Origin of the sequence: Phenylobacterium soli, assembly GCF_003254475.1 — a bacterium.
Classification (GTDB): Bacteria; Pseudomonadota; Alphaproteobacteria; order Caulobacterales; family Caulobacteraceae; genus Phenylobacterium; species Phenylobacterium soli.
The window spans coordinates 2088295-2310264 of sequence record NZ_QFYQ01000001.1 but is presented as its reverse complement, the minus strand read 5'-3'; the positions used below and the strand labels follow the sequence as shown (position 1 = coordinate 2310264).

The 221970-nt window shown below is 69.6% G+C and carries 218 protein-coding genes, 7 tRNA genes and 1 riboswitch (2 of these 226 cut by a window edge); of the genes, 77 read left to right on the top strand and 148 right to left on the bottom strand.

Translation table 11 applies throughout. The features are described 5' to 3' along the window. Both DJ017_RS11465 and DJ017_RS11460 read left to right on the top strand, forming a co-directional pair. On the top strand, positions 1-1122 hold the 3' portion of the coding sequence (locus tag DJ017_RS11465; protein ID WP_111528842.1) for an amidohydrolase family protein. 201 nt of this gene lie to the left of the window's left edge; 1122 of the gene's 1323 nt are visible here — the last part of the coding sequence; its start codon lies beyond the left edge, outside the window; the stop codon is at positions 1120-1122. Further along, positions 1119-2135, top strand: a complete 1017-nt coding sequence (locus DJ017_RS11460) for an adenosine deaminase (RefSeq protein WP_111528841.1) — start codon at positions 1119-1121, stop codon at positions 2133-2135. The genes DJ017_RS11465 and DJ017_RS11460 overlap by 4 nt, the downstream gene beginning before the upstream one ends. A 4-nt stretch (positions 2136-2139) precedes the next feature. Here DJ017_RS11460 and DJ017_RS11455 read toward each other — a convergent pair whose 3' ends face one another. The 29 genes from DJ017_RS11455 to rpsL all read right to left on the bottom strand — a co-directional run bounded on the left by DJ017_RS11455 (position 2140) and on the right by rpsL (position 20261). Then, positions 2140-2700, bottom strand: coding sequence for an adenylate kinase (locus DJ017_RS11455; protein ID WP_111528840.1), 561 nt, complete (start codon positions 2698-2700; stop codon positions 2140-2142). A gap of 70 nt (positions 2701-2770) precedes the next feature. Continuing rightward, positions 2771-4120, bottom strand: coding sequence for a preprotein translocase subunit SecY (secY, locus tag DJ017_RS11450; RefSeq protein ID WP_111528839.1), 1350 nt, complete (start codon positions 4118-4120; stop codon positions 2771-2773). Positions 4121-4264: 144 nt separating this feature from the next. Further along, positions 4265-4750, bottom strand: coding sequence for a 50S ribosomal protein L15 (gene rplO / locus DJ017_RS11445; RefSeq protein ID WP_111528838.1), 486 nt, complete (start codon positions 4748-4750; stop codon positions 4265-4267). 79 nt (positions 4751-4829) lie between these two features. Next, complete coding sequence (gene rpmD, locus DJ017_RS11440) at positions 4830-5012, bottom strand: 50S ribosomal protein L30 (protein WP_111528837.1); 183 nt, start codon at positions 5010-5012, stop codon at positions 4830-4832. 3 nt (positions 5013-5015) lie between these two features. Next, on the bottom strand, positions 5016-5603 hold the full coding sequence (rpsE, locus tag DJ017_RS11435; RefSeq protein ID WP_111528836.1) for a 30S ribosomal protein S5: 588 nt from the start codon (positions 5601-5603) through the stop codon (positions 5016-5018). Between the two features lie 9 nt (positions 5604-5612). Next, a complete protein-coding gene (rplR, locus tag DJ017_RS11430; RefSeq protein WP_111528835.1) occupies positions 5613-5972 on the bottom strand; it encodes a 50S ribosomal protein L18 in 360 nt (119 codons plus the stop codon). A 3-nt stretch (positions 5973-5975) separates the two neighbouring features. Beyond that, the gene (gene rplF / locus DJ017_RS11425) at positions 5976-6509 is read right to left on the bottom strand and encodes a 50S ribosomal protein L6 (RefSeq protein WP_111528834.1); all 534 of its coding nucleotides are present in this window, start codon (positions 6507-6509) and stop codon (positions 5976-5978) included. A gap of 1 nt (position 6510) precedes the next feature. After that, the gene (rpsH, locus tag DJ017_RS11420) at positions 6511-6909 is read right to left on the bottom strand and encodes a 30S ribosomal protein S8 (protein WP_111528833.1); all 399 of its coding nucleotides are present in this window, start codon (positions 6907-6909) and stop codon (positions 6511-6513) included. Positions 6910-6917: 8 nt separating this feature from the next. Next, complete coding sequence (rpsN, locus tag DJ017_RS11415; RefSeq protein WP_111528832.1) at positions 6918-7223, bottom strand: 30S ribosomal protein S14; 306 nt, start codon at positions 7221-7223, stop codon at positions 6918-6920. A 21-nt stretch (positions 7224-7244) separates the two neighbouring features. Continuing rightward, a complete protein-coding gene (rplE, locus tag DJ017_RS11410) occupies positions 7245-7802 on the bottom strand; it encodes a 50S ribosomal protein L5 (protein ID WP_111528831.1) in 558 nt (185 codons plus the stop codon). Next, positions 7795-8109 carry a 50S ribosomal protein L24 gene (gene rplX, locus DJ017_RS11405; RefSeq protein ID WP_111528830.1) on the bottom strand — a complete coding sequence of 105 codons (315 nt, stop codon included), beginning with the start codon at positions 8107-8109 and terminating at the stop codon, positions 7795-7797. Before rplX ends, rplE begins: the two co-directional genes overlap by 8 nt. Further along, positions 8109-8477: a 50S ribosomal protein L14 gene (rplN, locus tag DJ017_RS11400; protein WP_111516382.1), complete on the bottom strand. Its 369-nt coding sequence runs from the start codon at positions 8475-8477 to the stop codon at positions 8109-8111. The genes rplX and rplN overlap by 1 nt, the downstream gene beginning before the upstream one ends. A 12-nt stretch (positions 8478-8489) precedes the next feature. Then, positions 8490-8738: a 30S ribosomal protein S17 gene (rpsQ, locus tag DJ017_RS11395; protein ID WP_111528829.1), complete on the bottom strand. Its 249-nt coding sequence runs from the start codon at positions 8736-8738 to the stop codon at positions 8490-8492. Positions 8739-8751: 13 nt separating this feature from the next. Continuing rightward, positions 8752-8946 (bottom strand): 50S ribosomal protein L29, encoded by a 195-nt coding sequence (gene rpmC / locus DJ017_RS11390; protein ID WP_111528828.1) that lies wholly within the window; start codon positions 8944-8946, stop codon positions 8752-8754. Beyond that, positions 8946-9377, bottom strand: a complete 432-nt coding sequence (gene rplP / locus DJ017_RS11385; RefSeq protein WP_111528827.1) for a 50S ribosomal protein L16 — start codon at positions 9375-9377, stop codon at positions 8946-8948. The genes rpmC and rplP overlap by 1 nt, the downstream gene beginning before the upstream one ends. Positions 9378-9387: 10 nt before the next feature. Then, on the bottom strand, positions 9388-10149 hold the full coding sequence (rpsC, locus tag DJ017_RS11380) for a 30S ribosomal protein S3 (RefSeq protein WP_111528826.1): 762 nt from the start codon (positions 10147-10149) through the stop codon (positions 9388-9390). Continuing rightward, positions 10149-10529 carry a 50S ribosomal protein L22 gene (rplV, locus tag DJ017_RS11375; protein WP_111528825.1) on the bottom strand — a complete coding sequence of 127 codons (381 nt, stop codon included), beginning with the start codon at positions 10527-10529 and terminating at the stop codon, positions 10149-10151. Before rplV ends, rpsC begins: the two co-directional genes overlap by 1 nt. Before the next feature lies 1 nt (position 10530). Continuing rightward, positions 10531-10809 (bottom strand): 30S ribosomal protein S19, encoded by a 279-nt coding sequence (gene rpsS, locus DJ017_RS11370; protein ID WP_111528824.1) that lies wholly within the window; start codon positions 10807-10809, stop codon positions 10531-10533. A gap of 3 nt (positions 10810-10812) precedes the next feature. Then, positions 10813-11649 carry a 50S ribosomal protein L2 gene (gene rplB, locus DJ017_RS11365; RefSeq protein WP_111528823.1) on the bottom strand — a complete coding sequence of 279 codons (837 nt, stop codon included), beginning with the start codon at positions 11647-11649 and terminating at the stop codon, positions 10813-10815. A 5-nt stretch (positions 11650-11654) separates the two neighbouring features. Continuing rightward, positions 11655-11957, bottom strand: a complete 303-nt coding sequence (locus DJ017_RS11360; RefSeq protein ID WP_111528822.1) for a 50S ribosomal protein L23 — start codon at positions 11955-11957, stop codon at positions 11655-11657. Next, the gene (rplD, locus tag DJ017_RS11355) at positions 11957-12595 is read right to left on the bottom strand and encodes a 50S ribosomal protein L4 (protein WP_111528821.1); all 639 of its coding nucleotides are present in this window, start codon (positions 12593-12595) and stop codon (positions 11957-11959) included. Before rplD ends, DJ017_RS11360 begins: the two co-directional genes overlap by 1 nt. Continuing rightward, a complete protein-coding gene (rplC, locus tag DJ017_RS11350; protein WP_111528820.1) occupies positions 12595-13407 on the bottom strand; it encodes a 50S ribosomal protein L3 in 813 nt (270 codons plus the stop codon). The genes rplD and rplC overlap by 1 nt, the downstream gene beginning before the upstream one ends. Before the next feature lie 13 nt (positions 13408-13420). Then, positions 13421-13729: a 30S ribosomal protein S10 gene (gene rpsJ / locus DJ017_RS11345; RefSeq protein ID WP_012521787.1), complete on the bottom strand. Its 309-nt coding sequence runs from the start codon at positions 13727-13729 to the stop codon at positions 13421-13423. A gap of 311 nt (positions 13730-14040) precedes the next feature. Next, positions 14041-14886 (bottom strand): GIN domain-containing protein, encoded by an 846-nt coding sequence (locus DJ017_RS11340; RefSeq protein ID WP_111528819.1) that lies wholly within the window; start codon positions 14884-14886, stop codon positions 14041-14043. 28 nt (positions 14887-14914) lie between these two features. Next, positions 14915-15760, bottom strand: coding sequence for a head GIN domain-containing protein (locus DJ017_RS11335; protein WP_111528818.1), 846 nt, complete (start codon positions 15758-15760; stop codon positions 14915-14917). A 220-nt stretch (positions 15761-15980) separates the two neighbouring features. Then, positions 15981-17171 (bottom strand): elongation factor Tu, encoded by a 1191-nt coding sequence (gene tuf, locus DJ017_RS11330; RefSeq protein ID WP_111528817.1) that lies wholly within the window; start codon positions 17169-17171, stop codon positions 15981-15983. A gap of 50 nt (positions 17172-17221) precedes the next feature. Further along, positions 17222-19300: an elongation factor G gene (fusA, locus tag DJ017_RS11325; RefSeq protein ID WP_111528816.1), complete on the bottom strand. Its 2079-nt coding sequence runs from the start codon at positions 19298-19300 to the stop codon at positions 17222-17224. Between the two features lie 103 nt (positions 19301-19403). Further along, entirely contained in the window at positions 19404-19877 is a 474-nt protein-coding gene (rpsG, locus tag DJ017_RS11320; RefSeq protein WP_111528815.1) for a 30S ribosomal protein S7, read from the bottom strand. 12 nt (positions 19878-19889) lie between these two features. Further along, positions 19890-20261: a 30S ribosomal protein S12 gene (gene rpsL, locus DJ017_RS11315; RefSeq protein ID WP_111528814.1), complete on the bottom strand. Its 372-nt coding sequence runs from the start codon at positions 20259-20261 to the stop codon at positions 19890-19892. Positions 20262-20580: 319 nt separating this feature from the next. Here rpsL and DJ017_RS11310 point away from each other — a divergent pair, with 319 nt between their 5' ends. After that, positions 20581-21249, top strand: coding sequence for a flagellar biosynthesis protein FlhF (locus DJ017_RS11310; protein ID WP_111528813.1), 669 nt, complete (start codon positions 20581-20583; stop codon positions 21247-21249). Here DJ017_RS11310 and DJ017_RS11305 read toward each other — a convergent pair whose 3' ends face one another. From DJ017_RS11305 to DJ017_RS11245, 13 genes are all read right to left on the bottom strand, one after another. Beyond that, positions 21250-22356, bottom strand: coding sequence for a ferritin-like domain-containing protein (locus DJ017_RS11305; protein ID WP_111528812.1), 1107 nt, complete (start codon positions 22354-22356; stop codon positions 21250-21252). Between the two features lie 219 nt (positions 22357-22575). Continuing rightward, on the bottom strand, positions 22576-26766 hold the full coding sequence (gene rpoC, locus DJ017_RS11300; RefSeq protein ID WP_111528811.1) for a DNA-directed RNA polymerase subunit beta': 4191 nt from the start codon (positions 26764-26766) through the stop codon (positions 22576-22578). Positions 26767-26861: 95 nt separating this feature from the next. Next, the gene (gene rpoB / locus DJ017_RS11295) at positions 26862-30950 is read right to left on the bottom strand and encodes a DNA-directed RNA polymerase subunit beta (RefSeq protein WP_111528810.1); all 4089 of its coding nucleotides are present in this window, start codon (positions 30948-30950) and stop codon (positions 26862-26864) included. Positions 30951-31522: 572 nt separating this feature from the next. After that, positions 31523-31909, bottom strand: coding sequence for a 50S ribosomal protein L7/L12 (gene rplL, locus DJ017_RS11290; RefSeq protein ID WP_111528809.1), 387 nt, complete (start codon positions 31907-31909; stop codon positions 31523-31525). Between the two features lie 45 nt (positions 31910-31954). After that, positions 31955-32470, bottom strand: coding sequence for a 50S ribosomal protein L10 (gene rplJ / locus DJ017_RS11285; RefSeq protein ID WP_111528808.1), 516 nt, complete (start codon positions 32468-32470; stop codon positions 31955-31957). Positions 32471-32839: 369 nt separating this feature from the next. Next, on the bottom strand, positions 32840-33460 hold the full coding sequence (locus tag DJ017_RS11280; RefSeq protein ID WP_111528807.1) for a DUF1700 domain-containing protein: 621 nt from the start codon (positions 33458-33460) through the stop codon (positions 32840-32842). After that, positions 33457-33834 carry a PadR family transcriptional regulator gene (locus tag DJ017_RS11275; protein ID WP_111528806.1) on the bottom strand — a complete coding sequence of 126 codons (378 nt, stop codon included), beginning with the start codon at positions 33832-33834 and terminating at the stop codon, positions 33457-33459. Before DJ017_RS11275 ends, DJ017_RS11280 begins: the two co-directional genes overlap by 4 nt. A 57-nt stretch (positions 33835-33891) precedes the next feature. Next, a complete protein-coding gene (locus DJ017_RS11270) occupies positions 33892-34395 on the bottom strand; it encodes a GNAT family N-acetyltransferase (RefSeq protein ID WP_111528805.1) in 504 nt (167 codons plus the stop codon). An 88-nt stretch (positions 34396-34483) separates the two neighbouring features. Next, positions 34484-35179: a 50S ribosomal protein L1 gene (gene rplA, locus DJ017_RS11265; protein WP_111528804.1), complete on the bottom strand. Its 696-nt coding sequence runs from the start codon at positions 35177-35179 to the stop codon at positions 34484-34486. Between the two features lie 4 nt (positions 35180-35183). Then, a complete protein-coding gene (rplK, locus tag DJ017_RS11260; protein ID WP_111528803.1) occupies positions 35184-35615 on the bottom strand; it encodes a 50S ribosomal protein L11 in 432 nt (143 codons plus the stop codon). Positions 35616-35832: 217 nt separating this feature from the next. Beyond that, the gene (gene nusG, locus DJ017_RS11255; protein WP_111528802.1) at positions 35833-36393 is read right to left on the bottom strand and encodes a transcription termination/antitermination protein NusG; all 561 of its coding nucleotides are present in this window, start codon (positions 36391-36393) and stop codon (positions 35833-35835) included. Positions 36394-36398: 5 nt separating this feature from the next. Further along, a complete protein-coding gene (gene secE / locus DJ017_RS11250; protein WP_111528801.1) occupies positions 36399-36704 on the bottom strand; it encodes a preprotein translocase subunit SecE in 306 nt (101 codons plus the stop codon). A 70-nt stretch (positions 36705-36774) separates the two neighbouring features. Then, a tRNA-Trp gene (locus tag DJ017_RS11245) sits at positions 36775-36850 on the bottom strand. A gap of 198 nt (positions 36851-37048) precedes the next feature. Between DJ017_RS11245 and DJ017_RS11240 the strand changes: the two genes are divergently transcribed. Then, positions 37049-37243, top strand: a complete 195-nt coding sequence (locus DJ017_RS11240) for a hypothetical protein (protein ID WP_111528800.1) — start codon at positions 37049-37051, stop codon at positions 37241-37243. A gap of 32 nt (positions 37244-37275) precedes the next feature. On the opposite strand, the gene DJ017_RS11235 is transcribed toward DJ017_RS11240, so the two are convergent. The 4 genes from DJ017_RS11235 to DJ017_RS11220 all read right to left on the bottom strand — a co-directional run bounded on the left by DJ017_RS11235 (position 37276) and on the right by DJ017_RS11220 (position 39246). Continuing rightward, complete coding sequence (locus tag DJ017_RS11235) at positions 37276-37602, bottom strand: hypothetical protein (RefSeq protein WP_111528799.1); 327 nt, start codon at positions 37600-37602, stop codon at positions 37276-37278. A 191-nt stretch (positions 37603-37793) separates the two neighbouring features. Beyond that, a complete protein-coding gene (tuf, locus tag DJ017_RS11230) occupies positions 37794-38984 on the bottom strand; it encodes an elongation factor Tu (protein WP_111528798.1) in 1191 nt (396 codons plus the stop codon). Positions 38985-39043: 59 nt separating this feature from the next. Next, a tRNA-Gly gene (locus DJ017_RS11225) sits at positions 39044-39117 on the bottom strand. A gap of 43 nt (positions 39118-39160) precedes the next feature. After that, a tRNA-Tyr gene (locus DJ017_RS11220) sits at positions 39161-39246 on the bottom strand. Between the two features lie 136 nt (positions 39247-39382). Between DJ017_RS11220 and rlmB the strand changes: the two genes are divergently transcribed. Both rlmB and DJ017_RS11210 read left to right on the top strand, forming a co-directional pair. Next, entirely contained in the window at positions 39383-40189 is an 807-nt protein-coding gene (gene rlmB, locus DJ017_RS11215; protein WP_111528797.1) for a 23S rRNA (guanosine(2251)-2'-O)-methyltransferase RlmB, read from the top strand. A gap of 15 nt (positions 40190-40204) precedes the next feature. Continuing rightward, entirely contained in the window at positions 40205-40957 is a 753-nt protein-coding gene (locus DJ017_RS11210) for a YjbE family putative metal transport protein (RefSeq protein ID WP_111528796.1), read from the top strand. Here DJ017_RS11210 and metG read toward each other — a convergent pair. Next, entirely contained in the window at positions 40954-42768 is a 1815-nt protein-coding gene (gene metG / locus DJ017_RS11205) for a methionine--tRNA ligase (RefSeq protein WP_111528795.1), read from the bottom strand. The two genes, DJ017_RS11210 and metG, sit on opposite strands and share 4 nt — an antisense overlap. A 149-nt stretch (positions 42769-42917) precedes the next feature. Here metG and DJ017_RS11200 point away from each other — a divergent pair, with 149 nt between their 5' ends. Then, a complete protein-coding gene (locus tag DJ017_RS11200; RefSeq protein ID WP_111528794.1) occupies positions 42918-44123 on the top strand; it encodes a glycosyltransferase family 4 protein in 1206 nt (401 codons plus the stop codon). On the opposite strand, the gene DJ017_RS11195 is transcribed toward DJ017_RS11200, so the two are convergent. Further along, entirely contained in the window at positions 44101-44760 is a 660-nt protein-coding gene (locus tag DJ017_RS11195; RefSeq protein WP_111528793.1) for a class I SAM-dependent methyltransferase, read from the bottom strand. The two genes, DJ017_RS11200 and DJ017_RS11195, sit on opposite strands and share 23 nt — an antisense overlap. Before the next feature lie 86 nt (positions 44761-44846). Between DJ017_RS11195 and DJ017_RS11190 the strand changes: the two genes are divergently transcribed. Continuing rightward, positions 44847-46037: a glycosyltransferase family 4 protein gene (locus DJ017_RS11190; RefSeq protein WP_111528792.1), complete on the top strand. Its 1191-nt coding sequence runs from the start codon at positions 44847-44849 to the stop codon at positions 46035-46037. Between the two features lie 3 nt (positions 46038-46040). Here the strand turns inward: DJ017_RS11190 and DJ017_RS11185 are convergent, their stop codons facing one another. After that, a complete protein-coding gene (locus DJ017_RS11185) occupies positions 46041-46391 on the bottom strand; it encodes a DMT family protein (RefSeq protein ID WP_111528791.1) in 351 nt (116 codons plus the stop codon). Positions 46392-46500: 109 nt separating this feature from the next. Between DJ017_RS11185 and DJ017_RS11180 the strand changes: the two genes are divergently transcribed. The 5 genes from DJ017_RS11180 to DJ017_RS11160 all read left to right on the top strand — a co-directional run bounded on the left by DJ017_RS11180 (position 46501) and on the right by DJ017_RS11160 (position 50785). Next, a complete protein-coding gene (locus DJ017_RS11180) occupies positions 46501-47616 on the top strand; it encodes a polyamine ABC transporter substrate-binding protein (protein ID WP_111530065.1) in 1116 nt (371 codons plus the stop codon). After that, positions 47613-48608 carry an ABC transporter ATP-binding protein gene (locus DJ017_RS11175; RefSeq protein WP_227000116.1) on the top strand — a complete coding sequence of 332 codons (996 nt, stop codon included), beginning with the start codon at positions 47613-47615 and terminating at the stop codon, positions 48606-48608. Before DJ017_RS11180 ends, DJ017_RS11175 begins: the two co-directional genes overlap by 4 nt. Beyond that, a complete protein-coding gene (locus DJ017_RS11170; protein ID WP_111528790.1) occupies positions 48605-49486 on the top strand; it encodes an ABC transporter permease in 882 nt (293 codons plus the stop codon). The genes DJ017_RS11175 and DJ017_RS11170 overlap by 4 nt, the downstream gene beginning before the upstream one ends. Further along, a complete protein-coding gene (locus tag DJ017_RS11165) occupies positions 49483-50280 on the top strand; it encodes an ABC transporter permease (protein WP_111528789.1) in 798 nt (265 codons plus the stop codon). The genes DJ017_RS11170 and DJ017_RS11165 overlap by 4 nt, the downstream gene beginning before the upstream one ends. Positions 50281-50362: 82 nt before the next feature. Further along, positions 50363-50785 (top strand): hypothetical protein, encoded by a 423-nt coding sequence (locus tag DJ017_RS11160; RefSeq protein WP_111528788.1) that lies wholly within the window; start codon positions 50363-50365, stop codon positions 50783-50785. A 13-nt stretch (positions 50786-50798) separates the two neighbouring features. Here the strand turns inward: DJ017_RS11160 and DJ017_RS11155 are convergent, their stop codons facing one another. Beyond that, positions 50799-52202, bottom strand: a complete 1404-nt coding sequence (locus DJ017_RS11155) for an amidase (protein WP_111528787.1) — start codon at positions 52200-52202, stop codon at positions 50799-50801. A gap of 128 nt (positions 52203-52330) precedes the next feature. Here DJ017_RS11155 and DJ017_RS11150 point away from each other — a divergent pair. The 3 genes from DJ017_RS11150 to DJ017_RS11140 all read left to right on the top strand — a co-directional run bounded on the left by DJ017_RS11150 (position 52331) and on the right by DJ017_RS11140 (position 58347). Then, positions 52331-52406: transfer RNA gene (locus tag DJ017_RS11150), tRNA-Thr, on the top strand. 185 nt (positions 52407-52591) lie between these two features. After that, positions 52592-57682, top strand: a complete 5091-nt coding sequence (locus DJ017_RS20815) for a type I secretion C-terminal target domain-containing protein (protein WP_111528786.1) — start codon at positions 52592-52594, stop codon at positions 57680-57682. Between the two features lie 140 nt (positions 57683-57822). Next, complete coding sequence (locus DJ017_RS11140; protein ID WP_111528785.1) at positions 57823-58347, top strand: c-type cytochrome; 525 nt, start codon at positions 57823-57825, stop codon at positions 58345-58347. A gap of 240 nt (positions 58348-58587) precedes the next feature. On the opposite strand, the gene DJ017_RS11135 is transcribed toward DJ017_RS11140, so the two are convergent. From DJ017_RS11135 to glpK, 4 genes are all read right to left on the bottom strand, one after another. After that, positions 58588-61827, bottom strand: a complete 3240-nt coding sequence (locus DJ017_RS11135) for an efflux RND transporter permease subunit (protein ID WP_111530063.1) — start codon at positions 61825-61827, stop codon at positions 58588-58590. After that, positions 61827-63005 (bottom strand): efflux RND transporter periplasmic adaptor subunit, encoded by a 1179-nt coding sequence (locus DJ017_RS11130; RefSeq protein WP_227000115.1) that lies wholly within the window; start codon positions 63003-63005, stop codon positions 61827-61829. Before DJ017_RS11130 ends, DJ017_RS11135 begins: the two co-directional genes overlap by 1 nt. A 253-nt stretch (positions 63006-63258) precedes the next feature. After that, positions 63259-64029, bottom strand: coding sequence for a class II aldolase/adducin family protein (locus DJ017_RS11125; protein ID WP_111528784.1), 771 nt, complete (start codon positions 64027-64029; stop codon positions 63259-63261). Positions 64030-64094: 65 nt separating this feature from the next. Further along, a complete protein-coding gene (gene glpK / locus DJ017_RS11120) occupies positions 64095-65588 on the bottom strand; it encodes a glycerol kinase GlpK (RefSeq protein WP_111528783.1) in 1494 nt (497 codons plus the stop codon). A gap of 166 nt (positions 65589-65754) precedes the next feature. On the opposite strand from glpK, the gene DJ017_RS11115 reads away from it, so the two are divergent. The 3 genes from DJ017_RS11115 to DJ017_RS11105 all read left to right on the top strand — a co-directional run bounded on the left by DJ017_RS11115 (position 65755) and on the right by DJ017_RS11105 (position 68275). Then, positions 65755-66843 carry a DUF2336 domain-containing protein gene (locus DJ017_RS11115; protein ID WP_111530061.1) on the top strand — a complete coding sequence of 363 codons (1089 nt, stop codon included), beginning with the start codon at positions 65755-65757 and terminating at the stop codon, positions 66841-66843. Between the two features lie 74 nt (positions 66844-66917). After that, positions 66918-67700: an NAD kinase gene (locus tag DJ017_RS11110; RefSeq protein ID WP_111528782.1), complete on the top strand. Its 783-nt coding sequence runs from the start codon at positions 66918-66920 to the stop codon at positions 67698-67700. A gap of 89 nt (positions 67701-67789) precedes the next feature. Further along, on the top strand, positions 67790-68275 hold the full coding sequence (locus DJ017_RS11105) for an Hpt domain-containing protein (protein WP_111528781.1): 486 nt from the start codon (positions 67790-67792) through the stop codon (positions 68273-68275). 16 nt (positions 68276-68291) lie between these two features. Here the strand turns inward: DJ017_RS11105 and DJ017_RS11100 are convergent, their stop codons facing one another. Beyond that, complete coding sequence (locus DJ017_RS11100) at positions 68292-69074, bottom strand: NUDIX hydrolase (protein WP_111530060.1); 783 nt, start codon at positions 69072-69074, stop codon at positions 68292-68294. A gap of 69 nt (positions 69075-69143) precedes the next feature. After that, positions 69144-70289, bottom strand: coding sequence for a DUF2336 domain-containing protein (locus DJ017_RS11095; RefSeq protein WP_111528780.1), 1146 nt, complete (start codon positions 70287-70289; stop codon positions 69144-69146). Positions 70290-70471: 182 nt separating this feature from the next. Here DJ017_RS11095 and DJ017_RS11090 point away from each other — a divergent pair, with 182 nt between their 5' ends. Continuing rightward, complete coding sequence (locus tag DJ017_RS11090; protein ID WP_319417946.1) at positions 70472-72295, top strand: ATP-binding response regulator; 1824 nt, start codon at positions 70472-70474, stop codon at positions 72293-72295. 60 nt (positions 72296-72355) lie between these two features. Continuing rightward, positions 72356-73552, top strand: coding sequence for a CaiB/BaiF CoA transferase family protein (locus DJ017_RS11085; protein ID WP_111530058.1), 1197 nt, complete (start codon positions 72356-72358; stop codon positions 73550-73552). 8 nt (positions 73553-73560) lie between these two features. Here the strand turns inward: DJ017_RS11085 and DJ017_RS11080 are convergent, their stop codons facing one another. Next, on the bottom strand, positions 73561-74382 hold the full coding sequence (locus DJ017_RS11080) for a transglycosylase SLT domain-containing protein (protein ID WP_111528779.1): 822 nt from the start codon (positions 74380-74382) through the stop codon (positions 73561-73563). A 131-nt stretch (positions 74383-74513) separates the two neighbouring features. On the opposite strand from DJ017_RS11080, the gene DJ017_RS11075 reads away from it, so the two are divergent. Next, positions 74514-75206 carry an energy transducer TonB gene (locus tag DJ017_RS11075; RefSeq protein ID WP_227000113.1) on the top strand — a complete coding sequence of 231 codons (693 nt, stop codon included), beginning with the start codon at positions 74514-74516 and terminating at the stop codon, positions 75204-75206. On the opposite strand, the gene DJ017_RS11070 is transcribed toward DJ017_RS11075, so the two are convergent. Further along, positions 75200-76369, bottom strand: coding sequence for an acyl-CoA dehydrogenase family protein (locus DJ017_RS11070; protein ID WP_111528777.1), 1170 nt, complete (start codon positions 76367-76369; stop codon positions 75200-75202). The two genes, DJ017_RS11075 and DJ017_RS11070, sit on opposite strands and share 7 nt — an antisense overlap. Positions 76370-76380: 11 nt before the next feature. Further along, complete coding sequence (locus tag DJ017_RS11065) at positions 76381-77412, bottom strand: NAD(P)/FAD-dependent oxidoreductase (protein ID WP_111528776.1); 1032 nt, start codon at positions 77410-77412, stop codon at positions 76381-76383. Between the two features lie 108 nt (positions 77413-77520). Here DJ017_RS11065 and DJ017_RS11060 point away from each other — a divergent pair, with 108 nt between their 5' ends. From DJ017_RS11060 to DJ017_RS11050, 3 genes are read left to right on the top strand one after another with little or no spacing between them, the layout of a single operon-like run. Then, the gene (locus DJ017_RS11060) at positions 77521-78075 is read left to right on the top strand and encodes a hemerythrin domain-containing protein (RefSeq protein WP_111528775.1); all 555 of its coding nucleotides are present in this window, start codon (positions 77521-77523) and stop codon (positions 78073-78075) included. Positions 78076-78079: 4 nt separating this feature from the next. Further along, complete coding sequence (locus DJ017_RS11055; RefSeq protein WP_111528774.1) at positions 78080-78607, top strand: CinA family protein; 528 nt, start codon at positions 78080-78082, stop codon at positions 78605-78607. A 52-nt stretch (positions 78608-78659) separates the two neighbouring features. Further along, complete coding sequence (locus DJ017_RS11050; protein ID WP_111528773.1) at positions 78660-79445, top strand: enoyl-CoA hydratase; 786 nt, start codon at positions 78660-78662, stop codon at positions 79443-79445. Here DJ017_RS11050 and DJ017_RS11045 read toward each other — a convergent pair. Together DJ017_RS11045 and DJ017_RS11040 are read right to left on the bottom strand one after the other, a co-directional pair. Next, on the bottom strand, positions 79442-80512 hold the full coding sequence (locus tag DJ017_RS11045; protein ID WP_111528772.1) for an AI-2E family transporter: 1071 nt from the start codon (positions 80510-80512) through the stop codon (positions 79442-79444). The two genes, DJ017_RS11050 and DJ017_RS11045, sit on opposite strands and share 4 nt — an antisense overlap. A 20-nt stretch (positions 80513-80532) precedes the next feature. Beyond that, positions 80533-81468, bottom strand: coding sequence for a LysR family transcriptional regulator (locus DJ017_RS11040; RefSeq protein WP_111528771.1), 936 nt, complete (start codon positions 81466-81468; stop codon positions 80533-80535). A gap of 107 nt (positions 81469-81575) precedes the next feature. Between DJ017_RS11040 and DJ017_RS11035 the strand changes: the two genes are divergently transcribed. Beyond that, positions 81576-82160 (top strand): NADPH-dependent FMN reductase, encoded by a 585-nt coding sequence (locus DJ017_RS11035; protein WP_111528770.1) that lies wholly within the window; start codon positions 81576-81578, stop codon positions 82158-82160. 10 nt (positions 82161-82170) lie between these two features. Then, complete coding sequence (locus DJ017_RS11030; RefSeq protein WP_227000112.1) at positions 82171-82995, top strand: DODA-type extradiol aromatic ring-opening family dioxygenase; 825 nt, start codon at positions 82171-82173, stop codon at positions 82993-82995. 93 nt (positions 82996-83088) lie between these two features. On the opposite strand, the gene DJ017_RS11025 is transcribed toward DJ017_RS11030, so the two are convergent. From DJ017_RS11025 to DJ017_RS11015, 3 genes are all read right to left on the bottom strand, one after another. Next, positions 83089-85515: an ATP-binding protein gene (locus DJ017_RS11025; RefSeq protein WP_111528769.1), complete on the bottom strand. Its 2427-nt coding sequence runs from the start codon at positions 85513-85515 to the stop codon at positions 83089-83091. Between the two features lie 66 nt (positions 85516-85581). Next, positions 85582-86382 carry a TrmH family RNA methyltransferase gene (locus DJ017_RS11020; RefSeq protein WP_227000215.1) on the bottom strand — a complete coding sequence of 267 codons (801 nt, stop codon included), beginning with the start codon at positions 86380-86382 and terminating at the stop codon, positions 85582-85584. After that, on the bottom strand, positions 86382-88508 hold the full coding sequence (locus tag DJ017_RS11015) for a M13 family metallopeptidase (protein WP_111528767.1): 2127 nt from the start codon (positions 88506-88508) through the stop codon (positions 86382-86384). Before DJ017_RS11015 ends, DJ017_RS11020 begins: the two co-directional genes overlap by 1 nt. A 187-nt stretch (positions 88509-88695) precedes the next feature. Between DJ017_RS11015 and DJ017_RS11010 the strand changes: the two genes are divergently transcribed. After that, a complete protein-coding gene (locus tag DJ017_RS11010) occupies positions 88696-89961 on the top strand; it encodes a cytochrome P450 (RefSeq protein WP_111528766.1) in 1266 nt (421 codons plus the stop codon). 109 nt (positions 89962-90070) lie between these two features. Here DJ017_RS11010 and DJ017_RS11005 read toward each other — a convergent pair whose 3' ends face one another. Together DJ017_RS11005 and DJ017_RS11000 are read right to left on the bottom strand one after the other, a co-directional pair. Next, positions 90071-90745 (bottom strand): hypothetical protein, encoded by a 675-nt coding sequence (locus tag DJ017_RS11005; RefSeq protein ID WP_227000111.1) that lies wholly within the window; start codon positions 90743-90745, stop codon positions 90071-90073. 119 nt (positions 90746-90864) lie between these two features. Next, complete coding sequence (locus DJ017_RS11000; RefSeq protein WP_111528765.1) at positions 90865-91686, bottom strand: acyl-CoA thioesterase; 822 nt, start codon at positions 91684-91686, stop codon at positions 90865-90867. A gap of 126 nt (positions 91687-91812) precedes the next feature. Here DJ017_RS11000 and DJ017_RS10995 point away from each other — a divergent pair, with 126 nt between their 5' ends. The 4 genes from DJ017_RS10995 (at position 91813) to DJ017_RS20640 (ending at position 95088) form a co-directional block, all read left to right on the top strand. Continuing rightward, positions 91813-92673, top strand: a complete 861-nt coding sequence (locus DJ017_RS10995) for a pirin family protein (protein ID WP_111528764.1) — start codon at positions 91813-91815, stop codon at positions 92671-92673. 73 nt (positions 92674-92746) lie between these two features. Beyond that, positions 92747-93166: a nuclear transport factor 2 family protein gene (locus DJ017_RS10990; protein WP_111528763.1), complete on the top strand. Its 420-nt coding sequence runs from the start codon at positions 92747-92749 to the stop codon at positions 93164-93166. A gap of 1 nt (position 93167) precedes the next feature. Next, positions 93168-93824, top strand: coding sequence for a TetR/AcrR family transcriptional regulator (locus DJ017_RS10985; RefSeq protein WP_111528762.1), 657 nt, complete (start codon positions 93168-93170; stop codon positions 93822-93824). 313 nt (positions 93825-94137) lie between these two features. After that, a complete protein-coding gene (locus DJ017_RS20640) occupies positions 94138-95088 on the top strand; it encodes a helix-turn-helix domain-containing protein (RefSeq protein WP_193539999.1) in 951 nt (316 codons plus the stop codon). 4 nt (positions 95089-95092) lie between these two features. Here the strand turns inward: DJ017_RS20640 and DJ017_RS10975 are convergent, their stop codons facing one another. Then, positions 95093-95677 carry a hypothetical protein gene (locus tag DJ017_RS10975; RefSeq protein WP_111528761.1) on the bottom strand — a complete coding sequence of 195 codons (585 nt, stop codon included), beginning with the start codon at positions 95675-95677 and terminating at the stop codon, positions 95093-95095. A gap of 10 nt (positions 95678-95687) precedes the next feature. Next, the gene (locus DJ017_RS10970) at positions 95688-96458 is read right to left on the bottom strand and encodes an SDR family NAD(P)-dependent oxidoreductase (RefSeq protein WP_111528760.1); all 771 of its coding nucleotides are present in this window, start codon (positions 96456-96458) and stop codon (positions 95688-95690) included. A 175-nt stretch (positions 96459-96633) separates the two neighbouring features. Here DJ017_RS10970 and DJ017_RS10965 point away from each other — a divergent pair, with 175 nt between their 5' ends. The 4 genes from DJ017_RS10965 (at position 96634) to DJ017_RS10950 (ending at position 101727) form a co-directional block, all read left to right on the top strand. Continuing rightward, positions 96634-98526: a methanol/ethanol family PQQ-dependent dehydrogenase gene (locus DJ017_RS10965; RefSeq protein WP_111528759.1), complete on the top strand. Its 1893-nt coding sequence runs from the start codon at positions 96634-96636 to the stop codon at positions 98524-98526. 5 nt (positions 98527-98531) lie between these two features. After that, on the top strand, positions 98532-99503 hold the full coding sequence (locus DJ017_RS10960; protein WP_227000110.1) for a PQQ-dependent catabolism-associated beta-propeller protein: 972 nt from the start codon (positions 98532-98534) through the stop codon (positions 99501-99503). Further along, positions 99500-100315, top strand: coding sequence for a substrate-binding domain-containing protein (locus tag DJ017_RS10955; protein ID WP_111528758.1), 816 nt, complete (start codon positions 99500-99502; stop codon positions 100313-100315). The genes DJ017_RS10960 and DJ017_RS10955 overlap by 4 nt, the downstream gene beginning before the upstream one ends. Before the next feature lie 68 nt (positions 100316-100383). After that, entirely contained in the window at positions 100384-101727 is a 1344-nt protein-coding gene (locus DJ017_RS10950) for an anthranilate synthase component I family protein (protein WP_111528757.1), read from the top strand. Here DJ017_RS10950 and DJ017_RS10945 read toward each other — a convergent pair whose 3' ends face one another. Further along, a complete protein-coding gene (locus DJ017_RS10945) occupies positions 101728-101973 on the bottom strand; it encodes a hypothetical protein (RefSeq protein WP_111528756.1) in 246 nt (81 codons plus the stop codon). 349 nt (positions 101974-102322) lie between these two features. Between DJ017_RS10945 and DJ017_RS10940 the strand changes: the two genes are divergently transcribed. Next, positions 102323-103045 (top strand): Crp/Fnr family transcriptional regulator, encoded by a 723-nt coding sequence (locus DJ017_RS10940; protein WP_111528755.1) that lies wholly within the window; start codon positions 102323-102325, stop codon positions 103043-103045. Here DJ017_RS10940 and DJ017_RS10935 read toward each other — a convergent pair. After that, on the bottom strand, positions 103003-104448 hold the full coding sequence (locus DJ017_RS10935; RefSeq protein WP_111528754.1) for a malonate--CoA ligase: 1446 nt from the start codon (positions 104446-104448) through the stop codon (positions 103003-103005). The genes DJ017_RS10940 and DJ017_RS10935 overlap by 43 nt on opposite strands. 110 nt (positions 104449-104558) lie before the next feature. Between DJ017_RS10935 and DJ017_RS10930 the strand changes: the two genes are divergently transcribed. Next, positions 104559-105140, top strand: coding sequence for a flotillin family protein (locus tag DJ017_RS10930; protein ID WP_133255448.1), 582 nt, complete (start codon positions 104559-104561; stop codon positions 105138-105140). 123 nt (positions 105141-105263) lie between these two features. Here DJ017_RS10930 and DJ017_RS10925 read toward each other — a convergent pair whose 3' ends face one another. Next, positions 105264-105785 carry a DUF1003 domain-containing protein gene (locus tag DJ017_RS10925; RefSeq protein ID WP_111528752.1) on the bottom strand — a complete coding sequence of 174 codons (522 nt, stop codon included), beginning with the start codon at positions 105783-105785 and terminating at the stop codon, positions 105264-105266. Between the two features lie 137 nt (positions 105786-105922). On the opposite strand from DJ017_RS10925, the gene DJ017_RS10920 reads away from it, so the two are divergent. Beyond that, positions 105923-107014 (top strand): CgeB family protein, encoded by a 1092-nt coding sequence (locus tag DJ017_RS10920; RefSeq protein WP_111530054.1) that lies wholly within the window; start codon positions 105923-105925, stop codon positions 107012-107014. Between the two features lie 3 nt (positions 107015-107017). Next, positions 107018-107752, top strand: a complete 735-nt coding sequence (locus DJ017_RS10915) for a nucleotidyltransferase family protein (protein ID WP_111528751.1) — start codon at positions 107018-107020, stop codon at positions 107750-107752. Here DJ017_RS10915 and DJ017_RS10910 read toward each other — a convergent pair. The 8 genes from DJ017_RS10910 to DJ017_RS10875 form a co-directional block, all read right to left on the bottom strand. Beyond that, positions 107749-109086, bottom strand: coding sequence for a phosphomannomutase/phosphoglucomutase (locus DJ017_RS10910; RefSeq protein WP_227000109.1), 1338 nt, complete (start codon positions 109084-109086; stop codon positions 107749-107751). The genes DJ017_RS10915 and DJ017_RS10910 overlap by 4 nt on opposite strands. Positions 109087-109180: 94 nt before the next feature. Next, on the bottom strand, positions 109181-110197 hold the full coding sequence (locus tag DJ017_RS10905) for a UDP-glucuronic acid decarboxylase family protein (RefSeq protein ID WP_111528749.1): 1017 nt from the start codon (positions 110195-110197) through the stop codon (positions 109181-109183). Positions 110198-110230: 33 nt separating this feature from the next. Next, positions 110231-111337, bottom strand: a complete 1107-nt coding sequence (locus DJ017_RS10900) for a CgeB family protein (RefSeq protein ID WP_111528748.1) — start codon at positions 111335-111337, stop codon at positions 110231-110233. Next, positions 111334-112428, bottom strand: a complete 1095-nt coding sequence (locus tag DJ017_RS10895) for a CgeB family protein (RefSeq protein WP_111528747.1) — start codon at positions 112426-112428, stop codon at positions 111334-111336. The genes DJ017_RS10900 and DJ017_RS10895 overlap by 4 nt, the downstream gene beginning before the upstream one ends. Then, positions 112429-113541: a CgeB family protein gene (locus DJ017_RS10890; protein ID WP_111528746.1), complete on the bottom strand. Its 1113-nt coding sequence runs from the start codon at positions 113539-113541 to the stop codon at positions 112429-112431. After that, positions 113538-114653, bottom strand: coding sequence for a glycosyltransferase family 4 protein (locus DJ017_RS10885; RefSeq protein ID WP_227000108.1), 1116 nt, complete (start codon positions 114651-114653; stop codon positions 113538-113540). The genes DJ017_RS10890 and DJ017_RS10885 overlap by 4 nt, the downstream gene beginning before the upstream one ends. Beyond that, positions 114653-115720 (bottom strand): SDR family NAD(P)-dependent oxidoreductase, encoded by a 1068-nt coding sequence (locus tag DJ017_RS10880; protein WP_111528745.1) that lies wholly within the window; start codon positions 115718-115720, stop codon positions 114653-114655. Before DJ017_RS10880 ends, DJ017_RS10885 begins: the two co-directional genes overlap by 1 nt. Further along, a complete protein-coding gene (locus DJ017_RS10875) occupies positions 115717-116829 on the bottom strand; it encodes an NAD-dependent epimerase/dehydratase family protein (RefSeq protein ID WP_111528744.1) in 1113 nt (370 codons plus the stop codon). The genes DJ017_RS10880 and DJ017_RS10875 overlap by 4 nt, the downstream gene beginning before the upstream one ends. A gap of 393 nt (positions 116830-117222) precedes the next feature. Between DJ017_RS10875 and DJ017_RS10870 the strand changes: the two genes are divergently transcribed. From DJ017_RS10870 to DJ017_RS10845, 6 genes are read left to right on the top strand one after another with little or no spacing between them, the layout of a single operon-like run. After that, positions 117223-118353 (top strand): inositol-3-phosphate synthase, encoded by a 1131-nt coding sequence (locus DJ017_RS10870; protein WP_111528743.1) that lies wholly within the window; start codon positions 117223-117225, stop codon positions 118351-118353. Then, positions 118350-118946, top strand: coding sequence for a histidine phosphatase family protein (locus DJ017_RS10865; RefSeq protein WP_111528742.1), 597 nt, complete (start codon positions 118350-118352; stop codon positions 118944-118946). The genes DJ017_RS10870 and DJ017_RS10865 overlap by 4 nt, the downstream gene beginning before the upstream one ends. Further along, positions 118943-119722 (top strand): TIGR04290 family methyltransferase, encoded by a 780-nt coding sequence (locus DJ017_RS10860; RefSeq protein WP_111528741.1) that lies wholly within the window; start codon positions 118943-118945, stop codon positions 119720-119722. Before DJ017_RS10865 ends, DJ017_RS10860 begins: the two co-directional genes overlap by 4 nt. Further along, a complete protein-coding gene (locus DJ017_RS10855; protein ID WP_111528740.1) occupies positions 119719-120639 on the top strand; it encodes a glycoside hydrolase 5 family protein in 921 nt (306 codons plus the stop codon). Before DJ017_RS10860 ends, DJ017_RS10855 begins: the two co-directional genes overlap by 4 nt. Before the next feature lie 3 nt (positions 120640-120642). Continuing rightward, on the top strand, positions 120643-121161 hold the full coding sequence (locus tag DJ017_RS10850) for a protein-tyrosine phosphatase family protein (RefSeq protein WP_111528739.1): 519 nt from the start codon (positions 120643-120645) through the stop codon (positions 121159-121161). Continuing rightward, positions 121161-122801, top strand: a complete 1641-nt coding sequence (locus tag DJ017_RS10845; RefSeq protein WP_111528738.1) for a hypothetical protein — start codon at positions 121161-121163, stop codon at positions 122799-122801. Before DJ017_RS10850 ends, DJ017_RS10845 begins: the two co-directional genes overlap by 1 nt. Here the strand turns inward: DJ017_RS10845 and DJ017_RS10840 are convergent. The 3 genes from DJ017_RS10840 to DJ017_RS10830 form a co-directional block, all read right to left on the bottom strand. Beyond that, positions 122798-124237, bottom strand: coding sequence for a glutamate synthase subunit beta (locus DJ017_RS10840; protein WP_111528737.1), 1440 nt, complete (start codon positions 124235-124237; stop codon positions 122798-122800). The two genes, DJ017_RS10845 and DJ017_RS10840, sit on opposite strands and share 4 nt — an antisense overlap. Before the next feature lie 24 nt (positions 124238-124261). Further along, entirely contained in the window at positions 124262-128914 is a 4653-nt protein-coding gene (gene gltB / locus DJ017_RS10835; protein WP_111528736.1) for a glutamate synthase large subunit, read from the bottom strand. A 189-nt stretch (positions 128915-129103) separates the two neighbouring features. Continuing rightward, on the bottom strand, positions 129104-129790 hold the full coding sequence (locus DJ017_RS10830; protein WP_227000107.1) for a hypothetical protein: 687 nt from the start codon (positions 129788-129790) through the stop codon (positions 129104-129106). A gap of 97 nt (positions 129791-129887) precedes the next feature. Here DJ017_RS10830 and DJ017_RS10825 point away from each other — a divergent pair, with 97 nt between their 5' ends. Then, positions 129888-130859, top strand: a complete 972-nt coding sequence (locus tag DJ017_RS10825) for a glycosyltransferase family 9 protein (RefSeq protein ID WP_111528735.1) — start codon at positions 129888-129890, stop codon at positions 130857-130859. Here DJ017_RS10825 and DJ017_RS21045 read toward each other — a convergent pair. The 8 genes from DJ017_RS21045 to DJ017_RS10790 all read right to left on the bottom strand — a co-directional run bounded on the left by DJ017_RS21045 (position 130856) and on the right by DJ017_RS10790 (position 143297). Beyond that, the gene (locus tag DJ017_RS21045) at positions 130856-131080 is read right to left on the bottom strand and encodes a DUF2934 domain-containing protein (protein WP_165830600.1); all 225 of its coding nucleotides are present in this window, start codon (positions 131078-131080) and stop codon (positions 130856-130858) included. The two genes, DJ017_RS10825 and DJ017_RS21045, sit on opposite strands and share 4 nt — an antisense overlap. Continuing rightward, positions 131073-131396 carry a hypothetical protein gene (locus tag DJ017_RS20365; RefSeq protein ID WP_165830599.1) on the bottom strand — a complete coding sequence of 108 codons (324 nt, stop codon included), beginning with the start codon at positions 131394-131396 and terminating at the stop codon, positions 131073-131075. The genes DJ017_RS21045 and DJ017_RS20365 overlap by 8 nt, the downstream gene beginning before the upstream one ends. 19 nt (positions 131397-131415) lie before the next feature. Next, positions 131416-135495 (bottom strand): glycogen debranching protein GlgX, encoded by a 4080-nt coding sequence (gene glgX, locus DJ017_RS10815; RefSeq protein WP_111528733.1) that lies wholly within the window; start codon positions 135493-135495, stop codon positions 131416-131418. A 4-nt stretch (positions 135496-135499) separates the two neighbouring features. Then, positions 135500-136957, bottom strand: a complete 1458-nt coding sequence (gene glgA / locus DJ017_RS10810; RefSeq protein WP_111528732.1) for a glycogen synthase GlgA — start codon at positions 136955-136957, stop codon at positions 135500-135502. Then, positions 136954-138222 carry a glucose-1-phosphate adenylyltransferase gene (gene glgC / locus DJ017_RS10805; protein ID WP_111528731.1) on the bottom strand — a complete coding sequence of 423 codons (1269 nt, stop codon included), beginning with the start codon at positions 138220-138222 and terminating at the stop codon, positions 136954-136956. Before glgC ends, glgA begins: the two co-directional genes overlap by 4 nt. A 24-nt stretch (positions 138223-138246) precedes the next feature. Continuing rightward, positions 138247-140463, bottom strand: a complete 2217-nt coding sequence (glgB, locus tag DJ017_RS10800) for a 1,4-alpha-glucan branching protein GlgB (protein ID WP_227000106.1) — start codon at positions 140461-140463, stop codon at positions 138247-138249. Next, on the bottom strand, positions 140460-142937 hold the full coding sequence (locus DJ017_RS10795) for a glycogen/starch/alpha-glucan phosphorylase (protein WP_111528730.1): 2478 nt from the start codon (positions 142935-142937) through the stop codon (positions 140460-140462). Before DJ017_RS10795 ends, glgB begins: the two co-directional genes overlap by 4 nt. Positions 142938-143036: 99 nt before the next feature. After that, on the bottom strand, positions 143037-143297 hold the full coding sequence (locus tag DJ017_RS10790) for a hypothetical protein (protein WP_111528729.1): 261 nt from the start codon (positions 143295-143297) through the stop codon (positions 143037-143039). 298 nt (positions 143298-143595) lie between these two features. On the opposite strand from DJ017_RS10790, the gene DJ017_RS10785 reads away from it, so the two are divergent. Both DJ017_RS10785 and DJ017_RS10780 read left to right on the top strand, forming a co-directional pair. Then, positions 143596-144975 (top strand): FAD-binding oxidoreductase, encoded by a 1380-nt coding sequence (locus DJ017_RS10785; RefSeq protein WP_111528728.1) that lies wholly within the window; start codon positions 143596-143598, stop codon positions 144973-144975. A 104-nt stretch (positions 144976-145079) separates the two neighbouring features. After that, positions 145080-145826 (top strand): hypothetical protein, encoded by a 747-nt coding sequence (locus tag DJ017_RS10780; protein ID WP_111528727.1) that lies wholly within the window; start codon positions 145080-145082, stop codon positions 145824-145826. 124 nt (positions 145827-145950) lie between these two features. Here DJ017_RS10780 and DJ017_RS10775 read toward each other — a convergent pair. From DJ017_RS10775 to murA, 15 genes are all read right to left on the bottom strand, one after another. Then, positions 145951-146027, bottom strand: a tRNA-His gene (locus tag DJ017_RS10775). A 129-nt stretch (positions 146028-146156) separates the two neighbouring features. Continuing rightward, the gene (locus tag DJ017_RS10770) at positions 146157-146858 is read right to left on the bottom strand and encodes an energy transducer TonB (RefSeq protein ID WP_111528726.1); all 702 of its coding nucleotides are present in this window, start codon (positions 146856-146858) and stop codon (positions 146157-146159) included. 10 nt (positions 146859-146868) lie between these two features. Then, entirely contained in the window at positions 146869-147303 is a 435-nt protein-coding gene (locus DJ017_RS10765; RefSeq protein WP_111528725.1) for a biopolymer transporter ExbD, read from the bottom strand. Positions 147304-147308: 5 nt separating this feature from the next. Then, positions 147309-148190, bottom strand: coding sequence for a MotA/TolQ/ExbB proton channel family protein (locus tag DJ017_RS10760; protein WP_111528724.1), 882 nt, complete (start codon positions 148188-148190; stop codon positions 147309-147311). A 719-nt stretch (positions 148191-148909) separates the two neighbouring features. Then, positions 148910-148985, bottom strand: a tRNA-Phe gene (locus tag DJ017_RS10755). Positions 148986-149049: 64 nt separating this feature from the next. After that, the gene (locus DJ017_RS10750) at positions 149050-149220 is read right to left on the bottom strand and encodes a DNA gyrase inhibitor YacG (protein WP_111528723.1); all 171 of its coding nucleotides are present in this window, start codon (positions 149218-149220) and stop codon (positions 149050-149052) included. Beyond that, on the bottom strand, positions 149217-150257 hold the full coding sequence (locus tag DJ017_RS10745) for a ribonuclease E/G (RefSeq protein WP_111528722.1): 1041 nt from the start codon (positions 150255-150257) through the stop codon (positions 149217-149219). The genes DJ017_RS10750 and DJ017_RS10745 overlap by 4 nt, the downstream gene beginning before the upstream one ends. Next, a complete protein-coding gene (locus DJ017_RS10740; RefSeq protein ID WP_111528721.1) occupies positions 150254-150841 on the bottom strand; it encodes a Maf family nucleotide pyrophosphatase in 588 nt (195 codons plus the stop codon). The genes DJ017_RS10745 and DJ017_RS10740 overlap by 4 nt, the downstream gene beginning before the upstream one ends. A gap of 16 nt (positions 150842-150857) precedes the next feature. Continuing rightward, positions 150858-151076, bottom strand: coding sequence for a translation initiation factor IF-1 (infA, locus tag DJ017_RS10735; RefSeq protein ID WP_111528720.1), 219 nt, complete (start codon positions 151074-151076; stop codon positions 150858-150860). A 118-nt stretch (positions 151077-151194) separates the two neighbouring features. Further along, on the bottom strand, positions 151195-151659 hold the full coding sequence (locus DJ017_RS10730) for an arsenate-mycothiol transferase ArsC (RefSeq protein ID WP_111528719.1): 465 nt from the start codon (positions 151657-151659) through the stop codon (positions 151195-151197). A 6-nt stretch (positions 151660-151665) separates the two neighbouring features. Beyond that, positions 151666-152145 carry a UPF0262 family protein gene (locus tag DJ017_RS10725; protein ID WP_111528718.1) on the bottom strand — a complete coding sequence of 160 codons (480 nt, stop codon included), beginning with the start codon at positions 152143-152145 and terminating at the stop codon, positions 151666-151668. Positions 152146-152274: 129 nt separating this feature from the next. Then, positions 152275-152844, bottom strand: a complete 570-nt coding sequence (locus tag DJ017_RS10720) for an SH3 domain-containing protein (RefSeq protein ID WP_165830598.1) — start codon at positions 152842-152844, stop codon at positions 152275-152277. A 136-nt stretch (positions 152845-152980) separates the two neighbouring features. Further along, entirely contained in the window at positions 152981-154261 is a 1281-nt protein-coding gene (hisD, locus tag DJ017_RS10715) for a histidinol dehydrogenase (RefSeq protein ID WP_111528716.1), read from the bottom strand. Positions 154262-154312: 51 nt separating this feature from the next. Continuing rightward, positions 154313-154738: a DUF2948 family protein gene (locus tag DJ017_RS10710; RefSeq protein ID WP_111528715.1), complete on the bottom strand. Its 426-nt coding sequence runs from the start codon at positions 154736-154738 to the stop codon at positions 154313-154315. Positions 154739-154744: 6 nt separating this feature from the next. Next, positions 154745-156031: a UDP-N-acetylglucosamine 1-carboxyvinyltransferase gene (murA, locus tag DJ017_RS10705; RefSeq protein WP_111528714.1), complete on the bottom strand. Its 1287-nt coding sequence runs from the start codon at positions 156029-156031 to the stop codon at positions 154745-154747. A gap of 353 nt (positions 156032-156384) precedes the next feature. On the opposite strand from murA, the gene DJ017_RS10695 reads away from it, so the two are divergent. Beyond that, positions 156385-156459 (top strand) — tRNA-Thr (locus DJ017_RS10695). A 244-nt stretch (positions 156460-156703) separates the two neighbouring features. Here DJ017_RS10695 and DJ017_RS10690 read toward each other — a convergent pair. Then, complete coding sequence (locus DJ017_RS10690; RefSeq protein ID WP_111528712.1) at positions 156704-156994, bottom strand: DUF2061 domain-containing protein; 291 nt, start codon at positions 156992-156994, stop codon at positions 156704-156706. A gap of 163 nt (positions 156995-157157) precedes the next feature. Between DJ017_RS10690 and DJ017_RS10685 the strand changes: the two genes are divergently transcribed. Beyond that, positions 157158-158708 carry a multicopper oxidase domain-containing protein gene (locus DJ017_RS10685; RefSeq protein ID WP_111528711.1) on the top strand — a complete coding sequence of 517 codons (1551 nt, stop codon included), beginning with the start codon at positions 157158-157160 and terminating at the stop codon, positions 158706-158708. A gap of 146 nt (positions 158709-158854) precedes the next feature. Continuing rightward, positions 158855-159463 (top strand): hypothetical protein, encoded by a 609-nt coding sequence (locus DJ017_RS20635; protein ID WP_193539998.1) that lies wholly within the window; start codon positions 158855-158857, stop codon positions 159461-159463. Positions 159464-160044: 581 nt separating this feature from the next. Here the strand turns inward: DJ017_RS20635 and DJ017_RS10675 are convergent. Both DJ017_RS10675 and DJ017_RS10670 read right to left on the bottom strand, forming a co-directional pair. Next, positions 160045-160299, bottom strand: a complete 255-nt coding sequence (locus DJ017_RS10675) for a conjugal transfer protein TraD (protein ID WP_133255447.1) — start codon at positions 160297-160299, stop codon at positions 160045-160047. Between the two features lie 144 nt (positions 160300-160443). Continuing rightward, entirely contained in the window at positions 160444-161211 is a 768-nt protein-coding gene (locus tag DJ017_RS10670; RefSeq protein WP_111528709.1) for a hypothetical protein, read from the bottom strand. 79 nt (positions 161212-161290) lie between these two features. On the opposite strand from DJ017_RS10670, the gene DJ017_RS10665 reads away from it, so the two are divergent. The 7 genes from DJ017_RS10665 to DJ017_RS10635 all read left to right on the top strand — a co-directional run bounded on the left by DJ017_RS10665 (position 161291) and on the right by DJ017_RS10635 (position 167291). Next, entirely contained in the window at positions 161291-161692 is a 402-nt protein-coding gene (locus DJ017_RS10665) for a cupredoxin domain-containing protein (RefSeq protein ID WP_227000105.1), read from the top strand. Between the two features lie 3 nt (positions 161693-161695). Further along, positions 161696-162535: an FTR1 family iron permease gene (locus DJ017_RS10660; RefSeq protein ID WP_111528707.1), complete on the top strand. Its 840-nt coding sequence runs from the start codon at positions 161696-161698 to the stop codon at positions 162533-162535. Between the two features lie 319 nt (positions 162536-162854). Next, positions 162855-163316 carry a hypothetical protein gene (locus DJ017_RS20630; RefSeq protein ID WP_193539997.1) on the top strand — a complete coding sequence of 154 codons (462 nt, stop codon included), beginning with the start codon at positions 162855-162857 and terminating at the stop codon, positions 163314-163316. Between the two features lie 43 nt (positions 163317-163359). Then, a complete protein-coding gene (locus DJ017_RS10650; RefSeq protein WP_227000104.1) occupies positions 163360-163584 on the top strand; it encodes an SHOCT domain-containing protein in 225 nt (74 codons plus the stop codon). After that, positions 163581-163967 (top strand): DUF302 domain-containing protein, encoded by a 387-nt coding sequence (locus DJ017_RS10645; protein ID WP_111528705.1) that lies wholly within the window; start codon positions 163581-163583, stop codon positions 163965-163967. The genes DJ017_RS10650 and DJ017_RS10645 overlap by 4 nt, the downstream gene beginning before the upstream one ends. A gap of 442 nt (positions 163968-164409) precedes the next feature. Beyond that, complete coding sequence (locus DJ017_RS10640) at positions 164410-166767, top strand: heavy metal translocating P-type ATPase (RefSeq protein ID WP_111528704.1); 2358 nt, start codon at positions 164410-164412, stop codon at positions 166765-166767. A gap of 86 nt (positions 166768-166853) precedes the next feature. Next, a complete protein-coding gene (locus DJ017_RS10635; RefSeq protein WP_111528703.1) occupies positions 166854-167291 on the top strand; it encodes a c-type cytochrome in 438 nt (145 codons plus the stop codon). Between the two features lie 382 nt (positions 167292-167673). Here DJ017_RS10635 and DJ017_RS10630 read toward each other — a convergent pair whose 3' ends face one another. The 7 genes from DJ017_RS10630 to DJ017_RS20095 all read right to left on the bottom strand — a co-directional run bounded on the left by DJ017_RS10630 (position 167674) and on the right by DJ017_RS20095 (position 178021). Continuing rightward, positions 167674-169083 (bottom strand): carbohydrate porin, encoded by a 1410-nt coding sequence (locus DJ017_RS10630; RefSeq protein ID WP_227000103.1) that lies wholly within the window; start codon positions 169081-169083, stop codon positions 167674-167676. Positions 169084-169854: 771 nt separating this feature from the next. After that, the gene (locus tag DJ017_RS10625) at positions 169855-170799 is read right to left on the bottom strand and encodes a cation diffusion facilitator family transporter (RefSeq protein WP_227000102.1); all 945 of its coding nucleotides are present in this window, start codon (positions 170797-170799) and stop codon (positions 169855-169857) included. Positions 170800-171355: 556 nt separating this feature from the next. Beyond that, a complete protein-coding gene (locus tag DJ017_RS10620) occupies positions 171356-171703 on the bottom strand; it encodes a DUF190 domain-containing protein (protein WP_111528700.1) in 348 nt (115 codons plus the stop codon). Positions 171704-171802: 99 nt separating this feature from the next. After that, positions 171803-175048, bottom strand: coding sequence for an efflux RND transporter permease subunit (locus DJ017_RS10615; protein WP_111528699.1), 3246 nt, complete (start codon positions 175046-175048; stop codon positions 171803-171805). A gap of 31 nt (positions 175049-175079) precedes the next feature. Beyond that, positions 175080-176252, bottom strand: a complete 1173-nt coding sequence (locus tag DJ017_RS10610) for an efflux RND transporter periplasmic adaptor subunit (RefSeq protein WP_111528698.1) — start codon at positions 176250-176252, stop codon at positions 175080-175082. After that, positions 176249-177511 (bottom strand): TolC family protein, encoded by a 1263-nt coding sequence (locus DJ017_RS10605; RefSeq protein ID WP_111528697.1) that lies wholly within the window; start codon positions 177509-177511, stop codon positions 176249-176251. The genes DJ017_RS10610 and DJ017_RS10605 overlap by 4 nt, the downstream gene beginning before the upstream one ends. 63 nt (positions 177512-177574) lie before the next feature. Then, positions 177575-178021, bottom strand: a complete 447-nt coding sequence (locus DJ017_RS20095; protein WP_165830597.1) for a hypothetical protein — start codon at positions 178019-178021, stop codon at positions 177575-177577. A 233-nt stretch (positions 178022-178254) separates the two neighbouring features. Between DJ017_RS20095 and DJ017_RS10600 the strand changes: the two genes are divergently transcribed. The 8 genes from DJ017_RS10600 (at position 178255) to DJ017_RS10565 (ending at position 186447) form a co-directional block, all read left to right on the top strand. After that, entirely contained in the window at positions 178255-178701 is a 447-nt protein-coding gene (locus DJ017_RS10600; protein ID WP_111528696.1) for a MerR family transcriptional regulator, read from the top strand. Beyond that, positions 178698-179177, top strand: a complete 480-nt coding sequence (locus tag DJ017_RS10595; protein WP_111528695.1) for a Fur family transcriptional regulator — start codon at positions 178698-178700, stop codon at positions 179175-179177. Before DJ017_RS10600 ends, DJ017_RS10595 begins: the two co-directional genes overlap by 4 nt. A gap of 89 nt (positions 179178-179266) precedes the next feature. Then, positions 179267-179644, top strand: a complete 378-nt coding sequence (locus tag DJ017_RS10590) for a hypothetical protein (RefSeq protein ID WP_111528694.1) — start codon at positions 179267-179269, stop codon at positions 179642-179644. A 98-nt stretch (positions 179645-179742) separates the two neighbouring features. Then, complete coding sequence (locus DJ017_RS10585) at positions 179743-180033, top strand: hypothetical protein (RefSeq protein WP_111528693.1); 291 nt, start codon at positions 179743-179745, stop codon at positions 180031-180033. 115 nt (positions 180034-180148) lie between these two features. Continuing rightward, entirely contained in the window at positions 180149-181378 is a 1230-nt protein-coding gene (locus DJ017_RS10580; RefSeq protein ID WP_111530050.1) for a TolC family protein, read from the top strand. Next, a complete protein-coding gene (locus tag DJ017_RS10575) occupies positions 181375-182862 on the top strand; it encodes an efflux RND transporter periplasmic adaptor subunit (protein WP_111528692.1) in 1488 nt (495 codons plus the stop codon). Before DJ017_RS10580 ends, DJ017_RS10575 begins: the two co-directional genes overlap by 4 nt. Then, a complete protein-coding gene (locus tag DJ017_RS10570) occupies positions 182859-186020 on the top strand; it encodes an efflux RND transporter permease subunit (RefSeq protein ID WP_111528691.1) in 3162 nt (1053 codons plus the stop codon). The genes DJ017_RS10575 and DJ017_RS10570 overlap by 4 nt, the downstream gene beginning before the upstream one ends. Next, a complete protein-coding gene (locus DJ017_RS10565) occupies positions 186007-186447 on the top strand; it encodes a copper-binding protein (RefSeq protein WP_111528690.1) in 441 nt (146 codons plus the stop codon). The genes DJ017_RS10570 and DJ017_RS10565 overlap by 14 nt, the downstream gene beginning before the upstream one ends. Positions 186448-186497: 50 nt before the next feature. Here DJ017_RS10565 and DJ017_RS10560 read toward each other — a convergent pair whose 3' ends face one another. The 23 genes from DJ017_RS10560 to DJ017_RS10460 form a co-directional block, all read right to left on the bottom strand. Next, entirely contained in the window at positions 186498-186989 is a 492-nt protein-coding gene (locus tag DJ017_RS10560; protein WP_111528689.1) for an SRPBCC family protein, read from the bottom strand. 39 nt (positions 186990-187028) lie between these two features. Then, the gene (locus DJ017_RS10555; protein ID WP_111528688.1) at positions 187029-187262 is read right to left on the bottom strand and encodes a DUF2274 domain-containing protein; all 234 of its coding nucleotides are present in this window, start codon (positions 187260-187262) and stop codon (positions 187029-187031) included. Positions 187263-187270: 8 nt separating this feature from the next. Continuing rightward, positions 187271-188383 carry a TrbI/VirB10 family protein gene (locus DJ017_RS10550; RefSeq protein ID WP_111528687.1) on the bottom strand — a complete coding sequence of 371 codons (1113 nt, stop codon included), beginning with the start codon at positions 188381-188383 and terminating at the stop codon, positions 187271-187273. A 3-nt stretch (positions 188384-188386) separates the two neighbouring features. Then, positions 188387-189310, bottom strand: a complete 924-nt coding sequence (trbG, locus tag DJ017_RS10545) for a P-type conjugative transfer protein TrbG (RefSeq protein ID WP_111528686.1) — start codon at positions 189308-189310, stop codon at positions 188387-188389. After that, on the bottom strand, positions 189310-189996 hold the full coding sequence (gene trbF, locus DJ017_RS10540; RefSeq protein WP_111528685.1) for a conjugal transfer protein TrbF: 687 nt from the start codon (positions 189994-189996) through the stop codon (positions 189310-189312). The genes trbG and trbF overlap by 1 nt, the downstream gene beginning before the upstream one ends. Then, a complete protein-coding gene (gene trbL / locus DJ017_RS10535; protein WP_227000101.1) occupies positions 189993-191144 on the bottom strand; it encodes a P-type conjugative transfer protein TrbL in 1152 nt (383 codons plus the stop codon). Before trbL ends, trbF begins: the two co-directional genes overlap by 4 nt. Next, positions 191125-191364: a hypothetical protein gene (locus tag DJ017_RS20810; protein ID WP_227000100.1), complete on the bottom strand. Its 240-nt coding sequence runs from the start codon at positions 191362-191364 to the stop codon at positions 191125-191127. Before DJ017_RS20810 ends, trbL begins: the two co-directional genes overlap by 20 nt. Then, positions 191361-192089 (bottom strand): P-type conjugative transfer protein TrbJ, encoded by a 729-nt coding sequence (trbJ, locus tag DJ017_RS10530; RefSeq protein WP_111528683.1) that lies wholly within the window; start codon positions 192087-192089, stop codon positions 191361-191363. The genes DJ017_RS20810 and trbJ overlap by 4 nt, the downstream gene beginning before the upstream one ends. Then, the gene (gene trbE, locus DJ017_RS10525; RefSeq protein WP_111528682.1) at positions 192086-194533 is read right to left on the bottom strand and encodes a conjugal transfer protein TrbE; all 2448 of its coding nucleotides are present in this window, start codon (positions 194531-194533) and stop codon (positions 192086-192088) included. The genes trbJ and trbE overlap by 4 nt, the downstream gene beginning before the upstream one ends. Before the next feature lie 5 nt (positions 194534-194538). Beyond that, positions 194539-194805: a VirB3 family type IV secretion system protein gene (locus DJ017_RS10520; protein ID WP_111528681.1), complete on the bottom strand. Its 267-nt coding sequence runs from the start codon at positions 194803-194805 to the stop codon at positions 194539-194541. Next, positions 194805-195125 (bottom strand): TrbC/VirB2 family protein, encoded by a 321-nt coding sequence (locus DJ017_RS10515; RefSeq protein WP_111528680.1) that lies wholly within the window; start codon positions 195123-195125, stop codon positions 194805-194807. The genes DJ017_RS10520 and DJ017_RS10515 overlap by 1 nt, the downstream gene beginning before the upstream one ends. Next, on the bottom strand, positions 195122-196072 hold the full coding sequence (trbB, locus tag DJ017_RS10510) for a P-type conjugative transfer ATPase TrbB (RefSeq protein ID WP_193540007.1): 951 nt from the start codon (positions 196070-196072) through the stop codon (positions 195122-195124). Before trbB ends, DJ017_RS10515 begins: the two co-directional genes overlap by 4 nt. Before the next feature lie 200 nt (positions 196073-196272). Continuing rightward, complete coding sequence (locus DJ017_RS10505; RefSeq protein ID WP_111528678.1) at positions 196273-196692, bottom strand: ribbon-helix-helix domain-containing protein; 420 nt, start codon at positions 196690-196692, stop codon at positions 196273-196275. A 4-nt stretch (positions 196693-196696) separates the two neighbouring features. Beyond that, entirely contained in the window at positions 196697-198667 is a 1971-nt protein-coding gene (locus DJ017_RS10500; RefSeq protein WP_111528677.1) for a conjugal transfer protein TraG, read from the bottom strand. An 11-nt stretch (positions 198668-198678) separates the two neighbouring features. After that, positions 198679-200394, bottom strand: a complete 1716-nt coding sequence (locus DJ017_RS10495; protein WP_111528676.1) for a DUF3363 domain-containing protein — start codon at positions 200392-200394, stop codon at positions 198679-198681. Positions 200395-200641: 247 nt separating this feature from the next. Beyond that, on the bottom strand, positions 200642-201286 hold the full coding sequence (locus DJ017_RS10490) for a lytic transglycosylase domain-containing protein (RefSeq protein ID WP_227000099.1): 645 nt from the start codon (positions 201284-201286) through the stop codon (positions 200642-200644). A 121-nt stretch (positions 201287-201407) separates the two neighbouring features. Then, entirely contained in the window at positions 201408-201929 is a 522-nt protein-coding gene (locus DJ017_RS10485; protein WP_111528674.1) for a S26 family signal peptidase, read from the bottom strand. Next, the gene (locus DJ017_RS10480; RefSeq protein WP_227000098.1) at positions 201926-202453 is read right to left on the bottom strand and encodes a DUF2840 domain-containing protein; all 528 of its coding nucleotides are present in this window, start codon (positions 202451-202453) and stop codon (positions 201926-201928) included. Before DJ017_RS10480 ends, DJ017_RS10485 begins: the two co-directional genes overlap by 4 nt. 13 nt (positions 202454-202466) lie before the next feature. Continuing rightward, the gene (locus DJ017_RS10475) at positions 202467-202739 is read right to left on the bottom strand and encodes a helix-turn-helix transcriptional regulator (protein ID WP_111528673.1); all 273 of its coding nucleotides are present in this window, start codon (positions 202737-202739) and stop codon (positions 202467-202469) included. 120 nt (positions 202740-202859) lie between these two features. Beyond that, complete coding sequence (locus DJ017_RS10470; protein WP_111528672.1) at positions 202860-203270, bottom strand: DUF2285 domain-containing protein; 411 nt, start codon at positions 203268-203270, stop codon at positions 202860-202862. A gap of 115 nt (positions 203271-203385) precedes the next feature. Next, positions 203386-203640, bottom strand: coding sequence for a transcriptional regulator domain-containing protein (locus DJ017_RS21040; RefSeq protein WP_227000097.1), 255 nt, complete (start codon positions 203638-203640; stop codon positions 203386-203388). Positions 203641-203728: 88 nt separating this feature from the next. Then, the gene (locus DJ017_RS10465; RefSeq protein WP_111528671.1) at positions 203729-203989 is read right to left on the bottom strand and encodes a DNA -binding domain-containing protein; all 261 of its coding nucleotides are present in this window, start codon (positions 203987-203989) and stop codon (positions 203729-203731) included. A gap of 57 nt (positions 203990-204046) precedes the next feature. Then, positions 204047-204253: a helix-turn-helix domain-containing protein gene (locus tag DJ017_RS10460; RefSeq protein ID WP_111528670.1), complete on the bottom strand. Its 207-nt coding sequence runs from the start codon at positions 204251-204253 to the stop codon at positions 204047-204049. 175 nt (positions 204254-204428) lie between these two features. Here DJ017_RS10460 and DJ017_RS10455 point away from each other — a divergent pair, with 175 nt between their 5' ends. After that, the gene (locus tag DJ017_RS10455; RefSeq protein WP_111528669.1) at positions 204429-204761 is read left to right on the top strand and encodes a hypothetical protein; all 333 of its coding nucleotides are present in this window, start codon (positions 204429-204431) and stop codon (positions 204759-204761) included. A 24-nt stretch (positions 204762-204785) separates the two neighbouring features. Here DJ017_RS10455 and DJ017_RS10450 read toward each other — a convergent pair whose 3' ends face one another. The 7 genes from DJ017_RS10450 to DJ017_RS10420 form a co-directional block, all read right to left on the bottom strand. Beyond that, positions 204786-205700, bottom strand: coding sequence for an ArdC family protein (locus DJ017_RS10450; RefSeq protein WP_111528668.1), 915 nt, complete (start codon positions 205698-205700; stop codon positions 204786-204788). Positions 205701-205773: 73 nt separating this feature from the next. Then, positions 205774-206085: a DUF736 domain-containing protein gene (locus tag DJ017_RS10445; protein ID WP_111528667.1), complete on the bottom strand. Its 312-nt coding sequence runs from the start codon at positions 206083-206085 to the stop codon at positions 205774-205776. A 380-nt stretch (positions 206086-206465) separates the two neighbouring features. Beyond that, positions 206466-208421 carry a ParB/RepB/Spo0J family partition protein gene (locus tag DJ017_RS10440; protein WP_111528666.1) on the bottom strand — a complete coding sequence of 652 codons (1956 nt, stop codon included), beginning with the start codon at positions 208419-208421 and terminating at the stop codon, positions 206466-206468. Between the two features lie 482 nt (positions 208422-208903). Next, complete coding sequence (locus DJ017_RS10435; protein ID WP_133255445.1) at positions 208904-209521, bottom strand: hypothetical protein; 618 nt, start codon at positions 209519-209521, stop codon at positions 208904-208906. Positions 209522-209594: 73 nt separating this feature from the next. Beyond that, positions 209595-210257 (bottom strand): SOS response-associated peptidase, encoded by a 663-nt coding sequence (locus tag DJ017_RS10430; protein ID WP_165830596.1) that lies wholly within the window; start codon positions 210255-210257, stop codon positions 209595-209597. 13 nt (positions 210258-210270) lie between these two features. Further along, complete coding sequence (locus DJ017_RS10425) at positions 210271-210633, bottom strand: hypothetical protein (RefSeq protein ID WP_111528663.1); 363 nt, start codon at positions 210631-210633, stop codon at positions 210271-210273. Between the two features lies 1 nt (position 210634). Beyond that, positions 210635-210865: a hypothetical protein gene (locus DJ017_RS10420; RefSeq protein WP_133255444.1), complete on the bottom strand. Its 231-nt coding sequence runs from the start codon at positions 210863-210865 to the stop codon at positions 210635-210637. A 187-nt stretch (positions 210866-211052) separates the two neighbouring features. On the opposite strand from DJ017_RS10420, the gene DJ017_RS10415 reads away from it, so the two are divergent. The 5 genes from DJ017_RS10415 to dmeF all read left to right on the top strand — a co-directional run bounded on the left by DJ017_RS10415 (position 211053) and on the right by dmeF (position 215759). Then, positions 211053-211784, top strand: a complete 732-nt coding sequence (locus DJ017_RS10415; RefSeq protein ID WP_111528661.1) for an XRE family transcriptional regulator — start codon at positions 211053-211055, stop codon at positions 211782-211784. Continuing rightward, positions 211785-212393 (top strand): RES family NAD+ phosphorylase, encoded by a 609-nt coding sequence (locus tag DJ017_RS10410; protein ID WP_111528660.1) that lies wholly within the window; start codon positions 211785-211787, stop codon positions 212391-212393. It begins immediately after the preceding gene. A 147-nt stretch (positions 212394-212540) separates the two neighbouring features. Beyond that, positions 212541-213155: a class I SAM-dependent methyltransferase gene (locus DJ017_RS10405; protein ID WP_111528659.1), complete on the top strand. Its 615-nt coding sequence runs from the start codon at positions 212541-212543 to the stop codon at positions 213153-213155. 178 nt (positions 213156-213333) lie between these two features. Then, positions 213334-213497, top strand: a riboswitch (yybP-ykoY riboswitch). A gap of 14 nt (positions 213498-213511) precedes the next feature. Continuing rightward, positions 213512-214522, top strand: a complete 1011-nt coding sequence (locus DJ017_RS10400; RefSeq protein ID WP_111528658.1) for a sodium:calcium antiporter — start codon at positions 213512-213514, stop codon at positions 214520-214522. A 13-nt stretch (positions 214523-214535) separates the two neighbouring features. Beyond that, a complete protein-coding gene (dmeF, locus tag DJ017_RS10395; protein ID WP_111530048.1) occupies positions 214536-215759 on the top strand; it encodes a CDF family Co(II)/Ni(II) efflux transporter DmeF in 1224 nt (407 codons plus the stop codon). Positions 215760-215937: 178 nt separating this feature from the next. Here dmeF and DJ017_RS10390 read toward each other — a convergent pair whose 3' ends face one another. Then, entirely contained in the window at positions 215938-217362 is a 1425-nt protein-coding gene (locus tag DJ017_RS10390; RefSeq protein WP_111528657.1) for a DUF2971 domain-containing protein, read from the bottom strand. A 523-nt stretch (positions 217363-217885) separates the two neighbouring features. Here DJ017_RS10390 and DJ017_RS10385 point away from each other — a divergent pair. Genes DJ017_RS10385 through DJ017_RS10370 form a run of 4 tightly spaced genes read left to right on the top strand, consistent with a single transcriptional unit; the run spans position 217886 to position 220593 of the window. Beyond that, positions 217886-218767, top strand: a complete 882-nt coding sequence (locus DJ017_RS10385; RefSeq protein ID WP_111528656.1) for an AAA family ATPase — start codon at positions 217886-217888, stop codon at positions 218765-218767. Further along, positions 218754-219209 carry a hypothetical protein gene (locus tag DJ017_RS10380; RefSeq protein WP_111528655.1) on the top strand — a complete coding sequence of 152 codons (456 nt, stop codon included), beginning with the start codon at positions 218754-218756 and terminating at the stop codon, positions 219207-219209. Before DJ017_RS10385 ends, DJ017_RS10380 begins: the two co-directional genes overlap by 14 nt. Next, positions 219209-219712 (top strand): HORMA domain containing protein, encoded by a 504-nt coding sequence (locus tag DJ017_RS10375; RefSeq protein WP_111528654.1) that lies wholly within the window; start codon positions 219209-219211, stop codon positions 219710-219712. The genes DJ017_RS10380 and DJ017_RS10375 overlap by 1 nt, the downstream gene beginning before the upstream one ends. Next, a complete protein-coding gene (locus DJ017_RS10370; protein ID WP_111528653.1) occupies positions 219709-220593 on the top strand; it encodes a CBASS oligonucleotide cyclase in 885 nt (294 codons plus the stop codon). Before DJ017_RS10375 ends, DJ017_RS10370 begins: the two co-directional genes overlap by 4 nt. Positions 220594-220595: 2 nt before the next feature. Here DJ017_RS10370 and DJ017_RS10365 read toward each other — a convergent pair whose 3' ends face one another. Beyond that, positions 220596-221531, bottom strand: a complete 936-nt coding sequence (locus DJ017_RS10365; protein WP_111528652.1) for an S-4TM family putative pore-forming effector — start codon at positions 221529-221531, stop codon at positions 220596-220598. Positions 221532-221857: 326 nt separating this feature from the next. Next, positions 221858-221970 carry the final stretch of a tyrosine-type recombinase/integrase gene (locus DJ017_RS10360; RefSeq protein WP_111528651.1) on the bottom strand. Its footprint extends 1387 nt past the window's final position, so only the last 113 of its 1500 coding nucleotides appear in the window; the start codon falls outside the window, past its right edge — the gene reads right to left on this strand; its stop codon occupies positions 221858-221860.

Genomic DNA, 221970 nt, shown 5'->3' with positions numbered 1-221970 from the left:
GGCGCCGAGGTGGTCGACCTCTCGGGGGCCACGGTGCTGCCCGGCCTGATCGACGACCACGTCCACATCACCCAGAGCTTCCACAAGGGCGATCCAATCCACACCGCCATGACGCGGACCGACGCCGACGACACCATCGACGCCGTGAGCAACGCCCGCGCCACCCTGCTGGCCGGCTTCACGACCGTGCGTGACGTGGGCGGCGACACCAAGGTGGTCGTGGCCCTGAAGCGTGCCATTGCGGCGGGCGTCACGCCCGGGCCGCGGATGTGGGTGGCGGGCACGCCGCTCGGCCCCACCGGCGGTCACGGCGACCCGGCCAACGGCCTCGATCCCGAGATCGAGCACCCGCACTGGACCGACAGCGTCATCGACAGCCCCGAAGCGGCCCGCCGCACCGTGCGCCGGCTGAAGCGCGAGGGCGTCGACCTGATCAAGATCATGCCCTCGGGCGGGGTCATGTCGATCGGCGACGATCCCAAGCTGCAGCTGATGGCCGACGACGAGATCAAGGCGGTGATCGACACCGCCCATTCGCTCGGCATGAAGGTCGCCGCCCACGCCCACGGCAAGCAGGCCATCGACCACACCATCTCGATGGGCGTCGATTCCATCGAGCACTCGACCTACGCCGACGCCGAGAGCTTCAAGCTCTACAAGCAGCACGGGACCTACCTCGTCCCGACCCTGCTGGTCGCCGACCGCGTCTACGAGCACGCCAAGAGCCATCCGGAGGACCTCAACCCCTCCACCGCCCAGAAGGCCGTCGAGACCGTGCCGCACATCAAGCAGATGCTGCACGACGCCTACCTGGCGGGCGTGAAGGTGGCCCTCGGCACCGACACCTTCGGCATGTCGAACCACGGCGAGAACGCCCAGGAGTTCGGCCTCATGGTCAAGGCGGGCATGACGCCCATGGACGCCATCAAGGCGGGGACCTGGAACGCCGCCGACCTGATCGGCGACACCAAGGACATCGGTTCGGTGCAGCCCGGCCGCTTCGCCGACCTCGTGGCGGTGAGCGGCGATCCCCTGCAGGACGTCACCGTCCTCGAGCACGTCCAGTTCGTGATGAAGGGCGGCCAGGTCTACAAGGCCAACGGCAAGCCGGTGATCCCATGAGCGGGCTTGCGCGGTTCATCCAGGGCCTTCCCAAGGCCGAGCTCCACCTGCACATCGAAGGCAGCCTGGAGCCCGAGCTGATGTTCGAGCTCGCCCGGCGCAACCGCATCGCCCTGCCCTTCGGCTCGGTGGAGGAGGTGCGGAAGGCCTACGCCTTCTCGAACCTGCAGGACTTCCTCGACATCTACTACCAGGGCGCCGACGTGCTGCGCACGGAGGAGGACTTCAAGGACCTGGCGCTCGCCTATTTCCGGCGGGTGGCGGCCGACGGCTGCCGCCACGTGGAGCTGTTCTTCGATCCCCAGACCCATACCGACCGCGGCATTCCCTTCGCGGTCGTCGCCGACGGCCTGCTGGCCGGCATGGCCGAGGCCGAACGCAGCCTCGGGATCTCTTCGAAGCTGATCCTCTGCTTCCTGCGCCACCTCGACGAGGACGCCGCCTTCGCCACCCTGAAGGCGGCCGAGCCCTACCTGGACCGCCTCGTCGGCGTCGGCCTGGATTCCTCGGAGGTCGGCCATCCGCCGAGCAAGTTCGAGCGGGTGTTCCGGGCGGCCGGCGAGCGCGGCCTCAAGCGCGTCGCCCACGCCGGCGAGGAAGGCCCGCCGGAATATGTCTGGGAAGCGCTGCAGGCGCTGAACGTCGACCGCATCGACCACGGCAACCGCGCCCTCGAGGACCCGCGCCTCGTCGAGCGCCTGGCGGCCGAGGGCATGACCCTCACGGTCTGCCCGCTGTCGAACCTCAAGCTCTGCGTGGTCGACGACCTCAAGGCCCATCCGATCAAGCGGATGCTCGACCTCGGCCTCAGCGCGACGGTGAACTCCGACGATCCCGCCTACTTCGGCGGCTACCTGGGCGACAACTGGCAGGCGGTGGCCGAGCGCGTCGGCCTGACGCGCGAGGACCTGGTGACCCTCGCCAGGAACAGCTTCTCGGGCTCGTTCCTCACCGACGCCGAAAAGGCCCGGCGGATCGCCGAAGTCGACGCCTACGCGGCTAGCGCCGGCTGAAGGCCTACTTCAGTGCGCCGTCGATGGCGCCCGCGACGGCCTCGATGGAGCCCATGCCGTCCACTTCCACTAGCTTGCCCTGGTTCTCGTAGTACGGCAGCAGCGGCGCGGTCTGCTCGTTGTAGGCGGCCAGGCGCACCTTGAAGCTCTCGGGATTGTCGTCTGGGCGGCCGCTCTCGGCGAACCGGCCGGCGACGCGCTGCAGCAGCGCCTCGTCGTCGACCTTCAGGCGCACGACCTTGTCGATCTGCGAGCCACGGCCCTTGAGCATGACGTCCAGCGCCTGGGCCTGGGCGAGCGTGCGGGGGAAGCCGTCGAAGATGGCCCCGCCGGCGGCCTCGGCCTCGGGAAGGCGGCTCTCGATCAGCTCGATGACGATCTCGTCGGAGACCAGCTCGCCGCGCTGCATGATGCCGGAGACGCGTTGCCCGAGCTCGGAGCCCGAGGCGATCGCCGCGCGCAGCATGTCGCCGGTCGAAAGCTGGACCATGCCGCGGCCGTCGACCAGGCGCTTGGCCTGGGTGCCCTTGCCCGCCGCCGGCGGTCCGAACAGGATCAGGTTCATCGAACTATGCCCCTCCGTCGCCGGCCCTCTTGCCGGGACCGGGCGTGACTCGTTTCCTACCCCAGCTGACCTAGCGGCCGCGAACCCCGCGGAGCTTGGATTTTTTGATCAGCCCTTCGTACTGGTGCGCCAGCAAGTGGGACTGGATCTGGGTCACCGTGTCCATGGTGACGCTGACCACGATCAGAATCGAGGTGCCGCCCATGTAGAAGGGCGCGTTGTAGAACCCGATCAGGGCCTCCGGCAGCAGGCAGACGATGGTGATGTAGGCCGCGCCGATCACCGTCAGGCGCGTCAGGACGAAGTCGAGATACTCCGCCGTCCGCTTGCCCGGCCGGATGCCCGGCATGAAGCCGCCGTACTTGCGCAGGTTCTCCGCCGTCTCGTCCGGATTGAACACGACCGAGGTGTAGAAGAAGCAGAAGAAGATGATCAGGGCGCCGTAGAGCACCATGAAGAGGGGCCGGCCGTGCTGCAGCTGGCCCACCGCGCCGGGCAGCCACTGGGCCCAGGAGGGCAGGTTCGCGGTCGCCGCGAAGCCCATCACCGTCGCCGGCAGCAGCAGCAGGGACGAGGCGAAGATCGGCGGGATCACGCCCGAGGTGTTGATCTTCAGCGGCAGGAACGAGGTGTCGCCGCCGAACATGCGGTTGCCCTGCTGGCGCTTCGGATACTGCACCAGGAGCCGGCGCTGCGAGCGCTCCACGAAGACGATGGCCGCCGTCACCGCCACCACCAGCACGCCGATGACGAACAGCGCCCCACCGCTCATGGCGCCCGTGCGGGCCAGCTCGAAGGCCTGCGAGACGTAGCGCGGCAGCACCGCGACGATGCCGGCGAAGATGATCAGCGAGACGCCGTTGCCGACGCCGCGGCTGGTGATCTGCTCGCCCAGCCACATCAGGAACATGGTGCCGCCGGTCAGGGTGACGACCGTCGACAGCACGAAGAACAGGCCCGGATGGTCGACGATGCCCTGCGAGTTCTGCAGGCCCATGGCGATGCCCAGGGACTGGAAGACGGCCAGGATCACGGTCAGGTAGCGGGTGTACTGGTTGAGCTGCTTGCGCCCCGCCTCGCCGCCTTCCTTCCGCAGCTTCTCCCACGGCGGATAGACCGTCCCGAGGAGCTGCACGATGATCGAGGCGGAGATGTAAGGCATCACGTTCAGGGCGAAGATGGCCATCCGCGAGACGGCGCCGCCCGAGAACATGTTGAACATGCCCAGGATGCCCTTGGCCTGGCCCTGGAAGGCCTGGGCGAAGGCGTTGATGTCGATGCCCGGGATCGGGATGTAGGCCCCCAGGCGATAGACGATCATCGCCCCGAGGGTGAACCAGATGCGCTGGTGGAGCTCCGTCGCCTTCTGGAAGGCTTCGAAGTTCATGTTGGCTGCAAGCTGTTCGGCGGCCGAAGCCATTCGAGATCCCTTCAGTCCCCTGGAGCCCAGGCCGGCCCGACTTGAGTCAGCCGGGCCGCGTGGTCATGCTCAGATAGGACGGTCCGCGCCTCAGATCGAGACCTTTAGGCGCGCGACCGGAATGGTGGTCGCGTTGGAAGCCGATCAGGCTTCCGCCGCAGCCTCTTCCGGCTTGGTCGTCGTGAGCGAACCGCCGGCCTTCTCGACCGCGGCCTTGGCCGAGGCGGTCGCCGAATAGACCGTGATGTTGAGCTTGGACTTCAGCTCGCCGTTGCCCAGCAGCTTCACGCCGTCCTTCACGCGACGGATCACGCCGGCCTTCACCAGCGCCTCGGCGTCGATGGCGGCCTTGGCGTCGAGCTTGCCGGCGGCGATCGCCTGCTCGATGCGCCACAGGTTCACCTCGGCGAAGTCCTTCCGGTTGCGCGAGTTGAAGCCGCGCTTCGGCATCCGCATGTGCAGCGGCATCTGGCCGCCTTCGAAGCCGCCGATCGACACGCCGGTGCGCGCCTTCTGGCCCTTCACGCCGCGGCCGGCGGTCTTGCCCTTGCCGGAGCCCGGGCCGCGGCCGACGCGCATGCGGCCCTTGGTGGAGCCTTCGCGGGGCGCGAGTTCGTTGAGTTTGGTCATCAGTGCCTCTCCTTAAGAGATCAATCGCCCGGGCGGGGCCCGGACTCGGCGGATGGAATGTAGGACAGGTCGGTGGAGGTTAGCCCTCCACCACCTCGACCATATGGGCGACCTTGGCGATCATCCCGCGGATCGCGGGCGTGTCTTCCAGGGTCGAGACGCGGCCCACGCGGTTCAGGCCCAGGCCCACGAGCGTGGCGCGCTGGTCCTTCTTGCGGCGGATCGGGCTGCCGGTCTGACGAACGGTGATCTTGCCAGCCATCGATTAGCCCTCCGCGTCCGCAGCCGGCTGAGCCGCCGAGGCGCCGTCGGCGCGACGGCCGATCACGTCGGAGACCTTCTTGCCGCGCTTGGAAGCGACCTGACGCGGCGAAGACTGGGCCTTCAGCGCTTCGAAGGTCGCGCGCACCATGTTGTAGGGGTTCGACGAGCCCATCGACTTGCCGACCACGTCCTGGACGCCCAGGGTTTCGAGCACCGCACGCATCGGGCCGCCGGCGATGACGCCGGTGCCGGGAGGCGCCGCACGGACGAGGACCTTGCCCGCGCCCCAACGGCCGTTGCCGTCGTGGTGCAGGGTGCGGCTCTCGCGCAGCGGCACGCGGATCATCGACTTCTTGGCTTCTTCGGTCGCCTTGCGGATGGCTTCCGGCACTTCACGCGCCTTGCCATGACCGAAGCCCACGCGGCCCTTCTGATCGCCGACCACCATGAGGGCGGCGAAGGAGAACCGGCGGCCGCCCTTCACGGTGGCCGCGACGCGGTTGATGTGGACCAGCTTCTCGACGATTTCGCTGTCGCGTTCTTCTTCGCGATTGCGACGGTCGCCGCGCTCTTCGTTCCTGCGAGCCATCGGGGTTCCTTAGAAGTTCAGGCCGGCTTCGCGCGCGGCGTCAGCCAGCGCCTTCACCCGGCCGTGATAGATGTAGCCGCCACGATCGAAGACGACGTCCTTGACGCCCTTTTCGATGGCGCGCTGCGCGACGAGCGCGCCGACGCGGGCCGCGGCCTCCTTGTCGGAGCCCTTGGCCTTCTTGTCTTCGCCTTCCAGCGAAGAGGCGGCGGCCAGGGTCACGCCGCGCTCATCGTCGATGATCTGGGCGTAGATGTTCTTCGACGAACGGAAGACCGACAGGCGCGGACGGCCGTTGGCCAGCTGGCGAAGGCGCGTGCGGTTACGCTGCGCGCGACGCTTGGTGGTATCGCGAGAGGAGAGCGCCATGGCTTACTTCTTCTTGCCTTCCTTGCGACGGACCTGCTCGCCCGCGTAGCGCACGCCCTTGCCCTTGTAGGGCTCCGGCGGCCGGATGCGGCGGATCCGGGCGGCGGTTTCGCCGACCAGCTGCTTGTCGATGCCCGAGATCTTGATCTCGGTCTGCTTCGGCACGGCGAAGCTGACGCCCGCCGGCGGCTTGATGTCCACGTCGTGCGAGAAGCCGAGCTGCATGGAGAGCGCCTGGCCCTTCATCGCGGCGCGGTAGCCGACGCCGACCAGCTCGAGGGTCTGCTCGTAGCCCTGGGTCACGCCCACGACCATGTTGTTCACCAGCGTGCGGGACAGGCCCCACATCGCCTGGGCGCGGGGGGTGTCCTCGCGCTTGGCGAGCAGGATCTCCTGGCCTTCCTGCGACGGGACGATCTCGTCCGCCAGGGTCCAGGCGAGCTGGCCCTTGGGGCCCTTCACGGTCACGGTCTGGCCCGAGATCGTCACCTGGACGCCACTCGGGATCGCGACGGGTTTCTTGCCGATACGAGACATCTTAGTAGACCCGGCAGATCACTTCGCCGCCCACGTTCGCCTCACGGGCGGCCGCGTCGGACATCACGCCCTTCGGCGTCGACAGGATCGAGATCCCGAGGCCGTTCTTCACGGGCTTCAGGTCCTTGATCGACGAATAGACGCGCCGGCCGGGCTTCGACACGCGGCTGATTTCCGCGATGACCGGCTGGCCATCGAAGTACTTCAGCTCGATCTCGAACTCCGGGAAGGCGCCGGGCTTTTCCACCAGGTGGTAGCCGCGGATGTAGCCTTCCTCGAGCAGTACATCGAGGACACGGGCGCGCATCTTCGACGCAGGCGTCATCAGCTTGGCGCGGCCGCGCATGGCGGCGTTCTTGATACGGGCGATCAGATCGCCGATGGGGTCGTTGACCATGATCCCCTCTCCTACCAGCTCGACTTGACGAGGCCGGGGATCAGGCCGTTCGACCCGAGGTCGCGCAGCGAGATACGGCTCATCTTGAGCTTGCGGTAATAGGCGCGCGGGCGGCCGGTGATCTCGCAGCGGTTGCGGATCCGGGTCGCCGACGAGTTACGCGGCATCGCGGCGAGCTTGAGGCGAGCGTCGAAACGCTCCTCCAGCGGCAGGGACTCGTCGTTGGCGATGTCCTTCAGCAGCTGACGCTTCGCAGCGCTCTGCTTCACCAGCTTCTTGACCCGCTCGTTGCGGTTGACGGCGCTTTTCTTGGCCATGTCTCTCTTCCCTCCCGTCCGTTACGCGGTGAACGGGAACTGGAAGTTCCGGAGGAGCTCGCGGGCTTCCTCGTCGGTCTTCGCAGTGGTGGTGATGATGATGTCCATGCCCCAGATCTGGTCGATCTGGTCGTAGTTGATCTCCGGGAACACGATGTGCTCCTTCAGACCCATGGCATAGTTGCCGCGGCCGTCGAACGACGTGGGCTTCAGGCCCCGGAAGTCCTTCACGCGCGGCAGCGCGATGGTGATCAGGCGGTCCAGGAACTCGTACATACGGTCCTGGCGCAGGGTCACCTTGGTGCCGACGGTCATGCCCTCACGGAGCTTGAAAGTCGCGATCGAGTTGCGCGCCTTGGTCGGCACCGGCTTTTGGCCGGCGATCTTGCCGAGGTCGGTCATCGCGGACTGGATCTTCTTCGAGTCCGCAACGGCCTCGCCAACCCCCATGTTGATCACGATCTTCTCGAGCTTGGGGATCTGCATCTCGTTGGTGTAGCCGAACTTGTCGCGCATCGCCTTGCGGATGCGCGCCTTGTATTCGGTCTTCAGCCGCGGCTCGTAAGCTTGCTCAGCCATTGATCACCTCGCCGGTCGTCTTGGCGAAACGCACCTTCTTGTCGCCGTCCATGCGGAAGCCGACGCGGGTCGCCTTGCCCTTGGAGTCGACGACGGCGACGTTCGACACGTGAAGCGGCGCTTCCTTGTTCTTGATGCCGCCCTGCGGATCGAACTGGGTCGGACGGGTGTGGCGCTGAACCATGTTCAGGCCCTCGACGACCACGCGCTCTTCCTTCGGCAGCACCTTGGTGACAGTGCCCTGACGGCCCTTGTCCTTGCCGCTGAGGACCACGACGCGGTCCCCCTTCTTGATCTTCGCCGCCATTACAGCACCTCAGGGGCGAGCGAGATGATCTTCATGTGGTTCTTGGCGCGCAGTTCGCGGGGAACCGGGCCGAAGATCCGCGTGCCGATCGGCTCGCTTTGCTTGTTGACGATCACCGCCGCGTTCTTGTCGAAGCGGATGACCGAACCGTCCTTGCGCTTGATGGCCTGGCTGGTGCGGACGACGATGGCCTGCAGCACATCGCCCTTCTTCACGCGGCCGCGCGGGATCGCCTCCTTCACGGAGACGACGATCTTGTCACCGACGCTGGCGTAACGGCGCTTCGCGCCGCCCAGCACCTTGATGCACATGACCCGGCGGGCGCCGGAATTGTCGGCGACGTCCAGGTTAGTTTGCATCTGGATCATGGATGTCGATCCTTAGGCTTGGGCCGCGCCGCCCTTAGGCAGCACTTCCCAGGTTTTCGTTTTCGACTTCGGCGCGCACTCGATGATGCGGGCGACGTCGCCGGTCTTGTAGGCGTTGGCCTCGTCGTGGGCGTGGTACTTCTTGGACCGACGGACGGTCTTCTTCAGCACCGGGTGCAGGAAGGTCCGCTCGACCTTCACCACCACCGTCTTGTCGCCCTTGTCGGAGACGACCACGCCTTCGAGAATTCGTTTCGGCATCGATCAGAGCTCCTTAGGCCTGAGCCTGCTTCGCGCGCATGACGGTCTTGATGCGCGCGATATCCTTGCGCACCTCGTCAACGCGGTGGGTCTTCTCGAGCTGGCCGGTCGCCCGTTGGAAGCGCAGGTTGAACTGCTCCTTCTTCAGGTTGACGAGCTGCTCGTTCAGCTGGTCGGGCGTCATGCCCCGGACGTCATCGATCTTCATCACGCGTGCTCCAGAGCGCCGGCGTCGATCCGCGTGACGATCTTGGTGCGCACCGGAAGCTTCGCCGCGCCGAGGCGCAGGGCTTCACGGGCGACGTCGTCCGGAACGCCGTCCACTTCGAACATGATCCGGCCCGGCTCGACGCGAGCGGCCCAGTATTCCACCGAGCCCTTGCCCGAGCCCATCCGCACTTCGGCCGGCTTGCCGGTGACCGGCACGTCCGGGAAGATGCGGATCCAGACACGGCCCTGGCGCTTCATCTGGCGGGTGATCGCACGACGCGCCGCTTCGATCTGGCGCGCGGTGATCCGCTCAGGCTGCAGCGACTTCAGCCCGTAGGAGCCGAAGTTCAGGGCAGAGCCACCCTTGGCCATGCCGCTGATGCGGCCCTTGAACTGCTTGCGGTACTTGGTCTTCTTCGGAGACAGCATCGGTCAGCCCTTAAGCGTTCGCGTCAGCGCCACGGCGCTCACGGCGCGGCCCGCGCTCGGGACGATCGCCGCGCTCGCGGCCGCCGCCCTCACCCGCCGGGCCGCTTTCGCCGGCCAGGCGCTTGTCGAGCGCCATCGGATCGTGCTCGAGGACTTCGCCCTTGAAGACCCACACCTTGACGCCGATGACGCCGTAGGTGGTGGAAGCCTCGGTCACGCCGTAGTCGATGTCGGCGCGCAGCGTGTGACGCGGAACGCGGCCTTCCTGATACGACTCCGAACGGGCGATTTCGGCGCCGCCCAGACGGCCGCCGACCTCGATGCGCATGCCCTTGGCGCCCAGGCGCATGCCGCTCTGCAGCGCGCGCTTCATGGCGCGGCGGAAGGCGACGCGGCGCTCGAGCTGCTGGGCGATGTTCTCGGCCACCAGCTGGGCGTCGGTCTCGGGCTTGCGCACCTCGACGATGTTCAGGTGGACTTCGCCCGCGGTCATGGCGGCGATGTCCTTGCGCAGCTTGTCGATGTCCGCGCCCTTCTTGCCGATGATCACGCCGGGGCGCGCGGCATAGATGGTGATGCGGCACTTCTTGTGCGGACGCTCGATGACGATCCGCGACACGCCGGCCTGATAGAGGCGCTTCTTCAGCGCGCGACGGACCTTGATGTCCTCGTGCAGCAGCTTGCCGTACTCGGCGCCGTCGGCGAACCAGCGGCTGTCCCAGGTGCGGTTGATGCCGAGGCGGAGCCCGACCGGATTGACTTTCTGACCCATCAGGCGGCCTCACCCAGCTCGCGGACCACGATGGTGATCTCGCTGAACGGCTTTTCGATGCGAGAGGCGCGGCCGCGCGCACGGGCGGCGAAGCGCTTCATCACCAGGTTCTTGCCCACGTAGGCCTCGGCGACGACCAGGGAGTCGATGTCGAGGTTGTGGTTGTTCTCGGCGTTGGAGATCGCCGAGTAGAGCGCCTTGCGAACGTCCTTCGCGATGCGCTTGTGGCTGAACTCGAGCTCGTTCAGCGCCCGCTGGACCTTCAGGCCGCGGATCGACTGGGCGACGAGGTTGAGCTTGCGCGGGCTGGTGCGGAGGGTCCGCACCTTGGCCACCGCCTCGGCGGCCGTGTACCGGCGCTCTTTGGCTTGCTTGGCCATCTTACTTCCTCTTGGCCTTCTTGTCCGCCGCGTGGCCCGGGAAGAACCGGGTCGGGGCGAACTCGCCGAGCTTCATGCCGACCATGTCCTCGGAGATGAGGACCGGCACATGCTTCTGGCCGTTGTGGACGCCGAACGTCAGACCGACGAACTGCGGCATGATGGTGGAGCGGCGCGACCAGGTCTTGATCACGTCCTTGCGGCCGGAGCCCTGGAGGGCCTCGGCCTTCTTGAGCAGGTATCCGTCGACGAACGGACCTTTCCAGACAGAGCGGGTCATGCCTTAGCGAGCCTTCCTGGCGTGACGCGAGCGGATGATGAACTTGTCCGTCGCCTTGTTGGTGCGGGTCTTGCGGCCCTTGGTCGGCTGGCCCCACGGGGTGACCGGGTGACGGCCGCCCGAGGTCTTGCCTTCACCGCCGCCGTGCGGGTGATCGACGGGGTTCATGGCGACGCCGCGGACGTGCGGGCGCTTGCCCTTGTGACGATTGCGGCCGGCCTTGCCGAGGACCTCGTTCATGTGGTCCGGGTTCGACACGGCGCCGACGGTGGCCATGCAGCTGTCCTGCACCATCCGCAGCTCGCCGGAGCCGAGACGGATCTGGGCATAGCCGGCGTCGCGGCCGACCAGCTGGGCGTAGGCGCCCGCGGCCCGAGCCATCTGGCCGCCCTTCAGCGGCTTGAGCTCGATGTTGTGGATGATGGTGCCGATCGGCATGGCGCGCAGCGGCATGGCGTTGCCGGGCTTCACGTCGGCCTTCTCGGCCGCGATCACCTCGTCGCCCACCTTCAGGCGCTGCGGCGCCAGGATGTAGGCCACCTCCCCGTCCGCGTAGCGGATCAGGGCGATGAAGGCGCTGCGGTTCGGGTCGTACTCCAGACGCTCGACCTTGCCGGCGACGTCGAACTTGCGACGCTTGAAGTCCACGATCCGGTAGAGGCGCTTGGCGCCGCCGCCACGGAAGCGCACGGCCACCCGGCCGCCGCCGCCACGGCCGCCGGACTTGGTCAGGCCCTCGACGAGGGACTTCTCCGGCTTGCCCTTGTGGAGCTCGGACTTGTCGACCAGGACCAGCTGACGCCGGCCCGGCGAAGTCGGGTTGAACTGCTTCAGAGCCATCTAGGTCAGAGCCCCGTGGTGATGTCGATCGACTGGCCTTCGGCCAGGGTCACGACAGCTTTCTTGACGTCGGAGCGACGGCCGACGATGCCGCGGAAGCGCTTGGTCTTGCCCTTCACGTTGAGGGTGTTGACCTTGGTCACATTGACCTTGAACAGCGCTTCGACCGCGGCGGCGATCTCGTCCTTCGTGGCGTCCGCGGCCACCTGGAAGACCACCTTGTTCTGCTCGGAGAGCAGGGTGGCCTTTTCGGTGATCACCGGCGCGACGATGGCGTCGTAGTGACGGGCGGTGGGCTGATCGGCCATCACGCAGCCTCCTCAGGCTGGAAGCGCGCGCGGATCGCGTCGACCGCGTCCTTGGTCAGGACGAGGGTCTGGCGGCGCAGCACGTCGTAGACGTTCAGGCCCGCGTTCGGCAGCACGTCCACGTTCGGGATGTTGCGCGCGGCGAGCTTCAGGTTGGCGTCCACCTCGACCCCGGCGATCACCAGGGCGTTGGTCACGCCGATCTTGGCAAGCGAGGCGCGCAGAGCGGCGGTCTTGGCGTCCTTCACGGTCGCCCCGTCCAGCACGATCAGCGAGCCGGCCTTGGCCTTCGACGACAGCGCGTGCTTCAGCGCCAGCGCCCGGACCTTCTTGGGAAGGTCGAAGGCGTGGCTGCGCACGACCGGGCCGTGGGCCTTGGCGCCGCCGACGAACTGGGCCGCCCGGCGCGAGCCGTGACGGGCGCCGCCGGTGCCCTTCTGCTTGTACATCTTCTTGCCGGTACGAGAGACCTCGTTGCGGACCTGGATCTTGTGGGTGCCGGCGCGGCGCTTGGCGAGTTGCCAGGTGACGCAGCGCTGCAGGATGTCGGCGCGGATCTCTTCGATGCCGAAGATATCGTCCGGCAGCTCGATCGAGCCGCCCTTGCCGCCGTCCAGCTTGATGACGTCGAGCTTCATTACGCTTGATCCCCAGCTTCGGGCGCTTCCGGAGCGGCGGCTTCCGGCGCGGCGGTCTCTTCAGCGGCCGTTTCCGGAGCGGCGGCGGCTTCCACCGGGGCTTCCTCGCCCACGGCCTCGGCCGGGGTGGGTTCGCCGCTGGAGCGGAAGGCGCCCGGCTTCGGGGCCTCGGCCGGCAGGGCCGACTTCACCGCGTCGCGGATCTTCACGAACGTGCCTTCGGTGCCGGGCACGGAGCCCTTGACCAGGATCAGGCCGCGCTCGACGTCGACGCGCCAGACGGTGATGTTCAGGGTGGTGACGGTTTCCTGGCCGAGGTGGCCGGCCATCTTCTTGCCCGGGAAGGTGCGGCCCGGATCCTGACGGTTACCCGTGGAGCCGTGCGCCCGGTGCGACACCGACACGCCGTGGGTGGCGCGCATGCCGCCGAAGTTCCAGCGCTTCATGGAGCCGGCGAAACCCTTACCGACGGTCAGGCCGGTGATGTCCACCTTCTGACCGGGGACGAAGTGGTCGGCGGTGATCTCCGCGCCCACGTCGATCAGGTTGTCTTCGGAAACCCGGAACTCCGCCACGGTCCGCTTCGGCTCGACCTGAGCCTTGGCGAAGTGGCCGCGCATGGCCTTGGAGGTGTTCTTGGCCTTCTTCGCGCCCGCGCCGAGCTGGAGGGCCACATAGCCGTCCTTGTCGGAGGTGCGCTGACCCACCACCTGGCAGCCCTCGAGGCTGAGCACGGTGACGGGAACGTGGCTGCCCGCTTCATCGAAGAAGCGCGTCATGCCCAGCTTTTTGGCGATCACGCCGGTTCGCATCGGACCGATCCCCTTAGAGCTTGATCTCGACGTCCACGCCGGCGGACAGGTCGAGCTTCATCAGCGCGTCCACGGTCTGCGGGGTGGGGTCGACGATATCGAGCACGCGCTTGTGCGTGCGGATTTCGAACTGCTCGCGCGACTTCTTGTCGATGTGCGGCGAGCGGTTGACGGTGAATTTCTCGATGCGAGTGGGCAGCGGGATCGGCCCGCGCACGGTGGCGCCCGTCCTCTTCGCCGTGTTCACGATCTCGCGGGTGGAATGGTCCAGCACGCGGTGATCGAAGGCTTTGAGCCGGATGCGGATGTTCTGACGATCCATATCGCTCTTTTCATTCCTAACAGACGGCGGCCCGCCCGCGTGATCTCGACCATTTCAAAGACCAGCCCGAACCCTCCGAAGAGAGCCCGTACGCGAAAGTCCGCACAAACGACTTAGGCCCGCGCGAAACCCGCGAGGGCCCATCCCGAAACGCTACGTAATGCACTGTCTCAGGCCGTTCTGCGGGCCGCGTCTAGCCCTTTCGAGCTACAGCCGGTCCAACAGGAGGCGCGGTAATACCTATGCGACTCGCTTCCGTCAAGGGTCCGCGGGGCCGGAAATGGCCCGACCCGCGCCCCTCGCAGCCGGGCTCACTCGCCGACCGAAACCCCGCCCGAACCCATGACGGCCTTGGAGATCGCGCCCCTCACCTCGCGGGCGTGGACGTCGCCGGAGCCGGCGATCCGGGCCTTCAGGCTGTCGGCCACGCCGCCGAAGTCGACGTCGCCCGAGCCGGCGATGGCCACGCTCATAGAGGTGGCGTGCCCGCCCGAGACCTTCACGTCCCCCGAGCCGGCCACCCGGACCTCCAGCGGGCCCGAGACCGAGGCCACGGTGACGTTGCCGGAGCCGGCGATGTCCACGTCCAGCGGCCCGTGCACCTCGGCCGTCCACACATCCCCCGAGCCGGCCACACGGATCTTGGCCTCGCCGGCCGCGCCGGTGCGGGTGTTGCCCGAGCCGGCCTGGCTGAGCTTCAGGCGCCCCTCGACGTTGGCGACGGTCCAGTCGCCGCAGCCGGCGTTGCCGAGCTCCAGCGCCGCCGAGCGCCCGACCGAGCCGAACACAGCCCCGCCCGCCTCGACGCTGGCGGCGCGCGGGGTGTGGATGACGACCTGGGGCATCTCGTTCCAGCCGACCTCGCCGACGCCGCGGACCTCGACCCGGGCGCTCTGGCCCGAACCGCGGCAGCTGCGGATCCGCCGGCCGAGGTCGCCGTCGACGATGGTGCGGCCGCCGAAGGAGCGGATCTTCATCGGCAGGCGCGGATTGGTGGCCAGGAACTCCACCTTCACGTCCGAGCGGTTCTCGGGGATCACGGTGACCCGGGCCACGGCGTCCTTGACCTCGACGCTGGCGGCGTCGGCGACGCCGGCGAAGGCCAGGGTAAGGGCCCCGGCCCCGGCGGCGGCGGTCAGCATCTGGGCAATGCGCATCTTCGAACTCCTTGCCTTGGCCGCCGCGTCAGCTGCGCGGCTGGTCGACGGTCACGTGGCCGAGGCCAGAGACCGACTTTGTCACCGATCCGGTGACCTGTTTCACACGAATGCCGCCGAGACCGGAAATGCTGGCGTGCAGGTTGTCGGCGACGCCGCCGAAATCCATGCCGCCGACCCCGGACACCGAGGCCCGAAGCTCGGTGACGTGACCGCCTGCCGCCCGGACGTGGCCGAGCCCGGAGACGTCGGCCTTCACCGGCCCGGAAAGGTCTTCGACCTTCACGTCGCCCGCCCCCGAGAGGCTGGCGGTCATCCCCTGGCGGACGCGCACGGCGTGCACGTCCGCGGCGCCCGAGAGGTGCAGTTCGAGCCGCTCGGCCGAGCCCATGCGCACGGCCCCTGCCCCGGACTCGCTGATCCGCACGTCGCCGGCGCTGTCTGCGATGGTCCAGGTGTTGCAGCCGCTGTCCTGGATCTCCAGGCTCGTGGAGCGGCCGATCGAGCCGAACACCGCCCCGTCCGAGGTCATGACCACGTCCTTCGGGGTGCGGATCACCACCTGCGGCATCTCGCCAGCGCCGATACGGCCGACGCCGCGCACGTGGGCGCTCGGATGTTCGGAGTCGCGATGACAGCCGCGAATGCGGTGATCGAGGCCGCCGTCTACGACGGTCCGTCCACCCTCGTTGCTCACGGTGATCGGCAGCTTCGGGTTGGCGGAGAGGAACTCCACCTTCACGTCGGCGCGGTCCTCCGGCACGACGGTCACCCGGGCGACCACGTCCCTGAGCTCCACGCTGCGGGTTTCCGCGGAGGCGGCGCCCGCTGCGCCGGCGCTCGCCAGAAGAACGGCCGCGCCCGTCAAGCACATCGCAAGTCTCATCAGCCCCAGTCCCAAGCCCTAAGTCCAAGTTGCTGAGCCGAAGCTAGTCCGGGCGCCCTGAAGACACAGCTTAATTCGCGGTCATGACTTTCCGGTCATGCCACCCCCTCGTCGCCGACGGATCAGGCGCAAAAGAAAGGGCCGCCGGGTTGCCCTGGCGGCCCTCGCTTTGAGGTGGGATGGCTTCCCTTGCGGGGAGCCGGTCCGACTACTCGATGATCTTCGAGACGACGCCCGCGCCGACCGTACGGCCGCCTTCGCGGATCGCGAAACGCAGGCCCTGGTCCATGGCGATCGGGGTGATCAGCTCGACGTCCAGCTCGGCGTTGTCGCCGGGCATGATCATCTCGACGCCTTCCTTCAGCTTGATCACGCCGGTCACGTCCGTCGTGCGGAAGTAGAACTGCGGACGGTAGTTGGTGAAGAACGGCGTGTGACGGCCGCCCTCTTCCTTGGTCAGGATGTAGGCCTCGGCCACGAACTTCGTGTGCGGAGTGATCGAGCCCGGCTTGCACAGCACCTGGCCACGCTCGACTTCCTCGCGCTTGGTGCCGCGCAGCAGCACGCCGACGTTGTCGCCCGCCTGGCCCTGGTCCAGCAGCTTGCGGAACATCTCGACGCCCGTGCAGGTCGTCTTCTGAACCGGACGGATGCCGACGATCTCGACTTCCTCGCCGACCTTGATGATCCCCTTCTCGATACGACCGGTCACCACCGTGCCGCGGCCCGAGATCGAGAACACGGCTTCCACCGGCATCAGGAACGGCGGCTCGATCGGACGCTCCCGCTGCGGGATGTATTCGTCCACCTCCGACATCAGCCACACGATCGCTTTCCCGCCGCTCTCCGGATCACGGCCTTCCACCCCCGCCAGCGCCGAGCCCTTCACGATCGGGATCTCGTCGCCCGGGAACTGGTAGCTCGACAGAAGCTCGCGAACTTCCATCTCCACCAGGTCCAGCAGCTCGGCGTCGTCGACCATGTCGACCTTGTTCATGAACACCACCAGCGCCGGCACGCCCACCTGGCGGGCCAGCAGGATGTGCTCGCGGGTCTGCGGCATCGGGCCGTCGGCCGCCGACACCACCAGGATCGCGCCGTCCATCTGCGCCGCGCCCGTGATCATGTTCTTCACGTAGTCGGCGTGGCCAGGGCAGTCCACGTGCGCATAGTGGCGCTTGGACGTCTCGTATTCCACGTGCGCCGTGTTGATCGTGATGCCGCGCGCCTTCTCTTCCGGCGCCGCGTCGATCTCGTCGTACTTCTTCGCCGTCGCGCCGCCCGTCTTCGCCAGCGTCATCGTGATCGCCGCCGTCAGCGTCGTCTTGCCATGGTCAACGTGACCAATCGTGCCGATGTTGCAGTGCGGCTTAGTGCGTTCGAACTTTTCCTTGGCCATTTCAAGCTCCAGCCCTGTCCGGGCCTGTCCTCTAAACTAGGGTTGGATAGTTAGGCGTACTTCTTGATCACTTCGTCGGCGACGACTTGCGGCACCGTGTCGTAGTGGCTGAACGTCATGGTGAACTGAGCCCGGCCCTGAGACATGCCGCGCAGCTGGTTCACATAGCCGAACATGTTGGCGAGCGGGACGAAGGAGTTCACCACCGTAGCGTTGCCGCGCACGTCCTGGCCCTGGATCTGGCCCCGGCGGCTGTTCAGGTCGCCGATGACCGAGCCCAGGTATTCCTCGGGCGTCACGACCTCGACGGCCATGATCGGCTCGAGCAGCTTCGGACCGCCCTTCTCGCGCAGTTCCTTGAAGGCCGCGCGGCTGGCGATTTCGAAGGCCAGGACCGAGGAGTCGACGTCGTGGAAGGCGCCGTCGATCAGGGTGGCCTTGAAGTCGATCAGCGGGAAGCCGGCCAGCAGGCCGTTTTCCTTGGCGCTCTCGAGGCCCTTCTGGACGCCCGGGATGTATTCCTTCGGCACCGCGCCGCCGACGATGGCGCTCTCGAACTGGAAGCCCGAGCCCTGCTCGCCCGGCTCGAACACCAGCTTCACGCGGGCGAACTGGCCGGTGCCACCGGTCTGCTTCTTGTGGGTGTAGTCGATCTCGGCCTTGCGCGAGATGCTCTCGCGGTAGGCCACCTGCGGCTGGCCGATGTTCGCCTCGACCTTGTAGGTCCGCTTCAGGATGTCGATCTTGATGTCGAGGTGCAGCTCGCCCATCCCCTTGAGGATGGTCTGGCCGGACTCGTGGTCGGTCGACACGGTGAAGGAGGGATCCTCCGCGGCCAGCTTGGCCAGGGCGACGCCCAGCTTCTCCTGGTCGGCCTTCGACTTCGGCTCCACGGCGATCTCGATGACGGGATCGGGGAACTCCATGCGCTCCAGGATCACCGGCGACTTGTTCGGGTCGCACAGGGTGTCGCCGGTCCGCGTGTCCTTCAGGCCCGCCAGGGCGACGATGTCGCCGGCGTGGGCTTCCTTGATGTCCTCGCGGTTGTTCGAGTGCATCAGCAGCATGCGGCCGACCCGCTCGCGCTTGTCGCGCGTCGAGTTCAGCAGGCCCATGCCGGTCTCGAGCTTGCCCGAGTAGATGCGGCAGAAGGTCAGCGAGCCCACGAAGGGGTCGTCCATGATCTTGAACGCCAGAACCGACAGCGGCTCGTCGTCGGAGGCCCTGCGCTCCACTTCCTCTTCGGTGCGGAAGTCGATGCCCTTGGTCGGCGGGATGTCCACCGGCGACGGCAGGTAGTCGACCACGGCGTCGAGCAGCGGCTGGACGCCCTTGTTCTTGAACGCCGAGCCGCAGAGGATCGGATAGAAGGCGCCTGTCAGCACGGCCTTACGGATGCACTTCTTGATCACTTCCTCGGAGGGCTCTTCGCCCGAGAGGTAGGATTCCATCGCGTCGTCGTCGAGTTCGACGGCGTTCTCGATCATGTAGTTGCGGGCTTCCTCGGCCTTCTCCTTGAGGTCGGCCGGGATCTCCTCGTCGCGGTAGTTCGCGCCGAGGCCGTCGTTGTCCCACACCACCGCCTTCATGCGGACGAGGTCGACGAGGCCCTTCAGCGAGGCCTCCGAGCCGATCGGGAACTGAATTGGCACGGCCTTCACGCCGAGCCGCTCGCGGATCGTCTTCACGCAGAAGTCGAAGTCGGCGCCGATCTTGTCCATCTTGTTGACGAACACGATCCGCGGAACGTTGTACTTGTCGGCCTGGCGCCAGACCGTCTCGGTCTGCGGCTCCACGCCCTGGTTGCCGTCGAGCACCGCCACGGCGCCGTCGAGGACGCGGAGCGAGCGCTCCACCTCGATGGTGAAGTCCACGTGCCCGGGGGTGTCGATGATGTTCAGGCGCTTGCCATTCCAGATGGCGGTCGTCGCGGCCGACGTGATCGTGATGCCGCGCTCCTGCTCCTGCTCCATCCAGTCCATGGTGGCCGCGCCATCGTGGACTTCGCCGATCTTATGGCTCTTGCCGGTGTAGTAGAGGATCCGCTCGGTCGTCGTCGTCTTGCCCGCGTCGATGTGGGCCATGATTCCGAAGTTGCGGTAGTCTTCGATCTTATGCGTGCGGGGCATAGCGGACGCTCTGCGTAAAAGGGCGGTTCGGGGGGTGCTGAAACGAACGGCGCGGGCGGTTTAGCTCAAACCGCCCGCACCGGGAAGCAGTGGATGTAGGGGCTTACCAGCGGTAGTGCGAGAAGGCCCGGTTGGCTTCGGCCATCTTGTGCGTGTCTTCACGCTTCTTGACGGCCGAACCGCGGTTCGACGCGGCGTCGAGCAGCTCGCCGGCGAGCTTCTCGGTCATGGTGTTCTCGCCGCGCGAACGGGCGGCGTTGACCAGCCAGCGGATGGCCAGCGCACGGCGGCGCTCGGGACGGACTTCCACCGGAACCTGGTAGGTCGCACCGCCGACGCGGCGGGAGCGGACCTCGATCGCCGGGGCGACGTTGTCGAGCGCGGCGTGGAAGGTTTCCAGCGGGCCCATGTCCTTGCGGCGGGTCTCGAGGATGTCGAAGGCGCCGTAGAGGATGTTCTCGGCGACGGCCTTTTTGCCTTCGTACATCACGTAGTTCATGAACTTCGTGACGGTCAGATCACCGAACTTGGGATCCGGAAGGACTTCGCGTTTATCAGCGCGGCGGCGGCGGGACATATCTGAACTTCCTTACTTCGGACGCTTGGCGCCGTAGAGCGAACGGCGCTGCTTGCGGTCCTTGACCCCTTGGGTGTCGAGCACGCCGCGCAGGATGTGGTAGCGGACGCCCGGAAGGTCCTTCACGCGGCCGCCACGGATGAGCACCACGGAGTGCTCCTGCAGGTTGTGGCCTTCGCCGGGGATGTAGCACACCGCTTCGATGCCCGTGGTCAGGCGCACCTTAGCGACCTTACGAAGCGCCGAGTTCGGCTTCTTCGGGGTCGTAGTGTAAACCCGGGTGCAGACGCCGCGGCGCTGCGGGCAGCCCTTCAGGGCGGGCACCTTGTTCCGCGACGGCTTGGGCGAACGCGGCTTGCGGATGAGCTGGTTGACTGTGGGCATCTAATCTCGCTTGCGTGGAGGCGTGTGCCGTTTGGCCGAAGCGCCTCGATTGGGGTCCTTGACTGTCTTGGTTCCGAGACCGCCCTCTGAACGCAAAAACTCGCCGGGACGCGTGACTTTGCGTTCCGGCGGGGAGACGTTCATCGGGACTGGGAAGAATCCCGGCCTCGAAAGAGCGCGCTACATAGTCGTGAAGCGCTCGCCCGTCAACGTCCCTGCTCTCGGCAGGCCGTTGTTTTCAAAGGCCCCCATTCGGTCACGAAATCGCCGTGGGGGCCGGTCTTGGTACGGCCGAGCTGGTACGGGGGATTGAACGCGGATGTCGGCGGCCAGGCGCGGCCGGAAGATCGGAGCGATCGCGGTCTCGGCCGTCATCCACGCCGTCCTCCTGACGGCGGTGGCCCTGCATGCGCCCAGCCTGTTCATCCCGCACGAGAGCCGCGGCCCGCCCGAGCCGATCATTCCCATCCTCCTGATGCCGCGCACGCCGCCCGCGCCCCGCGCGGCGGGCGTCGCCCCCGCGCCGATCCGCCTGCACCGCCGCCAACTGCGCTATGCGCCCAAGGAGCTGCCGGTGCCGCCGCTGCACGTGCCGGAGCCGAAGACCCAGCCCGCCTCGCCCGCCCCGCCCGTCTTCCGGCCCGCGCCCCTGCCCAGGGGCGGCCAGAAGGAGGAGCTGAGGCTGACGCTGCGCCGCAGCGCCATCGGCTGCGCCAATCCCGAGGCCGCCGGCCTGTCGCGCGAGGAGCGCGAGGCCTGCGCCGAACAGCTCGGCCAGGGCGCCGGCGCCGCGCCGTTCCGCGGACTCGGCCTTCCGGCCGGCAAGCAGGGCGCGCTCGAGCGCGCCGGGGCGCGCAAGGAGGCGGAGCGCAGATACAAGGAAGCCCCGCCGCCGGCGGGGCTGTCCCAGGGCGGACCTGGCGCGACGGCCGAGGACCTCGGACGCTCGCTTGGTAACGACCGCCCGAAAGCCTCCGCTCCCTTCTGATCAGGCCGCGACGCGGCCGCCCGCCTTCTGCAGCGGCGCTTCCAGCGTCGCCCAGTCGATCATGCCGTCGTCCTTGAGGTTCTCGAACTGGAGCACGCCCAGCTCCTCGAACTTCGGCCGGATCTTGTCGGTGAGCAGGCCCACGCGCTTCAGGTTCGGGATCATCCGCTCGAACAGGAAGGTGCGGAACGCCTGACCGCCCTGGCTGGCGTTGTTGACCTCCAGCGCCTCCTCCTCGGTGAAGCCGAACTCCTGGGCCACGTTGGTCGACACCAGGCGGTTGCGCATGACCACGCAGGCCTCGTAGGCGAACTGCGCCCGCTCCTCGATCTGCTCCTGCGGCAGCGAGCGGATCCAGTCCTCGAGGTAGTTGACGCCGAAGGCCACGTGGCGGCCCTCGTCGCGCATGACCAGACCGACGATGTCGCGCAGCAGCGGGTCCTTGGTGGTCGAGTGGATGGTCTGGAAGGCCGCCAGCGCGAGGCCCTCGATGAGGATCTGCATGCCGATGAACTTCAGGTCCCAGCGCTCGTCGGTCAGCACCTTGTCGAGCAGGAACTTCAGGTTCGGATTGATCGGATAGATCATGTGGCAGCGCTCCATCAGATAGCGATGGAACACCTCCACGTGCCGCGCCTCGTCGAAGGTCTGGGAGGCGGCGTAGAGCTTGGCGTCGTGGGTCGGGGCGCAGGTGACGAGCTGGGAGGCGACCATCAGGGCGCCCTGCTCGCCGTGCAGGAATTGGGAGAGGGTCTGGGCGTTGGTGCGGGCCATGAACTCGCGCTTCTGCTCAGGGCTCAGCGCCTTCCACTTCGGATGGTCGCGCCACCCTTCGGGCTCGATCTCGTCGCCGGCGTCGGCCGGCAGGGCCTGGCTCCAGTCCACGTCCAGCTCGGCGTTCCAGTTGAAGCGCTTGCCGAGCTCGTAGAGCCGCCGGATACGGGCGTTGGCCGCCTCGTAGTCCCAGTTGTAGGAGCCGGTCAGCGGGGTCTTGAAGATCTCGCGGATGACCTCGACGTCGTGGTCGGTCAGCCGGTGGGCGAGGTCGTCCTCATCGAAGTACTGAACCTCGGTGGGCGGGCCCTTCACGACAGAGACGTGCAGCATTGGCGTTTCCCTGATCCACTTTCCGTGAACCGCCCGGGCCTCTCCCGGGCGTTAGCCGCACGATAAAAATGACGCCTCCGTCATCTTTGATCTGGATCAAACTGCCGCAGAAAAGATGACGCCCCCGTCATTTTTATGCGGTCCGCCCACAAACGAAACGGCCCGGGATTGCTCCCGGGCCGCTCGGTACGCGTACTGACTGGAGTCTGTGGCCGGAGGCTACTGCTCCACGCGTTCGGCCTCGGCCGCGTCGGCGATGACCTCGGGCAGAGGCTCCATCGCCTGCTCGCGGCTCTGCGCCAGGGCCTCGTCGCGCTTGGCGGCGATGCGCTGCAGGTTGCGCAGGTACGAGCCCGTGCCCGCCGGGATGAGGCGGCCGACGATGACGTTCTCCTTGAGGCCTTCCAGGGTGTCGATCTTGCCCTGGACCGAGGCCTCGGTGAGGACCCGGGTGGTCTCCTGGAACGACGCCGCCGAGATGAAGCTGCGCGTCTGCAGCGAGGCCTTGGTGATGCCGAGCAGGACCGGCTGGGTGAGCGCCGCGCGGCCGCCGCGGGCTTCCGCCTTGGCGTTCTCCTCGTCGACCTCAACCTTGTCCAGGTGGTCGCCCTTGAGCAGGCCGGTGTCGCCCGGCTCGAGGATCTCCACCTTCTGCAGCATCTGACGCACGATCGTCTCGATGTGCTTGTCGTTGATCGGCACGCCCTGCAGTCGGTAGACCTCCTGGATCTCGTTGACCAGGAAGTCGGCCAGCGCCTCGATGCCCTGGATGCGCAGGATGTCGTGCGGATCCGGGTTGCCGTCGATGAGGTACTCGCCCTTGCGGATCACGTCGCCGTCGTGGACGGCGATGTGCTTGCCCTTCGGGATCAGGAACTCGACCGCCTCGCCGCCGTCCTCCGGCGTGATCTTGATGCGGCGCTTGTTCTTGTAGTCCCGACCGAACTCGACCCGGCCGTCCATCTCGGCGATGACCGCGCAATCCTTCGGACGCCGCGCTTCGAAGAGCTCGGCCACCCGCGGCAGACCGCCGGTGATGTCGCGCGTCTTGGCGCTTTCCGTCGGAATACGGGCCAGCACCTCGCCCGGCTTCACCTCGTCGCCGTCACCCAGCGAAAGGATGGCGCCGACCGGCAGGAGGTAACGGGCCTCGCCGCCGTTGGAGATGCGCTTGTAGGCGCCCTGCTCGTCCAGCACCGCCATGGCCGGACGCAGGTCCGAACCCTTGGTGGAGGCGCGCCAGTCGATGACCACGCGGTTCGAGATGCCGGTGGCTTCGTCGGCTTCCTCGCGGACCGAGACGTTCTCCACCAGGTCCTCGAAGCGCACCCGGCCGCCCACTTCGGTGATGATCGGCGTGGTGTAGGGGTCCCACTCGGCCAGGCGCTGGCCGCGCTTGACCTTGTCGCCGTCCTTGACCTTCAGGCGGGCCCCGTAAGGCACCTTGTAGGCCTCGCGGTCCTTGCCATCGACCTGCACGGTGAGCTGCAGGTTGCGGCTCATGCTGATCAGGGCGCCGTCCGGAGCGATGACGGTGTTGCCACCGCTGATCCGGGCCACGCCTTCGTTGCCGGACTCGTAGAACGACTGCTCGGCCACCTGGGCGGTGCCGCCGATGTGGAAAGTCCGCATCGTCAGCTGGGTGCCCGGCTCGCCGATCGACTGGGCGGCGATGACGCCCACGGCCTCGCCGATGTTCACCGGGGTGCCGCGCGCCAGGTCACGGCCGTAGCAGGCCGCGCAGACGCCGTTCTTGGCCTCGCAGGTCAGGACCGAGCGGACCTTCACCGACTGGACGCCGGCGCTTTCGATCAGCTCGATCATGTTCTCGTCGAGGTAGGTGTCGGCCGGCACGATCACTTCGTTCGTGCCCGGGTCCTTCACGTCCTCGGCCGCGAAACGGCCCAGGATGCGCAGGCCGAGCGAGACGAGCACGTCGCCGCCCTCGACCACCGCCCGCAGCGTGATGCCGCGCGTGGTGCCGCAGTCTTCCTCGTTGATGATGCAGTCCTGCGCCACGTCCACGAGGCGGCGGGTCAGGTAGCCCGAGTTCGCCGTCTTGAGCGCGGTGTCGGCCAGGCCCTTACGGGCGCCGTGGGTGGAGTTGAAGTACTCCTGGACGGTCAGGCCTTCCTTGAAGTTCGAGGTGATCGGCGTCTCGATGATCTCGCCGGACGGCTTGGCCATCAGGCCGCGCATGCCGCCGAGCTGCTTCATCTGGGCCTGCGAACCGCGGGCGCCGGAGTGGCTCATCATGTAGATCGAGTTGATCTCGCCGGTGCGGCCGTCGACCATCGGGGTCGTCGCCACCTCGGCCATCATCTCGTCGGCCACCCGGTCCGTCGCCTTGGCCCAGGCGTCGACCACCTTGTTGTACTTCTCGCCCTTGGTGATCAGGCCGTCGGCGTACTGCTGCTCGTACTCCTCGACCAGCTTGCGGGTCTCTTCGACGATCGGCTTCTTGCGGGCCGGGATGACGATGTCGTCCTTGCCGAACGAGATGCCCGCCTTGGCCGCCTCGCGGAAGCCCAGGCCCATGATCTGGTCGGCGAAGATGACCGTCGCCTTCTGACCGCAGTGCCGGTAGACGGTGTCGATCAGGTTGCCGATCTCCTTCTTGGTCAGCGCCTTGTCGAGCAGCCGGTGGCCGATCGCGGGGTGCTGAGGCAGGAGGGCGGCGATCTTCATCCGGCCCGGCGTCGTGTCGATCAGCTTGCGCACGATGTTGCCGTCGGCGTCGCTCTCGGAGAAGCGCGCCTTCACCTTCGAGTGCAGGGTGATGACCTTGGCGTCGAGCGCCAGCTCGATCTCGCCGAGATCGGCGAACACCTTGCCCTCGCCCGGCTCGCCGTCCTTGGCCAGCGACAGGTAGTAGAGACCGAGAACGATGTCCTGCGACGGCACGATGATCGGCCGGCCGTTGGCGGGCGACAGGATGTTGTTCGTCGACATCATCAGCACGCGCGCTTCCAGCTGGGCTTCCAGCGAGAGCGGCACGTGGACGGCCATCTGGTCGCCGTCGAAGTCGGCGTTGAACGCGGCGCAGACCAGCGGGTGCAGCTGGATGGCCTTGCCTTCGATCAGCTTCGGCTCGAACGCCTGGATGCCCAGACGGTGCAGGGTCGGGGCGCGGTTCAGCAGCACCGGGTGCTCGCGGATCACCTCGTCGAGGATGTCCCACACCGCCGGCTGCTCACGCTCCACCATGCGCTTGGACTGCTTGACGGTTCCGGACAGGCCCTTGGCGTCCAGCCGCGCGTAGATGAACGGCTTGAACAGCTCGAGCGCCATCTTCTTCGGCAGGCCGCACTCGTGCAGCTTCAGCTCGGGGCCGACCACGATGACCGAACGGCCCGAGTAGTCGACGCGCTTGCCGAGCAGGTTCTGGCGGAAGCGGCCCTGCTTGCCCTTCAGCATGTCGGCCAGCGACTTCAGCGGACGCTTGTTGGCGCCGGTGATCACGCGGCCGCGGCGGCCGTTGTCGAACAGGGCGTCGACGGCTTCCTGCAGCATCCGCTTTTCGTTGCGGATGATGATGTCCGGCGCGCGCAGCTCGATGAGGCGCTTGAGGCGGTTGTTCCGGTTGATGACCCGCCGGTAGAGGTCGTTCAGGTCGGAGGTCGCGAAGCGGCCACCGTCGAGCGGCACCAGCGGGCGCAGCTCCGGCGGGATCACCGGGATGACCGTCAGGATCATCCATTCCGGCTTGTTGTTGCTCTCCATGAAGCTCTCGATGAGCTTCAGGCGCTTGGACGCCTTCTTGAGCTTCATCTCGGAGGTGGTGGTCTTCAGCTCCTCGCGAAGCTGCTCGGCCACCTTCTCGAGCTCGAGGCCCTTCAGCATGCCGTGGACGGCCTCGGCGCCGATCTCGGCGGTGAAGCTGTCGTCGCCGAACTCCTCCTGGAAGCGCATGTAGTCGTCTTCCGACAGCAGCTGGTGCTGCTTCAGCGGGGTCAGGCCCGGCTCGGTGACGATGTAGTTCTCGAAGTACAGGACGCGCTCGACGTCCTTCAGCGCCATATCGAGCATCAGGGCGATGCGCGAGGGCAGCGACTTCAGGAACCAGATGTGGGCGACCGGGCTGGCCAGCTCGATGTGGCCCATCCGCTCGCGCCGGACGCGCGCCAGCGTCACCTCGACGCCGCACTTCTCGCAGATGATGCCTTTGTACTTCATCCGCTTGTACTTGCCGCACAGGCACTCGTAGTCCTTCGTCGGACCGAAGATGCGGGCGCAGAACAGGCCGTCACGCTCGGGCTTGAACGTGCGGTAGTTGATCGTTTCCGGCTTCTTGATCTCGCCGAACGACCACGACCGGATCTTTTCCGGCGACGCGAGCGCGATGCGGATCTGGTCGAACGTCGGCGCGGCTTGCACCGGATTGAAGATGTTCAGGACTTCCTGGTTCATCTTGGTTCCTTCTGCGGGACGGACCCCGCGAAAATTCATTCAGAGCTGGGCGAAGCGCCCTCCCCCGTCGCCGAGGGAGGACCGAAGGCGTCGCGTCAGCTGTTCTCCAGCTCCACGTTCAGGCCGAGGGAGCGCATCTCCTTGACCAGCACGTTGAAGCTTTCCGGAATGCCGGCCTCGAAGGTGTCGTCGCCGCGGACGATGGACTCGTAGACCTTCGTCCGGCCGGCCACGTCGTCCGACTTCACCGTCAGCATCTCCTGCAGGGTGTAGGCGGCGCCGTAGGCTTCCAGGGCCCAGACTTCCATTTCCCCGAAGCGCTGACCACCGAACTGCGCCTTGCCGCCCAGCGGCTGCTGGGTGACGAGCGAGTACGGGCCGATCGAACGGGCGTGGATCTTGTCGTCGACCAGGTGGTGCAGCTTCAGCATGTAGATGTAGCCGACCGTGACCGGACGCTTGAAGCGCTCGCCCGTCTGGCCGTCGTACAGGTACGACTGGCCGGAGCGGTCGAGGCCCGCCTTCTCGAGCAGGTTCTCGATGTCGTCGATGTGGGCCCCGTCGAACACCGGCGTGGCGAAGGGGATGCCCTTCGACAGGTTGCGGGCGAGCTCCACGAGCTCCTCCTCGGTGTCCGGCAGTTCCTCGTCCTTGCCGTAGACCTCGCGCAGGTGCTCGACGAGCGCCTGCTTCTGCCCGCCGTTCTGCCAGTCCTCGAGGACGCGCGCGACCTGCTTGCCGAGACCGGCCGCGGCCCAGCCGAGGTGGGTCTCGAAGATCTGGCCGACGTTCATCCGCGAAGGCACGCCCAGCGGGTTCAGCACGATGTCGACGCTGGTGCCGTCCTCCAGGTAGGGCATGTCCTCGATCGGCAGGATCTTGGAGATGACCCCCTTGTTGCCGTGACGGCCAGCCATCTTGTCGCCCGGCTGCAGCTTGCGCTTCACCGCCACGAACACCTTGACCATCTTCATCACGCCGGGCGGCAGCTCGTCGCCACGCTGCAGCTTGTCGACCTTGTCCTCGAAGCGGCGGTCGAGGCGCTTGCGGGCCTCGTCGAACTGCTTGCGCAGCGCTTCGAGCTCGCCCATCGCCTTCTCGTCGTCGAGGGCGATCTGCCACCACAGGCCGGGCGCGATCTCTTCCAGCTTGTCGGCGGTGATCTCGCCGCGGCCCAGGCCCTTCGGACCCGAGACGGCGTTCTTGCCGACCAGCAGCTGGCGCAGACGGCCCTGCATGTTGCGGTTCAGGATCGCGAACTCGTCGTCGCGGTCCTTGCCCAGGCGGTCGATCTCGGCGCGCTCGATGGCCAGGGCCCGCTCGTCCTTGTCGACGCCGTGGCGGTTGAAGACGCGGACTTCCACGATGGTGCCGGCGACGCCAGGGGGCAGACGCAGGGAGGTGTCGCGGACGTCGGAAGCCTTCTCGCCGAAGATGGCGCGCAGCAGCTTCTCTTCGGGGGTCATCGGGCTTTCGCCCTTCGGCGTGACCTTGCCGACGAGGATGTCGCCGGGCTGCACTTCCGCGCCGATCGCCACGATGCCCGCTTCGTCGAGGTTGCGGAGCGCTTCCTCGCCGACGTTCGGGATGTCGCGGGTGATCTCTTCCGGGCCCAGCTTGGTGTCGCGGGCCATGACCTCGAACTCCTCGATGTGGATCGAGGTGAACACGTCATCGCGCACGATCCGCTCGGAGATCAGGATCGAGTCTTCGAAGTTGTAGCCGTTCCAGGGCATGAACGCGACGAGGGCGTTGCGGCCCAGCGCCAGTTCGCCCAGCTCCGTCGACGGGCCGTCGGCGATCACGTCGCCGGCCTTCACCCGGTCGCCCACGCGCACCAGCGGACGCTGGTTGATGCAGGTCGAGGTGTTGGAGCGCTGGAACTTCTGCAGGCGGTAGATGTCGACGCCCGGCTTCGTCGGGTCGGTCTCTTCGGTGGCGCGCACGACGATACGGGTGCCGTCGATGTTCTCCACCACGCCGGGGCGGCGGGCCACCACGACGGCGCCGGAGTCCACGGCCACCACGCTCTCCATGCCGGTGCCGACCAGCGGCGCATCCGACTGGATGAGCGGCACAGCCTGCTTCTGCATGTTCGAGCCCATCAGCGCGCGGTTCGCGTCGTCGTTCTCGAGGAACGGGATCAGCGAGGCGGCGACGGAGACGACCTGCTTGGGCGACACGTCCATCAGGTCCACCTGATCCTTCACGATCAGGGTGGGTTCGCCGTTGATCCGGCCGGGGACCAGGTCTTCGACGATGACGCCGGAGTCGAGCTTGATGTTGGCCTGGGCGATGGCGTGCTTCGCCTCTTCCATGGCCGACATGTAGACCACCTCGTCCGTGATCTTGCCGTCCTTGATCCGCCGGTACGGGCTCTCGATGAAGCCGTACTTGTTGACCACCGCGTGGGTGGCCAGCGAGTTGATCAGACCGATGTTCGGACCTTCGGGCGTCTCGATCGGGCAGATCCGGCCGTAGTGGGTCGGGTGCACGTCGCGGACTTCGAAGCCCGCGCGCTCGCGGGTCAGGCCGCCCGGGCCGAGGGCCGACAGACGCCGCTTATGGGTGATTTCCGACAGCGGGTTGGTCTGGTCCATGAACTGCGACAGCTGCGAGGAGCCGAAGAACTCCCGCACCGCGGCCGCGGCCGGCTTGGCGTTGATCAGGTCGTGCGGCATGACCGTGTCGATGTCGACCGAGCTCATGCGCTCCTTGATCGCCCGCTCCATGCGCAGCAGGCCGACGCGATACTGGTTCTCCAGCAGTTCGCCGACCGAACGCACCCGGCGGTTGCCGAGGTTGTCGATGTCGTCGATCTCGCCGCGGCCGTCGCGCAGGCCCACCAGGGTCTGCAGCACCGCCAGCACGTCTTCCTTGCGCAGGATCCGCACGTCGTCGGGGCAGTCGAGTTCCAGGCGCATGTTCATCTTCACGCGGCCGACCGAGGACAGGTCGTAGCGCTCGGAATCGAAGAACAGCGACTTGAACATCGCCTCGGCGGCTTCCACCGTCGGCGGCTCGCCCGGACGCATGACGCGGTAGATGTCGAACAGCGCGTCCTCGCGGGCGGTGTTCTTGTCGACGCGCAGGGTGTTGCGGATGTAGGCGCCGAGCGTCACCTCATCGACGTCGAGGACGTCGAGGGTCGAGAAGCCCTGCTCCTCCAGCGCGGCCAGCAGGCCGGCGTCCAGCTCGTCGCCGGCTTCGGCGTAGATCTCGCCGGTCTCGAAGTTCACCAGGTCGCGCGCCAGGTACTTGCCCGCCAGGGCTTCCGGCGGCAGCAGCAGGGTCTTGAGGCCCGCGTCGGCGAACTTCTTGGCGTTGCGCGCCGAGATCTTCTGGCCGGCCGGGGCGATCTCCTCGCCGGTGTCGGCGTCCACCAGGGCGAAGTCCGGCTTGGCGCCGCGCCAGCGCTCGGCCTTGTAGGGGGTGGTCCAGCCGCCCGCCTGGCCCTTCTTGTCGGCGCGCTTCTCGTAGGAAACGGTGTCGTAGAAGGTGGAGAGGATCTCCTCGCCATCCATGCCGAGCGCCATCAGGAAGGTGGTGGCCGGCAGCTTACGGCGGCGGTCGATACGGACGTAGACGATGTCCTTGGCGTCGAACTCGAAATCGAGCCACGAGCCGCGGTAGGGGATCACGCGGGCGGCGAACAGCAGCTTGCCCGAGGCGTGGGTCTTGCCCTTGTCGTGGTCGAAGAAGACGCCCGGCGAGCGGTGCATCTGCGAGACGATGACGCGCTGGGTCCCGTTGACGATGAAGGTGCCCTTCTCCGTCATGAGCGGGATGTCGCCCATGTAGACGTCCTGCTCCTTGATGTCCTTCACGGAGCGGGCGCCGGTCTCTTCGTCGGTTTCGAAGACGATGAGGCGCAGCTTCACCTTCAGGGGCGCGGCATAGGTCATGTCGCGCTGGACGCATTCCTCGACGTCGTACTTCGGCTCCTCGAACTCGTAGGAGACGTACTCGAGCACCGCGCGCTCGTTGAAGTCCTTGATCGGGAATACGGACTTGAAGACCGCTTCCAGGCCCTCGTCGCCGCGGTCGGCGGGCCGGACTTCGCGCTGCAGGAACTGCTCGTAGGAGGAGCGCTGAACCTCGATGAGGTTCGGCATCTGCACGGCTTCGGGGATGCGGCCGAACGACTTCCGGATCCGCTTCTTACCGGTGTAGGAGTGCGCCATCTTTGTCCCTTGGACGCGGCGGGACGGAGTCCCGGCGTCGATTAGATCCCTGCGTCCACCCTCGGAACTCCGCCTAGGGCGGAGCCGGACGCTGGATGGGCCCCCTGGTGACGTCGGGGGCGCTCCCTCGCATGGTCGGAGGGCGACGGACCATGCCTCGGAGCAACACGCGCGAAAGCGGTGCGTGAATCGGAGATTTCGCGAAAGAGCGCAGATAGGCCTTTTCGCGCCTTGAGGGAAGCCCCCACACGCATTTGACGGAAAGAAATTGTCGCCGGACAAAATGAGGCGGCGTGGGGTGGAGTGCCTCACGCCGCCTCTTCGCCCGGGCAAGCCCGGGCATTCGCTAGCTTCCGATAGTCTTACGCTGGTCGCGCAGCCCCCTAACCAGGGAGCCGCACCGAAAGTTCCTGCCGTTCATTCAGGGTTCATATCGCGGCGCGCGCCGCGCCTCCCGCCCCCCCTGGAAACGGCGACGAAAAAGGGAAACGGCGACGGAAAAGGGAAACGGCCACGAAAAAGGGCCGGGATTTCTCCCGGCCCTTTCGGAAACAGCTGAGCTGTCCGCCAGACTACTTGATCTGGACGGAGGCGCCGGCTTCTTCCAGCTTCTTCTTGATCTCTTCCGCTTCCTGCTTGGAAACGTTTTCCTTCACGTTCTGCGGAGCGCCTTCGACGAGGTCCTTGGCTTCCTTCAGGCCGAGGTCCGGACGGACGCCGCGGACTTCCTTGATCACGTTGATCTTCTTGTCGCCGCCGGCGGTCAGCACGACGGTGAACTCGGTCTGCTCTTCGGCGGCTTCGGCCGGAGCGGCGCCACCGGCGCCGGGAGCGGCGGCCACGGCGACCGGAGCCGCGGCGGAGACGCCCCACTTTTCTTCGAGCATCTTGGAGAGCTCAGCGGCTTCCAGGACGGAGAGGGCCGACAGGCTGTCGACGAGTTCTTGCAGATTGGCCATTTGATTTGGTCCTTAAACGAAAGGGTTGTCGGGGAAGATGACGATCTAGGCGGCGTCTTTGGCGGCGTAAGCGCCGACGACGCGCGCGAGCTGACCCGCCGGCGCCTGCAGAACGCCCGCCACCTTGGTGGCCGGAGCTTGCAGAAGGCCGATGATCTTGCCGCGGAGCTGGTCCAGCGAGGGCAGCGTGGCGAGCGCGCTGATCCCCTTGGTGTCCAGCACCTGTTGACCCATCAGGCCGCCGATCACCGAGAATTTCTCGTTGTCCTTGGCGTACTGGGTCGCGACCTTGGCGGCGGAGACGGGGTCCGGCGCGAAGGCGATGGCGACGGGGCCCTTGAAGAGGGCGTCGCCCGCTTCGCCGACCGAGCCGTCCAGAGCCTTCTTGACCAGGGTGTTCTTCACCACCTTCAGCTGGGCGCCTTCAGCACGAAGCTTGCCCCGCAGATCGGTCATTTCCGCAACGGTCAGACCCAGGTAGTGGGTCACGACCACGGCGCCGGCGCCTTCGAACACGCCCTTGAGCGTCTCGACGGCCTCCTGCTTTTGAGCGCGGTCCATTGCGGTCTCCATACTCAGGTTCGACGCCCGCAGGAGCGCGGACGCCGCATAGCAGCGGCCTTCCCCGGCGAACCGGAGACGACCGTTCAGACCTGTCCTTGAGAAGCCGCAGTCTACGCGCCCTCGCCATGGCGAAGGGGTCGCGGAAACTTCATCTTCCCGTCTCCCAGCGGCCGGGGAAGGGCTCTTCCCCGCGTTACGGTCCCGGGCGGCCCCCGGATCCCCGCAGTTCTCGGACAGGAACAGGGGCCCCATTTCTTGGGATCGGGCCCCTGCCCGCCCCGTCTGGCGACGAGGCGAAACTCTAGAAGGCGCGGCTCATACAGGAGCCGGGGCCAAAAATCAAACCGCCCGCCGGGCCCTCGCCGCTCAGGCCGGCTGCAGGGCCAGGCGCCGCGGCCGCCGGGTGGCGGCCATCATCCGCACGGCCAGCACCCCGAACGACCACGTCAGCCAGGCGAGGATCAGCCCCGCCGCCAGGCAGATCGGGACGATCGTCCAGCCCAGCATCTCGTGCGACTGCGGCGCGCGGTCGATGGTGCCCAGCACGAAGGACCAGCCGCCCTTGGCCTCGGGGGTGCGCCACATGCCGACCCGCTCGGGGTCGAACGGCTTCCAGGCCGCCACGACGACGAAGGCCGCGGACAGCAGATAGCCGAACAGCGAGACGAAGAAGGTCACCACCCCCATGACGCTGACGCTGGCCAGCCGCACCACGGCGGCCAGAACGCCCAGCGGGCTGCGGTCCTGCTCCATCACCGCGGCCACCCGCTCGGCGACGTTCAGGCGGGCCACCTCGCGGGGCGAGCCGAGCGCGGCCAGGGCGGCCTCGATGCTCGCCGGCGTCATCCGGCCCTCGACCTTGTCCAGCACATGGGCGCGCAGCTCCAGGAGCACCTCGCGGATCTCGGCCTGCGACAGGCCCCTCAGATGGCGGCGCACCTGTTCGAGGTAGGTTTCGAGGTGGGCCATGGCGGCGTCACGGGTCATTTGCGGTCTCCTTCGAGAGGCGCGAGCAGGCGTTGCAGGCCCCGGGCGAAGCCGGTCCAGGCGCGGGCCATGTCGCGGACGCGGGCGCGGCCGCGGTCGGTGAGGCTGTAGTACTTGCGCGGGTGGCCGGCGGCGGCCTCTACCCACTCCGCCGCCACCAGGCCCTCGGCCTTCATGCGGTTCAGCAGCGGATAGATGGTGCCTTCCGGGACCGAGAGGCCCGCTTCCGCCTCCAGGCGGCGCAGCATCTCGAGGCCGTAGAGCCGGCCTTCCCAGAGGGTCGCCAGCACGGCGAGGCCCAGTCCGCCCTTGCGGAGCTGGATCTCCCACTTGCCCAGTTCGTCGTCGGGCGGCGCTGTCGGTGCGATGTCCATGCACAATACCTTGCATACCGAGGTATCGTGCACACGTGAATTCGCCGTAAGGCGCGGCTAGACCCGGAAGCGCAGGATCGCCCCGTCCCACCGCTCGTCCTGCTGGTCGCGCTCCTCCACCGGCCCGGCCGCCGCCGCCTCGGCGACCTCGCGCCAGAAGGCGAGGGCGCCGGCGTTCTTGCGGGCCACTGCGATCTCCCACTGCCCGGGGCGCGTGGAGATGGTCTCGAGGGCGGCCGCACGGCCCACCCCTTCGCGCCGGTAGTGCCGGGCGACGAAGAACTCGGCGACGCTGTGGTCCAGGGGCTCGCCCGAATGGCTGAAGTCGTTGAGCAGGACGAAGCCGGCGATCTGGCCGTCGGCGCGGATCAGCCAGGCCGAGCGCCCCGGCTCGCGCCAGAAGCTCTCCAGTGGCGGATAGGGCGGGAAGCGGCCGTCCTCGCCGATCTCCACCCGACGCTCGGTCCAGAAGTCGGTGAAGTCGTGGACGTAGAGCTGGAAGAGGTTGGCGATCGCCCTCGCCTTCTCAGGGCCGGCGCGCTGCAGCGTCACCTCGGGCATTGGCGTCTCCCCCCGTCGAACGGGCCCCAAACGAAAAAGGAGCGGCGTCGCCGCCGCTCCTTCATACGTCGTTTCGGGCGGCCTGGGATCAGGCGGCGCCGCCGAACGAGCCGGCGTCGATCTTGATGCCCGGGCCCATGGTGGACGAGAGGCTGACCTTCTTGATGTAGGTCCCCTTCGCGCCCGAGGGCTTGGCCTTGTTCAGCGCATCGATCAGGGCGCGGACGTTGGCGAGCAGCTGCTCCTCGGTGAACGAGGCCTTGCCGACGCCGGCGTGCACGATGCCCGCCTTCTCCACGCGGAACTCGATGGCGCCGCCCTTGGCGTCCTTCACCGCCTGACCCACGTTCGGGGTCACGGTGCCGACGCGCGGGTTCGGCATCAGGCCGCGCGGGCCCAGCACCTTACCGAGACGGCCGACGAGGGCCATCATGTCGGGGGTGGCGATCACCCGGTCGAAATCCATGAAGCCGCCCTGGATGCGCTCCACCAGGTCCTCGGCCCCGACGATGTCGGCGCCCGCGGCCTTGGCTTCGTCGGCCTTGGCGTCCTTGGCGATGACGGCGACGCGGACGTCGCGGCCGGTGCCGGAGGGCAGGTTGACCACGCCGCGGACCTGCTGGTCAGCGTGACGCGGGTCGACGCCCAGGTTGACGGCCATCTCGACGGTCTCGTCGAACTTGGCGTTGGCGTTGGCCTTCACCAGCTTGACGGCGGCTTCGAGCGGATGGGCGACGCTGACGTCCCCGGTCCACTTCTGCATGCGCTTCGGTTGCTTCGCCATCGTCTTAGGCCTCCACGATCTCGAGACCCATCGAACGGGCCGAGCCCTCGATGATCTTCGCAGCCGCCTCGACGTCGTTGGCGTTGAGGTCCTTCATCTTCTTCTCGGCGATCTCGCGCAGCTGGGTGCGCGTGATCTTGCCGGCCGTGTCGCGGCCGGGGGCCTTGGAGCCCGACTTCAGACCGACCGCCTGCTTGATGTAGTAGCTGGCCGGCGGGGTCTTGGTGACGAAGGTGAACGACTTGTCCTGGTAGACGGTGATCACGGTCGGAAGGGGCGTGCCCTTCTGTTCCTTCTCCGTCCGGGCGTTGAATTCCTTGCAGAAGCCCATGATGTTGACGCCGCGCTGGCCCAGCGCCGGCCCGATGGGCGGCGAAGGCGTGGCGGAGCCCGCAGGCACCTGCAGCTTGATGTAGCCCAGAATCTTCTTGGCCATCTTCTGCTCCTATGCCCCCGACGGGGGCGGTTGAGCCGTGGTGCGAGGTTACGGTGGCCGCCCTCTCCCACGGATTTGAGCGCCCCTACTCTACGCCGGGCGCGAAGCGCGGGCCTGTATCAGGTCCAGCCGCGGGAAACAACCGCGAGCGCCGACTCCAAACAGAAAGGGCGGCCCGAGGGCCGCCCGATCCGTGATCCGTGGGACCTCAGTCCGACTAGCCGAGCTTCTCGACCTGACCGTACTCCAGCTCCACCGGCGTGGCGCGGCCGAAGATCGAGACGGTGACGCGCAGGCGGGCGCGCTCCTCGTCGACCTGCTCGACCGAGCCGTTGAAGGAGGCGAACGGCCCGTCGGTGACGCGCACCTGCTCGCCGATCTCGAAGGTGATCGTGGGCTTGGGCCGCTCGACGCCTTCCTCGATGGCGCCGACGATCCGCTCGACTTCCTTGTCGGAGACCGGCATCGGCTTGGAGCCGGAGCCCAGGAAGCCGGTGACCTTCGGGGTGTTCTTGATGAGGTGGTAGGCCTCGTCCGTGAGCTCCATCTTCACCAGCACGTAGCCGGGGAAGAACTTGCGCTCGGAATTGACCTTCCGGCCGCGGCGGATCTCCACCACGTCTTCGGTCGGCACCAGGATCTCGGAGAAGTTCTCCTCGAGGCCTTGCGAGCGCGCCTGTTCACGGATGCTCTCGGCCACCTTCTTCTCGAAGTTCGAGTAGGCGTGGACGATGTACCACTTGTGGCGCGGATTGGAGGTTTGGGCGGCTTCCGACATGTTCCTTATCCACCGCTCGCGAGCTTGAGCACCTGGGTGATGGCCCAGCTGATCGACGCGTCGGTCAGGAAGAAGAAGAGCGAGGCCAGCACCACCATGATGGCGACCATCACCGAGGTGATCCAGGTCTCGCGGCGGCTGGTCCAGGTGATCCGGCGGGCCTCGACGCGCACTTCCTTGGCGAACTGCGAGATCGAGGTGCGCTTCTTGGGCGCAGCCTGAGCCACCGCGGACGGCGAGGACATGGCCGTGGCCGTCTTGGCGGCGCGGTTCCTCATCGCTTGCGGGGTCTGACCGGGTTTCCTGGCCATGGCGGCGTCTTCAAGCTCTCGTTTCTCGGGCGGCGGACGTCCGCGCCCCTCTCAGTCACTCAATATAGGATGGCAGGAGTGGAGGGACTCGAACCCCCGGCCCTCGGTTTTGGAGACCGATGCTCTACCAGCTGAGCTACACTCCTTCGCCGCAGTCCCTTGGGGGGGGCCTGCCTCCGAACAATGAACAGCGCGCCGGAAAGCGGTGAAGCCTTCCGGCGCGCTCGGCTCATCGCCGGAGCCGCGCGGTTTAGCAGGGGCGCGGGAACCGGGCAAGGCGGATCGAACCGGCCGCCCCGCCGTTTCGCTGGCGACCGACAAGCCGCATTTCGAAAGGCTTCCCGATGCCGAACCGCCAGCGAGAACAGTGGAACCGCGACGACGAGCAAAAGCCCGGCGCGCCGCCCCGCACCGCCTATGAACCCGACGGAGCCGAGGGCTCCGAGAAGACCTCGAAGACCCTCACCGACCCTGCCACGGGCGAGCCGCGCCGCGGGCCCCAGGCGCCCAACCGCTCGTCGAGCGAGGACCGCCGCTAGCGCGTGGCCGCCGGGGCCCCTCCCCGCCTAGCTCAGTGCTTGCACTGCAGGCCGGTGTAATCGACCTGAGCGTTGACCAGCGTCGGCCCGCAGGCCCCGGCCGGTCCCGCCGTGCCCGAGACGTTGACCGCGACGCCCTTGGCCAGGTCGACCCCGGCCGCGGTGACGTCCCAGGTCTTGCCGTCCGCCGTCAGGGTCACGCAGCCCGGCTTGGGCGCCTTCGGACAGCCGACCGCCGTCACCTGCTCGGCCGCCGGCGCGCTCTCCGCCGCCTGGGCCCCCGATACGCCGCTGTTGCCGCATCCCGCGCAGGCGAGACCGAGCAGGGCCACGGCCGCCGCTCCCATCAAGATCCGCATCGCATCCTCCCCGAACGCATCGCCGGACCAGCCGGCGCTGTCCGACTGTGCGCCCGGGAGTTTGAGTCCGGCAACTTGGATTTCGCGGGTATGTCAAAAGGCGGGCTGCGCGCAAAAGAAAGGGCCGCCGGGTTGCCCTGGCGGCCCTCGCTTTGAGGTGGGATGGCTTCCCTTGCGGGGAGCCGGTCCGACTACTCGATGATCTTCGAGACGACGCCCGCGCCGACCGTACGGCCGCCTTCGCGGATCGCGAAACGCAGGCCCTGGTCCATGGCGATCGGGGTGATCAGCTCGACGTCCAGCTCGGCGTTGTCGCCGGGCATGATCATCTCGACGCCTTCCTTCAGCTTGATCACGCCGGTCACGTCCGTCGTGCGGAAGTAGAACTGCGGACGGTAGTTGGTGAAGAACGGCGTGTGACGGCCGCCCTCTTCCTTGGTCAGGATGTAGGCCTCGGCCACGAACTTCGTGTGCGGAGTGATCGAGCCCGGCTTGCACAGCACCTGGCCACGCTCGACTTCCTCGCGCTTGGTGCCGCGCAGCAGCACGCCGACGTTGTCGCCCGCCTGGCCCTGGTCCAGCAGCTTGCGGAACATCTCGACGCCCGTGCAGGTCGTCTTCTGAACCGGACGGATGCCGACGATCTCGACTTCCTCGCCGACCTTGATGATCCCCTTCTCGATACGACCGGTCACCACCGTGCCGCGGCCCGAGATCGAGAACACGTCTTCCACCGGCATCAGGAACGGCAGGTCGATCGGACGCTCCGGCTGCGGGATGTAGTCGTCCACCGCCGACATCAGCGACAGGATCGCGTTCTCGCCGATCTCCGGATCACGGCGTTCCACCGCCGCCAGCGCCGAGCCCTTCACGATCGGGATCTCGTCGCCCGGGAACTGGTAGCTCGACAGAAGCTCGCGAACTTCCATCTCCACCAGGTCCAGCAGCTCGGCGTCGTCGACCATGTCGACCTTGTTCATGAACACCACCAGCGCCGGCACGCCCACCTGGCGGGCCAGCAGGATGTGCTCGCGGGTCTGCGGCATCGGGCCGTCGGCCGCCGACACCACCAGGATCGCGCCGTCCATCTGCGCCGCGCCCGTGATCATGTTCTTCACGTAGTCGGCGTGGCCAGGGCAGTCCACGTGCGCATAGTGGCGCTTGGACGTCTCGTATTCCACGTGCGCCGTGTTGATCGTGATGCCGCGCGCCTTCTCTTCCGGCGCCGCGTCGATCTCGTCGTACTTCTTCGCCGTCGCGCCGCCCGTCTTCGCCAGCGTCATCGTGATCGCCGCCGTCAGCGTCGTCTTGCCATGGTCAACGTGACCAATCGTGCCGATGTTGCAGTGCGGCTTAGTGCGTTCGAACTTTTCCTTGGCCATCAGGGTCCTGCCGGCGTTGTTTGAAGTGGACGTTGAAGAAGTGGTCGTTTGAAGAATTCTGGAGCGGGTAGCGGGAATCGAACCCGCATCCTCAGCTTGGAAGGCTGCTGCACTACCATTGTGCTATACCCGCCAGCCTAGGCGCGGTCGCCCAACTCTCCTCTATCTCCGGCGCGTGGTGGGGGAAGTAGGACTCGAACCTACGAAGGCGTACGCCAGCGGATTTACAGTCCGCCCCCTTTGCCGCTCGGGACATTCCCCCTCGCGCGCGGAGTTCGCTTCGGGACCTCGAACAAAAGACTTCCGCGAAAGGATGCGACGAGGCTTAAAGGCGCCGAACGCAGGCCCTGATCGGGGAAGACCCCCGCCCGGGGTCCCAATTTGGAGCGCGTCTTATAGTGGCCTCGAAGTACGAACGCAACGACGCCCGCAAAGGCGCAAAAGGCCCGCCCCACAAGCGCTTCCAGAGGCGGCCTGAAAGCGGCGTCCGCGAGGACTCCGCCGAGTGGATCTGGGGCTGGCACGCGGTCGAGGCCGCCCTCGCCAATCCGCGACGCGGCCCGGCCGTGCGCATCCTGGCGACCCCCGACCGGGCCCGCCAGATCGAGCAGCGATTCGGCCGGCTGAAGGTCGTCGAGCTCACCGAGGCCCAGCACATCGGCCAGGTCCTGCCCCAGGGCGCGGTGCACCAGGGCGTCGCCCTGCGCCCCGGCGCGCTCGAGGACGTGACCCTGGACGACTTCGCCGGCGGCCCCGGCGCAGTCCTCCTGATGCTCGACCAGGTGACCGACCCGCAGAACGTCGGCGCCATCCTGCGCTCGGCCGCCGCCTTCGGCGCCCAGGGCGTGATCCTCCAGGACCGCAACGCGCCGCGATTCACCGGCGCCCTGGCCAAGGCGGCCGCCGGCGCGCTCGACAAGGTGCCCGTCGCCCGGGTCGTGAACCTGTCGCGCGCCCTCGAACAGCTCGCCGACGCCGGCTGGCGGGCGGTCGGCCTCACGGGCGACGCCGAACAGCCGCTGGCCGACGCCCTCGACGGCAAGCCGACCGTGCTCGTGATGGGCTCCGAGGGCGAGGGCCTGCGCCGCCTGGTGGCCGAGCACTGCGACGACCTCGCGCGGATCCCGATGCCGGGCGGCTTCGAGAGCCTCAACGTGTCGGCCGCCGCCGCCATCGCCCTTTATGAAGCAGCCCGGCCGCGCTAGGCCGAACCCCGAGCGATGAGCCTGCCCCACCTCCTCGACGCCGGCGCCGTCACCGCCTTCTTCCAGGTGGTGCTGATCGACGTCGCCCTGGCCGGCGACAACGCCGTCGCCGTGGGCCTGGTCGCCGCCGCCCTGCCGCCGAAGGAGCGCCGCCGGGCGATCTTCCTCGGCCTCGCCGGGGCCGTGGTCATGCGCATCGGCTTCGCCCTGATCGCCGCCCAGCTGATGCAGCTCGTCGGCCTGCTGCTCACCGGCGGCCTGCTGCTGCTGTGGGTCTGCTGGAAGATGTGGCGCGAGCTGCGCGAGAGCGCCCGGGCCGAGGAAGCCGAGGGCCGCGCCGCGCTCGAGGAAGCCGCCGGGCCGGAAACGGAGACGCCGGCCGCTCTGCCCAGCCGCCGCACGGCCAAGACCATGGGCGGCGCCCTGCTGCAGATCCTGCTCGCCGACCTCACCATGTCGCTGGACAATGTGCTGGCCGTCGCCGGAGCGGCGCACAAGCACCCGGCGATCCTGGCCGCCGGCGTGCTGATCTCGATCACCCTGATGGGCGTGGCGGCGAGCTGGATCGCGCGCCTGCTGCACCGCTTCCGCTGGATCGGCTACCTGGGGCTCGTCATCGTGCTCTACGTCGCCGTCCACATGATCTGGGAAGGCTCCCGGACCGTCGCGATCGATCTGGGCCAGACGCCCCGTTACAACGCCGCCATGCCCGCGCCCCTCGACATCAAGCCCGAGGAAGCCGCCCGGCGGGCGAAGAAGGCGCCCTAGGCCGGCTCGACCTCGGCGCCGCCGAACCGCGCGATCCACTCAGCCACCTGGGCCTCCTCGATCTTGCGGAACAGCACCTCCGGCGCGGCGATCGCCCGCCCGACCGGCAGGCTGTCGAGGAGGTGACCGTCCTGGCCGCGCGGCCAGGCGCTCGGGAACGGCTCGCCGACGGCCGCGGCGATCTTCTCGGCCGCGAACGGAATGAACGGCTCCGACACCTTGGCGAACAGGGCCACAAGGTTGAGTCCCGTGCGCACCGCCACCGCGGCCCGCGCCGCGTCGGTCTTGATCGCGGTCCAGGGCGCCGCTTCGGTGAGGTACTGGTTGCCCAGCACCCACAGCTGGCGCAGCGCCGTGGTCGCCTTGCGGAACTCGCGCTCCTCCATGAAGGCCTCGAGCTCGACGAGTTTGGCGGCGATGTCGCCCTCCAGCTTCTTCTCGAGCTCGCCGAACTCGCCGCCCTCCGGGACGACGCCCCCGAAGCGGCTCTCGGTGAACTTGCAGATGCGGTTGACGAAGTTGCCCAGCACGTCGGCGAGGTCGGCGTTCACCTGGTCGCGGAACTGCTCCCAGGTGAAGGACGAGTCCGAGCTCTCCGGCGCATTGGCCGTCAGCCACCAGCGCCAGTAGTCGGCCGGCAGCAGCTCCAGCGCGTGGTCCATGAACACCCCGCGCTTCTGCGAGGTGGAGAACTTGCCGCCGTAGTAGTTGAGCCAGTTGAAGCCCTTCAGCTCGTCGACGAGCTTCCAGGGCGCGTTCTCGCGCGGGCTGAACCTGCCGTCCGCGCCGCGCGCCTCGTTGACGCCGAAGAGGGTGCAGGGGAAGCCCACGGTGTGGAAGGGCACGTTGTCCTTGCCCATGAACTCCACATAGGTGACGTCGTCCGCGCCCGGCCGGCGCCACCAGCGCTCCCACGCCGCGTCCTCGGGCGTGCGGCCGGCTTCGACGGCCTGGGCGTCGGACCACTCCCAGGTGGCGGCGATATATTCGATCGGCGCGTCGAACCAGACGTAGAACACCTTGTCGGCGAGGCCCACCGCGTCGGGCGTCTCGCCGTCCGGATTGGCGCCCCACTCGAAGGCGTTGACCGGCACGCCCCACTCGAGGTCACGGGTGATGCCGCGGTCCTGCAGCCCCTCGTCCAGCCACTTGTAGGCGATCGAGGTGACGAGGTTCGGCCACTCGCCCTTCTTGGAGTCCACCCACTCGCGCAGCTTCGGCGCGAACAGGCTCTGGCGCAGGAACAGGTGCTTGGAATCGCGGATCTCGATCTCGGTGGAGCCCGAGATCGCCGAGCGCGGCTTGATGAGGTCGGCCGGATCGAGGACCCGGGTGCAGTTCTCGCACTGGTCGCCGCGGGCCGCCTCGTAACCGCAGTGCGGGCACGTGCCGATCACGTAGCGGTCGGGCAGGAAGCGCTTGTCGGCCAGCGAATAGACCTGCTGGGTCACCCGCTCCTCGATGAAGCCGGCCTCCCACAGGGACTGGGCGAAGCGCTGGGTCAGCCGATGGTTCTGCGGCGAGGACGAACGGCCGAAATAGTCCCACGACAGGCCGAAGCGGCGGCCGATGTCGTACTGGATCCGGTGCTGCTCGTCGCAGTAGTCGCGCACGCTCTGGCCGGCGGCGGCGGCCGCGAGCTCGGCCGGCGTGCCGTGCTCGTCGGTGGCGCAGATGTAGAGCGTCTCCTTGCCCCGCGCCCGCTGGAAGCGTGCATAGACGTCGGCCGGCAGCATCGAGCCGGCCAGGTTCCCCAGGTGCTTGATCCCGTTGATGTACGGCAGGGCCGAGGTGATGAGGATGCGGGTCATGGCCTTGGGCGGAAGAACTCTGAAGTGGAGGCGCATATAGGCCGAAGCCTCGGGTAAGCCAAAGACCCGCCGCGCAAGAATCCGTCCGGCGGCTAGGCAGAGGCCGCGCGCTCGGGCATCCAGGCGCTTGAAAAGCGTGAGAGGCGCGATTGCCGCGGACCGTCGTCATCAACTGGGGCGTGGCCAGCTACTACGGCTGGGGCGTCTACGGCCTCAACCTGGCGCTCGCCTGGGCCAGCGACCCTGAGGTCCGCGCCGCCTGCGGCTACGAGATCCAGGCCAACCAGATCGCCGTCGACGCTCTGGGCCGGGTCGCCCTGCGCCCGTTCCTGCGCCGCTCGGCCGACCTGCAGGCGAGGCTGAAGCCGCTGGCCGGGACCACCGCCCACGTGCAGGGCGTGGCCCTGCAGTCGCTCAACGCGGCCTTCCAGCCCATGCGTGTCGCCCACGACGTCCTGCTGCAAGGCGAGGCCAACATCGGTGTCACCTTCTTCGAGACCGCCCACATCGCGCCCGAGGCGCTCGACCGCGCGCGCGCCTTCGATCTCGTCGTCACCGGCTCCGGCTGGAACGAGGCGGCCCTTCGCGCCCAGGGCGTGGAGAACGTCCGCACGGTCCTGCAGGGGATCGACCCGGCTCTCTTCCATCCCGCGCCGCGCCGCGGCTTCCTCTCCGAACGGTTCCTGGTGTTCAGCGGCGGCAAGCTCGAGCGCCGCAAGGGCCAGGACATCGCCCTGGCCGCCTTCAAGATTTTCGCCGAGCGCCATCCCGAGGCCCTGCTGGTCAGCGCCTGGCACAGTCCCTGGCCGCAGGTCGCCCGCACGCTCGACGCCTCCGGGCTGGCCGCCCCGGTCGTCTTCGCCGCCGACGGACGCGTCGACGTCGCCGCCTGGGCCGAGGCGAGCGGCGTTCCGCGCACCCAGGTGCTCGACGTCGGCCTGACGCCCAACGCCGCCATGCCGCAGATCCTGCGCGAGATGGATGTCGCCCTGTTCACCAACCGCTGCGAGGGCGGCACCAACCTGGTGGCCATGGAAGCCATGGCCTGCGGCGTCCCCGCCATCCTCTCGCGCAACACCGGCCATCTCGACCTGATCGAGGACGGCGCCTGCTATGTCCTGGAGCGCCAGGCCGCCCTGCCCGGCGCGGAGGCCGGCGTCGGCGGCGTTGCCGGCTGGGGCGAGAGCGACGTCGAGGAGGCCGTCGCGGCCCTCGAGGCCGCCTACCGGGACCGCGAGGACGCCCGCCGGCGCGGCGCCCGCGGCGCTCAGCTGCTCTCGCGCCTCACCTGGGCCGAGACCGCGCGCCGGATGAAGGCCGCGGCCCTGGACCTCAGCCCGGCTTCTGCTGGGTGAATGCCCAATAGACGTCCGGCCCCATGCCGGTCGTGAACTTCAGGTCGGTGAAGTTGATCTTCGGGAAGCCGACCCGCTGGATGAGCTGGACCCACATGCTCTGGCACAGCACGCTGTAGTGGTTGGGGTTGTTCTGATGGTTGCACGAGGTGTCGGGGGCCGGCACCTCCACATAGAGCACCCCGCCCGGCTTAAGCACCCGGTGCATCTCCGACAGGGTGAAGAACGGGAAGACGCTGTGCTCCAGGGCGTGGCGGCACCAGACAAGGTCGAAGGTCCCGTCCGCGAAATCCAGGAACGACAGGTCCATCTCGAGCACGTTGAAACCCTTGGCGCGGCAGACCTGCGCGTCCGGCCCGAGGGTGATTCCCACCGGATCGAGCCCCGCCGCCTTGAAGACCTCCAGCGCCACGCCCTGGCCGCAGCCGATGTCCAGCACCTTCCCCCCCGCCGGGATCGGATGCATCCGCATCAGGCGCTCGAACATCTGGCGGGTGATGGAGGTGTGCAGCGGGCTCGGCGGCTCGGGATAGATGTCGCCGTGCAGCCGCTGCAGGAAGGCGTCCAGCCGGCGATAGCGGTCGAGCGACGCGGGCGCGGACGAAATCGAGGCCGAAGAGGCTGGGGTCTGGGTCATGATCGTTCCTGGCTCCCGGTTAGCCCCGACGCGTGCTAGCCACAACCCCGCGCCGCACGCCGGCCATATTCGGGAGCCCCACGTCCTTGCGTCGCACTCTGGTCATCAACTGGAACCTCACGAGCTTTCACGGCTGGGGCATCTACGGCCTGAACCTGGCGCTCAACCTGGCCAACGACCCCGACCTCCAGGTCGTGCCCGCCCACGAGATCTCCCAGAAGATGCTGGCGCTCGATCCGCTCAGCCAGATGGCGCTGGAGCCGACGATCCGCGCCGCCTCCCAGCTCGTCCGCCAGCTCGCCGCCAACGCCGGCCAGGAGGGCCAGAGCACCGGCCCGATGCTGCACGCCCTCACCGCCGAGCTCGTCTCCTCGCCCGCCGCCCACAATGTGCGCCTGCGCGGCAAGCCGAACCTCGCGGTGCTGTTTCTGGAAACCGATCGCCTGCCAGCTGACGCCGTGGCCCGGGGTCACGATTACGACCGCATCGTCGCCGGCTCCACCTGGAACGAGGAACTGCTCCGCGCCCACGGCCTGGAGAAGATCACCACCGTGCTGCAGGGCGTCGACCCGGCCCTCTTCCACCCCGCGCCGCGCCGCGGCTTCCTCTCTGACCGCTTCCTGGTGTTCAGCGGCGGCAAGCTCGAGCGCCGCAAGGGCCAGGACATCGCCCTGGCCGCCTTCAAGATCTTCGCCGAGCGTCACCCCGACGCCCTGCTGGTCACCGCCTGGCACAGCCCCTTCCCGCACGTCGCCCGCACGGTGGACGCCTCGGGCCTCGCCGCGCCGGTGCGCTTCCGCCCCGATGGCGCTGTCGACGCCTTCGGCTGGGCCGTGGCCAACGGGGTCCGCGAAAACCAGATCCTCGACATCGGCCTCGTGCCGAACGCGGCGATGCCGCAGATCCTGCGCGAGATGGACGTCGCCCTGTTCCCCAACCGCTGCGAGGGCGGCACCAACCTGGTGGCCATGGAAGCCATGGCCTGCGGCGTCCCCGCCATCCTGTCGCGCAACACCGGCCATCTCGACCTGATCGAGGAGGGCAACTGCTACGTCCTCGAACGCCAGGGGCCGGTGAAGGGCGAAGGCGTCGAGCGGCCCGAGCTGTCCGGCTGGCGCGAGAGCGACGTCGACGAGGCGGTGGAAGCGCTGGAGGCCGCCTACCAGGATCGCGAGGAGGCCCGCCGCCGGGGTCTCGCCGGCGCCGCCACCCTCTCGCGCCTCACCTGGGCGGCCACCGCCCAGGGGGTCAAGGCCGCGGTGCAGGCTCTGATCTAGCGCCTATAGCGGGCCTTTGAAGACGAAGAAGGCGCCCGCCGCGATCAGGCCGAAGCCGATCAGGTGGTTCGGCGTCACCGGCTCCTTGAGCCAGGTGATCGAGAACACGGCGAACACCAGGAGGGTGATCACCTCCTGCATGGCCTTCAGCTCGGCCGGCGCATAGACCAGCCGGCCGATCCGGTTCGCGGGCACCGCCAGGCAATATTCGAAGAAGGCGATTCCCCAGCTGATCAGCACGATCAGCCACAGCGCGCGATGCTCGACCTTCAGTTGGCCGTACCAGGCGAAGGTCATGAACACATTCGAGGCGACGAGCATCAGGATCGGCGCGATTGCGGTCCAGGACGGCATGGAGTCTCCTATGGCGGCGGCCGGGCGCCGCGGGCTCTATGCGCGGCTGTAACGCGCCCTATAAACGGACGCCAGGAGCGGCCACACGCGCCGGGGTGGGGGAATGCGGATGCGGAGTTTGTTCAGGCTCGCCGGGCTCGCCGCGGCTCTCGGGCTGGCGGCCTGCGGCGGCCCCTCCGAGAAGCCCAGGTCCAAGGCCGCCACCGGCGTCGTCCACGTCTACAACTGGACCGACTACATCGACCCTGCCCTGCTGGAGGACTTCACCAAGCAGACCGGCGTCCAGGTCCGCTACGACACCTTCGATTCGAACGAGGTGCTGGAGACCAAGGCCCTGCAGGGCGGCACCGGCTACGACGTCGTCGTCCCCTCGAACCACAACCTGCCCCGCTACATCGCCGCCAAGGCGATCCAGCCGCTCGACAAGACCCAGCTGCCGAACCTGAAGAACCTCGACCCGGCGGTCGAGGCCCGGGTCAACGCCTTCGATCCCGGCGGCAAGTACGCGGTGCCCTACATGCAGGGCACCATCGGCATCGGCTACAACGCCGCCGCCATCGCCAAGCGGCTGGGAGGCCAGCCGGTCGACAGCTGGCGCGTGGTCTTCGATCCGGCGATCCTCGCCAAGCTCAAGGACTGCGGGGTCTATTTCCTCGACGCCTCCGAGGACATGTACGCAGTCACGCTCAACTACCTGGGCAAGGATCCCAATTCGAAGGCCCTCGCCGACTACCAGGCGGCCACCGACCTGCTGCTCAAGGTCCGGCCCTACGTGCGCAAGTTCCATTCCTCGGAATATGTCGACGCCCTGGCCAACGGCGACATCTGCCTGGCCATCGGCTATTCGGGCGACATCCTCCAGGCCGGCGCCCGCGCCACCGAGGCCAAGAACGGCGTGAAGATCGCCTACGCCATCCCCAAGGAAGGCAGCCAGGTCTGGTACGACCTCTTCACCATCCCCGTGGACGCGCCCAATCCGGCCGCCGCCCACGCCTTCCTGAACTTCATGCTCAAGCCCGAGGTGATCGCCCGGGCCTCCAACTACACGCACTACGCCAACGGCGTGGCCGCCGCGGCGCCGCTGCTGTCGGCCGATGTCCGCAACGATCCCGGCGTCTATCCCCCGCCGGACGTCGCCAAGAAGCTGTTCATCACCACCACCAAGGACCAGAGCCTGCTGCGCGAGGTGAACCGCCAGTGGACGAAGGTGCTGACCGGCAAGTGAGCCAGCCGGTGACGCCGCCGCCCCTGGTCCGCTTCGAGGGCGTCACCAAGCGCTTCGGGGCCGAGGCCGCGGTTCGCGACGTCACCCTCGACATCGGCGAGGGCGAGTTCTTCGCCCTGCTCGGCCCGTCGGGCTGCGGCAAGACCACCCTGATGCGCCTGCTCGCCGGGTTCGAGACGCCCGACGCGGGGCGCATCCTGCTGGCCGGCCAGGACATCGCCGGCCTGCCGCCGCACCGCCGGCCGGTGCACATGATGTTCCAGGCCTACGCCCTCTTCCCCCACCTCACGGTCGCCCAGAACATCGGCTTCGGACTGAAGGCCCAGGGCGCGCCCCGGGCCCGGATCGCCGCGCGCGTCGACGAGATGCTGACCCTCGTGAAGCTCGAGGGCCTGGGCGGCCGCAAGCCCGACCAGCTCTCCGGCGGCCAGAAGCAGCGGGTGGCGCTGGCCCGGGCCCTCGCGCCCGAGCCGAAGATCCTGCTCCTCGACGAGCCCATGGCCGCCCTCGACCGCAAGCTGCGCGAGGAGACCCAGTTCGAGCTCAAGAGCCTTCAGGCCCGCCTCGGCCTGACCTTCCTGATCGTCACCCACGACCAGGACGAGGCCATGCTCACCGCCGACCGCCTGGCCGTGATGCGGGCCGGCGAGATCGTCCAGGTCGGAACTCCGGCCGAGGTCTATGAGCGTCCCGCCGACCGCTTCGTCGCCGGCTTCCTCGGCCAGGTGAACCTGTTCGAGACGCCTCAGGGCTGGATCGGCGTGCGCCCGGAGCGCATCCGTCTCGCCCCCGAGCCGGCCGCCGGCGCCTTCCAGGGCACGGTCCTCGAGGTCGGCTATCTCGGCGACCGCACGGTCTATGTGGCGCAGACCGCGCCGGGCCGAACGGTGCTCGTCGCCCAATCCAATGTCGGCGGCGGACCGGCCGCCCGGGTCGGCGACACCGTCTGGCTCAGCTATCCGCCCGAAGCGGCGGCGGTCCTCGCCTCGTGAAGCGCCAGCCCCGGCTCGCCGCCCTCCTGCCCTATCTGTGGCTGGCGGTGTTCTTCGCCCTGCCCTTCGTGCTGGTGGCCAAGCTGTCGCTGTCCCACACGACCCTCTCCATGCCGCCCTACGCGCCGCAGCTGCGCCTCGACCAGGGCGTCGCCGGCCTCGCCGAGTTCGTCCGCGGTCTGCACGCCACCACCTACCGCCGGCTGGTCGAGGACCGCCTCTACATCTCCGCCTATCTCTCGAGCCTCGGCCTCGCCGGGGTTTCGACCGCCATCCTCCTGGTCATCGGCTATCCCATGGCGCTGGGCGTCGCCCGCTGCCGGCCGCGCCTTCGCCAGGCCCTCGTCATGGCGATCATCCTGCCGTTCTGGACGAGCTTCCTGATCCGCATCTACGCCTGGATCGCCATCCTCAAGCCGGCCGGCCTCTTGAACCAGGCGCTGGGCCTCGCCGGCCTGCCGCCCGTCACCCTGCTCGACACCAACGCCGGCGTCGTCCTCGGCCTCGTCTACGCCTATCTGCCGTTCATGGTCCTGCCGCTCTACGCGGTGCTCGAGCGGCACGACGCCAGCCTGATCGAGGCGGCCCAAGACCTCGGCTGCACGCCGCGCCAGGCCTTCTGGCGGGTCACCTTCCCGCTGTCCCTGCCCGGCGTCGCGGCGGGCGCCCTGCTCTGCTTCATCCCGATGGTCGGCGAGTTCGTCGTACCCGACCTGATGGGCGGCTCGGAGACCCTGACGCTCGGCCGCACGATCTGGACCGAGTTCTTCGCCAACCGCGACTGGCCGGCCGCCTCGGCCGTCGCCATAGTCATGCTGGCGACCCTGGTGATCCCGATCCTCGCCATCCAGCGCCGGCGTACGGAGCTGCTGCCGTGAGCCGCGGTCCCGGCTGGCTGACGCGCACGGCCCTCGTCGCAGGCCTCGTCTTCCTCTATGCGCCGATCGTCCTGCTGGTGCTCTATTCCTTCAACGCCAGCCGGCTGGTCACCGTCTGGGGCGGCTTCTCCACGCGCTGGTATTCGGCCCTGTTCCACGACGACCAGATGCTCGACGCCGTCTTCGTCACCTTGCGCGTCGGCCTGATCTCGGCGAGCCTCGCCACCCTCATGGGACTCCTCGCCGCCGTGGCCCTGGTGCGCGGCGGCCGCTTCCGCGGACGCACCCTGTTCTCCGGCATGGTCTATGCGCCCCTGGTCATGCCGGAGGTGATCCTCGGTCTGTCGCTGCTTCTGCTGTTCGTCGCGGCCCGCGCGCCGCGCGGCTTCTGGACCGTGACCGTCAGCCACGCGACCGTCACCCTCTGCTACGCCACCGTGGTGATCCAGGCCCGGCTGCAGGCCTTCGACCGCAGCCTCGAGGAGGCCGCCCAGGACCTGGGCCTCACGCCCCTGCGCGCTTTCCTGGGGGTGACCCTGCCCAACATCGCCCCGGCCGTGGCCGCCGCCTGGATGCTGGCCTTCACCCTCTCCCTCGACGACCTCGTGATCGCCAGCTTCACCTCCGGCCCGGGCGCCACAACCCTGCCGATGCGGCTCTACAGCCAGGTCCGGCTGGGGGTGAATCCGGAGATCAACGCCGTCTCCACCCTGCTCATCGGCCTCGTCGCTACCGGGGTCGTCGGCGCCTATCTCCTCCAGCAGCGGCGCGGCGGCGCCATGAACGCCAGCTGACAATTCCGTCCGGCCGGCCGTTCAGCCAGGATCGGCCAGTCTCCTTCCACGCCTGATGCAGGCGCCAGAAGGAGCCAACGCCATGACTTCCAAGAAGCTCGTCCTCGCCGCGGCCTCGGCCTGCGCCGCCCTCGTCGGCCTCACGGCTACCGCCGCCAGCGCCCAGCAATGGGGACCGTCCTACGGCTACCAGGGCTACGGCTATCAACGTGATTATCGGGACTACCGCGACGACCGCTTCGGTGGCGGCTCGGTCGACGCCCTCCTCCAGCGCGAGGACCGTCTTGGCGGCTGGATCCGCCGGATGAGCTACGAGGGCCGCCTCGACCGCGACGAGTCCCGCCGCGCCTGGGGCATGCTCTCCGACGCGCGCGGCCAGACCATGCACGAGGCGCGCGAGCACGGCCGCGTCCTGCCCGGCCGCGACTACCGGGAAATCTCCGAGCGCCTGAACGGTCTCGAGCGCTTCCTGCGCCACGAAGCCCGCGAGGATTGGGACGACTAGGACCCCAGGACGATCAGAGCGGCGCGGTCCTGTCGAACCAGGGCCGCGCCTGCTCGAGCTGGCCGGCGAGCGACAGCAGCAGCCCGTCCTCGCCCGTCCGCCCGACGAACTGCACCCCGATCGGCAGGCCCCCCTTGCTCCAGGCGAGCGGCACGGTCATCGCCGGCTGGCCGGTGTTGTTGAAGGGCTGGGTGTTGGGCATGTAGCTGAACACCCGCTCGGCGATCTGCTCGCGGTCCTCGAACAGCCAGCCGATCGGGATCGCCGGCCGGCCGAGCGTCGACATCACCACCACATCGTAGGTCTCGAAGAGCTGGGCCACCGCCCGTCCGTAGGCGTGGATCGTGGCGATCGCCCGGACATAGGCCGGCGCCGCCACCTTCTGGCCGCGGCGGTAGTTGGCCATGGTCAGGGCCTCGATCTCGCCCTCGCCGATGGCCCGGCCCCGACGCTCGGCTTCGGCGTCCAGGTCGGCCGCCACGCTGGCGGCGATCACCAGGCCGGCGGCCAGGCGCATGGCCTCGACGTCCCCGGGCATCGTGACCTCCTCCACCGAATGGCCGAGGCTCTCGCAGAGCGCCGCCGCGTCCTTCATCGCCGCCGCGCATTCGGGGTCCAGCGCCGGCGCCTGCATCGCCCCGGGGAAGAAGCCGATCCGCAGGCGCTGGGGCGCCCGCCTCGCCTGCTCGGCGAAGGCGACCTCCGGCGGCGGCAGGAAATAGGGATCGCCCGGCTGCGGCCGGCAGGCCACGTCCAGCAGCGCCGCGCTGTCGCGCACCGAGCGCGTCACCGCGTGGTTGATCGAGGCCCCGCCCCAGCCCTCGCCCACCGGCGCGAACGACACCCGCCCACGCGAGGGCTTCAGGCCAAAGAGGCCGCAGCAGGAGGCCGGGATGCGGATCGAGCCGCCGCCGTCGCTGGCATGGGCCGCCGGCACGATCCCGGCCGCCACCGCCGCCGCCGCCCCGCCCGAGGAGCCGCCCGAGGTCCGCCTCAGGTCCCACGGGTTGCGGCACGGGCCGTAGAGCTCCGACTCCGTCACCGGCCAGAGGCCGAATTCCGGCGTGTTGGTCTTGCCAAAGATCGCCAGCCCGGCTTCGCGGTAGAGCCGCCCCAGCGCGCTGTCCGCCGCCGCCGGCGTGCTGGCGTACACGCGCGAGCCGCGGCTCGTCGGCGTCCCGGCGAGGGCGATGCCCAGGTCCTTCAGCAGGAAGGGCACGCCGTGCAGCGGCCCCTTCGCCGGCGGCTCGGACCGCGCCCGCCCCGTCAGGTCCTGTACCACCGCGTTGATCTTCGGATTGACCTCGGCCATGCGCGCCACGGCGACGTCCAGCAGCTCGCCCGCCGAGACCTCGCCCTTGGCGACCAGCGCCGCCAGCCCCACCGCGTCCCGGCTCCGGTAATCCTCGAACTTCATCACGGCCCTCCCGCTTTCGCCCCAGGCAAGCACGCCCGGCCGCGCGGCTCAATCGCCCTCGTGCGGCGGGGCGCAGGCGCGCCGTTGCCTGCCGCCGGCGGCCGTGGCATGGCGTGCCCACACGGTCGGCCGGATTAGCTCAGCTGGTAGAGCAGCGGTTTTGTAAACCGAAGGTCGCGGGTTCGAGTCCTGCATCCGGCACCACCGCATTTCGAGCGGCTCGGGTCCGCCTCATCGTCGGCCCGCCGACGGAAAAATGGCGTGTTGCGCAGCCTTCGCTTCGCCGCGCGGATCCCGACCGAACAATAACATAGGACATCGAGTCTGGGCCTACTGACGCAGCTTGGCGATCATGCCCGGGGTAGCTGCGTCTCCAGTAGGAGTACGCCATGCCTTCCGGTCCAAGCGGCAGCCTTCTCGTCACGCCCGGCGGCCCAATCACGGACAGCACCTACACCGCGCGCTCCTTCCGGCTGACCAACACCTCCACGGACGGCCAGCAGCTCAACACCGTCACCATCGACATCTCCGGCTCGGTGCTGGGCGGCATGATCTACGATCCGACAGGCCAGGCCGGCGACAGCACCGCCCGCCCCTTCACCATCGACAGCCAGACCGGGACCTTCTCGCTGGTCAACGCGACCCTGAGCAACGGCTCGGACGCGACCGGCTACACCACCCTCACCCTGCAGCTCTCCGGCTTCGACCCGGGCGAGGAGCTCGATTTCTCGATCGACGTCGACCCGAACTCGATCCGCGGGACGACCTCGCCGGGACCGGGAGAGTCGGGCAGCGTCGCCGGCGTCGAGCTCACCGGCAGCCAGGTCACCTTCGGCTTCGCCTCGACCACCCTCAGCAACGAGATCTTCAAGCAGCCGACGAGCCCGGGCGGCGGCGTGGTAAGCGTCGAGACCGGCCTTCCCGGCGCGCCGACCGAAACGGTGACCGGCGTCTCCGGAAACACCGCCTCGGTCTCCGTCGCCCAGCAGACCGTGAACCTGACGGGGCCGGCCGGCGCGACGGTGCGCGTGATGGTCCTCGAGGGCGCCGCCTACACCCAGGGCGTCCCGTCCACCTCGCCCCAGCTCGGGCCCTACCAGGCGAACTCCGCGGTCGCCGTCGCCACCTACGACGTGACGCTGGACGGCCAGGGGCACGGCAGCACGCCGGTCACCCTCACCCACACCGTCACCGAGGGCGGCCTCAACATCATCACCTCGGCCGTGGTCGGGGCGGACGGGGTCGTCGGGCCGGCGAGCGACCCGATCACCCTCGCCTACAACGTCTCGCCGCCACCGCCCCCGCCACCCCCGCCGCCGGTGGCGGGCGTCACCATCGTGCAGTCCGGCGGCTCCACCGCCGTCACCGAGGGCGGCGCCACCGACACCGTGACCCTGGCCCTGGCCAAGCAGCCCACCGCCAACGTCACCGTCACCGTGGCCGGCGACGCCGACGTGACCGGCGCGCCGCAGAGCTTCACCTTCACCCCGACCAACTGGAGCACCCCGCAGACCCTCACGGTCACCGCGGTGGACGACACCTTCATTGAGGGGACCGAGACCGCCCACCTTGGCTTCACGACCGCCAGCCCCGACACCAGCTACAACAACCTGGCGGTCGCGCCGCTCAACGTCACGGTCACGGACAACGACCAGTCGAGCACGCCGAACTTCGTCCAGAGCCAGATCGCCGGTCTGCCGGACGCCAACTACACCTCCCTGCAGTTCGGGCCCGACGGCCGGCTCTACGTCTCCAAGGTCGACGGCACGATCTTGGCGCTGAAGCTGCAGCAGACCACGACCGGCTATCAGGTCGCCGCCGGCGGGATCGAGACGATCAACGCCATCAAGTCGATCACCAACTACAACGACGACGGGACCCTGGCCTCGGCGGGCTACCAGACAAGCCGGCAGGTCACCGGCATCTTCGTCACCTCCGGCGCGGCGCCGGCCGGCGGTGGCGCGGCGCCGGTGGTCATGTACGTCAGCTCCAGCGATCCGCGCATCGGAGCCGGCGTGAACGGCGGCGACGTCAATCTCGACACCAACTCGGGCGTGATCTCGCGCCTCACCCAGCAGACGGACGGCAGCTGGCAGCGGGTGGACCTCGTCCGCGGCCTGCCCCGCTCCGAGGAGAACCACTCGGTCAACGGCCTGCAAGTCACGCCGGACGGCACGACCATGTACCTGGCGATCGGCGGCAACACCAACATGGGCGCGCCGTCGAACAACTTCGCCTACACCCCGGAGTACGCCTATTCGGCGGCCATCCTGAAGATCGACCTCGTGGCGATCGACGCCATGGCCTCGAAGACCGACCAGTTCGGCAACACCTACAAGTACAACCTGCCGACTCTCCCCGCTTCGGCGGGCGATCCCTATCCCTCAGATCCGTTCGGCGGCTCCGACGGCTTCAGCCAGGCCAAGATCGTCGCCGGCAGTCCGGTGCAGATCTTCTCGCCCGGCTACCGCAACCCCTACGACCTCGTCCTCACCCAGAGCGGCCAGATCTACACCGTGGACAACGGCGCCAACGCGGGCTGGGGCGGCGTGCCGGTCAACGAGGGCACGCCGAACGTCACCAATGCGCCGGTCGAGGGCGGCGTGGACGTTCCCGACCAGCTGTTCCTCGTCACCCAGGGCTTCTACGGCGGCCACCCCAACCCGATCCGCGCCAATCCGACCGGCGCGGGCCTCTATCCGAACGGCTCGACGACGCCGACGACAACCTACCCGCAGGGCTGGCCGCCGGTATCGACCGCAGACCCGGTCGAGGGCGACTATCGCGGCCCGGGCCAGAGCGGCTCGCTCTACAGCGGCTTCCAGGCCTCCACGAACGGCATCACCGAGTACACCGCCTCGACCTTCGGCAACGCCATGAAGGGCAACCTGCTGATCGTCAGCTGGGACGACCAGCTCTATCGCGTCCAGCTCGGCGCGAACGGGACGAGCGTCACCTCCGTCACCAAGCTCACCAACGGCTCGACCGTGCTCGGCAACGGCTCGCCGCTCGACGTCACCAGCCCGGGCGACGGCCAGCCCTTCGCCGGCAACATCTTCGTCGCCAACTACGGCGGCGGCATCACCGCCTTCATCCCGACCGCGTCGCCCCCGCCCCCGCCCCCGCCGCCGAACGTCGCGGACAGCGACGGCGACGGCATCGTCGACACCCGCGATCCCTTCGCCGTCGATGCGTCGAACGGCACGGCCACCACCGTCTCGGCCGGCCAGACGCTCACCTGGGAATTCTCGCAGAACATCGCCCCGCCCAGCCCGCCGGGACTGTTCAATATGGGCTTCACCGGCCTGATGTCGAACGGGGTCGACGGCTACACCGCCCTCTACGATCCGGCCAACATCAAGCCGGGCGGCGCGGCGTCGGGGTTCCAGGTGGAGAAGACCGGCTCCGGCGACGCGCACCTGGACAACCACCAGGAGAACGGCTTCCAGTTCGGCGTCCACCTGCAGCCGGGCGTCACGGGCGTGGTCTTCCAGACCACCATCGACAACCCGTTCGCCGGGACGCCCTCCACCTCCGCCTCGGCGTCGAAGAGCCAGGGCTTTTTCATCGGCACGGGCGACCAGGACAACTACCTGAAGGTCGTGGCCACCGGCGCCCAGGGCTCCGGGAACATCGAGGTGGACACCGAGAACGCCGGGGTGTGGGCCTCGACCGCCTACAAGGTGAACATCATCTCGAACTCGGTCGGGGCGCTGGACACCATCACCCTGCGGCTGAACGTCGACGTCACGACGGGCCTGGCGACGCCGAGCTGGAGCTACACCGTCAATGGGGTCGCCTCCACCGGCTCGGGCGCGGCCGTCCAGCTCTCCGGCGCGACCTTGAGCGCGCTGAACGGCGCCTACACGGTCGACGGTCACGCCAGTGCGCTGGCCGTCGGGATCATCTCCACCTCGGACGGCACCAACGACCCGTTCACCGCCCTGTGGCAGAACATGAGCATCACGGCGAGCGGCTCCGGCGGCTCGCCGCCACCTCCTCCTCCTCCTCCTCCGCCACCGCCACCTCCACCACCTCCACCACCTCCCCCGCCTTCCGGCGCGGGCGTGGTCCTGACGGCGACCGCGGGGGGATCGAACCTCGTCGGCGGGTCGGGCGACGACACCCTGGTCGGCGGCTCGGGCGCGGACACCATGACCGGCGCGGGCGGGGCGGACCACTTCGTCTTCCCGCACCTCGCCTGGACGTCCGACCAGGTCACCGACTTCACCGACGGGACCGACCTCATCGACGTCACCGGCCTGCTGAGCGACGCCGGCTACACCGGCTCGAACCCGATCGCCGACGGCTATGTGAAGCTGATCGCCAACGGCTCCGGCGGGACCTGGCTCTACTTCGATCGCGACGGGACCGGCACGGCCGACCAGTGGGGCACCTACGTCGCCAACATCTCCGGCGTCACCCCGAGCCAGCTGACCAGCGCCGACTTCGTGGCGAGCGGCTCGCCACCCCCGCCGCCCTCACCGCCACCACCGCCGCCACCACCTCCGCCTCCGCCTCCGCCTCCGCCTCCGCCGCCTCCGCCGCCGCCTCCGCCACCTCCACCGCCTTCAGGCGGCGGCGTGGTCCTGACGGCGAGCGCGGGGGGATCGAACCTCGTCGGCGGGTCGGGCGACGACACCCTGGTCGGCGGCTCGGGCGCGGACACCATGACCGGCGCCGGCGGGGCGGATCACTTCGTCTTCCCGCACCTCGCCTGGACGTCCGACCAGGTCACCGACTTCACGGACGGGACCGACCTCATCGACGTCACCGGCCTGCTGAGCGACGCCGGCTACACCGGCTCGAACCCGATCGCCGACGGCTATGTGAAGCTGATCGCCAACGGCTCCGGCGGGACCTGGCTCTACTTCGATCGCGACGGGACCGGCACGGCCGACCAGTGGGGCACCTATGTCGCCAACATCTCCGGCGTCACCCCGACCCAGCTGACCAGCGCCGACTTCGTGGCGAGCGGCTCGCCACCCCCGCCACCCTCACCGCCACCACCTCCACCTCCGCCACCACCTCCACCTCCGCCTCCGCCTCCGCCTCCGCCGCCACCTCCACCGCCTTCCGGCGGCGTGGTCCTGACGGCCACCGCGGGGGGATCGAACCTCGTGGGCGGGGCCGGCGACGACACCCTCAATGCCGGCAGCGGGCCGGACACCCTGACCGGCGGCGGCGGCGCGGACCATATGGTCTGGGGCGACGTCCCCTGGACGGCCGGGCACGTGACGGACTTCACGCTCGGCGCGGACAAGCTCGACGCCAAGGCCTGGCTCGCCAAGGTGGGCTACGCCGGGACCAATCCGATCGCCGACCAGTACATCAAGCTGATCAGCGACGGCGCGGGGAACACCTGGGTCTACTTCGACCGCGACGGGACCGGCACGGCCGACAAGTGGGGGACCTTCGTGACCACCCTCGATCACGTGGCCCCGGGATCGATCACGCTCGGCGACTGGATCATCAAATAGGCGGGCCGGCGGCCAGGCGGCAGCCAGGGCCGGCGGCCAAGGTCGCCGGCCGCACGCCCCTGCCGCCAGGGCCTCTTGCATCGGGGAACCTCTGCGCTAGCTTGCCCCACCTTTTTCGGGCCCTGACGGAGAGACTTCGAATGCGGAATGTGGCTTTGACGATCGCGGCGGCGGCGGTGGCCGTCGGCCTCTCCGGCTGCGGCAAGTCGCCGGGCGCCAACCAGGCCGACCAGTCGCAGGCGAACGCATCCGCCCAGTCGACGACCGCCGGCGCGACCACCGGCGCCGAGCCCGACGAGCACGAGAAGAAGGAAGTCGTCGAGCACCTGCCGCCGCCCTACAACACCGGCGACATCGCCAACGGCGAGACCAAGTTCCTGGTCTGCAAGTCGTGCCACACCACCACCGCGGGCGGCCCGGACATGACCGGCCCGAACCTCTCCGGCATCATCGGCCGCAAGGTCGCCTCGAAGGCGGGCTACACCTACTCCGACGCCCTCAAGGCCCAGACCTTCACCTGGGACACCGCCCAGCTCGACAAGTGGCTGACCGATCCGAAGGCCATGGTTCCCGGCACCAAGATGACCTTCCCGGGCATGAAGGATCCGAAGGACCGGATCGACCTCATCGCCTACCTGGCCGCCGAAACCACGACCCACAAATAGACCGTCGAGAAGCGCGCGCACGGCCACGCCTGACGCGCGCATTCCAGCCTCAAACAACCTTGACGCGCATGCGGGTCGGGCGCATCTTCCGCGACGTCGACCTGAGCGTCTGACGTCGACACCCCTCCGCGCGGGCCTCCCCGGCCCGGCGCGGCGCGCCGCCCTCGCAGTCCCCCCCTCCTGGGAGGCGCGCCCCATAAGTGCTTGGCCCTCCCCTCGCGGGAGGGCTTTTTTATGGGCCTATTCCGCGGCGTTGGCGACGCGGGCGGCCTCGGCCTCCTCGAAGGCTTCGATGCGTCGGGCGGTGTGCTGCGGCGACTTCGTGTAGCGGGCCAGCAGGTTGTAGAACACCGGCACCACGAACAACGTCACCAGGGTCGCGAAGATCGCCCCGAAGAAGATGGTCACCCCGATGGTCTTGCGGCTCTCGCCGCCGGCCCCGCCCCAGACGATCAGCGGGATCGCCCCCGCCGCCGCCGAGATCGAGGTCATGATGATCGGCCGCAGGCGCAGCGAGGCGCTCTCGATCACCGCCTCGCGGATCGACAGCCCCTGGTCGCGCAACTGGTTGGCGAACTCGACGATCAGGATGCCGTTCTTGGCCGCGATGCCCACCAGGATGATGAGGCCGATCTGGCTGTAGGTGTTCATGGTCGAGCCGGCGATCAGCAGGCCGAACAGCCCGCCCAGCGCCGCGATCGGCACGGTCAGCATGATCACCGCCGGGTGGATCCAGCTCTCGAACTGCGCCGCCAGCACCAGGAAGACGAGCAGCAGCGCCATGCCGAACGCCAGGCCAACCGAGCTGCCGGCCTCGAGGTAGTCGCGCGCCCCGCCGCCCCACTTGTAGTTCACCCCGCCGCCCATCGCCTTGATCTGGTCGTCGAAGAACTTCACCGCCTGGCCCATGGAGTAGCCGGGGTTGAGCTGCACGGAGAGGGTGATCGCCCGCTCGCGGTCCACCCGGTTGCGGCTCGGCGTGTCGCCGCTGACCTTGGTCTTGGTCAGGGAGGTGAGCGGGACCAGCAGGCCCGAATTGGTGCGCACCTGCACGCGGGCCAGGTCGGCCTCGTCCATGCGCATCGGCCGGTCGGTCTGCAGGATGACGTCGTACTCCTGGCCGGACTTCACATAGGTCGTCACCTTTTCCGAGCCGAACAGCGCCTGCAGGGCGCTGCCGACGGCCTGGGGCGAGACGCCCATGGCGGCCGCCTTCTCGCGGTCGATGTCGACCAGCAGGCGCGGGCTCGTCGGCTCGTAGTCGAGCCTCGGCCGGGCCATGCCGGGGTTGGTCTGGGCCGCCGCCAGCAGCGGCTGCACCTTGCCGTTGATCTCGGAATATTCGTTGCCGGTGATGATCAGGTCGACATTGGAGCCGCCGGCCCCCCCGCCCGGCCCGCCGCGCTGCAGGCTCGGCCGCACCGAGGCGATCACCCGCGCCCCCGTGATCGAGGAGAATTCGCGGTTGAGCTGGGCCGCCAGCTGCTGGCTGTCGATCCGCCGGTTCTTGTCCGGAAGCACGGCGTTGGCCGTGCCGTTGTTGAATGACACCCCGCCGAAGCCCGGCACCGAGGCGGTGTAGCGCTCGATCACCCCGTCGTGCTGCAACTGCAGGAGCCGCGCCTCGACCTTCTTGGTGATGGCGAGCGTGTAGTCGTAGCCCGAGCCTTCCGGCGCCAGGATCGCCACGTCCACCCGGCCGCGGTCCTCATTCGGCACCAGCTCGCGCGGCAGCACCTTGAAGAGGCCGAAGGCGGCCAGGCCCAGCACCACCACCAGCGCGCCGGCGGCGATCGTCGCCGAGCGCTTGCCGAGTAGGGCGTCCAGCGAGGCGTGGTAGGAGTTGCGCAGCCTGTGCATCCCCTTGTCGACGTTGCGCGCCAGCCAGCCTTCGCCGGCCGCCGGCCGCAGCAGGCGCGAGGACAGCATCGGCGACAGGCTGAGCGCCAGGACGGCGGAGAAGAACACCGCCGCGGCCACCGCCACCGCCAGCTCGCGGAACAGCCGGCCGATGTAGCCCGGCATGAACATCAGCGGCGCGAACACCGAGATCAGCACGATGGTCGTCGCCAGCACCGCGAAGAACACCTGCCGGGCGCCGCGCTGGGCGGCGACGATCGGCGGCTCGCCCTCGTCGATGCGCCGCTGGATGTTCTCCACCACGACGATGGCGTCGTCGACCACGAGGCCGATGGCCAGCACCAGGGCGAGCAGGGTCAGGAGGTTGATCGAGAAGCCCAGCGGGGCCAGCACGATGAAGGTCGACAGGATGCAGATCGGGGCCACGATCGTCGGGATCAGGGCCGCCCTGGCCGTGCCGAGGAAGACGAAGTTCACCAGCGCCACGATCGCCAGCGACAGGGCCATGGTGATCCAGACCTCCTGGATCGCCTGGCGGGTGAACTGCGAGAAGTCGATGGCGACCAGCAGCTTGGTGCCCTTGGGCAGCGCCTTGTTGATCTCCTCGACCGCCTTGTAGGTGCCCTTGGCGATCTCGAGGTCGTTGGCCTGCGACTGGCGGGTCACGGCGATGCCGACCTGGTCGACGCCGTTGGAGCGGAACAGGCGGCGGCGCTCGTCCGGCGCCTCCTCGACGCGGGCGATGTCGCCCAGCCGCGTCACGTACTCGTTGGCGTTGGAGGTGGTCGCCACCGCCGTCCGCGCGCCCTGGGCCGCGCCGGGGCCCGACGCCACCCCGCCCACCGCCGCCGAGGCGCTCTGGGTCTGGGTGCGGGCGCCCGCCGGGGTGATCGGCATGCGCGCGAAGTCCGCGGGGGTCGAATAGGACCGCGCGACGCGGATGGTGAAGTCCTTGGTCGGCGCCTCCAGGGCGCCGGCCGGCAGCTCCAGGTTCTGGCTGTTGAGGGCCGCTTCCACGTCGCCGACGGTCAGGCCGCGGGCGGCCATGGCGTCCGGGTCTAGCCAGATGCGCATGGCGTAGAGCTGCTGTCCGCCCAGGCGCACCTGGCCCACGCCCGGCACCGTCGACAGCCGCTCGACGATGTAGCGGTTGGCGTAATCCGACAGCTGCATCCGGTTCATCGTGGTCGACACGAAGTTCAGGAACAGGATCGGCGAGGCGTCGGCGTTGGCCTTGGCGATCTGCGGCGGGTCGGCCTGCAGCGGCAGCTGGTTGGTCACCCGGCTGACCGCGTCACGCACGTCGTTGGCGGCCTGGTCGAGGTTGCGGTCCAGGGTGAAGGAGATGTTGATCCGCGAGTTGCCGTCGCGCGAGGCCGACTGCACCCGGTCGACGCCCTGGATGCCCGCCACCTGGCGCTCGATCACCTGGGTGATGCGCTCCTCCACCACCTCGGCCGAGGCGCCGCGGTAGTTGGTCTCGATCGAGACGACGGGCGGATCGACGCTCGGCAGCTCGCGCACCGGCAGCGCCATGAACGAGGCGAAGCCCACCACGCACAGGATGATGGCCGCGACGGCCGCGAAGACCGGCCGCCGGACCGAAAGGTCGGAGAGCATCATGCCGCGGGCTGCGCCGCCGCCGGGCGCCCCTTCCAGGAGGTCTTGGCCGCGCCGGCCGGGGCCATCGGCCCGGCCATGCCGGCCGGCCGCGGACCGGCCACGCGCACCGCCTGGCCCGGCTGCACCTTGTTGAGGCCGTCTCCGACGATCTTCTCGCCGGCCTGCACGCCGTCGCGGATCTCGACGAAGTCGTCCTGGCGCAGGCCCGTCACCACCGGCCGCTGCTCGGCCACCGTGCGCTGGCCCATCTGGCGGATGACATAGACGAAGGAGGCGTCACCCTGCACCGACACCGCCGACTCCGGCGCCGCCAGCGCCTGGCGCGCCCCGCGCGAGATCGACACGCGGATCAGCATGCCGGGCTTCAGCCGGTGGTCGGGATTGGGGAACTCGGCCCGGGCGGTGATCGAGCGCGTGCGCTCGTCGACGCGGGTGTCGATGCGCTGGATGCGGCCGTGGATCTTCTCGCCCGGATAGGCGTCGACGCCCGCCTCGATGGCCTGGCCCTCGTGGATCTGGGTCAGGTACTGCTCGGGCACCTGGAAGTCGACGCGCACGGCGCTGAGGTCGTCGAGGGTCACGATCGGCGCGCCGGGGTTCACCAGGGCCCCCGGGGCGATGTCCGAAAGACCGACGACGCCGGCGAACGGCGCGCGGATCATGCGGTCGGCCTGGCGGGCGCGGGCGGCGTCGACGTCGGCCTTCGCCGACAGGTAGGCCGCCTGGTACTGGTCCACCGCCGCCTTGGAGGCGAAGCCCTTCTGCGCCAGGGTCGTCCAGCGGTCGTATTCGCGCTTGGCCTGGACCAGCTTGGCCTGGCTCTGGGCGAGGCCGGCGTCCTGCTCGGTGGTCTTCAGCTCCACCAGCACCGCCCCCTGGCGCACCTGCTGGCCGTCGGCGAAGCGCACCGACTGGACGAGCTGGGTGGTGGCCGCCGTCAGGGTCACCGAGCGCCGGCCCTTGGCCACGCCGAGCACCTCGAGCGCGTCGCTGAAGGTCCGCGGCTGGACCGTCGCCGCCGAGACCATGGTCGGGCCGCCGAACTGGCCGCCCCGACCGCCGGCCCGGCCCGCGCCGGATCCGCCCGGCCCGCCGCCGGCCGACGCCTGCTGCGCCCCCTGGCCCGCGCCGCCGCTCTTCGAGGTCATGAGCTTCAGGCCGCCCGCGACGGCCATCACGACCAGCAGGACGAGGGCTGAGACCAGGAAAAAGTGGCGTCTAAACAAACCAGTATGCTCCGCGGTCCGCAATGGTCCGGACCCTAGGTGAACCTAATTCAGGGGCGCTCTTATGGGGTCGCATATACCCAGTCCAGTGACAGCGGGATGACTCTAGGTTTCACGCCTGAAATAGCGCCCGAAAAACACGGCGGGCGCCCCTGAAGGAGGCGCCCGCCCAAAAACTCAGCCGGTGAATCGGAGACTGACGTTACGCGTCATAGCCCGGCAGTTCGCGGTCGAGTCGCCTCAGGCAGCCCGGCCAGGCGAGCCCGCCGCCGATGCCGCGCGAGGTCTGGCCCTTCACCTCGGCGACCGAGGCCTCCGGCGCCATCAGCACGTTCTCGCGGCCCGCCGACAGGGCCATGACCTGCTGCTTGCAGGCCCGCTCGAGGAAGAACATCCCGACCCAACAGTCGCCCGCCGTCTCGCCGACCGACAGGGTGCCGTGGTTGCGCAGCAGCATCAGCGACTTGTCGCCGATGTCGTTCACCAGCCGCTCGCGCTCGTCGAGGTTCAGGGCGATGCCCTCGTAATCGTGGTAGGCCAGCCGCGGCAGGACGATCAGCGCGTGCTGCGAGATCGGCAGCAGGCCTTCCTTCTGCGCGGCCACCGCGACGCCCTGGTCCGAGTGCAGGTGCATCACGAACTTGGCGTCCTCGCGCGCGGCGTGGATGGCCGAGTGGATCGTGAAGCCCGCCGGATTGATGAAATAGGGCGTGTCCTGGAGAATCTTGCCGTCGAGGTCGATCTTCACCAGCGACGAGGCGGTGATCTCGTCGAACAGCATGCCGTACGGGTTGATCAGGAAGTGGTGCTCGGGTCCCGGGATCCGGGCCGAGATGTGGGTGTAGATCAGGTCGTCCCAGCCGTTCAGCGCCACCAGGCGGTACAGCGCCGCCAGGTCCACGCGCGCCTGCCACTCCTCGGCGCTCACCTTCCCCTTCAGCGAGACCACGCCCGCCATCGATCCGTCCGCCATGGGCCGTCTCCCTCGTTTCTGGTTATCGGCGTTCAGACTCCTCCCCGAGGCGGGCGGCGTCAAGCTCACGTGCGGACGCGGGCCACCGCATCGAGCCAGCGGGCGTAGGCCGCCTCCCGCCGCCCGGCGCCGATCTCCGGCGCATAGCCCTCCGTGGTCGGCCGCGCCGCGGCGGCCTCCTCCAGGGTGGAATAGACGCCGGCGCCGAGTCCGGCGAACAGCGCCGCGCCCAGGGCCGTGGTCTCCTGGTAGGTCGCCCGGCAGACGCCAATGCCCGTCAGGTCCGCCAGGCGCTGCGAGAACCAGGCCGAGCGGCTCATGCCGCCGTCGATGCGCAGCTCGACCGCGCCGTGGAACGCCTCCGGCGCGTCGGCCCGCATGGCCTCGATCAGGTCCCGGGTCTGCAGGGCGCAGGCGTCGAACGCCGCCTGGCTGATCTCCGCCAGGCCCGCATCGCGCGTCAGGCCAAAGATCGCGCCGCGCGCGCCGGCGTCCCACCAGGGCGCGCCGAGGCCGGTGAACGCCGGGACCAGCACCACACCGTGGTCGGGCCTGGCCGAGGCCGCCAGCCGCTCGGCCGCCTGCGGCCCGCCGCCGACGCCGAGCCCCTCGCCCAGCCACTGGATCGCCGCCCCGGCGATGAAGATCGCCCCTTCGAGGGCGTAGGTCGTCCGGCCCGCCACCCGCGCCGCCACCGTCGTCAAGAGCCGGGAGCGCGACGGCGCGGCGGTCTCGCCGGTGTTGATCAGCATGAAGCAGCCGGTGCCGTAGGTGGCCTTCATCTCGCCCGGCCGGATGCAGCCCTGGCCCATCAGCGCCGCCTGCTGGTCGCCGGCCACGCCGCGGATCGGCACGGCCCGTCCGAGGATCGCCGGCTCGGTCTCGCCGAAGTCCGCGGCGCAGTCGCGCACCTGCGGCAGCACGCCGGCCGGAACCTCGAACAGCTCCAGCATCTCCTCCGACCAGGCCTGCTTGCGGATGTCGAACAGCAGGGTGCGCGAGGCGTTGGTGGCGTCGGTGGCGTGCACCCGCCCGCCGGTCAGCTTCCAGATCACCCAGGCGTCGATGGTGCCGGCCAGGAGCTCGCCGGCCTTCGCGCGCTCGCGGGCGCCGGGCACGTTGTCCATCAGCCAGGCCAGCTTGGTGCCCGAGAAGTAGGGATCGAGCAGCAGGCCCGTGACCTCCGTCACCCGCCCTTCCATGCCCCGCGCGCGGAGCCGGTCGCAGACGCCCGCGGTCCGCCGGTCCTGCCAGACGATCGCCTTGTGGACCGGCTCTCCCGTCGCCCTGTCCCACAGCACCACCGTCTCGCGCTGGTTGGTGACGCCGATGGCGGCCACCTCCTCCATGCGCCGCGCCGCCTTCTGCACCGCCTCGCGCAGCACCGCGACGGAGGCCTCGTAGATCTCGTTGGCGTCGTGCTCGACCCAGCCGTCCTGCGGATAGAACTGCTGCAGCGGCCGGCCGGCCTCGGCCAGCGCACGTCCCTTGGCGTCGAACAAGATCGCCCGGGTGCTCGTCGTGCCCTGGTCGAGCGCGAGCAGCAGCGGTTCGGCCATACGGTCCCTCCCCCTCTTCAGGATCGTCGTTTCAACGCCTGTCGCGCCGCTCCGGCGCACGGCCCAGCCTGTTTAAGCATGTTTTCATAGCCGCTGAGCAGAGTCGCGAGCGCGTGTTGCGTTTGTGAGGGATGGCGTGGGGCTGGCCACCAACAGCGATGCTCTACTGGACCTGGCCAAGAGCCGGGCGCCGGCCGATCGTGAGCGCCTGCTGCTCGGCATCGTCGACCTGTGCGAGGCCGGCGGCTCGGGCGAGGCCATGGCGCAGCCCGAGATCCAGGCCCTCCTGAACTCCATCTTCCTGTCCCTCGTCGTCGAGGCCGAGCGCGAGATCCGCAAGCGCCTCGCCGCCAAGCTCGCCCACGCCGACTGGGCGCCGCCGGCCCTCATCAACGTCCTGGCCCTCGACGAGATCGAGATCGCCCGCCCGATCATCGCCGGCAGCCCGCTGCTCAAGGACCACGACCTCATCCGGCTGCTGGCCGAGGCCACCATCGAACACCAGATCGAGGTCGCCCGCCGGCCGCAGCTCGCCGCCCCGGTGGTCGCCGCCATCCTCAAGCAGGCCGAGCCGGCGGTGCTGGCCGCCCTCGCCGGCAACCCGACCGCAGAGCTTTCCGAATCCGACTTGAAGCGCCTGGTGGACAAGGCCCGTCAGGTGGCCGCCCTGCGCGCGCCGCTCTCGCGCCATCCCAAGCTGACCAGCGAACTGGCCCTCCAGCTCTACGTCTGGGTCGGCCAGGCGCTGCGCGACGCCCTCGCCGACCGCTTCCGCCTCGCCCCGGAGGTGATCAGGGAAGCCCTCGCCGCCGCCGTCGCCGAGGCCCATGCCGCCGGTCCGGACGGCAAGGGCCTGGTGGTCGTCGCTCGCGAGGACGAGCGCGAGGCCATGGAGCGGCGGCTGATCGACAAGCTGCATTCCGCCGGCCAGCTTCGCCCCGGCTATCTGATCCGCGCCCTGCGCGAGGGCCGGCTGTCGCTGTTCTGCACCACCCTCGCCATGCTCGGCCGCTTCGAGGCGGACCACATCAAGCGGGCCATCGATTCCGACCGGCCGGAGCTGCTGGCCCTGGCCTGCGCCGCGGTCGGCATCGACCGCAGCGTCTTCCCGACCATCCTCAACATGGTTCGCGAGCTGAACGGCGGCCGCCCGGCCGGCGGCGCCGAGAGCGCCCGCCGCGCGGTCGGCGCCTTCGGACCCGTCACCCCGCAGGTGGCGGGCGCGGCCTTCCGCCAGGCCGCCCTCTCGATCTGACGCGGATCGATCGCCCCTCGCCGCCGTTCCTGGCGGTTTGACAAGCCCGCCGCGGCGCCTGCTTTTCGGAACCGATGTTCAAGGCCGAGCCCGTCATGACCCGCCTCGCCTTTGTCGCCAGCGACCGGCCCGAGGCGCAGGAGGCGTGCGATCGTCTGTCCCGCCGCTACGGCGCCGTCGCCGAGGAGAAGGCCCAGGTGATCGTCGCCCTCGGCGGCGACGGCTTCATGCTGGAGAGCCTGCACAAGCGCATCCCCGACGGCCCGCCGATCTACGGCATGAACCGCGGCTCGGTCGGCTTCCTGATGAACGAATACTCCGAGGACGACCTGCTGGAGCGCATCAACGCCGCCGAGCGCGCCGTCATCCACCCCCTGCGCATGAAGGCTGAGGGGCTCTCGGGCGAGGCCCACGAGGCGCTGGCCATCAACGAGGTCTCGCTGCTGCGCCAGACCCGCCAGACCGCCAAGCTGCGCATCTCCATCGACGGCAAGGTCCGGCTGGCCGAGCTCGTCTGTGACGGCGCCCTGGTGGCCACGCCGGCTGGCTCGACGGCCTACAACCTCTCGGCCCACGGCCCGATCATCCCGCTCGACGCGCGGGTCCTGGCGCTCACCCCGATCAGCGCCTTCCGGCCCCGCCGCTGGCGCGGCGCCCTCCTGCCGCACACTGCCAAGGTGCGCTTCGAGATCCTCGAGGCCGACAAGCGTCCGGTCAGCGCCGTGGCCGACAACTTCGAGGTCCGCGACGTGCTGAAGGTCGACATCGCCGAGGACCGCGCGATCGCCCTCACCATGCTCTTCGACGCCGGCCGCAGCCTCGAGGAGCGGGTGCTCGCCGAGCAGTTCTCGGCCTGACGGCCGGCCCCGATCGGGGCCAACCGCTTATTAACGGGTTGGATTTACCACTGCGCCCCTGATCAGAACGATCACCAAAGGGGCTTCTAATGAGCCAACAAAATCCAAGTCAGGTGATTCCGGCGCCGACCAACCTGCGCCTGAAAGTGGGCGCCAGCCGGCTCGGCGCCATCGACGCCGCCGCCATCGCCAAGGCGGAAGCCGCGCTCAAGAGCCTCTCGGGCAACTTCGACCAGTGGCTGCAGGACGAGATCAGCAAGCTCGACGCCGCGCGCCAGGCGGTGAAGTCCAATGGCCAGACGGCGGAGAGCATGGAGAACCTCTATCTCCGCGCCCACGACCTCAAGGGCCTCGGCACCACGTACGGCTACCAGCTCATCACCCGCATCGCCGGCTCGCTCTGCCGCCTGATCGACGAGAAGGACAAGCGCCCGACCGCGCCAATGGCCCTGGTCGACGCCCACATCGACGCCATCAAGGCCGCCGTGCGCGAAGGCATGAAGACCGACGAGCATCCGGTCGGCAGCGCCCTCGTGACCGCCCTCGAGCGCAGCGTGAAGGACATGGGCTGCTGATCGCAGCCCATGTCCGCTACATCGCCGATTCCAGCCGCTCCTCGACCGCGCCGTAGCCGGCGTCGGGCGGCAGCACGAGCACCGGCCCCTCGGGCCGGCGCTGCACCTGCGGCTCCACCGTGACCAGGGTGCGCGCCTCGGCGCGCGCCACCGCATCGCCCGCGTGGGACGCCTCGGCCAGCAGTTGCAGGTTCATCCGCGTCGGGAAGATCACCTTGCGCTCGCCGGCCGCCGCCAGCCGCAGCGCCTCGCCCGGCGCGATCCACTCCGCGTCCACCGTCTCGCGACCGTCGCAGGCGGCGAGCTGGTCGTCCGGCGCCCGCACCACATAGAACCAGGTGTCGAACCGCTTCGGCACCACCACCGGCGTGATCCACCGCGCGAACACCGTCAGGGCCGAGAGGTCGAGCTGGGCGTCGAGGTCGCGCACCACCTCCAGGAACGAGGTCGTGCCGGCGTCCACCGCCTGGCGCACGTCCATCGGACAGGCCTCGCCGCCGATCGCCTCGCCCGAGCGGCGCTTGGCGAGCAGGATTCCGGCCTCCTCGAACACCTCGCGGATCGCCGCGATGCGCAGGCCGCGCTGTTCGGCGTCGAACGCCTCCCAGCCGAGCACGTGCTCGGCCCAGCTCGGGTCGTGGTCGCCGGCGTGGCTCTTGCCGCCCGGGAACACCAGCGCCCCGGAGGCGAAGTCGATCTGGTGGTGGCGCTTGACCATCAGCACCTCGAAGCTGGGCGCATCGCGCAGCAGGAGGATGGTCGCGGCGGGCTTGATCTCGGCGGGCGGCTTTTCACTCATGACCGCGAGCTTGGGACTCATCGCCCCGCCTAAGCAAGGCGCCCGCAGCGTAAACCTCGCCTGCGACGCTTAGGCGCTCTCGGCCAGGGTGTCCTCGCGCAGCGAACGGGTCACCTCGTCCATCCGCTCCAAGAGGTAGTCCACGTCGTCCCGCGCCGCCGGCTGGGCGGAGGTCAGGAACCGCTGCAGCATCTTCTGCTGGAAGCGCTCGCGGTCGCGCGCGCCGCCGTCGAACTCCATCGAATGGTAGGTGTCGACGCCCGCCCGGAACGCCTGGAACAGCCGCGCCGGCAGCCCCGCCCGCTCATAGATCGCCTTCAGGCCCAGCGGCCCGGCGTCGTGGATCATCAGCCAGGTGCGATGGTGCGGCACCCCGGCCAGCTCCGCCACGCCCCACTCGAAGAAGGTCATGTGGCCGTGCGCCAGCGCCCGCAGGAGCAGGGAGGCGGTGAGCTTGCGGCTGGTGTTCAGGTGGGCCACGAAGCCCTTCACGTCGGCCGTGCGCCCGGCCTGCTCCACGAGGTCCACCGTGGCCCGCTCGGCCGCGCCGAAGGCCAGCGCCATGGCCGCCTCGGGCGAGATCTGGTGGCGCGCGATCAGCAGTTCGCGCACCTCTTCGCTGACCAGCGACACCAGCCGCTCGGTCACCGCAATCGGCAGCACCTGGCGATAGGCCATGGCCTGCAGCACCCGCTCGGACTCCTCGAAGCGTTCGATGATCCGCTGCAGGGCCGCCTCGCTGAAGTCGGCCTTGTCGTTGGCGCAGGCCGCGGCCACCGGCTTCTCGGTCCCGTGCCGCGCCAGGGCGTCGGTGACGGTGCGCGACAGCAGCGGCCGGCGGGCGATCGCCAGCTGCCGGACCGGCCCGCCCAGCCGCACGATGTCGGCGAGGTCCTCGTCCGTGAAGGCCGGCGAATGGGCCAGCACCGGCAGGCAGACGCTCTCCACGTCCCTGGCCAGCTTCAGCGCCACGTCGCGTGGCAGCAGGGGCGAGGCGCGCAGGGTCTGGGCCAGCGCCCGGCGCACCAGCTCGGCGGCGTCGGCGGCCATGATCCGCACGATCTCGGCGGCCAGCGCCTGCTCCTCGTCGGTGAGCGGCGTGCGTTCGATCGTCAGGCAGAGTTTCTGGGCGGCGGCGGCGCGCTCGTCGGCGGTCGCGCCCTTGAGCAGCTGGCGAATGTCGCCTTCCGTCAAGGCCGAACGCGTCGTGGCCATAACCTTGGAACGCCCCTGTCCCCAGCTCCGAATCCCCACCGATTCAGAGTCCCACGAGTCTGACTTTCCATGGCTATGCTTAACGAGAGGTTGCCGGCGAAGCTGTGGATTAACGCTTTCGCGTAACCCTGCGCCAACCCGCCGACCCCTAGGCTTCGCACGAACAGTCGCGAGGCCTGCCCGTGTCCCCGATCTCCGCCCGGATCTTCTCCCCGATGGCGCGCCAGGCCGAGATCCGGCGGGCTCCTCACGCCCAGATGACGGCCCAGGCCCTGGAGACCCAGGCCGGGCTCCTGCCCTACGCCCTGATGGCCTTCGCCGTCTCCCTGCCGATCTTCGTCTGGGCCGGCGGCCACGCGCCCAACGCCGCCTGGATGAGCGCCGCCTTCGTCACCTTCGCCGTCGCCTGGGGCATGTTCTACGCGGTGGTGAACTGGCTGAAGGAGCCCGCCGCCCAGGACCTCGCCCGCCGCGCCCGCGTCCAGCTCATGGGCGGGCTGCTCTGGGCCACGGCCACCGCCCAGCTCGCCGGCTTCGCCGACGGCGCCGGCCCGGTGCGCGAGACCCTGCTGATGATCTCCCTGGCCGCGGGGATCATGTGCCTGGTCTTCACCGCGCCCTGGCTGCCGGCCCTGCTGATCGTCGGCCCCGCCGCCGTGGCCGGCCCCCTCGCCTTCCTGACCCTTCGCCAGGACAATCCCGACGCCACGCACCTGGCCTGGGGCGGCACGGCCCTGGCCTTCGCCCTCGGCTTCCTCGTGAACCGCATGCTGCGCCGCCAGTACGAACTCGCCGCCGAGCGCGAGGGCCTGGCCGCCGAACGCGCCGAGCAGGCCGAGGCCGCCCGCCGGCTCGCCCGCTCCAAGTCCGACCTCGTGGCCACCCTCTCCGACGAGATCCGCAACGGCCTCACCGGCGTCGCGCACGTGCTGGCCGCCGCCGCCGGCCGCGGCGGCCGGGCCGCGCCCTCGCGCGAACAGCTCGCCGCCGGCCTCGACGCGGTCAACGAGCTGCTCTCCGTGCTCAATACCACCCTCGACGCCGAGACCGCCGAGGCCGGTCGCCTGACCGTCGAGCCCCAGCCCACCGACGTCCTCGCCATCGCCCGCGACCTCGTGCTCGCCCATCGCCCCCAGGCCTCGGCCAAGGGGCTGGAGATCGCCCTGCACATGGACGCCGACCTGGCGTCCGGCCCCGCCGGCGCGGCCATCGCCGACCCGGCCCGCGTGCGCCAGGTGCTCGGCGCGCTGATCGGCAACGCCGTGAAGTTCACCCTGCGCGGCCGCGTCGAGGTCCGCGTCACCCTGCCCGCCGCCGGCCGGCTCGCGGTCGAGGTCGCCGACACCGGCCCCGGCCTCAGCGAGGACGAGCTGGCGCTCGCCTTCCAGCCGTTCCAGCGCATCCGCCGCACCAGCGCGGGCTCTCCCGGCGCGGGCCTAGGCCTCACCCTGGCCCGCCAGCTCGCCACGCTGATGGGCGGCGAGCTGCGCGCCCATTCCGCCGCCGGCGTCGGCTCCTGCTTCACCCTCGAGCTGCCCTGGCAGGCCGACGCCGTCGCGCCGCGCCCGGCCGCGGCCGACCAGGGCCAGATCGGCGATCCCGCCGAGCGCCCGCGCCTGCGCGTCCTCATCGCCGAGGATGACAGCCTGGCCGCCGCCTCGCTGCGCAACGGCCTCGAGCAGCTCGGCCACAAGGTCGCCCAGGCCGCCGACGGCCACCGCGCCGTCGAGCTCACCCGGGTCTGCGACTTCGATGTCCTGATGATCGCCGCCTCGGCCGCCTCCGACGGCCCGGCCGTGATGAGCCGCATCCGCGGACTCGAGGGCGCCGCCGGCCGCACCCCGATGATCGCCCTGATCGGCGGCGATCCCGACGAGGCGGAGGTCGGCCTGGCGGCCGGGGCCAGCGCGATCCTGCGCAAGCCGTTCTCCATGCCGGCCCTCGCCCGCGCCCTGGCCGACGCCCTCGCCGTCCGGGCCTGCGCCAACGATCGAGAAGTGGCTTAGACGCCCTGACGTCACCTGCTCTAGAGTGCCGCGCAAAATCACCAGAGGGAGATGCGCGCCGTGCTGCTCAGGGGCGTCAAAGTCGTCGAATTCGCGTCCTACATCGCCGCCCCCGCCGCGGCCTGCATGCTGGGCGACTGGGGCGCCGACGTCATCAAGGTGGAGCGCCCGGGCGGCGATTCCATGCGCGCCGTCTTCGCCGACGTGAAGTCGGAGCTGAAGGGCAACCCGACCTTCGACCTCGATAACCGCGGCAAGCGCGGCATCGTCCTCGACACCTCAAAGCCCGAGGGCCGCGAGGCCCTGGCCAAGCTCGCGGCCGACGCCGACGTCTTCATCACCAACGTGCGCCCCGCCGCCCTCAAGCGCGCCGGCCTCGACGATGCGACCCTGCGCGCCGCCAACCCGCGCCTCGTCTATGCCGTGGTCACCGGCTACGGCCTCTCCGGCCCCGACGCGCACAAGCCGGGCTTCGACGTCACCGCCTTCTGGGCGAGGGCCGGAGTCGCCAACATGACCGCCCCGAAGGGCGCCGACCCGTTCATGCTGCGCACCGGGTTCGGCGACCACATCACCGCCCTCGCCACCGTCGGCGCGATCATGGCCGGCCTCTTCGACCGCGAGCGCACCGGCAAGGGCCGCCTGGTCCAGACCTCGCTGCTCGGCACGGGCGTCTACACCGTGGGCTCCGACCTCGCCGTCCAGCTCAAGTTCGGGCGCCTGGCCTCCAACCGGCCGCGCAACCAGCCGATGAATCCCATCGCCACCTTCTTCAAGAGCGCCGACGACCGCTGGTTCGTGCACAACCCGCGCGGCGGCTCGGTGGACTGGCCGAAGTTCTGCGAGGTGGCCGGCCGCCCCGATCTCGTCGAGGACGAGCGCTTCGCCACCGGCAAGGCCCGGCGCGAGAACAGCCCGCTGCTCGTGGCCGAGTTCGACAAGGCCTTCTCCGCCCTGCCCTTCGAGGAGATCGCCCGCCGTCTCGACGCCGCCGACATGGTCTGGTCGCCGGTCCAGACCCCCGCCGACGTGGTCGCCGACCCGCAGGTCGCCGCCGCCGGGGCCCTGCTCCAGGTCGAGGACGGCGAAGGCGGCACCTATCCCTCGCCGGCCGCGCCCATGCGCTTCCCGGGCGACGACATGGCCGTGCGCCCCGGCGCGCCGGGCCTTGGCCAGCACACCCGCGAGGTGCTCGCCGAGCTTGGCTACACGGCCGATCAGATCGAGGCGATGATGGCTGGCGGCGCCGCCGCCTAGCTCTCGCCCTAGCTGTCGCTTCTGGCGTCGGAGAGCAGCTTCAGCATCTCCGAGGTGAACAGCGAGCCGGTCAGCCGCGTGCCGACGCCCAGTTCGTCGGCCGGCTGGCTGCCGCGCAGGATCATGGCCACGACCGCGTCCTGCGCCCGCAGCCGGTCTTCCCGCCGCGCCGAGGCGTACTGCAGGAAGCCGGTGTCGTCCGGGGCCGGGACGCGCGGGTCGATCGCCGCCCCGCCCGCCGCCTGGGTCAGGTTCTCGTAGACCTCGGCCACGGACTTCGCCCGTCCGCCGGTGAAGAAGATCGCCTTGTTGGCCCGCGCCGCGTCGGGGAAGAGGTGCGCCGCGCTCGCGCCCGGCGTCGTCTCCCGCGCCTCGATCAGCCGGGCCGAGCCCTGCGGCCCCAGGAAGTGGGCGGCGTAGAGCTCGCCCGCGGTCGGCGCGCGTCCGACCCGGCCCTTCAGATAGGCCGCGTGGTCCGACGCCAGCTCGCCGGCCATCAGCGAGGCGGCGTGCGGGTCGAGCCGCAGGTCCATCACCGCCTTCTTCGCCTCCTCGCCGGAGACGTGGTAGCGGCCATCGGAGCCCTTGTTGATCAGCTCGGCGTAGCGGGCGTAGCCGTACTTCGCCCCGTGCTGCTTCAGCGTCGACAGCCAGGTCTGTTCGACGAACTGGAAGAGGCCCGCCGCCGACGAAGTGCCGGCCCTGGCGCCCGGGTTCATGCCGCTCTCGCGGCCGGCCGTCTTCATCAGGAAGGAGAAGTCGACGCCAGTCGCCTTCGAGGCCCGCTCGATGGCGGCCTCCACGACGGAACGAATCCCCTGGATCGACATGCCCCAGGAGTCCGGCCGCCATGGTTAACGCGCCGCTAACCATAACCGCAGGGACCGGCGGCGCGCCCACTTGACGCAGTCGATCACGCGCGTAATATCTTACGCATGTAACCTTGCTTATGGAGGTCGCCGTGGTCTCGCGTCAGGCTGTCATTCCAGGCTTCCCGGCCGCCCCGCGGCCCAAGGCTCCCTCCCACCTCCGCCTCGCGGTCGGCGCCTCCCTCGCCGTCCACGTCGCGGCAGGCGCCTACCTGGCCTACATGAGGTTCGCGCCGCCCCCGCCCGCTCCGCCCCCGGCGGAGCGGGCCATGGACGTGCCGATCATCGACTGGCCGGCCTCTCCGCCCAAGGTCGAGATCCCGCCCAGGTCGACGCCTCCGCTCCACCCGCCGGTCCAGCTGGACATCCCGACGCCGGAGCCGCTCCCCCTCCGGCCGATCCCGGAGCCGCCGCAGGATGCGCATCCGGCCCAGACGCTCACGCCCCAGCCGCCCGCGGAGACCGCCCCGCCCAAGCCCGCGGTCGCCATCAGCCCCACCTGGCTGCGCCGGCCGACGGGCGAGGAGCTCGCCCGCGCCTATCCCGACCGGGCGCTGCGCCGGAACATGGAAGGCCAGGCCGTCCTCGACTGCCGGGTGACCGCCCAGGGCTCCGTGGCCGACTGCCGGGTCCGCTCCGAGACCCCGGACGCCTACGGCTTCGGCGAGGCGGCGCTCAAGCTCACCCGCTACTTCCGCATGAGCCCCCAGACCCTCGACGGCCGCCCCGTCGACGGCGCCCAGGTCCAGATCCCGATCCGCTTCGCCCTGGCGAAGGGTCAGTAGCTCTTCGGCAGGCCCAGCACCTTCTCGGCCAGGAAGTTGAAGATCATCTCGCGGCTCACCGGCGCCAGGCGCGGGATCATCGCCTCGCGGAAGTAGCGTTCGACGTCGAACTCCTTGGCGTAGCCCATGCCGCCGTGGGCCATCACCGCCGCCTCGCAGGCGCGGAAGCCCGCCTCCCCGGCCAGGTACTTCGCCGCATTGGCCTCGGCCCCGCACTCGCAGCCGGCGTCGTAGAGGGCCGCGGCCTTAAAAGCCATGAGGTTGGCCGCCTCCAGCTCCGCCCAGCTCCGCGCCAGGGGATGGGCGACGCCCTGGTTCTGGCCGATCGGCCGGCCGAACACCACGCGCTCCTTGGCGTAGCCGGCGGCCTTCTTCAGGGCCGCGCGGCCGAGCCCCACGGCCTCGGCGGCGATCAGCACCCGCTCGGGGTTCAACCCCTCCAGCAGGTAGTAGAAGCCCTTGCCCTCCTCGCCCACCAGGGCGTCGGCGGGCACGTGCAGGTCGTCGATGAAGACCGCATTCGATTCAACGGCTTTTCGGCCCATCTTCGGGATCGGCCGGGCCTGGATCCGCTCCCGGTCGAAGTCGACGTAGAAGAGGCTGATGCCGTCGGTCGCCTTCTTCACCTCGGCCTTTGGCGTGGTCCGCGCGACGATCAGCATCTTGGTCGCGCGCTGGGCCATGGTCGTCCACATCTTGCGGCCGCGCAGGACATAGCCGTCGTTCGTCCGCTCCGCCCGGGTGGAGAGGCTGGTGGTGTCGAGGCCGGCGTCCGGCTCGGTCACCCCGAAGCACATCTTGTCCTCGCCCGAGATCAGCCGCGGGATCAGCCGCTGCTTCTGCTCGTCGGTGCCGAAGCGGGCGAGCGGCATCGGCCCGAAGATGTTCAGGTGCACCGCGCTGGCGCCGGAAAAGCCCGCGCCGCTCTCGGCCACCGCCTGCATGGCGATCGCCGCCTCGGTCAGCCCCAGGCCCGCGCCGCCCAGCTCCGGCGGCATGGCCGCGCCCAGCCAGCCCGCCTCGCCCATGGCCGCGACGAAGGCCTCCGGGAATTCGCCGGTCTCGTCGGCGCGCCGCCAGTAGTCGGCGTCGAAGCGGGCGCAGAGCCGCAGCACGCCCTCGCGGATCGCCTCCTGCTCCTCTGTGAACCAGAAGCCGTTCATCCCGCCCCTCCTCAGAATCGCTGCGGGTCGAAGCGGCCCGCATAGGCGCCGGTCTCCGCCCCCGTCACGCAGGCCGCCACGAGCTTGGCGGCCAGCGGCGCCAGCAGCCAGCCGTTGCGCCGCGCGCCCGTGGCCAGCACCACGCCCTTCGCCTTCGAGAACCCGACCAGCGGCAGGCCGTCCGGCGTCGCCGCCCGCACGCCGGTGAACACCTGCGGCCGCGCCTCCGCCAGAGCCGGGAACAGCCGCGCGCCGGCCGCCTGCAGCAGTTCGGCCTGCGAGGGGTCGGGCGTCGGATCGGCCACCCCCACCTCCATGGTCGCGCCAATCGAGAGCCCGCCGTCCGCCGGGGCGGCGTAGACGCCCTGGCCGCGCACGCTGACCCGCCCGGCGGGCGCGCCGGCCATGCGCAGGATGTGGCCCTTGATCGGCGTCAGCTGCGCCAGCTCCGGCGCCACCTCGACCAGCCCCGCATCGGCGCCGGTGGCGACCACCAGCCAGTCGGCCTCGCCGGCGTCGAGCGCCCGCTTGTTCCGGAAGCTGACGCCCGCCGCCTCGGCCGCCGCCCTGAGGGCGGCCAGGGCCGCGCCGGGTTCCAGCCGCCAGTCCTCGCGCACCAGCACCCCGCCCGCGAACACCTCGGAGAGGCCGGGCGCCAGCTCCTCGGCCGTGCGCCGCGGCAGGTCGATGCCGTGCACGCCCAGCCGGATCAGCGCCGCCTCGACGCCCTCCAGCCACGGCTCGGCCCCCACCGCCATGGCCCCCGAGCGGTCCAGCACGACGCCGCTGCGCCGCGCCAGCTCCGGCCACAGGTCCCGCGCCCGCATCAGCAGGTCGAAGTGCGGCGCAGCTTCCGGATCGAGCACGGCCTCGAACACCGGGGCGATCATCCCGGCCGCCACGGCCGAGGCGTTGGCGTGCGGCGCCGGGTCGTAGACAGTGACCTCGCAGCCGGCGTCGGCCAGGGCCAGGGCCGCGCTCAGCCCCAGCGCGCCCGCGCCAGCCACCGTCACCTTCGCCCGCCCGTCGGCCCTCTGGGTCATGGGCCTAACGAGCCGCTCAGGGCGCGAAAATCAAGGCGGAACCGAGCATCGGCCGGGGGGTTCAAGGCGGACGAGAGGCCCGTCCCCCGTCTGAGAGAGAGGCTCACCATGGCGACCGCCACCCATTCCAGCACCTCGAAGAGCTCCAGCCGCAAGTCGGCGTCCGGCAAGTCCACGGCCCGGAAAACCGCGTCCGCGCGCCAGAAGGACGCCATCCAGCTCCTCAAGGCCGACCACCGCGAGGTGGAGAAGCTGTTCGGCCAGTTCGAGAAGGCCTCGGGCGAGGCGCGCAAGCGCCAGCTCGCCGACAGGATCTGCATGGAGCTGACGATCCACACCCAGATCGAGGAGGAGATCTTCTATCCGGCCTCGCGCGAGTTCCTGAAGGACGACGAGATCGTCAACGAGGCGATCGTCGAGCACCAGGCCGCCAAGGACCTCATCGAGCAGATCCGGGGCATGGACGCCTCGGACGAGATGTTCGACGCCAAGGTCACGGTCCTGCAGGAGCAGATCGAGCACCATGTCGAGGAAGAGGAGAAGGAGTACTTCCCGCAGTGCCAGAAGTCCGACATGGACCTGAAGGCGCTGGGCGAGCAGCTCATGCAGCGCAAGAAGCAGCTCCAGGCCCAGATGAAGGGCGACGGCATGGAGATGCACTGACCCCATGGCCGAGGCGCTCGACCCTGCCCTGCCGCCGGAAGTGGACCGCCTCGCCCAGGCGGTCCTCGCCCGCGCCTGCGAGCTGAAGCTCAGCCTCGTCACCGCAGAGAGCTGCACCGGCGGCCTCCTGGCCTCGCTGCTCACCGACGTGCCGGGGATGAGCCATGCCTTCGAGCGAGGCTTCGTGACCTACACCCACGAGGCCAAGCACGAGATGCTCGGCGTCGCCCAGGCCATCCTCGACGGGCCGGGCGCGGTCTCCAAGGCCTGCGCCATCGCCATGGCCGAGGGCGCCCTGGCCAACTCGAAGGGCGACCTGGCGGTCTCGGTCACCGGCTTCGCCGAGGGCGGATCCGACCAGCCCGCGGGCCTCGTCCACTTCGCCTGCGCGGCCCGCGGCAAGGCGACCACCCACCGGGTCGAGCTGTTCGGCGACGTCGGCCGCGCCAAGGTCCGCATCCGCGCCCTGGAGACCGCCCTCGGCATGCTGCAGGACCAGCTCCTCCAGTCGCCGAGCTCCGCCGCCGCCTGATCGGCCCCATCGGGTTCCTTGGCGCCTGCGCCGACCGGCGGTACGGAAGGCCATGACCGCCACCGTCCAGGTCCGGATCGAGGAGCGCGCTCGCGGGCGCGTGGCCTTCGTCGCCGTCGACAACCCCGCCAAGCTGAACAGCCTCTCGTCCGAGGTGATGGACGCCTTCGTGGCCGCCTTCGCCGGGCTCGCTGAGGACCCGGAGCTGCGCTGCGCCGTGCTGACCGGCGCCGGCGACAAGGCTTTCGTCGGCGGCGCCAACATCGACGAGATGGCGGCCCTCGCTTCGCCTGCCGCCGCCCGCGCCTTCATCGAGAAGGTCCACGCCTGCTGCCAGGCCGTCCGCGACCTGCCCTGCCCGGTGGTCGCCCGGATCAACGGCTACTGCCTCGGCGCGGGGCTGGAGATCGCCGCCGCCTGCGACCTGCGCCTGGTCTCCGACCACGCCGTGCTCGGCATGCCGGAGGTCAAGCTGGGCCTGCCCTCGGTGGTCGAGGCCGCCCTGCTGCCCACCCTCGTTGGCTGGGGCCGCGCCCGCTGGATGCTGATGACCGGCGAGACCTTCACCGCCGAGGACGCCTGCCGTTGGGGCTTCGCCGAGGCGGTCTATCCGGCCGACGAACTCGACCTCGCCGTCGAGGCCCTGGTCACCGCCCTCATCGAGCCCGAGCCCCGCGCCGTGCGCCTGCAGAAGGCGCTGATGCAGCGCTGGGAAGAGCTGCCGATGAGCGGCGCCGTCCAGGCCGGCGTCGACGCCTTCGAGGAGGCCTTCCGCACCGACGAGCCGGCCCGCGCCATGGCCGACTTCCTGGCGCGCCGGAAGGCGGCGAAGCGCTAGCGCCCGACCTCGACGTCCTCGTTGAGATAGAGCCGGCGCACCAGCACCAGCAGCACCACCGCCAGCGGCGTCGCCAGGATCACCCCCAGGGGCCCGAACAGCAGGCCGAACGCCAGCACCGAGAACAGGGTCAGGGCCGGCGGCGTGGAGACCACGTGGCGCTGGATCAGCGGGATCAGCACGTGGCCCTCGAACTGGTGCGCCGCCACATAGAACACCAGGGTGTAGAGCACCACGTGCGGGCCTTCCGGCCCGGCCAGCAGCAGGCCCGGGACCGCCGAGACAATGGCGCCGACGATCGGCACGAACTCCGCCAGCCCGGCCAGCAGGCCGAGCGCCAGCGGCGCCGGCAGGCCCAGCATCGCCGTCCCCGCCGCCACGATGATCCCCATGGCCAGCATGGCGATGCCGGTGCCGGCCAGCCACTTGCGCATCGAGGCCGCCGCCTCCTCCACCGCATCGGCCACCTTGGTCCGGCCGCCTTCGGGCACGAGCCGCAGCAGGCCCTCGCGATAGAGGCTGGGCTGGGCGGCGAAATAGATGCCGGCGATGATCACCACCACGAGGTCGGCGATGACCCCGACGCTCATCCGCGTCGCACGGCCGAGACGCCCGGCCACCATGCCGAGGCTCGAGCTCACCGAATGGTCGGCGCTCGCCTCCTGCAGCTTGCCGAGCAGCCAGCGCCCGGCCGAATAGCTGGAGAGCTCCGCCTGCGCGCCCAGCCAGGCCTTGGGCAGCATCTGCTCGAGCTGGTCGAACTGGGCGGCGATCTGGGCGCCCACGAACCAGCCGACGAGGCCGATCACCGCCAGGACGATGAACACCGCCACCGCCAGCGACCAGGCCGCATCGAGCGGCGTGCGCTTGCGGATCGGATTGGCCAGGGAGCGCAGCATCACCGCGATCAGGGCCGCGCCGAAGGCCAGCAGGAACACCGGCAGCCAGCGCACGGCGATCAGCGCCGCGCCGGCCACCGCGACGGTGATCAGCAGCTTCTGCAGGAAGAGCTTCAGGTCGCCCGAGGACGTGGAAGCGGACTTCGCGGCGGGCTTGGGGCTCGGCATCGGCCGACCCTCGCCCAGCCTCAGGCCGCTGGCAACTGGTCCGGGTGGCTGCCCCAGCCGCGGCGCCAGGCGGGCTCTCCGGCGTAGCGCTGCGCCAGGAAGTCCACGAACACCCGCACCTTGGCCGCCAGGTGGCGCGCGTGCGGATAGACGGCGTGGATCGCCGACAGCTCCGGCTCATAGCTGCAGAGCAGCGGGACCAGCCGCCCCTCCCGCAGCCGCGGCGCGGCGACGAAGTCGGGCGCCCGGGCGATGCCGAACCCGCGCTCGGCCGCCTGCAGGCAGGCCTCGGCGCTGGCGAAGCGCAGGCGTCCGTGCACCCGCGTCTCCATGCACTCGCCGTTCTGCCCGAACGCCCACAGGGTCGGATCGCTGGTGTTGAGGTCGAGGATCGCCTCGTGTCCGGCGATCTCGGCCGGCGTCTGCGGAACGCCATGCTTCTGGAGGTAGGCGGGCGAGGCGCAGGCCACCGCCCGCACCGGCGCCAGCCGGCGCGCGATCAGCGAGGAGTCCGACAGCCGCCCGATCCGGACGCCGAGGTCGAAGCCCTCCTCCACGAGGTTGACCATCCGGTCGGCGTAGAACACCTCCAGCGAGATCTCCGGATAGGCCTCGGCGAAGTCCAGCAGGGCGGCGTCCAGCTCCATGGCCCCGAACGCCACCGGCGCGGAGATGCGCAGGCTGCCCTTCGGCCCGTCCTCGTCGCGGACCGAGCTCTCCAGGGCCTCGAAGTCCTCGAGTAGGACCTTGGCGCGCTCGAGGTAGGCGCGGCCGGTGTCGGTCAGGGAGACGTCGCGTGTCGTGCGGTTCAGCAGCCGTGCGCCCAGCCGGTCCTCCAGCCGCGCCACGAGCTTGGAGACCTGCGCGCCCGAGACGCCCAGCCGCCGCGCGCCCTGGGTGAAGCTGCGGGCCTCAGCCACCGCCGCGAAGGCGGCCATCTCGTCCAGACGGTCCATTCGGATTGTTTCCTGTTCGGAAGCATACTTATGCACTCAGGGGCGATTATCAACGCACGGGACCGGACCCATCTCCCACTCATCGCAATTCCGGGAGAGTTAGACCGATGTCCGAGACCCGCACCGTCGCCGTCCTGGTGGGCAGCCTCCGCAAGGACTCCGCCAGCCGCAAGATCGCCAAGGCCATCGCCGACCTGGCGCCCGCCAACCTGAAGTTCGACTTCGTCGAGATCGGCGACCTGCCGGCCTACGACCCCGACCTCGAGACTGCAGACGCCCCCGCCGCCTGGACCCGCTTCCGCGGCCAGGTCGCCAAGGCCGACGCCGTCCTCTTCGTCACGCCCGAGTACAACCGCTCCTTCCCCGGCTTCCTGAAGAACGCCATCGACGTGGGCTCGCGCCCCTGGGGTCAGGCGGTCTGGACCGAGAAGCCCGCCGCGGTGGTCTCCACCTCCATGGGCGCGCTCGGCGGCTTTGGCGCCAACCACCACCTGCGCCAGGCGCTGAGCTTCTTCGCCATGCCGATCCTCGGCCAGCCGGAAGCCTATATCGGCAACACCGGCGCCCTGTTCGACGAGAGCGGCGCCTTGACCAGCGAGGCGACGGCCGACTTCCTCAAGACCTTTGGCCAGGCCTTCGCGGGCTTCATCGCCCGCAACACCTCCGACCCGGCGGTCGCCCGCGCGGCCTGAGCCGCCAAGTGTGACCGCCACCACGAAGGACACCTTCGCCATGACGCTGCCGACCTACTTCATCCCGCACGGCGCCGGTCCCTGCTTCTTCATGGAGTGGGGCCGCGGTCCGGCCGGCCAGTGGGACCGCATGGCCGACTGGCTGAAGGGCCTCGTCGAGGGCCTGTCCGAGCGGCCGAAGGCGATCCTCGTCGTCTCTGGCCACTGGGAGGCGGACGCCTTCACCGTGGGCTCGGCGGCCCGGCCGCCGATGATCTTCGATTACTATGGCTTCCCGGCGCACACCTATGAGCTCAGCTTCCCGGCCCCCGGCGCGCCCGACCTCGCCCGCCGCATCCGCGGCCTGATCGCGGCGGCCGGCCTGCCGGCGGCGGAGGATGCGGCCCGCGGCTACGACCACGGCGTCTTCATCCCCCTGCTGCTGGCGACGCCCAAGGCCGACATCCCGGTCGTCCAGCTGTCTCTGCGCCATGACCTCGATCCCGAGGCGCACCTGGCGCTCGGCCGGGCGCTGAAGCCGCTGCGCGACGAGGGCGTGCTGATCGTCGGCTCGGGCATGAGCTGGCACAACATGCGCGGCTTCTCGCCGGCCTTCACCGACCGCTCGGCGGCGTTCGACGCCTGGCTGGAAAGCGCCATGACCGAGCCGGCCCGCCGCGACGCGGCCATCCGCGGCTGGGCCGGCGCGCCCTTCGCCCGCGAGGCCCACCCCCGCGAGGAGCACCTCGCCCCGCTGTTCGTCGCCGCCGGCGCGGCCGAGGGCGAGGCCGGCCGCCTCGCCTTCCGCGACACGGTCATGGACGTGGTGGTGTCCGGATACGAATTCGGCGGCTGATCCCCCAGGCCGCCGCGAGCCGCGGCTCCGCGGCTCAGGCTCCCGTCGCCCGCGCCCAGCACACACCCGCGGGCGGCGGGGCCGCCTCTTCTGCTAGGCCGCCGCGGCGGCTTGCGCGGCCTCGGACTGTTCGGCCGCCGCCAGCACCGCCTCGAACAGGCGGCCGGCCTCGATCGGCTTGGCGACGAAATCGTCCATGCCCGCGGCGCGGTATTCGCTGACCTGGTGGTCCATGGCGTTGGCCGTCAGGGCTACGATCGGCGTCCGCGGCCGGCCCTCCGCCGCCTCGCGGGCGCGGATCTCGGCCGTCGCCGAGGGGCCGTCGAGTTCCGGCATCTGCACGTCCATCAGGATCAGGTCCCAGGGCTCGCGCGCCCAGGCGGCCACCGCGGCGCGTCCGTCGCCGACGATCACCGGCTCCACGCCGATCTGCGCCAGCAGCGTCTTGAGGACGAGCTGGTTCATCGGATTGTCCTCGGCCGCCAGCACCCGCAGCGCCCGACCTTCGGGGGCGGCGCCTGAATCCGAGCGCGGCGCCGGCGCGGGGCGCTGGCTGTCGCTCAGCTTCTTCAGCGGCAGCTCGACGGTGAAGATCGCCCCTGCGCCGAGCTTGGATTCCGCCGTGATCGCGCCGCCCATCATGCCGGCGAGCTCGCGGCAGATGGCCAGGCCCAGCCCCGTGCCGCCGTAGCGCCGGGTGGTCGAGGCGTCGGCCTGCTCGAACTTCTGGAACAGGGTCGCGAGCTTCTCCGGCGCAATGCCGATGCCGCTGTCGCTGACCTTCAGCACCAGGGAGCCCCCACGCCGTGCGACGCCCACCTTCACCTTGCCCTTGTCGGTGAACTTCAGGGCGTTGGAGACGAGGTTGTAGAGGATCTGCCGCACCCGCACCGTGTCGCCGAGGTAGAGCCCCCGCGCCGACGGCGCGACCTTCAGCTCGAACTTGACGCCCTTGGCCTGGGCGGTGGCTGCGAAGGTCGCCTGGGCCGCGCGGGCGAGTTCGCCGATGTCGAACTCCGTCTCCTCCAGCTCCAGCTTGCCGGCCTCGATCTTGGAGAGGTCGAGCACGTCATTGAGGATCGCCAGCAGCGCCTCGCCCGACTGGCGGATCACGTCCAGGCGCTCGCGCTGCGGCCCGGCCAGTTCGTCGCGGGCCATGGCCTGGGCCATGCCGAGCACCCCGTTCAGCGGCGTGCGGATCTCGTGGCTCATCGTCGCCAGGAAGGCGCTCTTGGCCCGGGTGGCGGCCTCGGCCTCTTCCTTGGCGCGCACCAGGGCCTGCTCGGCCTGCTTGCGCTCGGTGATGTTCTGCAGCGCCCCGATCAGGCGGACCACCCGGCCGTTCTCGTCGGTGATCATCCGGGCCGAGCCCGCCGCCCAGACGACCTTTCCGTCGCTGCGGATGGTCCGGTACTCCGGATTGTAGGGCGTGCCATCGCGCAGGTGCCGTTCCCACATCGCCTGGGCGGCCGGCAGGTCGCGCGGATCCACCCCGCCCCAGATGTCGCGCAGCAGGTCGCGGTAGCTCAGCGGTTCGGTGAAGAAGGTGTCCTCCGCCCCGACCTTGGTCAGCTCGCGGCGGATGTAGTCCATCTCCCAGACGTGGATCTCGGAGATCTCCAGGGCCAGCTTCAGCCGCTCCTCGGAGCGCTCGCTGGCCTCCAGCGCCTCCACCATGTCGGTGATGTCGTGCGAGGCGACGATGATGCCGGCCACCTCGCCGTCGGCGTCCCGCCAGGGCGTCAGTTCGGTGCGCACCCACTGGGTCGACCCGTCAGGGCCTTCCACCTCGCCGCGATCCGACTGGATCGCCTCGCCCGCGAGGCAGCGGTCGAAGGTCGGTTGCCAGGCCTTCGCCTGGGGCATGATGTCGGTCAGCTTGCGCCCGATGGCCGCCCGCCGGGTCACGTCGCGCGACTCCAGCCAGCGTCGGCTCGCCCCCATGATGTGCAGTTCGGCGTCGAGCATCAGCAGCGACAGCGGCGCGGAGTCGATGATCGCCCCCAGCACCTGGCGCACCGCCCGGCTCTCCTGCTGCGAGCGCTCCTGCGCGGCCTGGCTCTGCACCCGCAGCCATTCGTCGGCGCAGAGGTCGGCGATGTCCATCAGCCGCGCCTCGAGCTCCGCGTCGCGCTTGCGCGGCTCGCGGGCCCCGACCACCAGCGCCCCCGGCACCGCGCCGTCGGGCAGGCGGATCGGCGCGGCCACGATCATCCGCAGGCCCTTCTCGCCGGTGACGTAGACGCTGTCCCGGAAGCGCGGATGCTCGCGCGCGTCGGCGATCCACACCGGCTTGCCGGCGGCGATGGCCATCTCGGTCAGGGTCGCCTTGTCGCCGAGCGTGTTCTCCGGGTCGTGGCTGCGCCACGGCTTACCGTCGATCAGGATGGTGATCTGCGCCTTGGCGGGCGCGAGCAGGGTCTCGGCCAGCCGCGTCAGGCGCCCGAAGACGCCCGAGGACCGTTCGAAGCCGGCCGGCGTAGGCGTCGCCCCGCCGCTTGCCTTTCTGGCAACCGTCATCGCTCCCCCGAGAAGACCCCGTTCTCTTTGGACAAGATCATGCTCTTCAGGGGGTTAAGTATGCCTTTAAGCAGCGCCCCTCAGCTCGGCCAGGCGGTTCAGCACGATGCCGCTGGTGGTCGCCACGTTGAGCGAGTCGAAGCCGCCGGCCATCGGGATGCGCACCGTGCGGCAGCGCGCCAGGACGGCCTCGGGCAATCCCGGGCCCTCGGCGCCGAACAGCGCCGCCTGTCGCGGCGCCGCGGTCAGCTCCGCCAGCCGTTCGGTCCCGCCCGGCGTCAGGGCCAGGACCTCGAATCCGCGCCCCGCCAGCAGCTCCACCAGGTCCGACTCCGTGCGGGCGAAGGGCGTCGTCAGGGCCGCGCCCACCGACACCCGGATCGCCTTTCGATAGAGCGGATCGCAGCAGTCCGCGCCGACCAGCACCGCGTCCGCCCCGAACGCCGCGGCGTTGCGGAACAGCCCGCCCATGTTGTCGTGGTTGGCGATGCCCTGGAGGGCGACGACCAGCGCCTTGGCCGGCAAGGCGTCCAGCAGCGCCTCGGCCGCCGGCTCCGCCCGCTCGCCGATCCCCAGCACGCCGCGATGGATGGGAAAGCCGACGATGGCGTCCATCACCCCTTGCGAGGCCGCATAGACCGGAACCTCCGCCGCCAGGCCCGCCAGCCGCTCCGCCACCGCCGCCACCCGATGCTCGGCGGCGAGCACCGAGCGCAGCGGATGGCGGCCGGCGGCGACCAGCTTCTCCAGCACCACCAGCCCCTCCGCCACGAAGCGCCCTTCGCGGCCTACCAGGTCGCGCTCGCGCACCCCGCGATAGTCGGCGATCCGCGGATCGTCGGGGTCGGCGATGGCGATCGGCGCGATCACCAGATCCGCACGCGCTTCTCGGGCGGCAGGGCCAGCTTCTGGTCGGGCTTGACGTCGAACGCGCCGTACCAGGGGTCGAGGTTGCGCACGATGTCGGCGCGGTATTCGCCCGGCGAGTGGCCGTCCGTGATGAGGGCCCGCCGCAGCGCCGCCTCGCGGTACTTGGTGGCGTAGTCCTGCGCCCAGCCGAGGAAGAACCGCTGGTCGGCGGTGTAGCCGTCGATCACCGGCGCCGGGGCGCCGTTCAGCGACAGCCGATAGGCGTCGTAGGCCGTCGCCAGCCCGGCCAGGTCGGCGATGTTCTCACTCAGCGTCTGCTGGCCGTTCACGTGCAGGTCCGGCAGCGGCTGGTAGGCGTCGTACTGGCGGGCGAGCGCCTGGCCGGCGGCCTTGAAGTGAGCCATGTCCTCGGGCGTCCACCAGTTGCGCAGGTTGCCGTGGGCGTCGAACAGGGCGCCGTTGTCGTCGAACGAGTGGCTGATCTCGTGGCCGATGACGCCGCCGATTGCGCCGTAGTTCACCGCCGGGTCGGCGTGCGGGTCGAAGAACGGCGGCTGCAGGATCGCGGCCGGGAAGATGATCGAGTTCTGCAGCGGCGCATTGAGCGCGTTCACCGTCTGCGGGGTCATGTACCACTCGCCGCGGTCCACCGGATGGCCGAGCTTGGCGAGGTTGCGGCGGTACTCGAAGAGTTCGGCCCGCTGCTGGTTGCCGTAGGCGTCGCCGGGCGTGACGGTCAGGCCCGAATAGTCGCGCCACTTGTCCGGATAGCCGACGCCCACCTGGAAGGTCGCCAGCTTGGCGTGCGCCTTGGCCTTGGTCGCCGGCGACATCCAGTCCAGCCGGTCGATGCGCTTGTCGAAGGCGGCCAGGATGTTCTTCACCATCCCCTGCACCTGCGCCTTGTCCTCCGGCGGGAAGTACTTGTCGGCGTAGAGCTTGCCGATCGCCTCGCCGAGCGCGGCGCTGGTGTAGGCGACGCCGCGCTTCCAGCGGGCCTCCTGCTCCGGTGTTCCGGAGAGCGTCTTGCCCTGGAAGTCGAAGTTCTCGTCGACGAAGGCCTTGGACAGGAACGGCGCCGCCCGCTCGGCCGCGTGATAGGTCAGGTAGTCCTTCCAGGTGGCGAGCGACGTCGTCGCCGTCAGCTTGGAGAGGCCGCTGATCGCGCTCGCCTGCCAGGCGCCGATCTCCGGCTGACCGGAGAGCCCGGCCGCCTCGAAGAAGGCCGGCCAGTCGAGCCCCGGCGCCTTCTTCGGGAAGTCCGCGAGTTTCCAGCGGGTGTTGGTCCTGGTGACGTCGCTGGTCTCGGTCGGGGTCCAGTGGACGCGGGCCATGGCGGTCTCCAGCGCCACGATCCGCTTGGCCTTGGCCGCCGCGTCCGGCTCGCCCGCCAGGGTCAGCATCCGCGCCACGTGGGCCTCGTACTTGCCGCGGATCTCGACGAATTTGGGCGAGTTCGACAGGTAGTATTCGCGGTCGGGCATGCCGAGCCCGCCCTGCAGCATGTAGGGCTCGTAGCGGCTGGTGTCGTTGAGGTCCTCCACCACCCACAGGCCGAACAGGCGCGGCGTGTAGGTCGAGGTGGCGTTCAGCACGTCGACGTCGGCCCGCAGCGTCGAGCCGAGGTAGCGCGCCAGCCCCTTGCGGTCGTGGATCCCGGCGATGGTCGCGAGCTCCGGCTTGAGGGGCGTGGCGCCCAGCGCCTCGATCGCCGCCTCGTCCATGAAGCTCGCGTAGAAGTCGCCGATCTTGCGGGCTTCCGAGCCCTCCGGCGCCCGGGCCTCGGCCTGCGCCTGGATCAGGGTCCGGGTGCGCTCGGAGGCCACCTGCCGCAGCTTGGCGAAGCTCGTGTAGACCGAGCGGTCGGCGGGGATCTCGGTGCGCTTCAGCCAGCTGCCGTTGGCGTAGCGGAAGAAGTCGTCGCCCGGCGCCACCGAGGGGTCGAGGTTCGTCAGGTCGACGCCGAAGGCGCCGAGCTCCGGCTTCGGCGCCGGCGCGGCCGCGGGGATCGGAGCGGGGGGCGGCGGGGCGGCGGCGGCGCTGGGCGGCGCAGCGTGGCCGGCGCAGGCGGACGTCAGGACGGCGGCGGCCGCGGCGGCCAGCCAGGCGTTGCGTAGGGTCATCGAAGGGCTCCCGATCGGCGCGGCTTGGACTCGCGCCGTGATTTTGGCCTGTCATATACGCCGGCCCGCCGGGGCGCAGGTTACGGCTTTGTCACATCTTTTCCGCCCACCGATGTGAGCAACGGCAAAGTTGACGCGGCCGTCATTTAAGCGTTACGCCACGGCCCAACGAAGCGGAGGAAGACCGATGGCCGATGGGAACATGACGCTGCAGCAGGCGCGCGACGAGGCCTACGGCCAGCCGCTCGATCAGCTCGATCCGGCCCAGCCCCGCCTCTTCCAGGCCGACGCCCACTGGCCGTTCTTCGAGCGGCTGCGCAAGGAAGACCCGGTCCACTTCACCGCCGACAGCGAGTTCGGCCCGTACTGGTCGGTGACCAAGTACAACGACATCATGGCGGTCGACACCAATCACGAGGTGTTCTCCTCCGACTTCATGAAGGGCGGCATCACCATCGGCGGGGGCAACGCCAACTTCGACCCGCTGCCGATGTTCATCGCCATGGACCCGCCCAAGCACGACGTGCAGCGCAAGGCGGTCTCTCCAGCCGTCGCCCCGCCGTCGCTCGCCGCCATGGCGCCGCAGATCCGCGAGCGCGCCGCCGGCATCCTCGACGCCCTGCCGATCGGCGAGGAGTTCGACTGGGTGGACAAGGTCTCCAAGGAGCTGACGGCGATGACCCTCGCCACGCTCTTCGACGCGCCCCAGGCCGACCGCCGCAAGATTACCTACTGGTCCGACGTGGTCACCGCCATCCCGACGCCGGGCGGCCTCGTCGAGACCTTCGAGCAGAAGATGGAGATCTTCGGGGAGTACCAGGCCTACTTCAACGGCCTGTGGAACCAGAAGGTCAACGCCGAGCCGCACCACGACCTGATCTCGATGCTGGCCCACCACCCGGCCACCCGGAACATGGAGCCGCGCGAATACTTCGGGAACATCGTGCTCCTGACCGTCGGCGGCAACGACACCACCCGCAACACCATCTCGGGCTCGGTCTATGCGCTGAACAAGAACCCCGACCAGTACAAGAAGCTGCGCGAGAACCCTGCCCTGATCCCCTCGATGGTCTCCGAGACCATCCGCTGGCAGACTCCGCTCGCCCACATGCGCCGCACCGCGGTGCGCGACATCGAGTTCCAGGGCAAGACCATCCGCGAGGGCGACAAGGTGGTCATGTGGTACGTCTCGGGCAACCGCGACGACGAGGTGATCGACAACCCGAACGCCTACATCATCGACCGCGAGCGGCCGCGCACCCACATCTCCTTCGGCTTCGGCATCCACCGCTGCGTCGGCAACCGCCTGGCCGAGCTGCAGCTCACCATCATCTGGGAAGAGATGCTCAAGCGCTTCCCCGAGATCGTCGTCACCGGCGAGCCCAAGCGCAGCTTCTCCACCTTCGTGAAGGGCTACGAGACCCTCCCGGTCATCATCCCGACGCGTAACTGAGACCGCGGGCCTGGCGGAGCCCCCGCATCAGGAAAACCGCAGAAGGCCGCAGAAAACGTAGAAAAAATTCTGCGCCCGCCTGCGTTTTTTGCGGTTTGATCCTTTAGTGTCAGACCCCCACCGGCCGGTCCGGGAAGGCGAGCTGATCGCGGGCCCGCCACTCCTCGGTGACGTAGTTGACGATGATCGAGCGGCGCACGCCCTCGATCGGCCGTGGCTCCACCCCGTGCCAGGTGTCCGCGGCGGGCACGAACAACAAGGCCGAGTTCCAGCCGAACGGCACGGTCTCGGCCCAGGCGCCTGGCCCGGAATAGAGGTCGGTGCCCAGCCCCTCCTGACCGCCCTGGCCGAGCTGGAAGAGCATGGTGAAGGCCTTCACCCCGAGGTCGGTGTGTGGCTCCAGCCAGAAGCCGTCGAGGTCCAGGGCGTACTCGATGCGCAGGTAGGTCCCGACCAGCAGGGCGCCGGTCAGCAGCATCAGGGCCTGCACGATGCGCGGTGACTGGAACGCCTCGGCGAGCGCCCTGGCAGGGGCGAACCGCTCCAGCACATCGCCGGCGAAATAGGCCCGCTGGTCGTTGTGCAGCTCGCGGCGTCCCGAGACACCGCCCAGGTCCACGGGGTTGAGCGGCAGCCGGGCGAGCGCCTCGGCCAGGCGGGGCGGCAGCAGCCTTGTCACCCGCCAGTTGACGAACGGGCTCGCGCGCTGCTCGGCGGCGGCGAGGCTCGCCAGCAGGGTGTCTTCGAGGGTCTCTGCCGGACCGGCGACAGCGGCGTGCGCCAAGGGGCGCCTCCTTCTCGCGATCATTGTGGCGCCGCGCCGAAGCCCGCGCCCCATCAAAAGCGATGACGCCGCCGCTCGCGCGGCCCCTCAAGCCCCCTGAAGAACCGCGGCCCTGCGCCTCAGCGGTCGGCCGAGCTTTCCCGCACCCGCACGATCACCGACTGGCTGGCCGTAGCCATCAGTTCGCCGTCCTGGGCGAACAGGTACATGGCCCCGTGGCCGAAGCCGCCGTGGACGCCATGGATGCGGATGTCGCAGAGCACCCACTCGGTGGGCACGATCCGGCGGACGCGGATGGTGTTGTCCAGGCTGTTGCCGCCGGCGTTCTTGCCCAGGGCGTTGCCGATGCCCGAGGGCACGAAGTCGGCCATCACCGCCAGCATGGAGGCGTCGATGGCGAAGCGCTCGCGCGGCCGGATCCACAGCAGCGAGCGGCCGTCCGCCTCGGGGTTGCCCACCCGGCCCATGCCGTAGTTGCCCTTGGCCACCCGCACCTCGATGCGGCTGTGCAGGCCCTCCTCGGCGCCCCGCCAGTGCTCGGAGACCTCGCAGTCCTCCGGCCGCGGCGCCTCGGGCATCTCCAGCCACTGCTGCGACAGCTCGCTCGGGCGGGAGCCGAGCGCCGCATTGACCGTGAAGATCTCCTTGTCGTCCACGTGGCCGACGACGCGCGCCTGGGTGTTGTACTTGCCCTCCGCCGGCGTCCAGACGTCCAGGTCGACCACGCTCGGCGGCCGGGCATAGGACAGGTACTGCGCCGTCGCCCAGATCACCGGCCGACCGCACGTCCGCTCCATGGCCGAGATCGCCGAGGCCAGGCCGACGCCGCCGAACATGAACATGTTGCCGGGCGGGCCGACGCACACCGCCGGGCTCAGCGGCATGTACCAGCGGTGCGGGTTATGGGTCGGGCGAAGGTCGAAGAAATGCGGCTGATCCATGGGTTGCTCTAGAGGCCCAAAGGTCCCGGTTTCGCAAGTGCGAAACGGAGCGAATGTGACCCTGGGTCACTATATGCTGGCCAGGAAATCCATCCGGTAATCCAACGGGAGCCGTCAGGAGCCGCCATGCCCGCCAAGACCGTCGTCGCCCAGCATGCCGCCTATCGCGACGACATCGGCGACCTTGTGACCACCCGCCCCGTGCCGGGACCGGACCTCGACCAGGTCGACCCCTTCCTGTTCCTCAACCACCACGGCCCGCAGACCTATCCGCCGAACAACCGCGGGCTTCCGTTCGGCCCGCATCCGCACCGCGGGTTCGAGACCGTCACCTTCATCCTCGAGGGCGAGCTCGCGCACCGCGATTCCGCCGGCCACGAGAGCGTCATCAAGGCCGGCGGGGTGCAGTGGATGACCGCCGGCTCCGGCATCGTCCATTCCGAGGTCTCGCCCGAGGCCTTCCTGCGCGACGGCGGGCCGATGGAGATCCTCCAGCTCTGGGTCAATCTGCCCGCCCGCCTGAAGATGACCCGGCCGCGCTATGTCGGCGTGCAGGCCGACCAGATCCCCGCCCTCACCGCCGACGACGGCCGCGTCACCGTGCGCCTGATCTCCGGCCGCTGGGGCGGGCGCGAGGGGCCGATCGCCTCGCTCACCGGCGTCTTCATGTCGGTGCTCGAGCTGAAGAAGGGCGGCAAGGCCGGCTTCGGCTCGCTCGGCGGCCGCAGCGTCTTCCTCTACCTGGTCCGCGGCGAGGTGAAGGTGAACGGCGTCGCCGCCAGCGCCCAGCACCTGGTCGAGCTCGACCTTTCCGGCGACACCCTGGAGATCGAGGCCTCCTCCGACGCCGTCCTGCTGTTCGGCCACGCCGATCCGATCGGCGAGCCGGTCGTCGCCCACGGTCCGTTCGTCATGAACACCCGCCAGGAGATCCTCGACGCGATCCGCGACTACCAGGCGGGCCTGTTCGAGAACATATCGGCATGAGACGATTGTATTGACATGAGACTTCCGTCTCATTAAATCCCGCCTCCAGCAACACACACGCTGGAGCGAAGACATGCGCCTCACCCCCGAACAGATGGATCACAAGATCGACGAGCACTTCGCCTTCGAGGCGGCCGACGACGTGGAGGGCGTGCTGGCCACCCTCTCGGAGGACGTCGAGCACGACGTGGTCGGCTGGCCGACCGGCCCGGTGCACGGCCGCGAGGCGACCCGCCCCTTCTACGTCAGCCTGTTCGGCGACCTCGCCGATGGGTCGGTGAAGCCCCTGCGCCGTCTCTACGGCGACAACTTCCTGGTGGACGACAGCCTCTGGACCGGCCGCGCCACCGGCAAGCCGTTCGGCCTCGACGGCCGCGGCCGGCCGCTCGAGTTCCGCCTGCTGCACGTGGTCGAGTTCAACGAGGGCGGCGACATCAAGCGCGAGAACGTCTGGCTCGACATGGCCGCCATCTTCCAGCAGCTGCAGGACTGACGTGACGCCCCCCGCCAGCGCCCTCGCCTCCGAGACCGGCCGGGTCAACCAGAAGCGCCGCACCCGCAAGACGCTGCTGGAGACCGCCGCCCGCCTCGCCCGCGAGGGCCGCACCCCGACGCTGGAGGAGGTGGCCGAGGCCGCCCTCGTCTCCCGGGCGACCGCCTACCGCTACTTCCCGAGCATCGAGGCCCTCATGGTCGAGGCCGCGCTCGACGTCGCCGTCCCCGAGCCTGACGCCCTCTTCGCCGGCGGCGGGCCGGCCGACGCCGTGGCGCGCTTCGCCCACGTCGAGGCCGCCTTGCACGAGATGATGGCTGCCAACGAGGTCCAGCTTCGGATGATGCTCGTCCACTCCCTCGAACGGCGCCTGCGCGGCGAGGCCGACGATGGCCTTCCGGCGCGCCAGAACCGCCGCGTGCCCCTGCTGGAGGCGGCGCTCGAGCCGGTGAAGGACGAGTTCGCCCCCGCCGACCGCCGCCGCCTGATCGAGGCCCTCTCCCTGATCGTCGGCATCGAGGCCATCGTCGTCCTCAAGGACGTCCTTCAGCTCGACGAGCCGCAGATCCGCGAGGTCAAGCGCTGGGCCGTGAAGGCCCTGGTCGAGGCGGCGCGCAAGCAGGCGAGTTCGCCGCTCTATCCTGAACTGGCGCCCTGACCGCCGCTCGCCCGAACGCCACGCCCCTCCGCGCAAGGCCGCTTTGCTTACCCCACGGCGGGGGCGCAAGGTGGGCTCCAGTGGTCGCGGGACGGCGTCCACGGAGGAGCGACCGATGAACGGCAAGACCGTGATCCACAGCGCCTCGGCGGCGAGCGCGCGCGCCGCCCTCACCCGGCGCCGACGCAAGGGGACGTTGATCCACAGCCCCGCGATCATATAACGTCGTTCTACCTGAGGGCGAACGATGCAACGAGCGACCCCGACTTCGCCGGTAGCCGGACCCGGTCCGCCGGCGGCTCAGATGCGGCTGATGAGCCGATTGTCGGTGGAGTGCATCCTCGACCTGGTGGCGATCCGCCGAAACGGCCGCAACGTCCTCGACATGCTGCTGACGGCTGCGATCGTCCAGGCCAACCTCGCCGAGATCAACCGCCGCGCCGACCTGCAGATGACCTATGCCGACGTCGGCGCGGTCGTGCCGGACGAACTTCGCCGTCCGATCCACCTCCTGGCCATCGCAAACTCGCTGGGCGCGCCGTTCGAGACGGTCCGCCGCCGGGTGAAGGCGATGGTCGACGACGGCCTCTGCCGCCTCGGGCCCGACGGCGTCATCATCCCGGCCGAGGTGCTCACCAGCCCGGTCAACGTGGCGACCGGCCTCAGGGCCTATGAGCGGATGCGCACCTTCTACTACCAGCTCATGGACGCCGGCCTGCTGGCCGACCTGCCGCCCCCGAGCGTCGGCCTCACCGCCGACGCGACGCCGCTGCGCGCGGTCGGACGCCTGCTGTTCGACTATGTGCTGCGCGTCGTCGACACCCTCGGGCCCATCACGCCGGACCTGCTGGACCGGCTGATCTTCCTCGAGATCTTCCGCGAGAACGTCGAAGGCTTCCCCGTCGAGGTGGTCGGCGGGGACACCCTCGAGGCGCGCGATATGGTCCCCGACGCCGATCGCCGGCCGATCGTCATCCGGACCCTCGCGGACCGGCTAGGCCTGCCGCTGGAGACCGTCCGCCGCCATGTGGCCGCGCTGGTCGCCGAAGGCGTCTGCGAGCGAAGGGAAACGGGGCTGATCGTACCCTCCACCGCGCTCGGGCGTCCGCCGGTGCGCGCCGCCATCCAGGCGAACGCGGCCAACCTGCACCGCCTGTTCGCCGGCCTGTCACAGCTTGGCGTGCTCCGGCTCTGGGACGCCATGCGCCCGGAGTCGGGGGGCCCGGTCAGCGGGCGCCAGGGCCTCGGGGACCAGACCCCCTAGCGGCTCAGACGTTCGGCGGCAGCAGCAGGCAGGCCCGGGCCAGCGACACCCGCGTCAGCTCGCGCCGGCGGGCGAAGATCTGCATCGCCTCGGTGGTCGGATCGCGGCTCTTCTGCCACTCGCCGAGGTCGGCGTAGCGGGTCATCAGGAGGAGGCGCCGCGCGCCGGCGTTCCGCTCGGCGGCCGTCGGCTCCACCGCGAACAGGCCATAGATCCGGGCGTCGAACTTGGCCTCGAAGTCCGGCCAGGCCGCGCCCGAGAGCTGCACGAACTCGTCGAACGCCGCCCCGTCGATGGTGAACCAGTTGTGGACGTAGATGCCGCCGGTCTCGGGCCGGGCGTTCTGGTGCGGCCGCAGGGTCGGCGACATCCGGCTCCACTCGGCCGAGGCCGCGCCGGTGCCGCGCAGCACCGCGTCCGAGGTCGCCCGCTCGTCGGTCAGCACCAGGGCCTCGTTGGAGGCGTAGCCCAGCAGCGGGGCGAACACCCCCAGCACGCCGGGCCCGCCGCTGGCGTAGACCTGGTCGGCCAGCGCCCGCTGGCTGTTGCGCTCGCGGCCGACCCGAAGCTCGTAGTAATTGTAAATCAAATGCTTGACCCTAGAAGTTCACACGCCGCGAGATCGCCCCGTCGACCACCATGTTGATCCCCGTGGTGAAGGCCGAGCGGGGGCTCGCCAGGAACACCGTGGCCGCCGCCACCTCCTCCGGCGTCGCCATGCGGCCGGTCGGGTTGCGCTTGATCATCTGGTCGAAGAAGCCGGGCATCCCCTGCTTGACGTTGCCCCAGACGCCGCCCTCGAAGAACACCGTGCCCGGCGAGACCACATTGCAGCGCACCTTGTTCGGCGCCGCCTCGCGGGCCACGCCCTTGGCGAAATGGATCAGCGCCGCCTTCATCGCCCCGTAGCAGCTCGGGTTGTCCGCCTCGGCCGCCGAGATCGAGGAGGTGATGACGAAGCAGGCGTCACCGTGCGCGCCGGCCGCCTTCTCGAGGTGCGGCCGCGCCGCGTCCCAGGTGCGCACCGCGCCCATCATGTCGACGTCGAACATCGCCTTCCAGGCGTCCTCGCCGTTGCCCTGCACCAGGGCCGAGGCGTTGGAGACCAGGACGTCGATGCCGCCCAGCGCCTGGGCCGCCGCCTCGATGAAGGCCTTCAGCACCGGGCCGTCGGCGATGTCCACCGCCTGGCCGAAGGCCTTGACGCCCTTGGCTTCCAGCGCCTTCACCGCCTGCGCCACCTGCTCGGCGTTGCGCGCGCAGATGGCGACGTTGGCGCCCTCCTCGGCGAACAGTTCGGCGATCGAGCGGCCGATGCCGCGCGAGGCGCCGGTGACCACCACGGTCTTGCCCTTGAGCTGAAGGTCCATGTCGTTCCCCTGTCTAGTCGGTTGTCTTTAAGGCCCGGTTGCGAGCGCCGTATTTCCGCGAGGAATTGCGTCGAGGAACCGAGCAGCCCGCTGAAAAGATGTTCTGCCGTGATCCATACGCCCCAGCTTGGCGTTACGGACGTGGATTCGACCCTGGGTGTCCGCGATGGCAGCAATGACGGAGCAGGCTTGCGACGGCAACGGAAACCGCCCAGCCCGCTGGCGAGGCCTCGCCGCCCTGCTCCTGGTCCTGGTCCTGGCCGCGCCCCTCACGCTTTCCCTGGCCGGCTGCAACCGCAAGCCGCCGCCGCCCACCGGCCCGGCCCACATCGCCCCGCTGCCGGGGTCCACCGGCGCGACGGCGCAGATCCCGGCCGAGGACGGCCAGTGGACGATGCCGGCCAAGGACTACGCCTCCACCCGCTTCTCCGGCCTCGATGAGATCAACACCGCCAACGTCGCCGGCCTGAAGGTCGCCTTCACCTTCTCCACCGGTGTCAACAAGGGCCACGAGGCCGCGCCCCTGGTGGTCGGCTCGACCATGTACGTGGTCACCCCCTACCCCAACGACCTCTACGCCCTGGACCTGACCAAGCCCGGCGCGCCGGTGAAGTGGAAGTATTCGCCCAAGCCCAAGCCCGCCTCGCAGGGCGTCGCCTGCTGCGACGTGGTGAACCGCGGCGTCGCCTACGCCAACGGCCGCATCTTCATGAACACCCTCGATGGCTTCACCATCGCCGTCGACGCCAACAGCGGCCAGGAGGTCTGGCGCACCCAGCTCGGCGACATCAACAAGGGCGAGACCATCACCATGGCCCCGCTGGTGGTGAAGGATAAGGTCCTCGTCGGCGACAGCGGCGGCGAGTTCGGCGTCCGCGGCTGGCTCGTCGCGCTCAACGCCGCCGACGGCAAGATCGCCTGGAAGGCCTACCACACCGGCCCCGACAAGGACGTCCTGATCGGGCCGGACTTCCACCCCTTCTACGACCAGGACAAGGGCAAGGACCTCGGCGTCTCCACCTGGCCGCCGGACGCCTGGAAGATCGGCGGCGGCACCATGTGGGGCTGGATCTCCTACGACCCGGCGACCAACACCATCTTCTACGGCACCGCCAACCCAGGCCCTTGGAACGCCGAGCAGCGGCCCGGCGACAACAAGTGGACCGCCGGCATCTTCGCCCGCGACGCCGACACCGGCCAGGCGAAGTGGTTCTACCAGATGAACGACCACGACGTTCACGACTACGACGGCATCAACGAGAACCTGCTGCTCACCGTCCCGGTGGGCGGCCAGCCGCGCAAGGTCGTCGCCCACCCCGACCGCAACGGCTACCTCTACCTGATCGACCAAGGCACCGGTCAGGCCCTCTCGGCCGATCCCTACGCCAACATCAATTCGAGCTTCGGCGTCGACCTGAAGACCGGCCGGCTGAAGAAGAACCCGGAGAAGGTGCCCCAGGTGGGCAAGGTGGTGCGCGATATCTGCCCCACCGCCTCCGGCTCCAAGGACTGGAACCCCTCGGCCTTCTCGCCGCGCACGGGCCTCCTCTACATCCCCCACGAGAACCTCTGCATGGACTGGGAGAACGTCCAGGCCAACTACATCGCCGGCACGCCCTACGTCGGCGCCGAGGTGCGGATGAAGGCCGGTCCCGGCGGCAACCGCGGCGCCTTCACCGCCTGGGATCCGGTCCGCCACGCCGCGGTGTGGGAGATCAAGGAGGACCTGCCGCTGTGGTCCGGCGCCCTCGCCACCGCCGGCGACCTCGTCTTCTACGGCACCATGGAAGGCTGGTTCAAAGCCGTCGACGCCCGCACCGGCAAGCTCCTCTGGCAGTTCAAGGCCGCCTCCGGGATCATCGGCCAGCCGATCGCCTACCGCGGTCCGGACGGCCACGAGTACGTCGCCGTGCTCGCCGGCGTCGGCGGCTGGGCCGGGGCCATCGTCTCCGGCGACCTCGACCCGCGCGACCCCACCGCGGCCCTCGGCTTCGTCGGCGCGGTGCCGGACCTGAAGCAGAAGACCACCGCCGGCGGCGTGCTCTACGTCTTCGCCCTGCCGGGCTGAGGCCGATGCGGGGGGCGCTCATCCCGATCCTGGCGGCGCTGGGACTGTCCGCCTGCGCCGGGCCCAGGGCCGCGCCCCACACCATCTGGGTCTCCGACGAGCAGGCCGACGTGGTGCACGTCATCGACGGCGCCACCCTGAAGGAGACCGCCGCCCTGCATCTCGGCCGCCGGCCCCGCGGCCTCGCCGTCTCGCCCGACGGCGCGACCCTCTACGTCGCGGTCTCGAAGGACGACCGCATCGCCGAGGTCGACGTGAAGACCCGCCGGCTGCGCCGCTATCTCGCCTCCGGCTCCGACCCCGAGCGCTTCGCCCTCGCCCCGGACGGCCGCACCCTCTACGTCGCCAATGAGGACGAGGGCGCCGCCTCGGCCGTCGACCTCGCCGCCGATCGCGTGGTGCGCCGGACCACCGTCGGGCCGGAGCCCGAGGGCATGGCCGTCAGCCCCGACGGGCGCCTCGTCGTCTGCACCTCGGAAGGCGCCAGCCTCGTCCACTTCATCGACGCCGCCACCGGCGCCCTCGAGGACAGCATCCTCGTCGGCGCGCGGCCGCGCGACGCCCGCTTCACCCCCGACGGCAAGCGGCTCTGGGTCACCTCGGAATCCCGCGCCAGCGTGGCGGTGTTCGACCCCGCCGCCCACAGGCTCCTCGCCACCCTCGACCTGCGCAAGGCCGACCCGCCGCCCAACGTCCAGGCCGTCGGGCTCGCCATGACCCGGGACGGCGGGCGGGTCTATGTCGCCGCCGGCCGCGGCGACCACGCCGCCGAGATCGACCCGGCCACCCTCAAGGTCACCCGCTGGTTCAAGACCGGCCAGCGCACCTGGGGCATCGCCCTCTCGCCCGACGAGAGCCGCCTCTACGCCGCCAGCGGCCTCTCCGGCGACCTCGCCGTCATCGACCTCAAGTCCGGCCGCACGATCCGGACCCTTAAGCTCGGCGGGCGCCCCTGGGGCGTGGTCACCACGCCATGACCAGCCGCCGGCCCTTTCTCCTGCCCTTCCTCGCCCTCCTGGCCCTCGCCGCCTGCGCCCCGCGCGAGCGCGTGCTGAGGGTCTGCGCCGACCCCAACAACCTGCCGTTCTCCAACCGAGCCGGGCAGGGGTTCGAGAACAAGCTCGCCGAGCTGGTCGCCGCCGACCTCCACGCCCGCATCGACTACACCTGGTGGGCCCAGCGCCGCGGCTATGTGCGCAACACCCTGAAGGACCGCCGCTGCGACCTCTGGCCGGGCGTCGCCACCCAGGTCGACATGCTCGCCACCACCCAGCCCTACTACCGCTCCACCTATGTCTTCGTGAGCCGCGCCGACCGCCGCCTGAACCTCGCCTCCTTCGACGATCCGCGGCTGAGGCGCCTGAAGATCGGCGTCCAGATGATCGGCGACGACGCCCAGAACACCCCGCCCGCCCACGCCCTCGCCCGGCGCGGCATCCTCGGCAACGTCCGCGGCTACATGCTCTACGGCGACTACAGCCGGCCCAACCCGCCGGCCGAGATCGTCCAGGCCGTCGACCGCGGCGACATCGACTTGGCGGTCGTCTGGGGTCCGCTGGCCGGCTATTTCGCCCGCTCGGCCGCCCATCCCCTGACCCTCACCCCGGTGCAGCCCTGGCTCGACGGACCCCAGTGGCCGATGGTCTTCGACATCTCCATGGGCGTGCGGCGCGACGACCCCAAGCTGAAGGACGAGCTCGACGCGGTGCTCGAGCGGCGCGCCCCGCAGATCCGCGCCCTCCTGGCGCGCTACGGCGTCCCCGTCCTGGCCGATCCCGCCGCCGGCTAGGACATCGGCCGAAGCCACGCTATGTCGCGCGCAATGATGGCATCCGTCCCCCTCAGGGTCGCCGGTCCATGAGGGCCTATGCCCAGGTCGCCCTCCCCTGGTCCGATCCCGTCGCCGCGCTCGGCCGGGTCGCCGACCAGCCGTGGGCGATCGGCTTCCTCTCCGGCGGATCGCAGCCCGGCGCGCGCTGGTCCTACGTCGCGGCCGAACCGGCGAAGACCCTCAGCCTGCGCCCGATCGACGAGGCCGAGCCCTTCGCCGCCCTCGCCGAGCTCGCCGGCCCCGTCGTCGAGCCCGATCCGAACGGCCCGCCGTTCCAGGGCGGCGTCGCCGGCCTCGCCTGCTACGAGCTCGCCGACCGGCTGGAGGCCCTGCGCCTGCCGCGCCTCGGGCGCTGGCCGGACCTCGCCGCGGCCCGTTATCCGGCCGTCCTCGCCTTCGACCACGCCGAGCGCCGGGTCCTCGCCCTTGGCCGCGGCGCCGAACCCGCGGAGGCGGAGGCCGCCGCCGCCCGCGCCGCCGCCTGGCTCGACCTGCCGGCGCCTGCGCCCAAGCGCCTCGACGCGCGGCTGGAGGCCGACGATCCGGCCGCCTACGAGGCCGCCGTCGCCGACGTCGTCCGCCGGATCGGCGAGGGCGAGATCTTCCAGGCCAATATCGCCCGGCGCTGGCGCGGGCGCCTGGCCGCCAAGGCTCGTCCCTTCGATCTCCTCGCCGCCCTCGCCGCCGACAGCCCCGCGCCCTTCGCGGCCTATCTTCGGCTGCGCGACCGCGTCGTGATCTCCAACTCGCCCGAGCGCTTCGTCCAGGCGGGCCGGGAGGGGGAAGGCCTCCTCGCCCGCACCGAGCCGATCAAGGGCACCGCGCCCCGCGGCGCCGACCCCGCCGCCGACGCGGCCCAGGCCGCCGCCCTCGCCGCCTCCGAGAAGGACCGCGCCGAGAACCTGATGATCGTCGACCTGATGCGCAACGACCTCTCGCGGGTCTGCCGGGCGGGCGGCGTCGCCGCGCCCGAGCTGTTCACGGTCGCCACCTTCGCCAACGTCCACCACCTGGTCTCGACCGTCACTGGCCGCCTCGCCGAAGGCCGCAGCGCCCTCGACCTCCTCGCCGCCTGCTTCCCGCCGGGCTCGATCACCGGCGCGCCGAAGGTCCAGGCCATGAAGGTCATCGCCGGCCACGAGGCGCCGCGCGGCCCCTTCTTCGGCTCGATGTTCCTGCTGGGCGCCGACGGAACCCTGGACTCCAACGTCCTCATCCGCACCGCCGCCTTCACCCTCGAACGCGACGGCTGGCATGTGGAGGCGCGGGCCGGCGCCGGCATCGTCGCCGACAGCATCCCCGCCCTGGAGCGCCAGGAGACCGAGGCCAAGATCTCCGCCCTCGCCGCCGCCCTCGGCGGCGCGCGCTAGCTAGGCCGCCCGCCCCTCCTGGGCGGCGGGCCGCGCCCCATCCTCGGCCGGCGCGTTGTCGGCCGACGCATTCTCGGCCAAGGCCTTCTCGGCCAACGCCCGGATCACGCAGGCCGCCGCCATGGCTCGGCTCTGGGCCCGCCCCTGCGCCGACACCCGCCCTTCGCCGTCGAAGGCCGTCCAACGCCACTCTCCCTCGCCCCTCGAAAGGCGGTAGCCGAAACAGGCCGGACCTTGCAGGCTCATGGGCAGGCGATCCTTACGCTTACAGGTCCGCGCACAACGAAGTCGTGGCGCCTGCGTTGCGAGACTTGCCAAATATCTAGGCAAGACGGCCGCTTAGCTCTCGAAGCTCATATGTCGCCTTGAGCACACAGCAGGGTCGGAGAAACGACAGAACTCTGAGGCATCGGCGCCTATGACGCTTGTGGCTGTACTTGCCGACACTGGACGCGCCCCCCGCCAATGCAAGGCGCGCGGGAACCTTCGCCGGGCTCGCGGGTTTCTGAAACCTGTGGGGCGATGGGCGTTGGGGCTCGCACCCTGCCAACGAAGTTCGGGGAACACCGGGATGACGGGCCGGTTCAGCACTCATTTGGGCGTTCGCCCCCTCGATCCAGTCCTAAGGCGCGTCCGCAGCCTCGGCGCCATTCCTGAGAACGAAATCGAGCTGATCCGCAGCCTCAGCGAACGGCGCGAGCGCCACTATCCGGGCGAGCAGCTCGCGGCCGAGGGCGACGCAGGCAGCCGCCCGCGGTTCGTGGTCTCCGGCTGGGCCTGCCGCCAGCGGCTGATGCCCGACGGCCGGCGACAGATCTTCAGCCTGCTTCTGCCCGGCGACTGCCTGGGCTTCGGCGGCCGCCCGCCGCTCGCCGGCATCGTCGCCCTCACCGCCCTCGAGACCATCGACGCCAGCGGCGTGCATGAGATCCTCCGCCGCGGCCTCGCCCCCGGGCTCGCCCGCGCGGTCGCCGCCGCCGACACGATCGAGGACGCCCTGCTCCTCGATCACGCGGTCCGCCTGGGCCGCCTCACCGCCCTGGAGCGCGTCGCCCACTTCCTGCTTGAGCTTCAACAACGCCTGGAGATCGTCGGCCTCGGCGACCACCAGCGGTTCCCGCTGCCGCTGACGCAGGAGATGCTCGCCGACACCCTGGGGCTGTCCATCGTCCACGTGAACCGCACCCTGCAGCAGCTCCGCCGCGCGGCCCTCATCGAGCTCCGCTCCGGCGTCGCCATCCTGCTGCAGCCCGAGGCCCTGGCGAAGCTCTGCGACTATCGCGGGACGGCGGCGGTCCCGGCGAACAGGGCGGCGTAGCGCTCGCGCAGCAGCTTCTTCTGCACCTTTCCCATGGTGTTGCGCGGCAGCTCGTCCACGAACACCACGCGCTTCGGCGTCTTGTAGGCCGCCAGATCGCGCCGCGCGGACGCGATCAGCGCCGCCTCGTCCAGGCGTGCGCCCGGCGCGCCGATGACCACCGCCACCACGCCTTCGCCGAAGTCCGGGTGCGGCACGCCGATCACCGCGCTCTCCACCACCCCCGGCGTCTCGTCGAGCACCAGCTCGACCTCCTTGGGATAGACGTTGTAGCCGCCCGAGATGATCAGGTCCTTGGCCCGGCCGGAGATCCACACGCGGCCGTCGGCGTCCTGCCGGCCCACGTCGCCGGTGATGAAGAATCCGTCGGCGGTGAACTCCTCCGCCGTCTTCTCCGGCATCCGCCAGTAGCCGCCGAACACGCTCGGCCCGCGGATCTGGATCACGCCGGTGTCGCCGCCGCCCTCGCCCGCATCGATGCGCAGCTCCACCCCCGGCAGCGGATAACCGACCGAGCCGGCGATGCGCTCGCCGTCCAGCGGGTTGCTGGTGATGATGACCGCCTCGCTCATGCCGTAGCGCTCGAGGATGCGCATTCCCGTCCGCTGCTCGAAGTCCTCAAAGGTCGAGGGAAGCAGGGGGGCCGAGCCGCAGATGAACAGTCGCATGTGCGCCGCCGCCTCGCGGGTGAAGCCCGGATTGGCCAGGAGCCGGGTGTAGAAGGTCGGCACCCCCATCATCACCGTCGCCCGCTTCAGCCCGGCCAGCACCTCGGCGTCGGCGAACTTCGGCAGCCAGACCATCGGCGCGCCGGACAGGAAGGCGCAGTGCATGGCCACGAACAGGCCGTGGACGTGGAAGATCGGCAGGGCGTGCAGCAGCACGTCGTCGGGCGTGAAGCCCCAGGCCCGGTGCAGCGCCAGGGCGTTGGCCGCCAGGTTGCCGTGGCTCAGCATCGCCCCCTTGGAGCGCCCCGTCGTGCCCGAGGTGTAGATGATCGAGGCGAGGTCGAAGGCCGCCCGCGCCACCGGCTCGACGAGGGGCGCCGCCGCCTCCGCCTGCGCCACGAAGGCCGACGGATCGTCGACGAACACCTTCGGCTCGGCGTCCTTGCGGAAGTATTCGACCTCGGCCGCCGTGTAGGCCGAGTTGAGCGGCAGATAGACCGCCCCCGCCTTCAGCGTGCCCAGATAGACCATCACCGCCTCGGGGCTCTTCTCCGCCTGCAGCGCGACCCGATCCCCCGGCTCCACCCCCAGCGCCTTCAGGTGGCCCGCGACCTGCGCCGCCCCGGCCTCCAGCGTCCCGTAGCTGATCTCCCGCCCGTCGCTCAGGATGAAACAGGCCTTGTCCCGCGCGGCCGCAAACCCGGCCGCCAGCAGCTCATACAGGTTCTCGCTCATCCCCTCCCTCTAGCACCACCTCTCCCGCCAGCGGGAGAGGGCTCCCCCTCGGGGGGAGCATCTGCATTTGACATTTGCCTTTCCGGGATTTTCATGTTCTACTTTTGTTCATGGTGACCGAGGTCGATCTCCAGGCCGGCCTGAGCCGTCTCTTCCATCTCGGGATGGAACTGGCCGAGCGCATCCAGCAGGACGCCATGGAGGCCGAGCAGCCGGAGACCCGCGCCAAGCTCGCCACCGCCTTCCACCGCATCTCCCGCTCCGTCCGTCAGACCGCCGCCCTCAAGCTGCGCCTGGAACGCGAGGCCAAGCGCGCTGTCCGCGAGGACCAGGCGGCGGTCCGCGCCGACCGTGAGCGCCAGGTCGACCTGCGCAAGACCCGCATCAAGGCTCGGGTCGAACAGCTCATCTGGACCGAGTACGAAGGCGAGGACGCCGACAGGCGCGAAAGCATCCTCGAGGACCTCCTCGACGCCGACGCTCTCGAAGACGACTTCCTGGACCAGGATCTCGACACCCAGGTCGCCCGCCTCTGCCTCGACCTGAACCTTCCTTCTCCCCTTGCGGGAGAAGGTGGCGGGCGAAGCCCGACGGATGAGGGGTCGATGATCCCTTCCACCGCCGCTCAAGACCGCGACGCCTTCGACGCCGCCCCCCTTCTCCCACAACGGGAGAAGGAAGACCCCGGCTGACCCCGAGCCGTCACGCGCCCCCAACACCACGAAACCCCGAACCCCGCGCAGCTCGACCGACCTGCGCCGCGCCTGCGCGCGCCCAGCGCTTCCGCGCCTTTCGTGTCTTTCGTGGTCCGGCCCCTACTCCCGCATCGCCTCCTCCTGAGCCTCGATCTCCTCGAGCACCGCCTCGGGCTCGACCTCGCGCGCGATCTCCTCGAGCTCCGGCTGCGGCAGGTCGGCCACCCCGACCTTCTCGGCCACCGCCCGCAGCAGGCGCACGAGCTGGGTGATCTCGTATTCGGCCAGCAGGTTGATCTGCAGGTCCAGGGCCGCCCGCTTCTCGGCCAGGGCGGCGGTGCGGTTCTGGCTGATCAGCACGAAGGTGGTCAGGAAGATCGCCTCCACCGAGGCCACCGTCGCCAGGATCACGAAGCTCGGGTCGAACGGGCGGACGCCGGGCGCCCAGCCGAGGTTGGTCGCCACCCAGCCGCCCACCAGCACGACGTGCACGCCGACGAACGCCAGAGACCCGGTGAAGGCCGTGATCCGATCGGCCAGCCGTTGGGCGAGGCTCGCCTCGGCCTCCTCGCGCTCCCGCTGGGCGCGCATGGCCTCGATGTTGCGGCGGAGCACCGCGGCCATGTCCCGCGCCTCGCGCATCCGGCCCGCCTCGGCCGCTCTCTCGCCCCCGCTCCTGCCGGTACCGTCCGCGCCGTCCATGCGGCCGGAACCCCCGTCGAAGCCGGCTCGTTCCGTCCCCAGGGCCAGGCGCACGCCGTGGCCGAGGGATGATGCGCATGAAGCTCGTGGTCTTCGGCCTGACGGTGTCGTCGTCCTGGGGCAATGGCCACGCGACGCTCTGGCGGGGACTGATCAAGGCGCTCGCGGCGCAACAGTGTGAGGTGACCTTCTTCGAGCGCGACGTCCCCTACTACGCCCGCCACCGCGACCTCTTAGACCTCCCCGCCGGCGAGCTCGTGCTCTACGCCGACTGGGCCGACCTCGCCGCGCGCGCCCTCTCCGAGATCCGCGCCGCCGACGCGGTGATCGTCACCTCCTACTGCCCCGACGGCCCGGCCGCCGCCGCCCTCGCCTGCGAGGCCGCCCGCCGGGCGGTGTTCTACGACATGGACACGCCGGTCACCCTCGCGCGGCTCGCCGCCGGCGAGGGGGTCGACTACCTTCCCGCCGAGGGCCTCTCGGCCTTCGACCTGGTCCTCAGCTACACCGGCGGCGAGGCCCTGGTGCGGCTGGAGCGCGAGCTCGGCGCGCGCCGCGCCCTGCCGCTTTACGGCCACGTCGATCCCGACGCCCATCGCCCCGGCCCGCCGCAGCCGCGGTTCGCGGCCGACCTCTCCTACCTCGGCACCTATGCGACCGACCGCCAGCCGACCGTCGCCGCCCTCTTCGCCGAGCCGGCGCGCCGCCGGCCCGACCTGCGCTTCCTGCTCGGCGGCTCCGGCTACGGCGAGGCCTTCCCGTGGAGCGATAACATCTTCTTCCTCGACCACGTCGCCCCGCCCGAGCACGGCGCCTTCTTCGCCTCTTCGAGCCTGACCCTGAACGCCACCCGCCGCGACATGGCCGACCTCGGCTACTGCCCCTCCGGCCGGCTGTTCGAGGCCGCCGCCTGCGGGGCGCCGATCCTGACCGACGTCTGGGAAGGCCTCGACCTGTTCTTCGAGCCGGGCCGCGAGATCCTCACCGCCCGCACCACCGACGACGCCCTGGCCGCCCTCGACCTTGCGCCCGCTGACCTCGCGGCCGTCGCCGCGGCCGCCCGCGAGCGCACCCTCGACGAGCACACCAGCGCCCGCCGCGCCGGCCAGCTCATCGGCTATCTCTCCGCCTCGTCCCCGGCCGCGGCCGGGGACCTCCAGGAGGCCTGAGCCATGTGGGGCGTCATTCCCGCCGCCGGCCAGGGCACGCGCATCCAGCCCCTCGCCTTCTCTAAGGAACTGCTGCCGGTGGGCGTGCGCCATGAAGGCGGGACCGAGCGGCCGCGGGCGGTCAGCGAGTACCTCGTCGATCGTCTGGCGCGCGGCGGCGCCAGCAAGATCTGCTTCGTCATCTCGCCCCACAAGGACGACATCCTGCGCTACTACGGCGACCGGGTGGACGGAGTGGACTTCGCCTATGTGGTCCAGCCGCGCGCCGCCGGGCTCTGCGACGCCATCTTCCGCGCCCTGCCGCTGATCGGCCCCGACGAGCCGGTGGCCGTCGGCCTGCCCGACACCATCTGGTTCCCCGAGGACGGCCTCGCCCGCCTGCCCGACGACCGCTTCTCCTTCCTGACCTTCCCCGTCGAGGCGCCACAGCACTTCGACGCCGTGGTCGCCGACGAGGCGGGCCGCATCGCCGAGATCCAGGTGAAGTCCGCCGCGCCGGCCTCGCGCTGGATCTGGGGCGCCTTCAAGGCCCCGGGCCGCGTGTTCCACGAGCTGCACGCCCTGTGGCTCGAGCGCGAGCGCGAGGACGAGTACCTCGGCACCCTGGTCAACGCCTGGATCGCCCGCGGCGGCGAGGCCTGGTCCGCGCCGCATGGCGAGGGCTACGTCGACGTCGGCACCCTGCACGGCTACCGCGAGGCGCTGGCCCTGCTCGGCGGCGTCGTGACCAAGGCCTAGACCTCGGCCTCGATCCCGCTCCTCGCCAGGTGGTCCTTCAGCTCGGCGCGCAGCCGCTCCAGGCCGTCGGGATGAACCGCCTCGCATCGGCAGGTCAGCTTCGGCTCGGTGCCCGAGGCGCGCAGCAGCCACCAGCCGTCCGGCCGCTCGACGCGAAGGCCGAGCGCCGCATCGAAGGTTCCGCCCTCGCCCGCCAGCCGCTCGGCCACCTCGGCGACGATCTGCGCCTTGCGCGCCTCGGGCGCCGCCAGCCGCAGCTCGGGCGTGGCGAAGCTCGGCGGGAGGCTGTCGCGAAATCCCGCCAGCCCGCCCGGCAGCCGCGACAGCGCCTTGAAGGTCCGCACGGCCGCATAGAGCGCGTCGTCGACGCCGCCCCAGCCCTCGGCGAAGAAGATGTGCCCCGAGAGCTCGCCGGCCAGGGCCGCCGCCTCCCGCTGCATCGTCTCGCGCACCAGCACATAGCCCGACGGCGAGATCGCCGCCCGGCCGCCGGCCTGGGTCACGCCGTCGAACAGCACCTTGGAGCACTTCACGTCGCCCACCACCGCCGCACCGGGCCGCTCGAGGAGGAGATCGCGGGCCAGCAGCAGCAGCAGCTGGTCGGCCCACAGTACGCGGCCCTCGGCGTCGACCACGCCGAGCCGGTCGCCGTCGCCATCGAACGCCACCCCGAGGTCGCAGCCCTCGGCGATGACCCGCGCCGCAAGCTGCGAGAGGTTCGCCGCCACCGCCGGATCCGGATGGTGCGCCGGGAAGCGGCCGTCGACCTCGGTGTTGATCAGGTGGTGTACGCCCGGCAGTCGCGGCGCCAGCCGCTCCACTGCCGGTCCGGTCGCCCCGTGGCCGCAGTCCCAGGCGATCTTCAGCGGCGCCATGCCGTCCGCCGACCGCGCCAGCTCGTCGACATAGGCGTCGATCACGTCGACCCGGCGGGCCGAGCCGCAGGTCTCGCGCTCGCCCTCGCTCTCCACCAGCTCGCGCAGCCGCTCGCCGTGGACCCGCTGATCGCCCATCAGGATCTTGAAGCCGTTCTCGCCCGGCGGATTGTGCGAGGCGGTGACCATCACCGCCCCGTCCAGGCCCAGCTCCCGGGCGGCGTAACCCAGCATGGGCGTAGGCCCGAGGCCGATGCGCTCGACCCGCAGCCCGCCGTCCATCAGGCCCCAGACCAGCGCCTGCTCCAGGCTCGCCGAGCTCAGCCGCCCGTCGCGCCCGACCCCGACCCGCGACAGCCCCTCCCGCCGCGCCGCGGCGGCGTAGGAAAGACCCAGCGCATAGGCGCCCGATCGGTCGATGTCGCGTCCCGCCACGCCGCGGATGTCATAGGCCCGCACGGCCTCCGGCCGGATGCGTCCTTCGGCGGGCCGCGCCGGGGACGGCGCCGCCGCGCCTGGGTGGGCCTCAGGGTGCGCCTCGGCCCGCATGGGTTCAGGCCGTCAGCCGGACGTCGTCGTCTCCGGCCTCGGCGGCGTCGGCGCTCGCCGGCGCTTCCTTCTCGAACCAGGCGATCGTCGCCTTCAGGCCCTGCTCGAGCGTCGTCTCCGGCGACCAGCCGAGCAGCTCCCGCGCCTTGCCGATGTCCGGCTTGCGGCGGCGCGGATCGTCGATCGGCAGCGGCCGGTAGACCACTTCCGAGCTGGAGCCGGTGATCGCCAGCACCCGGTCCACGAGGTCGCAGATCGTCCGCTCGACCGGATTGCCGATGTTGATCGGACCGGGCTGGGCGCCGTCGTAGGCCATCAGCTTCATCAGCCCGGCCACGGTGTCGTCGACGAAGCAGAACGAGCGCGTCTGCGAGCCGTCGCCGAAGACGGTGATGTCCTCGCCGGCCAGGGCCTGGCTCACGACGTTCGACACCACCCGACCGTCCGAGGCGGAGAGGCGCGGGCCGTAGGTGTTGAAGATGCGGGCCACCCGGACCACGCCACGTCCGAGCCTGTCGTAGTCGAAGCACAGGGTCTCGGCGGCGCGCTTGCCCTCGTCGTAGCAGGCGCGCGGGCCGGTGCAGCTGACGTTGCCCCGATAGGTCTCCACCTGCGGGTGGACGTCGGGGTCGCCATAGACCTCGCTGGTGGAGGTGAGCAGGAACCGCGCGCCGCAGGCGTGCGCCAACTTGAGGAGATGATGGGTGCCAAGGACGCTGGTGAGCAGGGTGTGCTCGGGATCGACCTGATAGAGCGGCGGAGAGGCTGCGCAGGCGAGGTTGTAGATCTCGTCGAACTTCCGGCGAGCCACCTTGGCGGGCAGCGGATCGACGATGTCGGCCTCGATCAGTTCGAATCCATCCTCCCGCTCCAGCCGGCGGAGGTTGGCCCGGTCGCCGGTCTGGAAGTTGTCCAGGCACACCACCCGCGCGCCCTGCTCGATCAGCCGCTCGCAGAGATGCGAGCCGAGGAAGCCGGCGCCGCCCGCCACCAGGATGGTCTTCTGTTTCACGCTCTTCATCTGCACGGTTCCTTGAGGCGGTCGTGGGAGGGACTAGGTTGGGAGGCTGGCGAGGCGAGGCTCTGCGGCGAGCATCCGGTCGTCCGTGGCGCCGCGCAGGTGGGCCTCGAGCTCGGCGGCGCGGTGGACGGCGGTGTGCTGGGCGAGGATCCGCCGGCGCGCCGCCTCGCCCATCGCCCGGCGGCCGGGCTCGTCGGTGGACTCCAGCGCGGCGAGCACCTCGCCGGCGCGGCTCGCCAGGACGATCTCGCGGCCCGGCTCCAGCAGGGTGGAGAGCCCGTCCCAGACATCCGAGATGATCGGTGTCGCGCAGGCGCCGGCCTCGAACAGCCGCACGCTGGGCGAATAGCCCGCCGCGATCATGTCGGCCCGGGTGACGTTCAGGGTGTAGCGGCTCGCCGCATAGAAGGCCGGGTGGTCGGCGGGGCCGACGTGCTCGATGCGCTCGACGTTCTCCGGCCAGGCGATGCCCGCCGGATACTGCGGCCCCGCCACGCAGAAGCGCAGGTGCGGCGCTCGGCGGGCCGGCTCAAGCAGCAGCGCCTCCAGCGTCGGCTGACGGTCGGCCGAATAGGTGCCGAGATAGGAGAGGTCCCACTTCTGCGGGCCGGGCATGGGCCGGTAGGCCTCGGCGTCCACCGAGCAGTAAAGCGCCCGCGCAGCGGGCGACCCATAGGTCCGCTCGATGCGGCGCAGCGTCGGTCCGCCGGTGAACGACAGGTAGAGGCGGTAGCCGGGGATCAGATCGGGCGCGAGATACTCCTCATCGCCCGCGGCGAGCCGTGCCAGGGTCACGGGCGTGTCGATGTCGTAGAAGGCGGTGACGCCGAGCGCCGTCTCCTGAACCCAGCGGCCCACCGCCACGCCATCCGGCACATAGGAGCCGACCATCACCGCATCGGCCCGCTCCACCTCGCGCGTCCAGCGGCGCTTCAGCTCGTCGAGACTGGAGTAGAGCGCGAGTTCGGCGAATTCGCAGGCCTTCAGGTCGCGGTGCGCGGCATACCAGGGCGTGTCGCGCTCGAGGAACAGGACCTCGTGTCCGCGCTCGGCGAAGGCGCGGAGCAGGGCCCGGTATGTCGTGGCGTGGCCGTTGCCCCAGGACGAGGACAGCGACAGGCCGAGGACGACGAGCTTCACGCCAGGCTCCTTTCGCGCTTTGCGGCGAGTTGGTCGCGCAGCAGCGCGTCCACCTCCGCGGCCCGGCGGGCGTAGGTGTGTTCGGAGAGGATCCTCTGGCGGGCCGCCTCGCCGATGGCGCGGGCGCGCTCCGGCGTCAGGCGCAGGAGGTGATCGGCGACATCCTGACCGTCGCGGGCGACAAGCACCTCCTCCTCGGGGGTCAGGAAGAGCTCGATGCCTTCCCAGGCGTCGGTGATCAGGCAGGCGCCCGCCCCCGCCGCCTCGAACACCCGGGTAGCCGGCGAGAAGCCGACGTCGGCCATGGAGTCGCGGGCGACGTTCAGCACCGCCAGGGCCGAGGTGTTGAAGGCGTTGTGGTCGGCAGTGCCGACATGGCCGGCCTTTCGGACGTTGGCCGGCATGGATTTGTCGCCCCAGCCTTCACCGCCGATCAGGAAGCGGCGGTCCGCCAGGGCGGCGGCGGGCTTCAGGAAGAACTCCTCGACCCGCGCCTCACGATCCGGCAGCCGGTTGGCCAGGAAGTTGAGGTCACCCGCGTAGCGCGGATCGGCTCCGACCGGGTGGTGGGTGGCCGGATCCAGCGCGTTGTAGATCGGCCGGCAGAAGCGCGCGCCGAGGGCTTCGTAGGCGGCAATCACCGGCGGTCCGCCGCCGTAGGTCAGCACCATGTCGAGCTTGGGCAGCACGCGGTGCATCACGAGGCCATCGTCAGCCCGCAGGCTGGCGATCGTGGCCGGGGCGTCGACGTCCCAGAAGATCTTGACGGCGTGCGCCGGCGCGACGGCCATGACCCCTTCGAGCAGCTCGTCGTCGAAGACCCCGACCCCGCTCGCCTTGACCACCACGTCGGCGCCCGCGGCCGCGCCGATCACCGCCTGACAGGCGGTCTCGGTCGCCGGATAGACCACGACCCTGGCCCAGTCCGGCGGATCGATGTCACGGTGCGACTGGCGGTCGAAGGCGTCCGGTTCGTAGAAGGTGATGTCATAGCCTCGCCTGGCCAGCTCGAAGAGCATGCCGCGATAGTAGGTCGCCGCCCCGTTCCAGTACGACGACAGCAGGCTCGAGCCGTAGAAGGCGATCTTCATTCAGGCGGTCTCCCCGACGAGTTCGGCGGCGCCGAGCCGCGCGGCGATGGCGAGCAGCTCCTCGGCGCGGTGGGCGCAGGTATGGCGCGCGCGGATGGTCTCGAGCCCCGAGCGGACAAGGCTGGCGCGCAGATCCGCATCGGCGGCGAGCCGGTTCAGGCAGGCGCGCATTTGTGCCCCGTCCTCGGCGACGAGGAAGTCCTCGCCCGGGCGGAACAGGCCCTCAGCGTCGGACCAGGGGGCGGAGACCAGCGGCACGCCGCAGGCCAGGGCCTCGAAGACCCGGATGGTGGGGATCCCCGGCAGCAGGTCGACATAGAACCGGCGCGGCACATGGACAGTCGCGAGGGCGCGTCCGAACACCTCCGGCGCGCGGGCATTGGGCAGCCAGCCCCGATAGCGGGCGCCGTAACGGGCCAGGAGCGCCTTCGCCTCGTCGGGATAGCGCACCCCAAAGACGTCGAGGCTAAGACCGGCGTCCTGCCCTGGAGCGAGCAGGAACTCCTCGAGTTCGGCGGTGCGCTCGCCGTCTCCCCAATTGCCGATCCAGACGAGGCCGTCGCGCTGGCGCTCCGCGGCTGGCGGATGGAAGAGGGCGATGTCGGCCGCTTCGTGCCAGACGAACACCCGGCCCTTCCAACCCCAGCGGCGATAGACCTCGGCGAGGGTTTCGCCGAACGCCAGGACCCCGTCGTAGCCCGAAAGGTCGAAGGCGCGGATCGCATCGGGGTCGCTGACCGCCCGGTGATGGGTGTCGTGGAACAGCAGGGTGAAGCGCCCGCCCCTCGCCCGCGCTTCTCCGATCCGCGCCACGAGGGCGGGCTCGTTCCATTCGTGCACGATGACGAGGTCGGCGCCGTCGAGCGCTTCGGCGAGGTCGAACCGCGGCCCGAAGGCGGTGGAGGAGAGTTCCGGATAGGCCGCCCGATAAGCGTCGAGCCCCCCCTCGCCGTGGTCGGCGAGCAGGTTTTGCAAGCTCCAGGCGCCCTGCGGCTCGTAGACTGACACCGCATGACCCCGGCGGATCAGCTCGCGCAGCACGCCCCGCAGGAAGTGCGCGTTGCCGTGATTCCAACAGGAGGCGAGGCTGTGGGTGAAGTAGACGATCTTCACGCCGCCACTCCCGCGATCACCCCGTGAAACCGCACCGGGTTGAACTGGCGGTAGATGGAGAGCACGCCCGCCGCCATGGCCTGCACGGTGTACCGCCCGGCGCGCGCGCGCGCCTGCGCAGCCAGCACCGCGGCCTCGGCCGGATCTGCCAGGAGCCGGTCCATCGCCCGGGCGAAACCCTTGGGGTCGCGCGGCGGCACGAAGACGGCAGCGCCATCCCACAGCTCGCGGAAGGTCGGGATATCCGACAGGACCAGGGCGCAGCCGGCCTGTGCCGCCTCCAGCACGCCCAGCCCGAACGGCTCGTAGAGCGCGCTCGAGGCGTAGACCGGCGCGCGGGCCAACCACTCGGCGACGATCCGCGCCGACAGGCGGCCGAGAGATTTGGCATAGCCGAGGCGCCGCCACTCGCCGTTGGGCCCGCTCAACGGACCGGCGGCATAGAGGGGAGCGGCGATCAGCGAAGCGGCCTCGTCAAGGACGGCGACGTTCTTGCCCTCGTCCCAAAGACGGCCGGAGGTGAAGACCATGGGCTCGCAGAGCGCCGGGGCCAGGCCCGCCGGCGCGCGACCGTTGTGCACCACGAAGGGAACCGGGACCTCGTAGGTGCGCGCCGTGGCTTCGGCGAAGGCGGCGGTCGGGGCGAGCAGGGCGTTGCAGGCCAGGAGCCCCTGCCAGAGAGCCTGGGTGCGCCAGCGGAAGTCCCGCGGCATGGGCCCGTCCTTCACCGCCGCCCACCAGGTGGCGAGGCAGGAATGGCAGGCGCCGATCACCGGGGCCGCGAAGCCGCCGATCGCCGCCAGGGCCGGGCTGTTGAGGTGGATCACGTCGGCCCGGTGCGCCCGGGCAAGGCCGCGCAGCACGGCGCCGGCCTCGAGAATCTCGGCCGGCTCGTTGGCCATCCAGTCGAGCGGCAGGCCGGTGTCCACCAGGGTGAGGCCGGGAACGGCGTGCGCCGCCTTCACCTGATCGGGGCTGGGCGATGGGCCGAAGCTGACCAGCGTCACCTCGACCCCGGCCCGCGAGACGCCGCGCGACAGGTCGATCGCATAGGTCCAGACCCCGCCCACCGCGTCGGTGGTCATCAGCACGCGAGGCTGCGGAGGCGTCATCAGGACACCGCCTCCGCCCGCTGGCGCGGCGGCGTCGCCGAACGTTCTGCGGCCAGCCAATCGGCGAGCTGGGCCACACCGCTGCGCCAGTCGAGCGGCTCGCCGAGCTGCAGCTCGCGCCGGGCGGCGGACGGGTCGGAGACGTAGTAGCGCTGGTCACCGGCTCGCCAGTCGGAGAACGACAGCTCGAGCCGCCGGCCGACGATCGCCTCGATGTAGTCGATCAACTGCCGCAGGCTCACCGCATTGGCCGGTCCGCCACCGAGGTTGAAGGCGCGGCCGGAAACGCGCTCGATCCGCCGCCATGCGGAGAGATAGGCGTCCACAGCGTCGGCGACGTTGAGGATGTCGCGGACCTGGCAGCCGTCGCCGTAGATGCTGATCGGCTGACCCTCCAGGGCGCGGATCAGGAAGTGGGCGACCCAGCCCTGGTCCTCGGTGCCCATCTGGCGCGGCCCGTAGATGCAGCTCATCCGCAAGACGCAGGTCGGCGTCCCGAAGCTGCGGGCGTAATCGAGGACATACTGGTCGGCGGCCCCCTTCGAGCACCCGTAGGGCGTGTGGAAATCGAGCGGCCGGCTCTCGGAGACGCCACGCACCCGCACCTCGGCGTCGCACGGCCGGTAGGCGCCGTCGGCGAGCTCCAGCGCAACATCAGCCAGGTCGCCGTAGACCTTGTTCGTGCTGGAGAAAATAACCGGCGCGCCCGAGCCGAGATTACGCACCGCCTCGAGCACGTTCATTGCCCCGCGGACGTTGATGTCGAAGTCCTCGACGGGGTCCACGAGGCTGGTGGTCACCGCCACCTGAGCCGCCAGGTGGAAGACGCAGCGCGCCTGGCTGACGGCCTCGCCGACCGCCCGATCGTCGCGGATGTCGGCGGTGATGGGCGTGATCTTGGCGCCGTGGCGGGCCTTCAGCCAGGCGAGGTTCCGCTCGACGCCGGCGCGAGCCAGGGCGTCGAACACCATCACCTCGCGGCCCTCGGACGCCAGGCGGTCGGCGAGATTGCTGCCGATGAATCCGGCGCCGCCGGTGATGAGGATCGGAGCGTCCTTGGCGGTCATGCCACCAGCCCGCGCATCTCGAGCTCCTTGCGAGCTTCGATGACGCGGTCCTCCGCTCCCTGCGCGGCGACCCACTCGGCGAGTTCGGCGAGCCCCTCGGAGAAGTCCTCCTGTGCCTCGTACCCGAGGACCGTCCGGGCCTTGGTCAGGTCAGGCACGCAGTGGCGGATATCGCCCGCGCGGGCCTTTCCGGCGATCTCCGGCTCGAGGTCCGGCCGACCCATGGCGGCCGCCTGCAGGCGCGCGACCTCCTCCACGGTCCGGTCGACGCCGGAGCCGATGTTGAACACTTGCCCGTCCGCTTCCGGCCGGTCCATCGCCAGGAGGAACGCTCGGGCCACGTCGCGGACGTGGACGAAGTCGCGGCGTTGCTGACCGTCCTCGAACACCATCGGCGACTGACCGTTGGCGATCCGCGAGGCGAAGATCGCCAGGACGCCCGTGTAGGGGTTGGAGAGCGCCTGGCCCGGGCCGTAGGCGTTCCAAAGGCGCAGGGCCGAACCGCCCATGCCGTACTGCCGGGTCAGGGTGAGCGTCAGCCGCTCCTGGACGAACTTGCCGATCGCATAGACCGACTTCAGCCCGTTTCCCTTGGACTCGGGGGTGGGGACCGGCGCCATGGGACGCCCTTGGTCGTCGAGCGGATCCCAACTGCCGTCCGGATTGCGGCCGACGCGGACCACGTCATCCATCAGCCGGCCATCGGCCGTGCGGTAGAGCCCCTCGCCGTAGACCGACATCGAGGAGGCGACCACTACCCGCTGCACCGGGTTGTCGATCAGCTGCTGAAAGAGCACGGCCGTGCCGTACTCGTTGACCGAGGTGTACCGGTCGACCGCATACATCGACTGGCCGACCCCGACCTCGGCCGCCAGATGGACGACCTTATCGACGCCCTTCAGCGCCTTGAGGACCGCCGCCTCGTCGCGCACGTCGCCGACCAGCAGCTCGACGTCCTCGGCGAGTTCGGCTGGCCGGGCGCGGGTGGGATGCACCTGCTCGATGAGACTGTCGAGGACCCGGACCTTGTCGCCGCGCTCGATCAGCGCCTGGGCCAGATGGCGCCCGATGAAGCCGGCGCCGCCGGTGATCAGAACCTGCTCCGCCATGACCCCGCCTCAGGCCCCAACGCCGTGGCGCGGACCGCGAGAGAGGCTGAAGCGTTGCAGGGGAAGAGTGAGCTTGCTCATTGGCGGTCCCTCGTTTCCGACACCGCCCAGCTAACCCTTCATCTTCATCTAAGTTCCCGCAAACTCTGCATTCGCGGTTCCTAATTGCTAAGTCTGATCTATCAACAACTTCTCGTTAACAACAACTGCAGAGCCGCAATCGTTCAACATACCTATGTTTTGAGTATTTCGGAACTTCGACATCTTTTGACGCCCGAGTTCCAATTGCACCGCCGCCGGGAACAAAGGCGCGGCCGAGGCTCTTCTGCCCTCAGGTACTTACCCTGGCTGCGGCCGCATGGCCGCCCGCCGGACAGTGGCGCAGGGGCGCGGATGAGCCGGAAGAAGTTGCGTGTCGGGATTGTTGGCGTGGGGAACTGCGCCTCGTCCTTCGTCCAGGGCCTCAGTCACTACGCCGAGGCCACGGCCAACGAGCCACCGCCGGGACTGATGCATGTTGAGCTCGGTGGCTATCACGTGAGCGACATTGAGGTCGCGGCAGCGTTCGACGTGCACGCGGGCAAGGTCGGTCGCGACCTCGGCGAGGCGATCCTGGCCGCCCCCAACAACACCATGGTGTTCGCCAAGCCGCAGAGGACCGGCGTCGTCGTGCAGCGCGGCCCCACGCTGGACGGGATCGGCCAATACCTGGCCGGCGATGTCGAGGAGGCCGAGGCGCCGCCGGTGGACGTGGCCGAAGCGCTCAAGGCGTCCGGCGCGGAGATCCTCGTCTCGTACCTGCCGGTCGGCTCCCAGCGAGCCACCGAGTACTACGCCGAGCAGGCGCTGGAGGCGGGCTGCGCCTTCGTCAACTGCATCCCCGTGTTCATCGCCTCCAATCCGGTGTGGGCGAAGCGGTTCGAGCGCCGCGGCCTGCCGATCATCGGCGACGACATCAAGAGCCAGGTGGGCGCCACGATCGTGCACCGGGTGCTGGCCAATCTCTTCCGCGAGCGCGGCGTGCGGATCGATCGCACCTACCAGCTCAACTTCGGCGGCAACACCGACTTCAAGAACATGCTCGAGCGGGAGCGGCTGGCCTCAAAGAAGATCTCCAAGACCCAGGCGGTCACCAGCCAACTCGACGTGCCCCTGCCCGCAGACGACATCCATGTGGGGCCGTCCGACTTCGTGCCCTGGCTGAGCGACCGCAAGTGGGCGCACATCCGCCTGGAAGGCACCACCTTCGGCGGCGCTCCACTGAACATCGAGCTGAAGCTCGAGGTGTGGGACAGCCCGAACTCGGCCGGCGTGGTGATCGACGCCGTGCGCTGCGCCAAGCTCGGCCTGGATCGGAAACTCGCCGGTCCGCTGCTGGCGCCCTCCAGCTATTTCATGAAGAGCCCGCCCGAGCAGTACACCGACAACGAGGCGCGCGAGCGCACCTTGCGGTTCATCGCCGGAGAGGAGCCTGCCGCCGCAGCCGGCGCCAAGTCGAGGGCGGCGGTCAAGCTGGCGTCGTGACGACGACGGTCTTCCTGGTGAGGCACGGCTCACACGACCGGCTCGGAAAGGTGCTGTGCGGACGCATGGACGGCGTGAGCCTGAGCGAACAAGGACGCAACGAGGCCGAGGCGGTGGCGCGGCGGCTGGAAGGCGAAGGCCTGAGCGCGGTCTATGCCAGCCCCCTCGCCCGCACCCTGGAGTCGGCCGAGCCGATCGCCGGAAGATGCCGCGCGCCCCTGCACGTCGACGACGACCTCCTGGAAATCGACTTCGGCGACTGGACCGGCAAGTCGTTCGAGGCGCTGCACGCCGATCCGGCATGGGCGACCTGGAACTTCGCCCGCAGCCTCGCCCGCCCGCCGGGAGGCGAGAGCGTGCCCGATGTGCAGGCGCGGCTGACGCGCTGGCTGGACCGGGTGCGCGGGCGCCACCCCGACGCACGCATCGCCGCCGTCACCCATGCCGACGTGATCAAGGCGCTCGCCGCCCACGCGCTCGGCTTCTCCATGGACCAGCACGACCGGCTGGACGTCGGCCCCGCCTCGGTGAGCGTGCTCGCCGCGGGCGACTGGGGCGTGAAGGTGCTGAGCCTCAACGAGACCCTGAGATGACCCCCCTGACCACCGAACAGATCCGCGAACGCGCCGCCGCCCTCGGCGACTGGTTCCACAACATCGACCTGAACGGCGCGCCCACGGCGCCGAACCACTTCCTCGGCGACTATCCGAACGTGAAGTGGCGGCTCTTCGAGCATGCCGTGCCGCAGGACCTCGCCGGCAAGACCGTTCTCGATATCGGGTGCAACGCCGGCTTCTACTCCATCGAGATGAAGCAGCGCGGCGCCGAGCGCGTAGTCGGGATCGATTTCGACGACCGCTACCTCGACCAGGCCCGCTTCGCCGCCGAGGTGAAGGGCCAGGAGATCGAGTTCCGCAAGCTCAGTGTCTATGACGTGGCCGAGTTGGCCGAGCGGTTCGACATCGTGCTGTTCATGGGCGTGCTCTACCACCTGCGCCATCCTCTGCTGGCGCTCGACCTGATCCATGACCACGTGGCCGGCGACCTGCTGATCTACCAGTCGATGCAGCGCGGCTCGGCCGATGAGTATCCGGTCCAGGCCGACTACGACTTCTTCCAGCAGGATCACTTCAACGATCCGGCCTATCCGAAGCTGCATTTCATCGAGCACGAGTACGCCGGCGACTGGACGAACTGGTGGGCGCCGAACGCCGCCTGCTCGGCCGCCATGCTGCGCAGCGCCGGCTTCCAGATCCTCGAACATCCCGAGGAGGAGGTGTTCATCTGCCGGGCCGGCGAGCGGCCCAAGCCCTGGGGCGCGGTCTATCCGGCGAAGCCCCTGACCAACGGCGCCGGAGGGGCCAAATGATCGAAGCCGCCAAAATCTGGAACGAGCCCAACAACAAGAGCCACTGGGACCCGAACCTCGACCCCGAATGGGACCTGTTCGCCCAGATGACGCGCCTCGCCGGCCAGGCGATCGCGGCCGAGAACAGCCACCTGCCGCGCCTGCTGGGCGGCATCTCGCCGATCGATCCGAGCTTTATCCGCAGGCTGGAAACCAAGGGCGTGCTCGACGAGATCGACGTGGTGGCGGTCCATGGCTTTCCGCTCGACTGGAACCTCTGGGCGATCGACGAGTGGCCGGCCAAGATCGAGGAGATCCGCGCCGTCACCGACAAGCCGATCTGGGTGACCGAGGTCGGCGTCTCCAGCTTCGGCTCTGAGGAGGTCCAGGCCTGGGGCGTGAAGAAGACCGCAGAGCTGCTGATCGGCCGCGCCCCGCGGATCCACTGGTACTCGCTCTACGACCTGCCGAAGACCTGGGAGGCCACGACGCGTCACAAGGAGGCGGAGGGCTCGTCCTATTACCGGCATTTCCACATGGGTCTGCTGCGCGAGGACGGGGCGCCGAAGCCGGGCCTTGAGGTGTACGCCGACTACGCCGCCCGGATGGGCCTTTGCCAGTGGTTCCACTTCGAGGACCACCGGCTCGACGATGCGGTGGCGTGGATGAAGCGGCTGGGGGTGAAGCACCTGCGCACCGGCCTCTCCTGGGCCGACAGCTTCCGGCCGGACGCCGACGCCTGGTTCGACCGCCAGATGGAGGCGCTGGCCGACTTCGAGGTGACGGTGACCTTCTGCTTCACCCCCGAGCACCGAGGGATCGAGCCGCACCACACCAGCCCGCCGCAGGTTGCCGAGGAGTTCGCGGAGTTCTGCGCGCGCATGGTCCGCCGTTACGCCCCCGCGCAGCCCACTCGCGCCGCGGTGGCGGCGGAGTAGGACGTGGCGGGGGGCTGGAACCTCAGCTGGGTGACGCCGCAGCTCGCGGTTGGAGGCGCCCTGCCCCGTGGCGGCGCCGCCGCCCTTGCGGCGGAGCACGGGGTGGGCGCTGTGATCGACGTCCGCGCGGAAACGTGCGACGACGCTCACGAGATGACCCTCGCGGGCCTGCGCTTCCTGCACCTGCCGACGGAGGACCATGCCGCCGTGGACCAGCCCATGCTCGACGACGGGGTCCGCTTCGCGCGGCTTGCGGCGGCGGAGGGACGGCGACTGCTGATCCATTGCGAGCACGGCATCGGCCGATCGGCCACGGTGGCGCTCTGCGTCATGGTCGATCGCGGCTTCCAGCCCCTGGAAGCGCTCGCCCGCGCGAAGAACGTGCGCGCACTCGTCTCCCCTTCGCCGGCCCAGTACGAGGCCTGGACGGCCTGGCTTGGCCGATGCGCGCCGCAGACGGAGGCCCCGAGCTTCGACGCGTTCAAGGCTATCGCCTACGCGCACCTGCAGCCGACCGGCTGATGTGGGTCTATGGCGACCGCACCCGACGCACCACGCCGCGCGCCGCCCTCCGCGAGCTGACGGCGAGCCTGCGCGACGTCGAGAGCGCCGGCCCGGGCGCCGCGCGGCACGACCGCCTCACCCGCGCCTTCATCCAGGCCGGCGCCCTAGCCCAGGGCGTCGCCGACGCCGAGTTCGCCGCGCGCGGGTTCGACGACGCCTCGCCGGCGCAGGACGCAGCCATGAGCCTGCTGACGGCTCTGGCCCGCAAGCTGGCCGCCTCCGCCTGGAGCGGCTTCGCCACCGCCGGACCGCCGACCTCGGCCGAACTCATGGCTCTCGCGCTCTCGCCCCTGCCGGAAGAGATCGAACTCAAGACCCCGGAGGGCTACGCCTTCTACGGCCTCTATCCGGAAGCCTACCTGAAGGCCGCGGCGGAGCGCGACTGGGACGCTCCGCCCTTCGTGATCGGCATCCGCAGCATCGGCACGGGCCTGGCGGCGCTGGTGGCGGCGGTCACCGGCGCCGTCGACGTCGCGACCCTGCGCCCGACGGGACACCCCTTTCACCGGGAGGTGCGGGTCTCGAACACGATGCGCGAGCGGCTGTCAGCCCATGCCGGCCCATTCGCCGTGGTCGACGAGGGCCCTGGTCTCTCGGGATCTTCGTTCGGCGCGGCCGCTGACCTCCTCACCTCGCTCGGAATCTCGCTGGAGCGGATCGTCTTCATGCCCAGCCATGCGGGAGGCCCAGGCCCCGAGGCGGCCGCCGCGCATCGCCAGACCTGGGATTCCGTCGGCATGCGGCCCGCCACCTTCGACGCGCTGATCGCCGAGGAGCCGCTGGCCGGCTGGTTCGCAGAGGTGGTGGAGGGCATCGAGGCGGTGGAGGACATTTCGGGCGGCGCCTGGGCCGAACGGCGATCGGACGCCGCCGTGCACCCCGCCCTGGAGCGGCGCAAATTCTGGCTGCTGGCCGAGGGCCGGACCTATCTGGCCAAGTTCGCCGGTCTCGGCGAACCCGGAGAAGCGAAGTACGCGCGAGCCCGCACGCTGGCCAGGGCCGGCGCCGGACCCGAACCGGTGGCCCTTACCCGGGGCTTCCTCGTGGAGCGTTGGATCGACGGCGTGCCGGGTCTCCACGCCGATCCGCTCACGGTCGCCGAGCATGTCGGCCGCTACCTCGGCCTTCGGGCCCTCGCCTTTCCGGCCGAAGCCGATCAGGGCGCCTCGCTGGAGGATCTCGCCGTCATGGCGCGGACGAACGCCCAGGAGCTGGGCCTGGAGCCCAGTCTTGTGCCGCCGCCGCCGGCCGACGCGGGGCGTCCCATCCATGTGGACGGGCGGCTGCATCGCTGGGAGTGGATCACCACCGCAGGCGGGCGGCTGATCAAGACCGACGCTGTGGACCACTCCTGCGGCCACGATCTCGTCGGTTGCCAGGACGTCGCCTGGGACGTGGCCGGCGCGAAGGTCGAGCTCGACCTCGACGACGGGGCCGCCGAGGCGCTCATCGCGGCGCTGGAGCGCGTCAGCGAGCGGCGCGTGGATCGCGCCCTGCTCGCCTTCTTCGATGTCGCCTACCCGGCGTTCCAGGCCGGGCTCTGGCGCCTCGCCGGCGACGAGGCCCAGGTCCAGCGCTACGCCGCGCGGCTCGCCTAGCGGGGCAGGCGCGAGGAGCCCATCAGGTACTCGTCGACCGCGCGGGCGCATTGACGGCCCTCGCGGATCGCCCAGACCACCAGGGACTGGCCGCGGCGCATGTCGCCGCAGGAGAAGATGTTCGGCGCGGTCGTCTGATAGTTCACCACGTTGGCGGCGACGTTGCCGCGCGGGTCGAGCGCGACGCCCGACTGCTCGACCAGACCCGCCTTGCGAGGCCCGACGAAGCCCATGGCAAGGAACACCAGGTCGGCCTTGAGCTCGAAGGTGGAACCCTCGACCTCGCGCATCTTGCCGTCGACCCACTCCAGGCGCGCGCACTCGATGGCCGTGACACGGCCGTTCTCGCCGACCACCCGCTTGGTCGTCACGGCGAAGTCGCGCTCGCAGCCTTCCTCGTGGCTCGAGGAAGTGCGCAGCTTGAGCGGCCAGTCCGGCCAGGTGAGCGTCTTGTTCTCGCGCTCCGGCGGCTTGGGCATGATCTCAAGCTGGACCACCGAGGCCGCGCCCTGGCGGTTCGAGGTGCCGATGCAGTCCGAGCCGGTGTCGCCGCCGCCGATGACGATGACGTGCTTGCCCTTGGCCGAAATGGTCGTGCCGCCCGGGGCCGCCACGTGTTCGGGGTCGCCGGCGTTGCGCTTGTTCTGTTGGCGCAGGAAGTCCATGGCGAAGTGGACGCCGTCGAGCTCGCGACCGGGGACCCCGAGGTCGCGCGGGTCCTCCGCGCCGCCGGCCATGACCAGCACGTCGTAGTCGTCCAGCAGGCGCTGGACCGAGACGTTGACGCCGACCTCGAAGTTGGTCCGGAAGATCACCCCTTCCGCCTCCATCTGCGCGATGCGGCGGTCGATGAGCGGCTTCTCCATCTTGAAGTCGGGGATGCCGTAGCGCAGCAGGCCGCCGATCCGGTCGCTCTTCTCGAACACCGTCGGCGCATGGCCGGCGCGCGCCAGTTGCTGGGCGCAGGCCAGGCCGGCCGGGCCAGAGCCCACCACCGCCACCCGCTTGCCCGTGCCCCGGGGCGAGGGCTCAGGCTTGATCCAGCCCTCTTCCCAGCCGCGGTCGACGATCTGGCACTCGATCGTCTTGATGGTCACCGGGGTGTCCGGGATGTTCAGGGTGCACGAGGCTTCGCAGGGCGCGGGGCAGATGCGGCCGGTGAACTCCGGAAAGTTGTTGGTCGACTGCAGGTTCTCGAGCGCGGTCTTCCACTGGTCGCGATAGACCAGGTCGTTGAAGTCCGGGATCTGGTTGTTCACCGGGCAGCCCTGGTGACAGAACGGGATGCCGCAGCTCATGCAGCGGGCCGCCTGCTGCTGCAGCTCGTTCTGCGGCAGGGGACGGACGAATTCCTTCCAGGTCTTCAGCCGCTCGGCCGGCGGGGCGTAACCGCGGTCGTGGCGCTCGATCTCGAGGAAGCCGGTGGGCTTGCCCATCGGTCAAATCTCCAAACTAAAGGGCTACTCGGCGGCGACGGCTTGCGCCGCCTCGCGCTCGGCGCCGAGCTCCAGGAGCGCGCGCCGATAATCGGTGGGCATGACTTTCACGAACGACGGCAGGGCCTGATCCCAGTTGTCCAGGATCTCGGCCGCCCGGGCGGAGCCGGTGTGCCGGTGATGGCGCTCGATGAGGATGCGCAGGCGTTCGGCGTCGAACCGCAGCATGTCGCCCATGCCGTTGTTGTCGACGGACGGCGCCTGCTCCTTCGGCCGGAACGGCTCGTCAGCGCTGGAATGCGGCGCGGGCTCGGCCGGCTCGACCTTCTCGAGGTCGACCATGGCGGTGTTGCACAGGTCCTTGAAGCGGCCGCGCGGGTCGTAGACGTAGGCCACGCCGCCGGACATGCCGGCCGCGAAGTTGCGCCCCGTGTCGCCCAGCACCACCACGACGCCCCCGGTCATGTACTCGCAGCCGTGGTCGCCCACGCCTTCGACGACGGTGACGGCGCCGGAGTTGCGCACCGCGAAACGCTCGCCGCCGACGCCTTCGAAGTAGGCCTCGCCCGCGATCGCCCCGTACAGCACCGTGTTGCCGGCGATGATGTTGCGGGTCGGATCGCGTCGGGCTTCAGCGGGCTGGCGCACGACGATGCGGCCGCCCGAAAGGCCCTTGCCGACATAGTCGTTCGCGTCGCCGACCAGCTCCAGGGAGACGCCGCGGGCCGCGAAGGCGCCGAAGCTCTGCCCCGCGGTGCCGCGGAAGGTGAACTGGATGGTGTCCTCGGGCAGGCCGGCGTGGCCGTGGGCCTTGGCCACCTCGCCCGACAGCATCGCGCCGACGGTGCGGTTGATGTTGCGGACCTCGAACTCGGCCTTCACCGGCTTGCGATCCTTGATCGCGGGCTGGGCCGCCTCGATCAGGGCGTGGTCGAGGGCGCGATCCAGGCCATGGTCCTGGCGGTCCATGTTCCAGAGGCCCTTTGCGCCTTCCGGCTGCACCGCGAAGAGGATCTTTGAGAGATCCACGCCGTGCGCCTTCCAGTGGGTCACCGCCGGACGCATGTCGATGCGGTCCACGCGCCCGATCATCTCGTTGAGCGTGCGGAAGCCCATCTCGGCCATGATCTCCCGCAGCTCTTCGGCGACGAAGAAGAAGTAGTTGATCACGTGCTCGGGCTGGCCGGTGAAGCGCGCACGCAGCACCGGGTCCTGGGTCGCCACCCCCACCGGGCAGGTGTTGAGGTGGCACTTGCGCATCATGATGCAGCCGGCCGCGATCAGCGGCGCGGTGGCGAAGCCGAACTCGTCCGCGCCGAGGAGGGCGCCGATGGCGACATCACGGCCGGTGCGAAGGCCGCCGTCCACCTGCACGGCGATGCGGGTACGCAGGCCATTGAGCAGCAGGGTCTGCTGGGTCTCGGCGAGGCCGATCTCCCAGGGCGAACCCGCGTGGGTCAGGGAAGTGAGCGGCGAGGCCCCGGTGCCCCCCTCGAAGCCCGAGATGGTGACGTGGTCGGCGCGCGCCTTGGCGACGCCCGCGGCCACGGTGCCGACGCCCACTTCCGACACCAGCTTCACGGAGATGCGGGCGCCCGGATTGACGTTCTTCAGATCGTGGATGAGCTGGGCCAGGTCCTCGATCGAATAGATGTCGTGGTGCGGCGGCGGCGAGATCAGGCCGACCCCCGGCGTCGAGTGACGCACGCGGGCGATGTTCTTGTCGACCTTGTGGCCGGGCAGCTGGCCGCCCTCGCCGGGCTTGGCGCCCTGGGCCATCTTGATCTGGATGTCGTCGGCGTTGACCAGGTACTCGGCGGTGACACCGAAGCGGCCCGACGCCACCTGCTTGATCGCCGAACGCATCGAGTCGCCGTTGGGCAGCGGCTTGAAGCGATCGCTCTCCTCGCCGCCCTCGCCCGTGTTCGAGCGCCCGCCGATGCGGTTCATGGCGATGGCGAGGGTAGTGTGCGCCTCGCGGCTGATCGAGCCGAAGGACATGGCGCCGGTGGAGAAGCGCCTGACGATCTCCGAGGCGGGCTCGACCTCGTCCAGCGGCACGGGCGAGGCGCCCGGCATCAGCCGCATCAAGCCTCGGATCGTCAGCAGGCGCTCGGACTGCTCGTTGATGCTCTTGGCGAAGGCGCGGTAGGCGTCCGGCAGGTTGCCGCGGACGGCGTGCTGCAGCTGGCCGACCGACTCCGGCGTCCAGGCGTGGGCTTCGCCGCGCGTCCGCCAGGCGTACTGGCCGCCGACGTCGAGCATCGACTTGTACACCGGGGAGTCGCCGTAGGCGTCGCGGTGACGGCGCACGCTCTCTTCGGCGATCTCCCGCAGGCCGACACCCTCGATGGAGGTCGCCGTGCCGGTGAAGTACTTCTCGATTAGCTGCGACGAAAGACCGACCGCGTCGAAGATCTGGGCCCCGCAATAGGACTGGTAGGTGGAGATGCCCATCTTGGACATCACCTTCAGCACGCCCTTGCCGATCGCCTTGATGAAGTTCTTGCGAACCTCGTAGGCCGACTGGGTCAGGCCGTTGCGGACGCGGATCTCCTCCAGGGTCTGGAAGGCGAGATAGGGGTTCACCGCCTCGGCGCCGTAGCCGGCGAGGACGCAGAAGTGGTGCACCTCGCGCGCTTCGCCGGTCTCGATGACGAGGCCGGTCTGCATGCGCAGACCCTGACGGATGAGGTGGTGGTGCACGGCCGCGGTCGCGAGCGCCGCCGGCATCGGGATGCGCTCGGCCGAGGTCGCCCGATCCGACAGGATCAGGATGTTCATGTCGGCCAGGACCGCGTCGGTCGCCTCGCGGCACAAGCGGTCGAGCGCCTTCTCGAGGCCCTCCGCGCCCTCCTCGGCCGCCCAGGTCGTGTCGAGGGTGGCGGTGCGGAAGGCGCCGTCCAGCAACTCGTTGATCGAGCGGATCTTGGCCAGGTCCTCGTCGGTGAGCACCGGCTGGGCGACTTCCAGGCGCTTGTGGCTACCGGCGTTGCGGCCGAGCAGGTTCGGGCGCGGCCCGATCATCGACACCAGGCTCATGACGAGCTCTTCGCGGATCGGGTCGATCGGCGGGTTCGTCACCTGGGCGAAATTCTGCTTGAAGTACTCGTAGAGCAGCTTCGGGCGGGCAGAGAGCACCGCGATGGGCGTATCGAAACCCATCGACCCGATGGGATCGTCGCCGTTCTTGGCCATCGGCTCGAGGAAGAAGCTGACGTCTTCCTGGGTGTAGCCGAAGGCCTGCTGGCGATCGAGCAGGGTCTGGGGATCGTTCGGCGTCGGCGCCTCGGGCGGCGCGGCGAGCGACAGCTCCTCCAGCTTGAACTGGGTTTCGGCCAGCCACTCCTCGTAGGGCTCGGCCTCGGCCAGGGAGCGCTTGATCTCCTCGTCCTCGACGATCCGGCCCTGCTCCAGGTCGATGAGCAGCATCTTGCCAGGCTGCAGGCGCCACTTGCGGACGATCCGCTCCTCCGGGATCTGCAGCACGCCGACTTCCGAGGCCATGATCACATGGTCCTGGTCGGTGATGACGAAGCGCGCGGGCCTGAGGCCGTTACGGTCGAGCGTCGCGCCGATCTGGCGACCGTCCGTGAAGGCGACCGCGGCCGGGCCGTCCCACGGCTCCATGAGGGCGGCGTGGTACTCGTAGAAGGCTTTGCGCTTGGCCTCCATCTGCGGATTGCCGGCCCAGGCCTCCGGGATGAGCATCATCATCGCGTGCGCCAGCGGATAGCCGCCGGCGACCAGCAGCTCGAGGGCGTTGTCGAGGCAGGCCGTGTCCGACTGGCCGTGCGGGATCAGCGGCCACATCTTGTTGAGGTCCGGCCCCAGGAGATCGCTTTCCAGCGAACGCCGGCGGGCGTTCATCCAGTTCACGTTACCGCGGACCGTGTTGATCTCGCCGTTGTGGGCGATGAATCGGTAGGGGTGCGCCAGCTTCCAGGACGGGAAGGTGTTGGTCGAGAACCGCTGGTGCACCAGGGCGATGGCGGACTCGGCCAGCGGGTTGCGCAGGTCCTCGTAGAACGAGCCCACCTGGTGGGCGAGCAGCAGGCCCTTGTAGACCACCGTGCGCGTCGAGAAGGACGGCAGGTAGAGCTGCGTCAGGCCCGGCAGGTTGCGCTTGGCGGCAAGCTCGGCCAGCGGGTTCTGCAGCTGCTTGCGCACGGCCAGCAGCTTGCGCTCGTGCGCGTCCTGGTCGCGGACGTTGGGCCCGCGGCCGATGAAGGCCTGCTTGATGACCGGCATCGAGGCCAACACGGCCTCGCCGAGGCCGGTGGTGTCGACCGGCACGTCGCGCCAGCCGATGAGCGGCTGCTTCTCGACGTTGAGGAAGTGTTCGAACTGGGAGACGGCGACGCGGCGCGCCTCCTCGTCCTGCGGCAGGAAGCACATGGCCACGGCGTATTCGCCGGGCGCCGGCAGGGTCACGCCAGCCTTGTCTGCCCAATCGCGATACAGCGCGTCCGGAATCTGGATCAGAATCCCGGCGCCGTCGCCGACGAGCGGGTCGGCGCCCACGGCGCCGCGGTGGTCGAGATTGACGAGAATCTGCAGCCCGGCTTCGATGGCTTCATGCGATTTGCGGCCTTTGATGTTGGCCACAAAGCCCACGCCGCACGCATCGTGCTCATTCGCCGGATCGTACAGTCCCTGCCGCTGGGGCGACCCCATCTCAGTCCTCACCTTCTAACCACGCACGCCAAAGCACAGCCTCAAACCCAGCGGAGGCCGCAGCGCGCGAAGGGCGCATTTACCCGGCAAGATCAGCCCTTGTCGATGGGCGGATTGATGCAGGTGAGGAAGATTTTTCCAATGCACGCTCAGCTTGCGCGCCGCCCATGTCCTAAACCAGGGGCATAGCTAACCTGCCAAGCTTGCCGCTGGGCGCTCCGCTGAGAGGGAGTGCGGGCGCATCCGCCCGGTCACGTCCTGCACCCGGTGGACGATGTAGGCGAGATGGCCGCCTTCATCGAAGACGGGGGTGTTGATGGGCGACCAGAATTTCTCGACGAACACCCCATCGGGACCCCGCACGTCGTAGCGCTGGACGGCCATGGCGTCGGCCTGGCCGGTTTCCGCAGCGCGCCGCAGAGAGGCGTAGAGGTTGCTCACGCCGTCGGCGGTCGGGTCGGCCGGGTTGTCCGGAAAAACGTCGAAGATCAGCTCTCCGGCGACAGCCGACCGCTCGATCAGCGTCGCCTGGGCGTAAACCTCGCTGAGGTCGACGATGTGCAGACCCGGACCTGGCTCCAGGATCAGCACGGCCTCATCGCACGTCTCCAGCGACTTCTGGAATTCGGCGCGCAGCCTGTTGGCCCGGGCCAAGCGCGACCCCGGCGGGGCGGGCCCAACCCGAACGCCCCCCACCGCGGCGTTGAGCACGGCGAGTTCACGCTGGCCGGCGGCGATCATCGCCAGGAGCCAGGCTCGCGAACTCTCCTGGTCCTCGGTCCCGAGCAGGGTGCGGTAGCGCTCGATATTGCTCTGGAGAATGAACCTCTGCATCCGCCTCCCGCCCGTGTGGCGCGTGGAGACAAGCACGACCATGGCCCAGCCCCTTTGACGTGCGTCAAGCGCTGGGACCAAGGATGGCGCCGACGAGATGAGAGGTTTCGCACGGCCTGGCCCGGACTATTGAAGGCGCATGGAATCCGTCGACCCCGCCGCCGACCTCCGCGCCGAAGGCGAGCGCCTGCTATACGCCGGCCGGTTCGCGGAGGCCGAAACGCTGATGCGCGCGTTGCTGGAGCGCGCCCCCGACGACGTCTACGCCGAGCAATATCTCTCGCAGGCCCTGCTGGGACAGGGACGCTACGCCGAAGCCTGGCCGCTGCAGGCAAGGCGGCTCGAGGCCGTCGCCCTGGGCTCTCCGCGTCCGCCGCTGGAGGAGCCGGAGTGGCAGGGAGGGCCGGTGGCCGGCAAGCGGCTGCTGGTCATCGGCGAACAGGGGCTGGGCGATCAGATCATGTACGCCCGCTTCGTGCCGGTGCTCCGGGAACTCGGAGCCGACGTCACCCTGCTGTGCCGTGCGAGCCTGACCCGTCTGTTCGAGGCCTCGCTGGACGTGCAGGTGTTCGGCATGGCGGGCAGGGTGGATGTTCCCGACCCGGATTGCTGGGTCCTGACGGCTTCCCTGCCCGCAAAGCTCGGCGTCACCTTGGAGACGCTGCCGACGGCCCCCTATCTGCGCGCCGGCCCGCGGCGCACACCGGGCGCGAGGATCGGAGTGGCGAGCCGCGGCAACCCGCAGCACCGGTTCGACGGCTTCCGCTCACTGCCCGCCGAGGAGGCGGAGCGCCTCCTTGCCCTGCCCGGCGCGATCGATCTCTCGCCCGAGGCCACCGGGGCAAGCGACATGGCCGAGACGGCCGAGATCGTGGCGGGGCTGGATCTGGTCATCGCCGTCGACACGTCCGCCGCCCACCTGGCCGGCGCCCTGGGCAAGCCGGTCTTCGTGCTGCTGCCGGCGATGGGGCTGGACTGGCGCTGGATGGCGGGGCGCAGCGACAGCCCGTGGTACCCGAGCGCCAGGCTGTTTCGGCAGGCGCGCCCTGGAGACTGGCACGCGGTCGTCGACGTGGTGATGGAAGCGGCTCGGGCGGTGATCGAGGGCTAACCCGGAACCTCGGGCGCGCGCCCCGTCCTGGAAGCGGTTTGCGTCAGGCCTTGGGCGCGCGCTTCTTTCGCACCCGCGCCGACTGCAACTCCTGTTCGGGCCTGCAGCCAGTGGTCCACGTCGTGACCGTCCGGGCGGCCCTCGTGATCCCAGATCTGGTAGGCGCGCGCCGCGACCTCGTCGGCCTGCGGGCGGGCGGAGTTCTGGCCAGGTTCAGTCATAGGCGGAGTCTCCGTTGGCGGGACGGGCGGGCCGCCGCCGATGGGCCGGATGGCGGTGCGCGTCAGCACGCGGTCCCGCCGCCTCCACCGCGCATAGGATCTGGGAGAAGCGGTCGATCCCCTCATCCACCAGCCAGTGCATCCGATCGTCGCCGGGATGTCGCGCGGCGGTCAGCCAGGCCTTGCCGTGGGGCGGCGGTGGCAAGGGATGGTCGGCGAGACGCACCTCGTAGATGCGAGCCGTCGCGTAGCAGCGCCAGGCGTAGCGCTGTCCATCGGCCTCGTAGGCGCCGCGGTAAGGAGCGAAGGCGGACATTCTTCTCCCGTGAACGAGGTTACTTGCGAGGCGGGCTGCTCGTCCTTTTCAAATGGGTGTCGGAATCGGGCGACCTGCGTTGATGCAAATCAACGGGGGGACGCAGGGACCTGATGCGCGCCAGGACGGCGCGGGCGATGGCGTGACCTCCCAGGCCCGACGGGCCCAGGCTCGTCCTATGTCGCCAGTTGGGGCGCTCGCGATCGGTGCCCGGCACGTTCTGCGAGAGATGGTCGCCCGCCAGGTCCTCGAGCTGCACGAGGACGAGCTGGCTCTCCGAGGCGGCCAGGAAGCCGTGGATCGCGGCGGCCAGCGGAGGCTCCCAGGCGCTGTCGGCTGACCAGTCGCCGGCCTCACCCGCCTCAACCAGAGCCGCCAACAGCGCCGCCTTGTCCGAGCGGCGCTCGGCGCGCGCTTCGTCCAGCCCCGCCGCCGGCAGCAGGCCCAGCGCGAGGCGCTCGGCGAGATCCTCGCCGGACCACCAGGCCGCGAGCGGCGGCAGGTCGTGGGTCGTGGCGCAGGCCAAGGCCTTCGGCCGATAGTCGACCGGGACGCGGAACGCCTGCCCTTCGCGCTCGAAGCGCATGACGCTGTAGCCGTAGACCTTCGCCGCACTCAGCGCATGCTGCAGCCCGTCCGGCACAGTCCCGAGATCCTCGCCGACCACGAGACATTCGGCGCGGGCGCTCTCCAGGGCGAGGACGCCCAGGAGGTCTTCGAAGGGATAGCTCACATAGGCCCCATCCGCCCCCTCCGCGCCCTCCGGAACCCAAAAGAGACGCCTCAGGCCGAGCACGTGGTCGATGCGGAGCGCGCCGGCGTGACGCATATTGGCCCGCAGCAGATCGGCAAAGCCTTCGTAGCCTTCCGCCGTCCACCGGTGGGGGATCGGCGGCGGCAGAGCCCAGACCTGGCCGTGGGGCGCGAACGCGTCGGGTGGCGCGCCGACCGAGGCGGCCAGGGCGAACCGCTCCTGGCCCGACCAGACCTCCGCGCCATCGGCGGCGGCGCCGACCGCGAGGTCCCGGCACAGGCCCAGGCCCGGCGCCTCTATCGCGGCGGCGGCCAGCTGGGCGTCGCAGCGCCATTGGAGCTGCTCGTGAAAGGCGATGCGGTCCGCGTGGGCGCGGGCGAAGGAGTCCACCTCCGCCCCCGAGGGAGAGCGGAGCCCCTCTGGCCACGTCGCCCAGGGTTGGCCGGGGTGCTGTTCCGCAATTGTCTGGAACAGCGCAAACTGGCGTAGCGCCGGGCCCCGCTCACCCTGAAAGGCGTCAAACGCCTGCGCCTCCGGCGGCGTGAGCGGCGGCAGCGCCTGCAGGGCCGCGGCCTTCGATGTCCACACCGCCGCGTAGTCGATCAGCGCCTCCGCCTGCGCGCCGGCCACAGGACCGACGTCGATGTAGAGCGGATCGATGAAGCGGCGATCGGACGGGTGGTAGGGGCTCACCCGGGTGCGATCGTCGGCGAAGAGCGCGTGCAGGGGATTGATGGCGAGCAGGTTCGCGCCCTCCCCCGCCGCGGCCCGCCCGAGCGCACGCAGGGTGGCGAGATCGCCGATGGACCGCCCAGGCTCCGGGACCGCATAGAGCTGCGCCGACAAGCCGAAGAGGCGCTCGCCGTAGGCGAGCGAAGCAGGTTCGAATGCGCTCGTCGGGACCACGATGAGACGGCCCGCCGCACCGCCCGATCTCAACCCATACCGCCCCGCCGCCAGCAGACCTAAATGAGCGACACCGTCGCGCGCCTGCACGTGCCAGGAGCCGCCCGCCTCGTCGGTGACGAGCAGCCAGGGATCGGCCGCGCGCACCGGCACGACAACAGGTTCATCCGCGCGGCGAACGACACAAGCCGGCAGAATGGCTCGGCGTGGCGCCTCCAGCCGCCAGAGACTGTCCCAGGCGAGGTCCGGCGTGTCCGCCGCAAAGCCCATGGCTGCGAGCAGGGCCCTCTGGCTCTGCGGCGTGACTTGTCGCGCCACGCCGTCGAGCCCCTGCCACACCGAGGCGATGCCCGCCGCCGACGCCACCTGAGCCACGACCGCGTCGTCCGCCGACGCACGCCGGCGGCGCGCGGCCGTCTCCTCGAGGAGCACGACGGAGCGCGCCGCCACCACGACCTGCCGATCGCCAATCGTCTCTGCGCGTGCCGGATCGGCGCTGTCGCTCGCGATGCGCCAGGCATGGCCGTCGCGGGCGTGTGGAACGCGAACCACGCGTTCGCCCTCGCCACGATGGATGACGACGGTGACCCGATCGGGGTCAGGCCCTGGCGCGTAGCGCGCGAGCGCCACCACCAGGGTTTCGGCTTCGGGAGCCTCCCAGCCCGCAGCGTCCAGCGGTGCGCCTTCCGCGTCGGACCACGCGACGTCCGGAAGGGGGCCGTCCCGGGCCTCTCCGTGAAGAAAGGCGTCGGCGGACAGGCTCGGGTGGCGCTGGCGCAGGTCGATGAGCCGGCCGACATAGCCGGCCAGCTCGAGATCCGCCGAGCGCCAGTCGACCCAGCTCGTCTCGTTGTCCTGGCAGTAGGCGTTGTTGTTCCCACCCTGGCTGTGGCCGAGTTCGGCCCCCATCTGCAGCATCGGCGTGCCGCGCGAGACGAGGAGCGTCGCCAGCAGCGCCCGCTGGTCGGCGAGGCGACGCGCCCTCAGATCGGGATCCCCGCTCGGTCCCTCGTGCCCCCCGTTCCACGACCCCTCGTGATCGGAGCCGTCGCGATTGTCTTCGCCGTTCGCGAGATTGTGCTTGGACGCGTAGCTGACGAGGTCGGCCAGGGTGAAGCCGTCGTGGGCGGTGACATAGTTGAGGCTGCGCGAGGGGCGGCCGCGGGCGGCGAAGACGTCTTCCGAACCGGCCAGTCGGGTGGCGAGCTCGCCGAGAGTGGCGCCGCGCCCGCGCCAGAAGCGACGGACCGTCTCCCGATAGCGATCGTTCCACTCGGCGAAGGCCGCGGGAAAGCGGCCGAGCTGATAGCCGCCGGGCCCGATATCCCAGGGCTCGGCGATCAGCTTCAGGCCCCGCAGCTCCGGATCCTGGAGGATGGCCGTGAGCAGGGGCGCTTCGGGGTCGAACCCGTCGCGGCGGCGACCGAGGACGGTGGCGAGGTCGAACCGAAAGCCCGCAAGGCCGCCCCGCCGGACCCAGGTGCGAAGCGCGTCGAGGACCAGACGCACGGTCTGAGGGGCCTCGCAGCGCAGGGTGTTGCCCGTGCCGGCGTCGTTCAGATAGGCGGCCGGGTCGGACGGATCGAGGCGGTAGTAGCCGCGGTTGTCGAGGCCGCGCAGCGAGAGCGTCGGCCCCAGCGCATCGCCCTCGCCCGTGTGATTGAACACCACATCGAGGATCACCTCGATTCCCGCTGCGGCCAGGGCCTCGGTGGCCGCGCGGACCTCGGGCCAGCCGCCGGGCGCAAGGCGCGGATCGGGAGCGCAGAAGGCCACCGGGTTGTAGCCCCAGTAGTTGGTGAGGCCGAGCGCCTGCAGGCGCGGCTCGTCTGCCCAGGCCGCGACCGGCAACAGCTCCAGGGTGGTGACGCCCAGGAGCTTCAGGTGGTCGATGACGGCCGGGTGGGAAAGCCCCGCGAAAGTTCCCCGCTGCCCGTCGGGGACCAGCGGATGAAGCCGCGTCAGCCCGCGGACGTGGGCCTCGTAGATCACGGTCCGGTCCCACGGCACGGAGATCGGCGGCGCCGCGGCCGGCGCATCCCGCATGACGATGGCCTTGGGGACGTGCGGACCGCTGTCAACGCCCTCGCCCGCCGGGGCCAGGTGCGTCCGGTGCAGGCGGATTGGACCGTCCAGGGCGACCGCGTGCGGGTCGATGAGCAGCTTGGATGGATCGAAGCGGAGGCCGTTCGCCGGATCCCAGGGACCGTGGGCCCGCAGGCCATACCGAGCCCCTTCGCCGACGCTGGACAGATGGCCGTGGAAGACCTCGCCCGTCCGCCCCGGCAAGCGGAAACGCTGTTCACCGCCCGCGCCATCGAAGAGGCAGAAGTCGATGGCCGTCGCCGTACCGGAAACGACGGCGATGTTCACGCCTTCGTCGGTCAGCGTCACCCCGAGCGGCTCCGGCGATCCCGTGCTCATCCGCCCGACGGTCATGGTGCTAGCCCCCGCGCTCGCGGACCAGATCCGCGAACAGCTCGGCGTAGAGCTTCGCGGGTCGCGCCCAGGACACGTCGGTCTGCAGTCCCTGCGCCTGGAGCCGGCTCCAGGCGGGCCGATCGCGATAGAGGGCGATCGTCCGGCGAAGGGCGATCTCCAGAGCCGCCACCTCGACGGGGGCGAACTGCACGCCCGTCGCCGCCCCCGACGCCAGCGCCATGGGGGCGGCGTCGATCACCGTATCGGCCAGTCCGCCGACGCGGGCGACCACCGGCACGGCGCCATAGCGCATGGCGCAGAGTTGGGTGAGGCCGCAGGGCTCGAACCGCGACGGCACGAGGATGGCGTCGGCCCCGGCCTGGATCTGGTGGGCGAGGGCTTCGTCGTAGCCCAGCACGCAGGCGATGCGGCCCGGATGGGTACGGGCGGCATGGAGGAGCTCGCCTTCGAGCGCTGCATCGCCGGAACCGAGCAGCGCGAGCTGCCCGCCGTGCGCGATCAGAGTCGGCAAGGCCTGGGCCAGCAGGTCGACGCCCTTCTGCCAGCTCAGCCGGCTCACCACGCCGAACAAGGGCGCGCCGGGATCGCAATCGAGGTGCAGCCGCTCCTGGAGGGCGGCCTTGTCGGCGGCGCGGCCGGCAAGATCGGTGGCGCTGAACGGGGCGGCGATCAGCGGATCTGCGGCCGGGTCCCAGACGTCGGTGTCGACGCCATTGACGATGCCACTCAGCCGGTCCGCGCGGCCGCGCAGGAGACCATCCATTCCCATGCCGCCTTGCGGGGTGCAGATCTCGGCGGCGTAGGTGGGCGAGACGGTGGTGATGCGATCGGCAAGCCGGACGCCTGCCTTGAGGAAGCCAATGTCGCCGTAGTACTCGACGCCATCGGGGGTGAAGGCCTCAGGTCCAAGGCCCAGCCGCCCCAGGAGGGCGCGGTCGAACTGGCCCTGGAAGGCCAGGTTGTGGATGGTGCAGACCACGCCGGGGCGCGGACCGCCGTCGAAGTGCAGATAGGCCGCCGTCAGGCCGGCCTGCCAGTCGTGGGTCTGGACGACCGCGGGTCGATAGCGCGGCGCACAACCCTGGGCGATGTTCGCCCCCATCCGGGCCAGGGCGGCGAAGCGGATCGCATTGTCCCCGAAGTCGCGGCCCTGCGCGTCGGCGTAGGGCCCGCCGTCGCGGTCGTAGAGGTGCGGGGCGTCGAGCACGAAGAGCGGCAGCCCATCCGCCTCGCCGGAGAGAAGCTCGGCCGGTCCGCCGAACCAGTCGTCGAAGCGCCTGATGACCTTTCGCCCTTCGAGGCCGGCAAGCACGGGGCGATAGCCAGGGACCAGGGTTCGCAGGCGAACCTCCTCGCGGGCCAGGGCCTTGGGCAGCGCCCCCACCACATCGGCCAGGCCGCCCGTCTTGACGAGCGGGAAGACCTCGGATGCGACGGCGAGAACCTCGAGCCGGCTCACGAGTTGGCGAGCCTGTCGATCATCTTCTGCGTGATCAGGCAGACGCCGCCTTCGCTGCGGCGGAAGCGGGTGGCGTCGAGTTCGAGGTCCTCGCCGACCACCAGTCCGTCGGGGATGTGCACCCCGCGGTCGACGATAACGTTGCGCAGGCGCACGTGCCGACCGATCGTCACGTCGGGCATGATGACCCCGAGCTCGACGGTGGAGTAGGAGTTGATCCGCACCCGGCTGAACAGCAGCGAACGCCAGATGGTCGAGCCGGAGATCACGCAGCCGCCCGCGACCAGCGACGAAGTGGCGCCGCCGCGGCGGCCGTCTTCGTCATGCACGAACTTCGCCGGAGCGTTCATCTCGCTATAGGTCCAGATCGGCCACGAGTGGTCGTAGAGGTCGAGGTCCGGGATCACCTCCGTCAGGTCGAGGTTGGCGGCGAAATAGCTGTCGATGGTGCCGACGTCGCGCCAATAGGGCTGGGCTTCGGGCGAGGGCCGGATGGCCGAGCGGCTGAAGGGATGCGCCACGGCCTTCGCCTCGCGCACCAGGCGCGGGATGATGTCCTTGCCGAAGTCGTGGCTGGAGTTCGGATCGTCGGCGTCGCGCGCCAGGACATCGACCAGGAACTCGGTGTTGAAGACGTAGATGCCCATGCTGGCCAGGGCCATGTCGGGCCGCCCCGGCATGGCCGGCGGATCCGCCGGCTTCTCCACGAAATCGATGATGCGGTCGTGCTCGTCGACGGCCATGACGCCGAAGCCGGTGGCATCCATGCGCGGGACCTCCAGGCAACCCACGGTCACGTCGGCGCCCTGCTCCACGTGCTGCTGGAGCATGAGCTCGTAGTCCATCTTGTAGACGTGGTCGCCGGCGAGGATGACGATGAAGCGGGTGTCGTAGTCCAGCAGGATGTCGCAGTTCTGGTGCACCGCGTCGGCCGTCCCCTGGTACCACTGATCGGTGATCCGCTGGCTGGCCGGCAGAATGTCGAAGGTCTCGTTGCGCTCGGGCCGGAAGAAGTTCCAGCCGCGCTGCATGTGCCGGATGAGACTGTGGGCCCGGTACTGCGTGGCCACCGCGATGCGGCGAATGCCGGAGTTCAGCGCGTTGGAGAGCGCGAAATCGATGATTCTGAACTTGCCGCCGAAGTAGACCGCGGGCTTGGCCCGCACCTCGGTCATCTCCATCAGCCGCGTGCCCCGGCCCCCGGCCAGCACATAGGCCATCGCCTGGCGCGACAGCGTCGAGCTCACGGTTGGGGAGCCGTTCATGCCTGTGTCCCTCGCCCTCTTGTTCTAAGTCGCCGCGCCGTCGGGCGCATACTGGAAGTAGACCGTCGCCAGCGGCGGAAGCTCGATGTCCGCGCTCGCCGGGAAACCGTGGGACGGCTCGTCGATGGCCACCACCGACCCGAGGTTGCCGTGACCGGAGCCGCCATATTCCGCGGCGTCGGAATTGAATACCTCGCGCCAAACGCCCGCATGGGGCAGGCCGATCCGGTAGCGGCCGCGGGTCACGGGCGTGAAGTTGCAGACCACCGCGACGGGGGGATCGCGGCTGTCGCCACGGCGCAGCCAGGCGGCCACGGACTGCGCCTCGTCGTCGACGACGAGCCAGCGGAAGCCCTCGGGCTCGGCGTCGCCCACGTGCAGGGCGGCCGTCTCACGATAGAGCCGGTTCAGGTCGGCCACGGCGCGCCGGACGCCCTGGTGCGGGGCGTACTGCAGGAGATTCCAGTCGAGCTCGCCGTCGAAGTTCCACTCGGCCCACTGGCCGAACTCCTGACCCATGAACAGCAGCTTCTTGCCGGGATAGCCCCACATGAAACCGTAGTAGGCGCGCAGGCCGGCGAAGCGGCGCCAGTCGTCGCCGGGCATGCGGCCGAGGATCGAGCCTTTGCCATGCACCACCTCGTCATGGGACAGCGGCAGGATGAAGGTCTCGGTGAAGGCGTAGAGCAGGCCGAAGGTCAGCTCGCGATGATGGTGCCGGCGATGCACCGGCTCGCGCGAGATGTAGCGGAGGGTGTCGTTCATCCACCCCATGTTCCACTTGAAGCCGAAACCCAGCCCGCCCTGGTGAACCGGGCGTGAGACGCCGGGCCAGGTGGTGGACTCCTCGGCGATCATCAGGACGTCGGGGTGGGCGGCGTAGACGGCGGTGTTCAGCGCCTTGAGGAAGGCTTCGGCCTCGAGATTCTCCCGCCCGCCGTGGACGTTGGGCGCCCATTCTCCCGGCTGGCGGGAATAGTCGAGGTGCAGCATGGAGGCGACCGCGTCGACGCGCAGGCCGTCCACGTGGAAGACCTCCAGCCAGTAGAGGGCGTTGGCGATCAGGACGTTGGCCACCTCACGTCGGCCGAAGTCGAAGATCGCCGTGTTCCAGTCGGGGTGAAAGCCACGGCGTTCGTCGGCGTCCTCGTAGAGCGGCGTCCCGTCGAAGCGGTAGAGACCGTGGGCGTCCACCGGGAAGTGGGCCGCGGGCCAGTCAAGGATCACGCCAAGACCCGCCGCATGGGCGGCGTCGACGAAGCGCGCAAAGCCGGCCGGATCGCCGAAGCGGCGCGTCGGCGCGAACAGGCCAACCGGCTGATACCCCCACGAGGCGTCGAGCGGATGCTCCGAGATCGGCAACAGCTCGATGTGGGTGTAGCCGAGCCCGGCGGCATAGGGGATCAGGGTGGCGGCGAGCTCGTCGTAGCTCAGGAAGCCGCCCTCCTCGTTCCGCCGCCAGGAGCCGAGGTGGGCCTCGTAGATCGAGATCGGCTTGCGATGCGCAGCGCCCTGGCTGCGGGCCGCGAGGTAGGCCGCATCGGTCCACTGAAAATCATCGACACGCGCCACTACCGAAGCGGTGGCCGGACGCAGCTCGGCGGAGAAGCCGAACGGATCGGCCTTGAGGGGCAGAAGGTCGCCGGCGGCGTCGAGGATCTCGAACTTGTAGCGCGCGCCTTCGGCGACACCGGGCAGGAAGATCTCCCAGACCCCGCTGTCGAGGCGCTTGCGCATCGGGGCGCGGCGTCCATCCCACTGGTTGAAGTCGCCGACCACCGAGACGCGCGAGGCGTTCGGCGCCCAGACGGCGAAACGGACGCCTTCGACGCCGTCGTGGCTCACGGGATGTGCGCCGAGCCTCTCCCACAGCCGGCGATGGGAGCCCTCCACGAGGAGGTGGTCGTCCGTCGGGCCGAGAAGCGGCCCGAAGCGGTAGGCATCCTCGATGGACCAGCGGTCGCTCCCGCGCTCGGCCTCGAGCACGTAGGCGCACCCGAGCATTTCGGCGGCCGCCCCCTCGAAGAGGCCGTCGGGATGCCGTTGGGCGAGCTCGACCGAACGGCCATCGGCCAGGCGTGCGGTCAGACGCTCGGCTCCCGGGACGAAGGCGCGGATCACCATCCCGCGCCCGAGGGCGTGCGGGCCGAGCACGGCGAAGGGATCAGGGTGGCGGCCCTTCACGAGCGCCTCCACCTCCGCCTCGGCCAGGCGTCCATCGGTCTTGGTCGTCTTCCTCAAGCCGGTTTGACCGGTACGCCCCAGATCTCCTCGGCGTAGTCGCGAATGGTGCGGTCGGAGGAGAAGAAGCCCATGTGCGCGGTGTTGAGGATCGCCGAACGCCACCAGGCCGCGGGGTCGCGCCACTTGGCCGCCACCTCCCGCTGCTTCTCGGCATAGGACTGGAAATCGCCGAGCACCAGGAAGTGGTCGTGGCGCACGAGGCCGTCGAGGATATGGCTATAGAGGTTCGGCTCGGCCGGCGAGAAGCCGCCTGAACCGATCTGGTCGAGCACCTGCTGGATCATCGGCGACCGGCGGATGATCTCCTCGGTGCCGAAGCCTTCGCGTCGCCGCTGCTCCACTTCGTGGGCCTCCAGCCCGAAGATGAAGATGTTGTCGTCGCCGACCCGATCCTTGATCTCGACATTGGCGCCGTCGAGCGTGCCGATGGTCAGGGCGCCGTTCAGGGCGAACTTCATGTTGCCTGTCCCCGAAGCCTCCATGCCCGCGGTGGAGATCTGCTCCGAAAGGTCCGAGGCCGGGATCACCGCCTCGGCCAGCGACACATTGTAGTTCGGCAGGAAGACCACCTTCAGAAGCCCGCGCAGGGTGGGATCGTTGTTCACCACATTGGCGACGTCGTTGATCAGCTTGATGACGAGCTTGGCGTTCTGATAGCTCGCCGCCGCCTTGCCGGCGAAGATCTTCACCCGCGGCGTCCAGTTGCGCGTCGGCTGGGCGCGCATCGCATCGTAAAGCGCCACGGTCTCGAGGATGTTGAGGAGCTGGCGCTTGTATTCGTGGATCCGCTTGATGTGGGTGTCGAACATGGCGTCCGGGTCGACCTTCACCCCGAGTCGGCGGTGGATCAGGCCCGAGAGCTGGGCCTTGTGCTCGCGGCGGATGGCCCGGAAGCGCTCCTGTACGCCGGCGTCGTCGGCATAGGCGGCGAAGTCGGCCAGCCGTTCGGTGTTGTCGAGCACCGCCGAACCGACGGTGTCCGCCAGGAGCTGGGTGAGCCCGGGATTGGCCTCCATCAGCCAGCGCCGGAAGGTGATGCCGTTGGTCTTGTTGACGATCCGGTCGGGGTAGAGCCGGTGCAGCGGGGCGAAGACCGTCTGCCGCATGAGGTCGGTGTGAAGCGCCGAGACGCCGTTGACCCGGTGCGAGCCGATGAAGCTCAGCCAGCCCATGCGGACCTGCCGCGCCCCGGACTCCTCGATCAGGGAGACTGCGCCGATCTCAGCCTCGGAGAGCGCCCCCTTGGCGCGTAGCTCGTCGAGATGGCGCGCATTGATCAGGTAGATGATCTGCATGTGCCGCGGCAACATCCGCTCCATCAGCGGCACCGGCCAGTGCTCCAGCGCCTCGGGCAGGAGGGTGTGGTTGGTGTAGTTGAAGGTGCGCCGGCAGACATCCCAGGCGTCGTCCCATTCCACGCCGTGGTTATCGATCAGCAGGCGCATCATCTCGGCGATGGAGATCGCCGGGTGGGTGTCGTTGAGCTGGATCGCCACGTGATCGGGCAGGGTCTTCAGGTCGCCATGCTGGTGCAGGTGGCGACGCACGATGTCCTGCAGGGCGGCCGACGAGAAGAAATGCTCCTGGCGCAGCCGCAGCTCCTGCCCCGCCGGACTGTCGTCGGCCGGGTAGAGCACTTGGGAGATCGCCTGGGCCCGCGATTGCGACGCCAGGGCGCCCAGATGGTCGCCGCGGTTAAAGGCGTCGAGCCGCAAGGGATCGGGGGCGCGGGCTGACCACAGCCGCAAGGTGTTCACGTGCTTGCCGCGCCAGCCGACCATGGGGGTGTCGTAGGCCACCGCCTCCACCGTCTCGGCGGGATGCCAGATGTGGCGGATCTCGCCCTCGGGCGTCTCGCGCGCCTCTACCGAGCCGCCGTAGCTGATGTGATAGACGACGTCGGGACGCTCGAACTCCCACGGATTGCCGCCGGCGAGCCAGGTTTCCGGCAGCTCGGACTGCCAGCCGTCCTTGATCTTCTGGCGGAACATGCCGTGGTCGTAGCGGATGCCGTAGCCGTAGCCGGCGATGCCGAGGCTCGCCATGCTCTCCATGAAGCAGGCGGCGAGACGCCCGAGGCCGCCGTTGCCGAGGGCGGCGTCGGGCTCCACCTCGCGCAGCACCTCGAGATCGACGCCGAGTTCGGCCAGCGCCTTGCGCATGGTCTCCGCCAGCCCGAGGGCGTTCAGGCTGTCGTAGAGCAGCCGTCCGATCAGGAACTCGACGGAGAGGTAGTAAACCCGCTTCGGCTTCTCGGTGTAGATCGTCCGCGTCGTCGGGAACCAGGCGTCGACGATCCGGTCGCGCACCGCGAGCGCCGTGGCCATGAACCAGTCGTGCTCGGTGGCGACGATCGGATCCTTGCCGACCGAATAGGCGAGCTTGGCCACGATGGCGCGCCGAAGCGCCGCCACGTCCTGGTCTTCCGTGGGCAGTGCGATCCTGACCGCCACGTCGGACGATGCGCTCATGATGCTCTCAAAACCTCTCGATACTGTGCGCAGTCTGTCCGGCGCGGGCGAGCGCGCAAGAGGCCACGATGGATCAGGGCCGAAACCGTGTGCTCGCCGTCAGGCGTCAACGACCTGGGGCTGAGGTGGCTCCATCTGCAGCAGGATGTGCGAGAAGTCTTCGATCGCCTCGTCGATCAGCCAGCTGAATTCCGGCTCGCCGCGAAAGGGGCTCTTGCGGATCCACTTCTTGCCCCGGGGCGCCGGAAGGGCCGGATCCCCCTCACGCACTTCATAGACTCGCGCGGTCGCATAGCAGCGCCAGCGGAACGAGCGCCCGTCATGCTCGTAGGCGCCACCGTAGGCCTGGAACGCGGACATCAACTGCCTCCCTAGGACAGAACGCCAATTCCCCGCCATCCCCCGTAGAGCCATACATTAGGCGGGACGGCGGCCGTTGATCGAAATCAACCATCGAGCGCAGCCTTCCGAATGCACCGCGCCTGAAAAACGATCACCGGCTGACCGGAAAAACGGCGGAGCCTGCGGAACGTTCCGCCCGCGTCGCTGGTTTGTCCTCTCCGCCGCGCGACAAGGGTGATCGCGGCCCCGTCGTGAACTCCGCAAAAGAAGGGTTTAGGCTCCCGAGGCGCCAGACGCCGCGCCAGGGAGCGAACCCATGTCCGACATCGTCGAGGCCCTGACCGCCGCCTTCGGCGCCACGGAGGTGATCACCGGCGAGGCGGCGCGGGAGCGGGCGCGCAGCGGCTGGGCCCGGCTTGGCGCGCCCTTGGCCATCGTGCGCCCGAGAACCACCGCGGAGGTCTCCACGATCCTGCGCCTGGCCCACGACCACCGCCAGCCAGTCGTTCCCTGGGGCGGCCTGACCGGCCTGGTCGAAGGCGCCTACGCCGAAGGCGCGGTCGCCCTGTCCCTGGAGCGGATGCGGGCGGTGCGTGAGGTGGATCCGGTCGAGCGCACGCTCACCGTCGAGGCGGGCTGTCCCCTCGAGAGCGCCGCGGCGGCCGCCGAGGCCGCCGGCCTCTTCCTGCCGATCGACATCGGCGCGCGCGGGTCGGCGACCGTCGGCGGCGCCATCTCCACCAACGCCGGCGGCAACCGCGTGCTTCGCTGGGGCATGATGCGCGAAAGCGTCCTGGGGCTGGAGGCCGTTCTGGCCGACGGCGAGGTGGTCACGAGCCTCAACACCCTGGTCAAGAACAACGCCGGCTATGATCTGAAGCACCTGTTCATCGGCTCGGAGGGGACGCTGGGCCTCGTCACGCGCGCGGTGCTGCGCCTGCGGCCCCGCCCCACGAGCCAGGCAACCGCCTTTGTGGCGGTCAACCGCTTCGACGCTCTGCCCGCCCTGCTCTCGGCGGCGTCCGCCGGACTCGGCGGGACCCTCTCCGCCTTCGAGGTGATGTGGGCCGACTTCTACGATCTCGTCACCACCCCGCCGGCCCAGGGGCGAGCGCCCCTCCCCCGCGGCGCGCCCTACTATGTCTTGCTGGAGACTCTCGGCTCGGACGCCGCGGCCGATGGGGAGCGCCTCGAGACCGTGCTCGGCGAGGCGCTCGCCTTCGGGACCATCACCGATGCGGCGATCGCCAAGTCCGAAGCCGAGCGCAACGCCATGTGGGCGCTGCGCGACGACGTCGGCCAGACCGCCCGCAACGGCCCGATCTACGCGTTCGACGTCAGCCTTCGGATCGGTGAGATGGAAGCCTACGTGGCGCAGGTCCGCGCGGCCCTCGGCGCACGCTGGGGTGAGGCGGCCTCGCTGACCGTCTTCGGCCACCTGGGCGACGGCAATCTGCACCTGATCGCCGGGGTGGGAGCGCGCTCGCCCGAGCTGCAGCAGGAGGTGGAGGCGGCCGTCTACGGCCCTCTCGCCAGTATCGGCGGCTCGATCTCAGCCGAACATGGCGTCGGCCTGCAGAAGCGCGCGTTCCTTCACCTGTCCCGGTCGCCCGCCGAGATCGCGCTCATGCGCAGGTTGAAGACGGCCATGGATCCGCAGGGGATCCTCAATCCCGGCAAGATCATCGCGACCTGAAGACACAGGAACTTGGCGATCGCCTCGGAGGCCGTGGCTCCAGCCTCGTCCTTTGTTGCTATACCGAAGGCCGCCCAATGCCTGTCCGACAGGAGAAGACGACCTTGCAGCTCCGAGCCTTCGCCCTGGTCACCGCGCTCGCCGCCGCCGCCTCGCCGAGCCTCGCGGAGCCGACCCGGGTCGCGGTCCGCGCCCAGGCCCTCGACGCCAAGTTCATCGGCGATCACACGGGCGGTGTGGGGGTCACGATTCGCGACGCCCGCAGCGGCAAGGTGCTGTCGCAGGGTCTCATCCGCGGCGGGACGGGCGACACGGCGCGCATCATGAAGACGCCGCCGGCACGCTATGGCCGGGTCTCCGACGACCAGACGGCCGGCTTTGTCGCCATGGTGGACATCGCCGAGCCGACCCTGGTCCGCATCGAGGCGGAGGGGCCGCTCGGCAGACCAGCGTCGGCGACGACGGTCTCGTCGACCCTTTGGCTCCTGCCCGGCCACAATATCGACGGCGATGGCATCGTGCTGATGTTCCCCGGGCTGGTCGTCGAACCCACCGTCATCCTCGACGGTCCCGACCGGTTCCGCATCACCGCAAAGGTCAGTCCCATGTGCGGCTGCCCCATCGAGGCGAACGGGATCTGGGACGCCGCCAACTACTCGGTTCGCGCGACGCTCCTGCGCCACAACCGGGCCGTGGCCGAAACGGCTCTGGCCTTCACTGGCCGGACGGGGGAATACGCGGGCGTCTTGCCGAAGGCCGACGCCGATGGCGACACCCTTCGTGTCGTGGCCTTCGACAGTCGGACGCCCAATACGGGTGTCGCGATGGCGACCATCCCAACCGGACGGTAGCGGCTTCCCTCCGACGGGTTGCAGCGCCTGGCGCCTCGCGCTGGCCACGGCGGCAACGAAGGGCGGCGAAAGCGCCAACGAAAAAGGGCCGGAGAAACTCTCCAGCCCCTACAAGCCTTTGCGATGGTACCGCCCTCCCGGATCGAACGGGAGACCTCCAGAGCCACAATCTGGCGCTCTAACCAACTGAGCTAGGGCGGCGCATCGCGAGCGCCGGTTCTAGTCGCGCATCCCAACGCGATCAAGGCCTGCGAAGCGCGCCCGCGCACAGGCAAAGAAAAAGCCCGGAGGCAGACGCCTCCGGGCTTTCGATCCAGTTGTCCCGCAAGCCTATTTCGGCAGGCGGAACGCGATCGGGATCCGGACCGTGCCGCCGGAAACCGGGGCGCCGTCCTTGGTCATGGGCCGCATCTTGAACAGCTTGCTGAGCTTGATGGCGGCGTCGCCGAAGCCGGCGCCGTCAGGGCTCTCTTCGACCACCGAGCAGCCCGTGAGGGTGCCTTGGGCGGTGACCGTGCAGCTCAAGGACGCGCGGCCCTCGATGTTCATCCGCTGAGCGCGATCCGGGTAGTAGCGGGCGAGGTCTTCGCCGCTCGGACGACGCAGCCAGTCGGGCTGGGTGATCACCGAAGGACGAGGCGGCTCAGGCGGCGGCGGGGCCGGCGGCTTGGGCTCCTCGATACGGTGCTCAACCGGCGGAACCGGCAGCGGCGGGATGGTCGGCGTGTTGGGCACGGCGACCGGCGGACGCGGCTGCAGCTTCGGCGGCGGAGGCGGCGGCGTATTCGGCGGAGGCGGAGGCGGCGGAGGCGGGGGCGGCGGCGGCACCGGCTTGATCAGCGCCACATCCGTCACGTCTTCCGAGTAGTCCTTGAAGTTCGCTTCGAACTTGCTCTTCCACAGATAGAACGCCAGCGCAGCGTGAACGGCGACGACGATGATGATCGCCACCCCCATGCCTTTGCTGCGCTTGGGCCGCGGGTCGTCAAACGGGTTGTGCGTCGGGTGGGCGACGTCGTGTGTGTCAGACATACGTCACCGCCTACTTCCGCTTGTCTTCGCCGACCAGGGCCACGCTGTAGAAACCGTTGTCCTGCAGCATGTTCATGACGCCCATGAAGTCGCCGTAGAGCACTTCCTTGTCGGCGCGGATGAAGATCCGCTCCTTGGTCGGATTCCGGCGCTCGCCAAGGTGGGCCCGAAGGTCGTCACCGAGGGTGGCCAGATCGGTCGGCTTGTCCATGAGGAACAGCCGTCCGTTGCTCTGGATGGAGATATAGACTGGCTTGGGGGGGTTGGTCCCCGGCTTGGCGACGGCGGGTGGGAGATCCACCTTCACCGTCACCGCAGCCAGAGGAGCCGCAACCATGAAGATGATCAGCAGGACCAGCATCACATCCACGAAGGGGGTGACGTTGATGTCGCTGTTCGCCTCTTCTTGGTACTTGCCCCCAGAGCCTGCGAGTTTGGCTCCCATGTGGCTTAGGCTCCTTTGTCGAGCTGCCGGGAGATCGCGTTCATCAGTTCAGCCACAAAGCCTTCCGTCCGCGCGCCGTAGGCGGAGATGCGGGTCTGGAAGTAGTTGTAGAAGATAACCGACGGGATGGCGGCGGCGAGGCCCAGACCGGTGGCGAGCAGGGCCTCGGCGATGCCGGGGGCCACGACGGCCAGGTTGGTCGTGTTCGTGTTCGCGATGCCGATGAACGAGTCCATGATGCCGTACACGGTGCCGAACAGACCGATGAACGGACCGTTGGAGCCGACGGAGGCCAGGAACTGCATGCCGCTGGAGAGGCGGCGGGTCAGCGAGGCCTGAACGGCGCCCACCGCGGCTTCAGCCCGGTGGATGGTGGTCTCGCGATGTTCGGCAGCGACCTTCAGGCCGGCCTGACGGGACAGTTCGATTTCCTGAGCGGCCGCGGCGGCCATGTCGGCCAGCGGGTTGCCCTCGAACTCTTCCGAGGTGGCGATACGGCCCATGTCGTTGATCGACTTGGCGCCGCGGAAGGCTTCCAGGAAGCCGTCCGACACGCGGTTCAGCGAGCGGAACTCGATCAGCTTGGTGATCAGCAGGGTCCACGAGAAGACCGAGGCGAGCACGAGGCCGATCATCACCACCTTCACGACGGGCTTAGCGTCGAGGAACATGGTGCCGATGTTGATCTTGCCGCCGTGTTGCATCTGCGGAGGCAGGTCCGCGGCCGGAGCGGCGGCGGCAGCGGCGGCCGGAGCCGCAGCAGGAGCGGCCGCGGCGTCAGCCGGGGCGGCGGGAGCGGCGTTCTGGGCGAACGCCGGCGCGCTCGACATCAGCGCGATCGCGCCGACGAGAGCGATGAAAGGGGTCTTCAGTTTGTTGTCGAGCATCTGTCGCCAGTTCCTGGTTGGTCTAGCACGATTGGCCGGAGGGTCGTCGCGCGAGAGCGTCTCCACCCTAGTTGAAACAAGCCCGCCGCCCTGACCCGACTGATCGAGCCCGAGCGGCAGAACCGCTGTCGCCGCGCCCGACCCGTAACGCGTACTCCCAACGAGGCGTGGAAGGGTGGCGTTTCGAAGGCGCGTGGCGACTTCGCCTTCCCCAAGGGGATCTTGAAGTCTTACCGCTTTGTTAGACGTGCGGCCTCGGTCCTTTGGCAACCCCTTATAATTGCGTCAAGGGGTCAGAATACGGATCAGAGGGTCGGGAGGACTTTGCCGCGCCGCGGTATGCTGCGATGCACAATAGAGGCGCCGAGGGGGCGCTGAGCAATTCTACCGATACGGGTATTTACGATATTGCATCGCAGCAATTTCGCGGAACCGCGATTTCAGCACGAGTTGAATTTTGGACCGCCATCTGCGGCCCCTCGCACCCGACCGCGAGCTCAAAACATCAAATGCGAGAAATACGGATGAGGGGCCGCCCCGGGGCGGCCCCTCGCGGCCCGCTCGCCGCGCTTTCGCCGCGCGACGAACCGCGCGAACCGAGCCGTCGAAGCTATGATCGTGGGGGAACGCCTTGGCCATGAGGCGAACGGGCGCAGCGCAACTGGTCGCAGGTGTCGCACCCGGCGTCGGATACGGCTGACTTTTGAAAATGGAAAGGATGGTGCCTGGGGGCGGATTCGAACCACCGACACGCGGATTTTCAATCCGCTGCTCTACCAACTGAGCTACCCAGGCGAGGGCCGCCGACGCGGGAGCCGCGTCTATAAAAGAGCCGATCCGGGAAGTCCAGTAAGCGCCTTCAGTCTTCTTCGCCCGCCTCGGAAGGCCCGTGCTCGTCCTCGGCGGCGGGGATCGCATAGCCTCCCGAGAGCCACCGCTGCAGATCCACGTCGGCGCAGCGCTTGGAGCAGAACGGCCGGTATTCAGCGACGGGCGGCTTGCCGCAGATCGGGCACCGGGGCGAGGTCATTGCGCGGCCACCTCCAGGCGTTCACGTGGCGAGGCGGGGTCGGCCTCCACATGGAATCGCGCGCCGAGCCGTTCCGTAAGCTGGACCACGAGTGGCGCGGCGGCAGCCGCCACAGGCGGGGCGCACCTGGCGATCAGCCTTGCGCCCCCTTGCGCCTCGGCCTCGGTCTCCAGGCGTCGCACCAGGCGCTGGGCGAGTGTTCGATCGGAGAGCGCGCCATCTGGCCCTGCGAGGATTTCGACCAAAGGTCGGCTGCGCCGGGGCAGCGACAGCTCCATCGTTCCGAAACGCCCCACCGGCCCAATCGCAACTCCGGGGTTGTCCGGGCCGAACGCGGCCCGAGCCGCCGCCAGCAGGGCCTGGCCATCGTGACCGCGCCCGACGAGGTCGATCACCACGATCCCGCCCAGTCCCTTGAGACGCAGCAGCCGGGCTGCTTCGTGCAGTGCCGCCAGGTTCGCTTGCCGGGTGACGCGCTTGGCGTCGGCGCCCTTGCGAACCCCAAGGTCCACATCGATCGAAACCAGGGCTCGCGTCGGCTCGACGGCGATGTCCCCGCCGCCGGGCAGCGGGTGAACCGACTCCAGGACCTCGGCCTCGGCCTCGTCGGCCACGTCCCGGGCCGTACGGCCGGTGACGATCTCGGCATCCCGGGCGTGCACGCGCAATTCCGATTCGAGATCGGCCGCCGGCGCCAGCAGGCGCGGCGCCCCCTCCGCCGGCCCGAGCCAGCGGGCGACCGCCTGCTTGCCCCGGCGCGGTTCGCTGCGAATCTCGACCTCCACCGACTGGCCGACCACCGGCCGCGCGTCCGGCTTGAAGGGCAGGATGGCCTCGGCGCCAGCGCCCAGATCGAGGAAGGCAGTGGCAAGCGCGGGCTCGACGCTGGCCACCCGGGCCACTGAACGCGCGCCGAGCAGCAGGCGCGGATCGTCGTCGTCGCGTCGAATGAGCAGCCGCTCGGGCCGGTCGTCCAAAGTGACGACTCCCCTCGCCTCGCCGGGGCAGCGATCGAGGTAGAGACGACGTCGGCTCATGGAATCGCGAAGCCGAGGCCGCGCAACAGATTGGCGGCTTCATAGAGCGGCAGTCCGACGACGCCCGAGTACGAGCCCTGCAGCCCCATCACGAACGCAGCCGCCCGTCCCTGGATGGCATAGCCGCCAGCCTTTCCGATCCCTTCCCCGCAACGGATGTAGCTCGCCACCTCGACTTCCCCGAGCCGCTTGAAGGCGACGCGCGTGTCCGACAGGCGGCTTGATCGACGGCCGTCGGGAGCGACGACGCTGACGGCTGTCAGGACATGGTGATTGCGGCCGGAGAGGAGCTCCAGGCAGACGCGCACCTCGGCGTCAGCTTCGGCCTTGGGGAGGATGCGCCGGCCAACGGCCACCACGGTGTCGGCCGCCAGCACGTAGGCGCCGGCATGCCTAGCCGCCAGGGCGTCGGCCTTGGCCGATGCGAGACGCAGGGCCAGGGCGCGCGGTGTTTCCTTGCGGAGCGGAGTTTCGTCGAGCTCAGCCGGGTCGACATGGTGAGGCTCGACGCCGATCTGGCGCAGCAAGGCGAGCCGCCTCGGGCTCTCGGAGGCCAGCACCAGTCGCTGGAGCGTCGACGACAAGGCGGCCGTCGGTCCTTTAGCGAACGCGGAAGGTGATGCGGCCCTTGGTCAGGTCGTAGGGCGTCATCTCTACGAGCACCTTGTCGCCCGCCGAAACCCGGATGCGGTTCTTGCGCATCTTGCCGGCCGTATGGGCGATGATCTCGTGTTCGTTTTCGAGCTTCACGCGGAAGGTCGCGTTCGGAAGCACTTCCGTGACCGTTCCGGGAAACTCCAGCAGTTCTTCTTTCGCCATGCAGGCTCCGAGAGGGGCATAAAAACGACGGCTCGCGCCTTTACGTCAGGCCGCGAGCCGTGAACAGCTCAGAATTATACTCCAGCCTGCCGAGTCAGGTCGACAGCCCGCCAAATCATTACCCGAAACGCGCGGCGATGCGGGCGGCGAGCGCGTCCCTCACGTCCCTGTAGGCCATGAGCCGAGCCTCCCGCGAGCCCTCCGCAAGCGTGGGATCGAAGATCGGCCAGTATTCGATTTCGGCCGCCCGGCCGCGCGCGAGTTCCACGGCCCGATGCTGCGACTCGGGCGTGAACGAGATCACCAGATCGAAGGAATCGTCCTGCAACTCATCGAACGTCTTGGCGCGATGCTCGGACAGATCGCAGCCAACTTCGCCCATCACGGCAGCCGCGAACGGATCGATGGCGAAGGCGTCCTCGCCGTCGGCCAGCGCCGGATGCCTCAGGCCACAGCTGTCGACATAGATTCTCTGCCCCGCGACGCGCTTCAACAGGGCCTCCGCCATGGGCGAACGCACGCGGTTGAAGTTGCAGGCGAACAGCACCGCCGCGGGCCTGCGCGCCCCCTCCTCACTGGGCATGGCGTTTCAACCCCGCCAGTGCAGTGCGCAGATCAGGGTGAAAAGGCGGCGCGCCGTGTCGAGGTCGGTCTCGATCTTTCCTGTGAGGCGCGTGCGCAGCAGGTCGGAGGCTTCGTTGTGCAGGCCGCGGCGCCCCATGTCCAAGGCCTCGATCTGGGCGGGGGTCGAATTGCGGATCGCCTCGTAATAGCTCTCGCAGATCATGAAGTAGTCTTTGATCAGGCTGCGGAACGGCGAGAGCGAGAGGATGTGCTGCTTCTCGTACCCCGGTCCGCGCACGTCCAGCAGCAGGCGATTCTCGACCAGGCCCATCTTCAGCTCGTAAGGGCCGCCGTCCGCGCCCTCGGGCCTGAAATAGTTCTCCTCGAGCAGATCGAAGATTGCGATCTGCCGCTCCTGCTCCTGGTCGCGCGAGACCGCCGCGAGGGAGTCCTCGTCGAGCTCGACCTTCTCGAGGCGATGTGTCTTGCGGTCGTCGTCGGCCATGGCGTCCGGACTGCGGGTCTGACCGGTGCTTTATGGCATTCTGGCCCCTCGCGTCATCACGCCGCCGCCACAGGCATAGAAAAAGCGCCCGGCGTGGGACGCCGGGCGCTGCGATTCATCGGGTTCTGATCAGTAGCCGTAGGCGTACCGGGCGTTGTCGGGCCGGATGTAGTCCTCATGGACGTAACCCATGCCCACGCCGTTACGGCCCACCAGGATCCAGTCGGTCCCACGGACGTGGGCCATGGCGTCCACCCGCTCGCCACCCTTCAGCTTGCCGACATAGCGGCTCGAGAAGTCGGGGGCGGCGCGCAGGCCGAAGTCACGGTTGATCACCGACAGCTGGCCCATCCGGCTGAACCGCGCCGGCTCGATCTGCGAGGACAGGCGATAGCCCCCGCTCACATAGGTCGCAAACCGGTCCTCGCGATCATACCTGGCGCGCTGAGCGGGATCCTGGTGCTGCATCTGGCAGCCGACGGCCGAGCCGGCCGCCGCGCCGACGGCCGCGCCGACGACGGTCCCGGTGGTGCGGTTATGACCGGAGACGCTGTTCCCCAGCAGGCCGCCCAGAGCCGCGCCGATCAAGGCGCCCGCCTCCTGCTTGCCGCCCTGGGCCGAGCAGGAGGTGACCCCCGCTTGCGCTGCGGGGGCGGTGAACGCCGCCGCGCCGGCGACGGCGACGGCGGCAGCGATCATGGATTTGGTCTTCGAAGTGCGCATCTCGGCTCTCCATCGTCTGAATTCGATGGAGGCACCTTATGTGGCCCAGCCTGAACGGGCGCCGGAACGACGCTGACAGCTATTGTTCAGCTTCGTGGACGGCTGTTCAGCTTCACTGCCCCATGCGGATCGCCGCGGACCGCGCGTGCGCGGGCAGTCCTTCCGCCTCCGCGAGGGCCACGGTGGCCGGCGCGAGGGCGGCGAACGCCGCCTCGTCGCACTTCACCAGGGAGGTGCGCTTGATGAAGTCATAGAGCGACAGGCCCGAGGAGAAGCGCGCCGCGCGGCTCGTCGGCAGGACGTGATTGGATCCAGCAACGTAGTCGCCGATGGCTTCGGGCGCGAGGCGGCCCAGGAAGATGGCGCCCGCATGCCGTACCCGATCGGCCAGCTGCTCAGGTTCGGCGACGGCGAACTCGACGTGCTCCGGCGCGATGAGGTCCACGAGGCGCGGCACTTCGTCCAGCGGCGCGATCACCACCGCCCCGTGGTCCCGCCACGATGCGGCAGCGGCCTCACCCGTCGAAAGGCTGGAGAGCTGGGCCTGCACTTCCGCCTCGACCTGCCCTGCGAAGGCCTCGTCATCGGTGATGAGAATCGATTGGGCGGCGGGATCGTGCTCGGCCTGGGAAAGAAGGTCCGCCGCGATCCACTCTGGTCGGTTGGCCCCATCGGCGACGACGACGATCTCGGAGGGGCCGGCCAGCGCGTCGATGCCCACCGCGCCATACACCCGCCGTTTGGCGGCCGTGACGAAGGCGTTGCCCGGGCCGACGATCTTGTCCACCGGACGGATCGGACCCGCGCCATAGGCGAGCGCCGCCACCGCCTGGGCGCCGCCGACGCGCCAGATCTCGCTGACTCCGGCTTCCTTCGCCGCCGCGAGCACGGCAGGCTGCAATCGTCCTGGCGGCGTGACCATGGCGATCCGCGAAACCCCGGCGACGGCGGCGGGCACGGCGTTCATCAGGACGGTGGAGGGATAGGCCGCGCGGCCGCCCGGCACGTAGATTCCGACCGCCTCCAGAGGCGTCCAGCGCCACCCGAGCTCGACGCCCGCGGCATCGGTGAAGCGTTGATCCGCGGGACGTTGGCGTTCGTGGTAGGCGCGGATGCGGGCCGCCGCGAAGGCTATCGCCTCGCGCACTTCGACGTGGCAGGCCTCCGCCCCAGCCTCGATCTCCTCGGCGGAGACACGGATCGAGTCCGCATCCAGCTCCACCTTGTCGAACTGCCGCGCTAGGCGAAGCAATGCCTCCAGCCCTTCGGCCCGGACCGAGGCGATCACCTCGCGTACGACGGCGTCGACCTCTTCAGGCGTCTCGCGACGCTCTTCGACGAACGCGGTGAAGGCGGCTTCGAAACCGGGATCTATGAACTTGAAGCGGCGCATGGCGGGCGCTCTTTACCCGCCCTTGCCCGCGAGCGCCATCGCGGCGCGCCCTCAGACCTCGTGAGCTGGCTTGCGCGGCGTCCGCCAGGGCGTCGAGACATCGGCCAGCACCGCCTCGACGCATTCTACATTGGCGCGCAGGTCGCCGCCCCCCGCGAAGCTCAGGGTGACGGCGCCGCCCGGCGCCTCGCCCGGCGTGAACGTCATCGCCAGCAGTTCAAGCACGGCGCTCTTGGCGCCCAGGCGGATCTTGCGCGTCTGAACGCCCAGCACCCCGGCAAGCTGGAGCCCGGCCCGGACCCGCTCGCCTCCGCCAGCTTCCCAGCGGTACCGGTTGAAGGCGATCGTCAGGCGTTTGGCCTTGGCCTCGTAGACGATGTCCCCAACCTTCAGGACGGCGTCCTGCATGGCCGCGGAGATGACCTCGAGATCCTCAGGATCCTGGGCGAGAAGTCGAAGCGGCTTGGGCTCGGCCATGTCCGTCTACTCTTCCTCGTCCCCGCCCTTGATGCGCCGGATCTCGGCGCCACAGGCGCCGAGCTTCTCCTCGAGCCGCTCGAACCCGCGATCCAGGTGATAGACGCGGTTCACCACCGTCTCGCCGCGCGCGGCGAGGCCCGCGATGACCAGGCTGACGGAGGCGCGCAGGTCGGTGGCCATCACCTGGGCGCCTTCCAGCGCCTCGACGCCCCTCACCCGCGCCTCTCCCCCCGAGACCGAGATATCGGCGCCCAGGCGGCCGAGCTCCGGGGCGTGCATGAAGCGGTTCTCGAAGATGGTCTCGCGGATCACGCTCTCGCCTTCGGCCAGCGTCATCAAAGCCATGAACTGGGCCTGGAGATCCGTCGCGAAGCCCGGATAGGGCGCGGTGTCGATCTCCACGGCGCGCAGACGGCGGCCGTTGCGCTTGACGGTCAGGCCATCCGCATTCGCCGTCACCTCGACACCCGCCTCCACCATCTTGTCGATGAGCGACTGGATCAGCTCGGGACGCGTACGCGTCAGGCGGACCTCTCCGCCGGCCATCGCCGCGGCGACCGCATAGGTCCCGGTCTCGATGCGGTCGGCGATCACCGCGTGGCTGGCGCCGCTCAGACGGCCGACGCCCTCGATCTGGATGGTCGAGGTCCCCGCCCCCGACACCTTCGCGCCCATCGCGTTGAGGCATTCGGCCAGGTCGATCATCTCGGGCTCCTGAGCCGCATTGACGATCTCGGTGTCACCCGCCGCGAGAACCGCAGCCAGCATGGCGTGCTCGGTCGCACCGACCGAGACGATCGGGAACTCGATGCGTCCGCCCTTCAGCCCCCGCGGCGCCTGGGCGTAGACATAGCCCTCATGCAGGTCGATGCGCGCACCCAGCGCTTCAAGGGCCTGGAGGTGCAGGTCCACGGGCCGCGCGCCGATGGTGCAGCCCCCGGGCAGGGAGACCTTCGCCTGGCCGGTCCGCGCGACCAGCGGGCCCAGGACGTTGAACGAGGCGCGCATCTGCCGGACCAGATCGTAAGGCGCGATGGCGCTGACGATCTCCTTGGTGCGCAGCAGGGTCTCCGGCCCGTCCTCGCCGACCGATTCGACGACCTCGGTCCCGAGCCTCTGCAGCAGCTTGCCGAGGAATCGGGTGTCGGCCAGCCGCGGCATGTTGGTCAGCCGCAGGGGCTCTTCCGTCAGAAGGCTCGCCGCCATCAGCTTGATGGCCGAGTTCTTGGCGCCGCTGATCGGGATTTCCCCCTTCAGCTGTGCGCCGCCGGTGATGGCGATGCGATCCAAACCTGATCCTTCGAAATGACCGCGTTCTCGTCGCAACGCGGGGGCAGCGCAGATGCCGTTTATCTAGCGTGGGCGCTCGCCCGCGCAAAGGGTGGCCTCAGTCCTCGTTGTGAGGCGATTGGCCAGCTGCAGGTCTGTCCGCGCGTGGCGAATCGACCTTCCGCCGCCGGAGATTCGCGCGGAGCGCTTGCGCGAGCCTGGCCTCGCGATCGGTCGGCGCCGGCCTCTTCTGATCGTCGCCCTTGCCCATGGCGCTGAGGTGCGGCGAGGCGTGCAGCCCGTCAAGAGCCGCGTGCAGCGATTGGGGCTTCACGCCGGCCTCTCGTTTGGCTATAGCCCCCGCCTCGCCTTTCGCCGCCGTAGCTCAGTGGTAGAGCGCATCCTTGGTAAGGCTGAGGTCGGCAGTTCAATCCTGCCCGGCGGCACCATCTTTTCAATGACTTAGGTCATTGGCTCCGAGCGCTGAAGCGCCCCAGTAAGCACATAGTAAGCGCTCGGAGCCGTAGAAAATCGCGGAATCGTGAAGGATCGGCGGCCTCCGGCAGAGTGCCGAAGAGGCGATGCCGCCCTGACCTGATCGGCGAGCCGCTGATTTTCGATGGAATCCGCTCTCCGCCTTGAGCGACACCGTGGGACGCGGCCGATAGGGAGCGAGAGCGCGCCCGGCGTCACTCAGGCCAGGCGACTTTGCGGTTGGTCTTGCGTTCCGCGCGGTTCCAGCTGACGCCCCCAGCCAATCCGCGCCCAGAGTCGCTCGTGCAGGAAGTAGAGCGCGGTCGTGTAGACGCTGCTGGCGATCATGAAGCCGGCGGCCAGACGCCACTTGCCCGTGAGCAGGTAGATCGCCGCCGCATCGGCGCACATGACGACCAGTCGATAGGTGATGGCCTTCACGAGGGAGCGGCGCCCCGACGTCACCGCCGCGGCGGCGTGCGCATCTGATCTACCGGCGAGGTCCCACATAGGTTAAAAGTTAGTCCCCATCTGCGCATTAGCCTTGCGTTGGCTCAAGCCGGGCGCTCGCGACTGTCAGCTCGGCAAGGCTGCGCCCACCAAGCTCCTGAGCTGATAGTGGGTGCGGAAATCGTTTGCTCCGATCCTTTTCCGCTGTCGGAGACGTGCTCGCATGCTCACGCGACGTAGGACGATCGTTGCAGGTGGCTCGCTGATTGCGGGGTCGACACTCTTTGGGGCGCCGAGCGGCGCCCAGCCAGGTCGGTTCACCACCCCGCTGCCCGTGCCGCCGCTGATCGATGCCCAAGCCCAAGGCAATTCGATCCGGCTTGTGGCCCAAACCGGTCGTCATGCCTTCGTGGAGGGACGGCCGGTCGCAACTTACGGCTACTCAGGCCCCGTTCTCGGGCCAACGATACGGATGCAGAGTGGCGCGCAGGTCGATGTGGCGATCGAGAACCGCATCGACACCGACACCATCGTGCATTGGCATGGGTTCCTGATCCCAAGCGAACGCGACGGCGGGCCGCACGATCACATCGCTCCCGGTGAGACGTGGCGGCGCGTGCTGCCCGTTCAGCAGCCGGAGACCACCGCCTGGTACCACCCGCACCCCCATCGAGACACGGGGCGCCAAGTCTATTTCGGAATGGCGGGCCTGGTGCTGATCGAAGACGGCTCCGGCGCGCGCCTCGACCTTCCGCGAACCTATGGCGTGGATGATCTGCCGTTGGTGCTGCAGGATCGTTTGTTCGATGGGAACGGCGACCTGATCTACCCCGCGAACCCGATGACGGTCATGCAGGGAGCGCGGGGCAATACAATCATCGTCAACGGCGCAATCGCGCCCATCGCGCGCGTCCCCGCCGGCCTGGTGCGGCTGCGGCTGCTGAACGGGTCGAACGCGCGCAACCTCGACCTGGGATTTGACGACGGGCGGCCACTTCATGTGATCGCCTCGGACGGCGGGTATCTGGGTTCGCCTGTCAGCATGACCCGCCTTCTGATCGCGCCCTCTGAACGTTTCGAGATCCTGGTCGACTTTTCCGACGGGCGTCCCGCCGTGCTGCAAACGGGTCCCGATCCCTTCCCACCGATGATGGGAATGATGATGGGGCGCGGGCAGAGCGCCGCAGGCGACATCATGAGTTTCGCACCAGATCGCGACCGCCCCGGCGCGAAGCGCAAAATTCCGTCCACGCTCGTCGATATGCCAGCCGCGGCCCCGAGCGCTCAACTTCTCCGACGGCGGTTCGCGCTCAACGACATGGGCGGGATGATGGGCGGGATGGGCGGAATGATGGGCAGGGGCATGATGGGGGGAATGATGGGCGGCGGCATGATGGGCGGCGGCATGATGGGCGGCGGCATGATGGGCATGGGGCGCGGCGGGTCTGGTCTCGGCATCAATGGCCAGTCGTTCGACATGCAGCGGATCGACGTCGCAGTGGCCCTGGACTCGCGTGAGGTGTGGGAGGTTTCCGCCCAGTCGATGGCGCACCCGTTTCACGTCCACGGCGTCCAGTTTAGGATCCTGTCACTGGACGGCGCCGCGCCGCCCCCGCATCTGCAGGGTTGGAAGGACACCGTCCTCGTCTCGCGGTCCGCCGAACTCCTGATCCATTTCACCCAACCGGCGCTGCGAGCCCATCCCTTCATGTTCCACTGCCACATCCTGGAGCACGAGGACGCGGGCATGATGGGACAGTATGTCTGCGCCTGACCGTCGCCCCGCGTTTCGCCACCCAAAGCTGTCAACAACACGCCCACGCTGACCGAGGTCAACGCGGGAGCGTTCGCACGCGAATAATTTCCTCGTAGATCTCGCGGTGTGTCCTGCGCCAGAGATCAATCGAAGGAGTGGCAACGATGCAGTTGCACATCCGCGACCTCACCGGTGGCGCGCTTGCCGCCGTTCTGGCGGCCTTCAGTCTCGTGCAGGCCTACGCCCAACCCCAGAACCCCGCCCAAGACCAGCCCCCCGCGCAGGTCCAGGCCCCTGCTCAGTCGCAACCCTACGGGAGCTACGGTTATGGCGGCTACGGCTATGGTTACCCTGGCATGATGGGCGGTCGCGGCATGATGGGCGGCTACGGCCCGGGCATGATGGGGGGCTACGGTGGCGGCATGATGGGCGGCTATGGCCCAGGCATGATGGGGGGCTACGGTGGCGGCATGATGGGCGGCTATGGCCCAGGCATGATGGGTGGTCGCGGCATGATGGGCGGCTACGGCCCGGGTGTGGGTGGTTACGGTTACGCACCGGGTAGCGGCCCCGGGCAGATCTCCGCGAGCGATGTGAAGACTTATCTCGAGCGCTGGATCGCCACCAACGGCAATCCCCATTTGCGGGTCGGCGCGATCACTCAGCGCGACGCCAACACCATCGTCGGCGACGTCGTCACATCGGACAAGGGCGTGCTCGTTCAGCGCTTCGCCTTCGACCGCAACACCGGCGCGGCTCGCAGCGTCCAGTGACGCGCAGTCCGTTTGGACCCAGCACCGCGACCGGGCGGTCGATGTGAAACCCGCTGAGCGGAACGACCTCTGCCTTGATCGGCCGCATCATGGAACGCTGGAGGCTCGCACACCCCGCCACAGATGGCGTCATTGGCGTCAGCTCAGCGAGGAGCGCCGATCACGCAAGGCCTTTGGAAGGCCCGCAAACGCTGCATCCATGTAGCCGGCGGAGCGCGTCGCGTGAAAAAGAGACGGTCCCTGGCCTCAATTGCGGCCACCGGTCCGATGGCCTATGCCGCCGAGCGACCGCGCCCCGGACCCGACTCAGCTCTGTTTAGGATGCCCGCAACGCCCTGCCCTCACCTGCACGCCGAAGTCGCTATGCGCGTTCCGTGGCCGCTGCTCTAGCCGAGGTGCAGCGTCGCGGTGAGGCGTGTGGCGACCAAGTGGACCGGAGCCGCGCCATCGGACGTTCGAGATCCGGCCGACCGGTGAAGGTATGACGTGATCTCCGGCTCCAGCCCTACGCGCGTCTCGAAATCACGGGGCGTTCGAGTCGGCGCTATGCCAGAAGGCGGAGCGCAGGCCTCCGCTCGTTTTCAACGATTTCGGGGTCTGGCTTCACGGCGCAGGGCGAAAAACGCCGCGCCGCGGCTGCGCCACCGCTCGATCGTCTCCGGTTCCGTCTCAGCCATGGCTTCCAACAGGGCGCCGGCAAGGACGTCGAGCTCCAGCGCCCCGGCGCCGATCGTCTCCACGAGTTCCCCAAGGCGCATCACCATGCGGGCCCGCACTGTGGCCGATCGGTTCTGCAGGACGCGGAGTTCAGCTTCGAGATCTCGCGGCTTGCGCACCTACTCCTCCTATCGCGGCGCCCTCCGACCCGTCCCAGTTGCCAGGTAAACGGCGCGCGATGGGCTGCTGGACGGCCGAGGCGCCAAGCCGAGCCGCCTCACATCAGGGGATCGAGACTCGGAGGCCCCTTCAATGAAGCTCGGCTAGAAGCGCCGCTCGAACTCCACAATGATTTTCGCCTGACTGTCGGCCTCTTGCCGCGCCGCGCTCACCGACTTGAGCCAGCCCGCATCGACCACGACATCCACCGGCAGGAACTGGGGCTTGCCCTCCCACTTCAGCTGAGGACCGACGTAAGCGCCTTGTGCACGCGAGAGGAACCCGTGATCGTCTCCGAAGTCGCCGATAGCCTCGGCGCCGAGGCGCAAATTGCCGATCGTGCGCCAAGTGAGCGACGTGGCGTAGCCGTATGACGCAAATCCCTCGCCATTCGGTGCTCCGAAGGGCCGCTCAACGATGAAGTTGAAGAGGCCCTGAAATCGCCCCGCGGTCTTGGCGAGCAGAAGCTTGGCCTCACCTTCGTCGTTTTCCCCGTGCAGCCCCTTCTTGTATTCGAGATAGAGCCCGGTATCGACGTCGACCTTGGGTATCTGCCCAAGATACATCACCCCCTCCAGGCCAAGTCCGACCAGCCGGTCGCCTTCGCCAGGCGCGCGCTCGATCTGGCCGAGCAGCGCGAGGCTGACCCGATCATTCAGGCCGTATTCGCCCTCGACGATGAAGGTCCTGGCGCCCTTGAGCTCACCCGGCCCTAACTCCTGGCCCCAGCGGGTCTCAAACTCGAGCGTGTGGTTTTCGATGTAGGGGTCGTAGACCTTCTCATCGAGCCGTGGGTCGGCCCAGGCCGGGGCTGACATGGCCGTCAGGCCGACCGCCCAAACCCACGCGAACCTCTTGATCAGGCCCTTCATCCGCCGCCCCTCTTGCAATTGCACATCGTTCGCATATTTCCTATTGCGAACGCGTGTCAATTGCGAAATCATGAAGGGGATGGCTAAGCTTGCCCTGTCGCGGGACCAATCAGTTGAGGCAGATCAAATGCGGTCTAGATTCGGCGCTCTAATCGCTGCGCTTGCCCTCGCGAGCGCCGCGGGCGTCTCGGCCGCTGCTCCGCCCGAGCCGGCGACCGTGACCCTGACCTTGAAGGATCATCGTTTCACGCCCTCGGACTTCAGCGTGCCGGCAGGGCAAAGGGTTCGCATCGTCCTGATCAATCAGGACCTCGCCACGGAAGAGTTCGACAGCCACGATTTGAGGACGGAGCAGTTGGTCACGCCCAAGGGGAAGGTCAGCTTCTTCATTGGCCCCCTGAAGCCTGGCGAATACAGCTTCATGGGTGAATTTCATGCCGCGACGGCTCAGGGCAAAGTGACCGTGGGCGAAGGGCGTTAGATTATGCTGGCCGCAGCGCTGATCGTATTCCGCGAAGTCCTCGAAGCCGGATTGATCGTGGGCGTCATCCTCGCCGCTACGGAAGGTGTCGCTGGCCGGAGCCGCTGGATCGCCGGCGGTGTCGGCGGAGGGGTGATCGGGGCGGCGCTCGTGGCGCTTTTCGCTCAGCAACTCTCGAATGCATTCGCGGGCTCGGGCCAAGCCCTGTTCAACGCTGCGATCCTCGTTGCGGCGGTCCTGATGCTGAGCTGGCATGTCGTGTGGATGTCACGCCACGCCCGCGAGATGGTTCGGGACATGAAGAGCTTGGGCGGCAAGCTCTCCGCCGGAGAGACCACGCTGCTGGCCATGGCGACGGTCGTAGCGGTCGCGGTGTTGCGGGAAGGCGCCGAGGTCGTGCTGTTCCTGTTTGGCGTCGCCTCGGCCGGATCCGCCGACCCGACGGCTATGGTGGGCGGCGGCCTGCTGGGGCTCGGCGGCGGCGCTGCGGTTTCCTGGCTGATCTACCGAGGCCTGCTCGCCATCCCCACGGCGAAACTGTTCTCGGTCACCAATGGCCTGGTCGCGCTCCTCGCCGCGGGCATGGCTGGGCGTGCGGCGGTGTTTCTCGTCCAGGCGAATTGGATTCCGAGCCTTGGAGATCAGCTCTGGGACACCTCATTCATCCTTCCGGACGACACCCTTCTCGGCCGCGCTTTGCAGACCCTGGTCGGGTATTCTGATCGCCCGATGGGCGCCCAGGTCGCCGCCTACCTGCTTGTTCTCGCGGTCCTGATGACGGCAGGCCGCCTGGAACGCCCGGGTCCCCACCGCGCCGAGGCTGAAAACAACAGCGCTGCCTGACCGGCCCTGCCGGCTCCAATTCGCACGCCGTCGAAAGAACTGTCACGCCCTCAGCCGGCCACAAGGCGGTCTAGGCCCTTGTGGTGTCGCCTAAGGCGTCTCCCCGCCGGATTGGCGCTTGCTCCTCCAGCGACTGGAGGCTTTAGGGTCTGCCTGTGGAGATCCGCCACGCCCGAGCCGACCTGATGAAGGCGGACGAAGACTAGCCTTCCCACACGCGCGGGTTGACCAAGGTCAAGGTACAGGCGTCCGAAGGCCAGTAGGTTTCCACTCGATCTTGCGACGCATTAGGCCCGCGAGGTGAGACGGAGCGACAGCGATGCAGTTGAAGACGCGTTTCCTCGCCGGCGGCGCCCTCGCAGTTGTTCTGGCGACGGTCAGCCTGGTTCAGGCACAAGCGCAGGCCCAAACCCAGTCCTCGCCCCCGGCGCAGCCTTCCCCGGGCTACGGATATGGCTACGGCTGCCCGGGCGGCTACGGCATGATGGGTCCCGGGATGATGGGCCCGGGCATGATGGGCTATGGAATGGGCCCGGGGATGATGGGTTACGGGTATGGCAGCCCCGGGCAGCAGGGCCGCCTGAACCTCTCCGTCAACGACGTTCGCACCTATCTGGAGCGTTGGGTGGCGATGAACGGCAATCCTCATGTGAAGGTCGGCGCCGTCGCCCAGCGCGACGCCAACACCATCGTCGGCGACATCATCACCAAGGACGGAGGATCGCTCGTTCAGCGCTTCGCCTTCGACCGCACGACCGGCGCCCTTCAGAACGTCCAGTGATCTCATGTGGTGCGGCGGTTCTCTGATCGGATGGGGAATGCCGATGTTCGGTCTCTTTCCACTCCTGCTGCTGATCGCGGTGATCGTCGGCGCGGTGATGCTCGCCCGCTCGGCGGGGCGCTCGCGGACCGGCGGTCCGAGCCGCCCCCCTTCTGCGCTCGAGCTCCTCAATGCGCGCTATGCACGCGGGGAGATCGGTCGTGACGAGTACTTGCGGACCCGGGCCGACATCGGCGCGGGCTCGCCGCAGCCAGGAGCGCCGACATGAACTACTATTTCGCCAAGACCCTGGCCGCCAACTTCGACGAGGCGATCGACAGGACGCTGGAGGCGCTGAAGGCGGAAGGCTTCGGCGTCATCTCGGACATCGACGTGAAGAACACCTTCAAGACCAAGATCGGCATCGATTTCCGCAACTACCGCATCCTTGGCGCCTGCAACCCGAAGATGGCGCACGAAGCCTTGCTGCTCGAGGACAAGGTGGGGACTATGTTGCCCTGCAACGTGGTGGTCCAAGAGCGCGGTCCCGCCGAAACGGAAGTGGCGGCGATCGACCCGGTCGCCTCGATGCAGGCGATCGACAATCCGCGTTTGAAGGAGACGGCCGAAGAGGTCCGCGCGCGGCTGCGACGCGTTATCGAGCGCCTCTGAACTCAGGCGGATCGGCGCGACGGCGCGCGTCGGTTCGTTCAACGCGCGGGGCGCACCCATCCCGAGCGTCGCTCGGCGAGGCGCGCGGCGATCCGCGTGATCGAGCGGCCAGGATCATAGGCACGAGGGCATAGCCGCGCCCCGCCTCCGCGCGCTGACATCATCGACGACGCGGAACGCAGAAAGCAGAATGCAGAACGATGAACCAGGGTACACCCGTGCTTGGCACGTTCTCTGTAAGTGCAGACGGTCTTGACCCTCTAGCGACTAGAGAAGGTATCCATACCGACCGGCATGGAGGTCCTCCCCCACCCTATTGCGGGAGGGCGGACGCAGCGAGGGCATTCGCGTGGATGTGGCTGAAGCGTCTCGATCGGCTTGTTGCCACGACTCCGGCAGCATCGCACCGTCGTCGGGCGGACGTTCCTTCAGGATCCGGGGAATGGACTGCGCCGAGGAAGTCGCCACGCTGCGCGAGGTGCTTGGACCGGTCGTCGGGGGAGAGGATCGCCTTAGCTTCGACGTCCTGAACAGTAGGATGAACATCGCTGACGCGGCGGCGCAGATTCCAGACGAGGCGATTATCCGAGCGGTCCGCGCGACCGGGATGGCGGCGACACCGTGGACCGCCACCCGCCCCGACGGCGGCGACGCCGACCGACGGCGGCAAGAGGTCTGCACGATCGGGAGCGGCGCGCTCGTCCTCTTGGGAATGGCGCTGCACGTTTGGTCTTCCGCAGACTTCGCCTCGGCGCTTCGACTCTTCATCGAACACGCCGGCGAACCCACGCCTTGGCCGGAGATCGCAGCCTATCTGACCGCGATCTTGCTCGGGGGCTGGTATGTCGCGCCCAAGGCGCTCTACGCCGCGCGGCGGCTGCGCCCCGACATGAACCTTCTCATGGTGATCGCCGTCGCGGGCGCGGCGGGCATCGGCGAGTGGTTCGAAGCCGCGACGGTGGCGTTCCTGTTCTCGCTTTCGCTGACGCTGGAGAGCTGGAGCATCAGCCGCGCCCGCCGGGCGGTCGCGACCTTGCTGGACCTCGCCCCGCCAAGCGTGCGGCTCCTGCGGCCGGATGGGTCTGAGGCCGTCACGCCGGTCGCGGAGGTGCGGCCGGGTGAGCGCTTCGTGGTCGCGGGCGGCGAACGGATCGCCCTGGACGGCGACGTCATCGCTGGCGTCAGCACGGTCAACCAGGCGCCGATCACGGGCGAGAGCGTCCCCGTCGAGAAGGGCGTAGGGGCTCAGGTCTTCGCGGGCACAATCAACGGCGACGGCGCTCTGACGGTGGAATCGACCCGGGCCGCGGGCGACACCACCCTCGCCCGCATCATCCAGCTGGTTCAGCAGGCCCACACGCGCCGGGCGCCCACGGAACAATGGGTCGAGCGGTTCGCCCGAATCTACACCCCGACGGTCATGGCCATGGCCCTGGCGGTGTTTCTGGGGCCGCCACTGGTGTTCGGCGGAGCCTGGGCCGACTGGTTCTACCGCGCGCTGGTGCTGCTGGTGATCGCCTGCCCCTGCGCGCTGGTCATCTCGACGCCCGTATCGATTGTTGCCGCGCTGGCCTCCGCCGCGCGGGCTGGCGTGCTGATCAAGGGCGGGGCGTACATCGAGCTTCCGGCGCGATTGCGGGCGGTCGCCATGGACAAAACCGGGACGATCACCCGTGGCGCTCCGCAGGTGGTCTGTGTCATCCCCCTGGCCGGTCACTCCGAGGAGGAGCTTCTCGCGCGTGCGGCCGCGCTCGAGGCGCGCTCCTCCCATCCGCTGGCGCGGGCGATCGTCGACTATGCAGGCATGCGGGAGGTTCCGCCCCAGGCTGCAGACGACGTCCAGGTCCTGAAAGGCAAGGGCCTGAGCGGTCGATTCGACGGCCGAGACTTCTGGCTGGGCTCCCACCGCTATGTAGTCGAGCGGGGCCAGGACCACGCCGAACTCGCGGAGCGCGTTCAGCGCCTGGAAGCGGACGGCAAGACCGTCATCGTCATCGGAAATGGACGCCACGTGTGCGGCCTCATCGCCGTCGCCGATACGGTTCGCCCCGAGGCACGCCAGGTCATCGCCGAGCTTCGCGCCGCCGGCGTGGCGCACGTCGTCATGCTAACGGGCGACAACCAGGCGACGGCGAACGCCATCGGCCACGAGATCGGCGTGGACGAAGTCCGGGCCGAGCTGCTGCCCGAGGACAAGGTGGCCTGCATCGAGGATCTGGTGAGCCGCTATGGCGCTGTGGCGATGGTCGGGGATGGCGTGAACGACGCGCCTGCGCTGGCGCGCGCCAGCCTCGGCGTGGCCATGGGCGCGATCGGCAGTGATGCGGCGATCGAAACCGCCGACGTCGCCTTGATGAGCGACGATTTGTCGAGGCTCCCGTGGCTGATCCGCCATTCGCGCCGGACCTTGGGGGTCATCCGGCAGAACGTCGTCTTCTCGTTGGGGGTGAAGGCCACGTTCTTCATCCTGACGCTGTTCGGCATGGCCAGTCTCTGGGGCGCGATCGCTGCCGATGTCGGCGCCTCGCTCCTGGTCGTGCTCAACGCCTTGCGCCTGCTGCGGGCGACGCCCTCCCCAAGCGCGCTCGGCGCAACCGAACGCCCGCCGCCAGCGCGCGGCGGCGAGGGGCTGCGGCCGCCCCATTCACCCCAGTTTGTGGATCAGAGTCATTCGCCCACCCCACATCCCCAAGGAGGCGTACATGAAGTTGACCATACGGCAGTTGGTCCCGGCGATCGCCCTTGCTGCTCTGATGGCCGCGACAAGCTCAGCCGTCAGCCAGCCGTCAGGCGCGTATAGTTCGCCCTGGGTGGGGTGCTGCGGCATGCGGCCGTGGCCCCAGGCCCCCGGGGGCTACGGCGGCGGAATGATGGGGGGGGTACGGCATGGGCCCCGGCATGATGGGGGGCTATGGGACAGGGTCCGGCATGATGGGCGGCAGCATGGCGCGCAACCGCGCGGCCATGATGGGCGGGGTTCCGGCCCCCTACGCTAACCTTCGCAACCCCCTGCCTCAAACGGCGGAGACCGTTCAGCATGGCGGCTCGGTCTACGCCGCCAACTGCGCCTCGTGCCACGGCGTGACGGGATACGGAGACGGCCCCGCCGCATCCAGCTTGAACCCGCGCCCGGCCAACCTGGCCTGGCTCTCGCGTATGCCGATGAGCCGGTGGGATCCGTTCATGTACTGGACGGTCGCAGAGGGCGGCGCTCCGTTCGGCAGCGCGATGCCGAGTTTCAAACAGGCGCTTTCGAAGGACGATATCTGGTCGGTGATCGCCTACGTCCAGGCGCGGCTGCCGCAGACCGCGACCTCGAAGTAGCGACCTCGCCGACGCTGATCTCGCTGCGTGATCGCGCCGCTACCGTTGGAATCGGGCGAGCCTCGCAAGGGCGCTTGCCAGCCCTGCGCCACGTGCGCCGGCTCAACATGGCAGGGGACGTCGCCACGCGCCAACTGATCCGTTGCATGGGCGATCCCGTCGCCGGAGCTCGACGATGAGGTCAGCTGTGGATCGGTTGTCGAATTGCGCAGCCATCCGCACGCGCCGGCCGACTTTGAAACCCCTTGCAGCTTCGCGGACGTGGCGCTGCTGACTTTCGAATTCTGGCTCGCCGGACGAGACCAGGCGGCGCTCTTACGCGGAGGGTCTGCCGCTTTGGCGACGGCAGTGGCCGGCTCCATGGAGCCTGCGCGGCAGTGCATCAATGCTGGATGTGGAGTCGTACTCCGATCACGTTAGCCGGCCCTCGATCTCGGTTGTAAGCCGGGCGCTCGATCAGCTGATCATCGAGGCTGAGCGTCACGTCCTTGAGCACGGAGAGGCTGTAATATGCCTCTACGATTTCCTCGGTCCCTGGGTGCGGCAGGCGGCCGTCACCGACGAGGATACCTAACCCGCCAGCGTTCAGGTAACGGTGGCCAGCCGATGAAAGCCGGTTCACCACCACAGCGACGCCGAAGGTGTCGTCCTTACGGCCCCACGCGCCGCCGACGATGGACAATCCCGCCTGCGCAGTCTGGTCAATGTCAGTGTACTCATAGGACTCGTAACGCCCATCCGCCCAGCCCAAGCGGGCAAACACGCCGATGCCGTTCGCGACCTCTTGTTCCAGATTCAAGTGCACTCCAGGGCGGCTGCGATAGCGGCGCACAAGTGAGATGTCGGGCGTTACGCCTGGGGTTTCAGCCAACCGGACCGCATCGTCATAACGTCCCATCCGGCCACGGCTGAGAAAGCCGGTTACGCGCAGCGCGCCGGGACGACCGCGAAGCGAAAACCGCCGCTCCGCCTCGGCGACAATTTGGAATTGGCTGAAATCATGCGTCAGCTCCGCGTTATTGGGCACAATCGAAAGGTCGAACACACCGACCCGCCAAGCCCAGTCACCCCGGTAAAGTTCAGTGGCCAGCCCATAGGTGTAGCCCCAGGCATCTGCGGCGTAGTCGAAACTGCCAGCGTCGATGAGCGACCAGTTTAGAAAGTCATGGCGCGCATCGTGCGCATATTTATTCGTATCGAATACGTCGGTGACGTTCAGCTTTCCCGCGGCGACGACTAACCTGTTCTTAGCCCGCGCGCCGCCGAGCTGATTGACGTCAGCGTCAACATTCTCCTGTTCACCCCCCAAATCGATGGTCTGCCGGAGGAACACACGCGCGATGCGACCATAAGCATGGGCGCGGCCGACTTTCGCCCCATCGCCATTCACGTATCCGGCCACGCCGACTGTGTTGCTCGGCGCATAACCCTGGTACATTTCAAGGTTGGCCCAGAGCTCCGCGCCCGACCACGGCCGCACACCGAGATAGAGGGTTGCATCAACCGTGTTGCCCGACCCGCCTTGTGATCGGAAACTGTTCGCCCCCTGATAGGGACTGTGGAACCGGCCGTAATGCTGCAGGATGTCGGTTCCCTGCAGATGAATCGCGAAGCGCTCGGGCGGCGATGCATCACCTTGCTCCGCCCTTTGCGTTTCGGGTGACGGGCTTTCCTGTTTCGGCTGCGGCTCGGGCTGGCTTCGCGCGTTCGTTGCCGGCGCCACGATCAAAAGGGCGGCGACGATGGCGAGGAGCTGCAGTGGGGGGCTCGGCACGGGGCGTCCTTCGGCCAAGATTGGGTGATGTTGTACGAGCGGCTCAGCTCTGCCCGATGGCGGCCATCATGCCAACCATCGTTGATCGATCTTTCGTTCAGAGCGACCCGACATATCCTCGGAGTAGCGACCGACAACCTCTGGCCGGCTGACCGGAAGCGTTCACCCCAAGCGCATCTTATGTGGGCATGCAGGACTACAGCTTTGATCTTCGAAGCCGGTCCTGCCGCCCCGTTTAGACGTCAGTGATAAGCACGCGGCTTGGGGGACGGGCATGGCTGAGAGTCGTCGGCTGCGCAGAGCCTTACCCGCTCGCCTTCGGTCAAGCTCCAGCGGGTCGCAAAGACATAGACGGTGCAGTCGGGCCGATTCGCCAAGTTCACGCCTGTACGAACTGATTCTACGACACGACCCGAAGAATCGAGGCGCTCCAGGCGCAGGGAGCGCGGCGCGGTATAGCCGGGCCAATCGCGGCAGGCCCAGCCGAGAAACCGCAGGCCCTCGGGACGCACCATCGCGGCCGGTCGTTGGATGCTGAAGCCGCCGGCCACTTCGCTCAGGATCGACTGATAAGTCGGATGTGGGAGCATCAGACAGCTGGTGAGGCCCAGGGCGCCCGCCGAGCTCCAGAGTACATTCCAGAGCTTCGTCGAAAGGCGCCGCCTCAGGTTGGGAAGGTGGCCCATGGTCCCAGCGCGCGCCCTCCGCATCGCGGATTCTGGCGGTCCGCAGGAAGACGCGGTCACGAGCAGGGTGCTGCTGTCAACCAAGGTGGCTTGCTGTCTGCGTCTAAACCACGTGCGCTGGCTCAAGATGGCAGGGAACGTCGCCTCGCTCCAACTGGACCGTGGCATGGGCGATGCCGAATCGCCGCTGGAGCTCGGCGGCGAGGTCTGCTGTGAATCGGTCGTCGATTTGCGCGTCGATGCGCACGAGGTGCGCCGTCAAGGCGGTGAGCGTCGTGCTGAGCGGCCATATGTGCAGGTCGTGCACTTCGGAGACGCCAGGAAGGCTGCGCAGGAACGCCGCCACCTCGTCGGCATCGATCCCCGCGGGCACCGAGTCGATGGCCAGGGCGATCGAGTCCTTCAACAGGCCCCAGGTGCCGATGGCCACGACGACCACGACGCCTAGGCTGACCACCGGGTCGAGCCAGAGCCAACGGGTGAACAGAATGACCAACCCTGCAACCACCACCCCGGCGGAGACCGCGGCGTCAGCCGCCATGTGGAGAAAAGCGCCCCGCACGTTGATGTCGCCTTTGCGGCCGCGCATGAAGAGGAGCGCTGTCGCCCCATTGATGCCGATGCCGATGGTCGCCACGACCATCACGGTCATCCCATGCACCGGCTGGGGGTCCTGGAAGCGGCGGATCGCTTCCCAACCAATGGCGCCGATGGCCACCAGGAGCAGCATGGCGTTGGCGAGCGCCGCCAGGACCGTGGTCTGGCCGTAGCCGTAGGTGCGCTTGGCGGTCGGGCGCCGCCGCCCCAGCCATGCTGCGCCCCAGGCCAGCAGGAGCCCGGCGACGTCGCTGAGATTGTGCCCGGCGTCCGCCAGCAGGGCCAGGGAGTTGGCGAGCACGCCGAACACAGCTTCGATCGCCACGAAGGCGATGTTCAGGCCGACACCGATGGCGAACGCGCGATCGAATTTGGCCGGCCCGTGGGCGTGGCCGGGTCCGTGCGCATGGCCCGTTGCGTCATGTCCGTGGTCGTGGTCGTGGTCGTCCATGGGCACGGGTCTCATCGGAGGCGACCCAAGTCGCCGCAGCTTCCAAAATGCAGCGCGGACGGTCCCGGTTGCGCCGGCGCGCCGGGAGCGGCGGAAGCATCGGCCGGCGCATCATCGCCGGCTTCTGCCATCCTGGCTCCGAACCGATGGACACGACCGCTCCCGGTCGGCGACGCACACACGCACGCGCTCCCCAGGGCCCAAGGTCCACGAGGTCGGGATGTTGTAGATCGAGCACTCGGGATTTCGGGAGAGAGATACGCCAGCTTTGTCATAGTCGATAACCTCCCCGGAGCCATTGATCCGCTCGACACGCAGCGCTCGCGGCGAAAACAGGCCGACGCCTGATAATTCGCGGCAGATCCAGCCGTGAAATCGAAGCCCCTCCGGATCAACGATGGCGGCCGGCCGCTGAATCGAAAATCCGGACGCAGGGATGACCTCGCTCTCGACCGTTTGGTATCGGGGTCGCGCGAAGCTGACGCAGGCGCTCAGCGCAACGGGAACGCCGAACGCCAGGAGACAGGGAAGCAGGCGCGGGGTTTTCATCGCGCCCTCACGAGCGGCGCGGCGGGTGCCCGCCGTAGCGGACCACCTCCACCTTCTCGAACGTGACCAGGCCGATGTCCGGCAGATCGTCGAGCTGATGAACAAAGGCGTGCAGCTTCGCTTCATCGTCGACCAGCTCGATCACGACCGGCAGGTTATCGCGAAGATCGAAGGGCCGGTGCGCGTGCAGGCGCGCAGATTCGCCAAAACCCATGCGTCCGCGCAACACGGTGGCGCCGGCCAGATGGGCGTCACGGGCGCGACGGACGATGATTTCGACGAGGGAGCGATCACCGACCAGGGCGTCCTGGTCGGTGTAGATCCGCATCAAGACCGCTTGGGTGGGAGTCTTCATCGAATGGCGTTCCTCGTTTCGTTAGGCGGGTCCGAGCCGCCGTGACGGGAAAGGGAGCCGCCGGAGTGCGGACCGCATGGCGCGGCGGCTCCCGAAAGATCAGGGGCGATGCGGCGCAGGTTTGAGCGGTTGTTCCTCCCTAACGGGACGAGGTCTGGCGAACCGACGGAGGATCAGCTGGGCGATGGCCGGGAGCACGATCAGCGTCACGGCGGTCGCCGTGATCAGCCCACCGATCACCACCACGGCCAACGGCTTCTGCACCTCAGCGCCGGTGCCATGCGCCAGCGCCATGGGGATGAAGCCGATCGCCGGCACGAGACCGGTCATCAGCACCGGCCGGAACCGCTCGACCGCGCCTTCGTAGATCGCCTCCGCCACGGGCCGGCCGTCGTCCAGCCGCTGGCGGATGCTCGACATGACCACCAGGCCATTGAGCACGGCGACGCCGGCAAGGACGATCAGGCCCACGGCCGCAGAGATCGAGAAGGTGATGCCGCTGAGGGCCAAGGCGAAGATGCCGCCCGAGAGCCCCAACGGAATGGCCGCAAACACCGCCGCCGCCGGCGCGAAGCCGCCGAGCGCCATGAAAAGGATCAGGAAGATCAGCACGAAGCAGATCGGCACGACGACGCCAAGCCGGGCGGTCGCGGCCTTCAGGTTCTCATACTGGCCGCCCCAGCTTAGGTACGAGCCTGACGGAAGCGGGACCGCCTCGACCTTGGCGCGCGCCTCGTTGACGAAGGAGCCGATGTCCCGCCCCCGGACGTTGACCTGGATCACCACGCGACGCTTGCCGTTTTCGCGGCTGACCTGGTTGAGGCCGTCGGTGAAGCGAAGCTCCACCAGCTGGCGAAGCGGTACGGATTGCCGGGGCTGGCCCTCGGCGCCCGGCAGCATCACCGGCATGGCGCCGATTGCGTCGATATCGTCGCGCTGGGCGGACGGCACGCGCACGACGATGTCGAACCGCCTGTCGCCCTGGAAGATGTTGCCGGCTTCGCGCCCGCCAATTGCCGCCGCCACCGTATCGGCGACCTCCTCGACGGTGAGCCCCAGGCGAGCGATGGCCGCCCGGTCGAGCTTGACGTCGAGGGTCGGTGCGCCGGCGGTCTGCTCGACGCGGACGCCCTGGGCGCCCGGGATCGACTGGAGCACCTGGCCGATTTTGGCGGCCGCCGCGCTCATCTTCTCCAGGTCGTCGCCGTAGAGGTTGATGGCCACGTCCCCGCGCACCCCGGCGATGAGCTCGTTGAAGCGCATCTGGATCGGCTGGGTGATCTCGTAGCTGTTGCCGAGCAGCGGGCTCACCTTCTCGAGGATCCGGTTGGTGACGTCCTCCTTCGTCCGCACGCCCTCGGACCAGTCGCGCTTCGGCTTGAGGATGATGAAGCCGTCCGACTGGTTTTGCGGCATCGGATCAGTCGCCACCTCGGCGGTGCCCGTCTTGGAGAACATCATCTCCACCTCCGGCACGGACGTGACCGCCCGCTCGATCTGCTCCTGCATCGCCTTCGACTGCTCGATGGACGTCGAGGGGATGCGCATCGCGCCGAGCGCCACGTTCTTCTCGTCGAGCGTGGGGATAAATTCCTGGCCCAGCGTCGTGAACACGACGGCGCTCACCAGGAAGACCGCGAGCCCGCCGCCGATCGGCAGCCACGGCCGCGCGATCGCACGCTGCAGCAGGGGCTCGTAGCGGGCTTTGAGCCTCTGGAGGAACCGGACTTCCGTTTCGGCCACCTTGCCGCGCATGAGGATCGCGACCATGGCCGGCACGAAGGTGAGCGACAGGACGAAGGCCGCCGCCAGCGCCAGCATGATGGTGATCGCCATCGGCGAGAAGGTCTTGCCTTCCGTGCCGGCGAACATCAGCAGCGGCGCGAACACTAGAAAGATGATCGCTTGGCCGTAGACGGTGGGCCTGATCATCTCCTGCGAGGCGTGAAGGACGGTCTCGAGCCGCTCCCGCAAGGCGAGGAGCCGGCCCTCGCGATGCTGCCGCCCAGCGAGCCGGAGCAGGCAGTTCTCGATGATGATCACCGTCCCGTCGACGATCAGGCCGAAGTCGAGGGCCCCGAGGCTCATCAGATTGCCTGGGACCTTCACCGCGTTCATGCCGATGGCCATCATCAGGAAAGAGAAGGGGATCACCAGCACCGCGATCAGCGCCGCCCGCACGTTCCCCAGCAGCAGGAACAAGGTCGCTGCGACGAGCAGCGCGCCTTCGGTCAGGTTGCGCTCCACCGTGGCGATGGTGGCGTTCACAAGGACCGAACGGTCGAGCGCCGTCTTCACCACCACCCCTGGGGGAAGGGTCTTCTTTACCTCCTCCAGCTTCTGACCGACCGCCTTGGCGACGGTCCGGCTGTTCTCGCCGATTAGCATCAGCGCCGTGCCGGCGACGACCTCCTGGCCATTCTTGGTGGCGGCGCCCGTACGCAGGTCGCCGCCGATGCGCACGATCGCGACATCCTTCACCGCCACCGGCACGGTCTGCCGCGTGGCGACAACGGCGTTGGCGATCTCGTCCAGCGTCCGCACACGCGCGTCGGCCCGCACCAGGTACGCCTCGCCGGCGCGCTGGATGAAGTTCGCGCCCACCGAGAGGTTCGCCGCCGCCAGAGCCTTGGCGAGGTCCGCATAGGAGACGCCATAGGCGGCCAGCTTCGCCGCATCGGGCTCGACGACGTACTGTTTCTCGTAGCCGCCGATGGAGTCGATCCCGGCGACGCCGGCCACCGTGCGCAGCTGCGGCCGGATGATCCAGTCCTGCACGGTGCGCAGATAGCCGGCCTGAGCGACCGAGTCGGAGAGCCGCTCGCCCTCCGGCGTGAGGTAGGAACCGTCGCTCTGCCAGCCCGGCGCGCCGTCCCGCGCCGTCCCGCCCTTCCCGCCCGGCCGAGCAAACTCGACCGTGTACATGAAGACTTCGCCGAGACCGGTCGTGACCGGTCCGATCTGCGGCTGAACGCCCTCGGGCAGGCTGTCGCGGGCCTGGGCCAGACGCTCGGCCACCTGTTGCCGGGCGAAATAGAGGTCGCTGCTGTCCTTGAAGACGGCGGTGACCTGGGAAAAGCCGTTGCGCGAGATCGAGCGCGTGCTCTCCAGGCCCGGAATGCCCGCGAGCGCGGTCTCCACGGGGAAGGTCACCCGCTTTTCCATCTCGATCGGCGAGAGGGCCGGATCGACCGTATTGATCTGCACCTGCTTGTTGGTGATGTCCGGCACGGCGTCGATCGGCAGCTTGCCGAGCTGCCACACGCCTACGGCGGCGACGAGGAGGGTGATGAAGAGGACGTACCAGCGCGCCTTCACCGCCAGGGAAAGAAGTTGCCCGATCATGACCTGAGGCCTCCGGCGCTACGGGTCCGGCTCATTCCTCGTCCTCCGCGCCCTTGCCGAGTTCGGCCTTGAGGAGGAAGGCGTTGCGGGTCGCGACGGCGTCCCCCGGCTTGAGACCCGCGAGCACCTGGACGCGGCCCCCGCTGCGCGCGCCCAGGGTGACCGGCTGCACCCGGAACCCCTTGGGCGTGCGGACGAAGACGGCGTCGCGCCCTTCGACAGTCTGGGCCGCCTCCTCCGGCACGATGATGCCGCCGCTCGTGGTGCGCTGCGCGGATATCCGCGCGCGGACCGTCTGCCCAGGCGTCAGCGCGCCGCCGCCGCCGCTTTTCAGGGCCAGAACGACCGTCGCCGAGCGGGTCTCCGGGCTGAGGCTGGGCGTGACGGAGCGCACGACCGCAACGCGCGTGCCGCCGGACCCCGTCTCGACCACGGCGGCGTCGCCCGGCTGCACCCGCTGGGCGTCCGCGGCGGTCACCGCGGCCTCCACCTGGATCTTGGCTGGATCGGCGACCCGGAAGAGCTCGGTCTCCGGCTGCACGAAGGCGCCGAGGCTCGCGGTCGTCGCCGTGATGCGGCCGCCGATCGGGCTCACCACCATGACGTAGCGGCCGTCCCGAGAAACGTCGGCGGCGCCCACTGCGGCGTTGGCGGCGCGGGCCTCGGCCTCGGCCGAGGCCAGCTCTGCCTGGGCGGTCTCCATGTCCTGACGGGGGCTGACCTTCTGCTCGTAGAGCCTTCGCTCTCGGGCGTAGACCTTGCGCGCGAGCTCGGCCTTCGCCGCCGCGGTGCTGCGCGCTGCGGCGATCTGCGACGCCTCCCGGCTTTCGACGAGCGCGAGAACCTCGCCGGCGCGTACCGGGTCGCCTAGGCGCTTGGTGATCCGGCTGATAGCGCCCGCCGCGCGCGCGGTCAGGACCGCCTGCCCGCCCGGCTCGGCTGCGACCGTGGCCTGAGCCATGATCTCGGACGCCAGGCCGCCCACGGAGACGGGCTCGACCTTCACGCCCGACGCGGCGATCCGGGACGTGTCCAGTTGGAGAGCTGCGGACGCCGGCTTCTCCGCCTCGGCAGATGCCTCGGGCGGCGCCGATTTGGGCGTTGTCAGCTTAGCGGCCGCGAAGCCCAGGCCGGCTGCGACGACAAGGGCCGCGCCGGCCACCAGGCCGCGGCGACTGGAAAGCGGGTAGGACTTGCGGATCATGGAGCGGCTCCGAAGGGCGCGCGGCCTTGCAGCCGGGCGAGCGCAGCTTCCGCGCGCACGCGCGCAAGTTGGGCTTCGAGGGTCTGGGTGCGGGCGTCGGCCAGGGCCCGCCGGGCGGTGTTGAGCTCGATCAAGGAGGACTTGCCGGACTCGTAGGCGATCCGCGTCAGGCGATAAGCCTCCGACGCCGTCTGCTCGCCCTCGGCCGCGGCGGCCTCGCGCGTCCGGGCCGCGTCCACATTGAAGAGCGCGGTCCGAAGGTCGGCCTCAGCGTCCAGCCGGGCCGAGGCCAGCCGGGCCTCGGCGCCGGCGAGCTCGGCCTGCGCCGCGCTGATGTTCCCGCGGTTCTGGTCGAAGATGGGAATGGGGACGGAGACGCCGGCGACCAGAGCGGTCGATCCATCGCCGTTGAACCGCCGCACGCCGAGCGACGCTGTGACGTCGGGGATCGCCTTGGTCTTTTCCACCCGGACGCGGCGGGCCACCGCCTCGCGCTCGGCCTGAGCGGCGACGACCGACGGGACCGACAGCGGATCTATGTTCGTTTGAAGCCGCTGGCGGGATGGCCGCGACAGCAGGCTCTCGCTGAGCGAGGTGAACGGCGCCGAGGAGCCGGCCAGTGCGCTGAGCCGTGCGAACGCGCCCGCGCGGTCGGCCTCCGCGGAACTGAGCTCGGCCTTGGCCTGGGTCACCGTCGCCTGCCCCTGCAGGCTGCGCAGCTCCGCCTCCTTGCCGGCCTCGACAAGGGCGCGCGCTGCGCGCAGGTCCTCCTGAGCAAGGCCCAAGGCGTCCATGGCGAGCTTCACCCGCCGATCGGCGACCTCGGCTTCCGCGTATGCGCCCGCCAGGTCATAGGCGTAATCAGCGCGGGATTGGGTGAGCTTGGCCTGGGCCGCGTCGACGGCCGCTCGGCCCGCGGCGATACGCGCGGGCCGCTTGCCGCCAAGCTCGATCGGTTGGCCCAACGACAAGGTCGTCTGGATCTGGTCAGCCCCCCGGCCTCTTGGATCGAAGTTCTCGACCTCGACTGACGCCTCCGGGTTGGGCCGCGCGCCGGCCTGGCGCGCGAGGCCTTCAGCCTGGCGGACCGACGACTCGGCCTCAGCTAGGCGCGGCGCACGGTCCCGGGCCTGGGCCAGAAGCTCTGTAAAAGGCGGCGCCGGGTCGGCGGCCGCGCTGCGCCCGGACGCCAAGGCGCCCAGGATCACAGCAGCGCTCGCGGCCGCGAGAAGCGGGCACCGGCGCGAATGGGCGATCATGATATCGTCTGTCCCCTGCAGTCAGAATCCGGGTCGCCGCACGGCGGCGGTGGAGCGGCAGGTTCAGACGCGAGGGGGGCGTTCGAGCGAGAAGGGCCGCCGCTCCGGTCGCAAGGGCGCCTGGTCCACCGGCCACGAGACAAGCACAGGCGGCTCCGAAATCTGCGCGACAACTGGCGGCAGTGTTCCTGCGAAATGCGCTGCGCAGTGGCCCGAGCACATCACGCCAGGCGGCGCCTTGGCGGGCTCGGAGGTCTTGCGGGCCACGTCATGGACGCTTTGAGCAGACGCGTCCGCGCCGCTGACCACCGCATTTGCGGTCGGCTGATCGAGAGGATCTCCGTCGATCAAATGGTGGAGCCTCGGATTGACCATCGCCGAGCTGAGGATCAGTCCCCAGACGACCAGCACGGCGACCAGGCAGCGCGCCGCACCACGGGGGAAGCGGCTCCCGGGCCGTTCGGGTTCGCAGGGGCGCACTCGCCCGCCTCTGGTCGCCAGTTCGGCCATTCGCGCCCTATACCTTCGGGGCCGCTGAGGCGGAACGCGTTACATGATAACGCGCGATCCGGCGCGAGGCGGCCCGGTGCGCCACTGGAGAGCCGACACAGGCGACCCCTTGGCGGCAGCCGCAAGCTTCCGTGGCGTCGGCTTTCAAGCTGGAGCAGGAATCCATAGCACCAGTCTCCATCCTCTAGTCACTAGAGGATCAAGCGACTATTCTCAGCGCCAAAGGAACCGCCATGCCAGCGCTCACCATCGGCCGTCTCGCCAAGGCGGCGGACGTTAAGATTCCGACGATACGCTTCTACGAGCAGATCGGGCTCCTGCCGACGCCTGAACGCACCGCTAGCGACCGTCGGCTCTACCGAGCCGAAGCGGTCCGTCAGCTCGCCTTCATCAAGCATGCGCGCCAGCTCGGCTTCCCGATCGAGGCCATCCGCACGCTGCTCGACCTGGCGGCCCATCCCGACCGGGCCTGCGATGAGGCTAACGCCCTCGCCCGCGAACAGCTCGAAGCGGTCGAGCACAAGATCAGCCAGCTGCAGGCCTTGCGAGGCGAGCTCAAGCGCATGGTCGAGGCCGGCTGCTGCGGCCCCGCCGCCGATTGCCGTGTGATCGAGGCGCTCGCCGATCATGGTCTCTGCGCGCATGATCATGACGCGATCCCGCGCGGACTTCCCGCGTGACCCCGGCAAGGTGTCCGCATCAGACCCCGGACGCGCGCCCCTGCCCCCTCGCTGAGCGCCTGGACGTCGCGCGATCGCGCTGTGAGCGCGATGGCGAGCGTTGGACCGAGCCACGCCGCCGAACCTACCAGCTGTTGGTCGAAGCCGGACGACCGGTGAAGGCCTACGACCTGATCGCCGCCTACAAGGCTCCCGGCCAGGTCGCGCCGCCCCCTACCGTCTATCGTGCGCTCGAATTCCTCCTGGCCCGCGGGCTGGTCCATCGGATCGAGAGCCGCAACGCCTTTGTCGCCTGCGAGCACCCCGAGACCGACCATGCTCCCGAGTTCCTCATCTGCGAGTGCTGCGGGCGAACCGAAGAGTTGCGGAACGATCTTAATCGCGTGGTCCGGGAGCAGGCCCGCGCGCGGGGATACGTGGTCCGCACGGCCACAGTGGAGCTCACCGGCCTCTGTCCCGCGTGCCGAGCATCCTGAGCGTGCTCGCGTCAACACGCGTCCGCCGAGCCTTCGGCAATGCCGCAAATTTAGGTGACATCCGCCGTTCGGCCAGTACCCTGAAACCGATGCGCTTCGTCCTCGCCCTCCTGGCCGTCATCGGCCTGTTGGCCAGCCCGGCCGCCGCCGCGGCGGCCCAGGGCATGTGTCACGACCACGCCATGATGAGCATGGCGATGACCGAGATGCCCGGGATGACTCAGGCCGGCGTCCAGAAGGCGGATCCCTGCTGTGACCCCGCCAAAGACGCCAGCCAGAGCAAGCACAAGAGCACCGACTGCGCCCAGGCCTGCGCGACGATGTGCGGCGTGATGGCCGCCCTTCCAAGCGCGCCTCATGCCTTCGTCCCCCAGCCTGGCCATGACGCGCCGCCGGTCGCCCGCTTGGCGTCCCTGAAGCCCCACGAGCCCGGTCGGCTCGAACGACCTCCCAGACCGATCGCCTGAGCCTGCGGGCGCTTGCCCGCAGAGGCGCGAGCCTTCGCGCACACCCCAGGGCCGGACTCCGTCCGGCATACCGATCGATCCAATTCGGGAGCCATCCCATGACCTACCGCAGGCTTCTGGCCGGCAGCGCTGTCGCGCTCGGCCTCACCTTCGCCGCTTCGGCCGCCTTCGCCGCCTCGAAGGCGGACAGCTGGTTCACCTGTCAGACCTGGACGCCCGCGAAGGCTGCCCCGCCGACGACGCATTGCGTGACCTGGACGAAGTCCGCCGCCGCGCGGCTGCGGGCCGCGGACTGCGACCCTGCGAAGATGTCCTTGCAGGCCATGCGTGAGCGCTGCGCCGAACTGTCGACCAGCGCCCAATCTGGCGCGACCTCTCCGAACAGCTGAGCGGCTCCAACCCCGCGGCTTCTAATCCCCTTGGCCGCGGGGACGAGGGGCGCCGGCGAGCGGTTAGGCTCGCCGGCGCTTCCTGGAGCCTGAGATCGTCCATCAGGAGATGCTCATGCGGCCATTCTGGCTGACTTCCGCGGCGGCGCTCATCGCCGGCGCAGCCCACGCGGCCCCCCTGACCTATGCGGCGGCGCTGGCGCTCGCCGAACTGTCCGCGCCCAGCCTCCAGGCCAAGGCGAGGGACGTCGACGCCGCGCGCGCCGCGGCGGTGGCCGCTGGGCGGCTGCCCGACCCCAAGCTTCGCCTGGGCCTCGACAACTTCCCGATCTCCGGCCCGCCGGCGGGCCGGTTCGGGCCGGATAGCATGACCATGGCCACGGTCGGCGTGGTGCAGGACGTGCCGAACGGGGCCAAGCGCAGGGCGGAGCGGGCCCGCGCGGCCGCCGAGATCGGCGCGGCGCAGTCCAGCCAGGTCGTCGAGGGACGCGACGTGCGCCTGGCCACGGCGTTGGCCTGGGTGGACCTCTATTACGCCGAGCGGCGGCTCGCGGCGCTGGACGAGGTCGAAACCGCGCTGAAGCGGATGCGCGAGACCGCACCCTCGCAGCTCTCGGCCGGCGTCGCGCGCCCCGCCCAAACGCTGGAAGCCGATCAGCTGCTGGCGACGCTCGGCGACCGGCGCGCCGACCTCACGGCCGCCGTCGCCAAGGCGCGCGCCGAGCTGGCCCGCTGGACCGGCGATCCCGCACCCGAGGCCGCCGGCGCCCCGCCCGATCTGACCGTCGATGCGGTGGCGCTACGCGCCGGCCTCGAGCGACATCCGCAGCTCCTGGCCTACGACGCCCTGGAGCGGCAGGCCGACGCCGAGGTGGCGCTGGCCAGGGCGCAGAAGCGACCGGACGTCGGCTGGGATCTCACCTACCAGCACCGCGATCCGATGTGGGGCGACATGGTCTCGCTCGGCGCGACCGTGAGCCTGCCGCTGTTCGCGCGCACCCGACAGGACCCGGTGATCGCGGCGAAGACCAACACCGCAAGCCGGGTGCGGATCGAGCGCGAGGCGACCCGGCGCGCGCTGCGGGCCCAGCTCGACGCCGCCCTGGCCGATCATGTGATGCACCACGACCGGCTGATGCGGGCGCAAGAGACGCTTGTGCCGCTCGCCCGGCGTAAGTCCGACCTGGAGCGATCGAGCTACGCCGCAGGGAGCGCGAGCCTGTCCGAGGTGCTGCAGGCCCTCACCGGGCTGGCGGAGGCCCACATCGACGCCCTCGACCGCGAGGCGGACGTGGTCCGCGACGCGGTCCGCATCAATCTCACCTACGAGGCCGCCCAGCCATGAGCCCCCTCCCCGCTTCGGCCCGCGCGCGCCTCGCGCTCGGCGCGGCCGCCATCGCGCTCATCGCAGGCGTCGCCGGCTACGGTCTTGGCCACCTCGGGAGGTCGCCGTCCCCCGCCGCGCCCGCGCCGGGGGCGGGCCGCAAGATCCTCTACTGGTACGACCCGATGGTCCCGGCCCAGCACTTCGACAAGCCGGGCAAGTCGCCGTTCATGGATATGCAGCTGGTCCCTCGCTACGCCGACGAGGGCCCGGGCGAGGCCGGCGTGCAGATCGATCCGGCGCGGCTGCAGAGCCTCGGCGTGCGCTACGCGACGGCCGCGCGGGCGACCTTCGCCGAAGATCTGACCGCGCCTGGCGTGCTCGAGTTCAATCAGCGCGACCTGGCCGTCATCCAGGCCCGCGCGGCGGGCTTCGTGCAGCGGGTCTACGCCCGCGCGCCGGGCGACGTGGTCCGCGCCGGCGCCCCGATCGCCGACCTTCTGGTTCCGAGCTGGGGCGGCGCCCAGAGCGAATACCTAGCGGTCCGCCGCACCGGCGACCCGGCGCTGGAGGCGGCCGCCCGGCAACGGCTGCGTCTGCTGGGCATGCCGCAGGCCCTGATCGAGGCCGTGGCCCGCAGCGGCCGCACGCGCACCGTCGTCACCATCACCACGCCGATCGGCGGAGCGATCCAGACCCTGGACGTCCGCCAGGGCATGACGGTGAACATGGGCCAGACCCTGGCGCAGGTGTCGGGGCTGGGGAGCGTGTGGCTCACCTCGGCCGTGCCGGAGGCGCAGGCCGGTCGGCTGCGGACGGGCGCGCCGGCGCGGGTGGAGCTCGCCGCGTTTCCCGGACAGATCTTCAAGGGCCGCGTGAGCGCCATCCTGCCGGCGGCGCAGGCCGAAAGCCGCACGCTCCAGGTCCGGATCGAGCTGCCGAACCCTGACGGGCGCCTCCGGCCCGGCATGTACGGGACCGCGCACCTGGGCGGGACGGCCCGCCCTGCGCTGGTCGTGCCGTCCGAAGCGGTGATCCGCACCGGCAAGCGGTCCCTGGTCATGCTCGCGGGTGACGGCGGACGGTTCCAGCCGACTGAGGTTCAGGTCGGCCGCGAGGACGGCGACCGCACCGAGATCCTCGCGGGCCTGAGCGAGGGCCAGAAGATCGTCGCCTCGGGCCAGTTCCTGATCGATTCCGAGGCCAGTCTCGCCGGGATCCAGGCGCGGCCGCTGGGCGCGGCAGGCGCCAGCGTATCGGCCAAGGCTCAGCCGACGCTTTACGAGACCCGCGGCCGGGTCGAGGCGCTCAAGGGCGACGAGATCACCTTCAGTCACGAGCCGGTGCCGGCGATCGGCTGGCCGGCGATGACCATGACCTTCAAGCTCGACCCGCCCGGTTTGGCCAAGGGCCTAAAAGTCGGCGACCGGGCGGCGTTCGCCTTCGAACAGCGGCCCGAGGGCCCCGTGGTGCGGCGGATCAGCCCCGCGGGAGCCGGCCAGTGATCGCCGCCCTTATCCGCGCCTCGGTCCGCCACCGCATCTTCGTGGTGCTGGGCGCGCTGGCGCTGCTCGCCGGCGGCCTCATCGCCCTGCGCACCACGCCGGTCGACGCCCTGCCGGACCTGTCGGACGTCCAGGTGATCATCCGCACGACCTATCCCGGCCAGGCGCCCCAGATCGTCGAGAACCAGGTCACCTACCCGCTCGCCACCACCATGCTCTCGGTGCCCGGCGCCAAGACGGTGCGCGGCTATTCCTTTTTCGGCGACAGCTTCGTCTATGTGCTGTTCGAGGACGGCACCGACCTCTACTGGGCCCGCTCGCGCGTGCTGGAGTACCTCAACCAGGTGCAGGGCCGGTTGCCGGAAACGGCGAAACCCGCGCTCGGTCCGGACGCCACAGGCGTCGGCTGGGTCTACGAATACGCCCTGGTCGACCGCACCGGCCGCCACGACCTCTCGCAGCTGCGCTCACTGCAGGACTGGTTCCTGCGCTACGAGCTGAAGACCCTGCCGGGGGTGGCCGAGGTCGCCTCGATCGGCGGCATGGTCAAGCAGTACCAGGTCGTGCTCGACCCGGTGAAGCTCGCCGCCTATGGCGTCACCCAGCAGCAGGCGGTCGCGGCGCTCGGCCGCGCCAACCAGGAAACCGGCGGCTCGGTGCTCGAGCTCGGCGAGGCCGAGTACATGGTCCGCGCCGGCGGCTACCTGCAGAACCTCGACGACTTCCGCGCCGTGCCCCTGAAGACCGCCGCCGGCGGCGTGCCGGTGCGCCTCGGCGATGTGGCGACCCTCCAGGTCGGGCCGGAGATGCGGCGCGGCATCGCCGAGCTGGACGGTCAGGGCGAGGTGGCTGGCGGCGTGGTCATCCTGCGTTCGGGCAAGAACGCTCGGGCCACCATCGCCGCGGTGAAGGACAAGCTGGCCGAGCTGAAGAAGAGCCTGCCGGCCGGCGTCGAGATCGTTCCGACCTATGACCGCTCGCAGCTGATCGATCGGGCGATCGGCAACCTGCGCGAAAAGCTGATCGAGGAGTTCGTTGTCGTCGCGGTCGTCTGCGCGCTCTTCCTCTGGCACGTCCGCTCCGCGCTGGTGGCGATCCTTACCCTGCCCCTTGGCGTGCTCTTTGCGCTGATCGTCATGCGCCTGCAGGGTGTGAACGCCAACATCATGTCGCTCGGCGGCATCGCCATCGCCATCGGCGCCATGGTCGACGCCGCCGTGGTGATGATCGAGAACGCCCACAAGAAGCTCGAGCGTTACGGCGTCCAGCACCACGGCGAGCACCTCAAGGGCCAGGCGCATTGGCGGGCGGTCACCGAAGCGGCGGCCGAGGTGGGCCCCGCCCTGTTCTTCAGCCTGGTGATCATCACCCTGTCCTTCGTGCCGGTGTTCAGCCTGCAGGGCCAGGAGGGTCGCCTCTTCGGCCCGTTGGCCTTCACCAAGACCTACGCCATGGCCGGCGCGGCCATCCTCTCCGTCACCCTGGTCCCCGTGCTGATGGGCTGGCTGATCCGTGGCCGCATTCCGGCCGAGGCGGATATTCCGCTGAACCGCTGGCTCGCCGCCGCCTACCGCCCGGCCCTCGACTGGGTGATGCGCCGGCCCCGGACCACCCTGCTGATCGCGCTTCTCGCCTTCGCCACGACGGCCTGGCCGCTCAGCCGCCTGGGCGGCGAGTTCATGCCGCAGCTCGATGAGGGCGACCTGCTCTATATGCCCTCGGCCCTGCCGGGGATCTCCGCCCAGAAGGCGGGCGAGCTCCTTCAGCAGACCGACCGGCTGATCAAGACCGTGCCGGAGGTGCAGAGCGTCTTCGGCAAGGCGGGACGCGCCGAGACGGCGACCGATCCCGCGCCGCTGGAGATGTTCGAGACCACCATCCAGTTCAAGCCGCGCGACCAGTGGCGGCCGGGCATGACGCCGGAGAAGCTGGTCGAGGACCTGGACCGGACGGTCAGGGTCCCCGGCTTGGCCAACGTCTGGGTGCCGCCGATCCGCAACCGGATCGACATGCTGGCCACCGGCATCAAGAGCCCGATCGGGGTAAAGGTCTCCGGCCAGGACCTGGCCGAGATCGACCGCATCGCCCACGACGTCGAGGCGGTGGCCAAGACGGTGCCGGGCGTCTCATCGGCCCTGGCCGAGCGGCTGACCGGCGGCCGCTATGTGGACGTCGACATCGATCGGGCGGCGGCCGCCCGCTACGGCCTCAACATCGCCGATGTGCAGGACATCGTCTCCGGCGCGATCGGCGGCGAGACCGTCGGCCAAACGGTCGAAGGCCTGGCGCGCTACCCGATCAGCGTCCGCTATCCGCGGGAGATCCGCGACAGCCTGGAGGGCCTCAGGCAGCTGCCGATCCTGACGCCTTCCGGCCAGCAGATCACGCTGGGGACGGTGGCGAACGTCCGGATCGCCGACGGGCCGCCGATGCTGAAGACCGAGAACGGCCGACCTTCCACCTGGGTCTATGTCGACGTGCGCGGCCGCGACCTCGCCTCGGTCGTAGGCGACCTTCAGAAGGCGGTCGCCGACAGGGTCAAGCTCGCGCCCGGGGTCTCGGTCACCTACTCCGGCCAGTTCGAGTACCTGCAGCGGGCCGTCGAGCGGCTGAAGCTGGTCGTGCCGGCGACGCTGCTAATCATCTTCGTCCTGCTCTTCATGACCTTCGACCGCCTCGACGAGGCGGCGTTGATCATGGCCACCCTGCCCTTTGCGCTCACCGGCGCGATCTGGACGCTCTACCTCCTGGGCTACCACCAGTCGGTCGCCACCGGCGTGGGTCTCATCGCGCTCGCCGGCGTCGCCGCCGAGTTCGGCGTGGTGATGCTCATCTACCTGAAGGCCGCCCTGAAGGCCCGCGGGCCGAACCCTTCGGACGAGCAGGTCGCCGAGGCCGTGCGCGAAGGCGCGCTGCTGAGGGTGCGGCCGAAAGCCATGACCGTCGCCGTGATCCTCGCCGGCCTCGCGCCCATCCTCGTCGGCCATGGGGCCGGTTCGGAGGTCATGAGCCGGATCGCCGCCCCGATGATCGGCGGCATGCTCACCGCCCCGCTGCTCTCGATGTTCGTCGTTCCCGCCGCGTACCTGCTGATGCGGCGGCGGCGCTCGCTAACACCAAACCGCTTCACTCAAGGAGAAGACCATGAAGCGCCCTAACCTGACCCTCGTCGCGCTCGGCCTTGCGGCCGCGCTCGCCGCCTGCGGCAAGAAGGAGGCCGCAGCCCCGGCCCCTGCCGAACCGACTGCGGCTGGCGGCGACGCGGCGGCCACGAACAGCATGGCCTCGAGCGCCGTGGCGACCAACAGCGCCGCGCCCGCCTCCGGGAACATGTCGACCATGCAGATGAGCGGGCCCGCGATGACCGGAACCGGCGAAGGCGAGGTGAAAGCCGTCGACAAGACTGCCGGGACCATCACGCTGAAGCACGGCCCCATCCCCGGCGTGAAATGGCCGGCGATGACGATGACATTCAAGGCCAACCCGGCCGCGCTCGTCGACCAGGTAAAAGTTGGCGACAAGGTCAGCTTCGACGTGAAGGTCCAGGGTCAGGACAACGAGGTGACGGCGATCCGCAAGCCCTGATCTCGTCCGGGTGGCCGGGGCTCACCCTCGGCCGCCCCCCAGTTCCACACTCAGGCCGAGCCGCGGGGTGAGAAGTGATCCGCTGCGTCTCTGGCCATCTGGCCCACGCACAAGCGCGCATAGATCGCCGCGAACGGCGCGGCGAACCGGCCGAATGCTCCGCCTGGCAGCGCATACTCGATCCATACCGTCAGGCGCGCACCCTCGCCGGCCAGCGCGATCGCAAAGCCCATTGCGTACGCGCCGATGACGATCAGGCGCACCGGCCCTTCAGTCCGCCAGGACTTGTGGATTGGCGGGACGCGCTCGACGACGACCTCGTCCACGAACAACGGAATGCCGAATGCCGAGCCGCCCATTTTAATGTGCGACCCGACCGCCTGCCCGCGCGCTGTGTCGAAATTGTAGGTCATGCGGCCGCCGCCCATCATCACCGACGGCCTCGCCATGTGCTCGGCAAGCCGCGTCTGGTCGTCGAGTCGCGCGAAGAGTCGTTCCGGCGAGGCGGTGACATCGACCGTGCGTTGGTGCCTGCGCGCCACGACGGCGCTCCTCGATCGAGCAGCAGCCGTTTGAGGCTATCACCGACGCGAGGACTGCGCAGGCGCCCGTTTCAGGCGGGCGAACACCCGGTCGGTGCTCATGAAGCGCGCCAGCATCGGAACCACGAGCCTGGCCGGCTCCATGCGCGGGCCGCCCTCTCCGCTGAGCGCCTCGGCGTAGGCGACCAGGTCCCGGTGCACGGGGCCGGGCAGCTCGATCGTGAGCTTCACAGGTGTGTCGTCCTGCAGTTCGGCGAGCTTGAGCTTCGACATAGGGCGCCTCATCCGCTGTAGGGTTCCAGGACAAGATCTTTCGCCACCAGCACCCGGACCGGCATTCCTGGCCGGATCGTCAGGGTCGGTGGAATGCTGAGCGCGCGGCCGACGGCCTGCTGGCCGACCTGGTTGAAGGTGTCGGACGTGCCAAGGCGCAAGGCGCGGAGGATGGCGCTGTCCCTGTACCCCGCGCCGAGTTCCGCCCCGACGCCGAGGATGGTGGACAGCGTGGCGGCCCCGAACAACGCGCCCCAATGCCGGTCGACCTGATCCTCGAGGCCGGCGTATCCCGCCGCATCCCCGGCAGGGAGCTTCTCCAGCACCAGGGACTTGCCGTTCGGCAGGATCAGCCGAGTCCAGGCGAGCAGCACCCGCCGCTGACCATTGGCGATCTGGCTGTCGTATAGGCCGATGAGCTTGGAGCCCTGCGGGATCAGCAGGAAGCGGCCGGTGACGCTGTCGAACACGTCCTGCGTGACCTGCCCCAGCACCTGGCCGGGCAGATCCGAGCGGATGCCGCTGACCAGCGCGGCGGGGATGACGGAGCCGGCCTGTAAGAGATATGGCGAGGCCGGCGCCGACAACCGATCCGGACTGACCGTTCGGCGGTCGACCGGGCCGTCCAAGACGGCCCGGGCGCCCTGTCCGACCACGGGCTCGCCGCCGACGTTGCTGGGCGAGGGATCTGCCCGCAGCTCCGCCTCGTTGGCGAACAGGCGGCTTGTCCGCGCCGCCTCGCCTTCCTGCACCAGGCGCTGCTGTTCCGGCGAAGCGCTGGGCGCGGCGCCCATCGTCGGGGCTGGCGCGCCCGCGGCCAGAATAGGCTTGCCGAGGTCCCCGGGCAGCGGCGGGCCAAGCTTGGGCGCCGCGGCGTAGTCGGCGGGCAAGGCAGCCAGGCGTTCAGGGGGCGGTCCGCCCACGGCGTAGAGCTCCGGGCGCGAGGCCGCGCCCGGCCGCGCGGCCATGGCGTAGGCGACGGCCCCGGCGATCGCGACGCAGGCTGTCGCCGTGCCGACCAGGAGCACCTTTCGGGAGAGCCGCGCGACCGGCGGCCGGGCGGCGCGCAGGCGCAGGTCTGCGGCGATCTCGCGCTCCCGAGGATGAGCGGCGGCGGACATGGCTCACGCTCCGATCCGGTCGATCCGAACCCGCGCCTGATGGCGACCCGCCCCGAGACGCAGCTCGGCGCGGGCGAACAGCCGGTCGAGCACCATGCGCCGGCCGACCACGCGGTAGTTCACAAGCTCGTCGCCGCGCCCGTCTGCGCCGGCGATGAAGAGCGGCGGCAGGTCGCTCTGGGCGACATTCGGCGGAAATTCGATGAAGGTCTGGCGACCATCGTCGAAAACGCGGAGCGGCCGCCAGGGCGTCCGGTCCCCGCTGATGCGGTAGCCGAAGTTCAGCGCCTCGACGGCGATCGATGGTGTGGCGAACCGCTCCACCGCCGCGGCTTTGACGGCCGCCTCGTCCTGCGGATAGCGCCAGGCGACGCTCGGCATGTAGGGGCCGCGCGTGGCGCGCAGCTCGATCCGGTAGGTCCGCCGGTCCGTGTTGACGATGAGATTGGTCTGCAGGCCCGGCCGTGTGGGCTTCACCAGGACATGCACCCGCGCGGTCGCGCCGGCCCCGCTCAGCGAATCGCCGATCACCCAGCGGACGGTGTCGCCGGCGGCGACCGGCCCGGTGGCGGACAGGCCCTCGCCCGGCTGCAGCATGATGTCGGTGATCCGCCCAGGGGCGGCCTCGACCTCGTAGAGCGCCCCCTCGGCGAAGGTGTAGATCTGCTCGGCGTTGGGAGGACCGGGCCGTCCCGACCGAACGCGCCGAGTCGCGGGATCGCTGGCGCCCCGCCTTGGGCGGGCCTTCGAGGCGGCGGGCTCAGGCGGATTGGGAACCGGCGTCGAGGCGAGCTTGAGGGGAACGCTGGGCGCTGGCGTCGGCCGCGCGGCGAGCGCCGACTTGGGCGGCGGCGCCGGCCGCGCCAGCGCACAGCCGCTGGCGAGCAAGGCGGCCGCCAGGCCGGTCGAGAGGCGAAGCCTACGCATCAGCCCACCTCCCGCGACCAGTTGAGCGCGTGCACGAACACGCCGAGCGGATTCTTGCGCAGCGCCTCGGCGTCGCGCGGCGGCTGCAGGACGATCGTCAGGATGGCGGACCAGTGCTCGGTCGAGGCCAGGGCGCCGTCGACATAGCGGCGCTCCACCCAGGCGATGCGGAAGCTGTCCGGCGAGGCGCGGATGACGCTGGAGACATCGATCGCCACCTGAGCCTTGCCGACCTGGCTGAAGGGGTCATTGACCCGGGCGTAGTCGTTCAGCGCGGTCGCCCCCCGGTCCGTCGTGTAGTCATAGGCGCGGAGCCAGTTCTGGCGCACCACGACCGGATCGGCGGGAATCGCGCGCACGTCTTCGATGAAGCGCGCCAGGTGCCAGGCGATCTGCGGATCGGTGGGCTTGTAGCCCGTCATCGCCGGGGCGACGGCCTGGGCCTGCCCCAGACGGTCCACCTGCACGACCCACGGCGTCACTGACCCCCGCGCCGTTTGCCAGACCAGGGCGGCCGCCAGCCCTGCCGACAAGGCGAAGCTTCCGAACGCCATCAGCCGCCAGTTGCGGGCCTGCACGCGGGCCGAGCCGATCCGCTCGTCCCAGGCTTGAGCGGCGCGCTGATAGGGCGTGTCGAGGGCGGGTGTCGCGCCATACCGGGCGCCGGGTCGGGTGAAGACGTTCATGACCGGTCCTCTGCGAGCGAAACGGAAGTCCCGGCGCCGGCATGATCGCCAGCGCGCAAGGCGTGCGTGGCGGTGCTCGCCGCGTGCGCGGCCTCCTGGCGGCGGCGATACTGCCGCGCCCAGGCCGGCGCGCCGCCGGCCGCGGGCGCGCCTCCGCCACCCGTCGGGGGAGGCCGCCAGCCGCCGTCGTCGGAGCCCGTGGGACCAGGACGCGAACCGCGGACCTTGGCGATCACCGTGCGCGCGCCGCCCACGCCCGCGCCGATCGCCGCGCGCGCGCCGAGCGCGCCTGCGCCCACGAGGCCGCCAGCCGCCAGCCCCGCGCCGACGGCGGCGCCGGCGCCGAGTTGCGGCCCGCCGGACACCAGACCATTGGCGATCGCCGGGCCGAAGATGCCGAGGCCCAGCAGGCAGAGCGCGCCGAGCGCCAGCGACAACACCTGCTCGAGGTTGGGCTGCTGGCCGCCGAAGTCCTGGATGAAGGCGCCGAAGAGGGTCGAGCCGATGCCGACGATGACGGCGAGCACCAGGACCTTCACGCCCGAGGCCATGACATTGCCCAGCACGCGCTCGGCGAGGAAGGCGGTCTTGCCGAACAGGCCGAAGGGAACGAGCACGAAGCCCGCCAGCGTCGTCAGCTTGAACTCGATCAGCGTGACGAACAGCTGCACCGCCAACACGAAGAAGGCGACGAGAACGACCAGCCACGCGAAAACAAGCACAAGAATGTACGGAAAGTTGTTGAAAAACCCCGGGAAACCGCAGAGCTGCTGCGCTTGCTCAAGGAGCGGCTTCCCCGCATCGATGCCCGCCTGAGCGAGCTTGCCCGGATGAAGAAAGTCCGACGGCGACAGGCTTCCGCCGGCAGCTTTGAGCCCAAGCCCGGAAAAGGACTCGAAGAGGATCCGGGCGAGCCCGTTGAAGTTCGACAGCAGGAAGGCGAAGAACCCGACGTAGAGGGTCTTCTTGATCAGGCGGGCGAGGATGTCGTCGCCCGCAGACCAGGTCCAGAAGAGCGCTGCGAGCGTGACGTCGATCGCGACCAGGGTGGAGGCGAGGAAGCCCACCTCGCCCCCCAGCAGCCCGAAGCCGGAGTCGATGTAGCGGCTGAAGACGTCGAGGAATTGGTCAGCGATTCCGGTGTTCACGGTCGCCCCCTCCGTCGAGGAACTCGCGGAAGCGCTGATCACTTGCGGCCTTGCAGGTCGGGTCGTTGGCCGCGGCCATTCCGCCCTTCGAACAGCGATCGACATCGCCCGCAGACGCGGCATGCGCCGGTTCGCTCTCATGGTTCGTCGCTCGCGATTGATCACAGGCGCTGAGGACGAGCGCGGCCGAGACGACAGCGGTGAAGGTCAGGCGGTTCATCGGAAGATCTCCACGGATCGGGGCTGGTAACCCTGCCCCCGATCCATGAACCTGCGAAACTGCTCTTGCGCCTGGGCCCGGCTCGCCGCGCGGTCGGCCTGCTCCAGCGCCGCGGCCCGACCTTGCGCGGCCACCACCGCCGTGAGATCGGCCAGCTGCTGGGACTGCAGGGCGAGCAGCTGGTTGCCCGCCTGTGTGGCCTGCAGGATGCCGGTCGCCCCCTGACTCGCGCCGACCAGCGAGCTCATCACCCCGCGCGAGGCGGGCAGGCCGGAGATCACGCCAGCCTGCATCTGCAGCGAGTCTTCGAACGCCGCCGAGGCGTTCGACCAGCGTGTCTGGGCGGCGGCAACGAGGCTCGCGTCCGAGCTCCCCGGCTGGACGGCGTAGTCCCGGGCGAACGCCCGGTCGATCGCCTGGACGTCGTAGGCGAGCCCGCGCGCCCGTTGCGTCAGCTGAGTGATGCGGCCCAGGTCGCCCTGCAGCGTCTGCAGCGACGAATAGGGCAGCTGGGCGAGGTTGCGCGCCTGGTTGGAGAGGCTGAGCGCCTGGTTCTGCAGGCTTCGCACCTGGTTGTTGATCTGCTCCAGCGCGCGCGCCGCCTGCAGCACGTTGGAGGCGTAGTTGCTCGGGTCGTAGACGGTGAGCTGGGCCGAGGCCGATCCAGCCTGCATCAGGAAGGCCGCCGCCATCGTGGCGACCAATTGGGCGGCGCGGGGTCTCATGGGACCAGCTCCCGACGGGCTTGCGCGTGAGGAAGCCGCAGCAGGTCCGCCGCCCAGGGCAGCCCGCGATGCTCGAGCCAGGCGGCGGCGAATCCGTCCGCGCCGTGGCGTGTCAGGATCTCGGCGATCGCCCCCTGATCCGTTCGGGAGGAGGCCGCGCAGAACGCCAAGGCCACCGGCCCCAGCCCCAGCTCGAAGAGCCGGTTGCCGCGGCGGGACTGGCAGTAATAGTCGCGCTTGGCGGTCGCCTGGCTGAGGATCTCGATCTGCCGCCCGTTAAGCCCGAAGCGGGCGTAGCTCGCGGCGATCTGCGGCTCCTGAGCGCGGTCATTGGGCAGGAAGATCCGCGTCGGGCAGCTCTCCACGATCGAGGCCGCGATCGCGCTCGACTCGATGTCGGCCAGCGACTGGGTGGCGAAGACCACCGCCGCGTTCTTCTTGCGCAGGGTCTTCAGCCATTCGCGAAGCTGCGCGCCGAAGGTGGCGTCGTCGAGCGCCAGCCAGCCCTCGTCGACGATCACCAGGGTCGGACGACCGTTGAGCCGCTGTTCGAGGCGATGGAAGAGGTAGGCCAGCACGGCCGGGGCGGCCGCCGAGCCCACCAGGCCTTCGGTCTCGAACGCCTGCACCTCGGCCGAACCGATCCGCTCGGCCTCGGCGTCGAGCAGCCGGCCCCAGGGCCCGGCGACCGTATAGGGCTGCAGCGCGAGCTTCAGCGCATTGGCCTGCAGCAGCACGGCGAGGCCTGTCAGGGTGCGCTGCGACGCGGGCGCCGAGGCGAGCGAGCCGAGCGCCGTCCAGAGATGCTGCTTCAGCTCGGGAGTCATCTCCACGCCTTCGCGCCCGAGCAGCCCGGCCAGCCACTCGGCGGCCCAGGCCCGCTCGGTGGGCGCATCGATCTTCGCCAGGGGCTGCAGGGCCACGCCCGCTTCCGCCGCCTCCCCCAGCGCCCCGCCGAGGTCATGAAAGTCGCCGCCCATGGCGAGCGCCGCCGCGCGGATCGAGCCGCCGAAGTCAAAGGCGAAGACCTGGGCGCCCGGGTAGCGCCGAAACTGCAGCGCCATCAGCGCCAGGAGCACGCTCTTCCCGGCCCCGGTCGGGCCCACCACCATGGTGTGGCCGACGTCGCCCACGTGGGTGGAGAAGCGGAACGGCGTGGAGCCCTCGGTCTTGGCGTATAACAGCGGCGGGCCGTTCAAATGCGCATTGCGCGGCTCGCCCGACCAAACCGCCGAGAGCGGGATCATGTGGGCGAGGTTCAGGGTGGAGATCGGCGGCTGGCGCACATTGGCGTAGGCGTGCCCCGGCAGCCCGCCGAGCCAGGCCTCCACGGCGTTGAGGGTCTCCACCATGCAGGTGAAGTCACGGCCCTGGATGGCCTTCTCGACCAGGCGGAGCTTAGCGTCGGCGGTGGCGGGGTTCTCGTCCCAGACGCAGACGGTGGCGGTGACGAAGGCGTGGCCCACCACGTCGGACCCGAGATCCTGCAGCGCCTCGTCGGCGTCGGCCGCCTTGTTCTGGGCGTCGGTGTCGACCAGCGCCGCGGCCTCGTTGGTCAGCACCTCCTTGAGGATCGCCGCGACTCCCTTGCGCTTGGCGAACCACTGGCGGCGGATGCGGGCGAGCAGCCTGGCGGCCTCGACCTTGTCGAGACAGATGGCCCGGGTGGTCCAGCGATAGGGAAATGCGAGCCTGTTCAGCTCGTCGAGGAGTCCCGGCCAAGTCGTTGACGGAAAACCATTTATGGTCAGGATTCTGAGGTGGGCCGCCCCCAGCCGGGGCTCGAGCCCGCCAGTCAGTGGCTGATCGGCCAGGAGCACGTCGAGATGCATCGGGGTGTCCGGCGCGCCGACCCGATGGCGGCGGGTGGAGACCGTCGAATGCAGGTAGGTCAGGGTCTCGGCGTCGGAGAGCCAGGCGGCCTCGGGCACGAACCCCTCGAGCAGGGCGAGCACCCGGTCGGTGCGGTCGACGAAGCCGGCGAGGACCTCGCGCCAGTCGACGCCGCGCCGTTCGCGGCCCTCGTAGAGCCAGGTTTCGGCCCGCGCGCTCGGCTCGCCGGGCGGAAGATAGAGGAAGGTCAGGAAGTAGGCGCTCTCGAAGTGGGCGCCCCGCGCCTCGAAGTCGGCGCGGCGCTCCTCGTCCACCAGGGCCGAAACCGGATCGGGGAAATCGCTGAGCGGATAGAGCTCGGAGGGATTGCGCTGCGCCTCCACGAAAAGCGCCCAGCCAGACCCCAGCCGGCGAAGCGCGCTGTTCAGCCGGCCGGCGGCGGCGACGAGCTCGGCCGGGGTCGCCGAATCCAGGTCCGGCCCGCGGAACCGGGCCGTGCGCTGAAAGGCGCCATCCTTGTTCAGCACCACGCCCGGCGCGACCAAGGCGGCCCACGGAAGGAAGTCGGCCAGGTGCGCCGGGCGGCGACGATATTCGCTCAGGTTCAACATGAGCTTCAGACCTCGAGATGCGGCGGGATGCGCACGTGCCGGCGCGCCACCTCAACGAAGTGCGGATCGCGCTTGGCGGCCCAGACGCCGAAGGCCTGGCCGATCAGCCAGAGCGCCAGGCCCGCAAACCAGAGGCGCAGGCCAAGCCCGATGGCGGCGGCCAGGGTGCCGTTGAGGATCGCAAAGGCGCGCGGCGCGCCGGCGAGCAGGACCGGCTCGGTGAGCGCCCGGTGCACGGGAGCCTCGAACCCCGGCGTGGCGGTCGGGTCCATCAGATCAGCGCCCCGCCGCCGAAGTTGAAGAAGGACAGGAAGAAGCTGGAGGCGGCGAAGGCGATCGACAGGCCGAAGACAATCTGGATCAGCCGCCGGAACCCGCCCGAGGTGTCGCCGAAGGCGAGCGTCAGGCCGGTCATGATGATGATGATCACCGCGATGATCTTGGAGACAGGCCCCTCGATGGAATCGAGGATCTTCTGCAGCGGCGCCTCCCAGGGCATGGAGGAGCCGGCCGCATAGGCGGGTGTCGTGACGAGCGCGACCGCAAGCGTAGCGAGGGGCGCGAGCAGCCGCCGCGGGCGGGACCGGTTCATGCGGGATCTCCGGGGGACTGGAGGAGGGCCGTCTGGGGAATGACGGGCGTGAGGCGGTAACCACCCTGGGCATCGAGGCCCTCAACGAAGACGAGTTCGGTGAGCCGCCGGGTCTCGCCGCGGCCGGCGAGGACGGCGATCAGCTCGATGGTCTCGCCGATCAGGGCGCGCGGCACGATCGGGACGGCCTCCTGGACGAGCTGTTCCAGCCGCCGAAGCGCGCCCAGGGCGGAGCCCGCGTGGAGCGTGCCGACGCCGCCCGGATGGCCGGTGCCCCAGGCCTTCAGGAGCTCCAGCGCCTCGGCCCCCCTCACCTCGCCGATCGGGATGCGGTCCGGACGCAGGCGCAGGGCGGCGCGCACGAGCTCGGCCAGCCCCGCCACCCCGTCCTTGGTCCGAAGCGCCACCAGGTTCGGGGTGGCGCACTGCAGCTCGCGGGTGTCCTCGATCAGCACGACGCGGTCCCCGGCCTTGGCGACCTCGGCGAGCAGGGCGTTGGCGAGGGTGGTCTTGCCGGTGGAGGTGCCGCCGACCACCAGGATGTTGCGCCGATCGGCGACGGCGCGCCGGAGCGCCTCGGCGTGGGCCGCGCCCATGACGCCGCGCGCGACGTAGTCCTCGAGGCTGAAGATCGCCACGGCCGGCTTGCGGATCGCGAAGGCGGGCCCGGCGACCACCGGGGGCAGCAGGCCTTCGAAGCGCTCTCCGCTCTGCGGCAGCTCGGCGGACACCCGCGGGCTTGCCGCATGCACCTCGGCGCCGACGTGATGGGCGACCAGCCGGATGATGCGCTCGCCGTCCGCGGCCGAAAGGCCGCAGCCGGTCGCCTCCAGGCCCGTGGTCAGCCGATCGAGCCAGAGCCGGCCGTCAGGGTTGAGCATCACCTCGACGACCTGCGGGTCGTCCAGCCAGCCGGCGATCTCAGGTCCCAGCGCCGTGCGCAGCATGCGAGAGCTGCGGACCAGCACCTCGTTGCGGATCGGCTCTGGGTTCACCGGATGAGCTCCCATCTGCCGCACACACCGCGGCCTCGATGGGCGCATCAATGAGCGCGCCTTTTGCGCCGGCTCAACAGACCTTTCGGCGTAGTAGGGCCGCCGCGCGCGATGACTGACGGGCGGCGGCAGGACTGACGCGGTCCCGCGGCTCACAACGGCTCGCGCCCGCCGACCTCCTCGGAGATCTCCCGGGTGAAGCTCGCGCCGCGCGCCAGCCGACGGCCCAGCGCCGCGACGAAGCCCTCGTAGCGCGCCTTGCCCTTGGCCTGGGCTCCGGCGAGCGCCTCTTCCGGCAGCGCCGGCGTCGTCGCCAGCCAATGGCGGACGAAGAGCGCCAGCATCTCGATCGATATGCCGAGGTTGCGCTCCAGCCGCTCGGCCGCGCGCAGGTGCTGGTCGAGCCGGCGCGTGATCGCCGCCTCCTGCCGCTCGGCGGCGTCGAGCGTCACGAAGGAGGCGATCGCGGCCTCGGCGACCAGGGAGCGGGACTTGCCGCGGCGCTCGGCGAACGCCTCCAGCGCCGCCAGCGTCTCCTCCTCGAGGTAGACCGTAAACTTCTGCTTGGGCACAGGCTCACAGCTCCATGCCGTCGTCGGGATCGAGCGCGGCCTGACGGGCGACCCGGCCGAAGCGCCGCTGCAGCTCCGCGGCCTGCCCCGCCTCGTCCTCGCCGCCCTCCTCCAGGTCGAAGAACGGGACCTCCTGGGACTCGCGCGGCGGCGGAGGCGGCGGCTCGAACGGAAGCTCCGGCTCGCGCCCGAGACCGCCGTCCGCGGCAGGCTCGCCTCGCCGGCGGGGTTTCCGCGCCAGATCAGCGGGTGTGATCGTCGCGCGGCCGGACCAGTCGTCGGCGGACGACGGCACGACGGCCGGGGCCTCGGCCCGCCCGATCCGCCGCCGCAGCTGCGGATCCTCGAAGTAGCGCGCCTTGCGCGCGCGGATCGGCGGCGCGCCGGAGACCAGGACCAGTTCGTCCTGCGGCGGCAGCTGCATGACCTCGCCGGGCGTCAGCAGCGGGCGGGCCGTCTCCTGGCGCGAGACCATCAGGTGGCCGAGCCAGGGCGAGAGCCGATGGCCGGCGTAGTTCTTCATGGCGCGAAGCTCGGTCGCGGTCCCCAGCGCATCCGAGACCCGCTTGGCGGTGCGCTCGTCGTTGGTCGCAAACGCCACGCGCACATGACAGTTGTCGAGGATCGCGTTGTTCGGCCCGTAGGCCTTCTCGATCTGGTTGAGGGACTGGGCGATCAGGAAGGCCTTCAGCCCGTAGCCCGCCATGAAGGCCAGCGCGCTTTCGAAGAAGTCGAGCCGGCCGAGCGCGGGGAATTCGTCCAGCATCAGGAGCAACCGGTGCCGCGCGCCGCCGGCGGCGAGGTCCTCGGTGAGCCGTCGGCCGATCTGGTTGAGGATCAGCCGGACCAGCGGCTTGGTGCGGCTGATGTCCGAGGGCGGCACCACCAGATAGAGGCTGGTCGGCCGCGCGCCGTCGACCAGGTCGGCGATCCGCCAGTCGCAGCGGCAGGTCACCTCGGCGACCACCGGGTCGCGGTAGAGGCCCAGGAAGGACATCGCCGTCGACAGCACGCCCGAGCGTTCGTTCTCGCTCTTGTTGAGCAGCTCGCGCGCGGCCTGGGCCACCACCGGATGCGGCCGCTCGCCGAGGTGCGGCGTGCGCATCATCACGCCCAGAGTCGTCTCGATCGGCCGGCGCGGGTCGGAGAGGAAGGCGGCCACCCCCGACAGCGTCTTGTCGGCTTCCGCATAGAGCACGTGCAGGATGGCCCCCACCAGCAGGCTGTGGCTGGTCTTCTCCCAGTGGGAGCGGCGCTCCAGCGCCCCTTCCGGGTCGACAAGGATGTCGGCGACGTTCTGCACGTCGCGCACCTCGGCAGCCCCGCGGCGCACCTCCAGCAGCGGGTTGTAGGCCGAGCTCTTCGGGTTGGTCGGGTCGAACAGCAGCACCCGGCCGATCCGCGCCCGGCCGGCCGAGGTGAGCTGCCAGTTCTCCCCCTTGATGTCGTGGACGATCACCGAGCCCGGCCAGGTCAGGAGCGAGGGCACCACCAGGCCCACCCCCTTGCCGCTGCGGGTGGGCGCAAAGCAGAGGACGTGCTCCGGGCCGTTGTGGCGCAGGTAGGCCCCGCCCCAGCGCCCCAGGACGACGCCGTCCTCGCCCAGCAGGCCGGCCGCCGCGATCTCGGGCCGCCGCGCCCAGCGGGCCGACCCATAGGTGGTCACCGAACGGGACTCCCGCGCCCGCCAGACGGAGAGCGCCAGCGCCCCGCTCGTCGCGGCCGCCGCGGCGCCCACGATGATCTCCGCCCCCTGCAGGAAGACCTTCGGTGCGTAAGCGTCGAAGGCGAACCACCACCAGAAGAAGGCCGGCGGCGCATAAACCGGCCAGCCGGCCAGGCGCAGCCAGGGCCGCCCGAGCTCCGGCTGGAAGGCCAGGCGCCAGGCGCACCATTCGGTGGCCGCCCAGACGCCGGCGGCGATGATCGCGAAGACCAGCGCCAGCTGCGCCCACATCACCTTGGATCCGTTCATGACGGCCTCCGTCAGCGGCCCAAGCCGCGTTTCAACGTGAAGCTCCAGACAATCCCCCCGCCGGGGTTCGCGCGCCCCTCGACCTCGCGGCCGAGATGCGGCTCGAGGTCCGGCCGCCAGGGAACGAGGGTGAAGCCGAGGCCGCTGTCGATCATGGCGAAGCGGCCGGAAGCCAGGTCGAGACGCTGGCGATAGATCCCGGCGACGCGGCCCTCGGGCTCCAGGGCCAGGCGGGCCAACCCGGTCTCGCGTTCGAGCCAACCGGCGGCGGCGTCCAGCTCGGTGCGGCGCAAGCCATCGAGGAGATCGCGGGCGAAGAGGACGCGCCCCCCGGCCCGGCGGGCCAGCCCGCGGGCGACCAGTTCGTCGGTGCGCTGCGCCAGGGCCTCGCGGACCTCCTCGGCGCAGCCGCCCTCGCCGAGGCCGGCCGGCGCGCGGCCGACCAGCTGGCGATCGAGCCAAGTCGCGCCCGGAGCCCTGACCTGGTCGGCGAGGCTGAGGTCGGAGCGAACGGCCAGCACCAGCCGGCTGCGGCCGCCGGCCCGCTCCAGGCGCCGCGTCTCGACGATGGCGCCTGGCGGGGCGTCGCTGGCGTCGGCGAGATCGGCGAGCCGCAGGTGGTGCGTCCGCCCATCCAGCCCGTCGATCACGACGTAGGCGCTGCCGCGCAGCTCGTCGTCGAGACCGCGCCCGGCCAGGCGGCCCACCAGGCCGTCGCTTTGGCTGTCGAGCACATAGGCCGAGAGGTCGCGCTCCCGGCCGTCGGTCGCGAGCGCGCGGTGGATCCGCGCAATGACGTCGCCGCGCTGGCCGAGCTCGCGCAGCGTGGGCTCGGCGTCGGCCGCCAGCCGCCAGCGACCGGGCGCCGCCTCCCCCGCCAGGCCGAGCCGCGCCAGGGTGCGCAATCGGGCGAGCCGCGCCAGGCCGCGCGGGTCGCGACTCCGCTGATCGGCGCGCACGTCCACCAGCCCTTGGCGGTCGACCCGCGCCGTAAGGTCGCGGTCGAGGCCGGTCCAACGCTCGGCGGCGACGTCGCGATCGTGCGCTCGGGCGATGTCGCGTTCGCTGCGCGGCCCGAGCTCCAAGGTGACGAGCGCGCGGGCGCGGGCCCTCAGGCCCTCGGCGATGTAATCGCGGGCGATCACCAGGTCCTCGCCGGTGTCGCGCCGGCCGCGGACCAGGATGTGCAGGTGCGGCTGGGCGGTGTTCCAGTGGTCGACGGCCACCCAGTCGAGGCTCGTCCCGAGATCCCGCTCCGCCTGGCGCATCAGGTCGCGCGCGAAGGCCCTCAGGTCGAGCATCTGCTCGGCGTCCTCCGGCGCCACGATGAAGCGGAAGTGGTGGCGGTCCTCGGCGCAGCGTGCGGCGAAGCCCGCGCCCTCGGCTGGGGTTCCGTCGGGCCCGAACAGCTCGCCCCGCTCACCCTCACGCGTGACGCCCTCGCGCTGCAGATAGCCGAGGTGGAGCCCGAGCGCGCCGCCCCGACCTGCCTGGCGCACCACCCGCGCCTTCACGACCACCCGGCGGGGACTTCCCCCGAGGCGATGCTGCGCGCTAAGCGCGGGGGCGCGGCCGGCGCCGAAGCCCCCGGCGCCCGCGCCGCTCCCCCGGCCGAGACCGCCGGCGCGCGCGGCGGCGGCCAGCGCCACGCCGACGAAGGTGCGCGGGCCGTTCACGCCGCGCGCACGGATGCGGCCGACGCGGAGACGGAACTCGTCCTCGCTCATGCCGCCCCCCGCCCCCGCACCGTGCGCTTTTTCGAGCCGCGCCAGGGACTTGGCGAAAAGCCCACCGCAGGCCGCCGCGGCGCACGGTGGACGACCCCTTTGAATTCGTTGTGCTTTCCACCCCAAACCGAGGCCCGCACCGTGCGCCTTTTATCTTGCCATCGGCCCATCCTTCGGGGGATCGCCACCGCCTTCTCCGCCAAGCGCGCGATGGGCTGCGACAGGGCGCGACGTGGGCGCATCCCGGTCATGGCCTGGTCGTCCGCGGCGTAAGGGGCGCAAAAAGACTGTCGGCTGCGGCCTCATCCGCCGTTCCGGGCGTCGCCGACGCGGGCGTGAGATCCACGAAGTTCGACGCCGCCGGCGGCCGCGTCTCGGTCGCCGCGCCGCCGATCAGCGGCGCCAGGCGGGCCACATAGGACCGCGTTTCCGCCGGCAGCGCGCGGCCGGCGAGGTGCTGGGCGTAACGGCCGGGGCCCGCATTGTAGGCGGCGAGAAAGCCCGGCGCGCCGAAGCGGTCGTACATCTCCCGCAGGTAAGCCGCGCCCGCCAGGATGTTGTCCCGCGGGAGAAAGGGATCATCCCCAAGGGCGTAGCGGCTACGCAGCTCGGCGTAGGTCTGCGGCATCAGCTGCATCAGGCCGAGCGCGCCGGCGGGGCTCACCGCACGCGGATCGAAGCCGCTCTCCCGGCGCATGACCGCGGCGATCCAACCCGCCGGAAGCCCGAACCGGTCGGCGGCTTCGCGGATGATCTGCGGCACGTCGGCGGACGTGAGGTCGCCCCCGGTCGCGCGGTCTGGGAGCAAACCCAGGCTCAGCAGCACCGCTGCGGCCCCGATCAGCCGCCAGCGTGCCGCCGGGCTCGCGTCCGTCCAGGGCAAGGCGCTCACGCGCCGGCCTGACGGCCGCCCTGGACCGCCGCTGCGCGCGGCGGCCGTGCGGAAGCTGGTCGGGACGAAGGAGCGGCCGTCTTTCTTTGTTCGGTCGAACAAAGGAGCTGGACGTCTCAGATCAGGCGTCATGACCGCCTCCCCAGACGAGCAGCAGAACGGCGCGTCCGACGATCGCGGCGCTGGGCAGCGGCCCGAAATAGCGGCTGTCGAGGGAGCCCCGGGCGCGGTTCAGAACGAAAACCTCGCCGTCCACGAGGCGCCGACAGCCGCGCCAGCTCGGCAAGGATCGGCCGTAGCGGTCGGCGGGTTCGGTGTGGGCGCGGCGGCGGCCGTCGATCGAGATCCCGGCCCCGTCATGACAGACCACGCTCGGCGGCACGGCGGCGACCTGCTTGATCAAGAGCGCGCCGGCTGGGAGATAGCCGCGCCGGTCCAGCCACGCCGCAAGCAGGGGCGGCGGCGCCGCGGCGACCCAGTCGCCGACGCCGGGACGGGCGATCGGGCGTAGCGCATAGAGACCCTCGGGCGCGCTGGCGGTGGTGTTCCAGAGGAGCGCTGGGCGCGCGTTCGGATGCGCCGCGGCGGCGATCCCGCTGCAGGCGGCGAGCGCCGTCAGCGCCAGACGCCGGCGCGCGGTCATGACAGCACCTGACGCCGCAGGAGCCAGGCGCGGTGGCGCGCCGGCGTGTAGGGCTCCGGCTCCCGTCCAGCGGCCAGACGGTTCTGCGCCTGGCGCCAGTGATCGGGGGCGACGTACTGCGGCGCGACGCCGAGGGCTTCGACGGCGTCGATCAGCTGCAGGACGCGCTGCACCCTGGGCCAGCCGGACTGCCGCAACAGGACCTCGCCACCCGGCGTGACGCCGGGGACCGTCGAGCAGCCCGCGTCCCCGCCCACGGCGCGCAGGATGTCGATCCGCGAGAGCACCGTTCCGCGCCCGCCCGCCCGCCAGCGGACGAAGGCGAACACGGCGCCGGGGGCGAAGCCGAGCAGGCGCCGGCGACGGTCGAGGATCTGCTCGAAGACCTCGGTCCCGAAGCGGATCCAGCGCTCGATGCGGCCTTCGATCCACACCAGTTCGACATAGGTCAGGCGGGGATCGAGCCCCGGCGCGGCGTTCGGCTCCGCGGGGCTGAGGCCCGGCGGCGGCATGGAGAGCGACATGGCTGGCGCCGGCTCACGGCTTGGCCCAGGAGCGCGGCTCGTCGATCCGGCGCGCGGGATGCACCGCAGCCGCGCCGGGATCGGAGGTCGAGACCGCCGCGCCGCGATTGGCCCAGGACTGCAGGTCGTCCAGCGCATAGACCACGCGTCCGCCGATCTTGCGGTAGGTCGGGCCGGTGCCGAAGGTCCGATGCTTTTCCAGCGTCCGCCCCGACAGGCCGAGGAATCGCGCAGCCTCGGGGGTGCGCAGAAAGCGGGGCGGAAAGGCGGCGGCGACGTCGTTCATCGTGCAGCTCCAGGGTCCGTCCCGGGCGCCCTGGCGACCGGCGGCGTGACCTCGGAGAGCGTGGCGAAAGATCGCACCCAGAGGGGATGGCGAACCGCGCCAGGGCGATTTCGCCTTCCGCTAGAGTTCGCTTTTGCGCCCCAGAAGCTGCAGGTGATGGCCGCGCGCCAGGCGCTCGCCGGTGCGCACCAGGCGGATGGTGCTGTCGCGCAGCGCCGAGGTCCGCCAGTCCTCGGCCGCGACGCGCGCGGCGCCGTAGAGCCGCTCGGCGATGTTGCGGTAGGTGGCGCCGGCGCGGTGCTCATCGAGCGCGACGAGGCTCATCTGCGCGCGCTGGTCGTGCGCCCGCAAGCGCGGTTCGGCGCGTTCGGTCTGTCCGCTCAGGCGCCGCAGAAACTGCAAAGCCGCCGTCGTTGCGACGCTGACCTCGCCGCCGGACGGAACCACGCAGGCGATCGGATCGCCGCAGCGGAGCGGCGTCGGCATCCACAGCCGGTGCGCCTCGGTTGGCGTGCGCAGCAGCGCATGCACCCCGTCGGCGCCTTGGCGGGCGACATAGGTTCCAGGCCAGCGGCGCGGGTCGAAGCGCAGCGCATCGGGCGCCGGGTGAGCGGCGCGCGTCAGGACGACGGTGCGCGCGTAGACCTCAGGCCGCCAGAGGACCAGTTGGGCGCACGCGGAGACTGCGGGATCGGCGGCGAAAGCTCAGGCCCCAACGAGCCCAAGGCGCAAAGTCCGCGCGCTCGGCCTCGTCGGAGCCTGCCTTTATCCAGGTGCGAAACTCGTGCTGATAGGCGGGATTCCGGCGCAGGAACTCCCAGGCCAGATCCGTCGGCGACAGCGCGCCCAACCCTGCGTAGCGCTCTTCTGAGCGCCAGTCCTCGTCACTCAAAGCGCGCACTCCTCCAAGAGCCGCGCCCCCACAGCGTAACGATTAAAGAACACAAGTGTCGGTTGTGTGAAGCCTAAAGTTGAGTCGCCTGTACAGCTCAGCTTTCGCTGAGCCGGAGCAAGTGCTGATAGCCTTCGTCGCGCAGCCATTGCGCACGCGCCAGGTGCGTGGCGTGCATGAGCCGGGCCTTCTCGACGCCACGGCCGACGTCGAGCCGCATGACGACTTGCGCCACCTCGCGCCAATCGGCGCCCGCGGCCTCGGCGTCCAGCAGGCGCAAATAGAGGGCGGCGTGCTCCCGATCATAGTCGGTGAGCTCGCCCGCGGGCGCGCGCTCCTGAAGGCCCAGGGGGTTCATGCCGTGAGCCTACGGCGCCCGCAAAAGGCCCGGTACAACCCAGGGCTTAACGGGGCGCTATTTCTGCAGCAGCTCGATTGGCTCGACCCCGAGCGCGGCGGCGAGCGCCTCGAGGACGTCGAGCGAGGCGGCGTATTCCTCGCGCTCGAGCGAGCTGACGTAGTTGGCGGTGATGTCGGCACGCGCGGCGATCTCCTCCTGGGACCAGCCCTTGGCCTGCCGAAGCTGGCGCAGATTTCGGGCGAGGATGGCGCGCAGACTCATCACCCGCAGGCGAGCGTCGGCGGCCCTCGCGCTCCACCAAGTATACTTGGAATTCGCGCGGCGGCAGCCGCAATGCGGCCGCGTGCGCGATCCGGCGAGTCCGCCCATGCTCCCCGCGCGGCGGCGATTGGCCCGTCGCCAGGCCGGGCCTGGGCCGCACGAGGATCAGCTGACGATGAGCAAAACCGCCGCGCTTCTCCTGCTGGTCCTCGCGGCGCTGCTGGAGACCGGCGGGGACGCCCTCGTGCGCAGCGGCCTGCACGCCGGCGACGGACGCTGGCGGATCGCACTGATCGTGCTCGGCGGCGTGGTGCTGACAAGCTACGGGCTCGTCGTGAACGCCCCGCCCTGGGACTTCGGCCGCCTGCTCGGCGTCTATGTCGTGCTGTTCTTCCTGGCGGCGCAGCTGATGAACCTCCTCGTCTTCCGCACGCCGCCATCCCCGCCGGTGCTGATCGGCGGGCTGCTGATCGCCGCCGGCGGGGTGGTGATGAGCGTCGCACGCTAGCCGCGTGAGCGGTCAGGGCCGCCGTCAGGCGGCCCGCTCCCGCTGCGCCGGCTGGCGGCCGTGCAGGAACTCGCAGGCGCGCTGGGCGTGCGCCGCGGCGCTGAAGATGCAGCGCTTGTCGTTCTGCAGGACCTTGAGCCAGCTCTCGATGTAGGCCGCGTGGTCCTCGCGCGGCGTCAGCGCCAGGCCGAGGTCGGCGCAGAGGAAGGCGGCCCCGAGTTCGGCGACCAGCTCCTCGCGCGCGTAGCCTTCGTCGCCCCAGGCCCTGCGCCCGAAGTCGCGGTCGAGGCGGCTCGGGTGGCGCGTCCAGTGGGTGCACTCGTGCGCGAGCGTCGCGTAATAGCTCTGCGGATCGCGGAAGCTCTCGAAGGGCGGCATCTGCACATGGTCGGGATGGAGCGCGTAGTAGGCGCTGGTCCCGCCGTGCCGGATCTCGGCGCCCAGGGCGGCGAAGAAGGCCTCGGCGTGGGCGATGCGCGCCTGCGGCTCGAGCTGCGGCCCGGCGGTCGCGTGGAAGTGCCCGGGCAGGCCGTCGATCTGCTCGACGTTGAACACCGTGTAGGCCTTGAGGAAGGGGATCTCGCGCTCGACGTCCTGGCCCTTATCGTCGGTCTCGGTGCGCGTGAAGCGGTTGGCGTAGACCACGGTCGCGCCGTGCTCGCCCTTGCGCACGTGCGCGCCGAGCGCCAGCGCCTGGCGGAACGTCATCCAGATCGGCGCGGAAAATCCGCGCGCGACAGCTTCGGCCCAGAGCAGGACGACGTTGATCCCGCTGTAGGGCTGGCCGGTCGCGCGGAGCGGCCGGGTGATGCGGCCGGCGAGATGTTCGGCCGACCAGGGCTTGGTCCAGGGCCGCACGCCGCGGCGAAGATCGGCGAGGATGGCGTCGGTGACGCGGGCGTAGAGATCGGGGCGAGTTTGGGTGGGCGCGCGCGACATGGCGGGCTCCTTGAAGATGGGATTTTGGCGGGGGGGCCGCCGCCCCGCGCCGGCGGGGCGGCGGGCGGCGCGCTCACTCGGCGGCGCGGCTGCGCGACCAGATCAGGCTGTAGCCATCCTCGGCGTCCACGAGGCTGGCGTAGATCGGGGCCGGGAAGCTGGGGTCGTCGAGCTTGACCGAGAGATAGTCGCGGTTGTCGCGGGAGGTCCGCTTCCAGGCGGCCCCGAACTCGGTCTGGCCGGCGAAGATGCGGAAGTCCGGGCCCTTGTCGTTCTCGCTCGCGTTGGGCCGGAAGGCCGCCTGCTTGACGTTGAGGCTGAGCGTCTTGATCGCGCCGGTGTAGGCGCCGTCTTCGGTCTTGTGGAAGGTGCCGATGGTCGCCATGGGGAAGTCTCCTGTCGTCCTTGGGCCGCGCCCATCGCGGCCTCGATGGCGATCGGCAGGACGAGGGCGGCCGAGGCCCCGCACGCCGCAGGCGCCGCAGCGTCAGCGAAGGACCGCCGCCGGAGACTTGTTTGTCGCGCGAGGAATACCGCCGGACGGCCGAAGGCCTAAGAGGCGGCAGGGGAAAGAAGTCGGGAGGCGGCGGTTGCGGGGACTGCCGGGGCGAAGCCCGCATCCTCGGCTGAGATCCAGCCTTCGAGAGGCCGCGTCGGCGCCGGTCTGGCGACAGCAGCCGCCCTGCCCGGCAGCCCCTCGGCCCATCCAAATAGAACGCCCGCGCCGCAAGCTTCGGCGCAGGCGCTCAGTCGTGCGATGTCAGGCTATTCCGCCGCCAGCGACGCCGCGATCTCGGCGGCCGGCAGGGCGGTTCGCAGCAGCGGCGGCAACCAGCCGGTTCCGGCCAGCGCCTGTTCGGCGGCCTGCGCCATCTCGCGCTTGGTGAGCCCGGCCAGCCGTTCGGCTGCCGCGTCGCCGGCCCCCTCCCGCACGGCCTCCAGGATGCGCGCCTTGGTGACCCGGCCGAAATAGGTCTCAGCCGTCGCCGTCCAGGTCAGCCGCATGTCGAGCCCCGCCGCCTCGGCGAGCGCGTCGGCGTGGCTCCAGGCGCCGGGCCGCCGATCCAAGGGATTGCGCACGGCGTTCACGCCCAGGCTCACGCAATGCGCCAGGAGATCGAGCAGCGCCCCGCCGTCGAGCGCGCGCACGAACGTCCAGGCCTCGCCCGCCTCGCGCGGTAGCCGCGCCGCCCAGGCCGCGTGCCGTTCGGCGATCCGCTGTCCCGCCGCGCTCTCGCCGGCGCCCGGCGCGTGCCCGTCGAGGTAGGCCGAGACCAGCTTGGCGTCGAGGCAGGTCGGCTGGTCGTAAGGCGGATAGAAGGTCCGCAGCGCCAGCGCATGGACCAAGGCCGTCAGCGCCAGGGTCGGATCAGAACCCAGGGCCTCGCGCAGGCCGAGCGTGCGATAGGCCGTCAGCTCCAGCACCAGCCGCTCGGACAGGGGGGCGGTCTCGTCCTCAGCGGAGTCTTCCGGGCGGTCCAGCGCCCCCTCCCCGGCGCCGGCTGCGCCCGCATCCTCGCCCTCGCCGGCCGCCTCGGGACCGGGCGCCGGCGGCTCGTCCTGCGGCCGGATAAAGCCGCGCTCGATGCGGGCCGCCCCGTCGTGGCCGAGCACCACGAAGACGCCGCCGCGCGCCAGCTCCTCGGGATCATAGGCGACCGGCTCGCCGAAGGCTTGTAGCGCCGCGTCGAGGTACTTGAGCCGGGCGTCCACCTCGCCGGGCAGGTCGTCGGCGCTCTCCCACTGGCTCACCAGGGCGTCGAATTCGGCCGAGAGCGCCGCGATCTGCGCCTGCTCGGCCTCGCTGCGCTCGATGGCGCGCGGGTAGACCCGCCGACAGCCGTGCCCGTGCGGATAGTCCAGCGCCGCGCTGGACCACCTCCAGCCCTCGCGCGTGCGGACCTCCACCGCCAGGGCCTCCAGCTTCTCGAGCCCCAGCCGGTCGAGCAGGGCCACGTCTTCGAACCAGCCGCCGCCGTCTTCGGTGAAGAGGTCGCGCAGGAGGGTCCCGCCGGCCTCCGCATAGGCTTCGGCCCCGACGAAGACCGCGCGACGGTCATGGGCGGGGGCCTTGGACTCGGTCATCGCCCGGCGGATCACCGGGGCCGAGCGGTTCCAGCTGAGCTGGTCATAGACCTGCTCCTGGCGCTCGTGATCCTCGCTGACGGCGAAGGCCATCAGCTGGTCGAGGGTAAGGCCGTCCTCGCGATAGATCGCCATCAGCTTCGGCGAGACGGCGGCGAGGCGCAGCCGCTGGCGAACCACGTGGGCCGAGACCCCGAAGCGGGCGGCGATCTCCTCGGGTCCAAAACCCCGCCGTTCGGCCAGCTCGCGGAAGGCCTCGAACTGATCGGCCGGGTGCATGTCGCTGCGGGTGACGTTCTCGTCCAGGCTGATCTCGTGCGGGTCGTGGGCGGTGTCGACCACGCAGCGCACCGGCTCCGTCTTGCGGATTTCCTTGCGCTGGGCGCGCAGCCGAAGCGCGCGCCGACGCCCCTCGCCGATGGTCACCAGATAGCAGCCGGTCGGCGCGCCGGCCGCGTCCAGCTCGGGCTCCACCACGGGCGCCTGCAGCAGACCCTTGGCGGCGATGGAGGCGGCCAGCGCCTCGATCGCCGCCTCGCTGTGCGGCGTCTTGCGGGCGTTGCGCGGCGACGTCTTGAGCTTGTTGAGCGGCACCTCGATCATGGCGCCGGACGGGGTCACGGTCTCAGAGGTCATGGGTCAGCTCCTTGGGTCAGGGTTGCAGGCGCCAAGCGCGCGCCTGCGGCCCTGCCCGTCGGCGAGACCGGGTGTGCAAGCGGAGGGGCGGCTTCGCGGGGAACCGGCTGCAGGGCCCCTGACGGCCCTGCAGGTCCTGGCGCCCGGCTAAGGGGACCGAAGCTGGGCGGAAGCCGCTCCGAAGCGCGCCGAGGGCGGAGCCCTAAGCCACGAGCCTAATGAGAAGGCTGCAAGGAGCCTGCGTGCGGCCCAAGGCCGGCGCTGCACGGCGGGACGCGCCGACGAGCGGCCGGCGGCGCGCAAGCGCCCGCCCCAAGGGTCGCGCCCGTAGGAGCCGCGGAACGCGGCGGGACCGAGCGCGACCGCCGGGCGCTCTCCGAATCCGCACGGGGTGTTGCGGGGGCCGGCCCCCGCTGAAGGGGTCGGGCGAGACCTTCAGGCTCGACCGCAGGGGAAGGCCTTCCCCACCGGCCTACATGGCGTCAGATCCGACGTTCAGTCTCGCGGTGCAAGCTGCGCACTGCGGCCACATAACCGATCTCGGCCAGAAGCTTTGGCCGGACCTGCGAGAGCTCGAACAGGCCGTGGCGGGCGAAGGGTTCGGCCGCGACCTTCAGGAAGCGCTCGATGCGGGCGTCGTCGCCTGGAAGGCCCAGAAACGCGGCTTCGCGATAGGCGGCGACCAGATCGTGCCGGATCACATCGCGGTTCCAGTCGTCGCTGCGGCCCCGGCTCAAGAGATAGGCCTTGAAGATCAGTTCGAGCGCATAGCAGGCGGACGAGAGCACCACCTCGCCGTCGTGGCCCGCCGCGACAGCGACTTCCGCGCCGCGCAGGAATCCGTCGGCGTTGACGAGGAAGGTGCGCGCCAGTTCCGTCTGCGCATCCGTCGGGACCAACACAGCTGCGCCTTGCGCATCGAAGCGGGCCGCAATCCATTCGGCGAGGTCGGCCACGGCCTCGGCTGGGCTGCCGAATGGCCCGCGCGCTGGCGCGCGGGACTCCTGCCAGAACCAACCCCATCGGCCACCGCAGAGGTCTTCCCGGGTCCCGTCCGAGCGCACGACGTCGATAGAGAGTTCATCGAAGGCGATATGCATCACGCACCCGGGGAAGGTGTGAGGAGGCGATCAAGCTGGCGACGGCGCCGTCTACATTCAAACTATATCGGCGCTATAGGCCGGCTGGCGCGGCGGCGCGGAGTTCGAAGCGCTCCGGGCGCACGGCCTGAAAGAGCGCCGCGGGGTCGGCGGACGCCTCCAGCCAGGCGCCCCACTCTTCGGGTTCCAGGATCACCGGCGCGCGGTCGTGATAATCGGAGAGCCAGCCGGCCGAGGGCCCGGTGAGGATCGTGAAGCTCCGGACATCGCCCGCATCCGGCGTCGTGCAGCGATCCCAGAGGCCGGCGAACCAGATCGCGCGGCCGTCGGCGCGGGCGAAGCGATGCTTCACCTTGGCGCCCTTCTCACCGGTCCATTCGTACCAGGCGCTGGCCGGCACGATGCAGCGGCGCTTGGCGAAGGCGTCGCGGAAGGTGGCGGCGCTGTGGCAGGTCTCAACCTTGCAGTTGAAGGTGGTGAGCTTGAAGCCGTCGTCGGCGCCCTTGGCGCTGTCCTTCAGCGGCTTGCCGGTGCGCCAGAACGGGACCAAGCCCCAGCGCATCTTCTCCAGCGTCCAGGCGCCCTCCTGCACGTGGGCGACGAGCTGCTCGGTGGTCGGCCGGACATCGTCGTTCGGCTGCAGGTTCAGCGGCTCGGTCCGGACCGGCAGGAAGCGCGACAGCTGCTCGTGAATGTCGCGCCAGTAGAGGTGGGAGGTGTCGAACCGGCCGCACATGCGCCCTCTCCGCTCAATCCGCCTCAGACTGGCCGGCTCCACGCCGGCCGGCAAGCCGCCGTTCCACCCAGCTCGGCCGATCGTCCCGCACCCGCGGATCGATGGTGAGCGGCTCATGGCCGGGCATGCCCGGCGCCTTGGCGTGGAAGGTCACCACCCCATGGCAGAGCAGGCGCCGGCAGCGGGCCTTGCGGTTCCACAGGCTGACGTTCGGGCCGCGGACGAAGGCGATCAGCTTCAGGTCGACCCGCATCATCAGGCCGCAGCGCTCGCAGCAGGAGATCACCTCCCAGCCCGCCCGCGCCATCTCGGCCACCGTCCGGCCCTGGCCGTAACGGGCGCGCAGGCTCACCCGGTCGGGATTGGGAGCGCCCACGTCAGTGGCGCGCGGTTGGTCCGGGGAGCTGGCGCAGGAATTTCCAGCCGCCGTGGGCCCGATCGATCTCGAACCAGGCGTACTCGCCCACAAACGCCGGGACCTCCTCGGGCGAAAAGAACTTCCAGGGCCGCCGACGGCTGCCTGGCCGGATGAACAGGCTGAGCGTACGGCGGCCGTCGTCGGCGCCGGACCGCAGCCGCTCGATCTTGAACACCATCACCCGTGACATCGCCTCGCTTCCAAGCGAACAAAAACAGAACATGCCAACTAAAGCGACTCCGCCGCGGTTGTGATCCACAGCCTTGGCGCTCACCCGGCAGGCGCTGCGGCCAGGATGATCACCGGAACTTTACGAACTTTACGGAATTGACGAAGCTACAGTTACGATCCAAATTCCCGGGGCAAGGATCCACCCCATGACCAAGGCTTCATCCTCAGGCCAGAAGGCGACGGGCCGCTATGTGACGCGGTCGAGCGTGAGCGACGCGCCGCGGACGACGGCGCGCGCGACCACGACGGGCGAGTTCACCGTCGCCCTGCCGTCGAAGTCCGTCCAGGCCCTCAACCCGCGCAAGTCCGGCGTCCGCGCGGTCATGCAGGTGCTGAGCGAACGTATCGCCGAGAGCCGGGAAAGCGGCCGCGCCACCGGGTTTTGGGTGGACGTGGATCCCAACGGCCAGCCGCGGGTGCGCGCCGAGCAAGCCGGCGCCGCCACGCCGGCCGAGCCCCCCGCCGATAACGATGACTTGGAGGCGGCGCTCGCCGCCGCGCGCGAACGCGGCCGGTTGCGGGCCGCCGAGATCCTCTCGGGCCAGGAGATGCTGAGCGCCGAGGCTTTCGCCGAGCTGCTGGGCGTCAGCCGGGTCACGATCAACGCCAAGCGCCAGAAGCACGAGGTGCTGGGGCTGGACGGGGCCAAGCGCGGCTTCCGCTTTCCGGCCTGGCAGGTCGATGAGAACGGCAAGCCGTTTGCGGCCCTGCCGCAGCTGTTCGAGCGTCTCGGCGACAGCCCCTGGACCGTCTACCGGTTCCTGATCCAGCGCCACCCCGAGCTGGAGGGGGCGAGCGGCCTGGATGCGCTGCGCCGCGGCCGAACCGAAGAGGTCCTCGACGCGGCCGAGAGCGTCGCGGCCGGGGCCTTCGGCTAGGTGGCGCGCCGCGAGCCGCCGCCGGGATTCGCGAAGGCGGCGCTGGATCTGACCCGGATCCCGACCGGCCAGCTGTTCGGGCGCATCTATCACCAGCGCTTCACCGACCCGCTGGGCTACGGCAAGACCCGCAGCCGGTTCAGCGATCCACGCCGCCGGACGTCCGAAAATCGCTTCGGCGTCCTCTATCTCGGCTCGTCGCTGAAGGTCTGCTTCCTCGAAGCGCTGCTCAGGGACGAGCGCGACGGCCTCATCGGCGACTACCTGGTGGACGAAGGCGAACTCGACACCCGCCGGTTCGCCCAGATCGAGATCCGGGAGGAGCTGACCCTGGTGGACCTGACCGGGGACGCCCCGGTCCGGATGGGCGTTCCGAGCGACGTTCCCCGGTCCTCGAAACAGGCGCTCGCGCGCCGCTGGTCGCTCGCCTTCTATGAGCACCCCGCGCGGGTGGACGGGATCTGCTACGCCTCGCGCCTCAACGGCGAGGTGAACCTCGCCATCTATGATCGCGCGGTCGCCAAGCTGGCCCCGCGCGAGACGACGGCCCTGCGCGCTGCGTCGGGGCTCGCCCGCGTCCTCAACGGCCTGAACGTCGCGCTCGTGTGACGTTCCGACGGCCGCCAGCGGACATCAGCCGGGCTGATATCGCGGCTGGGCAGCTGCGCGCCAACAGCAAACCCTGGCGCCTCCTATGGGCTCTGGCGCTCAACGGAGCCGATCCCAATCTAACGGAAAACATCGAGACGGGCGGCGATGACCACAAAGGCGCATTGGGAGAGCGTGTATCGCTCCAAGGCCATGGACGAGGTGAGCTGGTACAGGCCGCACCTCGACGTGTCGCTCCGGCTTATCGAACGCGCCGCACCTGATCTTGGCAGCGCGATCATCGATGTGGGTGGAGGGGAGTCGACCTTGGTCGATGACCTCGTCGCCCGCGGCTACCGCGATCTGACCGTGCTCGACATCTCTCCGGCGGCCCTCGACGTGGCCCAAGCCCGGCTCGGTGCGGCGGCTACCTCAGTGCATTGGATTGCGGGCGACATCACCCAGACCGAGTTGGCGGCGGCCCGGTACGACGTTTGGCACGACCGAGCCGTATTTCACTTCCTGACGGACGAAGGGCAACGCGCGGCATATGTCCGTCAGGTGGCGCGCGCGGTGAGGCCCGGCGGCCACGTCATCGTGGGCACCTTCGGCCCGCGAGGTCCCGAAAAATGCAGCGGCCTCGATGTCGTTCGCTACGATCCGGCCGGGCTTCACGGCCAGTTTGGGCCGAAATTCCGCCTGCTGGAGAGCCTTACGGAGCTACATGAAACGCCTTGGGGTACGACCCAGGAGTTCATGTATTGCTTCTGCCGGCTCGACTAACGCCGGACGCCCGGTCTTGCTGATTAGATCCGCTGCCCCCTCCCCGGCGGATCTCAAGGTGTTTCTGGCGCTGACCTTCTGACGGTCCGCTCTTCGCGGCCGATCCGACAGCTGATCGCGCCCTTGAGTCACCGGATCGGACAGTTGCCTTGTCCTTCATCTGCCGCTACTGGATCCGCTCCTTTGGGGAGTAGCCGACCGCGCGTTCAGCGGGGCTCACGTCAACAGACTTGTCGGGCGACCGGCATGGCGTGAGCGGCCGAGAGGCACGGCGAGACCGAAGGCCAGCTTCCGCTCGTGGGTCGGGCGGGGAAGCCTGGCCTTTGGTGCGCGCCGCCTGACCCCAGGGAAAATCGATGAACCCGTTGCTCGTGAACGTGGTCCTCCTGCTGGGGTCGGCCGCCGTCATCTACTTCGCCTGCGAGTTCTTCGTGAATGGGGTGGAATGGCTGGGCCGCAAGCTCTCGGTCGGCCGGACGGCCACCGGCACGATCCTCGCCGCCTTCGGCACCGCCCTGCCGGAGAGCGTGGTCACCTTCGTCGCGGTGGCGTTCGGCAAGGGCGACGCTCAGCGCGAATTGGGTGTCGGCGCCGCGCTCGGCGGGCCGCTGGTCCTGGCCACCATCGCCTACGCCACCGTGGGCGCGACCCTGATCCTGAGCGGTCGCCATCTGCGCCGCACCGGCGACGTCAGAAAGCAGTTCCAGCGCCTCAGCCGGGACCAAGGGTGGTTCCTGACGATCTTCATCGTCAAGCTTTCGGTCGGCCTGGTCGCCTTCGCCTTCAAGCCGTGGCTTGGCGTCCTCTTCCTCGCCGCCTACGCCATTTACTTCTGGCGCGAGATGAGCCGCGACGAGAGCGACGAGGCGGAAGAGCACCTGGAGCCGCTGATTATCGCCCGCAAGCGCCAAGGTGAACCGCCCCTTAGCCTGAGCGCCCTGCAGACCGCCGTGGCGCTCGTCGTGATCTTCGGGGCGTCGCGCCTGTTCGTCAGCCAGCTCGACGCGCTCGGGCCAGCGCTCGGCATGAAGCCGCAACTACTGGCGTTGCTTCTCAGTCCCATCGCGACAGAGCTTCCCGAAACGATGAACGCCATCATCTGGGTCCGTCAGGGCAAGCACCGGTTGGCGCTCGCCAACATCAGCGGCGCGATGATGATCCAGGCCACTGTCCCGACGGCGTTCGGTCTCTTCTGGACGCCGTGGCTGCTCGATCGCTCGCTGATCCTCGCCGGCGGCGTCACCGCAATCGCCGTCGCGGTGATGTTCGTCTCGTTCCGGCGCGGCGTGATCTCCCGCGGGTTCCTCGCCAGCATGGGACTGTTCTACGCCCTGTTCGCCGCCCTCCTCGTCCTGCTGCACCTCTGAGATGGCCAAGCCGATGTCCGAACTGATCGCCGAACACCCCCGGCCGGGGCATCACCACAATTTCCTGAGCGCTGTCCACGAGGCGAGCGAACGACGAACCTGGGCCGTGATCTGGCTCTGCGGCGCCATGATGGTCGGCGAGATCGTGGGCGGCTTGCTGTTCGGCTCCATCGCCCTGGTCGCCGACGGCCTGCATATGTCCACGCACGCGGGCGCGCTCGTTCTCGCGGCGCTGGCCTACACCTATGCGCGCAGGCATGCCGCAGACCCCCGCTTCAGCTTCGGGACGGGCAAGCTTGGGGACCTGGCGGGTTACACGAGCGCGATCATCCTTGCGATGATCTCACTCCTGATCGGCTACGAGGCCGTCAAGAGGCTGCTCCATCCGGTCGCGATCCATTTCCGGGAGGCGATCCCCCTCGCGGCTCTGGGCCTTGCCGTGAACGTCGCCAGCGCCTGGCTGCTGAGCGCGGGCGGCCACCACCACCATGGTCATGGGCACGAACATGATGAGCACGACACCGATGCTGAGGTGCGCGAGCTAGCCACGAGCCTGGGCCTGCTTCGGGTGGAGGTCTTCGAGGACGATGTTCCTCCCTGCTTCAGGGTGGCCGTTCAAGACGGGCGCCTGGATGCCGGCGCGGTGACCATCGAGACCGTTCGGGCGGATGGCGTGCGCCAGACGTTCGAGTTCGAGGACCACGGCGAGTTCCTGCAATCCTCGGACATCATCCCGGAACCGCACGAATTCACCGCGACGGTCCAGGTGGGTGAGGAGACGCACGTGCTGGCGTTCGCCGAGCACGACCATCATCATCACCGCGACAACAATCTGCGCGCCGCCGTCGTCCACGTGCTGGCGGACGCCGCCGTCTCGGTCCTGGTGATCGCCGGCCTCGTGCTGGCGCGCTTCTTCGGATGGACCTGGATGGACCCGCTCGCAGGGATCGTCGGGGCGTTCGTCATCGCAAGTTGGTCGTACGGGCTTATCCGCGACACGGGTTCGATTCTGCTCGACATGAACCCCGACAAGAAGCTCACACGTCAGGTGCAGGCGCTCGTGCGAGCGTCCGGGGACGAAGTGACCGACCTCCACGTCTGGCGGCTCGGGCCGGGGCACTTGGGCGCGATCCTAAGCGTCCTGACGCGCTCGGACCGCCGAGAGGATTTCTATCGGGCCAAGCTCAAGGCCTTTCCCGCGCTGTCACACATCACGGTGGAGATCGTCCGCCGGTAATTTTATCGGGGTACGCGCGGCCTCGGGGGCGCCCCACTATCACGGCGACTGCAACAGCGGCGGCGATCCAGCCCCAGCTTCGGCCTGAGCGCTTATGAACAACGGATCGAAGCTGAGTGTTCGGCCTCGACCAGCGGAATCCAAATTGCGGACCTTCCGCACGTGGAAAGCGATGCCGTCAATTGAACCTGAATTTAAGGAGCGGCAGGGGTGCGATATCCAGCCGGCGGTTGGCCGCCGACCAGTAAGCCTGGTGGAATTCGAACTCCCGCCGCCCGGCCTCGCGGCACTTCTGCTCGATCACCTGCATGATCCTCCGCTTGTCATTGTCAGGGGTCCTCAGTCCGAAGATCACGCCGGTGAGCGCGCCGAAGTCGTAGCGCGCCTTGCGCAGGGGCTTATCCAAGGCACCAGACGAGGAGAGCACGAGCCGGTGTTCCCGTTCATGGGCCCACTCCGGCGTTTTGACCGCCTGGCTGCGCTGGAAGCGGTCCCAGTAAGCCGTCCGCCACGCCGGGGTTTCGGCGTCGAGGTCGCGGATCAAGGGGCTGCGCCGGCCTTGGTCATCAGCGAGCCAGTCACCGATCACCTTGTAGCGCGGGATGTTGCCGAGGGAGCTGAAGAACTCGATCTGAGGCCGCACAGGCGAATAGCGGACCTTTTGGAATGAGAGCACGCGCTTGCCGATGTGAGGCTTGATGCCGTCGGAATTTCCTTGCCAGCCGCTGAAAGCCTCCAGTTCCAGGCCGACCCCGCTCTCGACAGGCTGAGTCGCGAACTTGAGGCAGACTCCGCGGTGATGATCGCCATAGACGCCCCACATCGCAGCATTGCGCGGATCCTCCAGAAAGCACGCCACGTGCCAGGGCGGATAGACCATCGCCTCAAGGCCCTCCACATAGCGATCCGGGAACTTGCGCGTGAAGAAGCGCCACGCCTCAGCCTGCTCAAGGGCGGGATCGCCGTAGTCGTGGATCAGGGCGAGCTGGGCAGCTGTGTTGCGGGCGACGGAGAAATAGGTGGCGGCCCTGCGTCGGGTCAGCGGCGCCAGCTTCCGCATCGCATCGATCTGCCCGGACAAGGCGGCTTCGCTGCGCGCGACCTGCTTTTCGTCGGGGGCGGCGGCCGCTGTCAGCATGCCCCGATCAATCATCAGGTTGAGGAGCGCGCCCACGGCCGATGGGTGCAGCGTCCAGAGCCAGTAGGCCAGCTCGTCGCGGCCGATCCGCCGGCGGCGATCCGCCAGATGGGCGATCAGGCGCTTGGCGGGCGACTTGGCCAGAATGGCGGAGGTGAACTCTTCGAGTATCGGCGCGATCGGCTGGTCCTTCACGTCGACGCGGGTCAGCCAGGCGAGACCCAGCTGAGTGTCGGCGTCCATGGGCTCGTCGAACCCATAGGCGGCGACGTGCACCAGGGAGACGAGGTAGTTGCGCAGCAGGTTGCGCCAGAGGATGCCATCGCCCCGCCAGACCACGTCGAGGTAGCCCTCCATGGGGTCGTTCAGCTCGCCCGTCGGGGCGAAGTAGATCTCCTGGCGCGCCAGTTCTGCGTGCTCGCCCAACAGGCCTTCGACGGAGCGGAAGCGATAGAGATGGTCCATGCGAAAGCAGCATGATCGCAGCGCCGCGCGCCTGTCGAGCCGACGGCGGAAACAGCTCAGAAACCCAAGGCCTAGATAAGTGTGACCGCGTCGCCACAAGATATAGGGAAATCCACAGCCGAATCGTGCTTAAGGTGTCGAACTGCGTTAACCGCGTCTTGAGATATCGTTGGCCGGCCCCATACTGGAGCTGAGAGCCGGCGATTCGGTTCGCGACCTGCGGGGTCGTTCCCGCCAAAAACCGTCCGATGACGACTGGATGGAGCCGTGGGCTCGCTCGTGCAGCGACGCCCCGTCCTTTAGGGACGCGCCGCTCATCAAGTTGGGTGGGGAGGCTGGCGCTTAATTCTGCGGCTTAGGCGGCCGCAAAAACCGGGGGGATGGGCCGACCTGGACCGTCATACGCCCTTCCCCCCGTCGTACCGTTCCGAATCCGGCCCGGCCGCGCGATCTTATGCATCGCGCACGGCGGCGCACAACTGCGCCGGCGCCGGGTTTTTCACCTCTTGAAGGGAAATCCCCTATGACGCCGGGCATCGCCCAACAGACCATGCTTCCCGATCCGTCCTTCAACCAGGCCTGGGACGCCATCAAGATCGCCGACCAAGTCCGCAAGCGGCTGGTCAACCAGGCCCTCCTGGGCCTCTCCATCCGCCCGAAGGTGGCGTTCGAGGTCGCGCCCCTCCACGGGCTCATCGTGCTGGCGGGCCCTCCTGGCACCGGCAAGACGACTCTGGCGCGGGGCCTGGCCAGCCAAGTCGCCGCCGCCCTACCGGGCCAGCGGGTGGTCTTCATCCAGGTCGATCCGCACGCCCTGGCCAGCGCGTCGCTGGGCAAATCGCAGCAGGCGGCCACCAAGCTGTTCGACCAAACGATCCCCGAAGCTGCGCAAGGCGGCTGCGGCGTCGTCCTGTTGGACGAGGTCGAGACCCTCGCCGCCGACCGGCAGCGCATGAGCCTGGAAGCTAACCCAGTCGACGTGCACCGCGCCACCGATGCGGTGCTGGCGGGCGTGGACTTGCTGACCCGGAAGCACCGAAACGTGCTGCTGATCGCGACGACAAACTACCCGCAGGCCGTCGACCCCGCGTTCATGTCGCGAGCCGACCTAATCGAGATGATCCCACCGCCGAACGCCGAGGCGCGCGCGGAGATCATTCGCGACACCCTTATGGGCCTGGCGAAGTCGTGGCCTGGGGTGGGTGGCCTAGTTAGCCACGTGAACGCCTTCGCGGCGGCGTCCGACGGCCTCGACGGCCGGCGGCTACGCAAGGCGGTCGTGGGTGCGGCCGCCCTCGAGCTCGAAACGGCGAAGGATCCGGGAAAGATGAACGCCCAGCAGGTGTTGGCCTCGCTGCAGCAGGCGAAGCGCAACGCCAAGGAGGCTGGCCGTGAAGCTGCGTAGGGACATCGCGGTCACCCCGCAACGCGCCGGCGCGGAAGCCTGGGCGGAGATCGTCAAGCTGATCACCGGGCCGGGCAGCCAGGCCGTCGACCAGCTGACGGCCGCCGCCAGCGTCATGGCCACCCTGCTCACCGAGGAGGACTACGCCGACCACCCGCTCACCCTGAAGGGCAAGTGCATGCGGCTGGTGATCTACGGCGTCTATGGTGCCGACGCCATCAGCCTGGAAGACCCCGATCCGCTGCAACAGAACCCGACAGAAGGGGAATGGACGCTGTTCGTCCCCTGCCCCGAGGAAGACTTGGACTGGACCAGGGACGCCCTCGCCAAGCGGGCGCCGAGGATCCAGGTGCACGGCCTCGACGAAACGCCGGCCGAGCTGGCCGAGGAGAAGGCCGACGCCACCCAGGGCTTCGCCATCGACTGGGGAGCCGTCAGCTGATGAGCGTCTCCACCTTCACCTACACCCGCACCCACACCGCGACCTACGTGGCCGACAACATGCGCAACCAGCTGAAGCGCATTATCCAGGCGGCCGGCCTGTCGCCGGAGGACCTTGCCGACAGCTGGAACGTGCTGGGCGAGGCCGTGCGCACCTGGCTGCGCAGCGGTCACCTGAGGAAGGTGATCCTGGAGTTCTACAAACCTGGCAGCGACAAGCTCGAAGGCCGCTGGGACTTCGACATCGACTACGACGGCAGCGGCGTCGACGACGACATGTGGGTCGACCGCGAACACCTGCGCCGTACCATCGAGAAAGCCGGCCAGCCGCCGCCGGGCTGCGTTTATCGGGTGGTGCTCCGCCACGACCCCGAAGCGCCGATGGTGACCGGCATGTCGAGCACCGACCTGCGCGCCACCGATGGCTTCACCAGCCGCGCCGCCGGCACCTCGATCGCCACCTCGGACATCATGGCCGGCCTGAACTACTGGAGGCGCTCGTGAGCAAGGTCAGCGACGCCTTCCAGACCTTCAAGACCCGGCTGGAGATCACCCAGACCGAACAGGACGATGCTTCTCGGCGGCAGAAGGACGTTCGGGCTACCGTCCAGGCCAACTTCGACGTCGAGCGTGATTTCCTGACCGGCAGCTATGGCCGCCGCACCAAGACCAAGCCTCTGAAAGACATCGACATCTTTGTGGTGCTGGGCAAGGACGAGAAGTGGCGGCGCGACAAACACCCGAAGGGCGTGCTGGACGATCTCGAAAAGTGCCTGGTCGACGCCTATGGCGAGGACCAGGTGGAGCGAGACCGCCGTTGCGTCACCGTCTACTTCCAGAAGAAGAACCAGACCCAGCACGAGGACGGCAAGGTCCTCAGCCTTGACGTGGTCCCCGCCTTCGGGATGAAAGACGGCTACGACATTCCGGACGACACCCTGGGGACCTGGATCAAGACCGATCCGGAGATACACGCGGAAGAGGCGACGGCGAAGAACAAGGCGCTGGCCGGCGGCTGGGTCCCGCTGGTGAAGATGCTGAAGAGCTGGAATCGGTCGAACGGCAAGTCGATCACCCCCTCCTACCTCATCGAGGTAATGGCGTTGGAGCTGGTGGACGGACCGTTCAGCAATTTTCCGGACGAGGCGCGTCGGTTCTTTGCCGCCGCCCAGGCCACGGTCGGCGACGACTGGCCCGACCCCGCCGGCCTCGGGCCGCTGGTCTCCGACGAAATGACGGCCGCACGTTGCGCCACCGCCCGACAGAAGCTGCGGGAAGCCGAGGTCGCTGCGACCCGCGCCTTCCGCGCCGAGCAACAGGGCTATGAGGGCGAGGCCGTCCGGATCTGGAAGGAGATCTTCGGCGACTTCTTTCCGGCCAGCTGACATCAGCCGGCCGGGACACCCTCCTCCGGCTTATCCTTCAGCAGGCCGGCGTCGCGCAGCATAGCCTCGGCTCCGACGTTCATCTGCGCCTCCATCCTGTTACGGAGCAGCGGATACATGAAGGGCAGGATCAGCGGGCTGGAGACTCGCCGCGCATAGATGGAGTTCTGAAACTCGCGGGAGCGTTCGGCGCAGTCGTCGTCGCTGCACCCGCCGGCCTTGGCCCGATCCCACAACGCCTCAGATTCGCCCTTCACCCGCTCCTGGGCGTCGGCGGTGTCTTTATGACGGTTGCGCTCACGGATGGCCCAGATCAGCACCGGCGAGGCCGGGACAATGGCGGTAGTGACCAGGTCCAGGAACTTCAGATCGAGGTAGATGGCCGCGCCCACCAGTCCAGCCGTCACCGCGACGGCGAAGATCACGATGACGCCGCCATAGGTCCGCCGCAGGCTCGCGTCGTACCACAGGTTGGTTCTCTGGCAGACGATCCGCGCCAGGGGCAGCGGCGCCTGGCCGACGACGACCGGATACCAGTTGCGGATCTTGGCCATCTTGGCCTCGCCCTTGTAGCGCTCGGCCGCGCCGTGGATGGTCTCAGCGTCCAGCCGCGGACCTACCACGAAGGCGTTCCAGGGCAGTTGAAGGACCTCGACGTCGAACATCTCGGCCATCTTGGCGGCGGTCGCCAGCAGCTTGCGCTGCGCCCGGTCTAACACAGCGGCGTCCAGGAGAGACGCCGCGACGGACGCCAAGGCCACGTAAGGCCTGGTCGCCGGGTTGTTGAGTCCGATCATCGCGCCGATCACCGGAGCCAGGACCGTGACCACGAGCTGCAACCACTGGTTTACGGAGGCCTGGAAATAGGTGGCCTGGCGCGCGCGCATGAACTTGAGCGCACGCTCCGAGTTCTGGGTCTGCGGGATGGTGTTGGTCACGCGACTCTGCCCTCCTGCCGAAGCTCGTCGAATAGCTCGGAGAATGTAAGGTGCAGCTGTGACTCAGGCCACCGTCGTCGCCCGCGCGAGGGCGGGCGCTCAGCCCCTAAGTCTGGTGCGGACCTTCCCAAAGTTGCCAATGAGTCAGGAGCACTCATGAAGGCGGCGAAGCTGCGATGTGCGCGGAACCGAACTTTTCGGAGATCCGGTCCAGCCCTGCACACGACATGCGGAACGGCGCCGCTTGCTGTGCGCCCGAAAGCGGACGCTCCCAAGTTCGCCTAAGAGTCAAAGTCGCTCAGAACGCGGCGGGCCAAGTTCGCCCCCTAGGCTGCGCGAGCCGACGAGCTGGCCGCCTGCTCGCTGCGCCACGCTTCAAGGTCCCCGAGGGCGTAGACGACGCGGCGGCCGATTTTCCGGAACCGCGGCCCCGTGCCCA

Coding starts and splice junctions, on each gene's coding strand:
- DJ017_RS11460 (WP_111528841.1), top strand. CDS start 1,119: ATGAGCGGGCTTGCGCGGTTCATCCAGGGCCTTCCCAAGGCCGAGCTC.
- DJ017_RS11455 (WP_111528840.1), bottom strand. CDS start 2,700: ATGAACCTGATCCTGTTCGGACCGCCGGCGGCGGGCAAGGGCACCCAG.
- secY (WP_111528839.1), bottom strand. CDS start 4,120: ATGGCTTCGGCCGCCGAACAGCTTGCAGCCAACATGAACTTCGAAGCC.
- rplO (WP_111528838.1), bottom strand. CDS start 4,750: ATGACCAAACTCAACGAACTCGCGCCCCGCGAAGGCTCCACCAAGGGC.
- rpmD (WP_111528837.1), bottom strand. CDS start 5,012: ATGGCTGGCAAGATCACCGTTCGTCAGACCGGCAGCCCGATCCGCCGC.
- rpsE (WP_111528836.1), bottom strand. CDS start 5,603: ATGGCTCGCAGGAACGAAGAGCGCGGCGACCGTCGCAATCGCGAAGAA.
- rplR (WP_111528835.1), bottom strand. CDS start 5,972: ATGGCGCTCTCCTCTCGCGATACCACCAAGCGTCGCGCGCAGCGTAAC.
- rplF (WP_111528834.1), bottom strand. CDS start 6,509: ATGTCTCGTATCGGCAAGAAACCCGTCGCGATCCCGAGTGGCGTCCAG.
- rpsN (WP_111528832.1), bottom strand. CDS start 7,223: ATGGCCAAGAAAAGCGCCGTCAACCGCAACGAGCGGGTCAAGAAGCTG.
- rplE (WP_111528831.1), bottom strand. CDS start 7,802: ATGGCTGAGCAAGCTTACGAGCCGCGGCTGAAGACCGAATACAAGGCG.
- rplX (WP_111528830.1), bottom strand. CDS start 8,109: ATGGCGGCGAAGATCAAGAAGGGGGACCGCGTCGTGGTCCTCAGCGGC.
- rplN (WP_111516382.1), bottom strand. CDS start 8,477: ATGATCCAGATGCAAACTAACCTGGACGTCGCCGACAATTCCGGCGCC.
- rpsQ (WP_111528829.1), bottom strand. CDS start 8,738: ATGCCGAAACGAATTCTCGAAGGCGTGGTCGTCTCCGACAAGGGCGAC.
- rpmC (WP_111528828.1), bottom strand. CDS start 8,946: ATGAAGATCGATGACGTCCGGGGCATGACGCCCGACCAGCTGAACGAG.
- rplP (WP_111528827.1), bottom strand. CDS start 9,377: ATGCTGTCTCCGAAGAAGACCAAGTACCGCAAGCAGTTCAAGGGCCGC.
- rpsC (WP_111528826.1), bottom strand. CDS start 10,149: ATGGGTCAGAAAGTCAATCCGGTCGGGCTCCGCCTCGGCATCAACCGC.
- rplV (WP_111528825.1), bottom strand. CDS start 10,529: ATGGCCAAGCAAGCCAAAGAGCGCCGGTACACGGCCGCCGAGGCGGTG.
- rpsS (WP_111528824.1), bottom strand. CDS start 10,809: ATGACCCGCTCTGTCTGGAAAGGTCCGTTCGTCGACGGATACCTGCTC.
- rplB (WP_111528823.1), bottom strand. CDS start 11,649: ATGGCTCTGAAGCAGTTCAACCCGACTTCGCCGGGCCGGCGTCAGCTG.
- DJ017_RS11360 (WP_111528822.1), bottom strand. CDS start 11,957: ATGGCCGATCAGCCCACCGCCCGTCACTACGACGCCATCGTCGCGCCG.
- rplD (WP_111528821.1), bottom strand. CDS start 12,595: ATGAAGCTCGACGTCATCAAGCTGGACGGCGGCAAGGGCGGCTCGATC.
- rplC (WP_111528820.1), bottom strand. CDS start 13,407: ATGCGAACCGGCGTGATCGCCAAAAAGCTGGGCATGACGCGCTTCTTC.
- rpsJ (WP_012521787.1), bottom strand. CDS start 13,729: ATGGATCGTCAGAACATCCGCATCCGGCTCAAAGCCTTCGATCACCGC.
- DJ017_RS11340 (WP_111528819.1), bottom strand. CDS start 14,886: ATGCGCATTGCCCAGATGCTGACCGCCGCCGCCGGGGCCGGGGCCCTT.
- DJ017_RS11335 (WP_111528818.1), bottom strand. CDS start 15,760: ATGTGCTTGACGGGCGCGGCCGTTCTTCTGGCGAGCGCCGGCGCAGCG.
- tuf (WP_111528817.1), bottom strand. CDS start 17,171: ATGGCCAAGGAAAAGTTCGAACGCACTAAGCCGCACTGCAACATCGGC.
- fusA (WP_111528816.1), bottom strand. CDS start 19,300: ATGCCCCGCACGCATAAGATCGAAGACTACCGCAACTTCGGAATCATG.
- rpsG (WP_111528815.1), bottom strand. CDS start 19,877: ATGTCCCGCCGCCGCCGCGCTGATAAACGCGAAGTCCTTCCGGATCCC.
- rpsL (WP_111528814.1), bottom strand. CDS start 20,261: ATGCCCACAGTCAACCAGCTCATCCGCAAGCCGCGTTCGCCCAAGCCG.
- DJ017_RS11310 (WP_111528813.1), top strand. CDS start 20,581: ATGTCGGCGGCCAGGCGCGGCCGGAAGATCGGAGCGATCGCGGTCTCG.
- DJ017_RS11305 (WP_111528812.1), bottom strand. CDS start 22,356: ATGCTGCACGTCTCTGTCGTGAAGGGCCCGCCCACCGAGGTTCAGTAC.
- rpoC (WP_111528811.1), bottom strand. CDS start 26,766: ATGAACCAGGAAGTCCTGAACATCTTCAATCCGGTGCAAGCCGCGCCG.
- rpoB (WP_111528810.1), bottom strand. CDS start 30,950: ATGGCGCACTCCTACACCGGTAAGAAGCGGATCCGGAAGTCGTTCGGC.
- rplL (WP_111528809.1), bottom strand. CDS start 31,909: ATGGCCAATCTGCAAGAACTCGTCGACAGCCTGTCGGCCCTCTCCGTC.
- rplJ (WP_111528808.1), bottom strand. CDS start 32,470: ATGGACCGCGCTCAAAAGCAGGAGGCCGTCGAGACGCTCAAGGGCGTG.
- DJ017_RS11280 (WP_111528807.1), bottom strand. CDS start 33,460: ATGACCCGTGACGCCGCCATGGCCCACCTCGAAACCTACCTCGAACAG.
- DJ017_RS11275 (WP_111528806.1), bottom strand. CDS start 33,834: ATGGACATCGCACCGACAGCGCCGCCCGACGACGAACTGGGCAAGTGG.
- DJ017_RS11270 (WP_111528805.1), bottom strand. CDS start 34,395: ATGCCCGAGGTGACGCTGCAGCGCGCCGGCCCTGAGAAGGCGAGGGCG.
- rplA (WP_111528804.1), bottom strand. CDS start 35,179: ATGGCGAAGCAACCGAAGCGCATGCAGAAGTGGACCGGGGACGTCAGC.
- rplK (WP_111528803.1), bottom strand. CDS start 35,615: ATGGCCAAGAAGATTCTGGGCTACATCAAGCTGCAGGTGCCTGCGGGC.
- nusG (WP_111528802.1), bottom strand. CDS start 36,393: ATGTCGGAAGCCGCCCAAACCTCCAATCCGCGCCACAAGTGGTACATC.
- secE (WP_111528801.1), bottom strand. CDS start 36,704: ATGGCCAGGAAACCCGGTCAGACCCCGCAAGCGATGAGGAACCGCGCC.
- DJ017_RS11240 (WP_111528800.1), top strand. CDS start 37,049: ATGCCGAACCGCCAGCGAGAACAGTGGAACCGCGACGACGAGCAAAAG.
- DJ017_RS11235 (WP_111528799.1), bottom strand. CDS start 37,602: ATGCGGATCTTGATGGGAGCGGCGGCCGTGGCCCTGCTCGGTCTCGCC.
- tuf (WP_111528798.1), bottom strand. CDS start 38,984: ATGGCCAAGGAAAAGTTCGAACGCACTAAGCCGCACTGCAACATCGGC.
- DJ017_RS11210 (WP_111528796.1), top strand. CDS start 40,205: ATGAGCCTGCCCCACCTCCTCGACGCCGGCGCCGTCACCGCCTTCTTC.
- metG (WP_111528795.1), bottom strand. CDS start 42,768: ATGACCCGCATCCTCATCACCTCGGCCCTGCCGTACATCAACGGGATC.
- DJ017_RS11195 (WP_111528793.1), bottom strand. CDS start 44,760: ATGACCCAGACCCCAGCCTCTTCGGCCTCGATTTCGTCCGCGCCCGCG.
- DJ017_RS11185 (WP_111528791.1), bottom strand. CDS start 46,391: ATGCCGTCCTGGACCGCAATCGCGCCGATCCTGATGCTCGTCGCCTCG.
- DJ017_RS11180 (WP_111530065.1), top strand. CDS start 46,501: ATGCGGAGTTTGTTCAGGCTCGCCGGGCTCGCCGCGGCTCTCGGGCTG.
- DJ017_RS11160 (WP_111528788.1), top strand. CDS start 50,363: ATGACTTCCAAGAAGCTCGTCCTCGCCGCGGCCTCGGCCTGCGCCGCC.
- DJ017_RS11155 (WP_111528787.1), bottom strand. CDS start 52,202: ATGAAGTTCGAGGATTACCGGAGCCGGGACGCGGTGGGGCTGGCGGCG.
- DJ017_RS20815 (WP_111528786.1), top strand. CDS start 52,592: ATGCCTTCCGGTCCAAGCGGCAGCCTTCTCGTCACGCCCGGCGGCCCA.
- DJ017_RS11140 (WP_111528785.1), top strand. CDS start 57,823: ATGCGGAATGTGGCTTTGACGATCGCGGCGGCGGCGGTGGCCGTCGGC.
- DJ017_RS11135 (WP_111530063.1), bottom strand. CDS start 61,827: ATGCTCTCCGACCTTTCGGTCCGGCGGCCGGTCTTCGCGGCCGTCGCG.
- DJ017_RS11130 (WP_227000115.1), bottom strand. CDS start 63,005: ATGGCCGTCGCGGGCGGCCTGAAGCTCATGACCTCGAAGAGCGGCGGC.
- DJ017_RS11125 (WP_111528784.1), bottom strand. CDS start 64,029: ATGGCGGACGGATCGATGGCGGGCGTGGTCTCGCTGAAGGGGAAGGTG.
- glpK (WP_111528783.1), bottom strand. CDS start 65,588: ATGGCCGAACCGCTGCTGCTCGCGCTCGACCAGGGCACGACGAGCACC.
- DJ017_RS11110 (WP_111528782.1), top strand. CDS start 66,918: ATGTTCAAGGCCGAGCCCGTCATGACCCGCCTCGCCTTTGTCGCCAGC.
- DJ017_RS11105 (WP_111528781.1), top strand. CDS start 67,790: ATGAGCCAACAAAATCCAAGTCAGGTGATTCCGGCGCCGACCAACCTG.
- DJ017_RS11100 (WP_111530060.1), bottom strand. CDS start 69,074: ATGAGTGAAAAGCCGCCCGCCGAGATCAAGCCCGCCGCGACCATCCTC.
- DJ017_RS11095 (WP_111528780.1), bottom strand. CDS start 70,289: ATGGCCACGACGCGTTCGGCCTTGACGGAAGGCGACATTCGCCAGCTG.
- DJ017_RS11080 (WP_111528779.1), bottom strand. CDS start 74,382: ATGTCGATCCAGGGGATTCGTTCCGTCGTGGAGGCCGCCATCGAGCGG.
- DJ017_RS11070 (WP_111528777.1), bottom strand. CDS start 76,369: ATGAACGGCTTCTGGTTCACAGAGGAGCAGGAGGCGATCCGCGAGGGC.
- DJ017_RS11065 (WP_111528776.1), bottom strand. CDS start 77,412: ATGACCCAGAGGGCCGACGGGCGGGCGAAGGTGACGGTGGCTGGCGCG.
- DJ017_RS11060 (WP_111528775.1), top strand. CDS start 77,521: ATGGCGACCGCCACCCATTCCAGCACCTCGAAGAGCTCCAGCCGCAAG.
- DJ017_RS11055 (WP_111528774.1), top strand. CDS start 78,080: ATGGCCGAGGCGCTCGACCCTGCCCTGCCGCCGGAAGTGGACCGCCTC.
- DJ017_RS11050 (WP_111528773.1), top strand. CDS start 78,660: ATGACCGCCACCGTCCAGGTCCGGATCGAGGAGCGCGCTCGCGGGCGC.
- DJ017_RS11045 (WP_111528772.1), bottom strand. CDS start 80,512: ATGCCGAGCCCCAAGCCCGCCGCGAAGTCCGCTTCCACGTCCTCGGGC.
- DJ017_RS11040 (WP_111528771.1), bottom strand. CDS start 81,468: ATGGACCGTCTGGACGAGATGGCCGCCTTCGCGGCGGTGGCTGAGGCC.
- DJ017_RS11035 (WP_111528770.1), top strand. CDS start 81,576: ATGTCCGAGACCCGCACCGTCGCCGTCCTGGTGGGCAGCCTCCGCAAG.
- DJ017_RS11025 (WP_111528769.1), bottom strand. CDS start 85,515: ATGACGGTTGCCAGAAAGGCAAGCGGCGGGGCGACGCCTACGCCGGCC.
- DJ017_RS11015 (WP_111528767.1), bottom strand. CDS start 88,508: ATGACCCTACGCAACGCCTGGCTGGCCGCCGCGGCCGCCGCCGTCCTG.
- DJ017_RS11010 (WP_111528766.1), top strand. CDS start 88,696: ATGGCCGATGGGAACATGACGCTGCAGCAGGCGCGCGACGAGGCCTAC.
- DJ017_RS11000 (WP_111528765.1), bottom strand. CDS start 91,686: ATGGATCAGCCGCATTTCTTCGACCTTCGCCCGACCCATAACCCGCAC.
- DJ017_RS10995 (WP_111528764.1), top strand. CDS start 91,813: ATGCCCGCCAAGACCGTCGTCGCCCAGCATGCCGCCTATCGCGACGAC.
- DJ017_RS10990 (WP_111528763.1), top strand. CDS start 92,747: ATGCGCCTCACCCCCGAACAGATGGATCACAAGATCGACGAGCACTTC.
- DJ017_RS20640 (WP_193539999.1), top strand. CDS start 94,138: ATGAGCCGATTGTCGGTGGAGTGCATCCTCGACCTGGTGGCGATCCGC.
- DJ017_RS10970 (WP_111528760.1), bottom strand. CDS start 96,458: ATGGACCTTCAGCTCAAGGGCAAGACCGTGGTGGTCACCGGCGCCTCG.
- DJ017_RS10965 (WP_111528759.1), top strand. CDS start 96,634: ATGACGGAGCAGGCTTGCGACGGCAACGGAAACCGCCCAGCCCGCTGG.
- DJ017_RS10960 (WP_227000110.1), top strand. CDS start 98,532: ATGCGGGGGGCGCTCATCCCGATCCTGGCGGCGCTGGGACTGTCCGCC.
- DJ017_RS10955 (WP_111528758.1), top strand. CDS start 99,500: ATGACCAGCCGCCGGCCCTTTCTCCTGCCCTTCCTCGCCCTCCTGGCC.
- DJ017_RS10950 (WP_111528757.1), top strand. CDS start 100,384: ATGAGGGCCTATGCCCAGGTCGCCCTCCCCTGGTCCGATCCCGTCGCC.
- DJ017_RS10945 (WP_111528756.1), bottom strand. CDS start 101,973: ATGAGCCTGCAAGGTCCGGCCTGTTTCGGCTACCGCCTTTCGAGGGGC.
- DJ017_RS10935 (WP_111528754.1), bottom strand. CDS start 104,448: ATGAGCGAGAACCTGTATGAGCTGCTGGCGGCCGGGTTTGCGGCCGCG.
- DJ017_RS10930 (WP_133255448.1), top strand. CDS start 104,559: ATGGTGACCGAGGTCGATCTCCAGGCCGGCCTGAGCCGTCTCTTCCAT.
- DJ017_RS10925 (WP_111528752.1), bottom strand. CDS start 105,785: ATGCGCGAGGCGCGGGACATGGCCGCGGTGCTCCGCCGCAACATCGAG.
- DJ017_RS10920 (WP_111530054.1), top strand. CDS start 105,923: ATGAAGCTCGTGGTCTTCGGCCTGACGGTGTCGTCGTCCTGGGGCAAT.
- DJ017_RS10915 (WP_111528751.1), top strand. CDS start 107,018: ATGTGGGGCGTCATTCCCGCCGCCGGCCAGGGCACGCGCATCCAGCCC.
- DJ017_RS10905 (WP_111528749.1), bottom strand. CDS start 110,197: ATGAAGAGCGTGAAACAGAAGACCATCCTGGTGGCGGGCGGCGCCGGC.
- DJ017_RS10895 (WP_111528747.1), bottom strand. CDS start 112,428: ATGAAGATCGCCTTCTACGGCTCGAGCCTGCTGTCGTCGTACTGGAAC.
- DJ017_RS10885 (WP_227000108.1), bottom strand. CDS start 114,653: ATGACGCCTCCGCAGCCTCGCGTGCTGATGACCACCGACGCGGTGGGC.
- DJ017_RS10880 (WP_111528745.1), bottom strand. CDS start 115,720: ATGACCGCCAAGGACGCTCCGATCCTCATCACCGGCGGCGCCGGATTC.
- DJ017_RS10875 (WP_111528744.1), bottom strand. CDS start 116,829: ATGGCGGAGCAGGTTCTGATCACCGGCGGCGCCGGCTTCATCGGGCGC.
- DJ017_RS10870 (WP_111528743.1), top strand. CDS start 117,223: ATGAGCCGGAAGAAGTTGCGTGTCGGGATTGTTGGCGTGGGGAACTGC.
- DJ017_RS10860 (WP_111528741.1), top strand. CDS start 118,943: ATGACCCCCCTGACCACCGAACAGATCCGCGAACGCGCCGCCGCCCTC.
- DJ017_RS10855 (WP_111528740.1), top strand. CDS start 119,719: ATGATCGAAGCCGCCAAAATCTGGAACGAGCCCAACAACAAGAGCCAC.
- DJ017_RS10845 (WP_111528738.1), top strand. CDS start 121,161: ATGTGGGTCTATGGCGACCGCACCCGACGCACCACGCCGCGCGCCGCC.
- DJ017_RS10840 (WP_111528737.1), bottom strand. CDS start 124,237: ATGGGCAAGCCCACCGGCTTCCTCGAGATCGAGCGCCACGACCGCGGT.
- gltB (WP_111528736.1), bottom strand. CDS start 128,914: ATGGGGTCGCCCCAGCGGCAGGGACTGTACGATCCGGCGAATGAGCAC.
- DJ017_RS10830 (WP_227000107.1), bottom strand. CDS start 129,790: ATGGTCGTGCTTGTCTCCACGCGCCACACGGGCGGGAGGCGGATGCAG.
- DJ017_RS10825 (WP_111528735.1), top strand. CDS start 129,888: ATGGAATCCGTCGACCCCGCCGCCGACCTCCGCGCCGAAGGCGAGCGC.
- DJ017_RS21045 (WP_165830600.1), bottom strand. CDS start 131,080: ATGACTGAACCTGGCCAGAACTCCGCCCGCCCGCAGGCCGACGAGGTC.
- DJ017_RS20365 (WP_165830599.1), bottom strand. CDS start 131,396: ATGTCCGCCTTCGCTCCTTACCGCGGCGCCTACGAGGCCGATGGACAG.
- glgX (WP_111528733.1), bottom strand. CDS start 135,495: ATGACCGTCGGGCGGATGAGCACGGGATCGCCGGAGCCGCTCGGGGTG.
- glgC (WP_111528731.1), bottom strand. CDS start 138,222: ATGAACGGCTCCCCAACCGTGAGCTCGACGCTGTCGCGCCAGGCGATG.
- DJ017_RS10795 (WP_111528730.1), bottom strand. CDS start 142,937: ATGAGCGCATCGTCCGACGTGGCGGTCAGGATCGCACTGCCCACGGAA.
- DJ017_RS10790 (WP_111528729.1), bottom strand. CDS start 143,297: ATGTCCGCGTTCCAGGCCTACGGTGGCGCCTACGAGCATGACGGGCGC.
- DJ017_RS10785 (WP_111528728.1), top strand. CDS start 143,596: ATGTCCGACATCGTCGAGGCCCTGACCGCCGCCTTCGGCGCCACGGAG.
- DJ017_RS10770 (WP_111528726.1), bottom strand. CDS start 146,858: ATGTCTGACACACACGACGTCGCCCACCCGACGCACAACCCGTTTGAC.
- DJ017_RS10765 (WP_111528725.1), bottom strand. CDS start 147,303: ATGGGAGCCAAACTCGCAGGCTCTGGGGGCAAGTACCAAGAAGAGGCG.
- DJ017_RS10760 (WP_111528724.1), bottom strand. CDS start 148,190: ATGCTCGACAACAAACTGAAGACCCCTTTCATCGCTCTCGTCGGCGCG.
- DJ017_RS10750 (WP_111528723.1), bottom strand. CDS start 149,220: ATGACCTCGCCCCGGTGCCCGATCTGCGGCAAGCCGCCCGTCGCTGAA.
- DJ017_RS10745 (WP_111528722.1), bottom strand. CDS start 150,257: ATGAGCCGACGTCGTCTCTACCTCGATCGCTGCCCCGGCGAGGCGAGG.
- infA (WP_111528720.1), bottom strand. CDS start 151,076: ATGGCGAAAGAAGAACTGCTGGAGTTTCCCGGAACGGTCACGGAAGTG.
- DJ017_RS10730 (WP_111528719.1), bottom strand. CDS start 151,659: ATGCCCAGTGAGGAGGGGGCGCGCAGGCCCGCGGCGGTGCTGTTCGCC.
- DJ017_RS10725 (WP_111528718.1), bottom strand. CDS start 152,145: ATGGCCGACGACGACCGCAAGACACATCGCCTCGAGAAGGTCGAGCTC.
- DJ017_RS10720 (WP_165830598.1), bottom strand. CDS start 152,844: ATGATCGCTGCCGCCGTCGCCGTCGCCGGCGCGGCGGCGTTCACCGCC.
- hisD (WP_111528716.1), bottom strand. CDS start 154,261: ATGCGCCGCTTCAAGTTCATAGATCCCGGTTTCGAAGCCGCCTTCACC.
- DJ017_RS10710 (WP_111528715.1), bottom strand. CDS start 154,738: ATGGCCGAGCCCAAGCCGCTTCGACTTCTCGCCCAGGATCCTGAGGAT.
- DJ017_RS10690 (WP_111528712.1), bottom strand. CDS start 156,994: ATGTGGGACCTCGCCGGTAGATCAGATGCGCACGCCGCCGCGGCGGTG.
- DJ017_RS10685 (WP_111528711.1), top strand. CDS start 157,158: ATGCTCACGCGACGTAGGACGATCGTTGCAGGTGGCTCGCTGATTGCG.
- DJ017_RS20635 (WP_193539998.1), top strand. CDS start 158,855: ATGCAGTTGCACATCCGCGACCTCACCGGTGGCGCGCTTGCCGCCGTT.
- DJ017_RS10670 (WP_111528709.1), bottom strand. CDS start 161,211: ATGAAGGGCCTGATCAAGAGGTTCGCGTGGGTTTGGGCGGTCGGCCTG.
- DJ017_RS10665 (WP_227000105.1), top strand. CDS start 161,291: ATGGCTAAGCTTGCCCTGTCGCGGGACCAATCAGTTGAGGCAGATCAA.
- DJ017_RS10660 (WP_111528707.1), top strand. CDS start 161,696: ATGCTGGCCGCAGCGCTGATCGTATTCCGCGAAGTCCTCGAAGCCGGA.
- DJ017_RS20630 (WP_193539997.1), top strand. CDS start 162,855: ATGCAGTTGAAGACGCGTTTCCTCGCCGGCGGCGCCCTCGCAGTTGTT.
- DJ017_RS10650 (WP_227000104.1), top strand. CDS start 163,360: ATGTTCGGTCTCTTTCCACTCCTGCTGCTGATCGCGGTGATCGTCGGC.
- DJ017_RS10645 (WP_111528705.1), top strand. CDS start 163,581: ATGAACTACTATTTCGCCAAGACCCTGGCCGCCAACTTCGACGAGGCG.
- DJ017_RS10640 (WP_111528704.1), top strand. CDS start 164,410: ATGGACTGCGCCGAGGAAGTCGCCACGCTGCGCGAGGTGCTTGGACCG.
- DJ017_RS10635 (WP_111528703.1), top strand. CDS start 166,854: ATGGGCCCCGGCATGATGGGGGGCTATGGGACAGGGTCCGGCATGATG.
- DJ017_RS10625 (WP_227000102.1), bottom strand. CDS start 170,799: ATGGACGACCACGACCACGACCACGGACATGACGCAACGGGCCATGCG.
- DJ017_RS10620 (WP_111528700.1), bottom strand. CDS start 171,703: ATGAAGACTCCCACCCAAGCGGTCTTGATGCGGATCTACACCGACCAG.
- DJ017_RS10615 (WP_111528699.1), bottom strand. CDS start 175,048: ATGATCGGGCAACTTCTTTCCCTGGCGGTGAAGGCGCGCTGGTACGTC.
- DJ017_RS10610 (WP_111528698.1), bottom strand. CDS start 176,252: ATGATCCGCAAGTCCTACCCGCTTTCCAGTCGCCGCGGCCTGGTGGCC.
- DJ017_RS10605 (WP_111528697.1), bottom strand. CDS start 177,511: ATGATCGCCCATTCGCGCCGGTGCCCGCTTCTCGCGGCCGCGAGCGCT.
- DJ017_RS20095 (WP_165830597.1), bottom strand. CDS start 178,021: ATGGCCGAACTGGCGACCAGAGGCGGGCGAGTGCGCCCCTGCGAACCC.
- DJ017_RS10600 (WP_111528696.1), top strand. CDS start 178,255: ATGCCAGCGCTCACCATCGGCCGTCTCGCCAAGGCGGCGGACGTTAAG.
- DJ017_RS10590 (WP_111528694.1), top strand. CDS start 179,267: ATGCGCTTCGTCCTCGCCCTCCTGGCCGTCATCGGCCTGTTGGCCAGC.
- DJ017_RS10585 (WP_111528693.1), top strand. CDS start 179,743: ATGACCTACCGCAGGCTTCTGGCCGGCAGCGCTGTCGCGCTCGGCCTC.
- DJ017_RS10580 (WP_111530050.1), top strand. CDS start 180,149: ATGCGGCCATTCTGGCTGACTTCCGCGGCGGCGCTCATCGCCGGCGCA.
- DJ017_RS10575 (WP_111528692.1), top strand. CDS start 181,375: ATGAGCCCCCTCCCCGCTTCGGCCCGCGCGCGCCTCGCGCTCGGCGCG.
- DJ017_RS10565 (WP_111528690.1), top strand. CDS start 186,007: ATGAAGCGCCCTAACCTGACCCTCGTCGCGCTCGGCCTTGCGGCCGCG.
- DJ017_RS10555 (WP_111528688.1), bottom strand. CDS start 187,262: ATGTCGAAGCTCAAGCTCGCCGAACTGCAGGACGACACACCTGTGAAG.
- DJ017_RS10550 (WP_111528687.1), bottom strand. CDS start 188,383: ATGTCCGCCGCCGCTCATCCTCGGGAGCGCGAGATCGCCGCAGACCTG.
- trbG (WP_111528686.1), bottom strand. CDS start 189,310: ATGCGTAGGCTTCGCCTCTCGACCGGCCTGGCGGCCGCCTTGCTCGCC.
- trbF (WP_111528685.1), bottom strand. CDS start 189,996: ATGAACGTCTTCACCCGACCCGGCGCCCGGTATGGCGCGACACCCGCC.
- DJ017_RS20810 (WP_227000100.1), bottom strand. CDS start 191,364: ATGAACCGCCTGACCTTCACCGCTGTCGTCTCGGCCGCGCTCGTCCTC.
- trbJ (WP_111528683.1), bottom strand. CDS start 192,089: ATGAGACCCCGCGCCGCCCAATTGGTCGCCACGATGGCGGCGGCCTTC.
- trbE (WP_111528682.1), bottom strand. CDS start 194,533: ATGTTGAACCTGAGCGAATATCGTCGCCGCCCGGCGCACCTGGCCGAC.
- DJ017_RS10520 (WP_111528681.1), bottom strand. CDS start 194,805: ATGGACCCGACCGCCACGCCGGGGTTCGAGGCTCCCGTGCACCGGGCG.
- DJ017_RS10515 (WP_111528680.1), bottom strand. CDS start 195,125: ATGAACCGGTCCCGCCCGCGGCGGCTGCTCGCGCCCCTCGCTACGCTT.
- trbB (WP_193540007.1), bottom strand. CDS start 196,072: ATGCTGCGCACGGCGCTGGGACCTGAGATCGCCGGCTGGCTGGACGAC.
- DJ017_RS10500 (WP_111528677.1), bottom strand. CDS start 198,667: ATGAACGGATCCAAGGTGATGTGGGCGCAGCTGGCGCTGGTCTTCGCG.
- DJ017_RS10495 (WP_111528676.1), bottom strand. CDS start 200,394: ATGAGCGAGGACGAGTTCCGTCTCCGCGTCGGCCGCATCCGTGCGCGC.
- DJ017_RS10485 (WP_111528674.1), bottom strand. CDS start 201,929: ATGACCGCGCGCCGGCGTCTGGCGCTGACGGCGCTCGCCGCCTGCAGC.
- DJ017_RS10480 (WP_227000098.1), bottom strand. CDS start 202,453: ATGTCGCTCTCCATGCCGCCGCCGGGCCTCAGCCCCGCGGAGCCGAAC.
- DJ017_RS10475 (WP_111528673.1), bottom strand. CDS start 202,739: ATGAACGACGTCGCCGCCGCCTTTCCGCCCCGCTTTCTGCGCACCCCC.
- DJ017_RS10465 (WP_111528671.1), bottom strand. CDS start 203,989: ATGAACCCCCTGGGCCTTCAGGAGCGCGCGCCCGCGGGCGAGCTCACC.
- DJ017_RS10460 (WP_111528670.1), bottom strand. CDS start 204,253: ATGAGTCTGCGCGCCATCCTCGCCCGAAATCTGCGCCAGCTTCGGCAG.
- DJ017_RS10455 (WP_111528669.1), top strand. CDS start 204,429: ATGAGCAAAACCGCCGCGCTTCTCCTGCTGGTCCTCGCGGCGCTGCTG.
- DJ017_RS10450 (WP_111528668.1), bottom strand. CDS start 205,700: ATGTCGCGCGCGCCCACCCAAACTCGCCCCGATCTCTACGCCCGCGTC.
- DJ017_RS10445 (WP_111528667.1), bottom strand. CDS start 206,085: ATGGCGACCATCGGCACCTTCCACAAGACCGAAGACGGCGCCTACACC.
- DJ017_RS10440 (WP_111528666.1), bottom strand. CDS start 208,421: ATGACCTCTGAGACCGTGACCCCGTCCGGCGCCATGATCGAGGTGCCG.
- DJ017_RS10435 (WP_133255445.1), bottom strand. CDS start 209,521: ATGCATATCGCCTTCGATGAACTCTCTATCGACGTCGTGCGCTCGGAC.
- DJ017_RS10430 (WP_165830596.1), bottom strand. CDS start 210,257: ATGTGCGGCCGGTTCGACACCTCCCACCTCTACTGGCGCGACATTCAC.
- DJ017_RS10420 (WP_133255444.1), bottom strand. CDS start 210,865: ATGTCACGGGTGATGGTGTTCAAGATCGAGCGGCTGCGGTCCGGCGCC.
- DJ017_RS10415 (WP_111528661.1), top strand. CDS start 211,053: ATGACCAAGGCTTCATCCTCAGGCCAGAAGGCGACGGGCCGCTATGTG.
- DJ017_RS10405 (WP_111528659.1), top strand. CDS start 212,541: ATGACCACAAAGGCGCATTGGGAGAGCGTGTATCGCTCCAAGGCCATG.
- DJ017_RS10400 (WP_111528658.1), top strand. CDS start 213,512: ATGAACCCGTTGCTCGTGAACGTGGTCCTCCTGCTGGGGTCGGCCGCC.
- dmeF (WP_111530048.1), top strand. CDS start 214,536: ATGTCCGAACTGATCGCCGAACACCCCCGGCCGGGGCATCACCACAAT.
- DJ017_RS10390 (WP_111528657.1), bottom strand. CDS start 217,362: ATGGACCATCTCTATCGCTTCCGCTCCGTCGAAGGCCTGTTGGGCGAG.
- DJ017_RS10385 (WP_111528656.1), top strand. CDS start 217,886: ATGACGCCGGGCATCGCCCAACAGACCATGCTTCCCGATCCGTCCTTC.
- DJ017_RS10375 (WP_111528654.1), top strand. CDS start 219,209: ATGAGCGTCTCCACCTTCACCTACACCCGCACCCACACCGCGACCTAC.